Raw genomic sequence first — 230,686 nt, forward strand, 5'->3', positions numbered from 1 at the left:
GCAATAGCGATAAGAGTTCTTTCTCCAAGTTTTTTTGCTCGCAAAACTAATCCTTTTTTATCACCCTCCACAACTTTCCGGACTGATCCCATATAATGGGGATCAGGGATCTCCATGAGAAAGACTAGTTTCATCTATAGATAGATAAGGGCCAACATTGTCCAGGAAGACCAGTCCCTTGCGGGCATCGTTCGGTGTTCCCAATTTTGGTATTCACTCAGTTTATCCAGGTAGTAACGTTGTAATTTTCTTCCACTAACACCGTAAAAGGAAACGATAGTTTACAGACTATGTGCCTGGGTATCGGCTGATTGCTTTTAAAAAAAGCCGCAAAATCACTGGTAATTCGCGTTCCCTTTGCTACAAGACTCCAATCCCGGTAGACGACTTTGCCTGTATCTACGCTTAGCCATCTGCGGCGTTTGATGTGTAGGTATACTTCATGCCCTCTCATGGGAAAGTCCTGCAGAATCACTTCATCAAAGAAGCCTTGGGAAAGAAGCTTATTTAGATTGATATTCCACTAGTATGGAGTTTATTTCCTCAAGATAAATATGAATTTCTCCGCCCTCTTTTTTTGACCTGAAAGTGCGAAATAGTCTGATACCCCATCGGGGATCAGGATCAAGCGTAAAGGTTGGGTGGAGCCTTTCAAGAATTTAATTGATTTGTGAAAAACTTTATGGCCCACGCGTGCAGTGTGTGTGTTTAGACTACGGATACAGGTTGAATAACAATTGCTACTCCACAGAACTATTACGCTTGATCCAAGAACATCCCTGTTCTCCCTTTTTAATTTGGTAAATGAATAACCGCTACTAAAATGCTAGGTGATCCTTACCTTAGGGAACCGACTTGCTGTACTTATTATAGGTTAGTTTTCTTAGACAAACGAATGTCGCGAGACGAGCTGCAGATGTAAAAATCAAATGCTCCACTTTCAAAAGTCCACGCATTTTTCTTGTCGTGATAGTACATCAGATCATCTTTATCGATGCTGATTTCCACTTCTTTGGCTTCGCCAGGCTGTAGGAATATTTTCTTGAAAGCCTTCAGCTCTTTAAGGGGGCGGGCAAGTTCAGATTGCTCCTGATGAACATACACTTGTATCACTTCTGCACCTTCCATTTTGCCCGTATTTTTTAGCTTAAATTTGAGTACGACGTTCTTCCCCTCCGGCTTAATCTTCAAATCGCTGTATTTGAAACTTGTATAGGATAAACCATGACCAAAGGCAAACTGAGGTTCCACTTTATAAGTATCGAAATAACGGTATCCTACGTAAATATCTTCCTTGTACACCTGTTTCATCGTGGCCAGATCACCTGGATATTCTCCTAAGGCATGAGCAGGAATATCCTGTAGCTTTTTTGGAAACGTGATTGGTAATTTCCCTGAAGGATTAACTTTTCCAAAAATGATGTTAGCCAGCGCTGTTCCACCTTCCATACCTGGATACCATGCCTCAATAAGGGCCTTGGTTTGATTTACCCATTTGCTCATATCTACAGATCCGCCACCCATCATCACCACTGCGGTTTTTGAATTGGCTTTCAATACAGCCTGGATCACTTCATCTTGTCCAAAAGGAAGATCTATGTTTTGTTTATCCCGGGCCTCAGCATCGTAAGCAGGGCTCTTTTCCTGCTCCATCCCCTCACCATATCCGTGCACCCAACCGCCTACGAAAATTACTACATCCGCATCTTGGGCTGCCTTAACTGCTTCTTCAATTAAAGGAATTTCACTTTTTGAATCTTTTTGAATTCGATATCCGGGAACATAGTTCACTGTTACAGAACTTCCTAACAGACTTTTTATACCCTCTAGGGGCGTAATTTCATAGCGGGTAGGTACGCGGGAACTACCGCCACCGCCGTGGTGTTTATAGTCGGCATTCGATCCTATAACAGCTATCCTCCTAATCTTAGCCGCATTTAGGGGAAGGAGCTGGTCTTCATTCTTCAAAAGGACAATTCCCTCTTCTGCCACTTTAAGAGCAATTTTTTGATTTTCAATTTCGTTGATGCTGGCTTTGCCCCGCTCATCAAACATCTTATTTTGGAACATCACCTTCAAGATACGCTCTACTTTATCGTTGATCAAAGATTCGGATATAGTGCCGTTTTTAACTAGCGGAATTACGAGGTCATTATCCATGAAATACTTTTTAGGAGTACCCATTTCGATATCTGTACCGTTCTTCAACGCTTCTTCGGTATTATGAACTGCGCCCCAATCGCTTAAAAGAATTCCTTTATAGCCCCAGTCGCCTTTTAGAACTTTGTTAATAAGAAAATCATTATGCGTACAATACTGGCCCCGGAATTTATTATATGCTCCCATTAATGTCTGAACCTTGGCTTCCTGCACTGCAGCCTTAAAACCAGGAAGATAAATCTCATGCAAGGCCCGGTCACTCATCTGCACATCAATTTCCATCCGTTTCATCTCCTGGTTATTAGCGATATAATGTTTAACACAAGCCGCGATCCCCTGGTCCTGAATTCCCTTAATGTAGCCCACACCTAAACGGGAAATAAGATAAGGGTCCTCGCTCAGATACTCGAAATTCCTTCCGTTTAAAGGAGTTCGTATGATATTAATTCCTGGACCAAGAAGAAAATCTTTCCCCCAGAACTTTGCCTCCTTTCCAAGTACCTCTCCGTACTGGTAGCCGAGATCTGGATTCCAGGTAGCACCTAAAGCATTGCCTGTAGGTAGATAGGTTACTGCTCCCGGCAAGTCTTTCTTTCCAGGTTCGGGGCGAAGCCTGACACCATGAGGGCCATCCGACATCCAAATAACAGGTATCCCCAAGCGTGGAATTCCACCAGATGTAAACGTTGAACTTCCATGGATCATGGTCACCTTTTCATCTAAAGTCATTTGTGCAAGAAGGTCTTTTACCCTGTTCTCTACCGGTTGAGAATCATCTTCATAAATGTCTTTTTCAAGGTTATTATTCAAATCTCTCCAAAGCTCAGGTTCCTTCAAAACCTCACCCGACTTGAAGTCTGTGCTAATACATGCATATCCTGTTAAGCGAGTTTGCTTAATTGAAGCCGTCTTTTCTCCTCCAGAAGAGGAAAAGGATGTATTTCTGCCTTTGATAATCTTTGCGTACTCATCATTACCTGCACCACTCGAACTAAGGTTCTTTACGCTTATCCAATCTGCATGCTGAATATGTAAAACGGGACGAGCATCCGGCTTTGCAAGTTTGAATTGAATATTCTCGAGAGTAACGTTTTTAGCGTGACGAATATAAAAGCCATGAGCCGGCAAGCTGTACCCAAACATCCTGTTTTCCGGATAGTCCTTTTCGTTTTCGGGAACCCAGCGCACTACATCGCTTTGTTGCCCGCCACCTGGAAGCTCGAAAACCATATTTTTCAATACAATATTTTCTACATAATGCCCGGGGAAACCTGTGATAGAATTGCTGATCAGGCTGTTTCCTGAAGCTGTTACATTGCTGATCTGTACATTTTTCAAGGAACCGGTCAATACCTTTTGTCCGTCCTTTGCCGCTCGCCTTTCCCGATCTCCAAGCTTGATAAATATTGGCGTTTGAACTCCGTTCATTTTAATGTCCGAAACCAAAACATTGTCCATTACACCTCCATCTACCACTTCGAGTGCTATACCAGACAGCGTAGAAATTTTTGAAGTAACACCGGTTATTTTAGTGCTCCATTGCCTGAACTTATCCTCTGTTGGTAATTTAACCGTACAATTTTTTACGCTGATATTTTTAAAACCTCCAAATGAAGCTGTGCCCATTTTAATCGCATTACAATTGCTTGATAAAACACAATTGCTAACGGTAACATTTTCGCAGGGAAACGAAGTATTGCTTTTAAAGCACAGGGCATCGTCATCTGTATTGATCACGCAATCAGAGATCGTCACGTTTTTACTGTCGATATCAATCCCGTCGTTATTGAGGTTAGCGTGACTGTAAACATTAATTCCCCGGATATCTACGTCTTCGCAAGCCAGGTAGTGCTGTACCCAGAAAGCCGAGTTTTTTAGATTAACATCTCTCACTTTTACTCCTTTGCAACCGATAAGAAAAATAATTTTGGGTCGTTTAGGATTGTTATCAAAAACCTCAAAGTTTGGACTTGAACCATTTCCATCTATTGTTCCCTTGCCCGTAATGGCTATATTGTTAGCATTTTCTGCGAAAACAAGACTAAGGTTCAAACCGGGAAAAACTTTGGAAGGATTAGCAGGATAATCCTTAAGATCTGTACTTCCTGAAAGTACAGCCCCTGTTTCTAAATTGAGCTGAACATTGTTTTTTAAAAATATGGTTCCAGTAACGAATATGCCTTTTGGAACTACTACCCTTCCTCCCCCTTTGGCTGAACATTCATCAATAGCTTTTTGAATAAAGGTGGTGTTTTTAGTTTTTCCATCGCCCCTGGCCCCGTATTTAAGGATGTTATATCCCCCAGTAGCAGGATTTTCAATAGCATTAGCTGTTCTCCCCCAGAAGAGCTCCGCAGTGAGGAAAAGAAGACTTGTTAAAAATAAATTAGTTAGTGTGTTCATTTTATTTAATAGTATGTGTTTAAAAATCAGTTAGAAGTGCTTCGTAAAACACCTTTATTCGCCCATTTAAGGTTCTCCTTTGGACCCATTTGCAAAACGAGCTTGCCTCCCCCTATTAGGTCTTTATGTTTGAGCTGTGCTTCGTTAATTTCATTTCCGTTTAATAAGGCCGATTGTATGTAGCGGTTTTGTTGGGAAGCGTTAATTGCCTCAATTGTAAAAACCTTTCCATCAGCCAAATAGAACTCAGCTTTGGGGAACAGTGGAGAGCCAATAATATAATCAGGATTTCCAGGACAAACGGGATAGAAACCGAGCATACTAAAAACCAGCCAGGCGGACATTTGTCCGGCGTCTTCATTCCCACTCAATCCTCCCGGGCCAATACTATATTCCTCCCGGATAATTTTATGTACCTGGTTTTGCGTTTTCCAGGGAGCTCCGGCCATTGCGTACAGGTAGGCTGTCTGATGGCCGGGCTCGTTTCCATGCCAGTAATAACGTAAATTAAACAGAGTATCAAGGCGGTTGATGAAACGCTCATTTCCCCCCATAAGCTTAAGTAGCTCTGGCAAATCGTGTGGAACATACCAGGTGTACTGCGAGGGTGAGCCCTCTGTGATAAAAGAACAACGGATGGCATTAGGATCAAAGCTTTCGATCCATTTCCCCGAAGCGTACCTTCCCCTTACATAGCCGCTTATAGTGTCGAAAACATTTTTAAAGTTAGCGGCTCTTTTGCTTAAAATCTTATAATCCTGTTCTTTGCCTAGTTTAAGCGCTACCCGCGACAAAACATAGTCATCATAAGCATATTCGAGCGTACGCGATACCTGCTCCTCTTTATGAAAAGCATCAGGAACCGAGTCTTCCAGTGGGATATAGTTGTATTCCAGGTAAGATCTTAAAGCCCGTCTTCCTTTCCCCTCTTTGTAGTCCTCTAACTTTTCATTTATGTCGAAGGCATTTTTGCGCATAGCCTTGTAAGCCCGCTCAGCGAGAGGAGATCCGATACCTTTTACTAAAGCATCGCCGAGCATAGCAGTAGCATGATCCCCTATCATTGCCGAAGTATAACTGTTCCAGCAGGGAAATATCGGTAGCCAGCCCCCCTCTTCCGCCTTTGTCACCAGAGATTCCATCATGTCTTCTGTCCGTTTTGGCTCCAGAATGGTCAACAGCGGATGAGCAGCACGATAGGTATCCCAGAGGGAAAAGTCGTCGTAATAAGCAAACCCTTGGGCCTTTTTAATTATTCCGTTTGATGCGAAAGCATTATAAGAGCCGTTCACGTCGCTCGTTATCCTGGGCAAAAGTTTAGAATGATACAAGGCCGTGTAAAACATGGTTTTCTGCTGCTCGTTACCCCCTTCAATACGAATTCTGCTAAGTTCGTTTTCCCATTCAAACTTGGCTTTCGCCTTTACCTCCCCGAGATTCCACCCAGGTATTTCCGCCTGAAGGTTCTTCCTTGCCTCATTAATACTTGTAAAGGAATAGCCCACTTTGACATGTACCTGGGGTACTCTCCCGAATGCTAATTTGACAAAAGCGCCAACAGCTTGCCCTGTTCCCATTTGCTGCTTCTCGTTCTTCTGAATGATTTTTCCTTTCCAGGTTCCATACTCATCAAAGTCAGTATCAAAAACCACTACGAAATAACCGCTGAAACCAGCTGGCTTGCCTAAACCCTGGTAAATACGATGAACCGGATTATAACCTCTGATTTCTCTTTTTTCCGGATCAATTTCTATAAAACCCTCTCCTTCGTCACTGTTTGGTTCAATTACCACATAAGCATCATCTTTATTACTAAACCTGAACTGGAGAATACCGGAATGACTTAGAGCTGAAAGTTCGGTAGCAATTTTACTATCATCCAACCAAACAGAATAGCTATAAGGCCGTGCCTTTTCTTTTGCGTGACTAAAATTGGATGCTCTCTTTATCGGATCAATTTCAAGCGCTCCCTTCATCGGCATTATTGTCATACTACCATAATCCTGCGTGCAAGAACCACTTAACCAATGACTAGCTCTAAAACCCTGTATCTTCTTATCCTCATAATAGTAGGGTGCCACGCATTTAGTTTCGGTTGCCTGTGTTTGTGGAGTCCAGCTTGTCATCCCGTGAGGAACGCCTACTGCCGGGAATGTTTGTCCCCGCAGCTCCGAGCCGTCCTGACTATGCAGCCGGGCACTTTCAGTGGTACTTATGCCCGTACCTATCAGTGGATCAACGTAATCCAAAGGCGAGAGCTTTCTTGCTCCCGCTTGCCCGAAAACCTCTGAAGCTATTGCCATCACGGCCATTACAATTAAACCTCCTCTCATTTCTTCACTTTTTTACTTTTCAGGCGCCGGGGTTTCTGAAGCCGCCCAGTTTCTTCCGGGTTTTGCTCCCATATTGAATTCGAGCTTTCCTCCTTTAACTATTTCATCATGATTGATCCAACTCCTTTTTAAATCTTCTCCGTTTAGGGTAACAGACTGAATATATATATTAATAGAAGAAAGATTCTTTGCGGTGATCAAAAAGCTCTTATCGCCAAGTTTAATAGCAGCTTCCTTGAAAAGCGGACTTCCAATATTATACCTTCCGCTTGCAGGATTTACGGGATAAAATCCGAGTCCACTAAAAATGTACCAGGCCGACATCTGACCACAGTCTTCATTGCCGCACAGTCCATCCGCTTTTGATCCGTAAAGAATGCTCCTTATTTCACGTACCTTCTCCTGTGTTTTCCAGGGTTGCCCAGCATAATTATATAAATAGGCTATATGATGACTAGGTTCATTTCCGTGTGCATACTCCCCAATTAAGCCTGTAATGTCAATTGGCTTACCCGAGATATCCGCACTTTTTTGAGAAAACAGGGCATCCAAACGTTTGCTAAAACTTTCCCTGCCTCCCATTAAATCTATAAGTCCGTTTACATTGTGAGGTACAAACCAGGAATACTGCCAGCTGTTTCCTTCTATAAAATCTGATTTACCATAAGATGCGAAGGCTGGGTCGAAGCCTGGAATGAAATTGCCCTTAGAGTCTTTACCTCTCATGAAACCTGTTTGAGTATCGTATACATTTTTGTAAGCTTCCGAACGTTTCAGGAAATAATTGTAATCATTCATTTCCCCAAGTGCCTTCGCCATTTGGGCTATGCACCAGTCATCATAAGCATATTCAAGGGTTTTGGAAACAGACTTATTCTCCAGGTCGGCAGGTACATAATTGTACTTTTTAAGATGGGCAATCCCAAATTCGTCCTGCATAGCACTTTTCTTCATGGCTTCATAAGCAAGGTTTACATCAAAACCACGGAAGCCTTTAAAATAAGCATCGGTGATAACAGGGATGGCATGGTAACCAATCATACAATTGGTTTCACTGCCAACCAAGGGCCAAACCGGAAGCAAGCCGTATTCCTTATACTGAGCCAGCATAGCATTAATAAAATCGTTTATCCGGGAAGGTTGGGTGATGGTAAATAAAGGATTTGCGGCCCTAAAGGTATCCCAAAGTGAAAAAACGCTATAGTTCTCAAAATTCTGGGCGTGGTGTATCTTTTTATCAAAGCCCATGTAACGTCCGTCTGCATCAGAAAAAACTGTAGGCGCTATCATGCTGTGATAAAGAGCTGTGTAAAAAATACTTTTTTCTTCGGCCCCTCCATCATTCACATCTATTGCACTAAGCGACTCTTCCCATTCTTGCGCAGCTTCATGTCTGACCCTGTCAAAGTTCCAGTGTCGAACCTCTTCACGGAGATTATTAAAAGCGCCATTTTCGTCGGTATAGGAAATTCCAACTTTAACCATTAAAGCTTCCTCGGCTTTAGTATCGAAATTCAGCACAGCTTTTAAATCGCGTCCGCTTGCACTTTTTTCTGTTGCAGACAAAACCTGGCCTCTGGCAATAGCCGAACTTTTGAAAGGCTTTGAGAACCGGGCCACAAACCATATCTCTTCACTAACAAAATCTTTCTCGGTCCCTTCACCCCATCCTCTCGTTTTCCTGAATCCGGTGATCGTTGAATCATTGTCTATTCGGATCCATGTGTTAATGACAGAATCCGTTTTGAAACTGTGAAAAAGATCGAAGAGAATATGGCTTTCTTTGGAAGCAGGAAAAGTATACCGATGAAATCCTACTCTTTTAGAAGCAGTAAGTTCAGCTTTTATTCCGTAATCATCGAGAAGTACAGAATAGTATCCCGGACTTGCCTTTTCATTTTCCTTTTTAAACCTTGAACGGTAGCCCTCTCCGGGATTACTCCTGCTTCCTGGCTTCAGCTTAATTGCACCCGTGCCTGGCATCACCAGAATATCTAACAAATCTCCTCTTCCGGTTCCGCTTAAGTGAGTATGACTAAAACCCATTATGGAACGGTCAGAGTCATGATAGCCGGAGCACCAATCCCAACCTTCATTAAAGGTATCCGGACTGAGCTGCACCATTCCAAAGGGTCGGGTTGCGCCTGGAAATGTATGTCCGTGCCCGCCTGTTCCTATAAAAGGGTTAACATGTTGTATTCGTTTCTGGGCTTTAGTTATCTGAAACAAGAGGATAGAATAAAGCACAATAGCTATTGTTTTCATTGTTTATTAGAAGTTTTATATTGGTTAAGTTTTACCAGATCTCAACGTTGTTGCGATCTACCTCCTGATCGCATGTATCATCTTTCCTTTTTAATTGTTCAGCTGTCTGCATTATTTTTTCCGCTTATCGATTGGTTTGAAAATCGCCAGATATAGGAGAACTTTCTGTTAAATCTTTACCCTTCCTCTAGGTTGTGATTCTGAATAGTTAAATTTACAAAAGGTAGGAAAGCTATTAGCGGACAAAGACGGGCATACAGGTGCGAAACAGGCGCAGGGTATTTATTTATTGAAAATGAGGTATTTTTGCATTTACTCTGTTACTATTATTACGGCACAACAATTAATTAACCAATAGAACCGTACAATTGAAAAGTAAGGCTTATATATTAAAGTGCATTGAACTGGTTGAGGAAAAGATGAACTGGGGAAGTAACAAGGACTGGATAGATTACAACTTCCGGAGCCTAAGTGAGCAAATCTTCAAAGTTTCTAAAGTTTCCATTAGTGTTCGCACCTTAAAGAGAATATTTCGACAGGATACTGATTCTGAAGTTTTTTACGAACCTCAAATTGCTACTAAGAATGCCTTAGCTGTTTTTCTGGGTTATACCGACTGGGCGGCCTTCGTACTCACACATTTTCCAAGGGCAAAAGACCATCCGCAGGAAGAACATGAGTTACAGGAGAATCCTGAGCCGGAGGAAGCCCTCCAAGATTCACGGCAATCCGTTCATGAAACAAAGTCAAAGATACAGGGTAGACATCTTATATGGCTTGCTCCTGCTATCCTCATCCTGTTAACTCTTTTTGGTATCTATTTTTGGAAACCAGAGAAAGTGAACATAGAATTTACTGCTAAAAACATCATTGCCGACAATTACGCGTTTAAATACGACATTTCCTCAATATCATATAACACAGCTACTGTAGATCTTGATTACACCGTATATAAAACACTAACAACTAAGAAAGGCGAATTTACTTATCCTTTCAAATTACCTGATTATTATAAAGTTAAACTAATTGTAGACGGAGAAATCCGGACACGAAAAGATATTCACATTCCTTCCAACGAATGGGTGTGTGTTCTTCAACAAAATCAAAAAGAACGTCTGATGAGCAATAAAGTGCTATATAACCGGGAAGGAATTCTGCATTTTGCTAATTCAGAACTAGCCAGAATTAAAATAGACACAGCAGATGAATTCTGGCTCGACTTCAGAAATTTTAAAGATTTTGATATTGATGGAGATAATCTAATACTGGAGATAGATGTGAAAAATGATCAGAAAAGCGGGGGGATCGATTGTTTTGATACCAGTGTAGAATATATCGGCGAATCCGGGACGGGAAGAGTTAAACTGGTAAGACCGGGCTGTGCTAATTTCGCTGTCTTTGAATTTGGCGAAGTACGGTTCAACGGGAACTTCCATGATCTTAGTCCGTTTGGGGCAGACCTTTCTAAATGGAACAAGGTAAAAATTGAGGTAGTGAATAAAAAGGTAAACGTTTTCCTGAACAATAAACTATCCTATAAAAACTCTTACAAACAGGCTATTGGAAATGTGAAAGGATTTAAGATCAAGTTTAAAGGCTCAGGATCGATGGACAATATCCGCGTATTTAATACGAAAAAGCAGTTGATATACCGCGAAGACTTTAATGGATTACCAGTAGAGCAGAGGTAGGAATGGCATCTATCCATTCCTACAAAAGATGCATCTATTTTTTGTTATTTCCTCCGAAATAAAGAGGAATTATAATATTATTATCCCAACCCCTCAAGGGAAATTGATTCATAAAGACATCCCTTATTTCAGTCGCCTGAATGTCTCTTATCATGGGATTCCAGTTTCTGTTGGGTCCATTGGTACAAGCAACAATAGAAACAGAAGAATTGTCGTTCACAATACCTGGAGGATCAGGGTCCGCATCCCTGCCGAAGCGGTTGAGAACACCTCCAAGCATTTCAACTCTTGCTCCATTTTCCGCCTTCAGTATGGAAAACGTTTTTTCTGTTTTAAACCCGAAGATCCATAACAAACTATTTTTTCCTGCATTAAACTGAAAGTGATCTGCTTTTTCATTATTTATAAATCTGGCATAAGCTGCTACATTTTCAATGACGCCTGCGAATCTTGCAAAACCGTGCACGTTATTAGCAAAAACCTCTGTTCCGGGACTTTTTAAATCACTATCATAAGGATTTGCTCCGGAGCTTGTGCTCTCTAATACAAGATTACGCTTCGCCAGGTGTTTTATGGAACCACTGGCAAACTCCAGGTCTTTGATCAGGAGAATATTTGCGGATGCTTCGCCAATAATAAACTTAGCTCCTGCCGACTCGATCCGGGCATCACCGCCTATTAGTTGTTCAACTGATGCCGGAATCTTCACTTCTCCGTTTATTAAGTAGGAGTTCCTGGGAAAATAAATCACCTTCTTGCCCGAATTAAAAGCCTTTTGCACGGCTTCCAGGTCGTCGGTTTTACCGTCGCCTACAGCTCCGAACTGGTCTACATTCGCCCAATCCGAAAACTTAGGTTTCCAGGCAACCAGGGGGTAGTCTTCAACTTTAATATTCAATGATCGGATCTTCACCTGCCGGCCTTCGATAGCAGAGGAGCTAAAGACATTGTCGCTCACATACTCCTTTACGGGACTCGTTACGGCAATAGCTTTGCCTTGTCTATCTACCGCAACCTTGTAACCTCTAAACACCATATTTCTGACAAATAATGAACCGGCGTCGATTCGAATACTTTCATTTCCCATATTAGTTTTAAACTCGCTATCCACAATTACCGCATGTGGTAAACGAGTGCCCTTAGCTTTAAGGTGTAACCCTATGGGGGCGCCGGAACTATATATCTTTCTTAGTGACGCTGACATACCAGCGACCTCAACAGTCGCCAAAGAAGAATTTTTGATACTAATATATTCAATCGCAGGATGCGACTCTGTATCACCTTCAAGCATTATGCCTTTTCGAAAGCCTTCTATACTAATATTGCTGTAATAGCCATGGGCCGAACCAATACGTATATGCAGACCTATTTCGCCGCCTCCAATAATTTTTACATTGTCCAGCCGCGAGGTGTTTGCCCCGTAAAAATCAACACCTATAGCACCGGGATTTCCCTGGCCTGTATTAATGGTGAAGTTCCTGAATTTAAAACCAGCAGGCGCATTATTAAATATAGTTGCCCTATCAAACCTGGAAAACGAAACGACCGGAAGGTTTGCTCCGGCTTTGAACGCCTCCAAATTATCTGCAAGCTTGATAATTACACTTTCCCTGCTTTGCCCAACCAACTTTAATCCCGCTGTACCCTCCCTTGCAGAGGAAACTTGATGCTTCTCACAATCTGGTACAGGATCGCCGGAATATACCAAAGGCTTTGTGACCAGATAAGTTCCGTTAGGAAAGTAGATGTGCCAGTACTCATGCCAACCACAAGGCTGGCCTGCTCTCCTTAACCGGTTAATTACCCAGTCCATTGCCGCAATAATCGCCTCAGAATCATCATTCTTACCATCACCTTTGGCATTCTTGCTATAGATTCCCGCTTCTACCAGTTTTTTCACATTAATAAACCGCCCTCCGTTTTCCTTAAACATGGCAGCTGGGTACACTTCATTTACTTTGATATTTCTATCTTGAGTAAATGCTTGCACTGGTAAGAGAATAGTGAATATTGCTATCGCAAAGAGCCTTATCATCAATCGAAGTATTTCTGTTAAAAATAAACCGGCACATCTATATAGAAAATGCCGGTCAACTAGCCAATAAATAATTAGTTATTTATAATCTGTATTCTGTTCTAATTTTGGGTTTCTGTTCCGCTCTCGCTGAGGGATCGGCCAAACGGTTCTGAAGGTTGGAATACCAAGAACTGCTTCTGCCCGATTGTTCCGTTTTAAATCCATCCACCTATGCCCCTCAAAGGCTAGCTCTAAAAAGCGTTCATTTTCTATGGCAGCTGTAAGGTCAAAGTTCTTAGCAATATCAGATGCGTTCGGGTAGTCATATACCGAAGGTGTGGTTAGTGGAACATTGAAAGCTCTCCTTCTGATAGTATTCAAATCAGCAATAGCCGCTGCAGTTTCCCCTAGTTTATTCAATGCCTCTGCTCTTATTAGTATAATATCGGCAAGCCTGAGGGCAATAATATTAGGATCTTCATTAGAGTTACTGCGATTATGTTTTTTAACATAGGGCTGCCCTGCTGTTTTAAATTGCGGAGTGGTACTAACTGCGATAGAAGCATCCTTTCGGATATCTCCCGGATCGAATGCATCTTGAATTTTTTGAGAGGGAACAATTTGGTATTGACCTCCGACTGTAGTCGACTGGTTTGATTGTGGCATGAAACGGCTGTGTAATCCATGTCCCTCTGATGTAGAACTCACAAATTGCACTTCCCAAATCGCTTCAGATGTGTTTCTTCCCGCGGGCGTAAACATGTTAGTATAATTAGTAGCACCAGTTACAAGCGTGTAAAGTGGATTATTAATTACTTCAGTAGCTTTGTCTGCCGCTTTTCGATATTCTTTTGTTGTCAGGTAAACCTTCGCAAGAAGTGCTTTAGCTGCTCCTTTAGTTGCGCGACCTCTGGTCTGTATTGCATCGCTAAAGGAATTTGGGATATTTGTTTCGGCATCTGCCAGGTCCGAAGATATTTGAGAATATACCTCTGCAACAGTACTTTTGGGTATGGTAAAATCTACATTAAAAGACTCATAGGGTTTAACAACTATGGGCACCCCCCCATAGCCATTCACGAGATTATAATAAAAATAAGCTCTTAAAAATTTTGCCTCAGCTACAATTTCAGCCTTTTCTTCTTCTGTAAACGCTTTGTCATTTATTCCGGGAACCCGGGAAATGATATCATTTACCCTGTGCATGCCCGAGTAATTGAACTGCCAATAAGCTTCTACCTGAGTGTTGTCTACCGTTAAGTTGTGCGCATTAAACTGCAGATAGCCATCGGCTGCATTATTGAAAGTTACTTCGTCGGTTGATGCGACATAAGCCAGTGGGTTATAAAGGGCGAGACTTTGAACGCGGTCATAAACACCAATTATTGCAGAAACTGCATCGGCCTGCGTTTTCCAGTAATTTGATTCTGCAATCCGGTCCTCCGGTTCCTGGTGGATAACGTCGCAGGAGAACAATAAACAGAGACCGGTGGCTAATAATATTTTATTGAAAGTTTTCATGTTAGTCTAATTAATTTGTTTAAAACCCTACGTTTAATCCCATCATAATTGTCCGTGGCTGTGGTTGAGTTGCCCAGTCGATACCTAACTGTGAGTTTTTAACCTGTTGGTTCTGAGATTCAGGATCGTATCCTGAATATTTGGTGAACAGCAGGAGGTTTTGTCCACTTACGTAAAACCTTGCATTACCTATCCTTAATTTTTTAGTTAGAGCAGAAGACAGGTTGTATCCCAGAGTTACATTTTTCAAGCGGAGGAAACTGCCATCCTCTATAAAACGCTGAGATACTTCACCGTTTGTACGACCGTCTGCTCCGGCAGGATCGTCGTAAATTGCTCTAGGCACGTCGGTAATACGATTTTGAGGAGTCCAACGGCGTAGTGTATTAGTAGTACCGTTATTTTCGCGGTTCATTCTTTCCAAAAGATTGCGGGTTTGATTATAGACATCATTCCCGAAAGACCATTGAAAAAACACGCTTAGATCAACACCTTTGTAGCTAAAGTTATTGGTAAAACCACCCGAATGCTTAGGCAGGGCGTTTCCTAGAATCTGTCGGTCTAATGTGGTAATGATGCCGTCTTTGTTTAAATCCTCATACATCATATCTCCTGTGTTCGGATCCACACCCAGACTACGGTAACCAAAAAATGAACCTACAGATTCTCCAACCCTGAATATGCTTGTTGGATTTGTAGTGTTGAATGCATTAGGCAACGCTTCAGTAAAATCAGCGCTGCTTGGATCTCCTTCTACTGTTGTAGGCAGGTAGGTAATCTTATTTCTGTTAAATGAAATATTGAAATCAGTGCTCCATTTAAAGGCATTTACAAAGTTCCTTGTAATGACTGCCACTTCCAGACCCCGGTTCTCCAGATTTCCAATATTGGCGCCAAAAGTTCTGTTAAAACCGGAGGTGTAAGGAATTTCCAATTTAAAGATCAGTTTGTCTGTCGCTTTCTTGTATACATCTGCAACAACTGAGATCCGATTATTAAACAAGCTAAAATCTAATCCTATATCTGTTTGCGTAGTACTTTCCCAGCTTAAATCAGCGTTAGTCAAACTACCTGCGCTGATTCCTGGCAACGTACCGTAGTTGCTTCCAACACTATAAGTTGCCAGCGAAGGAAAATCGCTTCCCAATCCTTCCTGATTGCCCGTTACACCAATACTGGCACGCAATTTAAGCTCGCTGAACAATTTTGAGTCCTCCATAAATTTTTCCTCGCTGATGTTCCAACCACCAGAAATTGAAGGGAAATAACCAAACTTATTGTTTTTTCCGAACCTGGATGACCCATCAGCCCGTATAGCAGCCTGTAACATAAATCTGTCCATATAATTATAAGTGGTACGGGCAAAGTAAGAGGCCAGCCCCCATTTCGAGCGCAGATCTAATGCCTGAGTTCGGGTAGAAAAACCACTTACAGACTGTATTACATCAGTGGAATTGGTAGTTCCTGCAGCTCCAATCTTTCGCAAAGCAGACTCCTGAAGACTCTGCCCGAGCAATGCACTGAACTTATGATTTTTTGCTACCGTTCCGGAATAAGTAAGTGTATTTTCATTATTCCACAACATTACAGAATAGACGCTGGCACTCCCTGAAGCAGGGTTTGATGGTGCATTGATTTCTCTTGACTGGTACCTGTCGTCTGTAACACTTAAATTATCAAACCCGAAAGTAGTTTTGAAAGTAAGATCTTTAAGCAGCTTATATTCTCCAAACACATTTCCCACGTAACGATTTGTATTAGAAACATAGCGCAGTGTATTTGCCAGCATTACCGGGTTCAACCTGTTCAAAGCATCTCTATAATAAGTGCCGTCTGGGTTATAAATAGGATTATTAGGATTTTGGATAAGAGCTAAAGCAAGAATGGACTGACCAGAAAAACTATTGTCTCTCCGGTTATTTTTGGAAAAATTACCTGTTAAATTGACACCTAACTTCAATTTATCGGTTGCCTTAAAATCGTAGTTGATACGACCGTTAAACCTTTTGAAACGCTGACCAATTATGGTACCTGTTTGATCAAAATAGCCGGCAGACACGTAATGAGAGGTTTTGTTGGTGCCACCCGCTACAGATACGTTGAAGTTAGAAATAGGAGCACTCTGGAATACTGCATCCTGCCAGTTAGTCGTGTTTCCTGTTCTTACAATCCGGTCATCGTTAGCAATATTGATATTATACGGAGGAGGATTATTTCTGGCGTTTGCTCTCGCTTCTTCAATCATGTCGACATATTGGTCTCCAGTTAGCAGATCTAATCTCCGGGTTACAGTAGCCACACCAGAATACATATTAAAATTAAATCTGGATCTTCCCTGCTTGCCTTTTTTAGTAGTGATCAGGATTACCCCATTTCCAGCTCTGGAACCATATAACGATGCTGCAGCCGCATCTTTTAAAACTTCAATTGACTCAATATCATTCATATTGATATCGTTCTGCGTGGTAATACGCTGCCCGTCGGTTTGCATCGGACCTTCTCCTGCAGCAATATTGTTCATGGGGACACCATCAATCACATACAAGGGCCTGTTTTCTCCAAATAGCGATCCATTTCCCCTGATACGAATGTAGGTTTCATCTCCCGGAGCACCCGAATTTTGAACTACCTGTACTCCGGGTGCCTTACCCTGTAGCGCTGCATCTAAATTAGTTACCGGAACGTTTGCAATATCTTTTCCCTTAACACTTGCGATAGATGCAGTTACTTCCTTTCGGTTTTGCGTTCCATAAGCTACAACAACAACCTCATTTAGTGATTTTGAATCAGCTTTTAAAACGACGTTTAATACTTTGTTTTGCCCAACCTTATGCTCCTGGCTTGCATACCCCAGGAAGGAGAATACCAGAGTTGAATTCTCACTGGGAGCCTGAATCGTAAACATACCATTCACATCTGTACGGGTGCTGATAACGGTGCCTTTAACTATGATAGTTACTCCCGGCAAGGGTTCGCCCGACGCTTCTTTTACACTTCCAGTAACCCTGAAAAATTGGGGTGATCCCTGAGCTTTGACGTTTATGTCCATCAGAGTTAGCAGAGAAAATAGCAGTACGTAGAAACTCTTAAATTTCATCTTAATTTGGTTAATTGGTTCTCTAAAAATACTTCTGGTTTTACCAGATGCCTAGCTTACAAAAGCGGAGCCTTGAACGTGCGCTTTAATTTGGTTCTTGTTTATAAATTACATCTCGCTCTTTATGAGCCTTTCCGGAAAACGATGTTATTCAACAAATTTGTTAGCATAAAATTACAGTACAATCTGGCAAATTTCTCGGACAAAGTCGGGCAAACATGCGCGTTGCACTATTCAGAGCACTTTTTATGGTCTATATAGTTCTCAACCTGTTTTCTTCCCTTTATTGATTATTAAAGGGAAACGTACAATTAAAATTCGCGATTTATGGACTTGATATCTTCATTTAATTTAGGATCGAAAAGTTGAATACTTCAATAGTACAAGCCTATTTAAAAGCAGAATCTGCCCTTCTATGCCCCGGCTACCTTAGTGTTACCAATTTGTGAAACTACTTATATTAAAATTTTTGGACGGAAATAGACACATCAATCCACAGTAATCAATGTAATTGCAGTAGACTTGAATATAAAGGAGATTTTTGAGCGTGATGGAAGTTTGGACAGGCAGGAAAAACAAGACTTTGGAAAAGGGATTAATCAGCTGATTCTATCCAGAATTCAATGCTTAGATCAGGAAGCGTGGTCTTAAAGGATTGACCAGGTAAATCGGCTATGTAGACGTTTCGACTTGTAGGCGTATATCGGTAACCTTTGAAAGTTTTGGATGAACCCGTTTTTATCTGGAAGGTAAATGGGGCTCCAGACCGATTGGTAAGGACAATTGTCATTTGTCCCCCTGGCGTTTTGAAAGCGAGAATTCGATTATCATCCCGCACTTTATCTTCTTCCACATTATATCGTACCGAATTCCAGGGCATATACTTTAGAAAACCCGCAAGTGCATTAAAATTTTGGCTATTGTATTGCCAATGCCCTTTCCTGATGCCAGAAAACTTCGAAAAATCATTATCGTTTTCCGGGCGCCAAAATCCAAGGCAATAACCGGACGCCTCTGCATTGGTAGTAGGCTTTAATGCATGAAGCCAGAACCAGGTAGGAGAGTTTACAAAAACAAGCCAGTTCATCAGATTCTGAGCCCTGTTGATACACAAAGTATCCGAAGTGGGCCGTTGGTATTCAAACTCATTCTGGTAGACAGGCTTAACGAAGGTGTTCGTCTTATATAACTCGCTTTCCCTTATTATCTGGTTAGAATTAGAGCCTACCCTATGATACACCCAGGCATCCACGTAACTTAGCAAAGTTGGATCGGTCTGTATCTGCTTTCCAATCTCTCCCGAATTGCCATTCCATGTCTCGGCCATAATTAGGGCTTCTGGTGCCGCTTCCTTAATTTTTGGTGCTACCTTTTTCAGCACCTTGCAGTACATATCTGCTGGGTAGTAGCAATGAGAGTAAGCCTGAGGTGCTTTCCCTAGCGTAAGGTTGCCGAGTGTTTTGATGGAAGGCTCATTTTGCAAACCCCACATCGATATTTTTAGGCCTTCCTTTTTCAAATAGAGGATATCATCTCGCAAAGCATTACCAAAATCATTCAGAAAACTCTGATTGTATTGTTTCAAACTTCCGCCAAGATAGCTATTAGTAGACTTCCAGTAAGGTGCCGGGGACCAGTATTCCATTGAGATTCCCTCTATCCCAGATTTTACTATCAGCTCCTTCAAATCTTTCAACTGGCCTGGATATCGCTCAACCATTCGCGACTTTGTAGAATCAAGACCTCGGAAATACAGGCCCATGGCTAGACGGCAGTAACGGAAGCCTTTAAGCAAATCCCGGTAAAATCGTTCCCGTTCGGCATCTACAAGATTGTTAGGTATTGCAATAACTTCCTCGGGCAGCCCAGTATTTCCCGACCCTATCGCATCATTTTGAATCTCAACACCAAGCCCCCATATCACTTGTTGTGGCTGATCGGTCTTCAGTCTGTACTTTCCCGAACGCTCCTGCCCCCGCAATTGGGTATTGCAAACAATCAGCAATAGAAAGAAGGCAGCTCCAAGTGTTGCTGGTCCTTTGATAATGTTTTTCAATGCCTGCCGGCGGCTGTTTTCCTTCTTCATACAATTGGTTCGATAGTTTGTGTATAAAGGTTGGTAGATTGGTTTTTACTTCCTTTCTTCTGCTTAAACAGAATTACGAATAATAACAAAACAAAAAAAGCAATACTCGCAGGAATCAGCCAGATACTTTCCCAATGATGACCATTCTTCATTTTAAATGCATCTACCACCAAACCAGAAACTAGGGAACCGATGAGCATACCAACGCCGTAGGTTGCCAAAGTAATCAGTCCCTGTGCCGCACTTTTAATTTTCTCGCCAGCCAGGTTATCCGTGTAAATTTGTCCGGTAACGAAAAAGAAATCATAGCAGATACCGTGCAGCACAATTCCTAGTACCAGCATCCAATATCCTGTGTCAATATCACCATAAGCAAACATCAGATATCTCAGAACCCAGGCAAACATTCCTATAGCTAGCATCCTCTTCACGCCTAGTCGGATAAAAAAAACGGGGATCAATAACATGAACAGTGTTTCAGAAATCTGCCCTAATGATTGTATTCCCGCTGCAGATTTCATTCCAGATTCATTTAAAAAGAGGTTCGTGAAATTATAATAGAAGGCCAGGGGAATACAGATTGCGATGGAAGAAATAAAGAATAGCAAGTACGAACGATTTTTCAGTAAACGAAGAGCATCTAAACCAAGTACCTCGGCCACTGATGTTGTTTCTCCTCTTTTCGCTGGGGGGGTGTCCGGAAGAGTGAAGCTTATCAAACCCAATAATCCCGAAGCTCCAGCTGCCATTCGGAAAGTTGAAGTCAATTGTCCAGATTGTTCCCAGTTCAGCCATCCGATAAGCAACCCGGCGATGATCCATCCGATTGTACCTAAAACACGTATTGCCGGGAACTCTTTAGACGGATCCTTCATCTGCCTAAAGGCAATAGAGTTTACAAGCGCTAGCGTAGGCATAAACAGCACCATATACGCGAGTATAGCCGGAAAAAATCCATCGAAGCTCTCAGAACCGGAGGCAAGCCAGAGTAAACCTGCGCCTCCAATATGTAAAATTGCAAGGATTCGCTGGGCGGCGAAGAATTTGTCGGCAATTAGTCCGATAATGAAAGGGGCAATAATAGCGCCTATAGACTGAGTAAGGTAAGCCATTCCAATTTGTGTGCCGCTGGCGTTTAAATTCTTTCCCAAATATGTTCCTAGCGTAACAAACCACGCTCCCCAGATAAAAAATTCCAGGAACATCATGCATGAAAGCTTTGTTCGGTTTATGATCGTCATATGATTTTAAGAAGAGTGTTTATAGTTTTTTAATCATCTATTCGGGCAGCAATACGGTGGATAACTCCACTGAAAGAGTCTCCTCACCGACGATCATCCCTGTTTTAATCCTTTTTCCATATTCACCCCCTAAGAGAAAGCTCTGTCTCCCTTTTTATATGGTATACATCCGTCGTATCTACCCGGCACAGAAACATATCTCAATGCTTTCGTTGCTCCAACTTCGGATGTAAAAAAACCCAAGAGAGTAAGCTCCTTTATCATCTTGAAATAATGGTTCGGCGCTTCCTGGCTTTTATCTTTCGAATAGGCTTTCTGCTCTTTGTCTAATTCTGTTAAAAGTTCAGTACGTTGCGCCGCATTGCATTCAGAAAATTTTTTTTTAAACTTTTTCTCAGCTTCTTTCTCCAACCTACCAATGCCATTTATAAAAATTTTTTGATCTTCCGGCTTGTAACAATCTCTCACCATCAAACCCATAAATTCTCCAACTTTTGCGTCTTTAGCTCCCGGAGTATTCGTGGCAGGAAGAATAGTCTCTGCTACTTCATCCAGTAAGCTGATCTGCTCCTGAGTGAACAGATCATTGTATTTCTCAGCTTTCGGTCTGCATGCCAGATTGGTAAAAAGATCTGCACTTATAATTGTTCCGCCTAACAACCAGGCTACCGTTGATAATGCTTCTCTACGGTTCATATTGACTTTTCCTATTACATCAATTAAAGGTTCATTTTTTTCAGCTCTCCTACTGCGTGGTTTACCGCTCTTGCTGTTAGAGCCATGTAAGTAAGCGAAGGGTTAACGCAAGACCCGGAAGTCATACAGGCACCATCTGTAATGTAAACGTTTTTGGCATCCCAAACCTGGTTCCATTCATTGAGAACAGAAGTCTTAGGGTCACGCCCCATGCGCGCAGTTCCCATCTCGTGAATTCCTTGTCCCATAGCATAGCCGTTATCATACGTCGCTATCTCTTTCAGACCTGCTACTTCGAGGATTTCCTGAGCATCGTCCATCATGTCTTTTCGCATCTTCTGCTCGTTCTCCCGAATTTCGCAATCGAAGTTTAACACGGGCAAGCCCCATTTATCCTTAGTGTTCTTATCCAGGCTAATCTTATTTTCATGATAGGGAAGAATTTCACCAAAGGCGAGAATACCCATACGCCATGGCCCTGGCTCGCACAAAGTATCTTTAAATTCCGAGCCGATATTTAATTCAGCCACTTCCCTGCCCCAATTTTGCCTGCTTGCAGCTCCCTGGTAGCCAAAGCCTCTTAGATAATCCCGCTTATCATTAAATAAATTTCGGAAACGTGGTATATAGATTCCGTTCGGCCGCCTACCATAATAATATTTATCTTCATATCCTTCAACAATCCCAGCCGCCCCCACTCGGAAATGATGATCCATTAGGTTGTGACCTAGTTCTCCGCTACTGCTCCCCAAGCCGTCCGGCCATACCTCTATTGCCGAATTCATCAAAATCCAGGTGGAGTTTAAAGTAGATGCGCAGATAAAAACCACCTTTGCCAGGTACTCATAAGTTTGATTAGTTTCAGCATCCAACACCTCAACGCCCCTCGCCTTTTTTGTGTCTTTATCGTATAGGATGCGGGTAACAATGGAGTAGGGCCTCAAGGTTAGGTTGCCCGTTTTCACTGCTGCAGGCAAAGTAGAAGATTGAGTGCTAAAGTATCCTCCAAAAGGACAACCAAGCCAGCATTTATTCCTGTACTGGCAATTTGTTCTATTCTGCAAAGGTACCGTCAGGTTTGCGCTTCTGCCCATGATCATGTGCCGAGAACCCTTATAATGCGCCTTTATCCGTGCAGCAACGTCTTTTTCCACACAGTTCATTTCCATTGCAGGAAGAAAATCTCCGTCAGGCAGCTGTGGCAAACCATCCTGGTTTCCATTAATGCCGGCAAAGCGTTCCACATAACTATACCAGGGAGCTACGTCTTTATACCTGATAGGCCAGTCAACAGCAATTCCCTCCTTTGCATTTGCTTCAAAATCGTATTCACTATGACGGTAACTTTGTCGTCCCCACATTAGCGATCTACCTCCAACATGGTAGCCCCGGTACCAGTCGAAACGCTTTGTCTCCGTATAAGGACTTTCTTTTTCGTTAGTCCAGTAGCTGAGATTGGTTTCGTTTAAAGGGTAATCTCTCTGCAAGACAGGATAGTTGGCGATCATCTCCTGCGTTCGCCCACCACGATGGGGGAATTCCCAGGGCCCTCTATTAGCATTAACATAGTCTTTTACATGCTCAATGTTATGTCCCCTTTCAAGCATTATAGTCTTCAGACCTTTTTCGGTAAGCTCTTTGGCAGCCCAACCGCCGGAAATACCAGAACCAATGACGATTGCATCGTAAATATTACTTGACATAAGTGTGATTAGTTTACCCGTGGCTTAATTGCGCTCTGTAATGAAAACGCAGTGCTAAATTAGAGGAGAAAAAGCTTTTTTGAAGAAGTCAAAGTCGGGCAGAAAGGTGCAGAAGCAGGCCAAAGAGATATCCCGGCGGGATTTTTCTTAAAAAACCTACAATAATAGATGGATTTCGTCCTCGTTTGAATAAAAATAGGAGGCATATGCATAAAGTAAATCTCCTGCTAATACCTTGCTTTGATGGAATCGAAATTGCGATTCCATCTATTATACTTCCTTAGTAGCAACTTCCATCGAAACACAGAGAGTCGCTCCTGCAAAGGTCAAGGATTTTTTAAAGACATATAAAAGGTTTGCAAGCAAATTAAACCGCATCCAAATGTGGACAATTGTTTACAGAGTAGCTACTCTGAAAACACATACCCTGCTAACAATTCCGCTTCGACCTGTATTTGGGAAAGTTTCGGCCCGTATTTCAGAAAGTATAACCTTGATTTCTGACAAGTGCTCGTAAATTGCTGCCTGTAGTCTTCCTTAGTCCCGCGATTAGTCCGCCTTTTACCAAAATACGTGGAGTTTTTGTGCATTTTCGGATGGGTTCCTGCTGCAATATTTCACCCACAGTAATAACTCTTCCCAGGTCAAGGGTAAATTCTGTCGGGTATTTCTGGAAGAAGGGCGCGAACATCACATCTTAGCAGGGAATTATTTTGCCATTCTGATTATTTTCACCTAAAAGCCTCTTAAATCATTGACCATCAATGGAAGAACGTTTATTTTTACACTCAGAATGTATAAAATATTTACACAAAAAAGGAGGAAATAAACAATGGCAATCATAGATAAAAAAGGGATCCTTCACGGATCGATGGCAAATAACGTTTACAAAGGATACCGTAATCGGCAAGTGATACAGGGTAAACCAAAAGAGTTTAAGCAAACCCTTGCCAGTAAAGCAAGCGGCCTGGAATTTGGCTTGTGCAGCACTACAGCCAAAGCAATCAGGCATGCTTTTGGCCATACCTACAGCGGGTATGACGGGCAAATGATCAATCGTCTGAATTCTGCCGTAAGAAACGGCGTATCGGCCAGCCGGAAAGCGTGCGGAGAGAGAGATGTGCACGATGCTGATCTCAGCTTCCTGGAAGGCTTCCAGTTCAACAATAACTCGGCGATGGATAAGGTATTGCGCGCCAGGCCCCAGACTTACCTGGATGCGGAAAACAAAATCTGTATTAACCTTCCCCCCATCAGCATTTATGACATCAAAGGCCCGGGCGATAGTAATACCCAATATGCCCTTCGCTTTGTAGCAATTGCCTTCGACTTTAAAAAGGAAGTTTATTGCTATAACAGCGTGAAGGAAATAAAAATAGCTTACATGCAGGATTTTGAGGGTGGAGTGATCCGGCTGGAAGATGCAGCGATTAAAGGCCGGCTAGTGATGCTAAGCATGTCCATCCATGGCTATAAAGATGATGGATTCGGAGGTTTAGAAACCATAAATTCTCTGGCCTGGAGTCCCTCGGAACTGATCGGAGCCTGGCAGGTTGCAGGCGAAAGCGAAGTTGCTGAAGCCAAGGATGAGGAAACTCCGGCCTACAGGGTAATTGAACTCATTTATTTGGGGAACAGGATATTGAGAGAGATCAGCAGGCTTTATGAAAAAGCTGGTGCACCTAAAAAAGTGCCGCAAAAGGCAAGAGCGGAAAACCCGAAACCTAAATCAGAGCCCTGGCCAGTTTCAATAGTTGAGCTGCCTAAAGGAGATATTGAGTTCCCTAAGGATTGATAGGAATTGTATTCAGTTAGGAGATTACTCTCCTTTGCGCCCAATCCTAGCTGCTACTATTCTCCTCAGCTTAAATCCTACGGGAATATATGCTTTGGGTTTTTCCTCCTTTTTCGCTAACAGTGCATCCAGGTTTTGTTTCTCTTTTATTTTTTCCACCTCAAAACGGAGTTCTGTATTATTGACCAGCATTTGCTGTATCCATGTGAAGATACGAATGATCTGTATAGACCTTTCGACCTCGCACTGTTTAATACGTTTGATAGCATGGCCACACCTGTTCAGTAATGCCATTGGAAGATACTTAGCATGTGCGCCTTGCTTTAAGGTGTCATTCTGGCTCCTTAAAAAACTATATTCTTGCTGACTTAACTCAAACATAAAGTCTCCGGGAAAACGACCTGCATTACGTCTTACCTGTTAAGCTGCTTAGTTTCCACCTGGTACAATTCCGCCAAATCATTATCTATCATTGCTTTTTGACCTCTGACATAATAAATTTGGTTCATTATTATTTCGTCAGGGACTTCGATTACAAGTTCTCTGTTTTAGCCATATGGCTACAAACTTACATTTTAGTACCAAATAGTGGTATCGGTGTTTATTTCCTTATCGAAAAGATCCACATCGGCATCCATGCCTTTTATTAATTGTCCTTAAGTACCATGTTTATTCAAGTTTTGATGGCTTACCGGATCTTCCAACTGAATTGAAAGCTGAAAAAACTAAATTCCCGTTATCTTTAACCGGTCCTGTATACACCGGGCTTTTGGCACTAGGTAAAGACCCATCGGTAGTGAACCTTATCACAAAGCCCGGAAGCTGAATATTAGCCAATACCTTATCGCCGTCTTTTTTTAGTCCCGGCTGAGGTATCCGGTAAGCGAATCCACCGGCATAATGATCCAACCTTCGCAATTCCCGCTTTCCGAGAACATTAAAAAATTGAGATAAAGACTGGTTGTAAAGCTGCTTGGCAATATCCTTGTCTTTTTCTTCTGCCCAATCCGGACTTCGTGCCCATGCTCTTTCTGCCAGCGCGAGCAAGCGAGGCATTAAAAGGTATTCCAGTTGATCTTTATTCTTAATTGTTTCAGACCAAATCTGGCCTTGTAATCCGATGATATTCTCTTTTCCGGTATCGGTTGGTTTAATGGCCCGACTCAGGATCTGTTCGCTAAGTTGCCGGCCCAAATAATTCTTTTGCTGGTTCCTAAGGTAATCGAATGGAATAAAACTAAACGGTTTGTCGAGTTCGGTAAGTCCGCCCCAGTAGAAGCCTGGCTCTTCAAAACTTTTATGGTAAGCCATATCAAAATAGAAATTGCTTACAAAGGATATAATAACCTTGTAGCCGGAATTGGCTAGCCTGTATGCCAGATCTTCATTCCCCAGCAGGTTATTCCAGACGTTCAGGTGAACGTTATCATTAGCAAATTTTGGGTTAACAAGCCATTTTTTCTTTCCGTCAACCATCTGTTTTGTTAAGCCTACTTCCTCCCAGCCCGACAGGTAGAGCCCTTTGGTTTTTAGCATGTTATTGACCTTCTCAAAATAAAGGTCCCATACATCAGCCGTACTCTTAATGTTATTATTTTTTAGCTTCAATGCTGCAAAAGACGGCGACTGCTCCCATACTCCGTTCGGTACTTCATCCCCGCCAAAATGTATGGTTTTTAATGGCGCTCCGGCTTGTCCATAGAGTTCAATGATATCATCTGTAACAGCTTCTAAAAAATTGTAAACGGATGGCATAGACACGTCGATAACATTATCATTCCACTTTTGTACCGACCTATAAATGGATCTGTCGTTCACATCATGTAAAAGATATTTTTCTGCCTCGGCAACTTTACCTTGCGCCATGTACTTGCGGTACCTGTAATCCATTGCTTTTATTGCGGCCCTGGCATGTCCGGGCGTTTCAATCTCCGGAATAACAGTGATGTGGCGTGCTGCGGCATATTTAAGTATTTCGATAAAATCGTCTTTGGAATAATATCCCGAGCCTGAGTTTTTATCTGCAAACGGCCCGGACCCGTAGGAGGGTGGTAAATGTTTTTCATCTTCGAAGATATGCGCACGCGTAGCCGAAAACGCTGTCAGTTCAGGGAAGGATGGAATCTCTAATCGCCAGCCTTCATCATCATTTAAATGAAAATGGAAGGTGTTGATCTTGTATAATGAGAGAACGTCTAAAAGCCTTATTATTTCAGCTTTAGTTTGAAAATTTCTGGCAACGTCTAACATAAAACCCCGATAGGGAAACCGTGGTTCGTCTTTGACTTCGAACTGTGGTAAAATGATCGTTTTATTTTTACGGTTTGGAAGGAGCTTAGGGTCTAGCAGTGTTTTTAAGGTTTGCATGCCATAAAAGGCACCAGCTGGCGTACCGGCGGAAATGATCAACTGATTGGAGGCTACAGTAAGCTCGTAAGCTTCATTCTTTAAACTAGCTGATTTTAAGATAATAGCCGGGCTATTTAACGGTTTTTTTGCCGGGCTTAGAACTTCATAACGGATGTTCTTTCCAAGGTATTTAGACAGTTCTTCAGAAAGCAGTCTGGCCTCGCTGGCAAATTGGGCATCATAAGCTATTTCAATCTTCTCATCAATGGAAAATGTACCAGGTTTTTCCTGGTAATATTTAGGTGTCGGGAAGATTTTTATCAATTGCTTTTCCGGAATGTCTGCAACTTTTTGATTGTCCTCGAAGATCATCCCGGATGAGATCTCTTTGTCTCCGCCAATTCTATAAAACTTCCTGGCGTCAGCCGGTCTCAGTAACTTCACATCACCTAATGCTTGTATAGCTTTGGTCTGATCCCATACCAGGTAAAAGCACTGGGGCGCGTCTGATTTGTTTACTATCCAGGAGTTGGAAACCATCTCATACCTGATGCTTTCTCCCGGTCTAAGTCCTTCAAATTCTTTGCCGGGCGTAAAACAGGACAGATCACCGTTAATATGTTTTACATCTAATGGGTTTGCTTCGTTTTTGGGAGTAATGATCCTGACAAAATTGAAATATAGTCGCCAGCCAGCTTTTGGCAAGATGGACGTACCTGTATTTTTTATCTCAAGAACAGAGAGCGCCTGTTCTTTACCCAGGTAATTATTTTCAATGGGTTGCCATGTGAGGCTTAATTGCACGCCTGGTTGTTTAGCGAAGCCAAACACGCTGCACAAGGTGAAAAAGGTAAAAAAACTAAAAAACAGAACACACGTTATACTTCTCATCTAGTCTACTTTAATTTACTATGTTATTTTAGTCGGGACAACCTTTGTATCAGCAATTTTATTTTGGCATTCCTGAGCTCGTTTTCCTGAGCTACTTCGCCATCGTATAGCATGTCTTTATTTAACTTCTTAAACCGGGCATCGATCTTTTTGGTATCAAGCTCTTTTAGTTGTCTCAGTAATTCCGGCATTCTTGCTCTATCAAAACCAGGCGTGTTTAATTCCATCTCAATAGCCATATAGCTTAGGTACTGCGTTCTGATTTCGGCCATTAGCCTGTAATGTTCAAATTCAGCTTTGTTCCTAACAGGCTTTAAGGTTTTAAAATCATTAAGACTTCGTTTAGCACTGTCGAGCAATTGTTCTATCGATACCGAGGCTTGACTGATGACGCCCTGGTTTACTTCGTAGGGCGCTCTTACCAATGCGGCCCAAAACTTTCCAGCATCTGGTTCATTGAAACCGTAGGTATTTCTTGCATAAGCTTTTACAAACTTGTTGGGTTCAAGGGCTGTGAGAGATTTTAATGCTTCAAAATAGGCATCGATTAAGATATTAAAACCGCTGATGGGGTACACCCGCCTGATTGCCTTTAAATCCACAATATCTTTGGTTGTTTCCCACTCTGTTGAATACAGTCCGGAAGTTGACCAGGAAGTCATGACCATTCCTTTATACCCGAAGTTGCGGGCCGTTGGTATAAAATCACGGACGTTTTTGAAATGCTTTTCCCATTGCGTCAGCATATAGTTGTCCGGATGACTTCTTATGGCAGGCGAGCCCCAAATTTCAAAGCCGCTTTTCATCAGCTTTTCGTGATCTCCAAACATATTAGTATCCCAGCCGTAATTCCAATCTACAAAAATGGTTTCCTTAGGTAAACCTTTCAGAGCGTCGGGATAGTGCAGGGCGATATCGGCCCATAATACAGGGCGCTTCCCTAAACCTACTACCAGATCACATAAAATTTTAATGTAATCTCCGTATAATCGTCCTTTACCCACTTCAAGGGCCTTTTTTTTCGATCTTTCGGAACGACCTAGCAGGTAGGTTTCATCTCCGCCTATATGGATATAAGGTGAATCGTGAGTGGAGATCAGATCTTTATACAGATCTTCGAAAAGCGCCTTATTCAATTGCTCTTCCAAAGGGTCAACCTGTGAAAAGTCTTTCTGGTCTTCCCGTTGTTTCTTATACCGGTAATTGCGTAAGATGTATTCTACGTGTCCGAAACTTTGCTGCAAAGGAATTACATCAATTCCCAGGCTTTTGCAGTAAGCCACAAATGATCTTACCTCTTCCCTGGTGTACGCAAACCTGTTAGGGATGAGCGGGTGGTTTTCAAAGGGATAAGTAGCCTCCCACTCCATAACCAGGGTGTTGATCCCATTCTTACTCAACTTCAGGGCAAATTCCCTGAGGGCAGGCATTTTCATCACCTGGATCCTTAGATCCAGGTGGAAGCCTCTTATCGCAAAACCGGTACCTGACTGAGGGTTCTGACCGAACAGGAATTTAGCGTTTACTAAAATCAGGAATAGAAAAAAATACCTTTTTAACACGGTTGTTTTTATTTAATGAACTTGAAACTTTTGCTGTGGTTACCGACTGAAATATTAACAACATAGATACCGGAAGGTGCATTGTTTAAGTCGTAACTGTAATTGTTAAATTCCTTTTTGTAGGTTAAAGACTGAGCCAGTACCTTCCTGCCGGATATATCAGAGATTAAAAGGTTTCCGTTACCACCTGTTTCAGCGAATACGGTGAGACTTATCTTCCCTGCATTTTGCGAAAATTTGATCTCTTCTGTTAATTCGAAACTCACAGAAACAGTCTCGCCGAAGAGTGTAGTCTTGCCATCTTTGTCTACTTGTTTCAGCTGGTAATAATTTACACCTGCTATGGGATTAAAGTCAGTAAAGCTGTAATTGATTACATCATCAGAGTTCCCTTCTCCTGAGACTTTTCCGATGTACTCAAAATCATCCGAAGATGTGTTCTTTCTCAGGATCTCAAAATGAGCATTACTTCTTTCTGATAGGGTTTGCCAGGTCAACCTTGCTGTGGTATTGCTTCTTACAGCTTTGAGTCCCCTTAAAGAAACGGGTAAGGTACTTGTTGGAACGTATTTGATATTAAAGTTTCCTACGGTAATGGGAGCCAGGGCCCCCGTTGTACTTCTTAGTCCTTGCAGCAAAAAGCTGTTTAAAGGAGCGCCTAATGCCAACTCTCCGGTTCTTGGGAAATTAACCAATGAAGCGGAACCTGTAATTCTTGCACCATTTACCCAGATATTAAACGTTCCTGAGGGCAGAGTATAATTCACGCTGCTGCGAGTATACTCCTGGGGCGATGTGTGATTATTGGCATAAACTTCCACGTTGTATGGTCCGCCGCTTTTACTGAAAGTGCTTGAGTTAATGGTAATAGCAGCCCCATCAGTTCCCCTGTAAGAGAAAGTGATGGTTGTAGCGGTCATATCCCATCTTAGGTAATTAAATATCCCGGCATTGGCTCCTCCCTGCAGGATCGAGCCATTATTAAATATATTGTTGCCTTCAGTTCCTGAGGCACTATTTCCAAATGCATAGGTCAGTGCACCTGTTGTAGCATTGGTATTGCCAAACGAGACCGTGAAAAAAGAGCTTGTTACAGCGCTTAAATCAGCAACGTTATAAACAGAAAACTTATTGGGCGCAGAGGTGGAATTACTGGCGGTTAAACTGAGTGACGCTGGAGAACTGCCGGGATTACTAATGGTAAAACCACCTGTTGAAGCGGCAGCTCCAGTATACACTCTTGAAAAACCAGAACTTGGGTAAGGTAAAAAACCCGGGACTTCAGAGCTTGATACGGATGATTTCGCAGTAGCGGCTCCGTTATAAGTAGTACCTGAACCAGTACCTGCTCCGAAATCATACGTAAAGTCTGATGCACCCTGTCCCATCCAGGTGCCCTGGGCGTTTGCTTCGGTTGCACAAACTATCATGAGAACTAATATTGTTGAGAATAGCTTTTTCATAACCGGTAATTTTATTTAACAGAATTATATTGAAGATTTCCAAGGGTTATTGACAGCGCATTGGCAAAGGGGCCTTTGCTATGATATCCCTGGAACAGGAAGCTGTTTAACGGGGCTTCAGGTGCTAATTCCCCGCTGGCAGGTATGCCTGCTCCAGCTTCAGCACTTACTAAGTTTCCGTTAACCCAAATGTTTAGTGTTGACTTCGCCAGGGTATAGCCTTTACCGCCACGGGTATAGGTCTGTTCTGCTAAAGAATTATTTAGGTATAATTCTACTTTATGCTCATCCGTCTTTTTGAACACGCTTGGGCTTATTAACTTGTAGGTGTAGCTGTTGGTCAGTGTCCGGTAAGAGAAGAACACATTATTATTTGTGCTAAACTCCCATCTTAAGGCTGCAAACAGGCCGGTAGCATCTGCGCCGGTTAAGGAAGTCGCATTTTTAAAAATATTATTGCCTCTTGCATGCCCGATTCCGAACACGATAGCTCCATTAGTGGGATTGTTCTCATTAAATGAAAGCGTAAAGAATAAACTGGATACCGGGCTTGCTTTGGAAATATCATAAACTGCTAACTTATTTGCATTTGAGTTGCTGGAAGCATCTATAGTTAACTTTGCGGCTTCGTTCTTGCCAGTTATCCGGAAAGATCCGCCGGCATTAATTCCGGTAGTAACCGATGCAAATCCGGAAGGCGGATAGGCTAAAAACCCAGGTGTGGCGGTAGATGAAACAGATGTCTTTGACGATTCTCCGCTTTCAAACTTGTCTCCGGCGTTACCGGTTCCTTTACCTAAATTGTAGATCCAGGTACTGCCTTTAGAATCAAAGGTACCGGCTTCGGCCCAATATGTTTTCTGAGCATTTGCACCTAAAGTAATGGCAAATAATAGTCCTGTGATAATATATTTCTTAATCATATTATGTCTTTGTTTATGTATCAATATGTTGTGTAACGACTTATTTGACCTGAAAAGCTCCCATTGAGAATTTCGAGTAATTGATGTCGGTGCCGTAAAAATCTTTGGCTCCCAGATCACTCAACCAGTAATTGCCTTCCATCTCCGTTTTAGGGATACCTTTGTTTATCACTCCACTGGAAGCTTTCAGTTTAAAACCCTCGGTGTGGGCAAAGCCGATTTGATAGGAAAGTGGATTGACGAATTGTGGGTCTTCATAAATGCCCTTTTCGTCTTTGACATAAAACTTATCATATCCGTAGTAAGCGTTGTTTTTAAATACAGCACTCTGACCTCCTGATTTGACAGACAGTTCTCCCTGTCCCGCGTGATAGAAAATGTTATTATAAAACTTCGAGGTCGCCAGGGCTTCGTCAGAGATAACCACACTTTCATAGTCTTTACGTAGCACAATGGTGTTATTATGTACAATTGCCGTACCCCTGGTATGATTAGCCCAAACCGGAAAATCAAACACATGCAATCCTTTAATGCCATCGTTTACACTGATATTATGTCGCACAATGGCATCTTCAGAGGTACTCGTTATCAGTACGAAGCCACCCTCGTTATCGTGAGAATAATTGTATTGAATAACGGTTCGGTAAGCATCTTCATCAGCGTCAAAAGCTTGTCCGTCTTTGCCGCCTCTGGTATTGTAAACCTCGTTGTACTGAAACGTTGCCTCATCTGTACTGCGGCACCAAAGCGCTACGCCATACCTGACCAGGTCTTCGGAAGCATTGTGCGTTTCCCATACCTGATTATGCTCTATGAGTGCCCGGTAAGCGTAGCGTACAATAACTCCGTCACCCGCACAGTGGTGGATTTTGTTACGTCTGATCACAAAGTTGGTAATAGGCCTGTTCCCTTTTACGGCTTTAGAGCCGTCGGTAAGATTTGAAAAAATAGCCAGTCGTACCACGTTTGCGATTTCACAGTCCTCGATTAAGATATCGTCAAATTTGCTGGCGGCAGTTCCTACAATTCCTATTCCACCGGTATTTTTCCCTTTCATCTCGAAAGAGTAATCGCCCATGATGTCATGTATGTAGAGATTTTTGAGATGAATATGTTTACGGTTACCACCATTATCTTTAATTAACACACCTAACCTGCTTCCAACTGCCGTGGTATTGTTGGTGATCTCTAAATTGTTTACTTCCCAGTAATCTATATCCTCCAGTTTGACAACTTCGTCTACGGCGCCCTGGCCATCCAACAGGGCTTTTTTCGAGCCCCCGTAAACAGATACAACAATTGGTGATAATTGACTGCCGGAACCTTTTGGTTTTAGTTGCCCGTTCCATACATCGCCAGATTTGAATAAGATGGAATCACCAGCAATAAACTCAAAATTATTTACCTTATCCAGTGTCTTCCAGGCCTTTTCAGGTGTTTTACCATTGTTGGTATCATCGCCGTTTTTGGAGTCGATGTAAAAGTTACTTCCTGAACGTGCCAGTGGCTTGCTTGTCTCTGTTTCCTTGCAGGATATGGCCATGACAGTGCCAAGCTGCCCAAAAATGAGCAGCAACATTAATGTCTTATTTTTCATCTATTACTGAATATTGATGGTGATTTTTAGAGGTGCTTCATAATACCCTCCGTTGTGATCTTTTGCTTCTACTTCAATCTCGTCTGTGGATCCGGTTCCTTTAAACAGGTATTTTATGGATCCATTGGCTAAGTCCGTTTGTGAGAAACTTGCGTTTACTGGTAGTGGTATCCCATATTTTACCAGGTAGCCATTTTCAGGAACTCTGGTAACGATGTAACTGATGTTCTTATCAGCCGTACCAGTCATTTTTAGTTCGCTAGTAGTTAATTTGGCAAAACCAAGCGAACGATCGATGTTTAACGGAGCTACCGACCCGAAACTCAATATGGTAGGCGGCGGACTTGACAGGCTTAAATATGCTTTATACCTGCCGGCTGAATACTCCCTTGGATAGATCTTGACGAAATTATCATTATTGTGATTCATCAGAATATTCAGGAAGGTTCTGTTAGCTCCATAAAGCTGATTGACCTGCGAGGTAACATCCATCGAAATCCATCCAACATATGATGCATTTAACGAAACGTTGGCTAAACTTACCCGGTCGTAAGAAGGTGCTGTTTGCCAGGTCACCGTTGTTTCATCAAAATCGGTATTTGCGCCTGCATACGCATTTAAGGACGAAGCCAGTCCCGTGAAATAAACGTAAAAATTAATTTTAGCCAATCCTATTTTATTGCCGAAGGTCGGAGTTCTTAGAGGAAACTGAAATAATCCCATACGGTCTACCGATACATCCTTTCCATTCGAGTTTTTCATATCAATACTGGTTGCATTGTTGAAGTTCTTCGCCCTGTTTGCTGTACCGTTTTGAATAAAGAGGTCTTTAGTTACGTCGATTATATCCGTTTGATTTCCAACAGAGCCAGAGGGAGCATCAGGAACGGCATCTTTCAGCTTGTAAAAGGTAAACTGATCAGAGACGTGAGCAATACCATTTTTGAACTCTAAATTCTGGCTCCTTATCACCGCAGCCGGAGCATTCAAGTCGCTGGAATTGTTGGCGGTAAGAATATATTCGTTTGAACTTGTAGCGCTTCGGGTATAGTAAATAAAACTGCCATTTATGGTTTCCATTTTTCTGGTTTCTCCAAGTGTCAGATCGAAGGAACGTAAACGGCCTTTAAAGATATGGTCTGATAAGATATTTTTTAGTACTACGGGTGGTACCTCAGCCAAATACTCGTAACCAAGACTCCTTACCATACTAGCTACGGCCTGATTAGTTAAAAACAACACGGTATAATCTTCAGGCTTGTTCAGATAATCGGATAAGCCGGCAATTCTAATAGCATCTGCATATAAGTTCAGGTTAGTTAGATCCTTACTGTGATCAAGAGCCAGATATTCGCTAAATGTTACCCCCTTTAAATTGGAACCAGCATCTACTGCTTCCAATTGTTCGTTTTTTAAAAACTCCAATTTCCCGCAACCGAACCCGAAACTGAAAATAGCGAGGATCAATACATTGAATATTAATTTCCTATTCATAATAATTTGATTATTGGTAATATGAATTTTGTTTTAGCAGGGGATTGATCCTGATCTCATTAATGTAGATCGGCCATACATAATTATCCGGATCATTCAGACTGTTATTGTTAAAGGGCTCCATCACGCTGATTGCCTTACCAGTTCTTACCAAATCGAACCAGCGTTTGCCTTCAAAACAAAGTTCCCTGGCACGCTCATTCAATATAATATCCTCGATCTCACTTTCGTTTAATCCGGCATAATCTGCAGGGAGCAGAGCGGCTACTCCAGCTCTTACTCTCATCTGGTTAACTATGGCAATTGCATCAGGAACCAGGCTCTTTTTGTTCAGGGCTTCGGCTCTAAGCAGCAGGATATCGGATAACCTGTACATGATAATGTTCTTGTCATCCATCGTACTCCTCTGGAAACCTGTTTTTTCAAAAAACTTCAGGATATTCCTTTTATCATCGTAGATAATGCTGGCTCTCTTATCGCTGGGCGAAAACTTTGACATCAATTGCTCACTGATCTGGAAGGCGGGCTGGAAACCGACATCGCCGTACACCTGGATGTAAAGTGATCTTGTACCCCGCTCAGCGAAATTATAGTCGATCTCGAAGATAGATTCTGATGAGAAGCCGGTAGTGAACTGCTTAGCATAAGAGGTATTCTCTAAGGTGGTGGCATCACTCAGTGATGTAAGGGTGTAATTTGAAACGTTGGAGATAACCCTCTGCGAAGCAGCCAGGGCCTTATCGTACTGATGCCTCCACATATAAAGATCGGTGTACAGTGCATTCACAGCACCTAGTGTTAATAAAGCTTTGGTTGTTTGTGAAGGAGTGAAGCTACCCGGCAATAGAGTCGACGCGGTATCTAAATCGGCTTCAATTCTTTGATAAACAAGAGCTGTGTCAGACCTTCCTACGTAAAAATTATCGGTAGCGTCTTTTAATGGCTCTGTAACCAGGGGCAGTTCGCCCCAAATGCGAGTCATATAGAAATAGCAAAGTGCTCTTAATGCAAATGCTTGTCCCATAACCTGATTATAATCAGTTGTTTTATTGAAGTATAATCCCTGATCCTTCATCAGCTTGACATTTTTAATGATCAAATTCGTTTGGTTCACAACCGCGTAGAACTGACTCCAGCTGGTAATTCGCAAACTTGAATTAAGATTATTTGTCAAAAGATTTAATGTCTCGGTGTTTAATGAGATCGGGTTTTGTGCAACGTTATCAGCCCTGGCCTCGCCGTAAAAAACTCCTTCGGGCGCCATTGCAGCCTGTAGAAGCGTATAAGCACCATTTAATGCCGCTGTTGCCTGCGTAGTCTCTTTCCAGAAATTAGCATTGGAGTATTCTGTGATGGGATTAAGATCAAGCGCTTTTTTACAGCCTCCGGCTATCATTAATACCATAATAAGATATAGCGATAATTTTATCTGAACATTCATCGTATTATAAATTAATGTTTAAAGAAAAATTGTATGACCTGGTTCTTGGGAATGCGCCTCTGTCGACACCTGCAGAGAGTGAATTTGTTGATGAACTTACTTCCGGATCATATCCTGTGTAAGAACCCAGTGTGAACAGGTTGGCGGCACTTAAGCCCAGGCTTGCTCCCGTCAGCTTGAACTTTGAAACTATCCTGTTTGGAAGTTTGTAGCTGAGTGCAATATTCTGTAACCTTACAAATGAGGCATCTTCAACAAACCTGCTGGAAACTACATAATTCAGCATCGGATCTGTTTTTACCAACTTGGGAATATCTGTAATATCGCCCTGGTTCCTCCATCTCCGCAGCTGATCGGTTGAAAAATTCTGGTCATTCTGCGACGAGTCTAAATTGCGCTTTAACTCATTAAATACGTCTCCGCCAAGGCTATAGGTAAACAAAAAGCCCAAGGTGAAACTTTTATAACTGAAATCGTTTTGCAATCCTCCTGTGAAGTCGGGGTTCGGATTTCCAATGATTTGAAGATCATCGTCGTTAATCACCCCGTCTTTATTAAGATCTTCCCATATCACATCTCCTCCTTCAAAGATTCTACCATTGGAAGAACCTTGTCTATACTGTGTTACCATCCCAGTGGTTTCGTCCCTGGTGTATACGTTATCTTCATCTCTGGCATAAACTCCCAAAGATCTCAAGCCATAGAATACCCCTACCGGTTCACCTACTCTGGCCATATTAAATAGGTTTGGCCGGTAGTCCTGCCCATCTGGAAGAGATAGGATTTTACTTCTGTTCAAAGCAAATGTGAAGGTAGTTGACCATTTAAAAGGTGCGACAACATTCACCGTTGTCAGCGTAGCTTCGATACCTTTATTTTCTAATGAGCCAAAATTTCCGGGAATGGTGCTTACACCTGTAGTACCGGGCACGCTGACATCAAACAAGAGATCTTTGGTTTTCTTCAGGTAGGCGTCGGTGGTAAATACTATCCGGTTTTTAAGGAATGACAGGTCGAGACCGATATTACTATGCGATGTTGACTCCCATTTTAACAATGGATTTGGAAAGCCGGATAGGATTACAGCGTTCTGGCCCAGATATGAACCATTGTTTACGTAACCGCCCTGACCCGCATAATTTCCAATAGACTGATTTCCAGTAATTCCAAAACTTCCTCGTAGTTTGGCATCATCTAAAAACTCAAACTTTTTGAAAAATGCTTCTTCACTAAATCTCCAGCCTGCCGATGCGGATGGGAAATAACCGAACCTGTTGTTTGTCCCGAATCTGGATGATCCGTCACGCCTTAGCAAGGCAGAAAAAAGGTATTTTCCTTTATAATCGTAATTTGCTCTTGTAAAAAATGATAATAGCGAGTGCTGTGAAATGTTTTGTGTATAGGTTGAAAGTACGGCTGCCGCTGCTACGTTTGTCAATTGGGCATCCGGCAATCCTCTTCCTATCAGGTCAAGGTTATCCGTATTGAATTTTTGGTACGACTGGCCCAGTAAGAAATTGAAATTATGCTTTTTATCAAGGTTAAGTTTGTAGGTTAACAAATTCTCGTTGATGAAGGAAGACGACTTTATATTCTGCAGGTAGGAACTGCTTAACTGGCCTTGCGGCAATAAGCTTGTTGGCGTAAAATTGCTAAGGTCGCTGTTTTCGTAGTCAAACCCTAAACTGGTGGTAAATCTTAGATTTTTGGCGATCCATACTTTAAAATCCTGGTTACCAAACATTCTAAAACGTTTGATCCTGTTCGCTGCCAATTGAGCTATGGCCAAAGGGTTAGGCTTACTGCCTTCGAACAAGGGAATTAACTGCCCCGATATTGGATCGTAAGGATTATATACAGGCATTGTACTTAATGCCTGAAAAACAACACTCTGACCGCTCATGCCGGTTAATATCCGGGTATAGTCTGTATTGGAAAGGTTAAATGACGAACTGCCCGATATTGCTTTGCTAAACGTATAATATACTTTTGCAGTTGCAGTAGCCTGCTCGTAATTGGTTTCTTTGATGATAGGATCCAGGTTTTTATACCCTGCACTCAGGTAATAATTTATATTATTATCAGATGAGCCTCCGCTTACGCTGATGTCAGCCTTATATTGTAAAGCCTGCCGGTACATGATATCATGCCAGTTCATAGATTTAGAATAATAAGGGTGCAGCGAATCAATTACCGATTGTTTTGCAATAGGGTTAGTTGTACTATTTGAATAGGCATCAATATAAGCACTTCGCCACTGCGGGCCGTTCAAAACACCAACAGACCTGGTAAGTTCTGCCATGCTTGTATTGGCAGAAAATCGCAACACCGGCTTCTTTCCGCCCTTTCCGGTTTTGGTAGTGATCAGAATAACACCGTTTGAAGCTCTTGATCCGTAGATCGATGCTGTTCCATCTTTTAATACTTCGATGGATTCAATATCCGCCGGATTTATATCTGCTAAGGGACTGAAGGTAGAACCATCGTCGTTCAAACCTCCTTTAAAGGTTTCCGTGTTAATAGGCACACCATCTACGATATATAAGGGCTGACTGCTGCCGTTAAGAGATGAACCACCCCTGATCCTGACAGTTGCACCAGCACCCGGCTCGCCGGAATTGGAGGTGATCTGCAGGCCTGCGATCTTTCCCTGTAAACTTGTATTGATATCGCCCAGGGCATGTCTTTCCATTTGTTCGCCCGAAACAGATCCTACCGCACCGGTTATCTCCCGTTTCCTTTGCGTTCCGTACCCTACGGTAACAACCACTTCACTTAAATTCACACGATCTCTTTCAAGCTTAATTTCCAGGCTAGTAGTTCCTTTTATAGCGGTAGAGTAAGATTGATATCCGATATATCTGAAAACTAAAACAGGGTTGACACCGCTCACCTGGATCTTAAATTTTCCATCATTATCGCTGGAGACCACCTTATTTGTGGATAACAGGGATATAGACACTCCTGGTAATGTCTCACCAGACACGGCATCTTTTACCACCCCGGATACCGTACGGACGTCCTGTGGTTGCACAGGTGCATCGGGGGCTGATACACCCAGATTTTTTAAAGTTTTCGGAGTGATAAGGATGGTGCGCTTATTAATAGCATAGGTAAAAGGTTGCTTGCTAAAAACTGCTTTTAATGCCTCTTCTAAAGCTACTCCTTTTAAATTTACAGTTACCGGCTTTGCTCTAAGCAAATACCCTGCATCGTAAAAAATACTGTAGCCGCTCTGGTTACCTATTTCACGAAGTGTTTCTGATAAACTCGCGTTATTTTTAGTAAGACTGATCTTTTGTCCCACAGAAGCAGCGCTTACCTGCATTAATGTTATCAGGCATATGAAAAAAGACAGCTTCATAATACGCAATACTTTAGATTTATCGCAGACGGATCGCCTGCAATAGCTTGTAATAGAAAATTTGTACATTTGAGTAATTCCTTAATTGATTGTCTCGAAAAGCGATCTTTAAGTTATCTACATCAGCTTTAAGCTGTATTCCGGAAACGGTGCGAACGTTTCCGGTTTTTTTTTTGCAGATAACCTGGTGTTAATTTCTAAGTTAGTCTGTAATCAATATTCTCCTTCCTTCTATTTTATAAGTAATTCCGCTGGTAATAACCATATTATCTAATAGATCTTTGATAGAGTCATACCTGGAGATTCTGCCAAAAAACTTTTTGTCTGTAAAATCACCGTTGTATTCTACTTCTATATCGTACCAACGGGAAGCTTTTTTCATAACTTCTCTAATACCTTCATTATCAAATATTATTAAGCCTTGTCGCCAGGCCATCACGTCGTCCAGGTTAGCTGCACGAACTGTGATACCTGATTTATCTTTAACCGAAATACCTTGCTGTCCGGGCACTAGCATGGTGGTATGGCTGCCCTTTTGCAATCTCACCGACCCTTCTGTTAAGGTTGTTTTTATTTCATCATCGTTTTTATAGGCTGAGATATTAAAATGTGTACCCAATACCTGCACATCTACACCGTTTGCACTAACAGAAAATGGCATTTTTTTATTCTTTGCTACTTCAAAATAACCTTCACCGTTTAGAATAACCTTACGCTGCTTACCATTGAAAGAAACTGGGTATTGTAAAGATGATGCAGCATTTAAAAACACTTTAGTTCCGTCTGGCAGTATTACTTCAAACTGCCCTCCAATAGGGGTTGCAACCGTATTGTATGCGTTCTTATCAGAAGAATTTGAAACTGCTGATGCATCATATATAATTTGACCGTTCGCATTTTTGGAAATGATGATTCCGTTCTCATCGATGGAAGTTCCATTTTTTACATCATCAAGAACGACCTTGCTTCCATCTGCCAGTGTTAACAGGGCTTTATTTCTTATTTTGACTTCCGATGAACTGGCCAGGGTATCGGGTTTATTGCTATTTTGAACGTATAGGATTCCAAGCGTAACCACACCTATTAAAACTGCAGCAGCCAAAAGCTTTATTACAAGCTGACGTGCGCCTATATGTTTTGTTGTTGCTGATTGCTGGTTGATTAACTGCTTCATGTTCTGAACCTGAACAGCCAGTTCACGATTCTGACTTTGATGAGCTAGTTGTATGATAAGATCTTTTTGTTCTGCAACTTTTGCCCGAAGGCCAGGATTTTCATTTAGCCAATTTTCCCAATAATCAACATCTTCCTGGTTGGAGCGAAAACAGTAATTAAGAAAGCTTTCATCTTTTATTAAAGAAAGAATATCGCTATCGCGCATAATTGTCTTATTAATTTGAACAATAGAGCGCGAGCAATCGTGTTTTCACTACTCTATTTGAAAAAAAATACAAATAAAAATAAAATAGTAGTGATCGCTAAAGTGAGCAATGGGGTTTGCTCTTTCTCCAACAGTAATTTAAGCTTATCTACTGCCTTGTAAATGGTATTGTAAACCGTATTAATAGAAATTCCGTTGGTATCAGCTATCTCCTGATAAGAAAGGCCGAGGTAAAATTTTTGATAAATTAACTGACGCTGTTTTGCCGGCAATTGCTCTACATAATTTTGCAGCACACGGCTTGACGCTGACTGACTTTGTTTGGTAATATAGGTCTCTTCTACTGATGGCGACAATAAAAATTCCGGTAAATCATCTAAAACTATGCTATCACCTGCATTAAATTTTTCCTTTTTGTAAAGTTTGCGTAAGAAGGCTGTGATAATGTAGTTATGATGATGTACAACACAAATCATCTTTCCATGATTTTCCCATAAATAGAGGAAGGTATCATTTATACTGTCTTTAACTTTAGCAAGGCTGAATCCTTTTTTTAAACCAACAAAGTTTAGGTAATTATAATAGTGAGCGTAAATGTCCAGATATGCCTGTTCATCCTTATTATTCACAAATGCATTCCATTCTTTGGTTAAACTGATTCCCTTCTCCATTTATTATCGCGTCAAACGAATATACTCAGATTTAGCCACACATCAAGACGCTTGGGTACTAATTTATTAATTAGTCACTAAAAAAGAGTTATATTTCCATTAATTTCAATAAATAGGCGCTAAAAACCGTGAAAATAACAATAGAAATGAGTGGTTAAGCCAAAAAATTAAGAAAATTTTCATAGCAGCTATATTCACGACAGTCATGAATGTAAACAGAACGAAGGCCCCGAAATTTAAAAAATTCACGAGGCCTCTATAAACATTACAGCATTTTCATCGGCAAAATTATAGCTTGCCCACTCTTGCAGATCTATTGCCTGTCACTCCTGTTAATTTGATGATATAAGTGCCAGCTGCCAGGTTTGATAAGTTTAGATCTATTTGCTGATCAGTGCTGTCTATATTTCCATTAATTAAAGTAGTGCCTTGTAAATCAATTACGCTGTATTTGCTGTAAACGCCAGCATCTACGGCTATAGTTACATTACTTTGGGTTGGATTGGGATAAACACTTACACTATTAGCAGATAAGCCGATTTTTACTACCTGTGTAGCCAGATGGGTAAGTTTCCCATCAAGGTCTTCCTGCTCTAATTTATAGTAGTAGGTTCCGCCAACAACTGTGCGGTCTGTATGAGCATAGCTAAGCGGTGCGGTACTGTTGTTGTTAGCACCCGCAACTTTTGTGACCAGGTCATAGCTCTTACCATCGGTACTCCGACTTATGATGTATTGTTTGTTGCTGGTTTCCGAGGCAACCTTCCAGTCTAGTTGCGCTCCTACTGTGGTTGCTCTTGCAGTAAAGCTGATGAATGATACCGGCAATACCGTATGATATTCTACAGCTCCAATATCTATAACACCATTTTTGCGGGCCCTGCCATTGAAATCGACTGCCAATGTGTTATAACTGTTATTACCCGCATCTTTGGCAGGACTGGTGGTTTGCGGTGCTAAAAAAGCCAAGTCGCCAGGTGTTACACTGATGAACAATGGATCTGTATCAATTAAATTGGTTGGATCTGCTGATACCTGTGAGGTTTGCTGAATAATATTATAGTTAACGCTGCCAAGCAATGTAGCAGGATTAACTACATAAATATCAGGGGTATTGGTATCGTTAGTTGCTGCTGTGAAGGTATTGTTGAAAAAGATATTGTTATGCAGATACGTTTTTTTATCCGTAAAGGAGACATTGCTGCCTACCGCGAGAACTTGTAAACCTGCAGTGTAATTCGCTGCACTTCCGGCACGTGTATTTTTGTTGTCATAGAATGTATTGTTAATGAAAACGGCGCCATAGTTACTGCCATTTTGGGTTCCATATACTCCGCCATTGCTTCCTGTACTATTTTTGTAGAAAATACAGTTTTGGAAAGTTGGTCTTCCGGAAAAGTTATAAACAGCTCCTCCTCCGTCAGCGCCGCCGACTGAATTTTCTGCGAATAAGCAATTGCTAAAGGTTGGTAGACCTCCACGTATGTCTATTGCGCCACCTCTTCCATTGTGACTGCGATTGAGTTTAAACGTACAGTTAGCGAAGGTAGCACTACTCGAGTTGGTGCTTACTGCTCCTCCATAAGAACCAAAGTTCTCAGAAAAAACCGTATTCTTTATTGTTACATTGCTGGACACTACCAACGACATTGCAGCGCCATAAATGTAACCTGCCGTTCTCGGTGTAGCATTCGTATTATAACATTTACTGATCTCGCAATTGTCAAGGGTTGGGCTACTATTGTTGATGTAAAATCCGGCACCTCCTGCTGCTGAGTTGTCACCAACCGCTCTATGGATGCTTGCTGTGACATTGGAAATAGTAAACCCGGTACCAGAATCCAAAATATACATTCCGGCCCCGAACCTCCTGTCTACATTTTTTGAATTGACAGACAGCGTTGAACTACCCGAAGCATCGCCTTTTGTCAATGTAAATCCATCGAACACAGTGTTGCTGGTTAAACCAATGGCAATGACCACATGGTGCACATTATCGGTTTTATTTTGAGTCATATAATTGCTTGCATTTGCACTAGTCTCGGTTACATCATCACTATTCAAATCGCCACTCAAGATAGTTTCATTTCCTGCTATGCGTTGTGTTTCATTATCTTCAGTGCCGGCAAAACCGCCATAAATACTCACTCCATCTTTAAGTACAAAAGCATTATCCCTATGTGTTGCATTGACTACAGTGGGTGTATTTGCAGGTCTGTTTGGTAAATAAGTGCCGCCTTTCACAAAAATTCTGTCTCCGGCTTGAGCGGTATTGATCACATCTTGCAAGTCTTGAGACGCAGTGGCCCAACTTGTAGCTGTAGCAGCAGCGCCTGTTCCATCGGTTTTGACATAATAAGTGGTTTGTGCACTGGTATTAAAAGCAAGTAAGCTTAAGCATAGCACTCCCAATGTTTTTAAGTAAAGTTTTCTCATATTGTTTAATTTGGTTTACCATGATGGCATTATCAGGGTCTGGTCGTTATAAACGGTTATGACAAAACTAAATGCATGATGTATCGGGAGGGTTCATTTTTGTACGGAAATGGTTTGGTTTTGTACAATTGATTATGTAGCTAATCAATCGCCACTGCTATCGCCAGCCGCCCCGCTGTCTTCGCACTAAGATTAGCGTATGTAGTTCAGTTAAATTATTTTAAACTCTTTAAGCTTACGAAAGTTAAACACTAACAAGTTTACACAAACAGATCAAAGACACAGCTATCTAAAAATTAAACAAACGAACCCAAAGCTATGAACAAATACAAAATTGCAGTTATCGTAGGAAGTCTTCGTAAGGAATCTTACAATTTAAAAACAGCGAAGGCTTTATTAGCTCTTGCACCAGAATCACTAAGTCTGGAAATGTTAAGCATCGCAGAACTTCCTATGTTTAACGAAGATCTGGAAGCGACGCCACCGCATGAGTGGGTCACATTCCGGGAGCAAATCCGTGCGGCTGATGGACTTCTTTTTCTGACGCCAGAATACAACCGTTCGGTGCCAGCTGTTTTAAAAAATGCTATAGATGTAGGTTCCCGCCCTTACGGACAGAACTCATGGGACGGAAAACCGGCAGCTGTAGTGAGCGTTTCGATTGGAAACATTAGTGGATTCGGAGCTAATCATCATTTGCGTCAATCGCTGGTCTTTGTGAATGTGCCTACCATGGCTCAGCCTGAAGCGTACATAGGCGGAGCAACTGCTCTATTTGACGAGAGCGGAAACCTGACTAATGAATCTACAAGGGGGTTTCTGAAAACCTTTATAACAGCCTTTGAAAAATGGGTTGATACTCATGCAAAAAAATGATCTTTATATCTAGTATGAATTTAGCACAAGAAAGATCGCCAGCCTGGATTCGGCCTGTAGCCAAAACGGGCCTTTTTGCAAAAGGCATAGTTTACTGTCTTATTGGGTTGCTTGCCCTTATGTCCGCTTTTCAAATTAATGGTCAGGCGGCAGGTAAAAGTGATAAGGCTGGGTCCATCCAATTCCTTTTAGAAATGTCGGGAGGAAAGATTGTACTTTTATTTATTTCTATCGGATTGTTAGCCTACAGCGTCTGGCGTTTCTTACAAACATTTTTAGACACTGAACATAAGGGTAGCAGACCGAAAGGAATTGCCAAACGCTTCGGCTATTTTTTTAGCGGTCTTACCTATCTGTCTATCTGCTTCCTAACAGTTAAGGCGATAATTGAAGGCAGCTCCGATTCCGGAGGATCATCTAACTCACAGATTCAAAGCTTAATGAAACACCCTCTCGGGATGTGGGTGATGGTTGTCATTGGGCTAATCTTTACCGGAATAGGCGTTTACCAAATATGGTATGGTAGTTCGGAGAAATACCGCAATCATGTCGATGTTCAGAAGCTTAGTCAAAAAGCTTCGTTTTCTCTGCTAAGGGCTGGAAAAGCAGGATATATTTCGAGGGGCATTGTGTGGCTTATAGTTTCTTTTCTTTTTTTGAAAGCTGCATATCAACACAATGCGTCAGAAGCGGGTGGCACAGGTTCAGCCTTCAGCTTCGTTCAGGAAGGCCCTTTCGGAACATATTTACTTGCCGCACTCGCATTGGGACTCATCTGCTATGGTGTGATGAATTTTATCAGAGCAGCTTTTGAAAACCTCGACCGTTAGTATTTAGGAATCCTATTTATAAAAGAGGATTATTTAACCTTCATGAAGTTGATGTCCGGCAAACTTCCGTCGGCCTTACGAGGTTTTTTGAGTTCACTGATTTCTAAACTTATAAAGTTATCTGGCTGCAAATTTTGATTAAGTTGCCAGTTATTACCGCTTATTTCTTTTAAGTCGGCTTCCAGAGATCCGGGCGTTCCGAGTACTATACAATCTTTCACGGTAAGTTTAGATACAGGATTCTTCTTTCCAAAACTCAGGTTCTTTTGTTTGTTATCGTAAGCCTTACAACCAATCAAAGTAACCTCTCCACGATTGCTATTATGATCAAAGCCATTTTTAACGTTGCCTGCACTGACGCAATTGGTGTAAGTAGCATTGTGCTTCAACAACTTGTTATCACTTCCCCCAGATTTAAATCCGTTACCATCCCCACCGCTCAACTGGCCATTTTTAAGTATTCCGTTGCTGAAAGCCCAGCAATCTTCAAAAACGGTGCTTACATTATCAGTCTGCTTCAAATACCCATCCCAGCCATCGTCGAGATTTTGCCATGCCCGGCAGCCTTTGAATTTATTTCCAGACCCTACGTCAATTTTACATGCAAATCCATCGGCGTTTTCAATCTTAGAATCAGCATTAAAGTAAGAATCGCAGTTTAGAATTAAGTTGTTTGCAGCATGACTATCTAATTGCAGTCCGGTATCTGAACATTGTGAAAAAGAGCAATTTTCGATAAGGTTGTTATTACCATTGATTAAAATGCCGTTATCACCAGCTTTTGTTACCTCTATCCCTTTAATTTCCCAGTAACTTGCTCTTAAAATAATTCCCTGATTAGAGTTCCCTTCGCCCAAAGCACTAAAATCGAATATTGGCCTGGTCTTATTGTTTTTATGAGAAATCAAAACAATGGGTAGTTTCTCCGATCCGTCAACTTGTATATCTATCCTTTTTTGAAATTTATAATCGCCACTTTTTACGAGAATCACGTCACCGGGCTTAGCAGCTTTTAGTGCTTGCAACACTTCGTCCACAGAACTAACTACAGTTTCCAATTCTTTTACGTTTAGGACTCTCCTACTTGTACAAGCTTGCAGCGTAAAAGCAGAAAGGAAGAATACCAGACTAAGTAAATTGTGGGATCTTAGATATTTCATGCAATGGTTTGTTTTGGTTTAAGAGTTCTCCTGAACGAGGTAAGTGATTTTTATCTCGCCGATCAGAGATTCAATATTACGAATAAAACGAGCTGTTTTAAACGCATGTAGAGACGATTCTGTGCAAACGTTCCCGGTATTGTATTGAATGTTCGGCTAAAACGGACCTTAACGAGTCGCTGGAAAGACAAGGGCAATTGTCAGCCACACTTCTAAAAGCATGCCTGAATTCTAAATTTGCAAAATAATCCTGCATTCAGTACACTAATTGTACTAAAAAGCCACAAGTATTACGTTATTAATCGTAAAATCTACACTTAAAATAAACCTTGGCACAGTTATAGTTAGTATGGAGGTACATCTATCTATAAAACCTTGTCGAAGAGCTCTGAGAAATCAGGGCTCTTCCTTTTTTTGGTATTAAGTTCAAAGATTTAAAAAATCATCCAGTTTGGCACCTACGGCTTCCAGCAGTCCGCTGCTCAACTCGAACTTGCTGATATGATTATGCCAAAGGCCGGTACTTTTATCTTTATAAATAGCATAAACGGTAGAATACATAATTATTTTTACTTCCACTCTATCCGCTGTTACTTCTGAGCTTTCCAGGAAAGTAGTATATATTCTTTGTGCGTATTCAATCTTAAAATCTGTCATAAAGCCACAAATATAAAGCAATCTCCATCCATATCGGATGTGAAATTTGAAGGATGTCTGCTAAACGGTTACTACGCTTCCTAACTTGGAATCAGGCGAGGAGGTTGACGATTGGTGTAGGAATAAGAATACGGAAAGATATAAGATGGTAAGAAAAAAAATGCCCTGCAGATCCTCACCTGCAGGGCTAACCTAAACCTTATCACAATTACTTGTGTTGATTCAAAGATACAACAAGTTTTGATTTTTAAAAACACTAATTTAATTTTCCTAAAAAAAGATCTCAATTTCCTCATACACAGCAAAATAAAATTCATTATAAAGCATGAGCGCCTGTTTAGCCGAGAGGTCCAGCAAGTTCAGGATGCCGAAGAAACGCAATGGGAGGGACCGGAAAGTTGCTAAAAAGAAAAAGGTCTTCAAACGGGGAGGATGAAGACCTTTTAAACTAACCAATTATAAACCGATACAAATATACATATATTATTATTAGTGCAAAATTTTTTTAAAAAAAATGTTATAATTACAAGAATCTGCACTATACGTTGTGAAATTATAAAAAAAATACCATACCAGCTGGCTCTGATGTTTCAGAACCGGACTGATTTGGTATCTTGTACAGAAAGAGTGTTATGTATAAAGGAAAACAAGGAAAGAATTGACCCTTAAATTGATCAATTCATTCCTGTAGAAAAATCCTGGCTGCCTGTATTAGTATTAGTGTGAGACTTTCCTGACACCTGATCTTTTATCTTATCAACATAGGGCCGTGCTTTTTCCATCCACTCCGGTGCCTTTGCCTTCAAGTCTTCGGCAATAGAGCCACCGTCTGGTCTTCTCTTGGTAATGTAGTTATACCCAGCTGCTGCAGCTGCGCCTACAATTAAATATTTTAGTAAACTCATTTTTATATGTTTTGAGCTTACTACTACAAGTAGGGTGCCAGTATTATTCCGGAGCTGCTGTAGTTCAATATAAGTTAATATAGGATCCGGAATTTAATCGTGTGATCTATCTCCTTTAATTCCTTAAGAACCTGATTATCATACTGAGCGCTTACATCTGTAATGGCATACCCGATCTGTGCGTTTGTACGCAGGAACTGTCCTAGAATATTGATATTGTGCCTGGCATAGACCTGGTTGATCTGCGCCATAATACCTGGCACATTGCTGTGTATATGGATCAAACGGTGCGCATTTTTAACTTTTGGCAACTGCAGGTTCGGAAAGTTTGAACTCAGATAAGTATCCCCTTTGTTGATAAACTCTGCCATCCTTTTCGGAATGAACTGCACATTTCGGGGGTTATTTTTTACGTCATCGAAAATAACGATACCCATTTCTGTAGCAATATCATGCGAGATCTCCGGTTTACTGCTTCCCAGGTAACCGATAGTTTTTAACTTAACTGCCCGTTCTAACACTGCATCAGCAATATGCTGACCGTCACCCAAAAGCAGCATGCCAACATCAGCAATGTACTTTTCCTCGAACGTATCTTTCTGACGAATGGAAAACCCGTCTTTCTTAAGAACGTTAACGGCTTCTTCGGGCACGTCTCCGACAATCAGACAAAGTATCCTGTTTTTAGGATACGAAATGGCACTGGGGAGCTTATTTAAATACAGAAACTCATCAAAGCTGGGAGTAATGTGATCCGCTTTCTCCAGGATACTCTTGCGGGAGATATTTTCTGTGTAAGCATAAAATTTCTGGATGAGACCGGATTCTTTTAATTGAAAATCAGAATATCCGTCGCCAATGCCAAATATATTTCCCTGAAGGTTTAGTTCACGGAGAAGTTTAACTTTCCCTCCCTCTGTTGATAAAGGATTTGCTTCATCGTATCCAATGATATTTCCCTGCTCATCAAACTGGAAAGTATTTGCGTAAATATTTTCCTGTTTGATGTGGTATGGAAGAACTACCGGCGTAATGAACTCTTTGAATCCACCGGAAACGATCAATACATCGTCGGCATGCTTTTTAAAGAAAGCCCTGTTACGCGAAAAAGATGAAGACACCTTCTTCTTCAAGCGGTTAACTAGTAGCTTTAAATGATCCTGGTTTGCGTGAAGAAGCTTTACGCGGCCGGATAAACTTTCCCGGAAAGACAAGCGGCCTTCCATCGCGGCATTTGTTAGATCTTCAATTTCTTTATAAATTTTTTCACGGTCGGGATGCTCTTTGAGTGAAATCCGCACCAGCTCATCTAATGCCTCTACCTGGGTGAAGGTGCTGTCGAAATCTATAATATAAAAATTCTTCATTCTATTTTAAAGAAAGGATATAATCCGATATAAAATTTGCTGCAAATGTACTAATAGAATACTATCGTTTTAATTTTCTGCAAATTTCTTGTATAGTATTGCTAATTGGCTTGTATTGGAATTTCGGAAAAGCCGAGAGAAACTTACTGCTCGAGTATTGATGCAGCCTGAGTGAACTTCGGGCACTGTCTTTGGTCAATGCATAATTCTTTCCCGTAAATAATGATAAAAGGCCCGCAGCCCGCCAGCCTATTTCCATAAGCCAGGGTTTGGCTTCCAGGTTGGGAGCCTTTATGCCGAAACATTCGGATGTCTGCTTGAACAACTGTCTGCATGCTAGATTTTCTGCATTTAATATATAGCGTTCTGCACTAAGCTCACTGTCCATTAACAGGATCATAGCTTTTGCTACGTCTTCCACATCCACCACCCCCAAACTTCCCCGGGTATAAAAGCGGAGGCCACGCTGTACCATGTCAAAGATCTGACCACTGCCAGCTTTGCCTGCATTAGCGCCAATTATCACCGATGGATTTACAATAACGGCATTCAGCCCTTCTGCAATAGCCCTCCAAACCTCCATCTCACTCTCGTACTTTGAAATGGAGTACCCGTGTTGTTTACCATTAAACTCCCAGTGAGTTTGTTCTGTAACTTCACCTCCATGCCTGGCCTCGCCAAGTGCGGCTACCGAGCTAACATGGACCAGCTTTTCTACATTGTTATCTAAACAGAGATTTACGATGTGGTAAGTACCTACCTGATTTGTTTTAAGTACATGCTTTTTGTAGGCTGGATCAAAAGATACCTGGGCCGCACAATGGTAAACATGCGTGATCCCATCAAAGGCAGCTTCGAGAGAGAAATAATCAAGGAGATCTCCATTTACCCATTCAATGTCGAGTTCTTTTAAAACTTCCGGAATAGCAGAACCAGAGCGCTTAAGAGCACGTATATGCCCACCGCTTTCATTTAGCTGTCTTATTAATTCGGAACCTAAAAATCCAGTTGCCCCTGTAACCAGTACCATCCGGCTGAAATTTTGAAAATGCTTTCAAAAGTATTTAATAAAGTTGATATTTGGACGAAAACTGAGGGATGGCTGATTTAAATCATCCTCATGATTAAATCCAGCATTAATTAAATAGAAATCCAACAGAAAACGAGTAAAAAATCCCATACCACACAGATGTCTTTAGCCGATTTTTTTTCACCACTTAACAACCAAAAATTAAGTCCCGAAACTGGGTTTTACACAAGCCAATTAGGGTTTAAGGTGGAAATGTTCTCTAATGATTTTCCGGATCTTGAGACTGAGAAATTTGATATCGCCATAATCGGCGTACTTGAAGACAGGAACGCCGTAAACAATCAAGGCACAGCGCTCGCAGCTGACTATGTGAGGGAGAAATTATATAGTTTGTATCAGGGTAGCTATAACTGCCGCATTGCAGATTTGGGTAATATCAGGGCGGGCCATAAGGTTACTGACACTTATGTAGCATTAAAAACTGTTATAGCCGAACTTATTAAAAAGAATATTGTGCCCATTGTTATTGGCGGCGGACAGGATCTGACGTATGCTCAATACATGGCCTATGAAGATCTTGAACAAAAGGCGGATCTGGTGGTAATTGATTCTAAATTTGATCTTGACGATTCCACAGAAACTGATAGTATTGAAACAACTTCCACCTCGTACCTAAATAAGATCTTTTTACATCAGCCTAATTATCTTTTTAATTTCAGCAACATTGGTTACCAAACCTATTTTGTGAACCAGGACAGCCTTAGGGTTATGGAAAAGCTGCTCTTTGACGTTAACCGGCTAGGTGATTTCACGAATAACATGCCGGTTGCAGAGCCAGTGATCCGCAACGCAAGTTTAATCAGCTTTGATATTTCAGCTATAAGAGCTTCGGATGCGTGTGCGAACAGCAATGCAACCCCGAACGGTTTTTATGGCGAGGATGCCTGTCAGCTATGCCGCTACGCTGGTATGAGTGATAAACTAAGCTCCATCGGTTTTTACGAGTTCAATCCTGCATTCGACAGAAATGGCCAGACAGCCATGCTTTTGGCCCAAATGATCTGGTATTTTATTGACGGCTTTTATAACCGGAAGAAAGATTTTCCTTTACAGCCTAAATCGCAATATCTTATTTACCGGACATCACTAAAAGACCAGTCGCATGAACTTGTGTTTGTGAAAAGTAAAAAATCTGACCGCTGGTGGATGCAGGTGCCCTATCCGGTAGGAATTTCGGGTAATGAACGTTTTCATTTAGTTCCCTGTAGATACGAAGACTATCAAATTGCCGTTTCAGGAGAGATGCCAGACCTATGGTGGCGTACTTATCAGAAGCTGGTATAGCAATTGATAGTCTCCATTAAATCCATGATAGTTCCGTCATAAAAAATATTATTCAAATGAGAAAATTGATATTCCCGTTGCTATTTCTTGCACCTGCTGCTCTATACGCCCAACAGAACTTTATAATTAAAGGGAAAGTGGCTGATCCGGGGCCCGCTGCGAAGATCTTTTTAACCTACGGCCAGAACGATACGCAGAAAATTGATTCGGCTGCGCTAAATAATGGATCATTTGCTTTTAGCGGAACCGCTAAAGGCTTTTCTAAAGCAGTTCTTGTATTAGATTATAAAGGAGCAGGTTTTAAAAACCTAAATGAGAAATCACAAATTGACGTTCTTCCGATATACATTGCTGAGGGTACCACCAACGTACAAAGTGCCGACTCCTTATCAAGGGCGACTGTCACAGGAACGAAGATCAATGAAGAGAATCAGCTATTGTCGAGATTGTTGAAACCTGTAAATACTAAGATAGTAGCCTTAAACCATGAATATGAAAGTGCTGCTCCCGAAAAAAAGACATCCGAGACGTTTAAACAGTCTTTACAGTCCAAATACAACAGCTATGTAACAGAGCGGGAGGCAATCAACAAGAAGTTCATCACTGAACATCCTGACAGCTACATGAGCTTAATTGCTGTTCAAAATATGGCAGGCTCAGAACCTGATGCTGCTCAACTGGAGCCCCTGTTCAATTTGTTGTCTGAAAGTTTAAGGAATAGTCCGGAGGCTGCGAGCCTAAAAGCTTTTTTGCAGGCAAGCAAAGGCACTTCAATCGGTGCAGAAGCTATGGACTTTACGCAGGCGGATGTAAACGGCAAACCCGTTAAACTTTCAAGTTTCCGGGGAAAGTATGTTTTACTTGACTTCTGGGCTTCCTGGTGCGGCCCCTGCCGGCAGGAGAATCCAAATGTGGTAAAAGCTTATAATACTTATAAGGATAAGAACTTCACGGTTCTGGGAGTGTCACTAGATCGTGAAAATGCAAAAGATGCCTGGTTAAAGGCCATCGCCACTGATAAGTTAACATGGACGCATGTTTCTGACCTGAAATTTTGGAACAATGAGGCTGCTATGTTGTATGGCGTCCGCTCTATTCCTCAGAATTTCCTGATAGATCCTAACGGAAAAATCATTGGTAAAAACCTTAGGGGTGAGGAGCTTCAGAGCTTTCTGGCTAAGACGTTAGGAAAATGATGAGTTAGGAGTGATGAATTATGAATTTAGTTAAACGGGTTAGGTGATTGCCCGTTTAACTAATCTCATATTACAGTAAGATTATAATAGATCAAATCCGATATCGGTACGGAAATACCTTCCATCGTAATATACTCTGCCTGCGTCGGTGACCGCTTGCTGCACCGCATCGAACATGGTATCCTGCAAAGAGGTTATTGCCAGTACTCTGCCTCCGGCTGTTTTCACCAATCCATCTTCCAGTACGGTTCCGGCCTGGAATACCTGGGAATCCCTGATATTATCGAGGCCTGTAATTGCTTTGCCCTTCATGTATTCGCCTGGGTAGCCGCTGGCAACTAACATTACGGTTGCAGCCGTTTTTGGAGAGACTACAAGTTCCTTTTCATGGAGGTTCTCATTGGCTACTCCCAGTAAAAGTTCAACGAAGTCGCTTTCGATACGTGGCATTACGCTTTCAGTCTCCGGATCACCCATTCGTACATTGTACTCTATGACGTAAGGTTCTCCATCTGTGTTCATAAGGCCAATGAAGATGAATCCTTTATAAGGTATCTGATCCAGCTTTAGGCCACTGATAGTTGGTTTTACTATCTGATCTTCTACTTTCTTCATGAACGCTGCGTCAGCAAAGGGAACAGGTGATATGGAACCCATTCCTCCTGTGTTTAAGCCGGTGTCGCCTTCGCCAATACGTTTGTAATCTTTTGCTTCAGGAAGAATTTTATAGGAGTGACCGTCGGTCAATACAAAAACAGAAAGCTCTATTCCCGTTAAAAATTCTTCGATAACTACCATGTTGCTCGCTTCACCAAACTTGGCATCCTGAAGCATGGCAATCAGTTCGGTTTGAGCCTCTTCAAGAGTTTGACAGATTAAAACACCTTTTCCAGCTGCCAAACCATCGGCTTTTAATACCACCGGAAATTTGTGAGTTTCCAGGTAAGATAAACCTTCGCTTAAAGAATTGAGGGTGAAAGAAGCAGAAGCGGCAGTAGGAATAAAATGCCTGCGCATAAAAGCTTTTGAAAAGTTTTTGCTCCCTTCTAACATGGCGCCACTTTCCTGCGGGCCAATTACGGGAATATCTTTAAGGGCTGAATCTGCTAAAAAATAATCGTGAATTCCTTTTACAAGAGGCTCCTCGGGACCAACTAACACCAAGTTCACTGAATTTTTTAATACAAAATCCTTAACTGCTGCAAAATCTGTTGGCTTGATGTTGACATTTTTTCCATAAGCTCCTGTCCCGGCGTTTCCGGGTGCAATGAACAACTGGCTAAGTAGCGGACTTTGGGATATTTTCCAGGCAAAAGCGCTTTCTCTTCCGCCAGAACCAAGTAAAAGAATATTCATAGCGGCAAAGATAAAATTTTTTAATGGCTTATGAGGAGGGGGTTCGAAGAACCTGCGATAGGGCTTCGGGATCACAGTGATCACAGATCTCGAAGAGCACAAGAAACTGAAAGAGCTAGCTTTTTATATGCATGCTCAAACCTTAATATTTACAACTTATCACTTACACAACTAGCCTAAATACTTTGCCTTGATTTTATTTCGAGATAGCGGTTTATGGTGTTAATGGTAAGATTCTGCGGTGCAGTTAATATTGATTGGATCCCGTGCTTGGCAAGCTCTAAAACGATCTGCTTTTTTTCATAGGCGAACTTTTCTGCGATGGTTTTGATATAAACGCCTTCGAGGTCCCTGGCGGGTTCTTCAGCCAGAGATTTCAGTTCGGTATTTTCGAAAAACACGACCAGGAGCAGGTGGAAACGGGAAATTCGCTTTAAAAAAGGTAGCTGCCTTTCGAGTGCTGACAGGCTTTCGAAGTTCGTGAACAATACAAGAAGGCTTCTCTGTTTCAATGTATTCCGAATGGCAATAAACAGGGCTTCCTGGTTAGATTCAAGGTACCTGGTTTTTTCTTTATATAATACTTCTTGAATTTTGTTCAGCTGCACGGGCCGGCGGTCGGCAGGAAGGATTGATCCAATTTTTTCCCCAAACGTTATCAGGCCTGCTTTATCCTCCTTCCGGATAGCGATGTTTGAAAGCACTAATGAGGCATTTATGGCGTAATCCAATAAACTTAGCCCTCCAAACGGCATCTTCATGGCACGCGACTTATCAATAAGACAATACACATGCTGGGATTTCTCGTCGCTGTACGAGTTTACCATCATATCACCCCGACGTGCGGTGGCTTTCCAGTTTATAGTACGATAATCATCCCCTGCTACATAATTCTTGACCTGCTCGAACTCCATGCTGTGGCCAAGTCTCCTGATCTTTTTTACACCCACCTCACTTAATCGGTTGGAAACGGCCATCAACTCAAATTTCCGCATCTGTAAAAAAGAAGGATACACAGGCAAGGTCTGCTCCTGTTCAAAGGTATATCGTCTCTGAATGGTCCCTAGGGGAGAAGAGACATACACATGCAGGCTGCCAAACTTATATTCGCCCCGTTTTACAGGTTTAAGCTTATAATCAATGATCTTATTTTCATGAGGCTTCATACTCACCTCAAACCAGATGTCCCTTTTTTGAAACTGAACGGGAATTTCGTCTATTATGCCCAGTTGCACCTTAAACCCATAAAAGTTTTCCAGGTTGATCGTTAATACGTTATCATCTCCGTTACTTAAACGATTGGGAGCATTCCGTCTGGCAAATACGCCGTCATGATGTATCCTGAACAGCAGGACCATATCTATCACCACGAGCAATACAAACACCAGAAATAAAAGCAGCGGAACATCGCCTAACCAGGGGAAAAAGAATGACATCAAAAACATCAGGACAACGCCAGCCAAACCTGTAAACAGGCGATTGGATAAAAACAGGTCTTTGTAATACTTAGTTATCAGATGTTCCAAAAGTATATGCTAACAAGATTTGTAATTCAACTTATTATATTATCTATACTATCTCTTTGCTCCGGCTATCTGGGCACTTCAATTTTGTGGATGATCTGGTTTAGGACGTCATCAGTTGCGGCTCCTTCCATTTCTTTATCCGGAGTAAGAATCACCCTGTGCCTAAGGACGGCAGGCACTGCTTTGATAATATCCTCCGGGGTAACAAAATCGCGGCCTTCCATTGCCGCAAGAGCCTTTGAGCTGTTGACCACAGCGAGGGAGGCCCTGGGAGATGCACCCAATGAAAGCGATTTATTATTTCGGGTTTCGTGTGTAATACGGGCAATGAACTCGAGCAATTTGGGTTCCACGTGCAACGTTCGTACCTGATTTCTCAGCTCAACTATTTCGTTTACAGACAAAAGGGCTGTGATATCATGTATTTTATCGGAAGTTTTGAGCTGATGCTGCTCCACCAATATTGCAGTCTCTTCTTCTAATGATGGGTACCTGACTTCGATCTTAAATAGAAAACGGTCTAGCTGCGCTTCCGGCAGACGATAGGTTCCTTCATGTTCGATAGGGTTTTGAGTAGCCAGTACGATGAAAGGTTCCTGCATTGCGTAGGTTTTGCCATCAATGGTTACCTGCTTCTCTTCCATCACCTCAAACAAAGCCGATTGGGTTTTTGCCGGGGCCCGGTTGATCTCATCCACCAGGATCACATTCCCAAATATGGGCCCTTTTTTAAACTCGAACGACGATTCCCTTGGATTAAACACCGAAGTTCCCAATACATCTGAAGGCATTAAATCGGGCGTGAACTGAATCCTCGAGAAACGGGCGTCAAAGCACTTAGCCAGTAATTTGGCGGTCAGCGTTTTTGCAACGCCCGGCACCCCCTCAATAAGGATGTGCCCGTCTGCCAATATGCCTGCGATAAGAAAATCGACCATTTCGGTTTGCCCGATGATCACCTTCCCCAGAGAGGCACGGATATCTTCTACCGCGCGGCTTAGTTTGCTAAGGTCTATTCTGGTTTCAAAAACTTCTTCTTCCATAATTAATTAGTTCTACTCGTTTGCTGTTGCAATCTATATTTCCGTTGAATTTTTGCTAATGCAGCGTCAAACAAAATGTTCGATCTATTTCGATTGTTGATTAAATTGCTCTATATTTTTATTGAGTTCTATTAATTCTGTGTCGGACACCGTTTGGTATTTGCTGATCTGTGCTGCCTGCCCTAATATGACTTCGATCAATTGCCTGGATACACCGGATTTTTGCGCCAGTGTATCCGTAAATTCTGCATTGAGCGCACCCGTTTTTATATTATACCTGGCACGAATACCTTCCAGAAAATAAGTCACCTGTTTCCTGGCAATGTTCGAATTATCTCTTCGTTGATAATACACCTGTCCTACAATTTCAGCAAATTCTACAGACGTATTTTCCAAAGGCTTTATCACCGGGATGATCCTTTGTCGTCTTTTTATCTCGTACACAACAAAGAGGAATAAACTGAACAGAGCCAGGTAATAGGCCCACTTCAATTCCTTGTGTTTTAAGAAAACGCGCATCATACTGGTTTCACCTTCACTACCGAGAGCGGAGAACTCATCCCATACGATTTGCCCGTCAGTGGGAAGGTATGACAAGGTTTTTTCTGCATATTCCGCGCCTTCCGGTTTCAAAATATTATAGTTGGTAAAAAAGAAAGGGCCTGGTAGCAGATACAGCGCACCTTTACCGTAATTATATTTGATAAAATTGGCATGTCCTCTATTGTTTTTCCCCAGGATCACCGTCCGGCTTGTATCGTAGCTGCTAAAGTACTGTTCTCCTATACCTTTATCGAAAGTGTAATGCCTGGCTGAATCCAGTGCAGAATCAGTGAAATATATAGAGGCTCTTTGTTTAGTCTTTAATTTTAGTTCTGTACTGATCTTCAACTTTAATGAGTCTTCCAGGTATTTACCAGGGTAATAGGTAGCGATCAGGACATTATTGCCTTGCTCCATGTACTTCTTTAAATGTTCAAAATCGTACTCATCTACTTTTGCCGCTTTCGCGACGAGGATGTAGCTGCCTTTTCCCGGGGCACTTTCTTCAAAAGTGGTATACGGAGCTGTTCGTACTGCCTTTATTTCCGCCTGAGGAAAAATATCTTTTAAGCGTTCGTAAAACACAAAGGTTCCAAAGGGAATTTTATCCTTCTTTGAGAAGGACTCTTTCCAGTCGACTGGCTTTGGGCGGTTGTATTGGGCCAGCAGATATATCGCCAGAAAAAGAAATCCTAAGAAAGCATAAATTTTTAAATCCTTCATCCCTTTAAGCTAAAATCGACCACGGTTAAAATCATTAAATGAAGTATTTATCTTATCGAATGCATTGCGATTAACCTGGAAGCTACCGTACCAAACGTGCTCAAACTGGCGTGTCAATGATCTGAACACACTTTGTTGCCGGGGATTTTTTAACTCCTTTATGTATTCAGAATTTGTTTTATCAGGTTTCCAGGAGATCCGTCCGGAATCATTCAGCCTTTTTAAACTCCTGAGGTACAAGAACCTGACGGCAAGCCGAAAATCGTTCCGGTTTACAGCCTCTTCAATTGCTGCATCGAAGGATATCTCATGGATATTTTCGAGGATTTCCGAGTAAGGCACTTCGATAGCTTGCGACCGGCCAGTGAACAGGAGGCTGGTATCCATACCAGCAAACTTGACCACAGCAAAAATAATAGCGGCGCAGCCAAGCAAAATAAAAATGTACTTAAGTGCACCACCGGAAGCCGCATTTTCAAAAGCATCCCCAAATAGGCCCCAGAACCAGGTCCAAAACCGGCTCCAAACAGAAGGTGACACATTTAACTTTTGGTCGCCATACTGGAAATCTTTGTTACTACGATACTCATCCAAAACGGACGTATCGAAGTGCCGGATGTTTGGTCTTCGTATATCAGACTGTACTGCTGCATTTGCTGACCGGGCAGGAGCATATCCTGCAATTCCGCAAAACAGGTAACACAATGCTGTTAAAAATAGTAGCCTTAACATTTAATAGCTTTCTTCGGGATCAGAGTCGGAGGGCTTGTCTTTACCAATTGCATTGATGCGGTCCATCAAACTGCTGCCTTCTTTCTTTTCAACCAGATTATAATAACATAGAACAGTCACTATTTGAGGAACCAACATAACAAGATTAAAGAGCGATTCCATTACGGCAGTGAAAACGGCTACCAAAAGAGGCAACTTTGTGTTGGTGAGGAGCAGACCGGCGCCCGAAATTATGCCAATAGGAATAAAAGTGATCACCATTAAGGCAAACACTACGAAAAAAACGACGAAGATCGGGCCGGTGGCTGCCCACCAATTACCTTTAACCAATCTATAACCCCGGTCAAGAGCATCCGTCAGCCCGGTATTTTCAATGACCAGCACAGTCAGGCTTATTGAAATAACAGTAAGCAAATAAATTCCTGGGATAAGAAAGAGGAGTAAACCAATCACTATCAATATCCCGAACACGATGTTTGAGCCTATAAAACGCCAAAAAAAATATTTGAAATAACTCCATACCTCATCGACAGAGGGTGGCTCATTTCCTTTTTCAACATAAAGGGATATATAACATAAAGTAGTTAATGAGACAAAAAGAAATGCCAGTGAGCTAAAGACCTGACTCAATTTACTTTCTGTTGTATCGCTGCTCAAACGCTCTCCTATTGTCTCATTTCCTCCGCTGATTCGCAATTGATTAAAGATCTCTGAAACCATAGCGGCGATGATAAAAAAGCCCGCGATTACAAGACAGGCTTTCAGTAGTGGTCTCCAGTTTTGTTTCAAAAACACAAAGCTATCATTGATGAGTTCACCAAAATCGCGTTCCTGACGCAAATTAATGTTCTGTTTCTCCGGGCTTGTCATTTTTTAGTTTTTGGGATAAGTAATTAGGATATATAATAACGTACCACACCATGAAAGAAAGTGAGGCCAGCAGGATCGACAAACTCAACAAAAGCGGCATTTCTGTGTGGCGTGTTATAAACCCTTCAAGAAAGGCAGCACAAACAAATATAGGGACCAGTCCGATCACTATTTTAAGCCCTTCCTTTGCACCTCTTGTAACAGACACGATACGTTTGTAGGTTTTAGGAAAGAGTATGCTGTTGCCTAATACCAGTCCGGCACCTCCTGCGATAACAATAGCCGAAATTTCAAGTGTGCCGTGAATCCAGATAACCAGTACAGACTGCCAGCCCAGGCCTTTACTAAAAAAATAATATTGAAAAGAACCCAGCATAATGCCGTTCTTTACAAGGTTGTAAACCGTTCCTACAGAAGCAAAAATGCCGCTTACATAAGTATAAAAGGAAACGAAGATATTATTGGAAGCGATATAAAAGAACATTGCAAACTCGCCCTCTTTTTTATAAACACCGAAAGGATCACCTTTACTAATATTTTCGTTAGTCATGTTTACATAACCGTCACCCAATATCAAACGCACAAAAGAATCATCGAACTTGGCAGAAAGTGCCCCGATAAAGCAAAAAACAACAAAGAAGAGGAAAGAGTAAAGCAGTTGCTTTTCGTGCTTTTTAAATAGCAGCGGCAGCTCGGTGATCCAAAATGACTTAAACCGGCCACTTTTCTCCTTCTTATTAACATAAATAGATTGATGAAAGTGGGCGGCTAACCCGTTTAGGTATGCCGTTGTGTTTGATTTCGGAAAAAAAGTTTTTGCGTAAGCGAGGTCATCGGTAACTGAAATAAACCGTGCCGCAAGCTCATCGGGATCTTCGGTTAGATCTTGCTCGAAACGCACCCATTTGGAATAGTTTTGCTTAACAAATATACTCTCCTTCATACTGGTTTAGGCAGGAATATTTTCAGTTAAAATAGGAACAAATTTTAAATCATCAACAAAAAATTTAAATTAGAAAATATTTTAACTATGCAAACCGTAAGGATCACAACAGCGCAGAATATTGATATTGATTATGAAGTTGCCGGACTAGGCCCGCGGATACTGGCTTATCTTCTGGATTTCCTGGCCTTTTTTTTTATTTACATATTGATCTTTGCGAGTGGCTTCGGCTCGGGACTTGCAGGTGCAGGGTTGCCATCATTCTTCGAGGTACTCCTGGTTGTTCTCCTGTTATGTTATGCATTTTACGACCTTGTATGCGAGGTCTTTTTCAATGGTCAAAGCCTTGGCAAGAAGGTGATGAAAATAAAAGTGATCAGTCTTGACGGAGCCCGCCCAGGCCTTGGACAATACCTTTTGCGCTGGATGTTCAGAATTATTGATTTCACAGTAACAATGAATATGGGTGGTCTGCTTTGCGTTGCCGCTACAGACAAAAAACAAAGGATAGGCGATCTTGTGGCCGGTACTACTATTGTAAGAACCAAATCGAAAACTGGCTTACACCATGTAGCATTTATGCCTCCGCCGCCAGATCACCAGCTGGTGTTTCCTGAAGCAAGCAAGTTGTCGGACAGCGATGTTAGTCTTATTTACGAAGTGTTAAATAATTTCAACAAAAGTAAAAATCATCCGTTGCTTCAATCGACGGCATCCCGGATCAGAGAGCATCTCGGACTGGCTAATGTCAACCTGGAAAGTGATGAACAGTTTTTACAGGTCATAGTAAAAGACTACAACTTTTTGCAGATCTATGGTGAAGAGGTCTGATCTTCGGTTAATCTAGCAGCTCCATTTGGAACAGATCTGCGATCTTTGTTTTTAAAACCTCTTTCACTTCTTCGATATCTGGCTTATAGCCAAGTTCTCTTTCCATCGAGGTAACATCTTTATCATCTATACCGCAAGGAACGATGTTTTTGAAGTAATCCAGATCGGCATTTACGTTAAATGCGAAGCCATGCATGGTAACCCAACGACTGCAGCGGACACCCATTGCGCAGATCTTACGAGCCCGTTCGTTATCGGCATCGAGCCACACACCGGTAAATCCGGCGTACCTGCCGGCTGTTATTCCATAATGCGCCAGGGTGAGAATAACCGCTTCTTCAAGGGTGCGCAAATACAAGTGAATGTCAGTAAAGAAATTATCGAGGTCAAGAATGGGATAACCCACTATCTGTCCGGGGCCATGATAAGTAATATCGCCGCCCCTGTTTATTTTATAATAGCTTGCAGCCTTGTCTTTCAGGCCTTGTTCATCCAACAATAAATTTTCGGGCTTGCCGCTTTTTCCAAGCGTATAGACGTGGGGATGTTGTACAAAAATCAGATAGTTACTGGTTGGATCTTCAGCTGCCTTGGTACGGTTTAATGTTTTCTGATCTACAACTTTTGTGAATGTTTCTTCCTGCTTATCCCAGGCTTCCTGATAGTCCATCAAGCCCCAGTCCTGAAACTGCACTTTTTTATTCTTCATGTATTGGTAATTGTACGTTCTCTTTATATATTCTGAGGAGGCTCAGTATTTTGTTTGATACCTGTAACATACCCTATCATGTAATCTTTAAATCGCTCGTAGTAAACATCGTATTCAGAATACTCATCATCTACTTCAAGGGAAGCAGGAAAGTTTCCATCTTCCTTGAAGGGAAATTCTTTAAGCCTTATATGGTCTTTGAATGAGACGTTGCGCTTTCCCTGTAGTTTATAGATAGCTTCCTTGGCACACCAGCATATGTATAAATGCTCTATTCGATGCTTCGGATCGATAAAAGCCAGCTCCCGGGGAATCAAAAATTTCGAAGCTACTCTTTCGATCTTATTTTTGACCAGTTCAATATCAATACCCACAGGTTTGTTCTCGCTGATAATTACAGCTGCATAGTCGAACGAGTGACTTAAGGAAATATGGTGCGGAAAATTTACCAGATACGGTTTGCCATGTTCATCCACCTGGCAGTCGATATACTTATCTGTATTAAGCATTTTGCGAAGCAATACACGCGTACTTAGCCAGTGCAGGTTTCTTTTACCATTATTCAAAGTCTCCAGTCGAGCCTTCTCTTCATCGTTCAGTATGAGTTGTGAATACAGCTCTTCGGCACTTTCTTCGATCTTCCATATTCCGAAAGCCGAGGTACTATCCAGATGTTTATAGTAGGCCAGAGCCATGTCTTTTAGATTTCATTTGAGTACTTATTCTTAGCGGCTTATCGATGTAAAGCCAGCTAAATTGTTTATAACAGATAACCCCTGTGCCTCCATCCTGTTTAACAGAACAGTGCAAAATTATCGTAAATTATTCAAATTATAGAAACAAGTACTATTAAACTCCACTCTGAGCTAAATGCCTGCAAATGAAAGAAAAGGTATCCGGCAGCCACACTTAATTCTAAATTTTGAAATTTTATCTTAGTTTTATGCCCAAACCCTTTAATGGATTATGATTCTTACAGACAAACGCATTTTAGAAGAAATTGATAAAGGAACCATTATCATTGAGCCCTTCAACAGAGAGTGCTTAGGCACCAACTCTTATGATGTCCATCTGGGTAAATATCTTGCCACTTATAAAAACAGGGTACTTGACGCAAAGCAGCATAACGAAATTGAGCATTTCGAAATTCCAAAAGCAGGGTTTATCCTCCAGCCACATACCCTTTATCTGGGCGTAACAGTGGAATATACGGAAACTCATGCGCATGTCCCCTTCCTCGAAGGAAAATCGAGCACTGGTCGCCTGGGTATAGACATTCACGCTACAGCGGGAAAGGGTGACGTAGGGTTTTGCAATACCTGGACACTGGAAATTTCGGTGGCACAGCCTGTGAGAGTATATGCAGGGATGCCTATTGGTCAGCTGATTTATTTTAATATTGCGGGAGAGGTGGAAACTTTTTACAATAGTAAAGGAAACGCGAAATATAACAATAAGACCACTCGTCCTGTGGAGAGCATGATGTGGAAAAACACTTTTTAAATATAAATGTTGTATATTTAATAGCGAGCCTCAATTGTTTAATTGAGGCTCGTTTATTTATATGTCTATGAGTCGCCATGGTCTGTTTTTAATATTGCTGCTTCTGCCTTGCATTTTAGGGCTTACCCTTATGAACAGGGAGGATGAGCCTCTTAAGGATCTTTTAGCAAAACTTGAAAAATATAAAGCAGCCAATTTACAGGAAAAGGTTCACATACATACTGATAAGCCATATTATAGCATAGGCGATAGTATATGGTTTAAAGCCTATATTGTTAATGCAAGTGAAAACAAGCTATCTGCCTTCAGCAAGATCCTGTATGTGGATCTAATCAACGAAAGGGATTCCATCAAAAAATCGTTACGACTGCCTGTAGTTTCTGGCCTGGCCTGGGGCGACTTCGTCCTCTCTGATTCCCTAACCGAAGGCAACTACAGGATACGTGCTTACACCACCTGGATGAGAAATTTCGGAGAAGAGTTTTTTTTCGACAAGACTATCCAGATAGGCAATTCTCTCACAAACCAGATAGTTAGTGATGTTTCTTATAGTTTTTCGAAAACGGGCATTAGACAGAATGTAGCAGCCAGCATCACCTATCAGGATATTAACGGAAAACCGCTTGCTAACAAAGAAGTAAATTATTCCGTGCAACTGGACTTTAGAAATATAGCCAGCGGGAAAGCGGTTACTGATGCAAAAGGACATGTGGAGCTGAAGTTTAGCAATGCTCAACCTTTTGTGCTGAAGTCCGGAAGGATCAACACCACTATTAAACTGGATGAAAAAAGTTCAGTTAAGAAAGCCTTTCCCCTGAAGACGACTTCTGCCGAGGTGAATGTTCAATTTTTCCCTGAAAGTGGGCAACTGGTAAACGGACTTACCTCCAAAGTTGGTTTTAAGGCATTAGGTGCTGATGGTCTTAGCCGGGAGGTTTCCGGGTATATAAGTGACCGCAATAAGGTTAAGGTAGCCGAATTTGTATCCGAGCATGCTGGAATGGGCTCATTCATAATCACACCAGAGAAAGGAAACTCATATAAGGCATTTGTAAAATTTAAAGATGGGTCTGAAAAACAGGTGGATTTGCCTGGTGCTTTTAATGATGGCTACATTTTATCCGTTTCAGAACCTGATAAGAATAACATCGTCATAAAGATCGCGGCAAGTTCGTCACTTGGCGAAAAAGGAGAATTGACTGTTATAGGACAGACAAACGGGGAAGTACAGTATATCTCAAGGGCACCGGTGTCTAATACGGTCTTTGTTGCAAAACTTCCTAAAAAGCGTTTTCCAACTGGAATACTGCAACTGACCTTGTTTTCTCCAAGGTATCAACCTGTGGCAGAACGTCTCGTTTTTATAGAAAATCAGTCCTTAACCCTCGACGTTAAAGCCAATAAACCTGTTTATGGTAAACGTGAGAAAGTGCAGCTTAACCTCGGTACAAAGGATACTACTTCAAAAATAACACAGGGAAACTTTTCGCTCGCAGTAATTAATGAAAGCCTGGTCCCTTTTGACGACAACAAAGAAACTACTATTCTCTCGAACTTGCTTTTGAGTTCGGACATGAAGGGTTACATCGAAAATCCCAACTACTACTTCACAGCAGAAAACAAGGATAGGTCAAAACACCTAGACAATTTATTGTTAACACAAGGCTGGCGCAGGTTTACATGGAAAAATATTATTTCAGGCTCTTATCCTAACACTGCTTTCAGTCCGGAACAAACTATTAGCATCAGCGGCAGGGTAACTACAACAAACGGCAATGCGGTAGCAGGAGGAAAAGTGATTTTATTGCCCTCCAGGGGAAATGCAGCGATTATGGATACTGCCACCGATGCAGAAGGTAAGTTTAAATTTGAGGGACTGAGCTTTAATGACAGCACAGCATTTGTATTACAGGCAAGAAATGCAAAGGATAAAAAGAATGTTTACATTGAAATAGACCGATTGCCTGAGCAACTGGTAACAAAAAACAAAAATGCACCTTCTCTTGAAATAAATGTGAATCAAAACATGCTTTCGTACCTTAAGTTACGGAACGAGAATTTTGAAACCATGAGAAAAAATGGTCAGTTACGCAAAACCATCATGCTGGCTGAGGTTAAGGTTGCTGATAAAAAGCCCGTTTTAAGCAATTCCAGCAATCTGAACGGTGCTGGAAATGCTGATGCTATCATTAAAGCTGACAGGCTGCAGTATTGCCAGAATCTGGCGCAGTGTTTACAGGGGGTGGTTGCCGGCGTTATTGTTCAGAATGGAATAGCTTATGCGACCCGTAGTATGTTCAGCTCATTCTCAGGACCGGTACCTATGCAGCTGGTGGTGGATGGAATGTATCTGGAGCCTGACTATCTTAGCATGATTCCACCACAGGATGTAGAAAGTATAGAGGTGCTGAAAAGCATAGGCAACACTGCCATCTATGGTATCCGCGGCGGTGGCGGAGTACTGATAATCAACACGAAGCGTGGGGAGCGCAATTTGTCATACAGAAGCTTATCTCCGGGAATTGCTACTTACAAACCCCAGGGATTGTTTACTGCAAGAGAATTTTATTCGCCGGCATACGCCGACCCGAAGGACGACACCCGCTTCCCTGATTTGAGAAATACAATTTACTGGACTCCGAATATTCTGACAGACGACAAAGGAAATGCCTCTGTTAGCTTTTTTACCGCAGATGAAGCTGGAACCTACAAGGTTACTATTGAAGGCCTCGCGTTGAATGGCTCATTAGTTAGAAAAACTTTCCGCTTTAAAGTGCAATAATTCAACAATAAACAGCAATTATCGAGGGCTGAAATCTCATGGTAAAAATTTTGTGTAAATTTGCACCCTATGAATATTCGTTTTGCTGATACTGATACACAGGTTGAAACTTTTACTCTTGACGAGGTATTGGCTGGTTTAAAAACCAGTCACAGGCTTATTTTGTGGAATGATGAAGTGAACACTTTCGATCACGTTATATACTGTCTGTCAAAATACCTTGATTATTCAGAACACCAGGCAGAGAAAATAGCCTGGACGGTACACACCAAAGGTAAGTGTGAGGTACTTGAAGGGTCTTTTACAGAGCTGGAAGTTTACCGTAAGATTCTACAGCAGGAGGGGCTTACCGTTAGCATTGACTAATGTAACGAAGTAATTACCTCAAACCCATACCAGCATTTCTTTGTAGCACGTTCTTTGCTTATTTTACCGCACACACATTTAAAATGAAATTTTTCAAATTCACGAGCATTCTCATTATTTGCTGTTTCCTGAAAACCCAAGCTCAACCTGCAGGTTCAGGAAGTGTTAGCGGGAAAGTAATTGACAATGCAACGAGTAAACCTATAGACTTTGCTTCGGTAGTTTTGATAGATGCCACAGGCAAAAGTATTAAATCGGCTCAGACTGACATGCAAGGTAATTTTACCTTAAGCCCGGTTCCCTTTGGCTCCTATTCCCTTAAGATAAGCTTCGTAGGATATCAGATCTTTTCCAGAAAAGACATCACCCTTTCTTCAACTGTTGCAAAGCAGCATCTTGGTTCTATAAAACTAGCTGCATCTAAGGCAACTGTTCTGAAAGAAGTGGTGGTGCAGGGTCAGCGTAATCAGATCCAATTGGGGATAGACAAAAAGGTGTTTAATGTGGAACAAAGCCTGGTAAGCGAAGGTGGATCTGCAACAGACCTGCTGGCTAATGTACCAACAGTGGCGGTTGATATAGACGGAAATGTGAGCCTTAGAGGCTCGGGAAGCGTGAGGGTTTTGATCGATGGTAAGCCTTCAGCTATTGGAGGAGGTGATATAGCAACGGTACTTCAGTCTCTTCCGGCCAGCTCTATTGAAAACATAGAACTGATCACTAACCCTTCGGCTAAATATGACCCGGAAGGTCAGACTGGTATAATAAATATCGTACTAAAGAAGAATAAAAAAATAGGTTTGAATGGAGCTGTGGCTTTGTCCGGAGGCACTCAGGATAACTACAATGCTAGCACTAACTTAAGCTACAGAGATGGGAAAATTAATCTTTATGGAAATTACAGCTACAGGGAGGGCAAACGCCTGGGTGGCGGTTTTAACAATACCACATTCAGCAATACGAATAGTATAGTTAATAACATATCTGATGGCCGCAGGTCGAACACCGGCAATACAGCTAAAGTTGGGATAGACTATTATTTCAATCAAAAGACTACCTTGGGATTATCTGGTAATATCAACCTGAGGAACAGCGATCGTGATGAAGACATCAACTACCTCTACCAAAACTATAATGCCAGCCTGGATGGGTCCAGCTTCAGAACTTCAAGAGAAACAGATGAGGATACCGGCTACGATCTGAGCCTGGATTTTAGCAGGAAATTCAAAAAGCAGGGTGAAGAACTAATGGCAAATGTTAGCATGGGAGAAAGTAAGGAAGATGAGTTTCAAAATCTTAATCAAGATTTCTACACGTTTGCCGGCGCCAAAAAAGACACTCTTGACATAAGAGAGAACGACGGCAACGAACTTAGCCGTAACTATAATCTTCAGCTGGATTATACTCTGCCGTTCAGCAAGACACAAAAACTGGAAGCAGGCTACCGCAGCACCATCAGAACAGAAGATGCCTCGCAGTTTTCCAGGCGGTACGACGCATTCGCAGGAAGTATAGTAACCGATTACAGCCAGACCAATGATTTTAACCTTGAAGACATTGTACATGCTGTTTATGGGAGTTATCAAAACCAGATCACACCAGGTTTCGGATTTCAATTGGGTTTAAGAGCTGAACAGGCCTATCTTAATACAGAGTATATCGGCCTTGATCCTATTAATCCTACCAACGATAAAGCAAAGTTGGATTACTTCCGTATTTATCCGAGTGTGTTCCTGACTCAGAAGCTTAGCGGAGAGCAACAACTTCAAATGAGTTATACGAGGAGGGTTAACAGGCCCAGGGGATGGCAGGTAAATCCATTCCGGGATCTTTCAGATCCTAATAACATCCGTACCGGAAACCCTGGTCTGAGACCGGAGGATATACACTCTTTTGAATTTAGTTATTTAAAATATTTCACTGGCTTAACACTAACCTCTTCCCTGTATTTCAGACAGGTAAATGATGTTGTTGAGGGAGTTCAAACTGTTATTGATAATACTACGACCCTGACTCAGTTTATAAATCTGACAAAAAACAGGGCGGCTGGCTTCGAAGTGATAGGCCGGGCTGACGTTTCGAAAGCCCTCAACCTGACCGGAAATGTGAATGTATTCTATAACAAATTCTCTGGCAGCGAGGAATATAACATCGGCTCGAACAGCGGTTATAACTGGACTTCAAACCTGACTGCTGGCCTTAAATTACCCTACAACCTTTCTGCACAATTAAATGGTAACTATATGGCACCCCGCGTAACAGCACAGGGCAAAAGTAAGGCCATGTGGGGCACTGATGCAGCGTTAAAATTGGACGTTTTGAAGAAAAAAGGAAGTATTTCCTTTAACATGCGTGATGTATTTAACTCCAGGAAATGGGGTTCATATACTTCAACGAATGTCTTCTACAGGGAGTCACAGAGACGTATGCAGGGCAGGATGAGCACGCTTACCTTTAGCTATCGTTTCGGCAACTCTGATCTGCCGCAACGTACTAAGAAAAGAGACACTGGCGGTGATGATGGAGGACAGACGCCGGAAGAAGGCTTTTAAGATTCCTTAAAAGTAGCACCTGGGCCCATCCCATTTTGCAAAACGGAAACTTAGCATGATCTCATGGGAGCCTTTTTGTACGTGCGAGAGCTGACTGGTGGTAAGATCATAAGCGTATCCAACCTGCAATTTCGGCGAGATCTGCAGCTCGGCGATAAAATTCATGGAGTCGAAAGATCGCCATGAGCTTCCCAGCCATAGCGTTTCTGCAATCAGAAAATTCGCATTCACATCTATTTGCATTGGAGAACCGTTTACATATTTCACCATGGCATTGGGTTTGAATTTAAGGTTCTCTCCGAAATCAACAAGGTATCCGCCCTGAGCGATCCAATGGGTACGAAAAGCAGTCCGGGTACGTTTGTTTCCACGGAACTCCATGAACGAAGGAGCAGAAAGCCCGGCGTAGAACTTATTGGAGAACAACATGAGTCCAAGGCCTACACTGCTCCTGATATCATTCTCATTTGCAAAAACAGGATCGATCATAAACGCCTCATCTGATATCTCACTATAGTTTGCCTGGTACTTACTGATACCTCCGTTGATACCGAGCGATAAAAAAGTTTCTTCGGCAATCTCAACCTTCTGAGCAAATGATAGGAAGGCTGCATTATCAATAATAACTTCCGCAATCTGATCGCGCATCAAAATTGCTCCGAAAGAAGAGTTCGACTCGTTTATAGGAGAATGTAATGAGAATATCTGTGTATTCGGAGCCCCTTTGAACCCAACCCATTGATGGCGGGATACCGCAGTCATATTCAAGGCATTATCTATAGATGAATATGCTGGATTGGCTACAAGTCCGCTAAACATATATTGAGACAAAATGGCTTTTTGCTGGCCCGAACAAAACAGAGGCAGCAGCCACACCAAAACTAATAAACGTCTTATGCTCATGACCAAGGATAGATCTAAAACGCTCCTATACGGAAACTGTGAAATTAAGTTACGCTGTTACAAGCAATGATGTTTCATAGACACAAATCAATTTTCAAATCTGAAAAAGTTTAATTTTATTTGTATACACCATTTAGGATATCTACGCGGGCTGAAGTTCTAATATCTTAATATACAGCCTTGGAATAAGAAACATGCAAAGAATAGATTCTCACCAGCACTTTTGGCGTTTCGACCCCATCAGGGATAGCTGGATCAATGACGAAATGAGCGTTATACAACGCGATTTTTTACCGGAAGACTTATCTCCTGTTTTAAAGGAGAATAAATTTGATGGCTGTGTGGCGGTGCAGGCCGACCAATCAGAAGAACAGAACGCCTTTCTTCTTGAACTTGCTGCTGAGAACTCCTTCATTAAAGGTATTGTCGGCTGGATCGACCTCCGCTCTGAAAATATTGTAGAGAGCCTTCAATTTTACAAAGGCTATGAAATGATCAAAGGGTTCAGACATGTACTGCAAGGTGAAGCCGACCGGGCTCTGATGCTTAACAGCGAATTTAAACGGGGGATCAAGGCTTTGGGTAATGAGGGATATACCTATGACATTCTTATTTTTCCGGATCAGCTGATCTATGTCCCGGAATTTGTTTCTTCTTTCCCGGATCAGAAATTTGTTATAGACCATATCGCGAAACCTCCTATCAAGGGTCAAAAAATAGAGGACTGGGCAAGAGACATTCGAACTCTGGCGCAGTATGAGCATGTATTCTGCAAAGTATCAGGCATGGTAACTGAAGCCGACTGGAAAAACTGGAGGAAAGAAGATTTCAACCCTTATCTGGATGTAATTTTCGAAACGTTTGGATCTGAAAGGTTGATGTACGGTTCTGACTGGCCGGTATGTCTGGTTGCTGCTGAATATAAGAATATGCTTAGCATTGTGAGTGATTACACCTCTGCTCTATCTGAAAATGAACAAAACTTATTCTGGGGTGGAAATGCTTCCAGATTTTATGGACTTGATTAATCTCATCTAATATATTTATAACAACATGAAAACATTAGTTTGTACTACGCCGGGGCAATTTGAATACCAGGAGGGTGATAGTCCGGTGGCTACAAAAAATCATTCTATTCTCAAAATTAAGCGCATTGGTATTTGCGGCACAGACCTGCACGCATTTGAAGGCACCCAGCCGTTTTTTGAATATCCCAGGATCTTAGGACATGAGCTTGCAGCCGAGTTTGTTGAGGGCGACAATGCCGAGGGATTCAGTAAGGGCGAAGCTGTGACCTTTATCCCATATTTTAACTGTGGGGAGTGCATTGCCTGCCGGTCGGGAAAGGAAAATTGCTGTACAAGTATCAAAGTTTGCGGAGTGCATGTAAACGGTGGTATGGCTGAATACTTATCTGTTCCATCCTATTCGCTGATTCATGGCGAAGGATTAAGCTTTGATGAACTGGCTTTGGTAGAGCCTTTGGCTATAGGTGCTCATGGAGTGCGGAGAGCTGATGTTAAACCGGATGAATTTGTTTTAGTGATAGGCGCAGGTCCCATCGGTCTTGGAATTATGGAATTTGCCAGAATTGCAGGCGGCAAGGTAATAGCAATGGACATCAACGATCAGCGATTGTCTTTCTGCAGCGATAAATTGGGTGTAGCACATACCATAAATGCCATGAATGACGATGTCATTGAACGCTTAAAAGAAATTACAGGCGGCGATTTCCCAACTGTAGTTATTGATGCTACCGGAAGCTTAAGAGCTATAAACAATGGATTTCAATATATGGCACATGGAGCCCGTTATGTCTTAGTCGGCCTGCAAAAAGGGGAGCTTAACTTCAGTCACCCGGAGTTCCACAAAAGAGAAGGAACACTAATGAGCAGCAGAAACGCTACCCGTGCAGATTTTGAACATGTAATTGCGTCTATGAAAAAGGGCATGGTTAACCCTGCGACCTATATTACTCATCGGGTAACCTTCGAACAGGTGAAGGATGATTTTAAGGGATGGTTAGATCCTGCAAATGGCGTAATAAAGGCGATGGTTGAACTTAACGACTAGGGTAAGTTATACGTAATAAGTTGTATTTATAAGTCTTTTTAAAAACCATTTTATCTCTAAATTACAATAGCAAAAAAGCGATTTATGAAAAGCGTGGCGTACAGCACCCTTAAAATTGCACTTGGAGCACTGATGATTGTCTGTGCTTCCTTAGCTGCCGAAGCACAGACATTAAAGGTACCCGCTGGCTTTAAAACAAGTATCGTTGCAGATAACCTTGGCAAAGCGCGTCATATTGCGCTTACCAAAAAAGGCGATCTTTATGTAAAACTTGCCAGGCCTGTAAATGGGAAAGGTATTTTGTTTTTAAAAGACAAAGATGGTGACGGGAAGTATGATGAAACAAGTGGATTTGGCTCATATGGCGGTACAGGTATTTATTTAAAAGACAATTACCTTTATGCGTCCTCAGACGAGGAAGTATTCCGGTATGAGCTTGATGAAAACCAAGCTGTTGTTAAACCTGAAAGTCCTGAAAAAATAGTAAAGGGTTTAATTGCGAGGAACCAGCATGAAACAAAATCAATAGTGCTGGATAATTCGGCAAATATCTATGTGACGATCGGCGCTTACTCTAACTCCTGCCAGGTTCAGGATCGCCGTCAAGGTTCTCCTGGGCGTCCAGGCTGTCCTATCCTAGATTCAGCAGGCGGTGTATGGCAGTTTAAATCGGACCGGCTGAATCAAAGTTACGGCGAAGGCATAAGGTATGCTACAGGCTTGCGTAATGTTGTTGGCCTTGATTGGAATAGTCAGGACAAATCGTTATATGTTATGCAGCACGGCAGAGATCAGCTAAGCATGTTCCCTGACCTGTTTAGCAGCGAACAGTCTGCAGAACTACCATCAGAATGTATGTTCAAAATAATCAAAAATGATGACGCTGGCTGGCCGTATATCTACTATGATCACATACAGAAGAAAAACATCCTCGCGCCCGAATATGGTGGCGATGGCAAAAAAGAAGGCGATACCAAGTATATAAAACCGGTGGTAGGTTTCCCTGCCCATCTCGCACCAAACGGCTTATTATTTTATACTGGCGAGCAATTCCCTGCGAAATATAAAAATGGTGCTTTCATTGCGTTCCATGGTTCCTGGAACAGGTCTCCCCAAGCCCAGGAAGGTTACTATGTAGCCTTTGTCCCCTTCAAGAACGGAGCACCCTCAGGTGATTGGGAAATCTTTGCGGAAGGATTTGCTGGTGTGGAGGTGGTGAACTCGCCGAGACAGGCGCAGCATCGTCCCTGCGGATTGGCTCAGGGACCGGATGGCTCACTTTTTGTATCTGACGATGTAAAAGGCACTATCTATAAAATATCCTACACTAAAAACTAAAAATTTGAACAAGCTGAAAATCGTTGTATTACTTACCGCAACTTCTGTTGGTGCTATGGCGCAAACTAAAAAGCCAGCACCAAAATTGAAAGCTAATACAGTAAGTGCTTCCGCCCTTAGATCATCGCTTGAAAGAGGGAAAGAGATGTATGCGACTTACTGCGTAACGTGCCACCAAACAGACGGCGGCGGGGTCCCTAATTTAAACGCACCGCTCATCAAGTCATCCAATGTTGTTGGAGACAAAAAGAAACTGATCAACATTCTGCTTAAAGGAATGCAGGGTATTGATATTGATGGCGAAAGCTATTCAAATGTAATGCCCTCAGCCAGCTATTTAACCGATCAGCAAATAGCCGATGTGCTGACTTATATAAGGAACAATTTCGAAAACAAGGCGAGTGCGGTTACTGCAGCAGAAGTGAACCTGATTAGAAAATCAAAATGAAATACAGGAAATTTAAAGATATAGAAGTATCAGAAGTAGGTCTGGGGACCTGGCAACTGGGAAGTGCCGATTGGGGAAATATCAACGATGAAGAGGCATTTTCTATTTTAAATGCATTTGTTGATGCCGGAGGAACTTTCATCGACACCGCCGACGTATATGGAATGGGAATTAGCGAGAGCATAATTGGCCGGTTCCTGAAAACCACCAATAAAACACTGTACGTTGCAAGTAAGTTAGGCCGAAGAGGCGATGAAGGAAATGGATGGCCGCAAAACTTCAGCTATGACTCAATGAAAAAACATGTAGAGTCGTCATTGCAAAATCTAGGAACACCTTCATTATTTTTAGAGCAACTTCACTGTATCCCGACCGAAGAGCTCCGGTCGGGCAAGGTGTTTGACCATCTGCGACAGCTTCAGGATCAGAAACTTATACAACATTGGGGAGTAAGCGTTGAGACAGCCGAAGAGGCCCTGATCTGCCTTGAACAAGATGGTCTGGCTTCGCTACAGATCATATTTAACCTTTTCCGGCAGCATTATTCGGAAGAGTTCTTCGAAAAAGCAAGGAAAAAAAATGTAGCTTTAATTGCACGGGTTCCCCTGGCGAGCGGATTGCTTTCTGGCAAATATACCGAGCGGACGGTATTTGATGCAAACGATCACCGTAACTACAATGCCAACGGAGACGCATTTAATGTAGGTGAAACATTTTCGGGTATCGAATTTGGTAAAGCAGTAAGGCTGGCCGCCGACATTGCAGGGAGGTTTCCTGACGACCGGACATCGCAATGGGCTATCAGGTGGATCTTAGATCACCCTGAAATCACAACAGTGATACCAGGAGCAACAAAAGTTGGCCAGGTTGTAAGCAATATTTCGGCTTCTGCATTGCCTTCACTACCTGCCTCTGTGCATAAAGAATTTAAAGAACTTTATAATTCTGATATTTTTCCAAATATCAGAGGAAAATTTTAGCATTCTGAAGAACCGGAATCAGTCATTTGTTTTCCGGTTCTTCAGATAGTAAAACGCAAGCCGGCCGGCAATAACCATGTGATTAATCAAATTTGGCACTAAGCCGTAATATTCTGAGAATATACGAAAACGTTCCATCAGGCTTTCGCGATGCTTCTTTTTTGACATCCCTCCTACAAGATATTTCGCCACATAGATGCGGGTATTTACTATTCTTTTAGCATTCCTGATTGCATGAAGCACCCAGTCTATGTCGGAGCTTAGGCAGTAAGCACTGTTAAAGGGCCTGGAAAGGGACCGCTTGACATAGATTGCCTGATGACTTACACTCATGCCGTATTTAAAACTTTTCAAAGTAAGCTTCTCGGGGGCTTTGTGCCGGCGCTGGCCTAAACTGTTCCAGTTTTCGTCGAACATCTCTGTTTCTCCATAGTAAATATCTGCATCCAGCTCTGTGTCGAAAACCTTTTGGACGGTATCTAGCGCATAGATTTCATCACCGGAGTTCATAAATAAGACATAGTCGCCGCTAGCTTTGCTAAGTCCCTTATTCATGGCATCATATATTCCAGCATCTTTCTCTGAAATGAGCACCGATATTTTTGTCTGGTGCCTCCGGATGATTTCCAGGGTCCCATCGGTAGAGCCGCCATCAATAATTATATACTCAATGTTAGAATATGATTGATTTACGACAGACAGTATTGTCCGCTCGATATCGCGGACGTTGTTGTAAACAATTGTGATAACGCTAAGGGTTGGATTGGAGGTCATAGCTGCTGATAAATATCAAGATGTCGTTGGGCAATGACATTGAGGCTAAAATTTTGGACAGCCCAATCTCTTGCTGACTTAGATAGATCGCCGTTCTCGTTCTGTTGAATAATCCACTCGATACCTTGCGCCAAAGCCTTTGTATCGTACAATTCCGCAAGGAAGCCATTTCTTTTATGAAGGACAACATCCGTAACACCGGAAGTTCTGAAAGCGGCTACCGGCGTACCGCATGCCAGACTTTCAAGAGCGGTATAACCCATGCTTTCCTCCAAAGAGGTAAACAAGAAGACATCGGCCAAACTGTAAAGCCTCACAAGAACACTATCATCTTTTATTTTTCCCACAAACCTATAATTAATGGGAATATCGAATTTAATATCAGACCCATCACTTCCATAAAACAGCAAGAGATATTTTGTTTGGTCGGTAGATGGCCTGCCAGCTAAATGCCTGAGTGTGTCAAGCAGCTCCGGGAAACCTTTATGCCTATCGGATTTTGAAGGCATATAGCCCGCCAGAATAACTACAGTCCCTGGATCAATACCAAATTCGTTACGACAGGATGTTTTATCTGTGGGTCTGAAAACATCCGTTTCCAAAGCGTTCGAAACTACATGAACATTCTTGCCCTTTGCAAGTGAAGCTTCTCTTGTACGGTCGCCCATCCAGGTGCTTGGTGCAATGAAATCAAATTTCACCCCGGTATATGCATCATATTTTGCAAGCCATGTACGATGAGACAGATCATTTCTACCCGGTCTCTTCAATACGGGGCAATTGCCACACTCGTTTTTGAAGTGCATGCAGTCATATCGAACATGACAGCCTCCGGTTATAGGATTGCTGTCATGCAAAGTCCATACGATCTTCTTGCCTAAAGAAGAAAGTTGTCTTATTTGATCTGGCGCAAGAAACCCATGATTTATCCAATGAATGTGTATTATATCCGCATCCCGAAGAATTTTTAGATAATTTGGAGAAAGTCCAAAGCGCTGTAAAGAGAAGGGGATTGCGTTACTTTTTAGAAAGGGTTTAATCAGGAACCGTTCCGCAAGGATGTTGATCAGTGCATGAAGGCGGCGGGGAACAGAGCTGGATATAGCTTCCACATTGGAATTCTGATCAAACTGATAAAGGCATACGATATCAGAATCAGCTCCCAAATTCCGCAAGCCTTTATTTAAGCGCAGGACAGCCCTGCCTGCTCCACCGTTACCATCGTATGTGTTTAAATGAACAATCTTCACAGCCAGCAAAAATACAATTATCTGGCTTTCATTTTGGTGAGTATGTGATTAAAGTAGCGAAGACCACGTTTTAGTAAACTTCCTTTCCGGTGCTTTAGGAAATCTTTCACAACTGCGAAGGCTTCTTTATTTTCTTCAATAATATCCGGAAAATCTGTAATGCGGTTTGGATTTATCGGGCTTCTGTAGATCTCGCCGACAGCCGAATGCACCCCTGATCCATCATGGCCTATGTTATCAATTAAAGAAATCTTTGGATTTAATGAAAGTCCATTGTTCAAAAAGACAGAAGCATACCAGCGAATAGCCCAGGAATTATTTTTCCCATCTCTGAAATGCTCCATGTGCTTCCAAAAGTTCATAGCGCCTTCTACTTCAAACTCATATTTTGACTGCCGGTCGAACTTGCTCATTAACACATTAATGTCCGGTTCAAAGTGTTTCCATGCCCGGTCCCAGGTTGCCCAAGCCTGGCTGCTTGATATGCGCAGAAAGAACGATTCTGGCAAATTATTCTCCTTTAGCGCATACATAAAGGCCGTAATGTGCATCACTTTGTCTTCCTCTTCATATTTTTTCAAGCCATCATTAAAATATTGAAGGGTGTGAGGGGAGGTAATTACGTCATCTTCCAGAACAATTACTTTACCATATTCTCGGCAAAGCCTGGTTACACCGTCTATTACGGAGTTGGCGAGGCCATAGTTGTGTTCACGTTCGATAACTTCAACTGGTTTAGCCCAATCTAAGTTATTAATAAGCTCGCGCACTGCTTTCACATTTTCTTCCTGTCCGGGTTTGGCACCATCAGAAAATATAAACAACCGTGACTCATCAGCCAGGAGATTCTTTTGAAGGAAATTTAGTGTTCTCCTTGCATGATCAGGACGGTTATACACAAATAAGGCAATAGGGGCAAAATTCTGCATCTTCGATGTAATATCTAATGTCAGGACAAATCTAGTTAAATGTTAGTGAGGTTAGGTTTTATATAATCTAAATTGTAGAACTGTCATTAACCTGACATGTCTGGGTGTCTTTATTCCCAAGATTTCCGGACAGTCCATCATTCACAGCTTTTAAAAAGCATCTATATTCTTTTTCCTTTGAAGTGATAACGCTTATAGCCCATTGCATAGCAAGACACAGGTACATATTAACTTGGAATAACGCGGGACTTCTGATTGCAACCTTATTGAAAAAAACACTGTTTCTTACTTGATAATAGGTCCTGAAACTCCACAAATCCAAAAAGACAGAACGCCAGATCCGCGACTTGTAAGTCACCCCATAGGACCGGTCAATGTCGATGATCTGGCTTGATGGAATAAGCCAGATCTTTCCACCGTTCTGAGTTATCCTAAACGTATACTCAGAGTCATCTGCATATAAAAAGAAGCGTTCATCCGGATATCCTATCCGCCGAAGCAGGTTTCTGTGGAGGAACATACCGCCATAAGGCGCATAGGGCAGCGTAACTTTCTTTGTGGGTAATCCTTCTTTTTTAAACCGGTCTTTGAATTTGAGATACTGGTTATAAGGGATTCTAAATAAACTAAAGCCTAAAAAGCTGTCAGGTACAAGATAATATCGGTAAGGATCTTCGCCGCTTGCTATACTGACATGCTGCTTTCTATCTTGTCTGAGGCAGAACAAGGCTTTGCTGTCGTCATTTTCTAAAGTGTCAGTCCATGAAGCAATAAGATGATCCAGCGCTTGTGTATCGGGAAGGTTATCATCGTCAAGCAGCCAAACAAGATCAGCAGTTGTATACTGCTCAAAGTGCTTTAATCCCGCTTTATATCCGCCCGCCGACCCTGTATTCTTTCCCTGCACCAGAACCTTAATCCTTTGATCATCAAGCGACAGGCAGTTCCGACTGACATCATAGACAGAGGCATTATCGACAATGAGAACATCAGATATTTCCGCAAAGCTCAGAACCCTTAAAACAACCTGTTTTAAAAATTCCCATCTGTCTCCATAGGTGACTATCAACGCGCAAATATTATATGTTATCTTTGCCATCTTATCTTCGCAAGATACAATGGACAGAAGAATTTTACAATATAGTGGGGGTCGTTTCGGCTCAATCCTTCAAAAAAGCTTAAAGGCCTAAATCAGCTTTTGTAAATGGGAATTATCAAACAACAAACAGTAAAGGGTTCTTTTTATTCTTACCTTGGTGTATTTATAGGTTTTTTGACGTCCTTTCTGATCATGCCTCATGTTCTTAGTCCCGAACAAATAGGGCTGACAGGCATTCTGGCGTCCTTTTCTGTGATGACCGCTCAATTCTCCATATTGGGGTTTAATGCCACTGCCCGGATCTTTCCATTCTTCAGGCATGATTCCAGAAATCATAATGGCTATCTGTTTTTAGCTTGTATGATCTCTGTGATAGGCTTTTTCCTATTCTGCGTAATTGCCGTCCTTTTGAAAGACGAGGTCGTTAATCAAAATGGCACAGATAGTTACCTGTTCGAGAATTATTACTGGTATCTGCTACCGCTTACATTTTTCACCCTTTTTTTCAACGTTTTTGACCTTTACTCAAGAATGTTGTACGATACAATTACAGGGAGGGTACTGAATGAATTCACTAAACGAGTGCTCGTATTGATAACGCTCCTTCTGTTGGTTTTCAGTTTCGTTGACTTCAGTCAGTTTATGTGGCTTTGGCTGCTCGCTAATATTATTCCAACTCTAATGATAGCACACCGGCTATACAAAAACAGGCTACTCATTATTAGGCCCCAATTTGGTTTTTTAAATAAATCTATCAGAACTCAGCTCATCCGTCTTTCCGTTTTTGGCATCCTCACGGGATCAGCACCGTATCTTATCCAAAATATTGATAAATACATGGTTACAGAATCACACGGTCTAAGTTCTACGGGCATTTATCAGATCGCATTCAATTTTGCGACGATTATTACTTTACCGGCCCGATCGCTTTATAGCATTGCCTTTACAGTCATCTCTGAAGCCTGGAAGCATAATGACCTAAAAAGCATCTTATCGATCTATCGTAAAAGCTGCATTACTCAGACGATCACCTCCTTATATCTGTTTATACTTATTTGGGCAAACATCGATAACATCTACGAGGTTCTGCCGCCTGAGTATGCCCAGGGAGAATATGTGATCTTTTTTATTGGACTTGCTAATTTGATCGATTCGGCGACCGGCGTAAACGGGGTTATACTGGCAACTTCGAGATACTACATGTGGGATTCTTTCTTTACATTAGCATTGGCGGGAATTACTATAGGAGCAAATCTCATATTCATTCCCTTATATGGAATAACCGGGGCTGCAATTGCTTGTGCGGTTACTTATGCGATTTTCAATCTTTCAAGATACCTCTTCATTTTAGTGATCTTCAAGCTACAGCCCTTTACAATGAAGACGTTATGGGTACTTATCAGTGGGGCTGTCACCTGGTACCTGGTTTACCTTATTCCCAAATTTTCCAATTTTATTGCAGACGGCTTACTACGAGCTTCACTTATATCGGTTCTTTTCGGAGGGACAATTTATTTATTCCGCTTTTCAGAGGATATCAATTCATTGATCGATGGTTCTATAGCCCGAATCGGTATAAAGAGAAGAAGCGTCGATTCCCCTGAGGAATAAATTTCAGAGTTCCTGACCAGTATGGACGGCACGAATCAACCCTTTTCTAAAAAAGGGAGGTTTGAGTAACTCCGACCTGGAGTTAAAATACATTACTCCGGGGGTTGTACTGATATGATAACTTAATCGTGAAAGATAGCTACTGAACTTATTGAAATCATCTTGCTTGTGATATGTACACAAAGCAATTTTAGGATGTACGGTCCGCATAGTATTTTCCATGCCTTGCAACACTTGTTCTTCTGCGCCCTCTACATCGACCTTAACAAAGTCAATTTTGCACTGTTCTTCGGCCGCAAAAACGTCGATGCTTACTCTTTCTTCATCATCTACATCAGATACAAACTTACAGATAACCTTTACTTTGTTTTTCCATGGTTCAAAGGTGGCTTCTAACGCTTCCAGCCACTCCGGATCGCGCTCAAACAGAAATGCTTTCTGCACCTTATCGATGTTGTTCAGTGTAAATATTCCTTCGGCTGCACCTACGTCGATCACGAAATCTCCCTGGCTGACATTGAACACACTATCGGTATAACTGTGGGGCGACATAGGGTCTTGCTCCATAAGAAGGCCATTATAAAGCATTTTGATAGTAGTCACATTGTAAGATCTTTTAAAATACAATCGTTTTCCATCATGATTTACCCAGTAAAGACCATTCGAGGCATCCCGGGAAACTATAATCGTATCATACCTATATTTATCAACAAAACGGCCAAAGAAAGTTTTCAAAGGATGAGATTTGAGGTATTCAACCGCTTCTGCCATTTCTGGATCAGCTGATTGATTATCCCTATAGTAATTCAGGATCATGGTCCTCACTTGCCTGGCATTTGCCTTCGCCTTGTATACCCTCAGGGTGCTCTCAATCTTATATCTAAGCTTTTTAATAATGTTCATTTGTGAATCTGTACCGATTTAGGGACTTCGATACTCAATGGCAAGTTAAATAAAAGCAGCATTAGTTTAAATTACGCGGTTTGGTTTCGGTAAGAATTGGAGTATGAATAAAAAAGTCCTCATTTCGAATATCAAATGAGGACTTCAGTTCTAAACTGTATAAGAAAGGCTTACCAAGCTTGCCTACACAAACTTTTTAGCATTAATTTTACGCTCATTCTCGTTAAGATAGATCTTACGAATACGCATACTCTGTGGAGTTACTTCTATGTACTCATCCGCCTGGATATACTCCATCGATTCTTCTAAGGAGAATTTTATAGCCGGCGCAATACGTGTATTGTCGTCTGTTCCGGATGCGCGCATGTTAGTCAAAGCTTTTCCTTTTACGATGTTAACTACTAAATCGTTGTCACGGATATGCTCACCAACAATTTGACCTTCATAAATATCGACACCTGGGTCTACGAAGAAACGGCCACGGTCCTGCAGTTTATCTATTGAATATGCAGTTGTCTGACCTTTTTCCATAGATACAAGTACTCCATTTAAACGACCGGGGATAACGCCCTTCCATGGCTCGTAGGCTTTGAAACGATGGGCCATGATAGCCTCTCCAGCGGTGGCTGTTAATACATTATTACGTAAGCCTATAATACCTCTGGCAGGAATGTCAAACTCAAGATGCTGAAGATCGCCTTTAGGCTCCATGATCAACAACTCACCTTTACGTTGCGTTACTAGCTCAATTACTTTACCGGCAACCTCTCCAGGAACATCAACTATTAAAGTCTCTATAGGCTCGCATTTTACACCGTCAATTTCCTTGACGATTACCTGAGGCTGGCCAACTTGCAGCTCATACCCTTCGCGGCGCATCGTTTCGATTAACACTGACAAGTGAAGGATACCTCTGCCATATACTAAATATGCATCAGGAGATTCGGTTTCTACAACCTTTAAAGCAAGGTTTTTCTCCATCTCCTTATATAAACGCTCCCGTAAACGCTGAGATGTAACGAACTTACCTTCTTTACCGAAGAACGGCGAGTTATTGATGGTAAACAACATGTTCATTGTTGGCTCATCAATCTTAATTACTTCTAATTGTTCAGGATTTTCAAAGTCGGCGATAGTATCACCAATCTCAAAACCATCGATACCTACAACAGCGCAAATATCTCCAGATTTCACCTCCGACACTTTAACCTTTCCTAATCCTTCAAACGTATAAAGTTCTTTGATCCGTGATTTTTGGATCTTACCATCACGCTTAACCAAAGAAACCGGCTGGTTCTCTTTGATAACTCCTCTGGCAACCCGTCCGATAGCAATACGCCCAACAAATGAAGAATAATCGAGTGACGTGATCTGCAATTGTAAAGTACCTTCGGCAATTGGAGCCGGTGGAATATTTTCAAGGATCGCGTCCATCAACGGGAAAATATTGTCGGTCGGTACTTTATAATCTGTACTCATCCAACCCTGTTTAGATGAACCATAAATTACAGGAAAATCCAACTGATCTTCAGTAGCGTCAAGATTGAAGAATAATTCAAAGATCTGCTCATAAACCTCTTCAGGACGGCAATTTTCTTTGTCAACTTTGTTAACGACAACAATTGGCTTCAAACCCAATGCAAGTGCCTTTTGTGTCACAAAACGTGTTTGAGGCATAGCACCCTCAAAAGCATCGCAAAGTAAAATTACACCGTCAGCCATCTTCAATACCCGCTCCACTTCACCTCCGAAATCGGCGTGGCCCGGAGTGTCAATAATATTGATCTTTACATCCTTGTATTGAACGGATACGTTTTTTGAAACAATAGTGATTCCGCGTTCGCGTTCCAAATCATTATTATCCAGGATCAGGTCGCCTGTTTCCTGATTATCTCTAAAAATAGCGCAACTGTGTAAAATTTTATCAACCAAAGTAGTTTTGCCATGGTCAACGTGTGCAATAATTGCAATGTTTCTAATATTCTGCATGAAGAATGCCTCTCAAATTTTTTGCAAAGGTACAGTTTTAAATTGTTATTTCAGCGCTTTTGCAAAGCTTGAAATTAAATGACAATCAGGCGTTAACATAATATTTACCTTTGCTTTATGGATTTACAGGAAGTAATGGTTGGGGGCTTGTTTCTGATTGCGGTGTTCTTTAATTGCCGCATGCTTTACAGAAACTTTAATCAGAAGAAAAGCTGTGCAAGCGGATGTAATAAATGCGGCGTTGATTTCTCACAAATCACCATACCAGAAAAAGAAAACTCCTAAAGATTTTAATTTTTCTGAATCAAACATACAGCGTAGGCAACTACACCTTCTTCCCGTCCAATAAAGCCCATTTGTTCATTAGTAGTTGCTTTAATTGATATATCCTCTACCGAAATTCCGATGGCATGAGCGATCTTCTCTTTCATTTCCGGAACGTAAGGATTTATTTTTGGCTCTTCCAGGCAAATCATCGCGTCTATATTTCCAACTGTCCAGCCCTTTTCGGTAATCAAACGAACACATTCTTTTAGCAGAACTAAGCTGCTGATACCTTTCCAGCGATCGTCTTTGTTAGAAAAATGAAATCCTATATCTCTGAGGTTAGCAGCACCCAACAAGGCGTCGCATATAGCATGCAGGATAACATCTGCATCTGAGTGCCCGAATGCACCTGAATGATGTTCTAGCTCCACTCCGCCTAGTACAAAAGGATGTCCTTCACGTAGCTGATGAACATCGAACCCAAAACCTACTTTTATCTTCATTTTTGAATAAAATTAAAGAGCAAAGTAAATCGCAGGGTATTGGCCAAAGGGCTTTTCTCCTGATTTGCCAGAATGTAGGCAAAATCCAGATTTAGTACATTATACTTTAAACCCGCGCCTAAAGTAAGATAATTCCGGTTGCCCTTTTCTGGATGCTCATAAATATATCCTGCTCTGAGTGCGAATTGCTTATTGTAGCGATACTCCAGTCCGGTAGAATAGCTCAGCTCCTGCATTTCTTCTTTAAAACCTCCCGGAGCGTCATTAAATGAGCCAAAGATAGCTGCTGGCACAGACAGATTTGAAGGATCTCTGCCTGATACGATGGTCGTGTTTCCGTCTTCTGTAACAGTGACAGGAGGAGAGGGTATTAATAGTTTATTTATATCAAGAATGACTGTTAATTCGCTCAAAGCGTCAGGAAAGAATGTTGCCGCACCTCCGATTCTCAAGTTGGTTGGAAGAAAAACTTTATTATCGTCGCCCTCTACGTAACTCATTTTATTCCCTATGTTAGAAATGTTTAAACCAGCTGCGAGGCGGGCATCGTTTCCGAGCAGGATTGTTTCCTTTTTAAAAAAGGCAGATACATCAGCAGCCAAAGCAGTCCCGGCCTTTGTCTGTGCACCCGTACCACTTACCAGATTAGTCCCCAGATTAGATCTGATGAACCTTAAAGCAGTTCCAAGCGAAAAATTCTCTCCAAACTGCCTGGCAAATGTTGCGTCAATAGCAAACTCATTAGGGCTGTAGATCGTTGCTTGCTCTTCTCCGGTTTGTCTGAACTCGATATCACCCAGGGAAAAATATCTTAAAGAACCACCAATTACATTTCTGTCATCTAAACGGTAAAATCCAGTTAGATATGCGAGATTTATGTCTGGAACCAAACGTTGAAGCCAGGGGCTGTACGATAACGAAAGGCCGGCCGGGCCGTCAATGAAGGCTAATTTTGACGGATTCCAGTGAATTGAGTTGGCATCTGGTGAAACTGCCACGCCAGCTTCGCCCATCCCGCCGGATCTTGAATCAGGCGCAATCAAAAGAAAGGGAACACCTGCTTGTATCAGTCTCGAACCAGTCCTCCCATCAGTTGTCGTTTCCGGATCTCCACCAACACCCTCTCCTTGTGCTGATGCTTTGTAACAGAGTAAAGCAAACGCAACAAGCAAAACAAATCCTACCTTGGTTCTGTAATTAGTAATCATGCTTTAAATGTATTAAAAAAAATTATTTACACGAATTAATTAGGTGAGGTATTGCAAATGTTGACTAGTGAAACGTATACTTCAGCTGTTGTAAATAACTTTTGAAATAAAAACCGTAACTATCTAAAAAATAATACCGTAATAAGGGAATTGAAATCGGACATCTACTTAATCTATTTTTATATGTCTGCGATTTATCTAATTTTAGCAATTAATGCTCATACTTAAATAATGAAAAGAATATCTATACTTTTTACAACAGGGTTGCTTGCGCTGGGGATTTTTGGAACTGCATGTAAAAGCAAAAGTAGTGGAACTTCTTCAAAAACAGGCGCTGCTTACAATGACAAATATTATGGCTTTCAGGTGGCTAGTAAAGTTAAACCGGGTCCTGGTCCCGGATTAATCGCAATTGAAGGCGGTACTTTTGTAATGGGAGGAAGCCTTGACCAGGACCTCGCTTATGAATACGACAATTTAAGGCGAAGAGTGACTGTCGCATCTTTTTATATGGACGAGACCGAGGTTTCGAATGTCGATTGGCTGGAATACCTTTATTGGATCACTGTTAATTTCCCGGAGGATAGAGAGTATTACTATAATGCGTTGCCTGACACATTAGTTTGGCGCAGGCCTCTATCTTATAACGAACCTTTTGTGAATAATTATTTAAGGCATCCGGCCTACCAGGACTATCCGGTTGTTGGTGTTAGCTGGGAACAGGCCAACGCTTATTCAGAATGGAGAACAGATAAGGTAAATGAGGAAATATTGAGAAACAGAGGAATCCTTGTAGACTATAAGACTTTAGCCGGAAAAGGTGGTGCAACCGTTTCAAAACCTGCGGAGCCTTTCAATACAGACATTTATCTTAATGGTCAGTATAGAGGTGAAGGAATTGATGGCAAGAAAATGTTAAAAGATCTAAGTCCCGGTGCACAAGCTGCTAATGGACAAAAAGCGCCTGTAAGACCAGTGCGCATGGAAGACGGAATACTTAAACAACCTTACCGTTTGCCAACGGAAGCAGAATGGGAATATGCTGCTTTATCTCTTGCCGGAAACACTGAATACGAAAATATTGAAGATGGTAAGATCTACCCCTGGAACGGTTTAGGTGTTCGCTCAGCTAAACAAAAAACCCGGGGCATGATAATGGCGAACTTTAAACGTGGCGAAGGGGATAATATGGGTACCGGTGGTTACCTAAATGACAAAGCAGACATTACTGCTCCGGTTACAAGTTATTTACCAAATGATTTCGGCTTATATAACATGGCTGGTAATGTCAATGAATGGGTCGCAGATACCTACCGCAAGCTATCTTTTGAAGATGTTGAAGATTTCAATCCTTTTCGTGGAAATCAGTTTGTAAACAAGCGGCTTGAAGATCCAAAAACAGGAGCCTACGCTAAGGACAAGTATGGTAGGGCAATAAAAGACCCGGCTCCGTCCAGAAAGAAGCAAACATGGGCTGAACTTAACGGAACGGTTGACAGTTCTAAAGCAGCCTTAGGTGGTAAAGCCTATGATCCTGATTTCCGCAGTGAAAAAGACACAGTTAGCGCTGCGTTATACGGTGTAACTACCCTGGTAAACGATCAATCGAAGGTGTACAAAGGAGGATCATGGAACGACAGGGCTTACTGGTTAAATCCGGCTACAAGAAGATTTATGCAGCAGGATGAAACGAGCGCCGAGGTTGGCTTCAGATGCGCGATGACAATGGTTGGATCCGCGGAAATTAATCCAAAAGGCAAACCAAAATTCAGTGCGCCACCATCAAGAGCCGCTAAAAAAGCAAGATAAAAATTTGATACTACCAAACGAGCCCCTTTATATGATGAAGGGGCTCGTTTTTTATCTGGTTAAGGCATACTGTACAAGATTAGCTCCCATACGGAGTGCCTTTTGCCTGGTATCCTCACTGTCTCCAGCATAAGTGCCTGCATCTTCCCAACCATTGCCCAAATCGCATTCAAACGTGTAATAGCATACCATTCGGCCTTTGTATATTAGCGCAAACCCTTGCGGGCGTTTCGCATCATGCTCGTGAATTTTTGGAAGGCCCTGGGGAAACTTAAACTTAATTGAATAAAGGGGATGGTTAACAGGCAACTCAACGAACTCGAGTTCCGGAAACACCGTTTTCATCTGGGGCCGTATATATTTGTCGAGTCCATAATTGTCGTCGATGTGAAGAAAACCACCTGCCATGAGGTATTTCCTCAAATTGAGAGCCTCCTGTTCAGAGAATTGCACGTTACCATGGCCAGTCATATATACAAAGGGGTAATTAAATATGTCGGCACTTCCAGCTTCTACAGTAGCCTCTTCAGTATCGAAGTTGGTCGCCAGATGCTTGTTGCAAAATTCAATCAGATTAGGCAACGCAGTTCGGTTTGCGTACCAGTCTCCCCCTCCATTATACTTCAACTTTGCCATCTTATAAGTGGCAGCACTAAATCCTGAAAAAAGCCAGATAGAACACAGCAGGAATAATATACGATTCATCTGTTCAAAAAGTTGATTTCAAAACAAGCTTCAAGGGCGGCAGTCTCAGTCCTAAGCCGGCTGTTTCCCAATGTCACGGGCAGAAATCCTGCATTAATTGCAGAGCGTATTTCAGCTGGAGAAAAGTCTCCTTCGGGACCAATCATTACCGTGTAATTTCCTTTCGGCTCAACACTATCCTTTAACGCTGTTTTTTCCTCATCAATACAATGTGCGATATATTTTTGACCCTCTGCCTTTTTAATGAATTCGTCAAATTTTAAAGTGGGATTAAGGATTGGATGATAGGCTTTCAGCGACTGCTTTACAGCTGAAGTAATGATTTTAATGAGTCGTTCTGGTTTCACTTCTCTTCGCTCTGACCGGTCGCAAATGATAGGTGTGATTTCATCAACTCCAATTTCTGTAGCCTTCTCAAGAAACCACTCAAGCCGTTCGATATTTTTTGTTGGAGCAACTGCGACATGAAGATAGTGATCTCTCTTACCGTATTCCAGTTGCTCTTCGATAATGTTGAGCACACAGTGTTTGGGATGAGGCATTTCTATCACAGCCTTAAAAAAGCCTCCCTTTCCATCAATAAGATAAACAACGTCATCCTTACCAAGGCGTAAAACTTTTATACAATGCTTACTTTCCTCCTCACTAAGAACGTAAGTTTTACCAATTATATCGGGAGTGTAAAATAAGTGCATAACAGCAGTTTAACGAAGGTCTACCGCATCTTCAGGATTTATTTCGAGGTCTAGCTTCACAGACTCGATATTTTGTTCTGTCTTTTTAAGGACTGTTATTGTATAGCCATAGAAGTCTTTCCGTTCGCCAACTTCGGGAATCTTTCCAAAAATATCACTCACCAAACCACCAACGGTATCGTAGTCTTCATCCTCGGGCAGATCATGAGGCAGATATTCATTTACATCGTAGATAGTTGCAGCGGCGTTCACAATAAATTCATGTTCTGACACCTGTTCTACAATTGGTTTTTCTTCATCAAACTCATCCTGAATTTCACCAACAAGTTCTTCCACAATATCTTCGAGGGTAACCATACCAGCGGTTCCGCCAAACTCCTCAAGTACAATGGCAATCTGTATACGTCTTAGCTGAAACTCACTTAAAAGGTCGTTGATCTTTTTAGACTCCGGAATAAAATACGGCTTTCGTATCAGATCTTTCAGGATCAGTTCCTTTTTATTAGCAATAATAGGCAATATGTCTTTAGCATGAATAATCCCTACAATTTTATCTATGGTTTCATCGTAAACCGGAATTCTCGAATATCCTTCCTTAATAATTATATCCACCAATTCATCGGATGGAGTCTCAAGTTCAATACCTGAGATCTTGGTTCTTGGAACCATAATATTTTTAACAACGCGCTCATTAAAATCAAATACATTTTTAATGAGTTCGTGTTCATTTACATCAAGTGCACCGCTTTCTTTACCCTGCTCCAAAAGATATTGTAATTCTTCAGAGGTATGGGCAGCCTCATGGCCGCTGATAGAGTGAATACCTACCAGTCGCAATAACATGTTGGCGAAGCCATTCAAAAGAAGGATAAACGGCCTGAAAACAAGATAAAAGAAGTGCAATGGCAAGGAAACACCCATTGTGATGCCTATTGGCTTTTGAATTGCCAGGGATTTAGGCGCTAACTCACCAAAAACGATATGCATAATGGTGATAATTGTAAAAGCAATTACTGGACTGGCAGTAACTGTAAAGGATTCTATAAATTTAGGGTTGGCGTTGAATGCATACAGCACATTGCTAATAATGTGCTCCATAACCTCTTCACCTACCCAACCAAGTCCCAGAGAAGCCAATGTTATTCCTAGTTGCGTAGCTGCAAGATAGCCATCCAAATGTTGTAAAATATGCTTTGCCGTTTTCGCAACCCTGTTTCCTGACTTTGCTGTTACCTCTATCTGAGATGCACGAACCTTTACAATAGCAAACTCTGCGGCTACGAAAAATCCGTTCAGAAACACCAGGAAAAATGTAAGGAATATCTGGAAACCCATTATTTAATTAAACATTAGTAAGAAAAGTACTATTATACAATTCGATACTCTCCTGTATAACTTTATAGGCATATTCTTTGCCGTGTAACTGTTCAATAGTAACGTTTTTGTGTTCAAGCGCTTTGTAATCCTGAAAGAATCTTACTATCTCCTTTGTGGTATGAGGAGGCAAGTTTTCAAGATCCTCAATATAATTGACAGACATATCGTTTTTTGCTACCGCAATGATCTTGTCGTCCTGTTCTCCATTATCAACCATATGCATAACTCCAATAACTTTAGCTTCGATCATAGACATCGGGAATACATCCACCGAGCAAAGCACTAAGATATCAAGCGGATCTTTATCATCGCAATAAGTCTGGGGTATAAAGCCGTAATTAGCCGGGTACATCACGGAAGAAAATAAAATCCTGTCTAAGCGAAGTAAACCAAAGTCTTTATCCACTTCGTACTTAGCCTTTGAGCCCTTTGGAATCTCAATAATTGCATTTACTACAGCTGGCAAATCGCTGCCAGGGGAAACCTTATGCCATACATGGTCTTTGTTCATAGTTATAATTTATATTATCTAGTTAGAGCGTCTTTCAGGTTTCCTGTTTTTGAAGTAAGTCCACACAAGAGGGATAGCAGTAATAACCACAAATCCAACTATAATGTACATCAGATACTTATTCACCTGATCCGCAAATTTTATTCCCAGGAAATATCCTAAAAGGGTGAGAGAGGTGATCCATAAGAGAGCACCCACAACATTATAGAGGGCAAACTTTTTAAAATCGACACCTATGACTCCAGCTACGATAGGAGCAAAAGTACGCACAATTGGAATAAATCTGCCCATAATAAGTGCAAAGGCGCCCTGCTTATTATAATATTCTTCTGCGGAAACGAGATATTGCCTTTTAAAAAATAGAGAATCTTTTTTAAGATATAGATGAGATCCGGTACGCCTCCCAAACCAATAGCCAACAAAATTGCCGAGGATAGCGGCAAAAATAAGTCCGGTCATCAACATACTTAAAGAGGTATCCAACTTATCTGTGGCAACGAACATGCCTGCCAGGAAAAGCAGGTAATCACCCGGTAAAAAAAACCCAAAGAAAAGGCCTGTTTCGGCAAAAACCACGAAAAGGAGAACATAAAAACCTCCTTCTCTAAGTAACCTTTCCGGATCTATTAACTGATGGAGCGAATCCCAGAGTTCGTACATAATCGAATATCCGTAAATCTACGAATATTAATAACATTTTGTTTTAAATTATCAGATCAGGCGGGAAATCAATTCCGGGTAAACTCCTAACAGAATAGTTGCAGCAGCTGATAAACCCAACACTAACCGATAATAAGGTGAAACAATCAATTCATGCCTGTCGGCCTCTTTAAAATACATCGCCACTATCACTCTAAAATAATAGAAGATACCAATAGCAGCATTAAGGACGGCAAAAAGAACCAGGTATGTGTGATAAGTCGACAAAGCACTGGTGAACATCATGAACTTACCTATAAAGCCGGCTGTCAGAGGTATACCTGCCAGCGAAAGCATGGCAACAGTGAGTGTAAGTGCGAGGAAAGGATTTTTTCTGGCCAAACCATTGAAGCTATCAAAACTGTCTGTTCCAACCTGGCGTTGCAATAGTATCAACGCAGCAAAAGCCATAATTGAAGCTATTGAATATGCAGCGGCATAAACGAATATCGAAGTATCCGAACTACCGTTGAGAGAAATTACAGCAAAGAGCATGTATCCTACGTGAGATATACTGGAATATGCCAACATTCGCTTGAAATGTTGTTGATACACTGCGGTAATATTTCCTATTAATAAGGACAAGGCGGCAAGTGTAACTAGAACCGGCGACCAAAATTCTGACAGTGGAGAAAAACAGAAAAGAAAAAGTCTCAGAAAAGCCGCAAACCCAGCCGTCTTTACCACAGTGCTCATATAAGCCGTAATTAAGGACGGCGAGCCTTCGTATACATCAGGAGCCCAAAAATGAAAAGGAGCAGCGCCCACTTTGAAACATAAACCTACAATAAGCAATAGTATACCCCCGTAAAACAAAGGTGATACTTCTTGCGGAGCAGATAAAATATAATTTCTAATCTCCAATAAGTCAAACGATCCTGAGGCACCGTATAATAAGGCTATGCCAAACAACAAAAAGCCCGTCGAAAAAGCACCCATCAAAAAGTATTTCAAAGCAGCCTCATTTGAAGCAAAATCCCGTTTCTTGATTCCTGCAAGAATATACAAGCTTACCGACATAATCTCTATACCGATAAACAACATTGTAAGGTTATGGTAGGAAACCATTACGATTATCCCTGCTAGCGAGAACAAAATAACAGTGTAATATTCAGCTATATTGCTACTTATCCTTTCAAAGTAGTCTTTTGAAAGAAGAAATATGAGTAATGTTGACAGAATAGTGATACCAGAAAAAGCCGCAGCAAAATTGTCGAATAACATCATGCCATTATATATAGGCTGAGCGTAGCTTCCCCATTCATAGAAAGAAAGACTTAATGCGCCCAGAAGGCCTAATATAGATACAGGTAGTAAAGCTTTTTTAGCTTTGAACAACCCCAGGTATAAAACAAGGATCGCTAAAAGAGATATGGTGATTAATACGCTCATTTTTTATAGTACTTTTAATAGTTTGTCGGACTCCCGCCCGCAATTTTGCCGTTTACAAAATCTATTAATTCACGGGTGGAGGTTTCTGAAATTGCGAGTAAAGGTTTGGGATACACACCAATAAATAGTATGAGTGCGCAAACTACAAATAGAACTACTTTTTCAGTTCCGGCAATGTCGGCAAAAGTGAGGGTGTTATCGGCAGACGGGCCAAACATAATGCGTTGATACATCCTCAACATATAAACAGCTCCCAGTATTATCGTGAGGCCCGCTATTGCAGACGCCCATATGTTGTAATTATACAGCCCCATCAAGAGCAGGAACTCACCAATAAACCCATTGGTCAGCGGCAATGCTACCGTGCCAAGTAATATAATTAAGAATGTTATCGAAAACTTTGGGGCCATTTTGGCAATCCCACCCATCTTGTCCATATCTCTGGTTCCCAGTCGGCGGATTATGATATCAAGGACAAAAAAGAGTCCGAAAACGTTCAGTCCGTGATTTAACATTTGGATCATAGCGCCCTGTAAACCTTGTAGATTCCAAACGAAAATCCCAGCCGCGATCAAGCCTACGTGAGCGATGGAAGAATAGGCTACTAATCGCTTGATGTCTTTCTGTGTAAAAGCAATCAGAGAGGCATATACAATCCCAATAACGGCCAAAGTTAAAGCTGTTTGTCCCCATTGCGCAAAACCAAGAGGAGCAACCGGAATCAGCCATCTTATGGCGCCATAAGTTCCCATTTTTAACATAATGCCGGATAGCAACATGGTTCCGGCAGTTGGAGATTCAGTATAAGTATCTGGCTGCCAGGTATGAAAAGGAAATATTGGCATCTTGATGGCGAAGGCCATAAAAAACGCAAGGAAGACCCAACTTTGTTCTGATGTGCTTAATGATAGTTGGTAGAAACCAAGGAGATCAAAGGTCTTATCCGGCGTTTGCTGAGCCATGTAGATAATACCTAAAAGCATGATCAAGCTTCCGGCAAATGTGTATATGAAGAACTTGATATTGACCTTAATTCTGTTAGAACCACCCCATATTGCACAGATAAAATAAATCGGTATTAACGCGATCTCCCAGCCAACATAAAAAAGGAAAGCGTCAAGAGCAGTAAATACCAACAGCAGGCCGCTTTGCATAAAAAGGATTAACCCATAAAATGCACCGGGACTTTTGTAATTGTGACTGAAGCTGGCAAGAATTATCAGGGGAACTAATGCATTTGTTAATAATACTAGCAGCATGCTAATGCCATCTATGCCTGCATTAAACCGGGAACCTAAAGAAAGCAACCAGGGAAAATCTACAGTAAACTGAGTACCAGCTGCCGGGTCAAACCCGTCCAATAAATATCCGGTAAAGCCTAATGAAAGTAAAGACCATATGAAAGCTGCTGTTTTTGCCTGTTGATGTTTACCAAACAAGGATACAATGATAGCACCGGCTAATGGTAAAAATATAAGCAGTAAAATTTCCATCTATAATGTTCTAACCCTTGTTATATGTTATAAAATCCATAAACTAATAAGGCAACTATCCCGGCGATCATAATGAAGATATAAAAGCCGATATTACCTGTTTGAAGCAACCTCAATCCTTTACCTGCCTCTGCGGTTGCGCGTCCGAGTCCATTGACAAAACCGTCAATGAAGGTTTTATCTACAATGCGATAAAAAAAACCAGAAAGAATATTCAGCGGCTTGGTAATGAGCGCATCATAAATCTCGTCAATGTAAAATTTATTGTAGGAAACGTTGGCGAACGCTGTCCTTTCTGCAGTATCAGGAACCGGAACATGATTGTTCCTGGCATATCTCAAATAAGCGATAAAGGATGCAACAACAGCAGCAATTACCGAGACCGTCATCAATATATATTCTGTACTATGATCTAAATGACTTGCTCCGGTTCTTTGCTCTGACGCCGAAAATACCGGCTCGAGAAATCCGGCCAACCAATGGTTACCATGTAAGGCCTCCGGGACCCCGATGAATCCGCCTATTATGGAAAGTACTGCCAGTACTATCAAGGGGAAAGTCATGGACGCCGGGGACTCATGTAAATGGGCTTGCTGCTCAGTCGTTCCTCTAAATTTACCAAAAAAAGTAAGGAACAACATCCGGAACATGTAAAAAGCAGTGAACATGGCTCCTATTACCCCGATTAGCCAAAGCAATTTACTATGTTCATATGCGTGGGCCAATATTTCATCCTTGGAAAAGAACCCTGAGAATGGCGGCAAGCCAGAGATAGCAATGGTACCCATTAGCATCGTATAAAAGGTAACAGGAAGCTTGCTCTTAAGGCCTCCCATTGAGCGCATATCCTGCTCGTTACTTACCGCGTGTATTACAGAACCAGCACCAAGGAATAACAATGCTTTAAAGAAGGCATGGGTTATTACATGGAAGAAAGCTCCGGTATAAGCGCCTACGCCCAAACCAAGAAACATGTATCCTAATTGAGAAACGGTCGAGTAGGCCAGGACTTTCTTTATGTCGGTTTGTGTAATAGCTATTAATGCAGCAAGGATAGCAGTCGCCAGGCCGACTACTGCAATAATATCTAATGTAAATGGCGCTAATGTAAATAGAATATTAGAACGCGCTATCATATAAATACCAGCAGTAACCATAGTTGCTGCGTGAATTAAAGCCGAAACAGGTGTTGGACCGGCCATGGCATCTGGCAGCCACGTGAATAAAGGAATCTGGGCCGACTTACCGGTTGCCCCCACAAAAAGCAAAATCGTAATTAATGTTATAACATCGCTACCAGCCGTCAAACTAGCCGCCTGTGGAAATACCTTAGCAAATTCCACACTGTTAAAAGTATTGAAAATTAGAAAGATAGCAATCAGAAATCCGAGATCTCCAATCCGGTTCATAACAAAAGCCTTTTTGGCAGCACTTGCATAAGCTGGGTTACTGAACCAGAAGCCGATCAAAAGGTATGAACAAAGTCCAACACCCTCCCAACCGATAAACATAACTACGTAATTGGATCCTAAGACCAGCAAAAGCATGAAAAACACGAACAAGTTCAAATACGAAAAGAATTTCGCAAAACCCGTATCATGGTGCATGTAACCAATAGAATAGACATGAATTAAAAAACCTATTCCGGTAACGATCAAAAGCATGAGTGAACTTAATGGATCTACCTGGAAAGAAAACGGAATACTGAGATTTCCAACCTGTATCCAGTCAAAAAGCTGAATAGTAAATGATTTTGTTACACTGCCATTAAGCTCAAAGAAGATCCCCAGGCTTACTGCAAATGAAAGAAATACTGTTAAGCTACCGATGAAACCTACTGCCCCTTTAGGTAAAAAACTCCTTCCGAGACCATTGATCAGAAAACCAATCAAAGGAAACAAAGGAATTAACCAGACTAAATTTATCATGAATGTTGTGTTCGTTTATTTTTAAAAGCTATTTTTCCTGTCAATCAGCTCACCACTTCAACCGGTTCAATACGTTGATGTCTGTAGAATTGGTATTGCGATATATCATTACAATAATTGCAAGTCCTATTGCAACTTCCGCAGCAGCCAGGGCCATTACGAAAAACACAAAAACCTGCCCTGCGGCATCACCCCTATGGGCGGAAAAAGCTGTAAACAACAGATTCACAGCGTTGAGCATGAGTTCTATTGACATGAAAATGATAATTGCATTTCTCCTTATCAATACGCCCATAACTCCAATAGAGAAAATGATAGCACTTAATAAGATGTAGTGATTAAGTGGTACTCCCTGAATTGATTGTGTAACTGCTTCCATTATATTTTTTTGGGGTCTTTCTTGGCTAAAAGTACTGAACCCACCATAGCTGAGAATAATAAAATTGACGATACTTCAAACGGCAAAAGGAATTCATTGAACAGGACCTTCCCTAAATTCTTGACAAGTCCTATTCCCGGATCTTTTAAAATAAGAGGTTCAGATACATTTAATGATTTTACGGCACCTACAAGAGTAAGAAGTAAACATAATCCAGAAACCACTCCCGCAATCTTAAGTAAGCTGGACTTCATTGGCTCTGTATCCTTATTGAGATTTAAAAGCATCAATACGAAGAGGAATAGCACCATAATCGCCCCCATATACACTATAAAGTTCACTATAGCCAAAAATTGCGCATTTAGCAGAATATAGTGAACTGAAAAGGTGAAGAAAGTGACAATAAGGAATAGAACGCTGTAAACCGGATTTTTGGAGAAAATCACAAGTAGTGAAAAAAAGATTGATAAAAAAGCTACAAAATAGAATAGATTCATTAATTCTACGGTTTTTACTTTAAGTCCTTGAAGAAATCAAAGGTATAATTTTTAAGATTTTAACGGAGCCTCAACGAGTTTATCTTTCCCGTAGATAAAGTCCTTTCTAAGATAATCGGCTGCAACAATGGGCCCATCCAGATATATTGCCTCCTTAGGGCATGCTTCTTCACACAAACCACAAAAAATACATCTTAGCATATTGATTTCGTAAACTGCAGCGTACTTTTCTTCGCGATACAAGTTTTCTTCACCTTTCTGACGTTCTGCAGCTGTCATGGTTATTGCTTCCGCCGGACAGGCTAAAGCACACAGACCGCAGGCGGTACATCGCTCACGACCATTCTCATCTCTTTTAAGAGAGTGTAATCCGCGCCAATTTTCTGAAACCGGCCTCGTTTGTTCGGGATAAAAGATCGTTTCTTTCTTCACAAACATATGGCGAAATGTAATGGCAAGACCTTTAAAAATTGAGGGCAAATAAATACGCTCCCAAAAATTCATCGGCTTTTGCTCTAATACCTTTTTTCTGTTACTTAATGATTCCATTTATCCTCCTTCCCCTTCAGGGAAATCATGATTAAAGTAAATTGTCTTTGATTGTTATCCAAATACCTGTTAGAATAATATTCGCAATTGCCAGCGGAATGAGGACCTTCCATCCTAAATTCATCAGCTGATCGTAGCGGAAACGTGGAATTGTCCAGCGGATCCACATAAAAAAGAAGATGAAGAAGAAGATCTTCGCGAAAAGAACCGCAATTCCAACAATTGGTGCCCAGGTAGGTCCGAGGAGCTCAAATACATAGTCCATGCCTGGATAATTGTAACCTCCCCAATATAAAGTTGCCATAACAGCAGAGGATACAAACATATTTACATATTCTGCAAAAAGAAATGCACCGAGCTTAAAGCCTGAATATTCCGTGTGGTAACCAGCTACCAGCTCATTTTCACTTTCGGGAAGATCAAAAGGAGTACGGTTACATTCTGCAAAAGAGCATACAATAAATAACAGGAATCCCAGAGGTTGAGTAAATACGTTCCAGGTAAACCAGCCATTGTTCCAGAAACCATGTTGTTGCTCAACGATATCTTTCAACGAAAGTGTACCAGATACCATGAGCAAGGCTATCAAAGAAAGTCCCATAGCAATCTCATAACTGATATTTTGCGATGCCGCCCGTATAGCTCCCATGAGAGAGAACTTGTTATTTGACGCCCATCCTCCAATCATTATCCCATATACACCCAAAGAAACCACACCAAAGATGTAAAGAATTCCAACATTTATATCAGTAACCTGGAGCTCTACAACTCTATCACCAAACTGCATACTTTGGCCCCATGGAATAACGGCACTGCCGATACATGCAGTTAACAAAGCCAAAGAAGGACCCATTATAAACAGGAATGGATTGGACTCTGCAGGAATTATCTCCTCTTTGAAGAACATTTTGCCGCCATCGGCGAGAGGCTGAAACATCCCGCCTGGTCCTGCGCGATGGGGACCTACTCGTCCCTGTAGAAACGCGGCGATCTTCCTTTCAGCTAGTGTTGAGTAAGCAGCCACTCCTAACGAAACAGCAAAGATTACTACCACAAGTATAAACTTTTCTATAATAAGGGCTAGTTCCATTTACAGTTTTGTTGACCTTTCAAATTGTTCTTTATTAGCCTCAAGCAGAGCTGGATTTTTCCTTATCACTGGAGGAGGTCCTAATTGTTCATAATGGTTAGCTGATATAACCGAATGGTTGGCGATTTTTCGAGGCCCCTCAATCACCCATTCGTTTGTTTTCTTTTTATCGAAACGGCAGGTATTGCAGATAAACTCTTCAACTTCACCATATTCGTCTTTCCGGGCTGTTACACGAATAACATCTTCACCCTTGTACCAAAGCGTTACTTTTCCGGAGCATGTAGGGCAATCACGATGGGCATCCACAGGCTTTGTAAACCACACACGGTTTTTGAAGCGAAATGTCTTATCAGTGAGAGCTCCCACAGGGCAAACATCTATGATGTTGCCAGAAAAATCATTTTCAATTGCTTTTTCTATATAAGTCGAAATCTCGGCAGCATCACCTCTGCCCAAAATGCCGTGTACCCTGTTATTTGTAATCTGATCGGCTGTAAATACACAACGATAACATAAAATACAGCGGGTCATATGTAACTGTATCTTATCTCCAATATCTATTCTATCGAAGGTACGGCGCTCAAACTCATATCTTGTCGCCTCTGAACCGTGTTCATAAGCCAAATCCTGCAAGTGGCATTCACCTGCCTGATCACAGACCGGACAATCAAGAGGATGGTTTATGAGTAACATTTCAACCACACCTTTCCTGGCCTCAACGACCTCAGGAGAGGTGATATTCTGAACCTCCATACCATCCATAACAGTGGTTCTGCATGAAGCGACCAGTTTGGGCATAGGACGAGGGTCTTTCTCGGAGCCTTTACTTACCTTAACCAGACAGGTGCGACATTTTCCTCCGCTTCCCTGCAATTTTGAATAATAACACATTGCAGGCGGGACAATGTCACCACCGATCTGACGTGCTGCATTAAGTATACTTGTTCCTGCATCAACATCTATGCTGATACCATCTATCGTAACTTTAACTTTATCTGACATGTTAAAGATTTCCTCTCTTAATTAACTGGATGTAAATCCTCCGGCTTAGGCAAGGGGTCGGCATAATTGGCCAGTCCGTAATTTCTTTCCATAGCTTCTTTAGGATGAGTTACATGCCATTCGAATTCGTCCCGGAAATGACGAATTGCACTTGCAACAGGCCATGCAGCAGCATCGCCCAGAGGACAAATCGTATTTCCTTCTATTTTTTTCGAAACATCAACCAGCAGGTCAATATCGCTTAACTTTCCGTGCCCGTATTCGAGACGATGAAGTACTTTCTCCATCCATCCTGTTCCCTCTCGGCAAGGCGAACATTGTCCACAGCTCTCATGATGATAAAACCGTGAAAAGTTCCAGGTATTTCTTACAATGCACTGGTCCTCATCGTACGCTACGAATCCTCCGGAACCTAACATAGTCCCTGATGCAAAACCTCCGTCTGCCAGTGACTCATAGGTCATTAGCCTGTTATCACCATTGATGGTCTTTAGAATTAAATTCGCAGGTAATATTGGTACTGATGATCCGCCGGCTACCACCGCCTTTAATCTCTTTCCATTGGCTATGCCGCCACAGTACTGGTCTGAATAAATAAATTCTTCAACCGGAATACCTAGCTCAATCTCATAAACACCTGGCCGGTTTAAATTACCAGATGCGGAGATTAATTTAGTTCCGGTACTTCTTCCAATTCCAATTTTCGCATACTCATCTGCACCATCATTTATAATCGGAACAGTAGCAGCAATTGATTCGACGTTATTTACAACGGTTGGACAATTGTATAATCCGGAGATCGCCGGGAAAGGTGGCTTTATCCTCGGATTTCCGCGTTTGCCTTCAAGCGACTCAATCAAAGCAGTTTCTTCACCGCATATATAGGCACCGCCCCCGGGCTGAACATATAGTTCAAGATCAAATCCAGAACCCAATATATTTTTGCCCAAAAAGCCAGCATTTTTCGCTTCAGCGATCGCCTTTTCCAGAATACGTATCTGCGGCATCATCTCACCGCGCAAATAAATATAAGACGTATTTGCTCCCAGAGCGAAGCTGGAAACAATCATTCCTTCAATCAACAAGTGCGGAATGTGCGTCATTAAATACCTGTCTTTGAAAGTACCCGGTTCCGACTCGTCACCGTTGCAGACTAAATATCGTGGCACACCGTCTGGTTTAGCAAGAAAGCTCCATTTCATACCAGTAGGAAAACCAGCACCACCACGGCCCCTTAGTCCAGACTTCTTCACTTCCTCGACAACTTCGTCCGGAGTTAAAGTTTTCAATGCCTTTTCAACGGCACGATATCCTCCCTTCTGACGATATACTTCAAAGGAATTGATTCCAGGAACGTTTATATGTTCTAATAATAGTTTGCGTCCCATTTTAATTAGTTGATTTGAGGTTTGTCGACTGTTTTCAACCGTAAGCTGTCTATTAATTCATCTATTTTAGCTTCAGTTAAATTTTCATAATAGGTGTAATCAGGTCCGATCTGAAGCACCGGAGCCATACCACATGCGGCAAGACATTCCACTCCTCTCCAGCTAAACAATCCGTCTTCAGTCACTTCACCTTCTTTAACCTGAAGTTTATTCTCTATATATTTCATGATCCGCTCAGCACCTACAATACTGCAAGGACCTGTCCTGCACACTTCCAGAACATATTTACCCTGAGGTTTCAGAAAGAACATTGTGTAGAACGTCGCTACCTCATATACTTCAATCGGCTTCAGCTCCAGATAGTCAGCCACTTTATCCATTGCGATCGAACTCACCCAACCATATTGTGCCTGTACCAAGTGAAGAATCGGCAATAAAGCAGATTTCTGCCTTCCTTCAGGATAACGTGAAACAATCTCAGCGAACTTTGAAAGAAGTTCTGGACTGAAAATAACATCTTCTGTATCAGATATTTTAAGCATCTAATTCTCCTGCAATTACGTTTAAACTACTCATATTCACGATAGCATCAGATAACAGCATACCGCGGCTCATAGGAGCATACATTTGATAATTTATAAAACTAGGCCTGCGAAAATGTAGACGATATGGGGTTCGTCCGCCGTCATTTATTAAGTAAAAACCCAGCTCTCCATTTCCACCTTCAACACAATGATAGACCTCTGTTTTTGGTGTATCAACTTCACCCATCACTATTTTAAAGTGATAAATAAGAGCCTCCATGTTATTGTACACCTCTTCCTTCGGAGGCAGATAAAAGTCGGGAACGTTTGCATGAAAAACACCTTTAGGCTCTTTATCGATTTTAGCAAGAGCTTGCTCGATGATTCGAAGGCTTTGCCACATTTCCTCGTTTCTGAGAATATACCTGTCGTATACATCGCCCGTAGTTCCAACAGGAACATCAAAATCGAAATCTTCATAGGAGCTGTATGGTTCGTTCGCCCTCACATCATAGTCAACACCAGTAGCTCTCAGTATCGGTCCTGTCCAGCTATAGTTCATCGCCACTTCAGGAGTCACAGGGGCAACTCCAACGGTACGGTCCATAAAAATGCGATTACGGTTAAATAACTGCTCAAACTCTTTCAAAACAGGACCAAAGTTTTTAACGAACTTTTTAATCTTAGCAAACGCCAGGTCGTTAAAGTCGCGCTCGAAACCACCTATACGACCGATATTTGTGGTTAATCGTGCCCCACAAATCTCTTCATATATCTCATAAATATGCTCCCGCTGCTCCATGAGATAGAGAAATCCTGTATAAGCACCTGTATCTACACCTAAAATTCCATTGCAAATGAGATGATCTGAGATACGTGCAAGCTCCATAACAATTACACGCATGTAATCAACGCGCTTCGGAGTTTGTATATCGAGCATTTTTTCCACCGTCATATGCCATCCCATGTTGTTGATGGGCGAAGAACAGTAGTTCATGCGATCTGTAAGCGGCGTAATCTGGTAAAACGGCCGATGTTCAGCAATTTTTTCAAATGCACGGTGAATATAACCAATAGTAGAAACACCACTCACTATTCTTTCACCATCCATCTCCAGAACATTCTGAAACACACCATGGGTTGCAGGGTGCGTGGGTCCAAGATTTAACGTTAAGGTCTCCTTACGGTTACTCTGGCTGTCTACAATAGCAGGTTGATTCATCTTATCTTCCAAAGTAAAAATCTTTTTTATCTACACGGTTAGGATCCTCAAGAGGAAATTCCTTCCTCATTGGAAATGCCGTCATATCGTCAACATTTAAAATACGGACTAAGTTAGGATGGCCTTGAAACTGCACACCGAAAAAGTCATAGGTTTCACGCTCCATCCAGTTAGCACCTTCCCATAATTGCGTTGCAGACGGTATAACAGGATTAACTCCGTCCAGAGCAACTTTAATCCTAACCCTGACATTGTTCACAAAGCTATGAAGGTGATAAACTACAACTATAGGAAGATCTGCCTCGGGATAATGTACCGCTGTAATATCGGTGAGAAAATTAAATCTTAGTTCGGAATCTTCTTTCAGAAAACTGAGAACGTCGAAAATTTCCTCTTTTGTTGTTTCAAAGGTAAGCAAGCCGTAAGGCTCTGTTGGTAGCGCGATATTTTCCGCAAAGCGGGAATTCAACTTTTGAAGAACAGCCTGATTACTTATTTTACCCATTACTGGATCCCGTATTTACTTAATAATTCTTTATACTCAGGAGAATTGCGACGACGCATCGGCTCATTCCGAACCAGGTCCTGAAGTTTCATAACCCCATCTAAGAAAGCCTCAGGGCGGGGAGGGCAGCCAGGGACATAAACGTCGACAGGGATAATCTCATCAATTCCTTGCAAAACGGAATAAGTATCAAATATTCCTCCACTTGTAGCACAAGCGCCAACTGCAATAACCCACCTCGGCTCTGCCATCTGTATGTAAACCTGACGTAGAACCGGCCCCATCTTTTTGGCAATTGTACCCATCACCAGTAACATATCTGCCTGGCGTGGGGAAAACGACGGCCGCTCAGATCCAAACCGGGCAATATCATAATGGGCTCCCATGGTGGCCATAAACTCTATCCCGCAACAAGAGGTTGCGAAAGGCAACGGCCACAGTGAATTAGCACGGGCAAGTCCAACAACTTTATCGAATGACGTCGCAAAGAATCCAGAACCTTCAATTCCTGGAGGAGCTTCTGCTAATTTTATATCACTCATGTATTTATCTCCAAATAAAGTAGCTCATTCCAACACGTTGGAATGAGCTACAAATTTACTAATAAGTCTTGTTTATTCTGTGCTTCCAGCAATTATTTAGAACCGATCTAATTACTCCCAATCCAGCGCTTTCTTTTTTATGATATAGATAAAACCAAGCAGCAAAGTCCCCATAAAAACTAGCATTTCTATCAATCCGTCAAATCCTTCAAGGCTCATCTCGCGGAAATTAACAGCCCAGGGATACATGAAGATCACTTCAATATCAAACAGCACGAAGAGGATAGCAACGAGGAAGTACTTAATTGAAAAGGGCTGACGAGCATTACCCACAACTTCAATTCCCGACTCAAAAGGAGATAGCTTTTCTTTACTCTTTCGTTTAGGCCCTATAATGTGGGTCAATACCATAGTGAGCACTACAAATCCTAAAGCGACAAGCATTTGGAATACGATTGGGAGGTAGTTAATTGCTGATGTTTGTGTTTCCATTTATGAATGCAAATATATATAAAGAGCCGGATTACCGGCTCTTTGAAATTTACTTACTACCATTCAGCGATTTAATAACCTCGCTCGCATACGTGTTTGCCGGGTCTAAAGCAAGCGTTTTATTAAAGTACTCCTTTGCTTTCGCCGGATCTGAGGTCAAATAAAACGCACCAATATTATTATAAGCCTCAGTTAACTGATCCTTATTTTTTGGATCAGTAAGATTTTCAGGTTTCTCTGCTAAAGTAGCTATAAACTTCTCGTAGTGAGGTATGCTTAATCCCTTAGGACTTTTCTGGTCATCTAGCAACCGGTTAGTACGTGCCCTATATATGTAAGCAAGCGCATAAGTCGGAGCTTTTGTGTTTACATAGCTAAATGCTGAATCTGCTTTCACAAGTAGCTCAGATGAGGGATTTTCCTTATTCTGAGTTTTTGCCGCATAGTCAAAATAATAAGAGTAACCAACATAAAAATGGTCGCTAAGAGTAGCTTTTGGCCCTAATATTGCCAATTCGTACAATTTAGCGGCTTCAGCATACTTTTTCGCTTTGAAAGCTTCTGCAGCAAGTGGAGTGATTTCCTCTGCCAAAGTAGAATCCATACTTATTCCTTTTTCCAGACTTGCATAAGCGGTAGAATCACCTAACTTATATTGGGCTTTACCCAAATAGAAATGATCCAGTGCTATTACGCGGCGTGGCTCAACCTTTGATAAAAAGTCTTTTAGCGCCTGCGCACTAGCTTCATAGTTTCCATTTTCGTATGCAGAAATCCCTAGATAACGATAAATCCTTGGATTAGCCTTATCCTGTTGAATCATTGCCTGAGCTTCCTGCTCTAAAGCTTTATAATCACTAGCATATACAAGGAAATCGGCATAACGCATTCTTGAGTCAACAGATTTATCAGTCAGGTCAAGGTATTTTTTGTAGTGCGCAATAGCAGCCTGTAGTTTCGCCGGCTTTTCAGCTGCGGGAACATTAAAGCTCCACTGCAAATTCGTCTCTGCCAACTCACGATAAGCAGGACCATAATTAGGATTAATAGCGATAATACTATTAAATTCATCCGTAGACTCTTTAAAGGCCTTAGAGTTTTTATTTAATACCCCAAGCTCAAGCTTCGAACGCAAAAGATTCTTATCAAGGTCAAATGCACTGCGATAAGCACTATATGCCTCGCCATTCTTTTTCAAACCTCTATAAGCATCACCAAGCGCTAGAAATACCTCCGCATCCTTCTCATCCATCGTTTTCGCCTTCTCCAGATGAGCTAGAGCTGTTTCAAACTCCGGCTTTGGAGCGCTTATATAAGCTTTCGCTACATAAATATATGGATCGTTATCTTTCCTTGAAGCGAGAGATATTGCTTTATCGAAATTTGTTTTTGCAGAAGAAGCGTTATCTGAATCTAAATCAACTGCACCTAATCCTACATAATTTAAAGCAAAGTCTTTATCAGCAGCTACACCTTTTGAGAAAAAAGCTTTAGCTGAATCAGCATAATCGGTTTTTAAATAAACGTTTCCTAAAAAAAAGTAATTTTCTGCCTCTGCAGGTTTCGACGCTATCAAAGACTTTAAAATGGTCTTCGCTTGCTGATATTTTTCTGCATCAATTGCTTTCTTAGCTTCGTCAAGGTTTTGCGCGTAAACAGAGGAGCTTACAACACTCAGAACCAAGCTAGCTTTTATGGCTTTTTTTATCAATTCCATAGTTCAATTTTTATTATCGTATTATTATTTCTCTTGAAGGTAAACTATCAGGTAAAAGACCCGATTTCAGAACAATCCTTTGCCCCCTCTCACTAGCAAGGAAGGAGGCAAAACCCGTGCCTAAACCTTTGGTTCCCTGACAATTAATTATATACACACCCCGACTTAACGGGTATAAATCCAAAGCCAGATTATTTTGCGACGGCTTATAAAACTTGTCACTTCCTGACTTGCCGGGCAGGTTTTTTACACCCAATATCCTGATCTCCTTTTCCAGAGGCTCAATTTCCTTACCCGGAAACTTAATCCAATTAACACCTATAACACCAATAGACCCAATATTATTGTGTACATATTTAATTACTTCTGTATTTGATCTCAGTGCATATACACCTTTAGCAGGTAGCTGAGCCACTCCTGACAGCTCCTTTAGATATCTCACTGTACTTGAATTGGCATTATCAAATACAAGGCTTTTATTGGAATTCCCTCCTTTTAAAATATCTATTATTTCCTGAACTGTAATAGTAGAATCCAGGGAAGACTTATTAGAGATAAGAGCAACTGCATCAACCGCAAACCGATTGGTTCTAACAATCCTGTTTTTCTTTTTAAAAGATGCAAGCTCGGATGGCAACAGCTCACGTGACATTATGGCAATACGCACACTGTCATTTAGGAAGCTGTTCAGCAATTCCCGTTCAGGTTTATAAGTAAAATGAATGTTTGCCTCAGGGTAGCTACTTGTAAAAACATCCCATTGGTCTTGAACAATAGGAGCAAAGCTCTCGTCAACAACAATCTGTGTGACGCCAGATGTAGGTGTGCTAACTTTTTTGCTGTTCTCACTTCCGCAGCTTGCCAGAAACACGACAGCTACAACCATAATTGCTATTGCACTACGCATCATATCAATTCCTGTTTGAGGTATACTCACCGTATCCTCTTAGTAAAGCGTATAAAATCAGAACTGCACCAAAAATCATTCGATAAGTGTGCTCCACATGAAATGGGATAAAATCCGTAAAAAGGATCAATAAGCCTAAAACGAAAAAAAAGGCTATTCTAACAAAGCCGAAAATGAACAGAAATCGCTTTGCGGGCGATTTCTGCTGATTTTGCCGATATGACATCTCTTACTGTGCTTCGAGGTTCAACAATATCGGGATTGTATAATTAACACGAACCGGTCGGCCGTTCTGGATACCCGGATTCCATTTTTTTGACTTCTTAAGAACACGAATTGCTTCTTCACCCGTTCCCATACCTAAATCACGAAGTACTTTAATATCCGTCAAACTTCCGTCCTTTTCAACAACGAAGCTCAATATTACCCTTCCGGATACACCTTGTTCTTTTGCAGCTGCCGGGTAGTTATAAGTTTTACCTACGTAATCATAGAACTTTTGAATACCACCTGGGAATTCAGGTTGCACTTCGATAGTAGCGAAGTCATGCACGCTATTATCTTCCACTACTGCAGCCTGAGTTGGAGGAGCTTCACCAACAGGCTCGTCAATACGGATTTGCGCGTTTGGATCGCCTTCAATAGTTTTCTGGCCAGGATCTTTTACCGCAAGTTCTTCCTGGCTAGGTGGCTCTTCCTCACGCACCTGCTCTGCAGGAACTACCACCGGTGGCGGGAACCGTACCTGGTCTACCCTGGGTTTGGGCGGCTCAGCTGCAGGGGGAGGAGGAGGGGCTTGCTCATCAACCGGTGGCGGAGGTGTTAAAACCACTTCCGTTACATCGACTTTATCCTCTTCAACCATTTCTACATTCCCTGTCAAACTCTGAATGTATTTAACAATCAGCGGAGAACAAACTAGTAACGCAAAAACAATAGCTCCTATGAATAAAGCCCGGGTAGTCGTTCTGTTGTTATCCTTCCGGAGCACAAAAGCTCCGTAAGACTGGTTTCGTCCGGTAAAAACCACTTCCAGCCATACCGGATCAAAAATATCTAATTTTGCCATTTTCTTTTATTTAAAGAGTTTACAATCAATAAACTCCGTCGCGTTTTAAAAGGTCAAGCTCTGGTTCAGTAATATCAACGATAGCATAAGTACCACCGTTAACACCGACATTGGTGATTTTCATCTCATCCAAAATATCAACCAAATTTTTGTACGTAGACTTATCACTTGCCTTTATCAGCACGATCAGGCCTTTTCCCGTTGCAGCTTTTACATCTTTGATCTTTTCCAAAATGGCCTTTCTGATACCATTTTTTCCATAGTTATCTACTGTTGGGTTCTTAGGTTCTTCGATCGACCCCATGTACCATTCGAGTCTGTTCTTGTCTCCCAACAACACGGTCATTGTACGGGTATCTGCAACTTCGAATTTATCATCGTTCTTTTCATCTTTATCCGGCATTGCAAGGTCCATCGCTTGAGGCTTTGCAAGGGTCGTGGTCAACATAAAGAAGGTGATCAGAAGAAACATCAAGTCTACCATCGGTGTCATATCAACACGGGCATTCTGCTTTTTACTTCTAACCTTCCCGCCTTTTTTCTTGCCACCCCCGCCGGAGCTGTCTAATTCTGCCATATAAATTTATATTTTCAAAGTATTACTCATCGCTTCCTTCGAGAGAAGTGATCATACTAAATTTATTTACTTCCTGCGATTGAAGAATGTCAATTACTTTCTTAACAACCGGATATTGTTCTTCTGAATCTCCCTTAATAGAAATTCGAAGCTCCTTATCATTTATCTCCTTGGTAGCAACCCGTGCATTATAGATCCACTCGCGCAACTCAGATGCATTCGCACCCACAGAGTCGGTAGGTATTCCCGGTTGTGCAGCTTTATTGCGCGCCTTGTTATCCATGTTGATCAGTTGCTTTAAGTTACCAATTGGCACCCCGAAAGATTCCATAAGCGAAAAGCGAATTTTTTCTTCTTCGGTGAAAGGAACCTTATAACGCTCAGACATCCTTTCCAGCATTCTGATACGGATTGGCTGACCGGCAACGCCAAAGAAAACTTTTCCCTCTCCGATGGTAAGCGTTGCAATATCTGTGGTTGGCAATTTAATTTTTACAGTCGACGAGGGAGTATCTACCGGCAGAGGCTCGGGCTGACGTGCAGTTGCTGTTAATATGAAGAATGTTAACAACAAAGAGGCTACGTCGCACATTGCCGTCATGTCGATAACTGTACTCTTTCTTGGAACTTTTACTTTAGGCATCGTTTAATATAATAATGATTCCTTGGTTATTTAATTAGATGAAAAAGTTCAGGAGTTTCCATAAACTCCTGAACAAAAACTTTCACTAAATTTTTTTTTAATTATTCTTATGTGTGCTTGCATAAGTTTGTACAATTGAGAATCCTGCCTCATCAATTGAATAAGTCAATTTATCAATTTTTGATGTAAAGATATTGTACATAATAATTGCTACTGTAGAGGTTGCAATACCTGTCGCAGTATTGATCAAGGCCTCAGAGATACCGTTTGCAAGAGCAGCCTGATCGGGTGCACCAGCAGTAGCCAAGGCCGCAAACGACTTGATCATACCGGTTACTGTACCTAATAGTCCTGTTAATGTACCTACGGAAACCAGAGTTGCAATGATAGTTAAGTTTTGTTCTAACATTGGCATTTCAAGAGAGGTTGCCTCTTCAATGTCCTTTTGGATCGCTAAAGATGCCTGCTCTATATCAAGATTAGGATCAGCTTCAACTTCTCTGTATTTCTTTAAGCCAGATTTAATTACATTCGCCACAGAGCCTTTTTGCTTGTCGCACTCTGCCATTGCGGCCTCAATATTTCCAGAAGCTAATAAACCCTGGATCTTTTTAACGAATACTTCTACATTTCCTGAACCAGCAGCTTTATTTATAACAAAGAAACGCTCAATTGAAAATACGAACACCATTAAAAACATTCCCATAAGCACAGGTACAATTACTCCCCCGCTGTAAATCATCGCAAAATAATTTCCTGGAAGCGGATGTCCTTCTTCATCAAAGTTTGAAGGATCACCCATTACAAACTTCCAAAGTAGTACCCCGATAACAATACAGATTACGATTGATAAACTTGCAAAAATACTTGAACCAGAGCCGTCTTTTTTCGCTGTTGTTGGTTTTGGTGCGGTTGCCATTTTTTTAGAATTTAGTTTTAGTTTTTAGTTTTTAAATGTATTAATTGATATTGTAGATAAATCATCTATAAAATTATAAATTCAATTTTTAAAGACGATGGAACCTGTTTTGTTAATTTTACTTTTTTCCGTTCAGCAGCATCTCCGAGACAATAATAACGGTTATGTATTAAAAATCGCTTATGCTCTCACCATTTTTTTACAATGAAAACCATTTTTTTTTTCAATTGCAAGCTGCAAGGTAAAGACTTTTGAATAAATCTTCTGTATAAACCCATTCTAAACTTGAGAAAATAGCCTATCCACCTGCTTTCTTAACCTTATATTCACCTGTTCTTAACAATTCAATAACCTTGTCTCTGAAATCTCCCTGGATTATTATTTCTCCATCCTTAGCAGATCCGCCTGTCCCGCACTTCTGCTTCAAGAATTTACCGAGTGTTATTAAATCCGCCTCAGTTCCTATAAAACCTGTTACTAGGGTTACCGCCTTTCCTCCGCGTTGTTTCTTGTCTAACTGCACTCTGAGATCTTGTTGCTTAGGCGACAAAGTCTCTTGTTCATAACTCCTTTCTTCCTGATATTCAAAATTAGGGTTGGTGGAATAAACCACTCCACTAAGGTTTTTGTTTTTAGACATAAGTTAATGTAAAATTTTTAGTGACAAAGGTTTTATTGTAATAGAAATACTGCCGGTAATTTCTTTGGGCTCGCCATCAATATGGATAACTCTTGGTTTATCTGTTTCTATACGTATATCTTTGCCTTTTATTATCTCAATGTACCTCGACCTATCAGAAGTTTTACTAAAAAGCCGGTACCCCATAATTGGAAAATGATATAAAGGAAATGGTTTCACGATGCAAACATCTAGCAGACCATCCATCAACGATGCAGTAGGAGAAATGTGAGCGTTGTTACCAAACTGAGATGAATTTGCAACACTGATCATAAAAGCACTTGTTTCAATAAGCTTCCCGTCAATTTTTATACGATAAAATTGGGGCCTATATGAAAAAACCTCGTAAAGTGTCGTTTTAACATAGCCCTTGAACCCCCTTTTTACCAAATTCGAGAATTTATGGCTTATGTGAGCATCAAAACCAATACCGCCAATATTGAAAAACTTCCATCTATCAAGGCAGGCGGTATCAATTAAAACGGAATCTAACTTATTCAGCGACTTGATAGCCTCTGCATTGTTGAGCGAGATCTTTAATGAGCGCGCCAATCCGTTACCCGACCCACAGGGGATAATTCCCATAAAAAAGGGAGTACTCTCCAGTGCTGAACCAACCTCATTGATAGTACCGTCTCCTCCCACTGCAACCACAATCTCTATATTATTCGCTACAGCATCTCTGGCAAGCTCAAAAGCATGGCCGGGATATTCTGTGAACTTGTATTTCGGCCTGAACAGATTTAGATCAAGGTGTCTTTCAGCTAAGGCTGGAAAACCCGTTTTTGCTTTTCCTCCTGAGATCGGATTTATGATAAATAAAATATTTTTTCTCACTTCTGTATTCAGCGAATTAAGGTTAAATTTTTCATAATATAAAAAATATTGTACTTTCGTCTACGCGAAAAGTGGATCGATTTGCTATGTTTCTGCAAAGAAACAAGATTGCAACCACGTAAAAAAAAGTGCTAATCCGATACTTATTTTTACTCTCCCTTGCAATCAGGAATCTGCCTGTATTAATTTAAAAAAATAAAATATGCCTTATTTATTCACTTCTGAATCTGTATCTGAAGGCCATCCGGATAAGGTTGCCGACCAAATTTCAGATGCTTTAATTGACAATTTCCTGGCGTGGGATGCGGACTCCAAGGTAGCATGCGAAACCCTTGTAACAACCGGGCAGGTTATGCTGGCTGGTGAAGTTAAGTCAAGTACTTACCTTGACGTACAAAAAATAACCAGAGAGGTGATACGAAAAATTGGTTATACCAAGTCTGAATACATGTTCGAAGCAAACTCTTGTGGAATTTTATCGGCAATTCATGAGCAATCCGCTGATATTAACCAGGGGGTTGACCGCAAAGAAAAACAAGAGCAGGGGGCAGGCGATCAGGGAATGATGTTTGGTTACGCAACAAGCGAAACTGCTAATTATATGCCATTAGCATTAGACCTGGCACATAAAATCCTTATTGAGCTTGCAGCTTTACGTCGCGAAAATAAAGAAATAACTTATTTGCGACCTGATGCTAAATCACAGGTTACTATTGAGTATAGCGACGACCACAAGCCTTCAAGGATCGATGCTATTGTTGTTTCTACCCAACATGACGAATTTGACACCGAAAGTAATATGCAGAAAAAGATCAGTGATGATATCATCAATATACTGATCCCACGGGTCAAAGCACTGCTCACGCCAGAACTTCAGCAGTTGTTTAACAGCGAAATAACCTACCATATCAATCCTACAGGTAAGTTTGTTATAGGCGGACCTCACGGCGACACTGGCTTAACTGGAAGAAAGATCATCGTCGATACTTATGGGGGCAAAGGAGCGCACGGAGGAGGCGCATTTTCAGGAAAAGACCCTTCAAAAGTTGACCGGTCGGCAGCTTATGCCACCCGTCACATCGCAAAAAATTTAGTGGCGGCTGGTGTTTGTGATGAAGTCCTTGTTCAGGTTTCTTATGCAATTGGTGTGAAAGATCCAATGGGTATTTATGTAAACACCTATGGATCATCAAAAGTAGACATGAACGATGGTGAAATAGCTAAGAAAGTGGCTGCTGTTTTTGATATGACACCATACGCTATAGAAACTCGGCTAAAATTACGGAATCCAATATATTCTGAAACAGCTGCTTATGGTCACATGGGTAGAGATCCTCAAACGGTAACCAAAGTTTTTGAAGGCGCAGGTGGCGAGAAAAAAGAAGTACAGGTGGAACTCTTCACGTGGGAAAAACTTGATTACGTCGACAAAGTAAAGCAAGCATTCAACATTTAAAATAAAGCCCCGCCATTCATCATGGCGGGGTTTTATTTGCAGTGTCTTTTATACTTTATAAAGTAACACCAGTTTTAAAAATAGCGATTTCACGGAAACCATTTTTTTCGTGATGAGCTTTTTCGCCATTTGCAACTCTCACAATCTTGTCTACAAATTCCTCCAGAGCTTCATCAAAGGTTTTATCCTCAGCTAACGGTCCGGCATTGTAATCAATCCAATGCGGCTTCTTAGTAGCCAGTTCATTATTAGTCGCTATTTTTAATGTTGGAATAAAACTTCCAAATGGTGTTCCCCGGCCAGTTGTGAACAATACAATATGACAGCCTGACGCACCAAGAGCCGTAGTTGCTACAAGATCGTTTCCAGGTGCACTCAAAAGATTTAACCCTTTTTGTTTTAAACGTTCGCCGTATTTCAACACATCAACTACATTCGCAATTCCACCCTTTTGAGTACAACCAAGTGATTTATCTTCTAGGGTAGTTATACCGCCCGCCTTATTACCTGGTGAAGGATTTTCGTAGATCGGCTGCTTAAGGTCGATGAAATACTGTTTAAAGTCGTTAATTAAGTGAACAGTCTTCTCAAAAACCTCTTCATTAACGCAACGATCCATCAATATAGTTTCAGCACCAAACATTTCAGGCACCTCTGTTAAAATAGTTGTTCCTCCCTGACTGATAAGAAAATCAGAAAAATAACCTACTAACGGATTCGCTGTTATACCTGACAAGCCATCAGATCCACCACATTTTAAACCTACGCGGAGCTCAGAAAGAGGGATAGGTTCCCTTCTGTCTTTCCTAACCACCTCATAGATTTCTTTTAGTAAGGCTTTTGAATCCTCCACCTCGTCAGAAGTGCTCTGGCTGGAAAGAAACTTTATCCGGCTCCTATCGTAATCACCGAGAGATGCTTCGAACTCGTCGATCTTGTTATTTTCACAACCCAAGCCGAGAATTAAAACACCGCCTGCATTTGGGTGAAGCGCTATGTCTCCAAGTATTTGGCGGGTATTTACGTGGTCATCTCCTAGCTGAGAACAACCATAGCTGTGCTTGAATACTTCAATTCCCTCAATATCCGTAGGATTCTCTTCCGCTTTAAACTCACGGATGATCTGTTCTGCTATACCATTTACACAGCCAACAGTAGGGACTATCCAGATTTCATTCCGGATTCCCACTTCACCATTCTTACGACGATAGCCGTTGAAAGTAATATTGCGGTTGGCATGAGGCAGTTCACCGTGCAACTGCGGATTATACGAATAATCATTTACATCACTTAACTTGGTTCGAACATTGTGTACATGAACATGTTCGCCTACCTTAATGTCTGCGGTTGCATATCCAATCGGATAACCATATTTCAAAATATCACTACCTGATGTAATATCTGTAATAGCTATCTTATGCCCTCGCTCCACCTCGCTCAGCACAGTCACAGTTTTACCATCAACCTCTATCGTATCTCCAGCGCTGAAACCCTTCAGTGCGATCACCACGTTATCGCGTGAATGTATCTTAATAAACTCTTTCATGAATATCTATTTTTAATAAACAGAAAACCAACCCCTTATACGTATAAAGATACTTAAAAGGATGTCATTCATCTGTCTTATTTTTCTTATTTAAACGCTTGCAATTGCGTTCTGCATCCCGTTCTTCTCAATATTCGTTAAATGCCGGGTTACAGCAGCCGTCAATCCCTCCACTTCATTTAAATTCATTTTCCAATTCCTTTGGAAACCCAGCACTTCTACCACAACATCTTCAAATGACTCATCACTACCATCATATTTAGCCCATGCCGACTTCAACAGCTCGATAAGTGGGGCGTCATCGTTAAGATTGATGGCCTCATCTCCTCTTTTACCTTTATAAAATGCAATAGTTGCTGCTAAAGAAAAGGCAAGTTTTTGAGGAATCTGACCCGTTCTTTTTTTGTACTCAAGAATTGAAGGCAAAACACGTGTCTCAAACTTTGACCATGAGTTTAACGAAATACTCATTAGCAAATGTTTGATATACGGATTTCTGAACCTATCGATCACGTCATTTGCGAACTGCTCGAGTTCTTCCTTCGATAGGTCAAGCGTCGGAATGATCTCATCAAAAATTGCCTCCTTAATAAATTTGCCAACAACAGGATGCTCAACCGATTCCCTCACGGTGTCTAAACCAAACAGGTAAGCAACCGGAACCAAAGTGGTATGTGCACCATTTAAGATCCTTACTTTCCGAGTACGGTATGGAGTCATGTCTGCTACGTATTTCACATCTAACCCGATAGATGGAAAAGCCAGTTCCTGCTGCAAAGACTCAGGAGCTTCAATAACCCAAAGGTGAAAATGCTCTGCCTCTACCACTTGTTTATCTTCGTAACCAAGTTCTTCTGTAATTTCGGCGATACGCTCTCTCGGGTAGCCAGGTACAATCCTATCCACAAGAGTATTGCTGAATGTACAGGCAGAATTTATCCAGTTAACAAAGCCCTCCCCAAGATTCCAGTTAGTAGCTAATTGCAAAATGATCCTCTTTAGGTTATCTGCGTTTTTTTCGATCAATTCGCAGGGAATAATGTGAACTCCTTTAGAGGAATCACCGCTAAACGTTTTAAATCTGTGATTTAACCAAACCGCCAGTTTTGCCGGATAAGAATTTGGAGGTGTAGCGGTAAGTACATCGTTTTCATCGTATGCAATACCAGCCTCAGTTGTATTTGATATTACATAACGCATTTCCGGATTTTCGGCAGTCTTTAGATATTCATCAAAATGTGTATATGGATTAATACCCCGGCTGATGATATCGATAGTTTCGTGCGTACTTTCTGCCTTTCCATTTTTCAGGCCACGAAGATAAAGCGTATATAATCCATCCTGCTCATTAAGCATGTTCACCATACCGTTGGCAATGGGCTGAACCGCTACAACTGACCCGTTAAACTTTCCGCTTTTGTTCAGTTCATTAAAAAACCAGTCGACAAACGCACGCAGGAAATTACCTTCACCAAATTGAAGAATTTTCTCAGGATATTCTCTGTAGCCTGAGTATGTGGTCTTATTTAATTGCATATCTAATAATTATTAAGTCAAGTTTTACAGATCGTTATCTGCTCTAAGTTTTGTTACGGTAAATACATCCTGATCAGTAGCATCACCTTTTTCCTGTAATTTTCCGAAAGCAGCTGCGGTGGCGTAATTAACAATATCCTGTGGCTGATGCTTATTATAAAATCCATAAATGAGCCCTGCCATAAAACAATCACCACTTCCGGATCTGTCTATCACACCTTTGGTTCGGAATTCGGATGAATTATATTGCTTACCCCCGGTAAACAAGCTCGTATAGTACAGAAGATTTTCGCTATCCTTATCAAATCGGAAGGTGTTTGCCACCGACTTACAACGCGGAAACATTTTCATTATTTCCAGAGATGTCGCTTCGGCATGCGCCAGGTAATCTTCTCTTTTCCCTTTTTGATGTATTCCTTCGTCTATTGCCGTACCAAGCAGGCTATTTGCCGACCAGATATTTCCCATCACAAGATCACATTGTTCAACAAGAGCCGGCATAACTTCTATAGGTTGCTTGCCATATTTCCACAAACGCGACCGATAGTTCAGATCAATTGACGTAGTTATTCTCCGACGGCTTGCTTCTTCAAGCGCTTCAAGACAAACATCAGCTACATTTTCATTCAGAGCGGGACTTATTGCAGTGAGGTTTAACCAGGAAACATCACGCAGTACTTTGTCCCAATCGATCATTCCTCTTTTTAATTCTGAAAATGATGATCGCTCTCTGTCGTAAACAACACTGCTTTTTAAATCGGCCCCCCTGTCGAGGTAATATACCCCGACCCGGTTGCCGGAAAAGAGGATAGAGGAAGTGTAAATGCCTCTATACTCTAAATAATTCACAATGTATTCAGACATGAAGTTATCCGGCAGTACGGTGCAGTACTTAACAGGGACACTCCATCCAGCCAATGCAGTTGCCGTATTTGCTTCAGCCCCTCCCATGTACAACAGAAAAGGGTGTTTCTCAGCCTCTTCATTAGGTGCCGGAGAAATACGAACCATCAGCTCACCGAAGCATAATACCTTACTTATCACAAGCTGAAATAATTTTTTGCGTTATAATAACAAATGTCTTTAACTACTTTTCCAAGCCACTCCATATCTGCGGGGATCTCTCCGTTTTCCACATCATCACCAAACAAATTGCATAAGATCCTTCTGAAATACTCATGCCGCGGGAATGATAAGAAACTTCTGGAATCTGTAAGCATACCAACAAAGCGGCTTAACAGACCCATATTAGAAAGAGCGTTCATTTGTTTGATCATTCCGTCTTTTTGATCAAGGAACCACCAGCCAGACCCAAACTGAACTTTCCCAGCCACTGACCCATCATTGAAGTTACCAATCATTGTGGCCATCAACTCATTGTCTGCCGGGTTAAGATTATAAATAATCGTCTTTGCCAACTTATCTTCGGTATCCAGTTTGTTTAAAAACTTGGATAACTGCCTTCCTTGGCTAAAATCGCCTATCGAATCCCAGCCTGTATCAGGGCCTAACTGTGATAACATCCGGGCATTGTTGTTGCGTAATGCGCCCAAATGATATTGCTGAACCCAACCTTTCTCATGATCCCATACTGCAAAATGAATAAGCATTGCCGATTTAAATTTCAGGATCTCTTCCTGGCTGATCATCTGATTTGCCCGGATCTTAGAAAAGATCGTTTTAATCTCCGCATCTGTATAATCTTCCGCATAAATTTGCTCCAAACCATGATCAGATATAGAGCATCCGTTAGCTGCAAAATAGTCATGACGGTTCTTTAGAGCCGAAAGATAGGTATCGAAATCAGAGATATTCAAGTCTGTTACGGCTTCTAATTTCGTAATGTAAGCATTCAGAGCAGCTACATCGTCTGCTGCCATGGCTTTATCCGGACGAAAAGCCGGGCGAACCGTAATATCTCCTCCTTCATTTGCTATTTTCTGGTGCCATTCTAATGAATCAATTGGATCGTCAGTCGTACAAACCGCTTCTACTTTCCGGCTTCTCAACAATCCGCGCACTGAAAAATCTTTGGTTTGAAGCTTTGCTGTACACTCTTCATAAATCCTTTTGGCAGACTTACTATCCAATACGTCATGAACATCAAAATAGCGCTGAAGCTCAAGATGAGTCCAGTGATATAAAGGATTTCTTAAAGTATAAGGCACGGTTTCAGCCCATTTTTCGAACTTCTCATAATCACTTTTGTCCCCGGTAATATAAGCCTCATCTATACCATTGGTACGCATTGCCCGCCATTTGTAATGGTCGCCATACAACCACACCTGTGTCAGGTTCTCGAAGTTTATATCATTTGCAATTTGATCCGGGATCAAATGATTATGGTAGTCAATAATCGGCATATCCTTTGCAAACTCGTGGTAGAGCTGCTGTGCCGTCTTTGTTTTCAATAAGAAATTCTCGTCTAAAAACTGTTTCATCTTATTTTGATGGTATTATAATTATTTATTGTAATCGTGAATTGAGCCGGACTAAGTTATTAATTTCCGGGCACTTGCTGCACCAACCAATTAACCAGATCTGTAGCAGCCTTAAAGTTCTCATATTGTGCCGGAAGCTTCCTTCCGTCAACATACTCATTATAAAACCAGGGATCGCCAACGGCGAACACTGTTCCTTTTCCAACTTTAGCTGTTGCCATAACCACTTTCTTTCCTGAAGTGAAAGCTGGCTTCGCTGGTGAAGACAAACTCAAAGTACTGATTTCTTTAATGTAAACCTTCTTTGATGTTTTAAAGATCGGATGCTTCTTTGGTATCACAAAAGCTCCCGTTTCATATTCATTGTTCTTTACCGCGTTGATCATGTCGTCATTAAAATGAATACCAAAGCGTTCAGAAATTATATTAAATTTCTTCAATTCTGCATTGGTGTAATCATTCGTAAAAAGAACTAAAATGCCCCCATTGTTCACCCATTTGTACAATTCATCTGCATCTTTTTCAGAAGCAAAATTTGGTTTAGCCGTCTCCTTTTCAGTGTCGGGGTCTACAACGATATAAATATCCGATTTTGCAAGATTTGCAGCCGTTGGTGCTGAGTCAAGTGTATTCAGGACAGCTCCCGTATTTTTGAAGATGCTCCCTAACAAAGAGAAGCCGCTATTAGCTTTATCATCCCAGGTATAATGATACCGGGTGGTTATTGCAGAAACATCTTTTTTGTATTCATTATTGAAATATTGATCAAGAGTAACCGTTTTTCCTTTACCGTTTTTTTGCAAAGCTGCAAGTTCCATTTCATTAGCTGCTGAAATGAACGAACCCACACCTTTTGGATCATTCGTAATAACTTTTTCCCTTAAGTAGTACTCATAGCTGCCATCCCGGTATGGTTTGCCTCCAAGGCCCGAAACACTGACTGTCTTTGTAAGGTTTACTTTATCAGCATTTACCACCTCAATAAATTCCTTCTGAATTCCAGAATATCCTTTTTTAGCGACAGACATAAACCTTTCCGGGAGATAACCAAGCCGCACACCTTTAGCCAATGTATAAACGAACATACTTGAGGCTGACGACTCTAAATAATTATTCTTTCCATCTGGCATATTTAAAATGTCAAACCATACGCCGGATTTAACATCCTGCACTTTCTCAACTGATGCAGCAAAACGGTTTAGGATATTAAGTAAAGAATCTCTCTTAGAATGATTTTTGGGAAAATACTCCAAAGCATCTACCAGTCCCATTCCATACCAACCCATAGCGCGACCCCAGAAATGAGGCGATTGTCCTGTTACCTTATCTGCCCATTGCTGCTCCCTCGATTCATCGTATCCATGATATAATAACCTTGTTTTGGGGTCCAGAGCATTACGTTCCATTAGAATGAACTGACGGGCGATATCATTAAAGGCATCGTGATCATTAGCCATAGCAGAATATTCGGCATAAAAAGGCTGACCCATATAAAGGCCATCCAACCACATCTGATAAGGATAAATTTTTTTATGCCAGAATCCTCCTTCGTTTGTCCGTGGATGAGTACTTAACTGCCGACGTAATGATTTGGCAGCATTAAGGTATTTCTCCTGCCCGGTAACTTTGTAAAGCAAGAGCAATGAACGACCGTTCTTTATGTGATCAATATTGTTGGAAGACTGCTCATATGTGCGTATAGTTCCATCCGGCTGAACGAAATGATCCATACTTTTCTTAATGTAATTAAAGTACTTCCCATCGCCGGTACGCTCCCAAATATTGGCAAATCCTTCAAGCAAAACCCCTTGATCATATGTCCACCTGAATGGCCTACCTGTCCATAGAGAATCGCTCCATATATCCATCACCGTGGCAGCCATTCTTTCAGACAATGGCTTGCTTTGTCCATGTGACTTTTTTGCCTGAAAAAAGAACAAAATAACTAATACAGTAATTACAGAACTTCTTTTCATTATTTGGTTTTGTTAGCTTTTATTTTTAACGCTTTCTTACTTGCCTGCTGATTTAACTCAGAAACCACTTTGGCATCTGATGTATTAGTATTAGCTACCTGGATATTGGCTGATTTTTGACCGTTGACGTTAAACAAAACTTCAGCACCTGGCTTATAAGATAGCTGATCAAAGCTGATGTCTGTACTGTTTGATATATTAACCATAGGCTTGCTGTGGGAAGTCACCACTTTGACGTTTTTAAGGTAAATATCCTTCGCCTCTTCGATTTTAATTCCTTCCTTAGACTGAATAGTTATATCCTCTAGAAATAAATTATTAATATTCATTTCAGGCAATCCCCTGACGAATATGGCTTTATCTGCGCCATCGGCAACCACATTGTTGATATAGAAGTTTTTAAATTGAGGAGTTTCTTCAGTTACAGGCAGCAATACTACTTTGGGAGCATCGCGTTTTTCACCAGTCAAAGGAACAGGGTCTACAGCAGCATAATACATGTCGAACAGAATTGCTTCTCCTGGAATATCCTTCATATTGATATTTTTGATAAAGATATTCTCAACAACTCCCCCTCTTCCCCGGGTCGTTTTGAAACGCAGGCCGATATCCGTTCCAATAAAAGTACAGTCGGATACATATATATTTTTTGCTCCGCCGGACATCTCGCTACCAATAACAAATCCACCGTGGGCATGGTAAACGACACAGTTGCGGATCATCACATTTTCTGTTGGCTTGCCGCGCTTTCTTCCTTGTTCGTCTCTACCCGATTTAATACAGATTCCGTCATCACCAACGTCGAAAACACTGTTCTCTATTAATACATTTTTACATGATTCAACATCAATACCATCGCCGTTCTGAGCGTACCATGGATTTTTTACCTGCAAATCTCTCACAGTAAGATCTTCACACATTAGTGGATGAAGGTTCCAGGCCGGTGAATTCTGGAATGTAACCCCTTCCAGCAATACCTTTTTGCAATTGGTAAGAACCAACAAGTTAGGTCGAAGAAAATCCTTTATCTCCTCATAATCTTTTAAGCTCTTTCCTGCGCTAATTACACCCGCACCTTTAACCTTAGATCCTCTAAGAGAGCTTTCGCTTGGATACCATATTTTTTTGTCCTCACTTAATGTTCCTCCTGATGCAAGCAGTTTGTTCCACTGACTATCGGTAAGTTTTTCCTTTTTAACCATTCTCCAGGCATCTCCATTTCCGTCGATAATTCCCTTACCTGTTATAGCTATATTTTCGAGGTTGGTACCTGAAACCGGCGACTGATTGCGAACAGCAGCTAAACCTTCCCAATTAGTCTCAATTAATCTATACTGGGTCAGATCATCGGTAAAAGACACAAACGCATCTGCTGCAAGATGGAGATTAACATTACTTTTAAGCTCAATCGGACCAGTGAGCCAGAATCCCCTGGGAATAAGAACAACTCCACCACCGTTTTTGCTGACCTGATCAATCGTCCTGTTAATACTTTCAGTGTTGAGGGTTAAACCATCGTTAAGCGCTCCATTTTTTGTAATACTTACGGTATCGCTTTTGAATTTGGGCACCACTACCTGTGGGAGGGTCGAGGGCCATGCCTGATAATTTGCTTTCTGCGCAGAAGTGTCCTTTGCTAAAATCTGCGTTAGCGCCAAACCCAGGAATGCAAGTACTTTAAATGTGTGTGTCATTTATTTGATTTATAATTTCTGTGTATGGAACCTTTACAATATAAACACTAAGCCGTTTCATTTTAGGCTATAACTCTTTTGTTACAATAGACCTATTAAAAGAGTGAAAGATTAGTCTTCAACAATTTTAGCGAGTTTTAAGAAGAATAAGAATGTTTTGAGCCATTATATTTATGCAATCGTTTCCGGGAACGTTATCAGGAGAATAAAATCCGGTAAGGAGGTTCCCTTTCGTTATAGCGAGTACATGACGCCTCCAACAGGATAGCGATTGGAACCAGAACCAATTGAATATCATCTTAATAAGATAGTATCAGTTATAAAACGCCTGAACTGGGACACCTTGATCCGGCCCTTATTTTGATGCCTGCTGCTTTTTATCTGAATTTTCATACCTTTGCCCGCTCATAGGGGTGCCTTGTTGTTTACTAGTCTGAATCAGACAGTACGACATAAAAACAGGCTGAGAATATACCCATCGACACAATGAGGCAGATCAGAGACGACCCCTGCCTTCATCGGTGATCGGGAACCTGATCCGGGTAATGCCGGCGTAGGGATAGGTAGCTAGTTTGCGTAGTCCCCTTTTACGCAAAATTTGAATTTTAGGATGAAGGCATCAAAGGATAGCTTCATTACCGTTTAAAACAATTATTAAATGAAAAAGATTTACATGCTTGCCTTAATGGCAATGCTGATTCCATTTCTGGCTTCGGCTCAACTCTCTATTACTGGTAAAGTCATTGATCAGGCAACAAACCAACCACTAGCCGGTGCAAGTGTAAGCAACGGATCTATATCTGTACAAACAGATGTTTCAGGGAAATTTGCAATTAATGACCTTCAGGAAGGCAGGTATACGTTAAGAGTGAGCTTCGTGGGATTCAACTCATGGACAACTACTTTTAACCTCAACCGTGACAGAGATTTCGCCATTTCTTTGGATCGAATCTCCATTTCAGCGGAGGAGGTTATCGTGAGGGCTACCAGGGCCTCCGTGAGTACACCTACCACTTTCAAAAACCTCAGCAAGGCAGATCTTGAAAAGAACAACTTAGGACAAGACCTCCCATACCTTCTTAACCAAACACCTTCTGTTGTAGTCAGCTCAGATGCCGGAAGTGGAATTGGTTATACAGGAATCCGGATAAGGGGGAGCGACCCAACAAGAATAAATGTGACCATAAACGGGATTCCTTACAATGACCCTGAAAGTCAGGGAACATTCTGGGTAAACCTCCCTGACTTCGCCTCTTCAGTCGATAACATTCAAATACAACGAGGGGTTGGCACGTCGACAAATGGCGCCGGTGCTTTTGGCGGGAGCTTAAATATTCAGACAACCACAAGGAATGATACGGCATATGCCGAACTAAATAACTCTATAGGATCGTTTGCCACACGAAAACACACCTTAAATTTTGGTACAGGCCTGATTTCAGGGAAATACACTCTGGATGGGCGGTTATCAAACATTGCTTCAGATGGATACATTGACAGAGGAACGTCAGACCTTAAATCTTTTTTTATCAGCGGGGCGTATTATGGTAAGAACAACCTTCTGAGAGCAAACGTATTTTCAGGCGACGAAAAGACGTTCCAGGTATGGAATGGTGTGCCCGAGGCAAAATTGAAAGGCGATAACGATGCACTTTTGACTCACTATTATAACAATATTGATTACCTGTATTACACCACCGAAGACTCTGTAAATCTCTGGGATTCTGACAAAAGAAAATACAGCCAGTTTACTTATGAGAACCAAACGGATAATTACAAACAAACACATTATCAATTACTATATAACCAAACAATAAACCCGGAGCTTAGCTTAAATTCAGCACTGCATTATACCAGAGGCCGGGGATATTTTGAAGAGTTTAAAAATAAAGAAACATTCGAGGGATATGGGTTAAACCCTTTGGATTATGGAGCTACTGCAGGCCAGGAAACCGACCTGATAAGAAGAAGATGGCTAGACAACGATTTTTATGGAGTTACGTGGTCGCTGAACTATATCCCTGTATCGGACTTTAATGTAACCTTTGGGGGTGCATATAATGAATACGATGGAGATCACTTTGGCGATGTAATTGCTGCGCCCCAGTTAGGGCTTCGTTCCATAAAAAACAAGTATTATGACGGCAACGGATTTAAAAAAGATCTCAACTTTTACCTTAGGACTGAGTTTGTGGCCGGAAAGACGCGCTTTTATTCGGACTTTCAATACCGTTATCTTGACTATTCGATCACAGGAACCGATAAAAACCTTGTAAATCATAATTTGAATAACTTTCACGAATTCTTCAATCCGAAAGTGGGTGTAAGTTATCAGCCTGGCAAAAGCTCAAGCATTTACGCCTCGCTTGCAGTCGCAAACAAAGAGCCTAACCGGGACGATTACATTAATGCCATTGCGGGTGAACAACCTAAGTCCGAAAATCTGAAAAATGTCGAAGCTGGATATCGCTTCAATAGTTCGAAAGTCCGGGCAGGACTAAATTTATATGGTATGTTTTACAAAGACCAATTGGTTTTAACAGGTAAGATCAATGATGTAGGTGAATATATACGCCTGAACGCAGCAAACAGCTCTAGATTAGGAGTTGAGTTTGACGGCAGATGGAATATCAATCATTCTCTGTCGTGGGCAGCAACCGCAACGTTGAGCCGCAACAAAATTAAAGACTATACTGAGTACATGGACGATTATGACAATGGAGGCCAGGCAGTTAAAACATATCACGATACTGACATTTCATTTTCTCCATCATTTATAGGCTCTAATGAACTTGCCTACCGCCTAATGAAGAATGCCGAACTAGCCATTCTTTCAAAATATGTGAGCAAGCAGTATCTGGATAATACTTCACATGACGACCGCAGTCTGGATGCTTTTTTTGTAAACGATCTACGCATACGTTATAATACGTCATTCAAAAAAATCAAGAACATTGGACTAACCCTACTGGTAAACAACATTTTAAATGAGAAATATGAGTCAAATGGCTATTCTTACACGTATCTCTATGGCCAGCCAATTACCGAAAACTTTTACTTTCCTCAAGCGGGAACAAACTTCCTCCTGTCATTGAGTCTTAAACTCTGATAAACGACCTCCTTTAAAAGCCGACCCCTGAGCCGGCTTTATTGCTTGGATCTAAATGATTTAACATCAGGATCATACTTAATTATTCACATTTTATTATCTTTCCGGCCACATGAAACTTAGAAATTATTTATTGCTTGGCTGTATATGCTTTTGTACCCAGGCATTTTCACAAAAGAAACAAGAGTCTTTGCCGCGCCCCAAACTGGTTGTGGGCCTTGTGATCGATCAAATGCGCTGGGATTACCTATACCGTTATTATGAGCGATACAACAACGATGGCTTTAAGCGTTTGCTTAATGAAGGATTTTCATACGAAAACACGTATATTCCTTATATCCCTACTTATACTGCAATAGGCCATTCAACGATCTATACCGGATCAGTACCAGCTATTCATGGTATAGCCGGAAATGAATGGATTGAGCAAAGCAACGGTTACAAAATGTATTGCACTGAAGACAGCTCGGTTGAATCCGTAGGCACTAGTTCTTCGGCCGGAAAGATGTCACCACGGAACCTTCTTGTAACAACAGTTACTGATGAATTAAAACTGGCAACGAACTTCCGGTCCAAAGTGATCGGCGTCGCGTTGAAAGATCGTGGTGGAATATTACCTGCAGGGCATTCGGCAAATGCAGCTTATTGGTTTGATGACTTGACAGGAAACTGGATCAGCAGTACTTACTATATGAAAGCCTTACCGCAGTGGGTTCAAGAACATAACAACCTGCGGTTGCCTGAAAAGTATCTGAAAAAGTGGGAAACACTATATCCTATCGACACCTATTTACAAAGCTCCAAAGACAATTCACCCAATTATGAAGGAAAATACAAGGGTGAGGAAGCTCCAGTATTTCCACACGATATGCCCAACTTCAGAGGAAGTTCGTGGGGAACTTTTCGCAGTACACCTTTTGCAAATACCTTAACCCTAGATTTTGCAAAAGCCATAGTTCAAAATGAGGCAATGGGAAAAGATGAGATTACCGATTTTCTCGCGGTAAGCATTTCTTCCACGGATTATCTTGGGCACCAGTTCGGACCAAACTCTATTGAAATAGAAGACACCTATTTACGCCTGGATAAAGACCTGGGAGAATTTCTTAGATATCTTGACAAAACTGTAGGAAAAGGAGAATACACCATATTTCTTTCTGCTGATCATGGTGCGGCACATAACCCCAGCTTTCTGCAGGATAATAATATTCCTGCAGGCTTTTGGTCAGGTTCAAACGGCCCGAAAAATGATTTGAAAGAGATTAACAGTCTTCTAGACAAAAAATATAAAGCAGATAAAATAATTCGCGGAGTATCTAACTATCAGGTAAGTTTCAATTATCCTTTAATAGAAGAAAAAGGACTAGACTTAACAGCTATCAAAAAAGATGTAATAAACTACTATAAAAAGCAGGCCGGCGTAGCATATGTGGTTGATGTAAAAAATATCGCGAACGAACCAATTCCAGAAATCATTAAAACCAAAATAATAAATGGCTTTTATGAAAAGAGGAGTGGAGAAATCCAAATTATCCTGGAACCGGGCTGGTACCAGGCCAGTGGCAAAATTAACCCTGGGACAACACATGGAACCTGGAATGCTTATGACACTCATATTCCATTCGTGCTTTCAGGATGGGGGATTAAACAAGGCAAATCTAACAAGACTTATTATATGACGGATATAGCTGCTACACTTGCTGCTTTGCTACGAATTCAGGAACCAAATGGCAATATAGGAAATGCAGCTTCAGAAGCTTTGAAATAATGAAAAAGTATATTTCCAAATTTCATTACTTATCCCAGGATTTGCCTGGAAGAAGCCACATTGATCAGGTGCAGCTCGCATGCCAATCAGGGGCAAACTGGATCCAATATCGGTGTCTAACAAAAAATGATGAGGATCTCCTAAATGAGATGCTCATCATTGCTTCGATTTGTGATGACTGGGGTGCCACGCTCATCGTTACTGACCATATCCATCTGATCGATAAAGCTGATGTACAGGGAGTACATATTGAGGATATGCAGGCAGATTTCAACGCTATCAGGGCTAGCATCGGGCCTGATAAAACACTTGGTGCCTCCGCAAATACATTCGATGATATTCAACGAATTGCAAAAAGCGGCGTGGTTGATTACATTGGTTGCGGACCGTACTCCATAACATTAACTAAACCTAACGACTATCCTCTTCTAGGTATAGAAGGCTATAAAACAATGATCGGAGAAATGATGAGGGCCGGCATAGATATCCCGATCCTTGCAGTTGGAGGAATCAGATTAGAGGATATCGAACCATTAATGCTTACAGGTGTTTTTGGAATAGCTGTATCCTCGGCAATTAATTTGGCCGAGAACCCGGGCAAAACACTCAAAGAAATTTATAACCAACTTATCTAGGTAGTTGCTTATTTTTCCGCATTATAAACCGCATCTGCAAACAAAAATCTAAACTGAATTAATTTCAGTTCGTTACATTTGAAACATGTCGTCACATCATATAGTCCGCGAGAAACAAGAGCCGGCTTTACTTATTATGAGCCTTAAGGGCTTCAACTATGAAAATCTTGGGCAATTACTTGAGTGGAGTCCGACAGTTGTGGTAAACGAACACGAATATGAAAACATTGATTCCCTGGGCATTAAAATAGACGCAGTAGTCAGCTCGGAGCTTTCTCCCGATCTCCAGGACAACACACTGGTTATTCACACAGAAGGAAGTCCTTTACAGGACGCCCTAAAATTTCTGGTAGGAGAGCAATATCCAACAGTGAATATCATTACCGATACTTTTTCAGCGAAGGATTATGCTTTGTATGTTGGTAGAATTAATCTCGTGGCTTTAACCCCCAAAAACCGAATTTTCCCGGTACAGTCTGGTTTCAGCAAGTGGAAAGCCAAAGATGAGGAAATTGAAATTCTTCTTGAAGCAAAAGATCTGAAGACATTCGGCCTGATACAGCAAAGTGATCATATCTTCAAAACAGAAAAAGACGGATTCTATACAATTTCTTTCAATCAGAACTTTACCTTTTTAGCCGAAAGATTATAGCTCATTCGTTCTGAATCTTAGTTATTCTTTTTGGAGTATCCTGTCCGCTAATGATACTTTGTGAACTCACAGCAATCGCTTTTATAGTCGACAAAATATTTTTCATATCAAGGGTTTCAATTTCATCATCAACAGTATGATAAAACCTGTCCGTATCTATCTGATCTGTCGAAATTGTATGTGCCGGCACTCCGAGCGCTGCAAGACTTGCGTTATCGCTCCTGTAAAAAAGCTGCTGTTGGGGATAGGGGTCCGGATAAAATCTAAATGTACTTCCCTTCAGGTTTGTTTGTAAAATTCGACCGAAGTCTGATCGTTCGAAACCTGTTATAAACGCAGCGTTTTTCCCGAACTTAGATTCCTTGCCAATCATTTCAATATTGAACATAGCAATCACTTCCTCCGGATTTATTTGCTTAGAAAAATATTCAGAACCCTTTAGTCCGGCTTCCTCTGCAGTGAATGCCACAAAGACTAAGGTCCGTTCATTGTTATTTAGGTTTTTATAATAACGCGCCAGGGAGATGACTGCTGTTATTCCAGAAGCGTCGTCATCGGCCCCGTTAGCAATTGAATCACCAGCTGAAGACTGTACGATTCCTAAATGGTCGTAGTGGCCTGAAAAGATGACAAGTTCTTTAGACCTACTTTTCCCGGGAATTATACCTGCGACATTGAACAATGTCTCTTTTTTGATCACATTGCTATAGCTAACCTCAAAACAGCTAACCATTTCTGACTCACCCAAAATGAACACTGCAGCATGCCCCGCAGGCTCCTGCACAATCCTTTCTTGCATATAATGCGTTCTGAAACGCTTAAAGGAATCAAAAAACTGCCTGTCTACATAAACCAATGCAGGTGTCTTTAACTGCATGATCTCCTTGTATCGCTCTATAAATGACTGCCCGGATCTTATATACTGGATGTTAGTGTCTTCAGAGTTTCTCCAGTCGAGAGACTCTACATCACTTACAATAAATACATCCTGGTTTTCTACAGGACTTCCGTTTATCTTCACATTCAATTGACCCGGGGCAATCCTATTCATCGGAAATTCCTGCCTGAACGATTGACTACCTTTATAAGTTTGCAAACCAATAGCTCCGAACTCTTTTTCGATAAATGTTGCTGCTTTCTCAATTCCAGGACCAGATAAGCCCCTTCCTTGCATATCGTCTGCCGCCAGTATTCTGATCACCCGCTCAATATCGTTTTGCCTGATAACATGCAAAGGTTGTTTTACAGCGCATGAGGTAACTAACAACGCCATGCAAATAATCTGAATGAACTGTTTCTTTGATCTGCTTACTCCCATGAGTAGTCCCTTAACTCTGCCGCTGATTTACCTTTTATTATCTTTTTTTGTTTGTCAATTTCAGTTTCAACCCTAGTATCGAGGATGCCGTCTGAAACCGCAAGATCAACATCCTTATCTTTGTAAGAGCCATATACTGCAGATTCCTCTACATTCTGTAAAGCGATGTCGTAAGGACCCTTATTGCTCATTAGTTTAACGAAAACAGGAAGGCACTCAAAAAGGATAAATAGCAAACCTATGAAGGCTATAGCCAGGTAAGTTCCAACGTCCCGGCTTCCATCAGCGTTAAAACTAAGCTGCCCTAGAGCCCAGTTCCGGTCTGCAAAACCAGCTACATTGGCTAAACTGTCTAACTGCTTGCCACTGAACATTTTTTCATCAGCCAGACCATCAAGGCCCTTCCGCCTGTTAATGAACTCTTCAACTTTCGAGATCTCAGCTCTAACCGATTCAAGCCGTTGAATTTTCTGGTTTAATACTGCTTCTTTCTGTTTGGCATAGGTTCCATATCCCACCTGACCTGATGTCTGGTTGGTTTTATCTCCAAAAATTTCCTGATTTAACTGAAAGCGCGAACGGTTAATGTCTCTTTCCAGGGAGTCTTTTTCAGATTTCAAATCGGCAGCTCTTCCTAACTCAAGGCTATATTTACGTAGAAAGGTATTATTAAGCGTGTCAATCTTTGACCGCTGACCGTTCAAATAGCTTGTCTTTAATTTCTGACGAATTTCTTTATCAAAAATTTTAAGCTCCAAAGGTCTCGAAATCACAATGCCTATCATTATCGCCAGCAAAATACGAGGCGTTGCCTGTAGGATCTGCAGATTAGTGGAGCCACTTTTACTGATACTCGAGACTATATACCGGTCCATATTAAATATGGCAAGTCCCCATAATAAACCGAAAATAACCGAAAAAAAGACCGCTGCTGAGCCGCCAGAAAAAACGAAGTACATGGCATAGCCGCCAGACAACGCTGCAAATAGTGCCGTAAAAAAAATGGTGGCACCAATACCAACATATTTATTATGTTCTGTAGGAAATCTTTTCAAAGTACCAACGTGCGCGCCGGAACAAAACCAAAAGAAATCAGTAATTTTCTTCATTAAAAGGTTGAAAATATATGTTATAGAACGCCTTCATAGGCTAGTTGTTACAAGTTAAAGTAAAAAAATTGTTTGATCACTTATAGGGCTTTATGCAATACTTATTAGTGACTATCTTTGACTTTTAGAATTGACATTATGAAAGAGATATCTGTAGAAGAATTAAAGCAGAAAATAGATAGTGGAGAAGATTTTCAATTAGTTGACGTACGTGAAACTTTTGAATATGAGGTATCCAACCTGGGTGGCGAAAACATTCCACTTGCGGGAGTTTTGATAGAGTCAGATAAAATTGCTACCGATAAACCAGTAATTGTTCAGTGCCGGAGTGGTAAAAGAAGTGCAGCGGCAATTATGCAGTTGGAACAGCAGTTAGGTTATGATAACCTTTATAACCTTGAAGGGGGAATACTTGCCTGGAAAGAGAAGTTTGACCCAGGCATGACCGTTTACTAGCAACACAATGGCTTCAAAGGTCTTCTTAAACGTATTGTACAATCTTTCTATCATTGTATTTGCACTCTGCCTGTTTTGGGGGTTTAACAATAGCAATTATACTTTATGTGCAGCTTGCGCGTCGGGTATAATCCTGATAGCTTATTTTAAGTACAGGTTAATAAAACAAGTTAAGGAACTAACTAAAAAGCGCCGTTGAGGCGCTTTATTTTTTATCGGATCACCGCTGGCAGATGTCCTTATAGGGGCAATACGCACAGTTGTCAGATCTGCCTGTATGCGTGAAAGGAATATCCGGATTGAAGAGCTCCTCTAATAGACTTTTTAAATGTAACTGGAACCCGACTTTTAATTCTTCAAGGTGTTCTGCCTGCAAATAAGCTTTCCCGCTACGCCCGCCACTAAAAAACAAGGTGCCGTCCGACTTCATTTTCCTAACTATATAAAGGTTCGGCTCTATTCGTTGTACATTTTTTACCTTTTCATAAATGTAAGTATAGAACAGAGTCTGAATCATAGCCTTATTCTGGCGGTTCCCATCGCGTTCAAAAAGATCATCGAGATAGCTGAATTTGACTTCATCGCTTCCGCCAGTTTTATAGTCTACTATCCGGGTAATACCTTCTCTCACGTCCACCCGGTCTATTATTCCATATAAATTAACGTGATTCAGCTTGCCTTTGATCTCAATAGGGAATCGAACTCTATAATCACTTTTATTTTCAAGTTCAATGATCCGGAATGGGGCAATGGTTTCATCATGTAAAAGAATGGCGTCAACATACTCCTCCACTATGCTTAGAACTATTTGCTGCATGCTGTTTGGTTGCCGCAGTTGATTCTTGCTATTAAATAGTACCATTGAAAGTGCTTGTTGAGAAAGCTGCCTGATATCTTTACGTTTGCTCCTTATAAGATCAGCGGTTATAGAATCCAGCGTCTTAAAATCTGCATAAAACCATTCCATAACCTGGTGCAGAACCGAACCAAGCTGATTTGCTTCGAGATTTTCGGAGATTTCTTCTGGTTCCCGGATCTTAGCAACATACTTGAAAAAAAACTGAAGTGAGCAGTTTAAATATGTCGTTAATGCTGTCGCTGATATTTTCTCGTCTTTCCAACTATTTTTACTTTGCAGGAATGCTTGCAGGGCAGTCCACACTTTTCCGGTCTTTTCTATTGCCAGATTTTTTGCGGGTCCTGTTCTTACTGCTTGCTGCTGACGTTCATAAATAAAGCTAAAATTACTTTCAAACTCCAGCTGCTTTAAAAAGCGGGACGGTTCTCCGATATTGTTTTCATCATTGAGGCTGTTATAAACCATACTTATATTATCGGCACGCTGCAATAAGCGATAAAATAAATAAGCAGAAATGGCATCCTGGTTTTCCAGAACAGGTAAGCCGTAAATTCTCCTAATACTGTCAGGAATAAAGGTAGGCGAACTACCTAAAGAAGGCAATGTGCCTTCATTTACCCCGAGGATAATTACATTCTCAAAATCCAGGCAGCGGCTTTCAAGCAGACCCATTATCTGTATACCCCTTAATGGTTCTCCTTCAATTGGAACCGACATGCCTTGCAGTGCCCTTCGAATTAAAGAAAGTACAAATGTTAAAGGTATTGTTTCAACATACGAGGCCAGTCCGTCATACAGCTGGTTCAGGCTCTTACTAACTGCAATTATAAGGTTTGCCTCAAGCTGCTGTAACAAACCCTGCTTTTGCCTGGTTTCAAGAACACCTGTTAGTAATACATACAATGCATCTATACATTGCAAGCCTTCATGTTTCACCGTAAAAAAGTTCGGGGCTAATGCGGATGAGAAATGTAACTCGGTCAGGGGTACTTCCAGCCATTGGTTATCAAGCATGAGCTTCTGTAAGATATCTTTTTCCCTTTCCTTCACCCCTGTTAACGGATGGGTTAAAAATGCCTGGACATCACGGTAAAAAATACTGTCTTTTTTTTCTTTATGAACTTGTTCCTGTACAGACAGCCAAAGGTCTATCAACCCAAAAACAGTTGACTGCGCTAAAGGATATCCCATGGTTACATTTACCTGCCCAGCCTCTTCTGGTACCGTTTGTAACACCGGGATCAATAAACTTTCATCAGCTACTATTATTGCAGTTTTACCAGGATTATCACCCGCATATGCGCTTCCGCGCAATAAGTTATCAATGGCCTTAGATTGCGACGCATGCCCCTGTGCTTCAATCACACGAACCTTTCTGTTGAGATTCCTTATTAACGAAGGCGGCTCCCCAAGTGCATTGGTCAGGCCGTGCTGTCCCAGATTTTTTCTAATAAACAGACCGGCTTCCTGGAGGCTATCCTCCAGATAATAAGTATCTACATCAAAGTAGAATAATGCTCTGCCGTATTGCTGCCATTTCTTAAACAGCCGCGCTTCCGCACCATTTAAGGCGTTAAACCCAACAAAAACTATTTGCTTGTATTGATCTAAAAATTCATGAGACTCTGCTTCAGCTAGGTTTCTATACAAGCGGGCTGTAGTTGTAAGCCCTTGCTGTTCAAGATGTGAGTGAAATGCTTTATAGAGCTTTGGCATCCGCTTCCAGAGGTCAATAAACTTCTTTTGATAGCTCTGTTGCCGGTCCTTGGAAAACGATGCCAGAAACTGCTCAAGAAACTCAAATTGCTCCGACGTAAAATGAGGAAACTGATGCTGGATGACAGCGATGTCTTCCAATTCGCAAAACAGGTCTTCCGCATTCACCAGGTCATAATCAATTTGCGAAAAATCACTTAAGATGATCTCCGCAAGGGGAAAGAATTTATCCGGGGAAGTAAGAGGACGGCCTTCGCCTGCCAACAATTTATTAAACTCCTGATGCAGAATAAAAAACTGCCTCAAAGGATCAGCAGGTGCCAAAGATGAAGACTTTAAAAAGAATTCACCAACCGTAAAGAACGCAGGGCTCCAGGAAGCTTTTCCAGTTATCTCACCAAGATATTTCTTCAAAAAGAGAACAGGACGCTTATTGTTAAATACAATAGCAACATCCATTAGATCCTTTCCAAAACGTAAGAGTAAATCTTCGGCAACTTCCTGCAAAAACGGTTTCATAATGAAATCTTAGATAACTACTCTGGTTGCCAGCCTGACATTACATTAAACAAAGTATATTCCTTTGCTTGTTCGTCGTTCAAAATATGAGCCCATGTTACTCGTTTGGAAGGACTAAAACCCGGTCCCCGGTTGTTGTATTCTGCGTAGTAGGTCGTTTTTTCATTTGATTCCTTTCCCCAGTTATTCCAACCCTCAGCCTTGATCACTTTGCCCATGTCACAATTCATGAAAACTGTCTTAGCAAAAGGCCTCCAGGGCCGGCCCAGGTAGAACGATCCTTCTCCTTCTCCTACGATTCTGCACTTATTAAAAACATATCCATATTTTAAGGTATCCGGAGTAGAGGCAGCGGTGATATAACCAGACTTTTTACAAAAGATGTCACAATTTTCAAACCAGGCAGTTGAAGAACCAAAAATAAAATCTACGGTCCCCTCAATATAACAGTCTTTGTAGTATTGACGGCTACCTTTCCCGAAAGTGTAGAGAGTGTCCTGAAAGCCAAGAAACCGACAATTCTTAAAAAAAGCCTTGTCACTCGCAACCCAAATGGCCACGGCTTGTCCTACAGGCCCGGATGTGTTTTGGAAACTTATGTTTTCGGCAGAGAACCCATCCCCATAAACATAAAAACTTGATGAGCCCGACGTGCCTTTCTCTTCGCCAAAAGTATTCTTCTTTTGTGCCCAGTCATCATAAGTAAGAATCGTTTTATTAACGTTCTCTCCTATAAATTTGACGTTTCGTTTGGAGCCGGCAAGTACAAGCTTCTCTTTATAAACACCATTTTTGATAAAAATGGTGGTCTGAGTTTTTCTGAAATCAGGCACCGCATTTATAGCTTCCTGAACTGTTTTAAAGTTGCCAGTGCCATTCTGGTCAACTACAAAATCGTATTTCTCTGTTGAAGCGGCTATAGCAACACCAAAATTCAGTAATAATATTGCAATACCTATCTTTTTCAATAAATCTGACATCTTACGGTTGGTGCTAAAATAAGGAAGCTGATCAATATTATCTGTACAATAATCTATTAACGAAGATTTTATCAATTAAATACAAGATATCTAACGGAAATATAGACTTTTTTACATTACTTAATATTGACTTAATCTTCCGCTAATTGCATATCAATACTTTAGAGCACAACAAATGCTTGTGAATAAAAACTTTACATGCCACTGATTAACCAATTATATGTCTAAGCGAGAGATAGATCTGGTCGTAATTTCTGATGTACATTTAGGGACCTATGGCTGCCATGCCAAAGAACTATTAAAATATTTAAAAAGCATCAAGCCGAAAACAATCATCCTGAACGGGGATATCATTGACATCTGGCAGTTTAGTAAAAGTTATTGGCCAGAATCTCACATGAAAGTTCTGCGCCGTATTATGAAAAATGTTTCTGAAGGCACTTCGGTATACTATCTCACCGGCAATCATGATGAAATGTTGCGCAAGTTTTGTGACTTATCATTTGGTACTTTTCATTTAGCGAATAAGTTAGTCCTGGAACTGGATGGTAGAAAAGCCTGGTTTTTTCATGGCGATGTATTCGATGTCACAATGCAGCACTCCAAGTGGCTTGCCAAATTAGGTGCTATTGGTTACGACACGCTCATACTTCTCAACCGGCTTGTAAACTGGATACTTATAAAATCTGGAAGACAAAAAATGAGCTTTTCGCAAAGAATTAAAGCACGCTTTAAAGATGCTGTAAAATTTATAAATGGTTTTGAAAACATTGCGGCAGAGCTGGCTATTGATAAAGGTTACGAGTACGTAATTTGCGGTCACATCCATCAGCCCGAGATTCGAAGGATCCAGGGAGAGAATGGAACTACCCTGTATCTGAATTCGGGAGATTGGGTCGAAAGTCTTACCGCTTTAGAATACAACAACGGAAACTGGGAGATTTTCAGATACAAAGCTGAAAATTTCAACCAAATTCTGATAACAGATGATGGGCTGACGGATCTTGACGATGAGGATTTAAATGCCAAACTGGACATCAAAGAACTATTAGAAAAAATCAGAGCCTAGATGTTATTTAAAAGGCAAATTTTAATGTAAGTTTGAAAATGCGGATATTATTTGCGGTGCAAGGTACCGGTAACGGACATATCAGCAGGGCCCGGGAAATCGTTCCTTTGCTCAAGAATTATGGCCAAGTAGATTTATTGATAAGCGGAACCCAGGCGGACGTATTGCCCGGTGAACCGCCGCATTATAGATTTCATGGTTTCAGTTTTGTCTTTGGAGAGAAAGGAGGCGTTAACCATTGGAAGACATACAAAGCCATGAACCTGCCGCGTCTTTGGAGAGATGTGAGATCTCTGCCTTTAAAGAACTATGACCTGATCATTAATGATTTCGAGCCGGTAACCGCCTGGGCATGTCGCTTGCAGGGGCGACCAAGCGTAGCTTTAAGTCATCAGGCCTCTTTTTTATCTAAAAAAACCCCCCGTCCTTCAGGAAAATACAACTGGGCAGAATCGTTATTCACGCATTATGCACCTACTACATATAAGATTGGATTTCATTTTGACAAATATGATGAGTTCATTCATACACCTGTAATTCGCAGCGAAATCAGGAATCAGGAGATCAAAAATTTTGGGCATATCACCGTCTACCTTCCTGCATATCATGATAAACTATTAGTTAGCTATCTGAAAAAAATACCTGAAATAAGGTGGGAAGTTTTCTCAAAACATTCAAAGCAGACATACACCGATAATAATGTATTTGTACAACCTATAAATAACGGGCTATATAACAAAAGTCTTTCATCTTCCATGGGTTTACTCACTGGGGGTGGGTTTGAAAGTCCTGCTGAAGCTTTATTTCTGGGTAAAAAAGTGATGGTAATGCCCATGAAGAATCAGTATGAGCAGCTGTGTAATGCAGCCGCAGCCAAACATATGGGTGTGCCTGTGATCTACCAGATCAAAGATAATTTCATTTCCTCAATTAAAGACTGGCTTAATTCGTCAGAGACAGTGGTCGTGAATTACCCTGATGAAACAGGGAGTATAGTGGAAGAGTTAGTCCGTTCTTACAGCTCTAAATGCTGATTCGCAATCTGCGGGGTTTTAATTATTATTGTCCTTTCAAATTAAGACACTGCTGGAATGATTAATTTTTTCAGGAAACTGAATCCGATAAGCATTTTAATACTTATTATCATTGCTCTGCTACTGCGATTGGGCATTTTTCTACAATTACCTGAAACCCTTGAATTCACATTTTTGGAGAATTATGGCAGCGCACTTTTCAGCATATCATCTACCAATCTCTTCAACCCCGCTTCGAATGTTTTTTTTGCTTTGGTGATCACCATTATCCAGGCAATCATTTTTAACAGGATGGTAAACGCATACAACCTCCTAAGTAGACCCTCTTTTCTGCCTGCACTAATGTATGTCACCGCCTCGAGCATGTTGCTTCCATTTTTGGTACTTAGCCCGGCACTTATCTGTAATTTCTTAATGCTATGGCTCATCTGGCGCTTTCTGAGTATCTACAGAAGCGTGGAAGCACGATCAGTAATGTTTGATTCAGGAATGATCATTGGTTTCGGAACATTGATCTATTTTCCGTTTATAGTGATGATTCCGCTCCTTTGGGTAGCCCTTACAATCTTCCGGCCATTCGATTGGCGAGAGTGGATCTCGGGCATAATAGGCTTTATCACAATTTATTTTTTCCTCGGAGTTGGCTATTACCTTCTAGGATCATTTGACAAATTTTACCAGCTCGAAGTACCCCTTGCTGCCACATTTCCCGGGTTGTTTAATATTAAACTGTACGACTACATAGTGCTAGCTCCTCTCGCTGTGATTTTGATTCTCTCATGTATATCGCTGCAATCAAAGCTAAAACGAAGTAGTGTACACGTTAGAAAAGCATACTTAATCATGCTTATTGTAGCCGTGTTCGCTGTCTTATCCTTCTATATTAAACCAGAGTACCATGTATATCACTTTATGCTGGCAGTGCCTCCCATAGCGGTATTTATGTCTCACTATTTCATGAATGCTACAAAAGCATGGTTTTTCGAAAGCTTATACGTTGTGCTTTTGGGATCTATAGTTTATTTCCAGTTCGTGTAGCTGCTGATATAATGAAAAAAGACAAAAGACAACGAGATCCTGTATGCGATCCATTGTCTTTTGTCCATATTTTGACAATATCTTAAAGTTTAATTTCTTCTTCTTTGGAATTGATGAAATGAAACTCTGTTAGATAGTAAGAGGGCACAGCTTTAACTTTTATCCACTTACCATAATTAAAGAACCAGCGCCATTGTTGAGACAGCAATCCTTTTTTAATGAAAGCCTCTATGTAAGGGTGTACACAAAGGGTAATATTCTTCTCATTTTGCTCATTAAGGATATAATTGAGGTTGTTCTCAATATCATCCATTAGAACAATGCTTGCCTTTATTTCACCTGTTCCGTCACAAGCGGGACACTTTTCATTGGTAACGATGTTCATCTCCGGCCTTACACGCTGCCTTGTAATCTGCACCAACCCAAATTTACTTGGAGGTAAGATTGTATGCTTTGCCCTGTCAAGAGACATCTGTTCCCGTAAATAATCAAACAGCTCCTTGCGGTTAACAGGCTTGTGCATATCAATGAAATCGATCACCACAATTCCGCCCATGTCTCTTAAACGAAGTTGTCTTGCGATCTCTTTCGCCGCTTCCTTATTCACCTGAAGAGCATTTTCTTCCTGATTCTCGGGGTTTGCGGTCCGGTTTCCACTGTTAACATCAATCACATGGAGTGCTTCAGTATGTTCAATTACCAGGTAAGCGCCCCCAGGAAGATTAACAGTTTTGCCAAATGCAGCCTTTATTTGTTTTTCAATTCCAAAGTGTTCAAATATCGGTTCACGGTGTTTATAAAGTTTAACGATCCGCTCCAGTTCCGGAGAAATATCTTTTATATATGTACGAATCTCTTCGTAAATACCCGTGTCATTAACATGAATATTGGTAAAATCGGCATTGAGGATATCTCTTAAAATAGTGGATGTCCGCCCCATTTCCCCCAACACCTTTTTCGAAGGCTCGGTCTTATCCAAACGCGTAGCGAAAGATTCCCAGCGCGCAATCAGATCAAGCAGATCCTTTTGCAATTCTGAAACGCCTTTACCTTCTGATACAGTCCGGATAATAACTCCGAAGTTCTTAGGTTTAATACTTTCAACTATCTTTTTTAAACGAGTACGCTCTGTACTGCTTTTTATCTTTTTAGAAATCGAAATTGCTTCCGAAAAGGGCACTAACACAACAAACCTGCCAGCAATTGAAATGTCTGAACTCAGTCTGGGGCCCTTAGTTGAAATTGGTTCTTTAGCGATCTGTACCGGCAATAACATATTGCGGTTCAGAACTTCAGAAATCTTGCCGGATTTATTTATATCCTCCTCCAGCTTAAAACTACCCAGCAGTTTATCTTTATAACTGCCATTCTTTACAATCTTGGTCAACTTAATAAGCGACTGAACCTGAGGTCCCAGGTCAAGATAATGCAAAAAAGCATCTTTCTCGTAACCTACATCAACGAAAGCAGCATTTAGCCCGGGCATGATCTTTTTGATCCGTCCGAGATAAATATCTCCAACAGCATAATTATTGTTTATATGCTCTGCGTTGAGTTCTACGAGTTGCTTGTCTTGCAGTAAAGCTATAGTCACCCCATTAGGGCTTGAATTGATTATTAATTCCTTTACCAATAGCTACTCAATTTAGAAGGCGGGTATCCGCCAACGTGCAACATCAGAATAATTTAAACACAAGAACCCCCAGTCGCATTGCGTGGAGGTGATGAGTTGTAAGTTTTGAGTTATAAGTTAAGGTTTTCCTCTGATAGCCTATAACCCTGAACCTATAACTACTTTTTCTTATGTCTATTCTTTCTTAAACGTTTTTTACGTTTGTGAGTAGCCATTTTATGTCTTTTTCTTTTTTTACCACTTGGCATAGCTTTTTTGTTTTAAATGTTTTGTATAATTAATTACTTTCTTAATTCTTGTAATTTCTGTTCTACTAATCTGTCAACCGACGGATCAGCAGCCAGTTCTTTACCTTTTGTATATGCAGCAATTGCATTTTCTTTGTCACCAAGATTCTCATAAGCCATAGCCAGATAAAGCCATGTCTCCGGTTTTGGTTCTTTAGCTATCACCGTTTTAAAACGGTCCACAGCTTTTGCAAACTGACCTGACTTCATTGAAAACAACCCCAGATTCATATTTGCATTGATGTTTTCAGGATCCTTTTTCACTACTTCAAGCAGAAGCTGGATTCCCTGCATTGGATTGGGAGTTCCGCTTACATAAGCTACTCCTAAACCTGTCTTTGCCTCAAGGCTTTCTGGCTGAAGTTCGAGAGCCTTTTGATAGGAGGAAATCGCCTTTTGCACAAGTGCCGGCTGGGCCAAACTATCAGAGGACATCTGATAAGCGCTGGTAAAAAGATCACCAGCCTTTAGCCAATCCGGATATCCATTACTTGATTGAGCTATAGCTTCATAATAGAAAGCACTGGGCGCAGGAATATTTACATCATTCCACTTTTCCGCTAGCTGTCTCTGAACACCAGCTTTATTTGAGGCGTCGGCCTTTTTCAACTGGCTTTCAAGATCTGTGATTTGCTGCGACATATTTGAACTGAGGTTCTGTTTTCCCGCTTCAGATACACTTTCTAAAGAAATCGATGCAACTTGAGTAGCAGCTTCCGCGCCTTCACCCGCATGCTGGCCTTCCTCTTTGACTAAACCTTTAATGTCCAGTGAAAATAATAGCCCCATCAGCAAAACTACTAATCCAATTACAGCTATTTGTTTTCCTTTTAACATCTTTTGGCTTTTTTACGCTTCTGCACTTGCTGCCGCTTCTGCTGCCGCAGCCGCTAATTTTGTAACGTTTCCGTTCTTAACTTTTTCTACAAATACTTTTGCAGGCTTAAAGCTTGGAACAAAATGTTCAGGGATAATGATAGCGGTATTTTTTGAGATGTTACGTGCAGTTTTTGTTGCCCTTTTCTTAACTACAAAACTCCCAAAACCTCTTACATACACATTCTCGCCTTGTACCATTGAATTTTTTACCACCTTAAAAAACGCCTCTACCGCTTCTTGTACATCTAACTTCTCTATACCAGTTTTTCCTGATATCTCTGCGATAATTTCTGCCTTAGTCATGTCTTATTGAGTTAAACTATTTCGTAAATACTTAATTGTTTTGGGGTTGCAAAAGTATTGCTTTAAATCGAATTCGTAAAATAAAGTCAATATTTTTTTAAAAGCTTCGTTTTAAACCTTCCTGCTACCTTTGCAAAAGCTAAAAAGCGAACGAAAAATAATGAGTTTTATTACTGAAATCATCGGGTGGTATCGACAGAACAAAAGAGACCTGCCATGGAGGAATACTTCTGACCCATACATCATTTGGTTATCAGAAATTATTCTCCAGCAAACCCGGGTAGAACAAGGAATGCCTTATTTTCATCGCTTTGCGGAGCGGTTCCCCACTGTTTCGGATTTCGCCGGGGCTAATGAGGAAGAGATTCTTAAGCTCTGGCAGGGGCTAGGATATTACTCCCGGGGGAGAAATATGCACCACACTGCACAACTTGTCATGGAGCAGCACGCAGGTTACTTTCCCAGGAAGTACGACGAGCTTATAAAACTGAAGGGAGTGGGCGAGTATACAGCGGCTGCAATCTCTTCATTCTCTTCAAATGAAGCAAAAGCGGTTGTTGACGGAAATGTCTTTCGTTTGCTTTCGCGTTACTTTGGCATCCATGAGCCGATAAATTCAAGCAAAGCCAAAAAGATCTTCACAGATCTGGCCAATGAGCTCATTGACAAAGATCAACCGGGGCTCAGCAATCAGGCGCTAATGGAATTCGGCTCTCTGCAATGCCGCCCTAAAAATCCTCTCTGTGAAAGTTGTGTGTTGCGTCTCTCTTGTGAAGCCTTTATGAAAGGGCTCACTGCAACACTTCCTAAAAAATTAAAGAAACAACCAGCAAAAAACAGGTTCTTCAACTATGTAATAGCAGCAAAAAATAACCAGATACTCTTTAACAAACGAGGTCCCAACGACATTTGGCAAAATCTCTATGAGTTTCCGTTGATAGAATCTGAAAAAGCGCTTACTTCTTTAGAGCTACTGCGATCTTCGGAATTTCAAAAGTTATTCGGGAAAAATGCCATAGTCAGATACGAGTATGGTCCGGTAAAACACGTTTTAAGCCATCAGCGTATCCAGGCGAAGTACATCTTCATCGAAAATTTCAAAGACTACTATTCAGAACAAAAAGCGTGGTTCTACACTGATATCGAGGAACTTGACAAGTTCCCAAGCCCCAAAATTATTTTTGCGTTTTTGAAAAACTTTCATACATTGTTTACTTAAATTAACACATAACACATGTCTGGAGTAAATAAAGTAATATTAGTTGGATACCTGGGAAAGGACCCGGAGATCCGGCATCTTGAAGCAAATACATCTGTAGCTGCTTTCACCCTGGCAACAACAGAAACTTACACCAACAAAGAGGGGAAACGAGTTGATCAGACCGAATGGCATAATGTTGTTGCCTGGAGAGGGCTAGCTGAAATTGCTGCTAAATATCTTCAAAAAGGCAAACAGGTCTATATTGAGGGCAAAATTAGATCCAGATCTTACGATGATAAAGATGGCAATAAGCGCTACGTCACTGAAATCGTGGCAGACACACTTACTCTTCTTGGAAAAAAAGATGATCAGAATGGTCAGCAATCTGATGAACGTACTACCGGCACTCCCAAACCGGACGATCAGCTGGCTGAAATACACAGGACTCCTGCTGATGATTTGCCCTTTTAAACTCATAAGTAGCAGAGATTGATAATCTCTGCTACTTTCTTCAGTTTAGCCCAGTCTAATTTCTTGACTTACAGATGAATAAAATTTTTAATTCATCTTGTAATAGTTCCTTTTTATTCAATACTTTTGCAGCGTTAACTTTTGTAGTTTACTGTAAGTCAAAGCACAAGAATGAACGTATCTTCCATCAATATCACAACAGCAACAACAGCGGCAACAGCCTATGTATGCGTTATGGTACGTCCTAAATACAGTGAAAAGTTAATTTTTCGTCCCCGACGACCTTTTATGCCCAGATTTTGATTCTTTTATCGGGCGACCTTACCTATATCCCTATTCGGGGAATGTTAATTAATTAAATTTCTGGCATAAAGCAAAGACAACAAATAAAGTCTTTTTCCGTATCAAACGGATTTTGAAATGAACCAAAACGATTTCTCTATAGTAGTAGCATCTGAAGCGCATGCCGGGTATGCAGAACAGATATGTGATGAAATGGCTGAATCGGCGAAAGCCCGTGGTACAGGTATTGCGCGCAGAAGCCCTGAATATGTAGCAGATAAAATGCGCGAGGGGAAAGCTGTAATCGCTTTGCACAAAGATGGTACCTGGGCAGGATTTTGCTATATTGAAACATGGAGCCATGGAAGTTTTGTAGCCAATTCCGGCTTAATTGTGAACCCTCTTTACCGCAAAGCAGGTTTAGCCAAAGCTATCAAAAGAAGAATTTTCGCTCTTTCCCGCGAAAAATATCCAGACGCTAAAATATTCGGTTTGACCACCGGCCTTGCCGTTATGAAAATAAACTCCGAATTAGGTTACGAACCAGTAACTTATTCAGAGCTCACCCAGGATGAAAACTTCTGGAAAGGCTGCCAAAGTTGTGTAAACTTTGATATCCTGACCATGAAAGAACGCAAAAACTGTTTATGTACAGCAATGCTTTTCGACCCGGTAGAAAAAGCAAAAGAGGCCGAAGAGAAAGCGAAAGAAATGACGCATAAAGCTACTTTGCTCGAACGCATTGAAGAATCAATCAGGCGTTCGGTAAAAGTTTTCGCATCAGTAATTAATCTTGTTCCTTAATACTTACACTTAATAAAATGAAGAAGAAAGTTGTTTTAGCTTTTAGCGGTGGATTAGATACATCATATTGTGCTATTTACCTGTCTAAAGACTTAGATCTTGAAGTACATTCAGTTATTGTAGATACTGGAGGGTTCAGCAAAGAAGAACTTGAACATATTGAAAAACGTGCTTATGCATTAGGCGTTGCTTCTCACCATGCTGTTGATGCAGTTGATGGATATTATAATAGCTCAATCCGATACCTGATCTATGGAAATGTTCTCAAAAACAACACTTATCCTCTTTCTGTAAGTGCCGAGCGGGTTACACAGGCTACTGCCATAGCAGAATATGCCAAAGAGATTGGAGCAGATTATGTTGCTCATGGTTCTACTGGTGCGGGAAATGATCAGGTTCGTTTCGACATGATCTTCAACATTTTATGTCCTGAAGTTAAGATTATTACCCCTATCCGTGATTTAAAGCTGTCCCGCGAAGCCGAAATTGACTATCTTAAATCTCACGGTGTTGAATTTAATTTCGAAAAGGCTCAGTATTCAATTAACAAAGGCATCTGGGGCACATCTGTAGGAGGAAAGGAAACTTTAAACTCCAAAGGAATCTTGCCCGAAGAAGCCTGGCCCACGCAAGTAACAAAAACCGGTACTGAAGAACTGGTTTTAGAATTTGACAAGGGAGAGCTAATTGCTGTAAACGGTGAGAAATTCTCACATCCAGCAAAAGCAATAAAGTCTTTGCAGGAAATTGTTGCACCTTATGGTATTGGCCGCGATATACATGTTGGAGACACTATCATTGGAATCAAGGGCCGGGTAGGATTTGAGGCAGCGGCTCCAATGGTGATTATCAAGGCCCATCATACACTCGAAAAACATACACTTACCAAGTGGCAGTTAAGCTGGAAAGATCAGCTGGCGATGTTTTATGGAAACTGGATGCATGAAGGCCAGTTTCATGATCCGGTTATGAGAAACATGGAAGCCTTCCTTACCGACACTCAGAAAACGGTATCAGGAAAAGTATTCGTCCAATTAATGCCTTACCGCTTTCAGATCATCGGCATAGAATCAGAACACGATTTGATGTCAAGCAAATTTGGAAGTTATGGTGAGATGAACGAAGGGTACACCGGTGAGGATGTTAAAGGGTTTTCGAAAATTTTCGGAAACCAGGTTAAAATTTATCATAAGGTGAATCAGGATGCAAATTAAAGCTCACCATTATTTTTTATTTTTCAATCTAAATAATCAGGATGCAAATTAAAGCTGGTATAGTAGGCGGTGCAGGATATACAGGAGGTGAATTACTTCGCCTCCTGGTCAATCATCCCAATGTGGATATCTCTTTTGTACACAGCAATAGCAACGCAGGCAATTACATATATGATATCCACACGGATCTGATCGGTGACACGGATCTTAAGTTTTCATCTGAATTGTCTGAGGATATCGATGTACTCTTTCTTTGCGTAGGACATGGCGATGCCAGAAAGTTCCTGGAAGCAAACCCTATTGATGATAAAATCAGGATCATTGATTTGAGTCAGGATTTTAGATTGGAGAATAAATCCGCTTTACAAAATAAACGTTTCGTTTACGGCTTGCCGGAGTTAAGGAAATCGGAAATTCAATCCACCAGAAATATTGCCAACCCAGGTTGCTTTGCTACCTGCCTGCAACTAGCACTTCTCCCCCTGGCAAAAGCGGCGCTATTGAAATCAGAAATTCATATCTCTGCAACAACTGGATCAACAGGAGCTGGTCAAAGCCTTTCTTCAACCTCACATTTCAGTTGGAGAAATAATAATCTTTCTGTTTATAAAGCATTTGAACACCAGCATTTAAACGAAATTGGCGAGAGCATTAAGTACCTTCAATCTACGTTTGCTTCCGACATCAGCTTTATCCCTTACAGGGGTGATTTCACCCGGGGCATCATGGCCACTGTTTATACAGATTGCGATCTTAGCCAGGAGGACCTGGATAAACTTTACGGAGATTATTATGCTGATCATGCATTTACACATGTCAGCAAAAAAAATATCGACTTAAAGCAAGTCGTAAATACGAATAAATGCCTGCTGCATGTTGAAAAACACGGCAATAAAGTGATGATATTAAGCGTCATCGATAACTTATTAAAAGGAGCATCCGGCCAGGCCGTTCAAAACATGAACCTTATGTTTGGACTTGACGAAAAAGCTGGACTACGGCTGAAAGCACAGGCCTTTTAATTTTAAAACCCTACACATATGAAACTATTCGACGTTTACCCTCTCAACAATATTGAAATTGTAAAAGGACAGGGAAGTTTAGTTTGGGATAATCAAGGTCAGGAATATCTGGATTTATACGGGGGGCATGCTGTAATCTCTATTGGGCATACCCATCCTCATTATGTCTCCCGTCTTACCGATCAACTTAACAAACTGGGTTTTTATTCCAACTCCGTTCAGATCCCTCTACAGCAGGCCTTGGCAGAAAAGCTCGGACAAGTTTCGGGCAAGACGGATTATCAACTCTTTCTAGTTAGTTCTGGTGCTGAAGCAAACGAAAATGCGCTTAAACTCGCTTCCTTCTACAACGAACGGAAGAAAGTTATCGCTTTTAGAGGTGCCTTTCACGGACGTACGTCACTCGCTGTTGCTGTTACAGACAATCCTAAAATTGTTGCTCCGGTTAACCAAACGGAAAATGTAATTTTTCTTCCCCATAATGATGAGGCTGCCCTTGAGCTGGCTTTTGCAAAAGAAGGAAATGAAATATCAGCAGTAATCATAGAAGGGATTCAGGGAGTTGGCGGCATTAAAGTTGCCTCCGCGACTTTCCTTCAAAAAATACGCTCCTTGTGTGACCAGTATAATGCGGTGTTCATAGCAGATTCTGTACAGTGCGGTTATGGCCGGACAGGAGACTTCTACTCTCATGACTTTGCTGGCATAGACGCTGATATTTATACAATGGCCAAAGGAATGGGAAATGGCTTTCCTATCGGCGGTATCTCTATATCTCCTAAATTCAAGCCATGGCATGGTATGCTAGGAACCACGTTCGGCGGTAACCACTTGGCCTGTGCAGCAGCATTGGCAGTTCTGGAAGTAATTGAACAAGACGATTTACTAGAGAACGCCTCTGAAGTAGGCTCATACCTAATCACCGAATTGCGAAAATTCAGCCAGGTAAAAGAAGTAAGAGGAAGAGGGTTGATGATAGGCATCGACCTGTCAGAAGAATTCAGCCATGTTAAGAAAGACCTTCTTTTTAAACATCATATTTTTACTGGCGAAGCTAAACCAAACGTAATTCGTTTATTGCCGGCATTGAACTTACAAAAGGCACATGCAGATAGGTTTTTGGAGGCTTTTAGTTTAGCAGTTGCCGCAGAGCCTGTAACGACCGGTCTTTAATCTAAAAAACTTAAGAATGAAATTATTTACTTCAGTACATGATGTTCAGAACGTTCCTGCGCTTGTAAAGGAAGCATTGGAGCTAAAAAATACCCCTTTTGCCTTTAAGGAGCTTGGCCGGAATAAAACAATAGGATTAATCTTTTTGAACCCATCCTTACGAACCCGGCTAAGCACTCAAAAAGCCGCTCTGAATTTAGGCATGACTCCAATTGTGATGAATATTGACAAGGAGGGCTGGGCTCTTGAAACTCGTGACGGAGTGATCATGAACGGAACAACTGTAGAACATATCCGTGAAGCAGCTGGTGTAATGGGGGAATATTGTGATATCCTGGGAATACGTTCATTTCCCGGCTTGAAAGACCGCGAAGAAGATTACAGCGAAGATATATTTAACAAGTTCATCAGGTTTAGTGGCAAACCTGTGGTTAGTCTGGAGAGTGCGACCCGTCATCCACTACAAAGCCTTGCCGACTTAATAACAATTGAAGAGCACAAAAAGGTTGCACGACCGAAGGTAGTTCTAACCTGGGCTCCTCATGTGAAGCCTCTTCCTCAGGCTGTACCCAATTCATTCGCCGAGTGGATGTGCAAGGCTCAGACCGAAGGAATGATCGACTTCGTGATCACTCACCCGAAAGGATATGAACTGGCCGAACAATTTACTCCCGGCGCGCACATCACCTACAACCAGGATGAGGCTTTAGCTGGTGCTGAGTTTATTTACGCAAAAAACTGGTCAAGTTATAAAGACTATGGCAAGATCTTAACTGAAGGTGATGGCTGGATGATGGACCTGGAAAAGCTCAAGATCACGAATGCCGCAAAAGTTATGCATTGCCTTCCAGTACGCCGTGATCTCGAACTTGGCTCTGATATTCTCGACAGCGAACATTCCTTAGTTATTAAAGAAGCAGGTAACCGGGTTTGGGCAGCTCAGGCGGTCCTCAAAAACATTCTGGAGGAATTGTAATGAAGCGTTTATATGTTATTAAGATAGGCGGAAACGTTATAGATAATTCGGAGAATCTTTACAACTTCTTAAATGACTTTGCTTCTCTGGATGGATATAAAATTCTAATTCATGGGGGTGGTAAACTTGCCACCGACTTGTCTCATACTTTAGGAATTGAACCTAAAATGGTTGAAGGCCGGAGGATCACTGATATAGAAACCCTTCGGGTAGTAACTATGGTATATGCTGGCTTGATCAATAAAAACATCGTTGCCCAATTACAAAGGTTCGAATGTAATGCTATAGGATTAACTGGTGCAGATGCTAATTTAATCCGGGCAACACGCCGGCCTGTTAAGGATATTGACTACGGTTTTGTTGGTGATCTTAATTCAGATTCGGTAGATAGCCAAAAGCTAAGTGCTTTACTGCAAACTGGAGTTATTCCCGTCTTTTCTGCAATTACTCATGATGGTGAGGGCCAGTTATTAAACACAAATGCTGATACTGTCTCCTCGTCTATCGCAGTTGCTATGGCTTCCTTATATGAGGTAAGTTTGGTATATTGTTTTGAAAAGAAAGGCGTTCTACAGGATGTGAACAACGACGATTCTATAATCAGAGAAATTAGCTCATCCGAATTTGACAGCCTCAAAGTCGATAATATAATTGCCGGAGGCATGCTCCCTAAATTAGAAAACGCCTTTAAAGCCATAAACAGTGGCGTTTCTGAGGTCTACATTGGTAAGTCTGATGAACTGGCACTTTTAAATGAACAACTTTTTGGAACAAGACTATTCGCATAAAATGAACAATATCGCCATTTTGGGCAGTGGAAACATGGGTTTAGCATTTGCCAATGGTTTGGTAAAATCAAACACATTCCAGGCTTCCCAAATTACACTCACCAGGAGAAACATTAACAATCTCGCAGCGCAGACTGCCGAAGGTTATATAACAACAACAAACAATTTTGAGGCAGTTTCTAAAGCTTCGATTGTTGTACTGGCTGTTCTTCCTCAACAGTTAAATTCACTATTAGCAGAAATAAAAGAGGCTGTTGATCCAGCCAGACAATTGGTGATCTCCGTGATTACGGGTGTTTCCTGCAAAGACATAAAAGCTCATCTCAGCGAAGATGTACAGGTGGTGAGGGCAATGCCAAACACCGCCATCTCTATCGGGCAATCCATGACCTGTATTACCACTGATAATGCAAGTCAGGAGTATGTAGATCTTACAAAGAAGCTCTTTGAAACTGTTGGCTCTGTCGTTCAGATCAACGAGGACCTGATGTCTTCAGCAACTGCATTATGCGCCTGCGGCATTGCTTTCTTTTTACGTTCTATCCGTGCCGCTTCTCAGGGTGGTGTCGAGATTGGCTTCCATGCTGAGGATGCTTTAAAAATGGCTGTGCAGACTGCCAAAGGAGCAGCGGATCTGCTCTTACTTCATGGTACGCATCCAGAACATGAAATAGACAAAGTTACATCGCCAAAAGGCTGTACAATAGCAGGTCTGAATGAGATGGAACATAATGGATTTAGTTCGGCCCTTATAAAAGGAATTAAGTTAGCTTCTGTGAAAGCAGGAGGCTTATATAAGGACGAGAACTAATGTCAAATCAGCTGGCAGAAGATAGTATAGAGCTCTTAAAAACTTTAATTGCAACTCCTTCATTCAGCAGGGAAGAGGATAGAACTGCGGATGCGATTGAAGTTTTTTTTAAGGATCATAAACTAAAAGCAAACCGGCATCAAAATAATATATGGTCCTTCAACCGATATTATGATGCCAGTAAACCAACTATACTACTAAATTCCCATCATGATACGGTCAAACCCAATCCAGGCTACAGCCGCGATCCTTTTGAGGCTAAGGTGGTGGATGGCAAACTTTATGGCCTGGGTAGTAATGATGCAGGCGGCTGCCTGGTTTCACTCATAGCCGTATTCCGTCATTTTTACGACAAGGCTGCGCTCAAGTACAACCTTTGCATCGCAGCAACAGCTGAAGAAGAAGTTTCAGGCAAAAATGGCATAGAGTCTCTGGTTCCTCAACTAGGTCCATTAGATTTCGCCATTGTTGGAGAACCTACATTAATGAACCTGGCAATCGCAGAACGGGGACTCATCGTTCTTGATTGTGTCGCACATGGCAAAGCCGGCCATGCAGCGAGAGAAGAGGGTGACAATGCAATTTATAAGGCACTCAAAGACATTGAGTGGTTCCGCACCTATGAATTCCCGAATAAATCGGAACTGTTTGGGTTAACCAAGATGTCGGTTACTGTGATCAATGCAGGATCACAGCACAATGTAGTTCCGGCTAAATGCGACTTTACAGTAGATGTCCGGGTTACGGATGCCTACCGGAACGAAGAAGTCGTCGATATTATAAAACAACATGTTGCCTGCGATGTCACACCTCGCTCTACTCGTCTAAAGCCTTCTTCGATAAGCAAGGATCATCCATTTGTTCAGGCAGGACTGGCACTAGGGAGAACAACTTATGGCTCTCCAACTACAAGCGACCAGGCATTGCTGGATATAACCTCAGTGAAGTTGGGTCCTGGCGACAGTGCACGCTCACACATGGCAGATGAATTCATTTACCTGGATGAAATTAATGAAGGAATCGAGCTATACATTCAAATGCTGGAAAGGATGCTCTAGCTCTGTTGTTGCAAATTACCGGCCTGCTTGCAGAGCAAAATCGAAAGAAGAATTCGATGAATCAATGTTCTTCCTGGAGTTACTCAACGAATTTAATCCAGATTTTCGATCAGTAATTTTAAACTCCTGGAAAGAAGCTAACGAACTTCTTTCTATTATTGTAGCTGCATTAGGAACGTTAAGAAAGTCTGATACAGCAGACAATCGTAATTCTAAAATCGTAAATCAAAATGAAGCTTTGGCAAAAAGATAAACAGGTAGAAAAATCAGTAGAAACCTTTACTATAGGAAAAGACAGGGAACTTGACGCAGAAATGGCAGCTTTCGATGTGCTGGGATCACTGGCTCATACCAAAATGCTGGAAAGCATCAACCTGCTCAGTAAAGAAGATCTGATAATTGTTCAGAAAGAACTCAAAAACATCTACAAAGAAATAGAAGCTGGTGATTTTTATATTGAGGAAGGAGTAGAGGATGTTCACTCTCAGGTGGAATTACTGCTTACCCAACGTATTGGCGAGGCTGGTAAAAAAATTCACAGCGGTCGGTCGCGCAACGACCAGGTATTGGTGGATCTGAAATTGTACTTCCGCAGCCAGATACAGCGCATCGTTGAAAATACCGAGAGCTTATTTAGCCAACTGATAAGCCTCAGTGAAGAACATAAAGATAAACTACTGCCCGGATACACGCACCTGCAAATAGCCATGCCTTCTTCCTTTGGATTATGGTTCGGTGCTTACGCAGAAAGTTTAACCGACGATCTCGAATTTATGCTTGCCGCCTGGAAGGTCTGCAACAAAAACCCCCTTGGGTCTGCTGCCGGCTATGGTTCATCCTTCCCCTTAAACCGTACAATGACCACTAAACTGCTGGGTTTTGAATCATTGAACTACAATGTGATTTATGCTCAAATGGGCCGCGGTAAAACAGAACGTCTTTTAGCTCAAGGAATGTCTTCTATCGCAGCCACACTGGCAAAACTGTCGATGGACGTGACACTGTTCATCAACCAGAACTTTGGCTTTATCAGCTTTCCTGATGAGTTAACCACTGGTTCCAGCATCATGCCTCATAAAAAGAATCCGGATGTTTTTGAATTGATGCGATCACGCTGCAATAAAATTCAGGCTCTGCCAAATGAAATTGCGCTGATGACCACCAACCTTCCATCTGGATATCATCGTGACCTCCAATTATTAAAAGAAAATCTTTTTCCCTCATTTCAGTCGCTGAATGAATGCCTGGAAATGGCGACCTATATGCTTCAGAATATTACTGTAAAGGATGAAATCCTAAAGGATGAGAAATACTTGTATCTTTTCAGCGTTGAAGCTGTAAATGAAGAAGTTTTAAAGGGTATGCCTTTCCGGGAGGCATACAAAAAAGTAGGTTATGAGATCGAAAAGAATGAGTTCAAGGCTCCTGAAAAAGTAACACACACACACGAAGGGAGTATAGGGAATCTCTGCAACGATCAAATAGCCGCAGCCTTCAAACAGACCCTGGCTGGATTCAACTTTGAAAAAGTTGATAAAGCCATTAAGCATTTAGTATCCGAATAAAGAATCGTAATAGTATATGTCAGTATCGCGTTTAGCACAACATCTAAAAGGCTCTGAAATCATCAAGATTGCAGGCGAAATAAACGAACTTAAAAAACAGGGTCAGCAGATTGCCAACCTAACTATTGGTGACTTTGATGCATCCCTCTTCCCTATTCCGGAACAACTTACTTTCGGGATCAAAGATGCTTATGATCAGCATCAAACCAATTACCCTCCGGCCGACGGCATCCTGCCTCTTCGTGAAAGTGTTAGTGCATTCATGAACAAAGAGTTTGGCTTAAAACTAAACACTAATGAAATCCTTATTTCAAGCGGATCCAGACCTATTATTTACGCCACTTACCTGGCACTTATTGATCCGGGGGATACTGTCCTTTTTCCTGCACCGTCTTGGAACAACAACCACTATTGCGACCTTACCAGCGCAAAAGGCATAGCAGTGCCAACAAAGCCAGAAAATAACTTTATGCCTACGGCAGAAGATTTACGGCCGCATATCGCTGGCGCAACTCTTCTGGCTTTATGTTCTCCACTTAATCCAACCGGTACAATGTTTGGGAAGCAGAATCTTGAGGAAATCTGTGATCTTGTATTAGAAGAGAATCGTACCCGTAAAGCAGGCGAAAAACCGCTTTACATTCTTTACGATCAAATTTATGCAATGCTAACCTTCGGTGATCATCAGCATGTTGATCCTGTTAGTCTGCGCCCAGAGATCAAAGACTATGTAATTTATATCGACGGAGCATCCAAGTGTTTTGCTGCTACCGGAGTGAGGGTAGGCTGGGGATTCGGTCCAGAATACGTGATCGATAAAATGCGCTCGATTGTCGGCCATATGGGTGCCTGGGCACCGAAACCCGAACAAGTAGCAATGGCTAAGTTCTTGCAGGACGCTGATAACGTTAGCAAATACCTTTCAAATTTCAAAAGTCGTATACAGGACAGTTTAAATACGCTCTATCAGGGATTCCAAGAATTAAAGGCCGAAGGATTTGCAGTTGACTCCATTGAGCCTATGGGGGCAATCTATCTTACTCTTAAACTTGATTATGCAGGAAAAATAACCCCTGATGGAAAGGTACTGCAAAATAGCGCAGACATAAACTTTTACCTTATCAAGGAAGCCAAGGTTGCCCTGGTACCTTTTTCTGCATTCGGTACAGGACATGAAGTCAACTGGTTCCGCGCCTCAGTAGGAGCATGTGATGCAGAGGAAATAGCAGCTATGATCCCAAGAGTAAAAGCAGCACTGGCTAAATTGAAATAGTTTTAACACACGCGGCACGCGTGCGCTAGCGGTTTAACGTATGCTAGCGCACGTGTGCCCCTGCCTGTCCGTAGACTGAGCGAAGCGGAGTCTACGGATTCATCAATAAAAAAGAGTCTCTAACTTGTTAAAGCAGACGCATCTTTATTAGACATCCTGTTTTGCCCGTCGTCCCATTAAAAGATAAAGCAGTGAGCCTAGTACCGGCAAGAACAGCACAATAAGTACCCAAATCAACCTTGTAGTACTGTCTTTAAAATCAGACTTCATTATGCTTGCCAAGGAGACAATTATAAGTATGAGAGGTATCGCCCCAAAGAAAAGGATAAGAACGACTTCCGGAAAACCGATATTGAGAAAAAGCAGTTTGTTCATGTATTAATGTTGTAATATATCTTTAATTTTCTAAAGATACTTTTTCTCCAATCTGCTGCCTCCACATAGCATAATAAAGCCCTTTTTCTTCGAGTAACTCGTAGTGCCTTCCTGCTTCAATTATATTTCCCTTTTCGAGGACGAAGATCCTGTCTGCATGCATAATCGTAGATAAACGATGGGCTATAAGTATGGTGATATGATCACTCATATCTGAAACAGCCCTGATGGTTTTTGTAATTTCCTCTTCTGTCAGAGAGTCAAGGGCTGAAGTCGCTTCATCAAAAACCAGGATATTAGGCTGACGCAGCAAAGCCCGGGCTATTGACAGACGTTGCTTTTCTCCGCCGGAAACCTTTACCCCGCCTTCTCCAATAACAGTATCCAAGCCTTTATCTGCCCTGGCCAGCAAATTGTGACAAGCGGCCTTCTGAAGAACCTCCATACATTCGTCATCTGTAGCACTAGGTCTTACAAACTGTAAGTTTTCCCTAATCGTGCCCGAGAACAGCTGGGTGTCCTGCGTCACAAAGCCAATTTTTTCTCTCAGCTCATCCAGGTGAATGTCACGTGAGGAAATCCCGTTATACAAAATCTGGCCTTCCTGCGGTGGATACAAACCAACCAACAACTTAACGAGGGTAGTCTTACCAGATCCGGAGGGACCAACAAAGGCGATCGTTTCACCGGTTTTCATGGAGAAGTTAATATTATTTAGTGCATTTCCGTTGGCGGTAAGATGTTTGAAGCTGACTTCATTAAATTCCAGCTCTTTAATTCTGCCGATTTTAACCGGATTTGCAGGCTTCGCTTCTTTCGGAGTGTTTAAGATACTTTTAAAATTAGTCAAAGACACTTCAGTTTCGCGATAGGTGTTTATTATATTACCTAACTCCTGCAATGGGCCAAAAATAAAAAATGAATAAAGGAACAGGGAGAAAAACTCACCAACCGTTATCTGTCCATCATAGATCAGATACATCATTAGAAAGATGATACTATTTCTTAAAAGGTTTACTAATGTGCCCTGAACGAAGCTCAAGCTGCGAACATACTTAACCTTTTTAAGTTCGAGGACTAATATCTTTTCCGTGGTATTATTGAGCCGTTTAATTTCCTGCGAAGACAAGCCAAGACTTTTTATCAGCTCAATATTTCTCAGCGATTCAGTTGTCGATCCCGCTAAAGCAGTGGTCTCAGAAACTATACTTTTTTGAACAACTTTAATTCTTTTACTTAATACAGAACTAATTGTACCAAGTACTGGAATTACAGATATGTAAAACACTGCTATAGCCCAATGAATATTTATAGCATATATAAAGACGAAAGTAATCCCAATTACACTTGTAAAAACTATATTGATAAAAGCTATGATCAGCTTTTCAGTGTCTATACGCACTTTTTGCAAGATGCCTAAAGTTTCGCCACTCCTTTGATCTTCAAATACCTGATAGGGAAGCTCCAATGAATGGGCTAAACCATCAGAATAAATACGGGCGCCCAGCCGTTGGGTGATCACATTAACATAGTAATCCTGAAAGTTTTTCGCAATCCTCGACACCATGGCGACACCCATAGCCGCAAGGATCAGCATTCCTGCACCCTCAAAAAATTCCTCTGTTGAGTAATCTTTGTAATGTGTTACATACTTATCGATAATTTGCCTGAATATCCAGGGATCCAAAAAAGAGAATATTTGATTAATTGCAGCTAACAATAATGCCAGCGCAATTAAACCCTTATAATTCTTTAAATAATTGAGTAGCAATTTCATGGACCACAAAAATAAGAAAGGGAATGAACCATACAGCCCATTCCCTTTCTTTTGACTTTAAAATTAGAACTTTAAACAGTCATGATATCTTTCTCTTTAGCTTCAGAAAGTTTATCCACCTTAACGATGTAACTGTCAGTCAGCTTCTGAACTTCAGCTTCTCCTGATTTAATTTCATCCTCGGAAACACCTTCAGACTTCAATTTCTGAATCTTTGAGTTCGCATCCTTTCTGATGTTTCGGATGGCAATGCGTCCACGTTCAGCTTCTTCTTTAACTTTCTTACCAAGATCCTTACGACGCTCTTCAGTCAGAGGCGGTACGTTTAATCTGATAACAGAACCATCATTTTGAGGATTCAAGCCAACGTTAGAGTCGATAATAGCTTTTTCAATAGCACTAAGTAAATTCTTTTCCCATGGCTGCACCACTATGGTTCGAGGATCAGGCGTATTAACGCTTGCTACTGCACTTAATTGAGTAGGGGCGCCATAGTATTCAACCATAACAGAATCAAGCATGGAAGGACTTGCTTTACCTGCCCGAATCTTGGTTAATTCGGAATCGGTAAAAGCGATTGCTTTATCCATTACTGCTTTTGCATCATTGAGTTGCTTCTTTATAAGGTCGTTCATCGTTTTTAATTTATGATCCTAAAAATTTTATTCTCTTACTAAAGTTCCTATAGGCTCGCCGTTAGTGATTCTCATGAAATTACCAGATTTATTCATATCGAATACAATAATTGGCAACTTGTTTTCCTGGCATAAGGTGAATGCTGTCATATCCATTACGTTCAGTCCTTTGTTATAAACCTCCTGGAATGATATCTCATCATAGCGGGTAGCATTAGGATCCTTCTCTGGGTCAGCAGTATAAATACCATCTACACGAGTACCTTTTAATACCACATCGGCCTGGACTTCTATCGCCCTCAAGGATGCGCAAGTATCAGTGGTGAAATATGGATTACCGGTACCGGCTCCAAAAATTACGATCCTTCTCTTTTCAAGGTGCCGTACGGCACGTCTCCTGATAAAAGGTTCGCAAATCTGCTCCATCTTGATAGCAGTCATTAAACGGGTTTTAACACTTAGTTTTTCAAGGGCATCCTGTAAAGCCATGGAATTAATAACTGTTGCCAGCATCCCCATATAATCTGCCTGAACTCGGTCCATACCCGACTTCTCTGCACTTAAGCCGCGAAAAATATTTCCTCCGCCAATCACTATTGCTATTTCTATTCCCTGGTCGTGAACTGCTTTAATATCTTTGGCATATTGTAACACCCGGTCGCTGTCAATACCGTATTGTTTATCGCCCATTAAAGATTCGCCGCTAAGTTTTAAAAGGATACGCTTGTACTTCATTTAAGTGAGAAATTTGGCAAAAATAGCAAAAAGTTCCGATTGAAGAGCGAGATTAATGATTTGGAAAGCGAGGACACAAATAAACGGGACAGACTTGACAAAAAAAATCCTCGCCTGTTGGGGCGAGGATATGATTATTTTATAGCCAGACCACTGATTCGCAGCGTCTGAAAACATAATACTCCAAATTATGCGCCTAACTGCACACGTTTGAAAGCAGTAACAGTTAAACCTTTTGATACGCTGTCTAAGAACTGAGCGATAGTTTTAGAAGAATCTTTAACAAACTCCTGGTTTAATAAAGTAGATTCTTTGTAGAATTTGTTCAGTTTACCAGCCGCGATTTTTTCAACCATTTCTTCAGGCTTGCCTTCGGCACGGATCTGCTCTTTAGCAATTTCCAGCTCGCGCTCAATAGTGCGGGCATCAACATCACCTTTGTCAATAGCAACCGGGTTCATTGCAGCAATTTGCATTGCAACATCTTTTCCAGCTTCATCGACACCAGCAGCATCAGCAGTTAGAGCAACTAATACTCCTAAACGGTAATTACCATGAATGTAAGCAATTACTTTCTCTCCAGACACTGTCTCGAATTTAGAAACACCAATTTTCTCACCGATCTTACCAGTTTGGTCAAGGATCAGGTCAGAAAGCTTTGTTCCGTTTAATTCCAGAGCAGTAAGCTCATCAGCCGAAGCGGCATTATTTTCTATAGCCAAATCAGCAATGCTGTTAGCAAAAGCGATAAAATCCGCATTCTTTGCAACGAAATCAGTTTCGCAGTTAACCTCTACTACGATACCGCGTTTTCCATCAGCAGTAGTTTTAGCAATTACAACACCTTCGTTAGACTCACGATCCTGACGGCTTGCAGCTACTTTAGCACCTTTTTTACGAAGGTAATCGATAGCAGCTTCGAAATCGCCATTAGCTTCAATTAAAGCTTTTTTGCAATCCATCATACCTGCACCAGTTTGCTGGCGTAGTTTGTTTACGTCTGAGGCGGAAATTTGTACTGTAGACATGTTCTTTTTCTTTTAAAACACCCAAACCCCCTAAAGGGGGCTTGGAGTAAATTTATTTATAAAAATATTATTATTCCCCTGTTGGGGATTAAGGGACTTATTCAGCTGAACCTTCGCCTGCTTCCGCAGTTACTTTAGGTTCTGCACGAGGAGCTTCTTTAGCTTCAGCACCGCTATCGATTTTAGCTTTAGCTGCTGCAGCTTCTTTTTCAGCCTCATCCTCTTTATCGCGTTTACGCTCATCTAAACCTTCCTGAATCGCTTTCACGATAATGTCAGTAATTAACTGGATAGATTTAGTTGCATCGTCATTCGCAGGGATAGGAAAGTCGATGTTAGATGGATCTGAGTTAGTATCTACCATTGCGAAAGTAGGCACATTTAACTTTAGAGATTCAGTAACAGCAATGTGTTCCTTTTTAACGTCTACCAAGAATAATGCAGCCGGAAGACGATTTAAGTCAGCAATACCACCCAAAAGAGTTTCTAACTTAATACGCTCACGCTGAATCATTAACTTCTCTTTCTTCGATAATACGTCAAAAGTACCGTCTTTAGTCATCTTATCGATGTTCGACATCTTTTTGATTGACTTACGTACTGTAGCGAAGTTAGTTAACATACCACCTAACCAACGCTCGGTTACGAAAGGCATGTTCACTGATTTAGCTTGCTGAGCAACGATGTCTTTTGCTTGCTTTTTAGTAGCAACAAATAACACTTTGCGTCCAGACTTCACGATTTGCTTAATCGCAGCCGCAGCTTCTTCAAGCTTTGTTAAAGTTTTATTTAAATCTATGATATGGATACCATTGCGCTCCATGAAAATGTACTGAGACATTTTTGGATCCCATTTACGGGTAAGGTGACCAAAGTGTACACCTGCATCAAGTAAATCCTGATATGTTGTTCTAGCCATTGTCTGATCCTCCTTAAATTAACGTTTACTAAATTGAAATCTTTTACGAGCCTTTTTACGACCTGGTTTCTTACGCTCAACCATTCTGGCATCGCGGGTCATAATTCCTTTAGCTCTCAATCCTGATTTAGTTTCCGGATCCAGTTCAACAATAGCTTTTGCAATTGCTAAACGAACAGCTTCCGCTTGTCCTTTAACACCACCACCAGCTACATTTACTTTAACATCAAATTTACCGGCAGAACCAGAAACCTCTGTAGATTGTGTAACGATGAATTGTAATGGTAAGGTTGGGAAGTACTCTTTATAATCTTTACCGTTTACGGTAATGTTGCCGCTACCATCGCTTAAATAAATGCGGGCAACTGCAGTTTTTCTTCTTCCTGAAGTGTTTGTAGTTGACATTTCTTTTCTCTAATTAAAGTTTGATTTCTTTTGGACTCTGTGCGGCATGAGGATGCGCTGCACCTGCATAAACATGTAGGTTTTTGAAAATTGCACGGCCCAAACGATTTTTAGGTAACATACCACGAACAGCTTTCTCAATGATGCGCTCTGGATGTTTCGCCAATAACTCCTTAGGAGAAATGAAACGCTGACCACCTGGATAACCAGTGTAACGAACGTAAGTTTTGTCACTTAGTTTGTTTCCTGTCAGTTTAACCTTGTCTGCATTGATAACAATAACGTTATCTCCACAGTCTACGTTTGGGGTGAAAGTAGGCTTGTGTTTACCACGGATCATCATCGCGATCTTAGTAGACAAGCGCCCCAAAATCTCGCCCTGAGCGTCAACAACTACCCATTCTTTGTTGACCGTCTGTTTGTTGGCAGAGACAGTTTTGTAACTTAACGTATTCACTTGCTTGATATTAAATTAATTAAACAATATACTATACCCCTTAAATTGGGACTGCAAAGATAGGCTAAATACTTTAATTGTCAAGCTATTGAAAAAGAAATATTAATTTTCTCCGGCGTGAATCTCCTTCAAGCCCAGAGGAACCAGTACCCTGGTTTTAAAGTAGGTAACGGTTACCACCAGCAATGTCATGCTTCCTCCGAACACCACAGCTGGCACTATCCCCATTAACTTCGCAGTTAATCCTGATTCAAAGGCACCGATTTCATTTGATGAACCTATAAACATCGAATTGACTGCCGACACCCGCCCCCGCATTTCATCAGGTGTAAGAAGCTGCATAATAGTGGAGCGGATAATCACACTCACACTATCAAAAACTCCCTCAAAGAACAGGAAAATTAAGGTGAGATAGAAGTTTGTTGACAGTCCATAACAAATTATTGACACCCCAAAACCTGTCACGGCAAGCAATAGATTTCTCCATGGCTTATCCATTGGTGAATGCCTCGCCATAAATAACATGGTGAGCACCGCACCAAGGGCAGGAGCAGCCCTTAGCATTCCGAATTGCTCTGCTCCAACATGCAGCACTTCACTCGCAATAACCGGAATTAACGCAACGGCACCACCAAAGAATACCGAAAAAAGATCAATGCTCATAGCTCCAAGCATCATCTTACTGTTAAATACAAAGCGGATACCTTCTGATAAACTTTTTACGATATTCTCTTTCGGGATGAAATTTGGTGGACGCTTCTTTATAAAAAAAGTACAGCAAAACGAAGCTGCAAGAAGGACCAGCACAACAAAAAAAGTCACTGATATTCCTCCATACGCATATATTAACCCACCCGTGGCCGGACCAGCGATAGAAGCGATCTGCCAGCTAGTACTGTTCCACGTGGAAGAATTTGGATAATGCTCCCTGGGTATGATAAGGGCCATCAGCGAGAAAACTGCAGGTCCTAAAAATCCACGGGCTATACCTATTGAAAAGATCATTGCATAAATAAGCCATACTACATGTGAATTGCCTATCTGTGCCGAAAATTGCGGCAAAGTAATTAGGAAAAGCACTCCCGAAGAAATGAACATTCCGGATAAAATACATTTGAGCAAGAAGGTCTTTTCAGATTTATCAGCTACATATCCACCATACAGTGCAATCCCGATAGCAGGAATGGCTTCTGCAAGTCCTATCATTCCAAGGGAAAGGGGATCTTTTGTGAGATGATATATATACCAGCCAATAACCACAGCCTGGATTTGATAAGCAAATGTTAGAAAAAATCGCATTCCCAGGAATGAACGGAATTCAGGAAAGCGCAATGCAATATAGGGGTCTGTTTTGGGGCTCGTACTAGGGTCTGTTTCCACGGATATTAATAAGTTCTATTTTGCCGAAATAAGCTATGTGTATAAAACAAACATATAACAACCAAAACTACTGCAAAGAATTTTATGAAATATTGTTCCATGTAATTCCATTGTCTTTTTTGATAAAGAAATCGTTGAGCAGCCGGTTTTCTTCCGCTTTCAATTCAGGATCCCTTTCAAATATCTGAATAACTTCCTCCCGTGCGGCTTGCAGGATTTTTTGGTCCTGGGCTAGATCCGCTAGTTTCAAATCAAGAACACCACTTTGTTGGGTGCCCTCAATATCTCCCGGCCCCCGCAGCTGCAAGTCAATTTCAGAGATCTCAAAGCCGTCAGTACTTTTAACCATGGTTTGCAGTCTTATCTTACCTTCACGACTTAACTTGTTACCGCTCATTAACACACAATAGGATTGTTCGGCACCTCGTCCAACCCTTCCCCTCAACTGGTGTAGCTGCGACAGGCCAAAACGTTCGGCATTCTCAATTACCATGACACTGGCATTTGGAACGTTTACTCCTACCTCAATCACAGTTGTAGCAACCATGATCTGGGTCTCACCTTTTACGAAACGCTGCATTTCGAAATCTTTGTCCGCCGGCTTAAGCTTTCCATGCACTATACTTATCTTGAATTCGGGCAATGGAAAAAAATTTGATATAGCTTCTATTCCTGCTTCCAGATGCAACAGATCCAGCTTTTCACTTTCTTTAATCAATGGATAAACCACATACACCTGGCGTCCTTTAGCTATTTCCTGGCGCATGAAACCATACATCCGCAAGCGCTGGCTTTCAAACAAGTGTATCGTTTTTATCGGCTTCCTGCCGGCAGGCAACTCATCAATTACTGACACATCCAGATCACCATATAAGGTCATAGCTAAGGTCCTGGGGATAGGAGTCGCTGTCATCACCAGTATATGCGGAGGTATTTGATTTTTTTTCCAAAGCCTCGAACGTTGCTGTACTCCAAACCTGTGCTGTTCATCAATTACCGCTAAGCCCAGGCTTTTGAACTGAACTTCATCTTCAAGCAAAGCGTGCGTTCCTATCAGGATATGCAAAGTCCCGTCTAATAATGCATCGTGAATCTTTTTCCTTTCCCTTTTAGGGGTTGAACCGGTAAGTAAGGCAACCTCCACGAAGCCCACCCCAAGCAACTGCTTTATCGAGTGGTAATGCTGCTGAGCAAGGATCTCGGTGGGAGCCATCATACAAGCCTGACAATCATTATCAAGTGCCAGCAACATACTCATCAAAGCTACCGCCGTTTTGCCACTTCCTACATCCCCCTGAATTAATCTATTCATCTGGATTCCCCTTTGGGTATCCATCCGTATTTCTTTAATTACACGCTTCTGAGCATTAGTTAGTTCAAACGGAAGCTTTTCATTATAAAAGGTGTTGAATTTCTCGCCAACCTGTCCGAAAACACGCCCGCGGAATTTCTGGGTACGAAGCAACTTATTCTTTAGCAGCTTTAGCTGGATAAAAAACAGTTCTTCAAATTTAAGTCGCTTCCTGGCGGTATCCAGCAATGCCGTGTCAGGGGGAAAGTGAATATTCAGAATGGCAGTTTTCCTATCAGGCAGATTAAATTTTTTAAAAATATATTCTGGTAAAGTTTCTTCTATATCTTTAAGGATCAACTCGAGCAAGACACTCTGAAGTTTTTGAATACCCTTGGTATCAAGAGAGAATTGTTTGAGCTTCTCCGTAGAACTATAAACAGGCTGCAGGGTAAGATTGCCAGTTTTTTTTGCTCCCGGATTATACAGCTCCAGTTCTGGGTGAGGCATGGAGATCCGCCCGTTGAATTCATTAGGCTTTCCAAATGCAATATAAACACTTCCAGGTTGAAGCGTTCTGTCCAGCCAGTTAATACCCTGAAACCACACCAACTCCAAAACACCGGTATCATCTTTTAGCCTGGCAACAAGTCTCTTTGATCGTTTTTCACCGATGATTTCCTTCGACACCAACCTGCCAATGACCTGCAGTGAGGAAAGCTCGGCAGTTAGCTCATTAATTTTATAGAACTTAGTACGGTCGACGTACCTGAATGGGAAGTGATACAGGAGATCTCTATAAGTAAATATTCCCAGCTCTTTTTTTAAGACATCAGCTCTTTGGGGACCTACTCCCTTAAGGTATTCAATAGGCGTTTGGAGAGTATGAACTGCCAATGTGCTTTTTAATCCTGATCGTGCTTTATCGCTGTTACTGAGATCTCAACATTAACTCCTTTGGGCAAGCCGGCCACGGCAACAGTTTCGCGGGCAGGAAACTCGCCTGTAAAATATGAACCATAAATCTCGTTCACTTTTGGAAACAGAGACATATCAGAAAGGAAAATGGAGGTTTTAACTATGTCATTAAAACTGAAAGATGCCTCGTTTAAAATAGCACTTACATTCTTCAGTACCTGGTGGGTTTCCTCTTCAATTGACGACACTACCAGTTGATTTGTTTCAGAATCTATTGCGATCTGCCCCGACACATACAGACTCCCGTTTACGAGAACCGCTTGATTATATGGGCCTATTGGAGCCGGTGCATTGGATGTATTGATAATTATTTTCATGAGTTTTATTTGCTAATCATAACAGACGATGAATCGTTTCTTTTATGCAGTTCGTCATCCTGAACTTGTTTCAGGATCCCTTGAATAATATTTAGCTCAAGTGATCCTGAACCTGTTTCAAAATGACGCAAAAAACAAGTCCCGGTGTTATTTCAATTTTTGTGCTTGCAAACATTTACCTTTTCAAGACAAACCAATCGATTAATTTGTAAATCAGCCCTGCGAGAAACATAATAATAGCCGTAGCATTTATTATATGCATCACTTTTAAATTAAAACTCTCCGGGCGATTTGGATCTTTCTTCCTGAAAAAGTACATATACAAACATAAAAAAAGAGGGCTTCTTTTGAAAGCCCTCTTTCGATAATATGCTTAATATACTATATTATCTTTTGATTTCAACACGACGGTTTTGAACACGTCCTTCTTCTGTAGCATTAGAAGCGATTGGACGGCTTTCACCGTAAGCTTTTACACTGATACGGTTTGCATCAACACCAGAGTTAACCAAGTAAGTTTTTACAGAGTTAGCTCTATCGCGAGATAAGTTAACGTTGTAAGACTCAGTTCCTTCAGCAGATGCGTGACCATCTAAACCAATTTTAGCAGCAGAGTTAGCTCTTAAATCAGAAGCAACTTTGTCTAAAGCAGGGTAAGATGAGGTTTTAAGCACTGAGCTGTCAAATTCAAACTGGATGTTGCCGTAAGGATTTGCAGCAGAAGCTAATGAATCAGCGTTAGGGAACTTGATAGTACGACCAGAACCGTCAACAACTGCACCAGCAGCACTGTTAGGCTCTTTGTCAAACTTGTCAGAAACACCATCACCATCAGCATCAGCAGAAAGTTGATTTACTGTGTTTTCTAAAGTGCTTACGCGAGTTTTTAAAGCTTCAACTTCCTGACGTAAAGTAGGATCTTTTAATTCATCATACATTACAGCAATTGGGTTAGTGTAAAGCAAGCTAGGTTTAGCTTTATTACCCAAAGCAAACTCTAAACCAGCGTAACCATAAGACCATCTGTCTTTGTTAGAAGAACCATTATCAAATGCTCCGTCAAGGTCATCATTGTCTAGGAAGTTAGCAGTGTAACCTAAGTTTAAAGTAATAACGTTACTCAACTTGAAGTTAGCACCTACACCTACTGGAATGAATAATGCATCCTCGCCATCGTTTCCTGCAACCGGAATCCTTTGAGATTTAACATCGTAGCTAGCTATACCGGCACCGGCTTCACCATAGAAGTTAACATTTTTAGTTCTGCTTAAGAAACTAACGTTTCCAAAAGAAGCCACACCTTTTAAAGCGATTGCATAGTGCAATTCAGTTTGGAAACCTGTAGATGCTGCTCCGGGAGGATTCGAAACATCTGCATCACCATTTAATTTACCACGGTGGAAATCCAATTTAGCAGCAAAGCCATGAGTGAATTGTTTCTTAATGAATGCTCCATAACCGAAGTCCATTTCCCACTCATTGTAATCGTTAGATCCAAAAGGAATGATTGGAGCTAATACTCCGCCATTTACTCCAATTGACCATGTTCTGTACTGGCTACTACCACCAAATACCGTGGTGGTAGGGGCAGAAGTTGTTGCAGTTGCATCCTGAGCAGAAGCGGTGCTAACACCGGCTAATGCTAAAGCTGATACCGCAAAAACTTTCTTTAATGTAGAATAATTCATGCTGTGTTTTTTTTAAGGTTAAACAATTTTTAATTGTGTAATTTTTTACAAAAATAAATATAAGTTTGATTTTGCCAAATCATCCAAATATTGTTCCAATTTCTTCAGCATAAACAAGAATCGCAAAGAAAGGTTTTATAAATAACCAAAATCGTAATAGAATGAAATATCCGTTGATAGATAAAGAATTATTCGTTTTAAATCGCTTAAATTATATTAATAAACTGAAAGGCAACTCGATAGCGATATTTAACGCTAACGATGAATTCCCCAGAAGTGGCGATCAAAATTTTATTTTTAAACAAAACAGCGATTTATTTTATCTCTCAGGAATAGATCAGGAGCAAACAATTTTATTATTATACCCTGATTGTCCTAATCCCGCCTATAGAGAAGTCCTATTTTTAAGACAGACAAATGACCATACCGCCATATGGGAAGGACATAAATATACCAAAGACCAAGCTAGACTAACGTCCGGCATTCAAAATGTATACTGGCTTGGGGAATTTTGGAACATATTGCCCACAATAATTAACTATGCCGACAACATCTATCTGAATACCAATGAGAACGACCGGGCAGTGGGTGTGGTGAAATACCGCGATCTTAGATTTATAGAAGAGATGCGATACAAATATCCACTGCATAAATACGAACGATCCGCGCCAATATTGAGAATTCTTCGTTCAAAGAAATCACCAATTGAAATTGAGCTGACCCGAAAAGCATGCAGCATAACCAGAGACGCCTTTATTCGAATTCTAAAGTTCGTTAAGCCAGGTGTAAAAGAATATGAAATTGAGGCAGAGATCATTCATGAATTTATCCGGCAAGGCGCTACAGGTCATGCCTACAATCCCATTATAGCGTCCGGGAAAAATGCAAATATTTTACATTACAATGATAATAATCAGGTCTGTAAAAACGGAGAAGTTATCCTATTTGACTTTGCAGCCGAATATGCGAACTATAATGCAGACCTCAGCCGCTCTATTCCTGTTAACGGGCGCTTCACCCAAAGACAAAGAGATGTATATAATGCCGTATTAAGAGTGTTTAAAGAAGCAAAGAAAATGATTGTAGCAGGCACGATATGGAACGACTACCATGATGAGGTTGGAAAAATCATGGAGAGCGAGCTGATCGGTTTAGGTTTACTAGATAAACACGATGTATCTAAACAAAATCCCAAAATGCCTTTATATAAGAAGTATTTTATGCACGGCACATCTCATCACCTGGGAATAGACGTACATGACTTTGCAAGCCGCTATCAGCCTTTTGAAGCAGGCAACATCCTAACATGCGAACCTGGGATTTATATCCAGGAAGAAGGTTTAGGAATCAGGCTTGAAAACGACATATTAATAACTGCGGACGGAAATATTGACCTGATGGCTGATATTCCATTAGAACCCGAGGAGATTGAAGAAATAATGAATAGTTGAACACTAACCACGTTTTTTCACTTCCTACTTCACCCAGTCTAAAAACTTTACTGTTTGAACCTCTTTCAGACTGGGTGGATATTCGTTTAACATTTCGCCGGCTAAAACCTTTTCATAATTTTCAAGGTAGGACAACGCCATTTTTTTTGAATTGAACATCTCAACAGCATACTCATGGCATTTTTTACTAGAAAATGCTGCACTACTCTCTATCGCCTCCAATAATTTAGTCGCATTGTTGCTAAGGTAACCTACCTCAGCAGAAACAATTTCCGGTAAGGAACCATACGGAGTTCCAAAAACAGGGCAACCAAAATATAAGCTTTCTATAATGGCAAGCCCAAAAGGCTCGTGCCATCTTACGGGGAAAATTAAGCCTTTTGAGCGATTAAGTAATTCAAATTTCTGCTCTCCTCCAACCATGCCATAAAAGCGTACCCGGGGACTAAAAGTAAACCGCAGACCCATTTTGACATTAAACCTAACGCCGCCTAGAACATCCAGCTTTTCATTTTTGGTTCTTGTAATGACATCAATTGCACCCCGAACATTCTTCACCCGCCATGCTGCGTTACCCAAAAAATGAAACCTTTGCCTGTCAACAAAGAAATCTGGCTTTAAATAGTCACTCCAGTCAAGACCATTGTGCACAAACACCTCCGATCCAAACCTGTCAGCGTGGTTCTTTGAAATAAAAATGGTATTCCGGTCGAACATACTCTGATCATTCGTATTCCCATGCATGGTTATAACATACGGTTTAGTCATGCGACTCAGGTCACCCGGCGAAAAATTGAAATGAACAACATCTACATCTTCTGGGATCTGATAAGAAATCGCTTTCGCCGGATCGAAAGCTATTACCGGGGCGAAAGAGCAGGAAGAGCCTTTCCTGGCAAGGTAAGTAACTTTATGCCCAAGTTGTAGCAGCTCCTTCCCAAGATACCATATTACGCGCTCAGTACCACCATACAATGTCACAGGGATAATGCCAGGATAAACAATTAGAATATGCATCGAAAAATGTGAAACTCAAAACTACTAATTAGTTCTAATTACTGGTCGATTATCTCAAAGCCAATTTTACCACCTACCCGCATAATAAACATAATTGCCTCCTTGAACATAATTGCCTAATATTGGGGAAATTTTGTATAGGTATGAGTGTCAATTCAGAATTGGGAATAGATGATGTATATATCGTCCATGGAATTACCGGATATGAGGAAAGAGAGCAGTTCCTTAACAATCACTTGCGCAATTTGAACTTTGATTTTCAATTCGTAACAGAATCACTAGATAAAACACAAAACGAATTATGGATTAGACAGTACTTTATTTCAGATATCAGGGATGTTTTGACTAATGGACCGTTATTTTGTACTCTTGTGCACATTCTCTGTTATGAGATGATAGTAAAAGCAAATAAACCATACGCCATTATATTTGAGAACGATGTTTGTTTTTTGGGAGATTTTTCAAGAGACATAAGAAATATTATTAAAGAAGCTGATTCACTAGATGAAGGCTTTATCGTCTCGCTCGAGAACTCGACACTGAAATTTCCTTCCCTAAGAGAGACGAAAAAAAGCCGACACCTGTACCCCGCAAAGATGGGCAGATGCGCAGCCGCCTACCTTGTTGATCAACAGGCAGTTAAAAACATGCTTAATCGGCTAAAAGTGATAAAATGCGATAAAGTAATAGACTGGTGGCATAACGACCTGATTAATGAAGGAGTTATAAGAATGTATTGGGCTCACCCTCCGCTAATTGAACAAGGATCTTTCAACGGCAAATATACATCCTCTATCGCAAGTCGTTCTGATGGTCGAATAAGAAGTTTCCGCTGGCGATTTCAAAAATTCTACAAGCGGTATGTTCATCGACTGTTCAAATCCTAACAGCAAATTTGGGTATATTCTTTATGTGCAATACGATTAAATTCTATGTGAAATGAAAGTTGCCGGGTTCACGTTTATACGAAATGCTGTTAAAAATGACTATCCAATAGTTGAAGCAATTCGATCTATTCTTCCGTTATGCGATGAGGTCATCGTGGCTATAGGTAATTCAGAAGACGAAACCTTAACCTTAATAAAAAACATTAAATCTCCTAAGATCAAAATAATCGAAACAGTTTGGGATGAAACCATTCGTGAGGGAGGAAAGGTCTTTGCAGCCGAAACGGACAAAGCATTTTCAGCTATTTCACCCGATGCAGACTGGGCTTTTTATATTCAGGGAGATGAATGTGTCCACGAAAAATACTATCCCATTATAAAAAAGGAGATGGAAGATAATTTGGTCAATCCTAAAATAGAGGGCTTACTGTTTAAATACTTGCATTTCTATGGGTCATATAGTTACTATGGTAGTTCAAGACGTTGGTATAGAAGAGAGATAAGAATTATAAGAAATAACAAAAACATCCATTCATACAGAGATGCGCAAGGTTTCAGATGGTCGGGAAGAAAAATCAATGTAAAACTTATAGATGCCTATATTTATCATTATGGTTGGGTCAAGCCACCTGAGGGATTGAAAAACAAGGTTAGGAACTTCAATAAATTTTACCACGATGACGATTGGATCAATAAACATACGCCTGAGACGTATGAATTTGATTACAAAAACGCAGACAGACTAGTTCCGTTTAATCTCACTCATCCTGATATAATGAAAAAACGAATCGAGGCTGTCAACTGGAAGCTCGACATAGATTTGGACAAGCTGGAGAAAAAAATGTCGTTTAGACGGCGACTTTTACAAAAAATTGAGGACCTGACAGGCTGGAGAATAGGGGAATACAAGAACTACAAAATTGTGAAACGATGACAAAATTTACCAATTCCCTTGTAATTTCGACTTATAACTGGCCTGAAGCTCTAGAACTTTGCTTAAAAAGTCTCTTAGCTCAAACCAAGCTCCCGGATGAAGTTTTAATTGCTGATGATGGTTCTTCATTAGCCACTAAAGACGTAGTTGAAAAATATAAAGTTCTTTTCCCAGTTGCAGTACATCATATCTGGCATGAAGACAATGGGTTTCAATTGGCTAAAATTAGAAATAAGGCTATTGCTGCTGCTAAAGGAGAGTATGTTATACAAATTGACGGCGATCAGATATTGCACAAAAAATTCATTCAGGACCACCTCCGCTTCGCAAAGCCGTGCACTTTTGTCAGGGCAAGCAGGGCATACATGAACAAGCGGCTTTCTGAACAATTATTAAAAAACAAGACCACGAATGTTTCATGTTTTAATAAAGGCCTAAGTAACGTATTAAGTGCAGTACACGTACAGTTTTTATGGCCCTTATTTGAATACAAGTATAAAGCCAAAGAGGTTATTGAAATACACGGTAGTAATATGGCTTTTTGGAGAGCAGATGCAATCAGGGTTAATGGATACAATGAAACTTTTGAAGGCTGGGGACCGGAAGATAAGGAATTTATAGTCAGGCTGATGCACTCCGGGATACAGAAACGATTCCTAAAATTAGGAGCAATAGCTTTCCATATCTATCATGCCGAAAGCTCACGAAATAATCTTAGCAAAAATGAGTTCATATTGCAGGAGGCTGTTTTAACAAAAAAGAAATTTTGCGAATCTGGTATTAATCAATATTTATAAAATGGGTTTAACATCCTCGTTATTAATATCAACATACAATTGGCCAACGGCTTTGGAACTTGTTTTAAAAAGCGTCCTCCTCCAGAGCAAGTTACCAAACGAGGTTATTATTGCCGACGACGGATCTACAGAGGATACTAAAATCTTAATAAACAGATACAAAAGCCTGCTTCCTATACCGCTGCACCATGTCTGGCATCCCGATAAAGGATTTCGGAAGACGATTATCATGAACAAAGCGATTAATGTCGCCTCTGGGGATTATATTATACAAATAGATGGCGACATCATACTTCACCCGCACTTTATAAGTGACCATTTAAAAAACGCTGAGCATAACTACTTTATCAAAGGCAGTCGGGCTATGTTAAACATGGAATTCACACAAAAACTAATTAAATCCGGAAATGTCAACATCAATCCGTTGGGAAGTGGGGTTCGATCTAAAATAAATGGCACATATCTGCCTCGCCTTAGTTCTCTGTTTTATGGCAGTACTAAAAAAACCAATGACTTAAGAGGTTGCAATTTCGCCTTTTGGAAGAAAGACTTTATTAAAGTGAATGGATATAATAACAACCTAATAGGTTGGGGGCATGAAGACATAGAATTAGCTGCCCGAATGGTGAATTCTGGTTTAAAAAGAAAGCAATTGAAGTTATCCGCAGTCTGTTTCCACTTATATCATAAAATCAACTCAAGAAAAAGACAGGATACTAATTACATGATCTACAAGAATGTTGTGCACAACAAGATCTCAGTTTGCACCAATGGTTACCGGCAAACGCTTATGAAGACTTAGTAGTCACATAAGTAATTACACATGCAATCACGATAAATGAAAGCTTAATGATCTTCCATTTGTTTAAACGGAATGGAGAAGGATTGATTTTATTAAAACTCACGTCTAATCGTTTTGCAAAATAACCGAACTTTCCACTTGAAAGGACCCCCCATAAATACCCTGCTTCATAACAGTTCTTATGCCACAGCATAAACCATATAAGTGGCAGTGAAAACCTTTTCGCGAGAAAGACCGAACGTATAGTATTTGTGAAAAACTCTGCACTCAAAACAATTGAGAAGACCCACCACCAGGCAATATTGCTTGCATTAATAGCTAAACTGGCAACATACACAAGAACTATTGTTAATGTAGTTTCGGAAGTAGAAAAAAAGTCACTATAGGAATATCCCCGTATATGTGGCAAATGTATTATATCACTTATTCCCAGTCCGTATTTAAACATCCTTTTGGTTTGTACTTTACCGTTGTCCCACCATGGATGCGTCACAATTGCATCCGGGACTGATATATATTTTTGATTATTCTCAACACTGTTTCTAAATAAAAATTCGATATCCTCGCCACCATTAACAAGTTCCGGAACAAATCTTCTGTGGCCAAGACGTTTACGGTTTAAAATTACGTCCGCGGTAGGAGGAACAGGTTGCTCGTTAACATAAAGAGCTAACAAAGGCTTGGCCACAATTCCATTCAAGACTAATGACTCTGTAGCTGAATTAAATGGTGGCGGAAACTTGGTTACACCTCCAAAGCCAATGCAATCCGGATGCTGAAGGATTTTATTCGCAAAGGCAATCAAAAGGTTCGGTTCAGGTACAATGTCATCGTCCAACAACAATATCCAATTTCCATTACCCTCATCAATACCGAGGTTCCTTGTTCTAGAAAAGCCTAAATTAACCTTATTAACTATAAAAATTACACCTAACGACTCAATTAATTTTTCAAATGCCTTCGAGACCCTGACACTGGGATTATCGGCAATCAGGTAAAATTTAATATCAAACCCCTCAGGTTTTGGTAATAAAAAAATCTTACTAAGTATCTCTTCATCTAATCGGTAGGATGGAATAACGACGTCTAAACTTTCTTGCATGGTTCAGCCGCAAAATAAGTAAATTTGCAGCTAATTCAATAATACATGCCCCTGATTCAAAAAGGAGACGCTGTAGTTAGAAAAGCACCTCCTTTGATAAGTATAATAATTGTTACGTATAATGCATCTGCATTCCTAAAAGATTGCTTGGATTCTGTTGAAAAACTGTCTTCTGTGGATTTTGAATTGTTGATTTTTGACGGCCAAAGTCAGGATAACACAGTTTCCATAATTAAAGAGTACGATAAAATAGTAAACTACTGGCAATCCGAACCGGATAAAGGAATCTACGATGCCATGAATAAGGCTGTCGGCAAAGCGCGTGGCAGGTGGTTCTTTTTTCTGGGAGCCGATGATCAACTGCTTCCGGGCTTTTCTGAAATGACTTCAAAGCTTAAAAACGATCGAACGCTATATTATGGAGATTGTAACACAACTGAAGGACTTTGTGGCTCTGAATACTCTGCATATAAGCTAGCAAAAAGAAATTTATGCCAGCAAGCCATCTTCTATCCAAAAGTAGTATTTGAGAAATATAAGTTTAACCTCAGATACCCTGTCTTTGCAGACTATCTCTTAAATATACAATGCTGGGGCGATGAGAGTTTATACAGGCAGTATGAACCAATCGCTGTATCTTTCTATAATTTAAACGGCTTCTCTTCGAAGCAAAACGAGGATCCATTTAAGCTAGAAAAAGCATTACATATAAAAAAGCATTTAAGTTGGTTTGTGTACATCAGATACCTCATCCGGAGATCCAAAGAGGCAAAGAAGACCGGCAGTAATTTTTTCTAAGCCCAAGATAACCTGTTAATTTTGACAGCAGGTGTGCAATCCTTTCAGTAACTTTGCCCTGAATGAAGACTTATTTTCGACTATTATCTTTTGCTAAACCTATTGAAAAGTTCGCTATACCGTACATCGTGACAACGCTACTCGCAGTTGTATTTAATACGCTAAATCTCGCACTGCTTGTGCCTCTTTTAACTTTTCTTTTTAATACAACAGCGGCAGGAACTGTTTACGAGAAACCCGAAAGCATGTGGAACATGATGGCTAATTTCAACTATTATTCCCAGGAAATTAACAAGGAGTATGGTACTTATGGAGCCCTTCAGTTTATCTGTGTGGTTATAATTTTGTCTGTTTTGCTTAGTAATCTTTTCAAATATATTTCTCAGCGGATAATGGAAAACCTACGAATTCACACCCTTTTAAACATTAGAAGAACCGTTTTCGATAATGTGATGAATATGCACCTTGGTTTTTTTAATAACGAGCGGAAAGGAGATATTCTGTCGAAGATAACTAACGATGTTCAGGTTGTCCAGTTTACTGTGACAGGAACTCTTCAGGTGATTTTCAGAGAGCCGTTTCAATTAATTGCGTATCTGATTACTTTGTTTAGCATTTCTTATAAATTAACATTCGTTTCGGTATTATTTATACCTATATCGGCAATTTTTATTGCTCGGTTGGTCAAGAGCCTAAAAAACCAGGCCTTTGGCTCTCAAGCGTCATTCGGAACAATGGTAAGTAACCTCGAAGAAGCCCTCACCGGTATAAAAATAATTAAAGCATTTAATGCTACGCAGTTTGTTAAGCAGAAGTTCAGCAACGAGAACGAAAACTTTTCTGAAATTGGCCGTCAAATGGCTAAAAAACAACAGCTAGCCTCTCCTATCTCGGAGTTCTTAGGCGTTTTAATGGTTACTTTCATCGTTTTGTATGGAGGGAATTTAGTTCTATCTGGAAGTTCAGAGCTTACCGCACCAGCCTTTATCGCATATATAGGGATTTTTTCGCAGTTAACTCGCCCTGCAAAGGCACTGTCCGATTCTTTTACGGGAATAAATCTGGGTCTGGCTGCTGGAGACAGGATACTCGAACTAATCGATATGAAGCCAGCGATTCAAGATTCGAAAAATGGGGTGGATGTTACCGGCTTCAGAGATTCGATCCGTTTAGAGGAGGTGACATTTAGTTATGGAGAAAAAGTTATTCTAAACAATATCTCCCTGAAAATTCCAAGAGGAAAAACCGTCGCCTTAGTCGGTCCATCCGGAGGAGGAAAATCTACATTAATGGATCTTATCCCTCGCTTTATCGAGCCTGCACAAGGCAGGGTTTTATTCGATGACACAGATATCAGATTGATAAAAATGGATTCTTTAAGAGCGCAGCTAGGTTTTGTAAACCAGGAATCTATTTTATTTAATGATACGATCTTTAACAATATTGCTTTTGGTAAAACTAACGCAACCCAAGAGCAGGTTGAAGCCGCAGCTAAGATTGCTAATGCCCACGAATTTATTGTTAATACAGATAATGGTTATCAGACTAATATAGGAGACCGTGGTGTTAAACTATCCGGAGGACAAAAACAACGACTTAGTATTGCCCGCGCTGTTTTAAAGAATCCGCCGATTATGCTGCTAGACGAAGCAACCTCCGCTTTAGATACCGAATCAGAGAAACTTGTGCAGGACGCCCTTAACCAGCTAATGAAAAACCGCACGACCCTGGTTATAGCACACCGTTTAAGCACCATACAAAATGCCGATATCATTGTGGTCCTTGAATCGGGAAAAATTGTTGAACAGGGAAATCATCAGGAACTATTGTCTCGAAATGGACTCTATAAACGTTTAGTAGAAATGCAGACTTTCAGTGAATAGCTTAACAATCGCAAGTAGAATGCATAAACCGAACAGAAATAAATTCCGGATAACTAGGTTTATCATACTTAAGGCCTCACGGTTTGTAAAATTCGTTTCAAAATTTAGAACTTCGGAAAAGAGGATCCTGGTAATCAAAATAGACGCGATTGGCGATTATATCTTATTTAGAAACTATTTAGAGGTTCTGAAAGAATCCGAAAAATATAAAGGATATGAAATAGACCTTATCGGGAACATTCATTGGAAAGATCTAGCGTTAACCTACGACAGCGGATTCCTTGCCAAGACGTGGTTTATAGATGAGGAGCCTTTATATTATCAACCCACAAATTTGATTAAGCTTGCCAGCTCGCTTTTTAAGAGAAAATACAAAATAGTTATTCAATCGACATACTCAAGAACGCTTATGGGAAACGGGCTTTCTATACTTGCTTCGGGAAAAGAAACGATTGCCTATTCCAGCAGCCATGAGCATCATCCAAAATACAAGAACAAAACCGATAAATTTTATTCTACTTTGATTGAAAGACCTTCGCATGTTAATCATGAAATGGACCGAAACCATTTTTTTTTCGAAAAAATCCTTGAACGAAAACTTCCTGTCCTTACTCCCCATATTCCGGTAAGACAGAAGGAGAGAAATAAAATAATAATATTTGCAGGATCAAACGATATTAGAAGGAACTGGGAAAAAGAAAAATTTCTTGAAATTATCCAAAGAATATTACTACAAACCAATGAACATATCCAGTTAGCTGGAGGCCCTAATGATATACAAACTGCGAATTTTATTCAAAAAAAGATTCCTGCGACCGGAAGAGTTATAAACCTTACAGGTAAAACCAGCCTTCCTGAACTGACAGAACTGATAGCCAGTGCAAAACTTGTGATCTCAAACGACACAAGCGCTGTACATATCGCGTCAGCAACGCAGACACCCGTCATTTGTATTCAGGGAGGAGGCCATTTCAATCGATTTACTCCCTATCCATCATATCATAATTTCAAACCGATTTGCGTCTACAAAGAACTGCCCTGTTATCATTGTAATTGGAAATGCTCATTTATCAAATCTGACACCGAAACTTTTCCATGTATACAGCAAGTATCTGTTGATCGGGTATGGGCCGAAATAGTTAAACAAATTCAAAGCTAGTGTTGTGAAAAAAATATTATACTTCTTTCCACTAAATCCGATAACTCAGGATGCTGGGTGTAAAACAAGGGCACTCAGGCTTCTAGAATACTTTAAAAACAGGGCATTCGTTACAGATTTTGTCGGATTGGAGTATTGGGATACATGGTCAATGGAAAATTTAAATCAATTGCGAGATAGCAGCCTGATAAATAAATTGATCCTAATACCTTCTCCGCCGGTTAAAAAAGGACTCAGTCGTCTTTTGAAAAAAAAAAAAACAAAAGACATCTTTGACAAACGATTGAAAGTCAAAGGGGCTTTGCCAAATTTTACAACATCTCATGTCAGAAAATCATTTGATGAAATATTAAAGAATAGTCACTATGATTTTATAATTATTAGTTATGCATACTGGGCCGACTTGATTTACGAAAACTCCTTCTTAAACAATGCTAAGACAATCATCGACACTCATGATTTGCTAACGTCACAGATTCAAAATCAGGAAGGAATCAACCTTGGAAAGTCTTTCCAAGAAGAGTTCAGACGACTTGATCTTTTTGATGAGATCTGGGCAATCTCCATAGATGAACAATATTTGTTTAGCCAATTTGTTAAAAAGAAAGTCAGACTTGTGCCGATTACTTTTGATGCTCCTCAAATTGACGAGACTATTGTTCCAGATTTTGACCTTTTGTATGTTGCCAGCGATAATGAGAATAATATAAAATCGATCAATTGGTTTGTTACAGAGGTTTACCCAAAGCTACCAAAAGGTATAAAAATTTGTGTTATTGGCAAAGTAACATTATATATAGACAATCTATCAGGAGTAGTCAAGATTCCTTTTGCACAAAACCTTGCAACGTTTTATCAAAGGTCAAAGATTGCTCTTTGCCCAATGTTAGCAGGCACTGGGGTTAAAATTAAAGTTGTTGAAGCATTCTCCTTCGGCTTGCCCGTAGTATGTACCACACGGGGTATTGACGGGCTTCCTAACAAAATAAACAACGGATGTTTAGTCAGTGATGATCCCGATGAATTCGCACTTAATATAGTCAAACTAATCAATGACAATACACTGTACTCCAAACAAAAAGCTCTGGCGAGAGAAATGTTCAACCTGGCATTTGATTCGGAAGTATGTCTAAAATTACTGGACTCTTCTTTCATTTAATTTCAGAATTCAACGATGAAAATATATTCATGGATCGATAAAAAAAATCTAAGAGTTTGCAAAAAAATTAATATAAAGTATTTACTTGAAAGTGACAATAATATTGCTTATGCTTTAAATAGACTCTTTTATCCTCTTTATTTAAAAAGATTAGGACTTGTAATATTAAGTGTGGCGTTATTTAAACGGGGAACCTTTAAATCACTTATATCAATAGTATTAGGCAATTCTTCATCACTAGGGTCTTGCCAGGATTCTTCCGTAAAGTATAGTGTACTAAAGGAATTTTTGTGGAATTTATTTGGGTACGGTTATTTTACTCCGAACGGTTTACTACCAATTCTGAACAACGTGGACCTTCTTAAAAAACGGTTACGGCTCGAATTATCTTCCCGACCTCTAGTATCAATAATAATTCCCGTTTATAATCAGCTAAGTTACACTTACAATTGTCTGCTAGCCCTGTCTAATAACCTGCCTAAAAATATTCCTTATGAAATAATCTTAGTCGATGACTGCTCCACTGATGAGTCTTATTCTTTTTTTTCGAACAACGTAATAGGCATACGGTATATAAGAAATGAAAAAAACCAGGGTTTTTTATTGAACTGTAACCAAGCAGCGGAAAAATCTAAAGGTAGTTACCTCTGTTTTTTAAATAATGATACTCAAATCAAAAAAGGATGGATCGAAGCTCTATTAAACTATCTTGAATCAAATCCATCGGCTGGATTGGTGGGAAGCAAGTTAATTTTCCCGTGTGGCCTGCTCCAGGAAGCTGGTGGCATCGTTTACAAAAATGGAGCGACAGGCAGGCATGGCAGTTTGGAGCTCACAAGCCTTAAATCTTTTAATCAACTAAAGAAAGTGGATTACATAACAGGTGCCAGTATTGTACTCAGAAAAGCTGATTTTAGCGCATTGGGAGGTTTTGACACTAGATACATCCCAGCCTATTATGAAGACACCGATTTATGTATGGCAATTCGGTATAAATTAAAAAAGGATGTCATTTATGTCCCAACGTCAGAAGTAATCCATTTCGAAGGCATGTCTTCAAAAAAAGATCATATTAATCAAATTATACTAACAAATAGAAATCAATTTATTCTAAAATGGAAATCAGAACTAACATTATGCACTCCCAAACAAGACGGGTGAGGGTCGGCTAAGCAGTCTATCTGTATCATTTCGTTTAAGAAAACGTATTATTATATTTGATTTCAACTACCCGATAGAATATGGTTATAATATATAGGATTAGCGACGCCGGATATGCCAAGGTCAAGCCGCGATACATCAATAACAAGAACTGCCTCAAGAATGCTTTTAGGCATTTCGATCCAGACAAGGGGGATCATAAATGGATTATAATTGCCGACAATGTAAGTGCAAAAACGGAAAAAATGATAAAAGACATCGTGGCCCAATCTGCCATTTATCATTCAGCTTCAATTGGAAATGGAGCTGGAACGTTTAATATAGCCCTGGATTATGCTTTAGATTTTCCCGAAGATGAAATAGTGTATTTTCTGGAAAATGATTATCTCCATAAGGATGGGGCATCCTCTGCTTTGTTAGAAGGCATCAATTTAAATGTTGACTATGTGTCCCTTTATGATCACCCGGACAAATATATGGCTGGTTTCAACCCATATGTGGAAGGTGGTTCAGAAGAAACCCGGGTTATGCTTAGCAAATCGTGCCACTGGAAGATTACAAACTCAACTACAATGACTTTCGCGTCAACGGTTAAAACATTGAAAGAAGATCAACAAATACTCCGCGAATTCACCAATGGCACTCACCCCTTTGACTTTGATATGTTCCTAACTTTAAAGAATAAAGGAAGAAAGCTCATTACACCATTACCCTCTTATTCAACACATGGAGAAACACTCTTTCTAGCCCCATTAGTTGATTGGGAAATTCAAAGTTTCGAACTATCAGAAAGTCGTCTTGGTAATCTGGCTAGAAGCTGGGTGCGGAAATTGGGATTCTAGGGTCTTAAATAATAAAAAGGGGTGTGGTTAGCTCGCCCCTTTTACAGATTCTAAAATCTTCCGAAGATCTTCCTTAATCACTTCTGGCGAAAACTTATAAATAGAATCGTAAGACGCATTTGCTAAATTATACCAAAGTGTTTCGTTATCATAAAGGCGTAAAATCTGGTTTGCAAACGCGATTTTATCGTCTGCAATCAGTACATCTTTATCATTGGTTAAATCCATTCCCTCTACACCAATACTCGTAGAGACAACAGGCAATCCAAATTCCATGCTTTGCCCGATTTTCCCCTTCATGCCTGCACCGTATCTCAATGGCGACACAAACACCCGGCTTGTTATAAAGTACTCAGATACATCTTCAATATAACCAGGAACAATTACATCATCGTTAGCTAATGCCAAAACGTCGATAGTTGGTTTACTTCCTAACAAATACACCTTTAATGTAGGCTTTTCTCGCCAAACTATTGGCATGATTTCATTCACTAACCATAAGACCGCATCTATATTGGGAGGATGAGTATAACCTCCGATAAAAAGTAAACCAGATCGCATACTATAGGCATTTCGGTTGCCAAATCCACGTGGGTAATGAATATTGGGAACAACTGCTGTATTTTTTATCCCATACGATCTCAGTATTTCGGCCTCTACCTTCGTTACAGTTAACGTAATATCAGCCCGTTGTGCAACTCGAAGTTCCAATTGCCTCATTTCTTCGGCTTTATGCAATAAGGGTTCATTTTGAAGTAACTCCGCCTCACGTTGCATCCGAATATGATGCAAATCAAGAGTATCATATATTAATCTTATATGCTTAAAGGAGGAGAGCTTATCTTGAAACGTGTCATTCAGGTCAGGTCGGGCTAGCCAAACATACTCCAAACATTCTATAATATCAGATTGATATTCTCCCTTATAGAGTAAAGCACAAAAATCATTCGAAACTTCAATGCCCTCTTTAAGAAGCGCGGAGTAGTAAGGCTCTCTGATATCAACGTTTGGTGGGGCAAAGATAATATGAAATTTGAGGGACTTTAGAATACGCATTATTCGAGTAATTCTAAGCGATCCGGAGTCCCTATCAAAAGTAGGTAGAAGCTCTATTATCAATATAGATGGCGGCAACAGCCTTCTTGCTGCACAATCAACATCCCCATTTTCGTAGTGTTGTCTTAGTTCTATATGCCATTTTTCATAGAACTTTTGCCGGTTAATTTCCTGGTAAAATTTGACAGTGCCAGGTACAACTTCTTTCCCGGAAGTTATACCCTCATAATGTAAAACTTGCGAAAATGGTTGATAAACAACTTTTTTCCCGAGGATGTTTCGTACAGACATACAGAAGTCGGTATCTTCATAATATGCTGGCTTAAATCTCTCGTCGAAAAATCCTAACTTTATAAAGTCAACCTTCCTAAACAAAATACTTGCACCAGAGCAATAATCAACTTCTCTTATATAATTATATTTTTCCTTTTCAGGCGAATCCATTCGACCGTAATTGGCACCACTTGCGTCGCTAAATACGATTCCTCCGGCCTCTTGAAGATATCCATTCGGGTAGATAAGCTTACTGCCTACGCAACCTACTTCGGGGTCCTTCTCGATAACCTCAAGCAAAGATTCAAGCCACCTTTTTCGCACCTGAGTATCATTATTCAATAAACAAATATACGTTCCCTTGGCTCGACTGACGGCTTCATTACATGAAAGTAAAAATCCCTGATTACTTACATTCCTAATATAGCGAATTCCTTCTGTCCGACTTTTAAAAAAATCAGATGTACAATCAGTGCTACAATCATCGATCACAATGACTTCAAAAGGAATTGCATTTGATACATTTTCCCTGATTGACAATAAACAGTTAAAAGTATAGGACAAATTATTATACACCGGAACAATAATGGACACCAATGGGTTCTCAGAAGTACCCAGACAAATATCCCGGCGCATAATCTCCCGAATACTCAAGGCATCATATAGTTCACGAAAATATAGGAACCGAAATCCAAAGAGTTGCCGAAAAAACTCCTTGAACTTATTGTTATCTTCAGCAAAACGTTGATTTATGTAAAACGGGTAGTATTGTTTAAGGAGTAACTGTGATATGCTTTTGAAAACAGATTTTTTAAAAAGCAAGATATTCAACAAAATTATCAGCAGCCTTTTAAAATATAACTTAAAAAAAGAAGGGTGGAAATAATATGAGTTTCCTCGGCCTTGCTGCAGACCCTGCAAATACTTGGTATTTATCTTAGAACAAATTCTCTTATTCCGTTTTTCTAAACTCTTGGACAAACTCATTTATGCAATACGAAAAAAATCAATCGAAAATTACATCTCAAAACTCAATTGGCGGACTCTATTTAATTCGAAAACTCCAAAACTTTGTAGAAAAATTATCTTTACTACCTTTTTTAGACGTTTCAGGCTTATTCTCAGATAAAGGATCAATTCGCGGCTCAGTCACAGGGTTGTGGTAGGTTTGCTTCAATAATTCAATCAAATCCTCAATTGATCTTTGCTTGAACAACTCTAACTTTGGCCAGCTGACCTGATCAAGGGGGTGAAAGTTCCTTACATAAACATAGTTATGGTCATCAATTGCGTCCCATAAATTATAATAGCTTTCCGTATTGAAATCATCTTTATGCCCCCAATTATTCAGTTTAGCCTTAATTTCAGCGCTACGGCGAGCCCAGCTTTGATGAACTACCCTATCATCCCAAAAAACTTGTTTCAGTCCTGAGCTATATCGTGCATATGTATAAACGGGACTATTTGTTATAAAAGGTAAATAGTCCGCAGCCTCTGATACAATAATGAATCCGTCTTCCGTTTGCTTATACATTGGAATCACTTTGCAGTTGATAGAGACTGGCTCACCAGGTTCATAATTGTTCAGTTTGCGCAATAGCTCGGGAAAGTCAACAAAATATTCATCCGAATCGATCTGCATAAACCAATCACAGTCCCCCATCCTTGCAGACAGCATTTGTCTTTCCCTTGTATCCAGTTCAATGACAGGGACATTTTCGATATAAAAATCATCTTCGTAAATGACGATTTTTTTTTCAATGTCCAGTTGATCAAGCCAGGACCAAAACGTATCGCTTATGGTAAATATTTCGCCAGACCAGGTTCTTCTTTTCAAATCTAAACAAAGAAATATTTCTTCTATATATGGATATACAATTGGAAGTGATGTCTTAAGGTATTCGTAATCATAGGAGACCAAAAAACCTGCTTTGATTTTTTTCATGCGAGAGTTTGTAATTTACTTTATGCTTTCTAAATGAAACTATCTGACTTGAAAAGATTTATGGTCCTGTCAAGGACATTCGAAGCCTTAAATAAGTTACGGCATCTATTTTGATATTCTGCTGTAAGGCTCTTATGCCAAGCTATTGCTTTAGATTCCGCATTCAATGCATTCTTGTCCAAAAACTTGTCCAAAATTAAAAGCTCCAAACTTTTTACAATATCCGAGGCGCTATAGTTATTCAGGACTTTCGCTCGCGCCTTCACCGCTAACCTAGATCTGTATCGGGGATTACTATAGAGAAATTTCAATCCGTCTGATATCGACGACACGGATCGAGAAACAACAAGTCCTGAGATGCCGTTATCAACCAATTCAATTTGTGCATTATCCTTATCGGGAGTACTAACAGTCAGCACTGGAACACCTACTAACATTGCTTCTGCAATCACCATACCGAAACTCTCACCGATATTACTTATCGCCAGAAAGGTATCCATCGCTTTATAATAGGTGAGTAATTGCCTTAGGTCAGATGTAGTCTCCAATATCACCAAACTATCTAAAATATCTAACGCAGCAGCATGATTCAACATCTTTTCAGTCGCTCCAACTAACAAAAATTTGCTTTTAAAATTTCGTTTTAAAAAATGGGCAAATGCATCAAGCGTAATAAGGTCAAACTTGTTATCATCTGCGCGCCCAACTCTGCCAACCACAAATTTTTCGATCAGTCCATACTGTGCTTTGAACTTCTCAACCTCACTATCGTCTGGAATTAAACCTTGTATGTATTCGGTATCAATAGGATTAGGTAAAATTTTTCGCTTGTTGGCAAATATGAGCCCCAGCGAACCATCTACTTGCATACGTCGCACCAAGGTCATTTTGGACACATATAAATCGTAATCAATAACCTCATAAAGTGGTGAATGGTCATATCCGCCAAAAACATTTGTTTGTATAACTAATCGAGGTTTATTGCCTTTAATTACCTCAAAAAGACGTTCGTCCATATCTCCACTTCCATGCCAATGAAGTACGTCCGTTTCCTCTAGGATTTCGGCAAACCTATTAAGATCATCGTGCAGTATCTCAACAACGATTCCCAAATCCTTAATCAACTGGACTCTTTCTCCTCCCTTATGGATTGCCACTACGCAAACACTGAAAATGTCCTTGTCGAAATATTTCGCAAATAATTGAAGTGCATACTCTGTTCCGCCCAAACCAAGCTGGTTAACTGCTTCTACTACTCTTATTTTCCTTTGCATAATTTTATCACATCAACATCCTGTCGAAAGTACGAACTTCAGAAAATCCAATCTTTTCATGAGGACGTACAAACATAAAGATTATAGCGTGATTGATTTAAGAATTCTTATCTGAGCGTGGAGACCATCAATCTTTTTTAAAGGCTTCACGGGCGCACTTCAAGTGTCAGGGGCGTAGTGCACCGTCAGCCCAGAACAAATAGTTACATCCGTTTTTAGTACCTACATGTTCTTAATAGCCACATCTTAACCCCACTCATTTTCAACTTTTTCACTTAACGTTTTGAAATTTAGAACTTTCGCCTGTTAAACAGTCGAATTTTATTTAAACAAAATATTTATCGTTGGTGTAATACTTCAATGGGTTCATGTAAAATTTCAAACATTAACCGAAAGAAATCTTAAGTTAGCCGATAATGCTAGCGAAAGTGTCGAACCGATCATTATACCTGCAATAATTTGAAACGGGTAAATAAAAAACTTACTTGTGATAGTAAAAAGCTTATTATTTCTAACATATCAACAATTTAATTATGAAACAAACCTTATCTTTATTACTCGTCGTAGTACTCCTATGGTCTTGCCAAAAACAGGACAGTGGCCCTACAGAAAGCAAATTGATTAATAACTCATCAAAGAATGGAGTGAGTACAATCAAATCAGACCCGGTGTGGAATCTTTTAGGTTACGGGTATGATGCCGCAGGAGAATTTGCAAGAGCTAGCGCCGCGAAAGGCAAAGTACTTAATATACAAGCCTTAAAAAACGATTTTCCCTCTGCAGTAGAAGTTGACCCGGCAGGATTTCAACAAGGAGTAATCACGGCAGGAAGCAATGCTGTTGACTATTCTAAAGAACTAACCAAAAAAGGGGGCTCGATAGTGATAAATACAAAGCCTTTAAGCTCTCCATTTCTGGATCTAACTCTTCAACTAATAGTTACTCGTCAAAATTCATCTTTGCTTCTTACAATCTTAAAGTTCAAAGAAAACGACTTTACTTAGTATATCCGACAGAGCTGTTGATAAATTATCTTGATCCCCTATTTGCTTCAATGGTTCAAACTCAGTCTGCTCAATACATTGTAAATACCTATGGAACTCACATTCTCGCTGATATATCTTTAGGGGGTGTTTTGGAAGTATTATACCAGGCAGAATCCTATAGTACATTCAGGAAAGATGCGGCTGAAGTAGGTGTACATCTGAGTGTGTTAAAAGTTTTCTCGATTAATGCAGGAAGCAACAAAAGTACATCACTGGCCAACAATAGCTTTTTTCAAACTATTCGATATAAAACAGCCGGAGGAGATCCTTCAGTTGCTGTTTCCGGCTCTATTTCAGTGGACCCGAACGCCACCATTATTCCCATTAATACAACCAATTGGCAAAACAGTTGTACACAAGCAAATGCAGATCTTATTGATTTAAAGCCGTCTAGTCTTATTCCTATATATGATCTAATTGCTGACCCCGTTAAAAAAGCTGCCGTTAAGGATTATGTAGACCAATATCTTATTAATAATGGTGTTACAATATTTGATGAAAAGCCACCGATATATCAGTATTATAGTTCTGGATCAACAGGCTACCAGTACTTTTTAGAAAGTAACAGGGCTAGTTCGTGGTGGGCATATGAAGGCCAACAATTTAATTCAGTGTCTGGAGGCGCTTTAGGTGCAGTTCCTATCTTTGTATACCAGAATGATCAACTCGAAGATTGGATCTATTCACCACTTGACCAAGACCAAATATACTTATCTTACGCAAGTAGCGCTCCATATAACAACAAAGGCCCTCGATTCTTTGGATACACGACACAAAAGCAAGGGACAATCCCATTATACCTGCATTGCAGGCAAAATAATGAGCACTTCTTATCAACCACAAGCTGGTTTCCTAATATGAAATCAACTAAAATTGCCTTTTACGGGTTCCCTATGAATTAGCCTTTCGTTTAAAGCGATGAATTGCATTAAAATTCATCGCTTTTACTTCTTCATAAGAATCTATAGCCGAGTAAGAGACTTTATTGAGGAAAAGGAGATGGTATATACCAAATAGTGCGCCGACTATAAGGGGCTATTATCGGCACGGCTTGAATAACGGCAAGAATTTAGGCATTTCTGATATGACTGCATTCGATAGGTACAAGACAGATATCTCTTCTAATGTTAAGGAAATTTCCGATCCAGGGGATCGATTTTTCTTCGACGGAAATATGAATGATGTGGATATATTCGAAATGGCAGGTGGCTTAAAACGAATTTTTTGGCACGCGAATCTTCCATTTGGAAAAACAAAGGCAGATGGATATTATATAAGGCAGGCACTTCATTTTAAAGGAACAGCCAAAAGGGAAATCCGTAATTATGTTTCTTTAAAAATTAAACTAGAAAAAATCATCAGAACCTTGAGACGCGTATTTTGAAAACCACTGATTACGAATCTGTGAAACTTACCATAGTTTTCAACGGGAGTGTTTTACCAGCTTAACACTACTCAAACACACGAAAACTCTCCCTTCTTTCTTAAACCCCTCAATCAGCCTTTCCATCCGCTCACTCATTTTCGTTCCACTATTCTTTACCACATATCCCGAAAATCCGGACCTCCTTCTCATTCAGATCAGCAGACTCCCATGGGTGAAAATACACATTCAGGTAGCTATCTTTACGCAAAGCTTTTTCGCAGAAACACCTGTACAGCCAAGCGGAAAATTATGAAAGGACAACCAGAATAAAGGGATCCGAAAGAAAGGACTTACAGATGACTGAAATCTGTCGCACCCCCTGCTCATAAAACATTGTCCGCGGCTAATTTTTTTATTATTTCTAATTACTTTTTAATAAGTACGAAAATGGTTATTAGATGTTACAAGAAAGCGAATGACTAACTAAAGTTGCCGAAAATTACCGCCACCTCAAGCGGAGATTAAGCCCACTTCAACCGCACCTTGTCCGCTAGATTGCGCTTAATCTGCAGATTACCTCCGCTTAAGGTCCATATTACGTAAGATCTATCATTAGCCTCTTTAATGCAAGCTTCCTCTTGCTTAGGTACAAAAGAATTACACCCCTCATAAAATTAAGTGCAACAAGCAACTTAGCTACCTCAAACCTGGAACAAATCAATAATACTCCTGATAAAACTAAACCACCGCTTTTTGGTTATATCAATAGTTTCAGCTATTGAGATTTTAAATTTACATCTAACTATTAATCAGATACATGAACATTAACAACTACGACTACCTTATTGTCGGCTCTGGTTTATTCGGAGCCGTTTTTGCGCACGAAGCTACCAAAGCCGGCAAAAAATGCCTGGTAATAGATAAAAGAAAACATGCCGGCGGAAACGTTTATTGCAAAGAAATGGAAGGCATCAATGTGCATTGGTACGGTGCCCATATCTTCCATACTAATGACAAAGAGATTTGGGACTATGTAAACCAGTTCGCTGAGTTTAACAGATATACCAACTCTCCGGTTGCAAATTATAATGGCGAGCTATATAACCTGCCATTTAATATGAACACCTTCTACAAACTTTGGGGAACCAAAACACCTGCAGAAGCTAAACAAAAGATAGCAGAGCAAATAGAAGACCTGCATATCACAGAGCCTAAAAACATGGAAGAACAAGCCTTAAAGCTTGTTGGTACCGACATCTACGAAAAACTTATAAAACACTATACAGAAAAGCAATGGGGCCGCAATGCCACTGAATTGCCGGCCTTTATTATTAAAAGGCTTCCCGTACGGTTCACTTATGATAACAACTATTTCAACGACAAATATCAGGGTATACCTGTGGGCGGCTACAATAAAATAATTGAAGGTTTACTGGAAGGTATTGAAGTACGCCTGGATACTGATTTCTTTGCTAACCGCGAGGAACTTAGCCTGCTGGCTGATAAGATCGTCTTTACTGGAAAGATTGACGAGTACTATAATTACCGGTTTGGCGAGCTGGAATACCGCAGCTTAAAGTTTGAAGTCGAAACACTTGACGAGGAGAATTACCAAGGAAATGCCGTGATCAATTATACTGATCCGGAAACGCCCTACACGAGGATCATTGAGCATAAACACTTTGAATTCGGGACTCAGCCTAAAACTGTGATCACTAAGGAATATTCTTTACAGGCGTCAAAAGGAGTGGAACCTTACTACCCGATTAATGACGAAAAGAATACAGCCATCATAAAAAAATATCAGGATCTGGCTAAAACGGAAACTAATGTAATATTTGGTGGTCGCTTAGCGGAATATCGGTATTATGACATGCACCAGGTTATTGGATCGGCATTGGCAAAGGCTAAGCGCGAACTTGGCACTAATGTCCTCATTAATGACGAAGCACAATTATAATACATAAAAAAGTTCATTTAAAGCACACGCGGCACGCGTGCGATAGCAGGGAAATTCAAAAGGCTTGGATAATCTGATATTCAAGCTTTTTTTGGCAAACAGAAATAAGTTTCTCTGCGGGGAGTTTCCTACCGGGCATCAGTTTTCAAAAATTGTAGTATTTTTGGATTATAATCCCGAAATATTATAATTTTAAAGGAATTGAATCCGAAATGATTACAAGAAGGATCACTGAAGCAATCGAAAACAGGCTGTTTAAAGGTAAAGCTATCTTAATTTTCGGACCCCGGCAGTCGGGAAAATCAACATTGGTAGAATCCATTCTTCAAGACAAGGAACATCTTTATTTAAATGGAGACGATGCTGATGTAAGAGACATTCTTACAAATACTACAGCTGCCAAGTTAAAAGCAATTATCGGAAAGAACAAAATCTTGTTTATTGACGAAGCGCAACGTATACCAAATATCGGCTTAACTCTCAAATTGTTCACCGACCAAATAAAAGATGTGCAGGTAATTGCCACCGGCTCATCCGCTTTTGAACTATCCAGCTATTTGTATAAAGACCTACTAATGCTTGAGCAGGTGAAAAGCCGCTAATCCTGGAAAAGCTACTCAAAGCGTTGGCATTACAACTGGGCTCTGAGATTAGCTATCATGAGATTTCACAAACAATAAGCAGCGACGCAAAAACAGTGGATAAATACATAGATCTGTTAGAAAAGGCATATGTAGCATTTCGTTTGCCGGCTTTTAGCCGAAATGTCAGGAACGAAATTAAAAAGGGTAAGAAAGTGTACTTCTATGATTGCGGAATCCGTAATGCTATCATTAATAACTTCAAGCCTTTGAACTCCAGAACCGATGTGGGCGCTTTGTGGGAAAATTATGTAATATCCGAGCGGATGAAATCCCTCCGTTACCATTCTATTGATATTGATCAGTACTTTTGGCGTACAACGCAGCAACAGGAGATTGATCTGATTGAAGATGATGGGGAAAGCTTGTCTGCTTATGAATTTAAATGGCACAAGAAAGGTAACGTGAAGTTTCCGCAGACTTTTACGGAAAACTACAAGGTTTCTAAAACATCAGTGATTACTCCTGACAACATTGAAGACTTTTTACTGCTTGGGTGATTCTACTGACATAAAAAAGTCCGTTTAAGCACACGCGGCACGCGCTAGCAGGATTATACTGACATACAAAAGCCTCTTCTAGTAAACATGAAGAGGCTTTTGTATTACATATTGAATGTTGTTATCTTAATTCATTAATTGGGAATGTATCCATATCGGTATAAACCAGGTTTTCACCTGCCATTGCCCAGATAAATCCGTAGTTTGAAGTTCCGCCGCCTGAATGGATTGACCATGGCGGAGAGATGATAGCCTGGTGGTTCTGAACAACCAGGTGACGTGTTTCCTGTGGCTGACCCATCATATGGAAAACTACCTGTCCATCAGGTACGTCAAAATAGAAATATGACTCCATCCGGCGGTCGTGAACATGCGAAGGCATAGTGTTCCAAACGCTGCCGGGTTTCAGAATGGTAAGACCCATCACCAATTGACAGCTCTGAATACCTTCTAAGTGGATATATTTATAAACAGTCCGCTCGTTTGCAGTTTCTTTACTACCAATATCTAAAGGGGAGGCATCTTCTTTTTTCATCAAACGATGCGGGTAAGTGTGGTGTGCAGGCACAGAGTATAGGTAAAACTTAGCCGGATTCTCAGCCGAGACACTTTTAAATGTTACTGATTTTGAACCTTTTCCAGCATAAACGGCATCAAGTTTAGAAACCGCATAAACTGTTCCGTCAACCGATACTTCTGCATCTCCGCCTACATTGATCATGCCGATTTCGCGCCTTTCGAGGAAATAGTCTGCACGCAGGTTTTCGTATACCGGAAGTTCAAGCACCTGGTTCACAGGCATCACACTGCCTATAACTGCCCGGTCGTAATGTGAATATGTAAAATTGAACTGATCTGGCTGCATCAAATCTTCAATAAGAAAATTCTCACGAAGCTCTGCAGTATTTAATGCTGCAACTTCCTTAGGACCTTGAGCATAACGCTGATTCATTTTCATAATTTTGTTTTTTGTATTTTACTTATCTACCCATCCAGCCGCCATCAACAGTAAGGATGGTCCCATGAATATAGTCAGAAGCCTTGGAAGCCAGGAACACGATTGGTCCTTTGAAGTCCTCAGGCTCGCCCCAACGACTTGCAGGTATTCTTCCCAATATTGACTTACTGCGTTCCTCATCTGCACGTAAAGCCTCTGTATTGTCGGTCGAGATATATCCTGGAGCTATTGCATTCACATTTACGCCTTTTGATGCCCACTCGTTTGCAAAAGCTTTAACCAGGCTTCCTACTGCGCCTTTACTAGCCGCGTAACCGGGAACATTAATTCCTCCCTGGAAAGTTAAAAGGGATGCCGTGAATATGACTTTACCCGAGCCTTGCTGAATCATTCTGGACCCAATTTCTCTCGTAATGATAAACTGGCTGTTAAGGTTTATATCAATAACCTTGTACCAGTACTCATCAGAATGTTCAGCTGCAGGTTGACGCAAGATCGTCCCTGCGTTATTTACCAAGATGTCAATCCGTTCGTTTTCAGACAAAACCTTTTCTAAAAAGCTTTTTACAGAATCCCGGTTACCGAAATCACACTGATAAGCTTTAAACTTCCTTCCTCTGGAAGTAATTTCTTTTTCTATCTCACTTCCGCTTAAAGCGATGGAGGAAGAAACTCCGATAATATCTGCACCAGCCTCGGCAAGAGCTTCTGCCATAGCTTTGCCTATACCGCGGTTGCAGCCCGTGACAAGCGCAACTTTCCCTTCCAGACTAAATAAAGATTGTGTACCCATAACGTATGCTAATGTAAAATGCGGCGCAAATTAACGTTTATGCTTAAGATTTGGAAGCCTGCCACAGTTATTTCCGGGATAAATATTTTATGATCAGAAAGTTTTAAATAAAAAACAAGTGATGACGAGCGTCATGTTTTTTTCGAAAGACACTATCTACATTGCCTTTCTGAACAAATAACTATATCGCTATGTCACTTTCACTTTTTGATTTAACAGGAAAAAGAGCTCTTATAACGGGGGCAACGCACGGCTTAGGTATGTCTATGGCAACAGGCCTGGCAAACGCCGGAGCACAGATAATAATTAACGATATTTCCGGGGATAAACTGGATTCGGCCATTGAAGAATATGCCAGGAATGGAATTAAAGCAACCGGTTATGTATTTGATGTAACGGACGAATTTATGGTTTCAGAAACAGTGGAAATAATTGAAAAAGAGATCGGGCCAATAGATATCCTGGTGAATAACGCGGGAATAATAAAGCGGATCCCAGTGGTGGATATGGAGGTTAGCGATTGGGAGCAGGTGATCAGAATCGACTTAACAGGACCTTTCATCATGTCAAAACAGGTTGGAAAATATATGATTGAGCGGAAAGCAGGGAAAATCATAAACATCTGCTCTATGATGAGTGAAGTTGGAAGGGAAACCGTTAGTGCATATGCCGCTGCAAAGGGAGGGTTGAAGATGTTCACTAAAAACCTGGCAACTGAATGGGCAAAGTTCAATATACAGGTAAATGGCATTGGACCGGGCTATTTTGCAACCACACAAACAGCCCCTATACGAGTTGACGGGCATCCATTTAATGATTTCATCATTAGCCGCACACCGGCAGAAAGATGGGGAGAGCCTGGGGACCTGCAGGGAGCTACTATATTTTTATCGTCGAAAGCGTCTGATTTTGTAAGTGGACATATTTTATATGTTGATGGAGGTATACTGGCAACTTTAGGAAAAGCAGCCAATGAATAAATAGAACAACTTTAAAGCACACGCGGCATGTGGCCGTTGCACAACATGCCCTAAAAAATCCCATACTGTCCGGAGAGTTCCGAAGGGCTCTCCTTCGGAACTTAAGGACAGACAAAAGCTTAAAAAACGACATTGAGCGTGCGCTAGCAAGGCGGTATCAAAAGCTGTCAAAAGAAAAAGGGCGATCTCTCAATCGCCCTTTGCTTTTATTTTGATAAGTACATTGACTTTTCTTTGTATAACTTAACGAAGTAAGGATCGTGAAGGTCCTTAATGAAACGGATGGCCTCGCCTGTCGATTTCATCTCAGGCCCCAGTTCCTTTTCTACTTCAGGAAACTTGTCAAAAGAAAATACAGGCTCCTTAATTGCATAACCAATCAATTTTCTTTCGATGGTGAAATCCTTAAGCTTGTTTGCACCTAGCATTACTTTAGCGGCGATATTGATATAGGGTACATCGTATGCCTTGGCTATGAAAGGAACTGTTCGTGAAGCTCGTGGATTTGCCTCAATCACGTAAACCTTTTCATCTTTTATAGCAAACTGGATATTTAACAAGCCTCGTACATTAAGAGCTTTGGCTAGTTTCACCGTGTAATCTTCCATCTGGCGGATCACATTATCCGACAAGTTGAACGGAGGCAACACAGCGCTTGAGTCTCCGGAGTGGATACCCGCCGGCTCGATGTGCTCCATTAAACCGACGATGTGAACATCTTCTCCGTCGCAAATAGCATCAGACTCGGCCTCTTCAGCACGATCAAGGAAATGATCGATCAATACCCTGTTTCCTGGAAGATCTCCTAACAGTTTAACAACTGCGTTTTCCAGTTCTGCATCGTTAATAACAATGCTCATCCCTTGTCCGCCTAATACATAGCTAGGGCGGACCAATACAGGATAACCTACTTCCTTTGCCACTACTAAAGCCTCTTCAGCATCAACAGCAACACCATAACGAGGGTAAGGTATATCCAGTTCCTTCAACAAATCTGAGAAGCGACCGCGATCTTCGGCAATATCCATATTGTCGTACGAGGTACCGATAATTTTGATACCTTTCTCATGAAGCTTCTCTGCCATCTTTAATGCAGTTTGCCCACCAAGCTGAACAATTACGCCTTCCGGTTTCTCAAAATCAATGATCTCGCGAACATGTTCCCAAAATACCGGTTCAAAGTATAGTTTGTCAGCCATATTGAAGTCGGTCGATACCGTCTCAGGGTTACAATTAACCATGATTGATTCGTATCCAACCTCTTTAGCAGCCAGTAGGCCATGAACGCAAGAATAATCGAATTCAATTCCTTGTCCAATACGGTTAGGACCTGAACCTAATACTATGATTTTCTTTTTATCGGAAGACACAGACTCATTCTCATCTTCGAAAGTTGAGTAGTAATAAGGGGTTTGTGCCTGGAATTCCGCAGCACAGGTATCCACCATTTTGTATACACGGCGTATTCCCAGTTCTTTTCTGCGGTCATAAACCTCATCTTCTGTAACGTTGCCAAGCAGCCAGGCAATCTGAACATCAGAAAAACCTTTTTGCTTTAATGTATAAAAGAAGTCTTTAGGAATATTATTTAGTGAATAGCGTTTCAGCTCTTGTTCAAGAAGCACCAGTTCCTGAATCTGTACAAGGAACCATTTGTCGATCTTAGTTACCTTCCGGATAGACTCCATTGGTACACCAAGACTCATGGCATCTTTAATCAGGAATAAGCGGTTCCAGCTTGGATGCTCCAAACCTTCCATGATCTCGTCCAGGTTACGGCTTTGTCTGCCGTCAGCACCCAAACCAGAGCGTCCGATTTCAAGACTCTGAGTAGCTTTCTGCAAGGCCTCGATAAAGGTCCGGCCTATGGCCATTACCTCACCTACAGACTTCATCTGCAAGCCTAGCTCCTTATTTGCACCTTTGAACTTATCAAAGTTCCAGCGTGGAACTTTTACAATAACATAATCCAGCGTTGGCTCAAAGTATGCTGATGTTGTTTTCGTGATCTGATTTTCAACCTCATCAAGGTTATAACCGATAGCAAGCTTGGCTGCAATTTTAGCAATTGGGTAACCTGTTGCTTTAGATGCCAATGCTGATGAACGCGACACCCGTGGGTTGATCTCGATGGCAATAATGGCTTCAGTAACAGGGTCTACAGAGAATTGCACGTTACATCCTCCGGCAAAATTACCGATAGCACGCATCATCTTGATCGCCTGATTACGCATATCCTGGTAACAACGATCACTTAGGGTCATCGCAGGAGCCACAGTGATGGAATCCCCTGTATGGATACCCATTGGGTCAAAGTTCTCAATAGAACAAATGATAATTACATTGTCTTTGTTATCACGAAGCAACTCTAGCTCATATTCTTTCCAACCCAATACAGCCTTCTCAACCAGAACCTCATGAGTGGGCGAAGCTTGTAAACCACGGCTTAGAGCTGCATCGAACTCTTCTTTTTTATGAACGAAACCTCCTCCTGAACCACCTAAGGTATAGGATGGACGAATCACTAATGGAAAACCTATTTCTTGAGCAGCTTCTTTACCTTCAAGGAAAGAGTTAGCGATCTTCGACGGCGCAACACCAACGCCTATGTCCACCATCAACTGGCGGAATTCTTCGCGATTCTCGGTTTTTTCTATGGCCGCCACGTCAACTCCGACTACACGCACACCATATTTCACCCAGATCCCGCGTTCTTCTGCCTCTTTACAGAGGTTTAGAGCTGTTTGGCCACCCATGGTTGGTAACACCGCATCAATATGGCGCTCCTGTAAAATCTGCTCAATACTCTCGCATGTTAGCGGAAGAAGATAAACATGATCACCAATAACCTTGTCGGTCATGATGGTGGCTGGATTTGAATTGATGATAGAAACTTCAATTCCTTCGTCTTTTAATGACAAAGCTGCTTGTGAACCAGCATAGTCGAATTCGCAAGCCTGACCGATAATGATTGGTCCTGAACCAATGATCAGGACGGATTTAATGGAAGTATCCTTTGGCATTAGGGTTAAATATTTTTAAAGTTCTAAAGTCGGATGACCTGAAAATCAAGAAGGAAAGTCTTTTTATATAAAAAATCCCGACTTGATTGTCGGGATGCAAAGGTAAGAAAAAATAGCTTTCTACGAATTATGATTTGGAAATTATGCGTTTAGATTAATCTTCTACAAGATTAAAAACTTTTTATGGCATAATACGTTGTTGTGGAACAAATCAGGCACACACATGAAAAAGATAATAATTGGATTTATTGCTGTTGCAGCCCTTGTTGGGTGCAGCACCTTACAATCCATTGTACGGTCCAGCTTGCCTTATACAGCAACTCTAATCGTCCCTGCATCTACCAGCACCGGGAATACACACTCTGCAGTCAGTCCTGCTAGCAGTATGGATCAACTTTTCGGCAGTAATACCAACGCACAGGTGAAGGAAGTAAGAATTGCTTCCGCGAAACTCAGTGCAAGTAATCCCGCAAATCAAAACATAGGAGCCTTTAGTTCTGTTAAGCTTTATCTATCGCGGAGTGATGGTTCGGGAGAAATTCTCGTAGCCTCCAGAACCGATATTGGTTCTTCGGTAGGCAATAACCTTGTGCTGGACATAGATAATTCGCGTTTCGTTGATGACATTATCAAAAGCAATGCTGCGAGAATACGAATGGAATATGTTCTGAGGAATAAACTTACCACTGATGTAAGCCTCAAAGCAAGCTTAGGTTTTTCATCGGTCCCTGCTACGGCCCAATAATTCTAATTTCTCTATATACTAATTGTTTGGTTAATGAACCTTTCTGATATTTCAGAAAGGTTTTTTTATTAGCGGTTGACTACATTTGCACGGATGACTTTTATACAAGCCGGGTTTTTCAACGAGGTACTAACTCAATTTCAGCAAACCAGTACTTTAGAATGGATTGGAGTTAGTACTGCTTTCATCTGTATCTATCTTGCTGCCAAAGAACATATCCTCAACTGGCCGGTTTCGATTATAAGTGCTTCGGTGTATGCTATAGTGTATTATCAGTTCAAGTTATATGGCGATTCTGTCCTACAACTTTATTTTGTTTTCACGGCTGTGTATGGCTGGTACTACTGGATCAAACGGAAACAACATCATGACAAACCTATTGTTAGCTTATCATTAAGAGAATGGGGAATAGTGATCATGGCTATTTCATTACTCACTACAATCTTAAGCCTGTTTCTTGACCACTTCACAAATACCGATGTTCCTTACGTTGATGGGTTCTGCACAGCTATGAGTTTTGTTGCGCAATTTTTGATGACGAGAAAGGTGCTTCAAAACTGGGTGCTTTGGATCATTGTGGATATCTGTTATGTACCCCTTCTTTTATTCAAAGGCCTGGCTTCGACTGCTGTACTCTATGTGGTTCTGGTAGTTTTGGCAACTATTGGTTATATCGACTGGAAAAAAACATGGAAAGCGGCTTCAACGATATAAAAAAAATTGCGGTGGTAGGACCCGAGTCGACAGGTAAATCAACCATTTCGGAACAACTGGCTGCACACTACCGCACGATATGGGTGCCCGAGTTTGCCAGGGGATACTGTGAGCGCCTGACAGAGCCCTGCACCTGGCAGGATGAGATAAATATGTTTCAGGGACAGATAGCGCTCGAAAAACAATTGCTACCTGATGCTAATAGAATTCTGATCTGCGATACTACCTTCATTACTGTTAAAATATGGAGCGATTACACTTTCGGAAAGGCTCCACAGGAAGTACTTGATGAACTACCTAAGCACCCATATGATCTATACCTTTTAATGGACATCGATCTTCCCTGGCAGGACGACCCTTTGAGAGACTTCCCTCATTTAAGGGAATACTTTATGAATATCTGGCATAAAGAACTTCAAGCTCTGAATGCTAATTATACCGTTATTTCAGGCTCAGACGAGCAAAGGCTTCAGAATGCCATCTACACAGTTAATCAATATCTTAACAAAAATTAACATCTGCTTAAGTATGATTTGAGATATATTTGCACAACATAATCTCGGCTGCCAGGATTTAAGGGAGAGAGGATTTATAACAAAAGGCTTTTATCAATAAAGCATACATACGTTCTTTTTAAATTAATGATCAAAACCTTCCGGTAAACGGAGGGTTTTTTGTTTTAAAACTTGTTATAACTTAGTCACATAAAAACACACAATGGAATTCCTTTCAAATCCGGAGATATGGATCTCCCTCATCACGTTAACTGTATTAGAAATAGTATTAGGGATTGATAATATTATTTTCATTTCTATCCTTTCAGGAAAACTCCCACAAGAACAGCAGAAAAAAGCGCGTCAGCTTGGATTAATGCTTGCCATGGGTACACGGGTACTACTACTGCTTTCATTGACCTGGATCATGACTCTAACCGAACCTTTGTTCAACGCAGGCAACTGGATTGGCATAGACAGTGAAAAACTTGCGATATCCGGTCGCGACCTAATCCTGCTGATTGGAGGTTTATTCCTAATATATAAAAGCACCATTGAAATCCATGAAAAGCTTGAAGGGGAAGACCATACGCAGGTAGACCGTAAGGTTCATTCTTTTGCAGGTGTAATCACTCAAATACTAATACTGGATATCGTTTTTTCCCTTGATTCTGTTATTACCGCTGTAGGGATGGCCGATAATATTGGAGTAATGGTTGCGGCTGTGGTGATTGCAGTTGGCGTAATGATGGTATCTGCTAGTGGAATCAGTACATTTGTAAACAAGCATCCTACCGTAAAGATGCTGGCCCTTTCATTTCTATTACTGATTGGTGTATCGCTCTTAGCTGAATCTTTTGAACAACACATCCCGAAAGGGTACATCTATTTTGCAATGGCATTCTCTGTACTGGTAGAAATGCTAAACCTTAAAATGAAAGCCAGCGCTTCAAAACCGGTGCACTTGAAAAATTCCCCTGAGGAACCGTTGAAAGATGAGGAGGTGTCCGGAAAGCACCTTTAACGATCTAAACTGCACATTCGATTTCTCAGCACACGCGGCACAACAAGCCTTTCAGATACTCGCCCTCAGGGAAAGATGCCCTTACCGGATGATCTTCAGGCTGGCAGAACTGGTATATAAATTGAATTTCCTTTCCGGCGTCTAAAGCGGCCCATGCAAGGATCTGCTTGAAATGGGCAATATCAACAGCCCCTGAGCAAGAAAACGTAGCCAGTAACCCTCCACTATTAAGCAGAAGCATCCCTATTCGATTCAGGTCTTTATAGGCCCTTGATGCCTTATCTAGTGTCGACCGGGACGGGGCGTACTTGGGAGGGTCGAGAATAATAATATCAAACTTTTCTCCGCTTTCGCGAAAAGCTCTTAATTGTTTATTGACATCAGACTGTATAGCTGTATGAGGGAGATTAGCGAAGCCATTTAGATTTATATTCTGCTTTAGGGTATCTACAGCCAACGCAGAACTGTCCACACTGGTTACTTCAGCAGCTCCCAAGTTAAGGGCATTCAAGGAGAATCCCCCTGAATACGAAAAACAATCCAACACGCGCTTACCTGCGGCATGCTCAGCCACAATGCGCCTGTTATCACGCTGATCGCAAAAGAATCCCGACTTTTGTCCTTCTGAGATATTAATATGGTACTTAATCCCATTCTCAATCACCTCAACGAATTCAGGAGGAGCCTCGCCAAAGAGGATGCCATGAGATGGTTCCAGGCCTTCATGAGCACGTGCAGAAGCATCACTTCTATCAAAGATTCCTTTCGGGTTTAGCTGATTCTGTAATTCTTCCAAAATAAGCCCCTTGACCTTCTCTATACCCGATGTTAATATCTGCAGGGAAAGGTAATCTGCATAGCGATCAACTATCAGTCCGGGCAAAAAATCAGCCTCACTGAAAACCAACCTGCAGGCATTAGTATGCGGTGATTCCAGAAGGGCTTTTCTCGCGTTTATAGACTGCCGAATGCGGTTTCTCCACCATTCATCGTTGATTTCAACTTCTCTATTCCATTCGAGAACCCTAACCGCTACCCTCGACAGGCTGTTATAAATTCCATAAGCCAGAAACTCGCCTGAGCTGTCAATAACAGTGATCAAGTCCCCATTTTGGGGTTTTCCTTTTGTTGAGTCAATTGCTCCTGAAAAGATCCATGGGTGTAACTGGCGAACGGCTTTCTCTTTTCCTTTTTTTAAACGTACTTCAGGCATAGCATCAAAGGTACAATTCCCATGGGGGTTTTGGAAGTTAAGCTCGGATGCCTTACACGTGATATAGGAATTAAAAATCGAATTAATCCTTTAAATTTGAGCCATGGAAGAGATTAGCTGGACTGAATTTGAAAAAATTGAAATCTGTGCAGGAACCATATTGGACGTACTCGAATTCCCCGAAGCAAGAAAGCCTGCTTATAAGGTGAAAGTTGATTTTGGTGATCTTGGAATCAAATGGAGCAGTGCTCAGATCACTAAACATTATACCAAAGAAGATCTAATAGGCCGCCAGGTGGTAGGAGTTCTAAATTTCCCCAAAAAACAAATTGGAAAATTCATGTCTGAGTTCCTTGTCACAGGCTTTGCCGACGAAAACGGCGAGATAGTGCTGGCTTCGGTTGAAAGGACCGTTCCGAACGGGGCCAGGCTTATTTAAGTCGGCAAAATTGAATAGGATATATGAGATATATAAGCTTTACCGATGAGCCACAAATGGCACCAGACGATTTTTTCATGAATGAGGCTTTAAAGGAAGCACATCTGGCATTGGAACAGGACGAGGTGCCAATCGGAGCGGTGATCGTTTGTAATGGAAAGATCATTGGCCGGGGGCATAATCTGACAGAGCGACTGAACGATGTAACTGCTCATGCCGAGATGCAGGCATTTACTGCAGCCGCTGATTTTCTTGGAGGGAAATATCTTCGTGACTGCACATTATATGTCACAATCGAACCCTGCATAATGTGTGCAGGAGCATCCTACTGGACTCAAATAAGCCGTATTGTTTACGGGGCCCATGATGTTAAACTCGGTTTCCGACGGATCAATCAACGCATTACGCATCCTAAAACAGAAATTGTAAGTGGGATTAAAGAAAATGAATGTGCATCTTTGATCAAAGATTTCTTTGCGAGAAAAAGAAATAAAAGCTGACATATTGCTGAACAATCTTTTTAAGCATAAGTTATCTTTGTACACTAGAATATTTTACCTTATTAACTTAATACTATAAATTATGGCTTTTGAATTACCAGCGTTACCATACGCTACAGATGCTCTTGAACCGCATATCGACAAGGCTACAATGGAAATCCATCATGGAAAACACCACAATGCATACGTTACTAATCTTAACAATGCTATTGCAGGTACTGAAGCTGAAAGCAAAGGATTAGAAGAACTTCTAGCCGAAGTTTCAAAGTATGCTCCTGCTGTTAGAAATAATGGTGGCGGTCATTATAACCACTCTTTGTTCTGGACGGTATTAGGACCAAACGCGGGCGGACAACCTACAGGCGAACTAGCTGAGGCAATCAATGAAGCATTCGGTTCCTTTGAAGACTTCAAAAAGAAATTCAGTGATGCTGGAGCGACTAGATTCGGTTCTGGTTGGGCTTGGTTAAGTGTTGCTGCCGATGGCAAATTGCAGGTTTCTTCGACTCCGAATCAGGATAACCCACTAATGGATGTTGCTGAGGTTAAAGGCACTCCAATCTTAGGCCTTGACGTTTGGGAGCATGCGTATTACTTAAATTATCAAAACCGTCGTCCTGATTATATTGCTGCTTTTTGGAATGCAGTAAATTGGGATGCTGTTGCTGAACGTTACGCCCAAGCAAAGTAATCTTAAAGTAGTCTTAAGAAAAAAACTTTTTGTCTGAAAGTAGTGTATTATAAGAAATACACTACTTTTTTATTTTAAATCTATGACAAAAAGCATATTTTATTCTATAGCACTTATGACAACCATGTTGTTATCTAGCTGCGAACTTATAGGAGACATTTTCAAAACCGGAGTTTATGCCGGAATTTTCATTGTAATAGCTGTGATCGTTTTGATCATCTGGCTATTCCGAGCTGTCTTTAGACGCTAGAACGTATCCATCAAAGTTTTCCTTGAGTTGCTTAGCATCTCCTCGGGGACGATGTCCATGATCTCCTTTTTCAGCGAAGTGATAAGTCCGCGCTTTAAAAAGTTTCTATGGGTGACTAAACTGATTTCACGCGCAGGTACAGGTGCTTTAAAGTGCCTTACCTTGCTCATCTGCTCGTCTGTCAGATCTGCGAGGCTTAGTTCGGGAAGAATAGTTATACCCGCATTCAGATCTACCATCCTTTTGAGCGTCTCCACACTGCCTGTGTTATATTCAAAAGACTTCACTGAACCTGAGCCTTTCTTTTTGCAAATGTTCAACACCTGATTCCTCATACAATGTCCTTCGTTTAACAGCCAGGTTTCTTCAATTTCTATGTCTTCCGCAGAAATAGTTTTTTTATCCACCAGCTTACTGGACGGAGAGGTATACACAACGAAGTCTTCGTAGAACAAAGGAATTTCCTGAAGACTTTTATCTTCAAGGGGTGTTGATAATATTCCGCAGTCCAATAGTCCAACCTTTAAGTTGTTAATGATCTGTTCAGTGGTGTATTCCCAGATCTGCAAATGAACTTTCGGAAACCTGGTGGTAAAACTCATTATCACTTTTGGTAAAAGGTAAGGAGCAATAGTAGGAATAACGCCAATTTTTAACTCGCCTGCCAGTTCATTTTTATGTTGGGCAATCACTTCCTGTAACTTAGAGCTTTCAGCTAATACTACCCTAGCCTGTTCGATTACTTGCTGTCCAATATCCGTAGGTATCACGGGCTGTTTGCTTCGGTCGAAAAGCTTTACTCCGAGAGTATCCTCAAGCTTCTGAATCTGCATGCTTAAGGTTGGCTGGGTAACAAAACATTTTTCTGCAGCCGTTACAAAACTCCTGTACGTATCCACAGCAACGATATATTCTAGTTGAACAAGTGTCATATAAACCGAATCTATTCAAAGGTAAACAATACCGATATTATATATAGCTTCATAAACAGGTGACAAAAAGCAAACAGTAGTTAATCGGTTTTTTGACGGGGTTAATTGAGAAAAGAAGACAGCCATTTACAAAAAAGGCAGGTTCTTTAAACCTGCCTTTCGATTAATATCTGTTTTACTTACTCCACCGTTACCGACTTGGCGAGATTTCTTGGCTGGTCGACATTACAACCCCTCATTACAGCTATATGATAAGAAAGCAACTGCAGCGGAACAGTAGCAAGCAAAGGTAAAAACGCTTCATTTGCATTCGGAATTTCTATCGTGTAATCAGCCATTTTTGTAACGTCTTTATCTCCTTCCGTTACAATCGCTATTACCGTTCCTTTTCTGGCCTTAACCTCCTGGATGTTACTTATTACTTTTTCGTATGATGAATTTTTAGTGGCTATTACCACTACAGGCATATCTTCGTCTATCAAGGCAATAGGACCATGCTTCATTTCTGCAGCAGGGTATCCTTCCGCGTGAATGTAAGAGATCTCCTTCAACTTAAGCGCTCCCTCAAGAGCTACCGGAAAGCCTGTTCCCCGACCTAAGAACAAGCAGTTCCTTGAATCTTTCAGCTCTTCAGCGATTTGCACGATATGATCGTTAGCTTCGAGACACTTCTCTACAAGTCCGGGAACATCCTCAAGCTCAGTAAGCAAATGAACAAGTTCGCTTTGTTTGATCGTTCCCCGCTTTTCAGCAATAAAGAAAGCTATCAAAGTAAGTACGGTAACCTGAGCAGTAAATGCTTTTGTAGAAGCTACCCCGATCTCCGGACCGGCATGAGTGTAGACTCCAGCATGCGTGATTCTCGGAATTGACGACCCAACCACATTACAAACACCAAAAATGGTTGCACCCTTTTCCTTTGCCATCTCAATTGCAGCCATAGTATCTGCGGTTTCGCCCGACTGAGATATGGCTATAACAATATCCTTTTCAGAGATAATAGGGTTTCTGTATCTGAATTCTGATGCGTATTCAACTTCAACGGGAACGCGTCCGTATTCTTCAATAAGATACTCTGCAACTAAACCGGCATGCCAGGAAGTACCACAGGCGATAATGATAATCCGGTCAACATTTTTCAGCTTCTCAGTATATTCATTTAATCCACCCAACTGAATTTTACCTTCATTTGGATAGATCCTGCCGCGCATACAATCTTTGATGGAACGCGGTTGCTCATAGATTTCCTTGAGCATAAAGTGATCGAAACCACCCTTCTCGAGCATTTCCAATTTTAGTTCCAGCTCCTGAATGTAAGGAGTTTGGATCCGGTTATCAGTACTTTTTATAACCAGCTCATCTCGCTTTATATAAGCAATTTGGTTATCCTTTAGGTATATTACATTTTTTGTATATTCAACAATAGGTGATGCATCAGACGCAATAAAGTATTCGTCCTGTCCAACCCCTATCACCATCGGGCTTCCTTTGCGGGCTGCTATCAGAACATCAGGATCTTCGTTACTCATAACTACGATAGCGTATGCACCTACTACCTCATGCAGGGCTACCCTTACTGCTTCAAATAATTCAAGCCCGTCAGAATTCTGGATCTCTTCGATCAGGTGAATTAAAACCTCGGTATCGGTATCGCTTCTAAATTCATGCCCTTTTAATTGAAGGGCCTCCTTTAAAACAGCATAGTTTTCAATAATTCCATTATGTATGATGGATAGTCTTCCATCGCCCGAATAATGTGGATGTGAATTTCTATCAGAAGGAGCTCCATGGGTTGCCCAACGGGTATGCCCCATACCTACACTGCCAGATTTATCAAGATCGTGCGCAAAGTTTTCGAGATCACTTACTTTGCCGGCTTTTTTGTAAGTTTTGATATCTCCATTCATTAAAGCTACACCTGCACTATCATAACCCCGGTATTCCAAACGGTGAAGTCCTTTTATAATAACGTCCCAGGCATTACGATGCCCGATATAGCCTACTATTCCACACATATGTAAACGTAAATATTAAATCTTTTAAAAAATTCTAACTACTCTTTTTTAGTCGGGTCTGGTGTAATAGACCTTTAATTTCATCCTGTAATCAGGGTTTGAATTTGTACTTCCCGCTAAAACCGTTCTGCCGGCGGTAATAGCAGATGGTGAAATGTTTGAACTTCCAGTCAGGCCTCGTGCTATTGGAGCAAGATAAGTATCATACTGTTTAAGCCTGCCACTTAGAAGATCCTGAATGTACGACGTAATAATAAAACTATACTTCCTGGTATCTTTGTTATAAAAGCCTCCGAATAAAATCTCCGGAAGATACCTTGCGTCCATACCTATGGCGTTATCAGGTACAGGTTTTCTTACACCTGCAATATCTGTTCTGTACAGGGCCAGACGTGCAGCGGGTGCCAGGACCGTTCCGCTTCCCTGAGGTAAAACTTCTGTAACAATAAGCTCAGCCTTATTCACAGCAATTTCGCCAAACGCCTTGATCTTATTAAGTTCATCATCAGGAAAATGAAGCCTTGTTCTTAGGCCTCCTAATGCCTCCGAATAAACGACTTCAGAACCGCTGCCGGGATTATCCAGCTGCTGTTCAATGTCTGTAGAAAAAGTATGAACTATTTTTGAAGAAGCCGTTGTGTTGCTAAAACCAAAGGCAACCATATTGGTATCTTTCGAATTATCGTCCTTAACATTTCTATAGTAGATTTCCAATCTGCTAACATCTGTTGTTTGAAGATCAAAGAATATAAGGCCGCCAGGATTGGTAGCAGCTACTGGTTTGACCGTTACATAAAGACCCTTGAAATAATTCGAAAAAGCTGTATTTGAGGCCAGGTTTGCCGCAGATGCGTTCATAATTTTATCCCTGATAAAAGTTTCATCAAGCGGGATCCTTAATTGAGGAAGCACTTTTACGGCAGTATCCTGAATACCATCAATGATCTGAAAAACCGAACGAGATGAATCCCGCCATGGAAAATGTGATACGACCAGGTTCTTACTTATAACACTATTGTTATATGCCCAGTTCTTTGTATTATAATAACTGGCAGAAGAGTTATAACGTTCAGTCAATTGATGAACTTCTATTGGAAATGTGGACGCCTTGGTAGAGTCGCCATAAAACTCGTTTCCATACTTTAGGACCAGAACTGCTGAATCGAGTTCGGGACTGGTTCCAAATGAAAACCCATCTGAAGGCAATGATAAACCAAGCGCTATGCTAGCCTGTGTAGTTCCAAAAACCGGATCAACCAAGTATCCGAATGCATGCCGAGAACTTCCAGTCGTAATAAGACTGTCTTCCTTTTCAGTAAATGCATTTACACTTGTAACTTCTAAATCGCTTTTAATGAGGTTATCCGGATCAACGCCTAAACCGACGAGGTCGGATTTCTGGCAGCTGCTAAAAATGATAAGATTTATACATAGGAAGAATAAATCTCTTTTAAAATATTTCATTGATTGTGTTTTCTCTATCTCTTTAATACAGCCGCTAAGATATATAAAATTAGTTTTCAAATTTTTATCTACACGCCTAAAGTGTTCCAAAATAAATAACGTACCCGAACAAGGTCGTATTATCCATTAGCTGCAGTTAACCTGAGAGCCATACAAAAATATAATATTAGTCAGGGACAGCTCAAAGCTCTCTTAAAAATGTAAATCTCGCGAAGAATTTTGTAAATCAGAGAATCCCTTCCTGTTAAATGATGTTAAAGGTTCTCGAATTACCAACTTCTGAATGAAATAAAGGGAATAAAAAAAGGGGAAGATTTAATAGATCTTCCCCTTTTTCTTATATCCAATATCTCTACGCTAAAGTTACAAGATCTTCATTTGAGATCTCTTCGTAAAGATTGTAATAGTTTTCATAATCTGAAGTGCCCTCATACTCTAATGTTGGCTTCTGACTGTCTTTTACAAACTTCAGAACTTCGTCGCTCACTTCCGCATCACCATAGACAACCGCATCAGAATAAGTGATCGCTCCGATATGTAAAGCATCAGTTCCACCATCCTTAAATGCTTCTGTGTGCTCTGCCGTCATGCCATTCATAATCGCTTTTCGGGTAAAGTCAACAGGGAGTGCTTCAGATAAATCATCATTATAAACTGAATACACAATCTTTGCATTTTTGAAAGTCGGATCGTCTTTATAGGTAGTTTTCAGATAAACCGGAACTAAAGCACTCATCCTTCCATGGCAATGAACCACTTCCGGAGACCATCCTAATTTCTTAACCGTTTCCAGAGCTCCTTTACAGAAGAAAATTGTACGCTCATCATTATCTGCAAAGAATTTGTTACTATTGTCTTTGAAAACATGCTTTCGCTGAAAGTATTCTTCGTTATCAAGGAAATATACCTGCATACGAGCTGAAGGTATTGATGCGACTTTAATGATCAGCGGGTTATCATTTTCATCAATAATGATGTTCATTCCTGAAAGACGGATAACTTCATGGAGTCGATTACGACGTTCATTAATGTTACCGAAACGCGGCATCAGAATACGGATTTCAAATCCTTTATCCTGCATCGCTTGTGGAAGCTGCCGGGTTATTTCAGAAATTTTTGTTAACTCGAGGAAAGGCGACATCTCGTGGGTAATAAACAGTAGCTTCGTTTTTGCCATCTCCAATAAAAAAATTTACCAAATACAGTTTAGGACTGCAAATGTAATCATTATCTTATGAATTATCAACGAATTATGCAAATGACTTTGATATTTTTTCTTTAATGTACACCTTTGCCCCTGAATTAGGAATAGACCACATATTGAAAATCTTTACATCGAAACAGGAATTATCCGGGCATCTGGATAACCTGAAAGGTCAGGGAAAAAGCATCGGCTTTGTTCCTACAATGGGAGCTCTTCACATGGGCCACCTGTCCCTTATAGAGATCGCCAAAAAACTTACTGATATTGTTGTTTGCAGCATTTTTGTAAATCCCACCCAATTTAACGATCCTAAAGATCTCGAACTGTACCCCCGACCGATTGAAGCCGACACCATTAAACTACGGGAAGCGAATTGCGATATACTCTTTCTTCCTTCCACCGGCGAAATGTATGCTGGAACAGAAACCTGGCATATTGACCTTGGCTATATTGAGACAATCCTTGAAGGCAAATTCAGACCGGGCCATTACCAGGGCGTTACACAAATCGTCAAAAAACTTTTTGATGTAGTATTGCCAGATAAAGCTTTTTTTGGACAGAAAGATTTTCAACAGGTAAAGGTGATCAGCAAAATGATAGAGATCTACAAAATGCCGGTTGAAATTGTTACCTGCCCAATACTTCGGGAAAGCGACGGGTTAGCCATGAGTTCGCGAAACATTCACCTTTCAGGCACAGAAAGAATTCAGGCCCTTGCACTGTCGCATACCTTACAAATCACCAGAGAGAACGCCCCTTTTAAAACACTCAATGATCTGAAAGCCCTGGCTGAAGAGTATCTCACTAATAGTGATGGAGTAGACCTTGAATATTTCGAAATTTGTGATACTGAGACGCTGCTACCGGCTAAGGACACAAGCACAAGCCTGGTTGCTCTTGTAGCTGCAAAAGTTGGAAAAACCCGCCTGATAGACAATATCATAATTAAGTAATCTCTAGTTTCACATTTGAAGCTTCTAATTAAAGTTTTGCTAATTTTGCGATATGATTATTCAGGTTTTGAAGTCTAAGATACACCGGGTAAAGGTTACACAGGCTGAATTGAATTATGTGGGTAGTATCACTATTGATGAAGACTTAATCGAAGCTGCCAACATCATTCCAAACGAAAAGGTCCAAATTGTTAATAACAATAACGGAGCAAGATTCGAGACGTATGTAATCAAGGGAGAAAGGGGTTCGGGTGTTATATGCCTGAATGGGTCCTGTGCACGTCTTGCACAGGTTGGCGATATAATCATTATAATGTCGTATGGGTCGCTTCCTATGGAGGAGGCGAAAAAATATACGCCGGTTTTGGTTTTTCCTGACGACAACAATCTTCTTATAAAATAGGTATGAGTAAATTACAAGTTATTGAAAACAAAATTCTCTCTATAAGTAATTTACAAAAGCTTTTAAATATCTGGCGACTCAAAGATCAAAAAATAGTTTTCACCAACGGCTGCTTCGACCTTTTGCACCCAGGACATATAGATTATCTTGCAAAAGCTGCAGACATGGGCAACAAGCTTGTAATCGGCCTGAATACAGATAAATCCACATCAGCATTGAAAGGTCCAAATCGTCCTATTACTGATGAAAGATCCCGCTCGCAGATCCTGGCATCATTTTTTTTCGTGGATGCTGTGGTGTTATTTGATGAGCCTACTCCTTTAAATCTTATAACCAGTATAAAACCGGATATACTAGTTAAAGGTGCTGATTATTCAATCGACCAGATTGTAGGTGCTGATTTTGTTCTTGCAAATGGCGGCGAAGTTAAAACCATTACTTACCTTGAGGGTTATTCTACCACGGCTATCGAGAAGAAAATTCGAAATAGCTAATCATTCAATAGCTCTTATTGGTGATTATACATTAAATCAATTTAATTCTTATCCTAGGATTCAGCTCCTTTGAGAAGGACTAATTATTATGATGACAAAAATATTTAGAGCCTGTTTAGCAGGGTTCGCCGCCTTTCTTTTCTCTGCATGCTCCACTCAGAAAATTGTGCTCGATCCAGTCACAGTAAAGGCCAATACTCCTGGCAGTAATATTTACCGTGGCAGTTATCCACATCTGACCGACATTCTTCACACCAAGCTAGAGTTAAAACTAGACTGGGACAGTTCTTTTGTGATAGGGAAAGCCTGGATTGAAGCCAGACCGTATTTTTATCCCCTAAACCAAGTAAGTCTGAATGCACAGGGCTTTCGGATCAATAAGGTGGCGCTAATAAGCAAAGACGATAACCTGGATTCACTTAACTACAAGTACGATGGTAAACATCTCCTGATAGACCTGGGGAAGACCTACACAAATGATCAGAAATTTACCCTTTTTATAGATTATGTGGCCATGCCCGCCAGGCTAAAAGTGGGAGAAGATATCTCATCGCCCGGCAACCGCGGCATCTATTTTATCAATCCTACCGCAACAGAACCAAACAAACCCCAACAGTTCTGGACGCAGGGTGAGCCGGAATGCAATTCGACCTGGTTTCCCACCATCGATGGGCCCCAGGAAAAAATGACGCAGGAAATCAGTATAACTGTTCCGAAAAAAATGGTAACGCTGTCGAATGGCGCACTTGACTTTTCTTCAGATAATGAAGACGGCACCAGAACTGACTTCTGGCGACAGGAGCAACCCCATTCTACATATTTAACAATGGTGGCTGGAGGTTATTTTTCTGTAATCAAAGATAAATGGGACGACAAAGAGGTTAATTACTATATGGAACCCGGATATGCCCGTTATGCAAAACTAATATTTGGCAAAACCCCTGAAATGCTGGAGTTTTTCTCCAAAAAATTAGATGTGAAATATCCCTGGGAAAAGTATTCGCAAATAGTAGTTCGTGACTTTAATGATGGTGCAATGGAAAACACCACCGCCACGGTGTTTTTTGAAAGGATGAACATGACAGACTCATCCTACCTGGATGAAAATTACGAAGATATTATCTCTCACGAGTTGTTCCATCATTGGTTTGGAGATCTGGTTACTACAGAATCCTGGGCAAACCTTCCCTTGAATGAATCTTTTGCTACATATGGAGAATACTTATGGAATGAATATAAATACGGAAGGGATTTCGCAGATCTTTATGGATGGAAAGATACACAGGCATATTTTAACAGTGAGAAGTTTACACAGAATGTGATTCGATTTGATTATGCGGATAGCGAGCATATGTTTGATCAGGTAAGCTATCAGAAAGGCGGCCGCATATTACATATGTTACGGAAGACTGTCGGAGACGAAGCCTTCTTCAAATCACTCACTCATTACCTTAAAAAACACTCTTATAAAACTGCCGAAATACATGACCTTCGAATAGCTTTCGAGGAAGTCACCGGACAAGACTTAAACTGGTTTTTTAATCAATGGTTTTTAGCAGCCGGCCATCCAGTGCTCCAAATTGAAAATACTTACGATTCCTTTTCGAGAAAATCAACGATTATAATTAAGCAGTTACAGGATCTAAGCAAAATACCGCTGTATACCATTCCACTAAGCATCGACATTTATACATCTGCTAAGGTGGAACGCAAGAACATTGTGGTCAATAAACAAAGTCAATCCTTTACTTTCGATGTGGCTCAACAGCCAGAACTTGTGAACGTCGATGCTGAAAAATATGTGCTTGCAGAAAAAAGGGAGAAGAAATCGGCTCAGGAATATGCTTTCCAATATCAAAAAGCACCCTTGTTCATGGATCGCCTGGAAGCGTTTCAAGCACTTGCCAGACTGCCTTTAGACAAGACTGCCCGCGAAGTATGTATTTCCGCTCTCGGAGATAAAAGCTGGCAAATCAGATTGCTTGCAGTTAACGCAACAAGCCGTTTGAATGAGCAGGAAAAAGATATTGTCTACCCCACAATTAAATCTCTGGCTATAACGGATGAGCGTTCATATGTGAGGGCCGCTGCAATTACTGCCTTAAGCAAGACATTCAGCAGCAGAGACAATAACGATATCTTTTTGAAAGCCGCTTCCGATAAAGCCCCAAGTGTCCGGAATGCATTGGCAAACACTCAAAAGAACAAATCATAAGCGGCCCGGGATTTATAAGTACCTTAATCTTTAGACAGCGAACCGAAAACCATTTTTATCAGGGCAAGAAGTACGGCAAAAAGAAGAGCAGACAGAAATCCAGCAGTATTAAAGCCACTCATCAGGCTGTCAACAAGCAGCACCATCAGTACGGTGATGATAAACGACATCAATCCGAGGGTTAAAAAGTTGATCGGAAAAGTAAACAGCCGAAGTATTGTTCCTATTGTTGCATTGGCCAAAGCTATAAGGATCCCTGCTAATATCGCCGATCCAAAACCACTAACTTCAACACCGGGTAAAAGAAAGGCGGCCACAGACACTGCGACACCCATTAGTAATATTTCTATAATTAATCTCATAAGCTATTTTTTAACTATAACCTCAGTTTCAGCATATAGTTTGTAGTCGGCAACGTCTCTGGTATTATAAAAAAATTAGAACCTTTTGTATATCAATTTCTTGCTTATTTAAAATTTTACTACATTTGCAAACAATCTGAAAAGAGGGGACCGTTTGTCCCCTCTTTTCTTTTGCAGGTAAATTATGAATATTGAGCAGAAGGTACGCGAACTAGTAGAGCAGAAAATAGCTGACCGCCCTGATCTTTTCCTGGTGGATGTCAAAATGCATCCTAATGGAAAATTAATTATTTTAATGGATGGTGATCAGGGAATTGGGATTGGAGACTGCGCAGCCATAAGCCGTCATGTAGGTTTCCACCTTGAAGAAGAAAATGTTATCGAACAGGCATATAATCTTGAAGTTTCATCTCCAGGGCTGGATACTCCCTTAAGTGAAAAGAGACAATATCAAAAGAATATCGGCCGGACGGTAAGCGTGAAACAATCCGACTCAAAACATGAAGGGAAGCTAGTGATGGTAACCGATGAAGGAATTACAATAGAAGAAAAAATAAAAGAAAAGGGAAAAAAGCCGGAAGTTACTGAAACGCTGATTCCTTTTGATAAGATAACAGAAACAAAGGTGTTAATTTCATTTAAATAAGAATGAGCAGTATTAATTTGATTGATTCCTTTCAGGAATTCAAAGACTTTAAAAACATTGACCGCCCTACTGTAATTAGTGTATTGGAGGAAGTATTCCGTAGTATGATTCGTAAGAAATACGGTACTGATGAAAATTGCGATGTAATTGTTAACCCCGATAATGGAGACCTTGAGATCTGGCGTACCCGTACTGTAATGGAAGACGGATTTTCAGAAGACGACGATCTGGAAATTGAATTGGCTGATGCTCATAAAATAGATCCGGACCTCGAAGTAGGCGACGACTTTATTGAACAGATCACCCTTGAAAGCTTCGGCCGCCGTGCTATTCTCGCTGCCCGTCAGACACTGGTTTCAAAAGTTCTTGAACTTGAGAAGGACGAGATCTTCAAAAAATACAAAGATCGGGTTGGGGAAATTGTAACCGGTGAAGTTTACCAGGTGTGGAAAAAAGAAACACTAGTACTTGACGATGAGGGGAATGAATTGCTTCTTCCTAAAACTGAGCAAATTCCTGCCGACTATTTTAAGAAAGGCGATTCAGTAAGAGCGGTTGTCCTTAAGGTTGACATGCTGAACAGTAATCCGAAGATCATCATTTCACGTACCGCACCAGAATTCCTTCAGCGCTTGTTTGAACTGGAAGTACCTGAAATTTTTGATGGTCTGATCACGATTAAAAAAATAGTTCGTGAGCCGGGTGAGCGTGCCAAAGTAGCCGTTGAGTCTTACGATGACAGAATCGACCCGGTAGGAGCCTGCGTAGGAATGAAAGGCTCACGTATCCACGGAATAGTTCGTGAGTTGAAAAATGAGAATATTGATGTGATAAACTTCACAAATAATAACTCATTATATATTCAGCGAGCTTTAAGTCCGGCTAAAATCACTACTATTAAACTCGACGACGTTGATAAACGCGCTGCGGTATATTTGAAACCCGACCAGGTGTCTCTCGCTATTGGTCGTGGCGGACATAACATCAAGCTTGCTGGTAAATTAACTGGTTATGAAATAGATGTATACCGGGAATCTGATGAAAATGATGAAGACGTGGATCTGGAAGAATTTTCAGATGAAATCGATGGCTGGATTATTGATGAATTTAAACGTATCGGTTTAGATACAGCACGTTCCATCCTCGAATTATCAGTTGATGAACTGGTACGACGCACAGATTTGGAAGAAAGCACTGTTAGAGAAGTGATGGGGATATTAAAAGCAGAATTTGAATAAGTTAAAAAATACTGATTTGGGTTCCGCTATTAATAAACGAGATAAAAAACGTAATTTTGTTTAAAAATTAGCGAGAGGTAATAAATTTTAGATGTCAGAAGGTAAAAGCATAAATTTACTAAAAGCTGCAAAAGAGCTGAATATCGGTTTATCAACCGCGGTAGAGTCATTGGCAAAGAAAGGCTTCAAAGTTGAAGCAAAGCCAACCACTAAGCTCTCCGAGGAAATGTATAATGCCCTTTTAAAAGAGTATCAGGGAGATAAAATCGTTCGTGAAGAAGCACGGCAAATTGTCATTGGAAAAATACGCCGTGACGATTCCCCTTCTCCGGCAACCGAAAAATCAGAACCTCGCCGCTCCAATGACTTTGAACAGGAAGAAATTTTGATCAAAAATACAGGATCATTCAGCCCTCCTGCACCTCCTACGGAGAAACCAAAAACAGCCGAAGTTGAAGAGCCGGAGGCTCAGAAACAGCCGCAGGAAGAATTTGGTTTACCGGGAGTGAAGGTTGTTGGCAAAATTGATCTTGATTCGTTAAATAGAAAGGGAAAAACCGAGCCTAAAGAAGAGAGTAAACCAGTTGAAAAACTGGAAACTCCTGAGCCTGACGCTAAGGTAGAGGTTGCCGAACCAGTACCCGCTCCTGAACCTAAAAAAGATATAGTTCCCGTTCCTGAACCAGAACAGCCTGCTCCCCCTGTAAAGGAAGAGCCTGTGGCCGAGCCAATTCAGGAAAATATTAAAGAAGACGTTCCATTAAAAGAAGAAAAAATCGAACCTGTGATTGCTCAAGCTCCTACAGCTGAGGTTGCAGCTCCGGAATCATCCCCCATTCCTGAAACACAACCAGATCCCGAGCCTGAAAAGGAACCGATTACGCCGTCTGCAACGGAAGAAGATCCGGCAGAGGATGAAGTTATACGAGCTAAAGCCCAACGTCTAACCGGGCCTAATGTTATAGGGAAGATTGATCTTTCGGCTCAACAACCTCGCCGAAAGGACCAGCCAATTGCTTCCTCATCCAACGTTTCGGCTAATGACAACAAGCGGAAACGGAAACGCAAAGATGCTCCGGGAGGAGGACAAAGCAGCCCGCAACATGGTGCTGGTCAGAATCCAGCAGCGAGTGGACAGCAAAGACCACAGCAGCCGGGAGCACCTGCTAATCCGAATCGTCCTAACTTCACAGGTGCAGCCGGCACTCCGGGTAAAAGCCAGTTTCCTGGTCGTCCGGACTTTAGAAACCGTGTTCAGCCTGGCGCCCGCGGAGATGAGCCTTCTGAAAAAGAGATACAAGATCAGATTAAAGCTACGCTTGCACGTCTAAGTGGAGCCGGAAAGTCTGGAAAATTTGCTCAGCGTGCTAAGTTCCGTCGTCAGAAACGTGATGACGTTGCTCAATCTGCAGAAGAACTGGCAATGGAGCAGGAGTTACAGGCAAAGGTGCTTAAAGCTACAGAGTTTGTAACTGCCAATGAGTTGGCCAATATGATGGATGTACCTGTTACGCAAGTAATTTCTACTTGTATGAGTTTGGGTATGTTCGTATCCATCAATCAAAGGCTTGATGCTGAAACGCTGACTATCGTTGCTGATGAGTTTGGTTATGAGATTGAGTTTGTTAAGCCTGAAGACGAAGAGGCCAGCCTTGAGCAGGAAGATAATGAAGATGAACTAATACCGCGGGCTCCAATTGTAACCGTCATGGGACACGTGGATCATGGTAAAACCTCATTACTCGACTTTGTACGAAAAACCAACGTTATTGGCGGAGAAGCGGGGGGTATAACGCAGCACATCGGTGCGTATGAAGTTAAACTTGAGGACGGCCGGAGAATAACATTCCTCGATACACCGGGCCACGAGGCATTTACGGCTATGCGTGCTCGGGGTGCTAAGATTACAGATATAGCAATTATCGTTATTGCGGCAGACGATAGCGTCATGCCACAAACCCGTGAAGCTATTAACCACGCTCAGGCAGCTGGTGTTCCTATCGTTTTCGCCTTCAGTAAAATTGATAAACCAGGGGCTAACACCGATAAGATCCGTGAGCAGCTTTCTGCAATGAATATACTTGTGGAAGATTGGGGTGGAAAATACCAGTCACAGGAAATATCCGCTAAGTCAGGTCTTAATGTTGATCTGCTTTTAGAAAAAGTATTGCTTGAAGCAGAACTACTTGATCTCAAAGCTAACCCTAACAAACGGGCGACAGGTGCGGTAATTGAAGCGGCCCTTGATAAAGGTCGTGGAATTGTAACCACTGTACTTATACAAGCAGGTACACTCCGTGTAGGAGATCCGATCCTTGCCGGAAGCTATAGTGGTCGTGTTAAGGCTCTGACTAATGAAAGAGGTCAGAAGGTTGATAAGGCTGGACCATCAACTCCGGTACAGGTACTCGGAATGAGTGGCGCTCCAACTGCCGGTGATAAATTCAATGCCTTAGAGAGTGAGGTTGAAGCACGTGAGATTGCTAACAAACGCCTTCAATTACAACGTGAACAGGGACTTCGTACCCAGAAACACATCACGCTTGATGAAATTGGCCGTCGATTGGCTATCGGAAACTTTAAAGAGCTTAACATCATTGTTAAAGGTGACGTTGACGGTTCTATTGAAGCGCTTTCTGATTCATTATTGAAATTATCTACAGAAGAGATCCAGGTTAATATCATTCATAAATCAGTGGGTCAGATCTCCGAGTCTGATGTATTACTTGCAACAGCTTCAGATGCTATTATTATTGGTTTCCAGGTACGCCCTTCAGCTGGAGCACGCAAACTTGCCGAGCAGGAAGAAATTGACGTTCGTCTCTACTCAATTATTTACGATGCGATCAACGAGGTTAAAGCTGCTATGGAGGGTATGTTAGCTCCTGAATTTGAAGAAAAGATAACATCGAATGTGGAGATCCGTGAAACCTTCAAGATCAGTAAGGTTGGTACAATTGCCGGCTGTATGGTTCTTGATGGTAAGATCAACCGAAACAGCAAGATCAGAATTATACGCGATGGCGTTGTTGTCTACTCAGGGGAACTGGCGTCGTTAAAACGTTATAAAGATGATGTGAAAGAAGTTTCCGCAGGTTACGAGTGCGGTTTGAATATCAATAACTTTAATGATATTAAAGTAGGAGACATTGTTGAATCTTACGAAAGCGTAGAAGTTAAAAGAAAGCTTTAATCTAAAACGCATTTATTATTCAGAGGCGATCTTTTAAGATCGCCTTTTTTGTTGTAGACATTCACGCGGTCACTATCCTCAAAAAAGTCCAACAAAAAAGCCCTGTCGATTGGACAGGGCTTAAAACTATATTAAAGTGTTTATGAACAACCGCCTTGTGTTCCGCAATTAAGGCATTTGTAACAAGTTCCTGAACGAACTGTTATGTGACCGCAATTAGTACAAGCCGGAGCATCACTTTGGCCGCCTCCGGATATATCAAACACAGGCTTTAGCTGTTTGTCGCTGGTTACCTTAGGCTGCGCAGTGTCAGCAAACTCATTCTCATGTGCATTAACATCTTCGTCAGCCATTTGAGGATTTCCTAAAATCGCGTTTTGCTCAGTGATGACATGAACCAAATCTGTACGGTTAAGATATTCATACCCTAACATTCTGAAGATATAGTCGATGATAGATGTAGCACTCTTGATATTTTCATGTCCCGCCACCATACCGGAAGGTTCAAACCTTGTAAAGGTAAATTTATCTACAAACTCTTCAAGAGGTACTCCATATTGCAAACCAACAGATACTGCTATAGCAAAACAGTTCATTAGTGAGCGGAAAGTAGCACCTTCTTTGTGCATATCCACAAAGATCTCTCCTAAAGTGCCATCTTCGTATTCTCCGGTACGAACGAAAAGGGTCTGACCTCCCACCGCAGCCTTTTGCGTAAAACCACCGCGCTTAGCAGGCAGGTTTTTACGCTCTACAACCGAAGATAACTGCCTTTTGAACTTGGTATCCGTTGACCGCTCAAGAATGGCTCTGGCAGCTTCTAATACCTGCTCAGGCGTAAGATCACTTAATTTAACGTTTGCAGCTTCGCCAAGGACTTCTTCTACAGAATCAATTTTCTCATCTTTTGTATCGGATTTAGTAGAAAGAGGTTGCGACAGCTTACAGCCATCACGGTATAAAGCATTGGCTTTCAATGCAAGTTTCCATGATAATTCATAGCAATCCTTAATCTCTTCTACCGTAGCTTCATTTGGAAGATTAATAGTCTTTGAAATCGCACCTGAAAGAAAAGGCTGTGCAGCTGCCATCATTTTGATATGGCCATGCGCATGAATATAACGCTGGCCTTTTGAGCCACATTTATTTGCGCAATCAAATATAGGGTAGTGCTCTTCTTTCAGATACGGAGCACCCTCTATTGTCATTGTACCGCAGATAAACTCATTGGCCTCGCTGATCTGCTGGCGATTAAATCCTAAAGCTCTAAGAAGATTAAAGTCCGCCGCATTATATTGATCTGCTTTAAAACCTAAACGCTTCAGACAATCTTCTCCTAGCGTCCATTGATTAAATACAAACCCTATTTCAAAAGCAGCTAAAAGAGATTTGTCTACTTTCTCAAGTTCATCCTGTGTAAAACCTTTCGCGGCAAGTGAATCAAAATTTATATGAGGGGCACCTTTTAAGGTAGCGGCTCCTTTAGCATAATTGACGATAGCCTCTATTTCGTGCTCTTTATATCCCTGATTTCTTAAAGCCGCAGGTACTCCCTGGTTGATAATTTTAAAATAACCACCACCAGAAAGCTTTTTAAACTTCACCAAGGCAAAGTCAGGCTCTATACCTGTTGTATCACAATCCATTACGAGACCGATCGTTCCGGTTGGAGCAATAACTGTCGTTTGCGCATTACGATAGCCATATTTTTCACCTAATTCAACAGCCTTATCCCATGAGTTGCAGGCCGCAGACAATAAATAATCAGGGCAGTATTTTGGATCGATACCCGGAGGCGCAATTTCCAGACCTTCGTAATTTTCTGTCGAGTTATAAGCAGCAAACCGATGGTTACGCATTACCCGTAACATATGCTCTCTGTTTTCTGAGAACCTTCTAAATGTTCCTAACTCCTTAGCCATCTCCGCAGATGTAGCATAAGCTGTACCGGTAAGGATAGCAGTAATTGCGCCACCGATAGCACGAGCTTTTTCACTATCGTATGGTATGCCGGCAACCATTAGCATAGATCCGAGGTTAGCATAACCTAAACCAAGGGTACGGTAATCGTAAGACAGTTGTGCCACCTCCTTAGATGGGAACTGAGCCATTAAAACAGAGATCTCAAGAACAACAGTCCATACGCGGCAAGCGTGCTCGAAACCTTTTACATCAAACGTTAATTTCTGTGTGTCAAAGAAATGCGCAAGATTGATCGATGCCAGATTACATGCTGTATTATCGAGGAACATGTACTCTGAGCATGGATTTGAAGCATTAATACGTCCTCCCTCAGGACAAGTATGCCATTCGTTAATAGTTGTATCATACTGAACACCAGGATCGGCACATGCCCATGCAGCAAAAGCAATGTCCTGCCAAAGCTTCTCTGATGAAATTGACTTAATAACTTTTCCGTTCGTTCTGCCGATCAGGTCCCAGTTAGAACCACTTTCTAAAGCTCTGAAGAACGAATTGGGAATACGTACAGAATTGTTGGAGTTTTGACCGGCAACAGTTCTATAAGCTTCTCCTTCGTAATCAGATGAGTATCCGGCAGCGATAAGTGCAGCCACTTTGCGCTCTTCTTCAACTTTCCAGTTAACGAAGCCTTCTATTTCAGGGTGATCAAGATCAAGACATACCATCTTTGCAGCACGACGGGTGGTACCGCCTGACTTGATAGCGCCTGCTGCACGATCTCCGATCTTAAGGAAGGACATTAAGCCAGAAGAATATCCACCCCCAGACAATCTTTCGTTTTCGCCCCGAATAGCTGAAAAGTTAGTACCAACACCTGAACCATACTTGAAGATCCTGGCTTCACGAACCCAAAGATCCATGATACCACCATCGTTGACTAAATCATCATTAACTGATAGTATGAAACAAGCATGAGGCTGTGGACGCTCATAAGCAGATGTAGATTTCTCCAGTTCTTCGGTTTCAGGATTAACAAAATAATGTCCCTGAGGGCCGCCGGTTATACCGTATGAACTGTGCAAACCAGTATTAAACCATTGTGGAGAGTTTGGAGCAGCAAGCTGGCCCACTATGGTGTAAACCAACTCATCGTAAAAAACATCAGCATCTTTCTTTGAAGCGAAGTAACCATATCTCTCGCCCCAGCTTTTCCAGCAATTTGCCATACGATGGGCAACTTGCTTTATACTCTTTTCTGACCCGGTAGATCCGTCTGCCTGGGGCACTCCAGCTTTTCTAAAATATTTTTGAGCAAGGATATCAGTAGCAACCTGACTCCAGGAAGCAGGAACTTCCACATCGTTCATTTCAAAAACCGCATCACCTGCCGGGTTCCTGATCACGGATGAACGCTTTTCATAAGTGAATAAGTCATACACATCCACTCCTTCTTTCGTGAAGTAGCGTTGAAAGCCTAATCCGGCTCCTTTTGCTGTTTTAGCTGCAGTACTTTTACCCATATTTGTATTCTTATTTTATTGTCTTTAAGCCAAATCTATCGTTAAAAAAACTATAGAGAGTTTTTATCAAATTTACCTGTACAATTCACGTATTACAATTCACATTTTCCACACCTCTCCGGGGAATGTTGGCCTGGATAGTAAAAGCACAATGAAATGGCTTAAAACTAAAGCATTACAATGTGGAAAACTTCAAATTTAACGTTCTAAATTGCCTAAATCTCAGGCTATATTGTCAAAATTAATTTACACTATCCATACAACGCCGTATTGTTAATCCCAAACATAAATTGTATGTACTATCATAAAAAAAGCCGGCAGAAATTGCCAGCTTTTTTTATGATAGTACTAAAGCTCTGTTTATTCTACAACAGTAACTCTGATCATATTAGTTTTGCCTTTTTTCTCGATCGGCATTGCTGCTGTATTTATTACGATCTCACCCGGCATAATTAGACGTTCTTCACGAAGGATACGATTTATATCACTTATAGACTGATCAGTGCTTTCGGTTTTGTCGTAATAAAAGCCTTTGACTCCCCAAAGCAGACTAAGCGTATTAAGCAAATTGCGATTACTGGTAAAAATAAAAGAACTTGCTTTGGGTCTGTGACTTGAGATTTCGAAAGCAGTGTACCCTGAATACGTCATGGCAACAATACCAATAGCATTAGTTTTCTCAGAAAGATAAACAGCAGAGCCACAAACCGCATCCGAAGTATATCTCGGAGAGTTTTGATTTAACTTCTTTGGAGTTTGATAAGGATAAGCTGTTTCTTCTATATTGGTGATAATTTTAGACATCGTTTCAATTACGATGAGAGGAAACTCACCAACTGAGGTCTCGCCACTTAACATCACCGCGTCTGCACCATCCAAAACAGAGTTGGCCACATCATTCACTTCAGCACGTGTAGGTCGCGGAGTAGTGATCATGCTTTCCAGCATCTGGGTTGCTACAATAACGGGCTTAGAAGCATCACGGCATTTGCGTGCAATCATCTTTTGAAGAACCGGCACCTGCTCCATAGGCATTTCAACGCCCAAATCACCGCGGGCAACCATTACTCCGTCTGTAGCAGCAATGATCGCGTCGATATTATCGATAGCCTCAGGCTTTTCAATTTTAGCGATCACCCTTGCTGACTTGCCACTGCGATTGATGATACGCTTCAATTCAACGATGTCCTCAGCGGTACGCACAAAAGACAAGCCGATCCACTCTACATCATTTGCTAAAGCGAATTCAAGATTGCTTAAATCCTCTTCAGTTAAACTTGGTATAGAGATCTTTGTATTAGGAAGATTTACACCCTTGCGTGAAGTAAGGACACCACCGTGAACAACTTCACAAACCACGGTATCTTTATTATTTGTATCTACTACCCGCATCTGAAGCTTGCCGTCATCCAAAAGAATGATCTCACCTGCTCTTACATCTCTCGGGAAGTTTTGATAAGTAATATAAATTTGATTCTCGTTGCCAACAAGTTCATTGGTGGTAATCTCTATCCGGCTTCCATTTATCAGCTGGATACCGCCTTCCTTTACTTTTCCAATACGGATTTTAGGTCCCTGAAGATCCGCCAGCATACCCACATTAGTTTTGTACTGCTTGTTAATTTCCCTGATGGTATCGATAATCTTTTGATGATCTTCCTGGCTACCATGTGAAAAATTTAACCGGCAAACATCAACGCCGGCTTTGATCATGCTCAGCAATGTCTCCTTATTTGAAGAAGCCGGGCCTAATGTTGCAACTATTTTTGTCCTTTTATGAACTTGTCTCATCTTATTTAATTTACCTCTTTTTATATGATTCACTTCAGTGTACAATGTACACTATGAAATATTTTGCTAAAATATCAGATTTTCTTTAGATTTCAACCTACCGGGATTAAGTTCTGCGGCAACAACCACACCCTGAAGCTTATTTATACCCTCCAGCAGGTAACTGAGATCGTCTTTATCGATAAAGTTTTTTATTAAAATAAAATAATCCACCGACTTCATTTCAGGGATCAAATAACCTTCGGAACCTTTATTAGCCAAAAGATAATATTCCGTCTCCATATCATCAACCTGATAAAGATACCTTGAAAAATAGGCTTTCTGGTCACCCCGGGTATGCAAAGAAAGCTCCTCTATTCGTACAAAGTTTATATTTAATTGCTTATTTATTTTAAAACAGAGCATATAATCTTTCCACGAAGAAGTGATTGCTATTAAAACAAAGTCAAGGTCTAGTTCGTATTTTAATGTAAGCCTGTTCAAAATGTCTTTTTAAGCACTGCAAAAGTATAAAAGATTAATAGTTACAAGCGTAATTCAAATCATTTTTAGACAAAAACAAAAAGGTTTGATATTAATTAGAATTTATTTTTCTTTGCACTGAAATATTTAACCCATTTAAAAAAATAAAACTATGTCTGATATCGCTTCAAGAGTAAAAGCAATTATCGTAGAAAAATTAGGTGTAGATGAGAGTGAAGTAACACCTGAGGCATCTTTCACTAATGATCTTGGCGCAGACTCTCTGGACACCGTAGAGCTAATCATGGAGTTCGAAAAAGAGTTTAACGTTGCAATACCTGATGACCAGGCTGAAACAATCGGCACCGTAGGGCAGGCTATCGCTTATTTAGAGAAAAACGTAAAGTAATCAACGCATCCACGATATAAATGGAGCTTAAAAGAGTTGTAGTAACAGGACTAGGTGCGCTTACTCCGATTGGTAATTCCGTTACGGAGTATTGGAATGGATTGATTAACGGGGTAAGTGGCGCCGCTCCGATTACAAAATTTGATACTACTAACTTCAAAACAAAGTTTGCCTGCGAAGTCAAAAACTTTAATCCTGAAGATTTCCTTGACAGAAAAGAAGCCCGTAAGGTCGATCCTTTTGTGCATTATGCTATAGCTTCTACAGATGAAGCCGTAAAGGATTCCGGATTCGGAGATTTCAGCAAGTTTGATACGAACCGCATCGGAGTGATCTGGGGTTCGGGGATAGGCGGTTTAAAGACTTTTTTGGACGAGGTAACGAATTTTGCAAAGGGCGATGGTACTCCGCGCTTTAATCCTTTCTTTATCCCTAAAATGATCCTGGACATTGCTCCCGGTCATATCTCTATCAAGTATGGGCTTAGAGGCCCGAATTTTTCTACGGTTTCGGCTTGTGCATCTTCAACGAATGCCTTGATTGATTCTTTCAATTACATCCGCCTTGGTATGGCTGATGTGTTAATTTCGGGAGGGTCTGAAGCTATTATTAACGAAGCCGGTATGGGTGGATTTAATGCAATGCATGCACTTTCTACCCGAAATGAAGATCCGGCTACGGCGTCACGTCCCTTTGATAAAGACAGGGATGGCTTTGTTGCTGGTGAAGGAGCGGGGACTATCATTCTTGAAGAACTCGAGCACGCTAAAGCCAGGGGCGCTAAAATCTATGCAGAAATTATTGGTGGCGGGATGAGTGCAGATGCAAATCATATTACAGCTCCACACCCGGAAGGATTAGGTGCCAGACTTGTGATGACTAATGCGCTAAGAGATGCTGGCTTAACAACTTCCGACATTGATTATATCAATGTTCACGGTACCTCTACTCCGCTTGGAGATATCAGCGAATCGAGAGCTATCATTGATCTTTTTGGAGAAAATGCCTATAAGCTAAATATCAGTTCCACAAAATCAATGACAGGTCATCTATTAGGTGCTGCAGGTGCTATTGAATCTATTGCTTCAATACTAGCTGTTCAAAATGATCTTATTCCTCCAACAATAAATCATTTTACTGATGATCCAGAAATTGATCAAAATCTGAATTTAACCTTTAATAAAGCTCAAAAACGCATAGTCAGAGCAGCTCAAAGTAATACCTTCGGATTTGGCGGACATAACGCGTCTGTGATCTTCAAAAAGTATGAAGGCTAAACTTAACAACAGCTTATAAATTTTTGCAAATGGCAAAAACCTGCTATTTTTATATAAATAGTGCTTTTACTACGTTTATGTAATGATGCAACTTCCATTTTCAAGGATTTATAAGCTTCATTTTTCGCCACAGCGAAAATACATCAAATCGCTCCGGAATTTACTTGGATTTGTACCTGGTAATGTGAATCTCTATCGGATGGCTTTCCGCCACCGGTCTGCCGCAGTAACGGTCAAAAATGGCACAAAAAATAGCAATGAACGTCTGGAATTCCTGGGAGATGCGGTGCTTGGATCCGTAATCGCAGACGAATTATTTAAGCGCTACCCTTATAAAAGTGAAGGTTTCCTAACAGAAATGCGATCCAAGATAGTCAGCCGGGCAAACCTTAATCAGCTATCGCGGAAGTTGGGTCTAAATGAGCTGATAGAATTTGATAGCAAAATAATCAATTATCCTGCGAAACAGGGATCATTACTTGGCGATGCTTTTGAGGCTCTTATTGGTGCTGTTTATCTGGATAAAGGCTACGATTTCACCCATTTTTTTATTCTTCAGCGTATTATTAAACCGCATGTGGATATACACACCCTGGAAAATACGGAGACGAATTTCAAAAGCAAACTGATAGAATGGTGCCAGCGGCATGGAAAAGATGTCACCTTTGAATTGATTGCAAATAATGAGGGAGAGAGCTCAAAGCTGTTTACGATCCAAGTGACTATCGATGGAGAAAATAAGGGCTCGGGCAGGGACTACAATAAAAAGAACGCTGAGAAACTAGCTGCAGAAAAAGCGTGTGAGGCCCTGGGCATCTAATTCCAAAATTCCTCCCCCCTCCGGTCATCTATAACAAATTAAAAAGATTTAAATCTATTACGAGCTCGTATTGTTGGATGTATATCAATTCAAGTCCAATGAAGTATAAAATTTGTATCACTGCCCTTCTTGTTTACTCCCTTGTTACAGCATGTTCTCAATCTGAAAAATCCAATCAAGGCTTTTCAGATACCACACAGGTTTATGACAAAGAGAACCCTGATTCTGTACAGGCTACTCAATCGCTTTCAACCAGCGACACAACAATTGTTACAGGTACGGGTAGCAACAACCAGTCGTCACGGGTAAGCGTTGGCAAGGATACCACCGGGAAGAAAAATTAATAACAAAAAAGCCGGATTCTTATCCGGCTTTTTTGTTATTAAATATGATAAGGATTATAAACTTCTGAAGAATGATACGTCATTTTGCGCAGTGATCTTTACCACTATTTGACTATCCTCCTTACGTAAGCTCGCAAAATAGTACATATTATCGGAAGATGACGTGTAAGCACCAGCTCCTGCAGTATCATCAACTTCAAATTGAAGAACCTCGCCTAAGGTATAATCTTTATATAACTTCTTTAACTTTTCAAGTGATTTAGCTGGCAATTTCTCTCCGGAAATATACTCTGTAGTTGCCACATATTCACCCTGAGCGTTAAAGAATGCAGATTTCTTTACCCCGTTCAGTGTGAAAGCAGCTTTATAATATCCATCCACATTTGACCAAACTACATTTTTTGCATCGTGATATTTCGCTTCGAAGTTATTTTGGGCGAAATAAGAGGCATTTGTTTCTCTATTAAGATTTTTGTTTTTATCGATCGCCTTAGCATTTACAATCAACGCCAGAGCAAAAAAGACTGATAAGATTGTGTGTTTCATAATTTTCAATTTTATTTTCACAACAAATATCAGCTTTATTTATAAATCTGCAAACAAAAATTCAATTTTTATGATAATTTGATAATACAACACTCGATTTTCTAAAAATATAAAAAACAAGGCTCGATTAAGAGCAAAAATTGTTAATTCATCAAAAGTCATTTATACCTTACAAAAGAATGGAACTAGCAAACACTATCTTAATATTTATTTTTTTTAAATCTATATAGACAGTTGTCTGTTAAGGATTTACATCTCAATTTAATTACATTATGAAAAACAACTTTTTTTTACTGCTACTTGTAGCAGGATTAAGCTTATCCCTGGGATGCTCCTCGAGCAAACAGGGACAATCGGGAACAGATTCAACCATGACTGACGGTGGTATGGGTACCGATACTGGGACTGGGACTGATACGGGGACTGGCTCTGGAACTGGAACTGGTACAACCGACACCACAGGTACAGGTACAGGAACCGGGACGGGAACTGGTACTGGAACTGGTACTGGGACCGGGACAGACACCACGACAACTCCAGCTCCTTAGTCGCCAAACAAAATAAAACGCACTGTATATACAGTGCGTTTTATTTTCCTCATGTAATCGCAAACCAGACTAATCCTTTATACTTTAAACATCATAATCAATTTTTAAAATGAACAAGCTCTGATAATATTTGTAATATTGAGTTCAATATATATAGTCTTGTTAAGCCAGGACACTTTGCTCAATACACATGAAATATTATTTAGCCTCCTTTCTGGTAATCCACGCCCTTCTGACATACAGCCAGGGGCGAAAACCCTTCACAGAAACCAGCCCTGAACAAAAGCACTGGGTAGATTCAGTGTATCGAAAGCTTAATAAAAAGGAAAAGATTGCTCAGTTATTTTTTATCAGGGCTCACACCAATCTTGGTAAAGCATATGAAGATTCTGTGGCAAGCCTGATCAAACGGGCAAAGGTTGGCGGATTAGTTTTCTTTCAGGGAGGACCAGGTAGGCAGGAGCTTCTAACACGCAGTTATCAGTCTATATCTAAAGTTCCCTTATTGATCGCCATGGACGCAGAATGGGGTTTGGGCATGCGCTTAGACAGCACAATCTCATACCCTTACCAAATGACATTAGGCGCGATTCAGGATAATCGTCTTATTTATCAAATGGGTCAGGAAATTGCCAGGGACTTCAAACGTCTGGGCATGCATCTTAATTTTGCACCTGTCGTTGATATTAACAATAACCCGCGTAATCCGGTCATCAATTACCGTTCATTCGGAGACAACAAATATAATGTGGCTCTGAAAGCGGAGGCTTACCTGAACGGGCTCCAGGACGAGGGCATACTTGTCAGTATAAAACATTTTCCAGGCCATGGTGATACCGATGTGGATTCGCACAACGATCTTCCCAAATTAAACTTCACAAAAGCACGCCTCGATTCCCTGGAACTCTACCCCTTCAGAGAATTAATTAAAAAAGGCGCTTCCGGCGTAATGGTTGCACACATGAATATACCCGCGCTTGATAACACGAAAAATCTGCCTTCAACGCTTTCTCGTCCAGTTGTGACAGATTTGTTAAAAACAGAACTGGGTTTTAAAGGTCTTGCGATCTCCGACGCCATGGAAATGAAAGGCGTTGTCAAATACTTCCCTAATGGCGAAGCGGATGTGAGGGCACTTATAGCAGGCAACGACATCATCGAACTATCAGAAGATACAGAACGTGCCATTAAATTAACACGTGAAGCGATCAGGAAGAAACGCCTTAGCCGTGAACAGGTCCGGGAAAGCGTAAAAAAGGTGTTAGCTGCAAAGTATTGGGCGGGTTTAGATAGTAGAACAACGTTAGCCGACACATCGGACATCCATGCAATGCTTAACAGGCCTGAAGTCTTTGCATTGAATCAAAAACTCGCAGACGCAGCTGTTACCGTTTTAAGGAACGACAGTCTGCTTAAAGCCTTGAATCCCGATGCCAGGACTGCATTTATCAGTGTGGGCGTTACGGAAGTAACCACGTTTCAAAAGCAACTAAATATCAGCTTTCCTAACTCAACAAATTTCATCTTGTCCAAAATTGCTTCATCCAGCGACATCGCTAACATACAAAAAGAACTAAGAACCTATGATCAGGTGATTTTGGCTATTCATGATTATAGAAAGCGCCCTCAAAGCAAACTGGATTATAACGGTCAGTTGAACCGGTTTATCGCGGAGCTGCCTGGCCGCAATATTGTAACCTGTCTATTTGCTAACCCCTACACATTGTCGGCATTGCCAGGCATTGAAAAAAGCAAAACAATTATTGTTAACTATCAGAATAGTGATGAAGCCCAGCGGGCGTCTGCCAAGGTCCTGAGTGGACAAATGAACGCCTCAGGCAGATTGCCGGTAACGGTTAGCCCACTGTTTAAAACGGGTGATGGACTTCAGTATATGCCAATTCCCGAAGCTTTAACAGGGAACTTAGTCATAAAGTAATGATCAAAAAAAGGTCAGAACAGGTCTATTTGCTCTACGTAATATTTAGCACACGCCGCACGCGTGCGCTAGCAGGAGTGATCTACCCTTTCTAGCGCATGCGTGCCGCATGTGCAGAAACTAACCTTTTCAGACAACTTCTTTCATCTAAAAACCTCCTGGAGGTCTCATCCCGCCTCCCTCAGTTCTCCGCTGTCTCATCATTTCCCGGTCACTATCAAATTTCTGCTGCGAGTTGCCTGCAAATTTCTGGAGCCTTATACTTAATGTGGCCATAAAATACCGTGTCAAACGGTTTGTTTCACTATTTGTAGTCATATTGCCGCTAACCGAACGGCTGATATTGGTACCTTCGTTGAGTAAATCAAATCCCTGGATTCTAAAGGTTCCTCTTTTATTAAAAAATTGTTTTTCAAGGTAAGTATTTACTATGAACGGATTGGAATTAGTGGTACCGGTATAACCGGTATTGAGATTCTTACTCAGGTCAAAACCCACGATAAAGGTCTTCAGAAAATACACCTTTCCTCCAAGATCAAAAGACCAGGTACTTGCTTTTGTGTCATTATAGTTAGGCAAACCATAGTTCACCCATGAATAACGATAGCTGGCTGCGGGATAAACTT

Annotated in this window: 196 protein-coding genes and 1 pseudogene (1 of these 197 cut by a window edge); 79 read left to right on the forward strand and 118 right to left on the reverse strand. The window is 41.0% G+C overall.

Annotated elements, in window-relative coordinates:
- Positions 1 to 217 precede the first annotated feature (217 nt).
- From J3P37_RS23205 to J3P37_RS08270, 4 genes are all read right to left on the reverse strand, one after another.
- Positions 218 to 454 carry an ISAon1 family transposase N-terminal region protein gene (locus J3P37_RS23205; RefSeq protein ID WP_439648956.1) on the reverse strand — a complete coding sequence of 79 codons (237 nt, stop codon included), beginning with the start codon at positions 452 to 454 and terminating at the stop codon, positions 218 to 220.
- Between the two features lie 413 nt (positions 455 to 867).
- Complete coding sequence (locus J3P37_RS08260; RefSeq protein WP_256010630.1) at positions 868 to 4,563, reverse strand: glycoside hydrolase family 3 C-terminal domain-containing protein; 3,696 nt, start codon at positions 4,561 to 4,563, stop codon at positions 868 to 870.
- A gap of 26 nt (positions 4,564 to 4,589) precedes the next feature.
- Positions 4,590 to 6,896: a GH92 family glycosyl hydrolase gene (locus J3P37_RS08265; protein WP_256010631.1), complete on the reverse strand. Its 2,307-nt coding sequence runs from the start codon at positions 6,894 to 6,896 to the stop codon at positions 4,590 to 4,592.
- A gap of 12 nt (positions 6,897 to 6,908) precedes the next feature.
- Positions 6,909 to 9,161, reverse strand: coding sequence for a GH92 family glycosyl hydrolase (locus J3P37_RS08270; protein WP_256010632.1), 2,253 nt, complete (start codon positions 9,159 to 9,161; stop codon positions 6,909 to 6,911).
- Positions 9,162 to 9,529: 368 nt separating this feature from the next.
- Between J3P37_RS08270 and J3P37_RS08275 the strand changes: the two genes are divergently transcribed.
- Complete coding sequence (locus tag J3P37_RS08275) at positions 9,530 to 10,852, forward strand: hypothetical protein (protein ID WP_256010633.1); 1,323 nt, start codon at positions 9,530 to 9,532, stop codon at positions 10,850 to 10,852.
- A gap of 34 nt (positions 10,853 to 10,886) precedes the next feature.
- Here the strand turns inward: J3P37_RS08275 and J3P37_RS08280 are convergent, their stop codons facing one another.
- The 7 genes from J3P37_RS08280 to J3P37_RS08310 all read right to left on the reverse strand — a co-directional run bounded on the left by J3P37_RS08280 (position 10,887) and on the right by J3P37_RS08310 (position 23,213).
- Positions 10,887 to 12,887, reverse strand: a complete 2,001-nt coding sequence (locus J3P37_RS08280; RefSeq protein WP_256010634.1) for a glycosyl hydrolase family 28-related protein — start codon at positions 12,885 to 12,887, stop codon at positions 10,887 to 10,889.
- Positions 12,888 to 12,965: 78 nt separating this feature from the next.
- Entirely contained in the window at positions 12,966 to 14,390 is a 1,425-nt protein-coding gene (locus J3P37_RS08285) for a RagB/SusD family nutrient uptake outer membrane protein (protein ID WP_256010635.1), read from the reverse strand.
- Positions 14,391 to 14,409: 19 nt separating this feature from the next.
- Entirely contained in the window at positions 14,410 to 17,487 is a 3,078-nt protein-coding gene (locus tag J3P37_RS08290; protein ID WP_256010636.1) for a SusC/RagA family TonB-linked outer membrane protein, read from the reverse strand.
- A 595-nt stretch (positions 17,488 to 18,082) separates the two neighbouring features.
- The gene (locus J3P37_RS08295; protein ID WP_256010637.1) at positions 18,083 to 19,573 is read right to left on the reverse strand and encodes a glycoside hydrolase family 30 beta sandwich domain-containing protein; all 1,491 of its coding nucleotides are present in this window, start codon (positions 19,571 to 19,573) and stop codon (positions 18,083 to 18,085) included.
- Positions 19,570 to 20,814, reverse strand: coding sequence for a nucleoside permease (locus tag J3P37_RS08300; RefSeq protein ID WP_256010638.1), 1,245 nt, complete (start codon positions 20,812 to 20,814; stop codon positions 19,570 to 19,572). Before J3P37_RS08300 ends, J3P37_RS08295 begins: the two co-directional genes overlap by 4 nt.
- A 129-nt stretch (positions 20,815 to 20,943) precedes the next feature.
- Positions 20,944 to 21,510: a gluconate 2-dehydrogenase subunit 3 family protein gene (locus tag J3P37_RS08305; RefSeq protein WP_256010639.1), complete on the reverse strand. Its 567-nt coding sequence runs from the start codon at positions 21,508 to 21,510 to the stop codon at positions 20,944 to 20,946.
- 23 nt (positions 21,511 to 21,533) lie between these two features.
- Positions 21,534 to 23,213, reverse strand: a complete 1,680-nt coding sequence (locus J3P37_RS08310; RefSeq protein ID WP_256010640.1) for a GMC oxidoreductase — start codon at positions 23,211 to 23,213, stop codon at positions 21,534 to 21,536.
- An 832-nt stretch (positions 23,214 to 24,045) separates the two neighbouring features.
- On the opposite strand from J3P37_RS08310, the gene J3P37_RS08315 reads away from it, so the two are divergent.
- A complete protein-coding gene (locus J3P37_RS08315) occupies positions 24,046 to 25,008 on the forward strand; it encodes a hypothetical protein (protein WP_256010641.1) in 963 nt (320 codons plus the stop codon).
- 24 nt (positions 25,009 to 25,032) lie between these two features.
- Here J3P37_RS08315 and J3P37_RS08320 read toward each other — a convergent pair.
- From J3P37_RS08320 to J3P37_RS08375, 12 genes and pseudogenes are all read right to left on the reverse strand, one after another.
- Positions 25,033 to 25,517: pseudogene (locus J3P37_RS08320) on the reverse strand (ORF6N domain-containing protein).
- Between the two features lie 160 nt (positions 25,518 to 25,677).
- Positions 25,678 to 28,248, reverse strand: coding sequence for a family 20 glycosylhydrolase (locus J3P37_RS08325; RefSeq protein ID WP_256010642.1), 2,571 nt, complete (start codon positions 28,246 to 28,248; stop codon positions 25,678 to 25,680).
- 23 nt (positions 28,249 to 28,271) lie between these two features.
- A complete protein-coding gene (locus J3P37_RS08330; protein WP_256010643.1) occupies positions 28,272 to 29,810 on the reverse strand; it encodes a beta-N-acetylhexosaminidase in 1,539 nt (512 codons plus the stop codon).
- 8 nt (positions 29,811 to 29,818) lie between these two features.
- Complete coding sequence (locus J3P37_RS08335; RefSeq protein ID WP_256010644.1) at positions 29,819 to 31,273, reverse strand: T9SS type A sorting domain-containing protein; 1,455 nt, start codon at positions 31,271 to 31,273, stop codon at positions 29,819 to 29,821.
- 11 nt (positions 31,274 to 31,284) lie between these two features.
- The gene (locus J3P37_RS08340) at positions 31,285 to 32,196 is read right to left on the reverse strand and encodes a hypothetical protein (protein WP_256010645.1); all 912 of its coding nucleotides are present in this window, start codon (positions 32,194 to 32,196) and stop codon (positions 31,285 to 31,287) included.
- Between the two features lie 40 nt (positions 32,197 to 32,236).
- On the reverse strand, positions 32,237 to 33,793 hold the full coding sequence (locus J3P37_RS08345; RefSeq protein ID WP_256010646.1) for a right-handed parallel beta-helix repeat-containing protein: 1,557 nt from the start codon (positions 33,791 to 33,793) through the stop codon (positions 32,237 to 32,239).
- 3 nt (positions 33,794 to 33,796) lie between these two features.
- Entirely contained in the window at positions 33,797 to 35,287 is a 1,491-nt protein-coding gene (locus tag J3P37_RS08350; RefSeq protein WP_256010647.1) for a CBM96 family carbohydrate-binding protein, read from the reverse strand.
- Positions 35,288 to 35,297: 10 nt separating this feature from the next.
- Positions 35,298 to 36,728 carry a RagB/SusD family nutrient uptake outer membrane protein gene (locus tag J3P37_RS08355; RefSeq protein ID WP_256010648.1) on the reverse strand — a complete coding sequence of 477 codons (1,431 nt, stop codon included), beginning with the start codon at positions 36,726 to 36,728 and terminating at the stop codon, positions 35,298 to 35,300.
- Positions 36,729 to 36,732: 4 nt separating this feature from the next.
- Positions 36,733 to 40,092: a TonB-dependent receptor gene (locus J3P37_RS08360; RefSeq protein ID WP_256010649.1), complete on the reverse strand. Its 3,360-nt coding sequence runs from the start codon at positions 40,090 to 40,092 to the stop codon at positions 36,733 to 36,735.
- Positions 40,093 to 40,294: 202 nt separating this feature from the next.
- Complete coding sequence (locus tag J3P37_RS08365) at positions 40,295 to 41,473, reverse strand: FecR family protein (protein WP_256010650.1); 1,179 nt, start codon at positions 41,471 to 41,473, stop codon at positions 40,295 to 40,297.
- 53 nt (positions 41,474 to 41,526) lie between these two features.
- Positions 41,527 to 42,102 (reverse strand): RNA polymerase sigma factor, encoded by a 576-nt coding sequence (locus tag J3P37_RS08370; protein WP_256010651.1) that lies wholly within the window; start codon positions 42,100 to 42,102, stop codon positions 41,527 to 41,529.
- A 330-nt stretch (positions 42,103 to 42,432) separates the two neighbouring features.
- Positions 42,433 to 44,580 (reverse strand): T9SS type A sorting domain-containing protein, encoded by a 2,148-nt coding sequence (locus J3P37_RS08375; RefSeq protein ID WP_256010652.1) that lies wholly within the window; start codon positions 44,578 to 44,580, stop codon positions 42,433 to 42,435.
- A gap of 318 nt (positions 44,581 to 44,898) precedes the next feature.
- Here J3P37_RS08375 and J3P37_RS08380 point away from each other — a divergent pair, with 318 nt between their 5' ends.
- Together J3P37_RS08380 and J3P37_RS08385 are read left to right on the forward strand one after the other, a co-directional pair.
- Positions 44,899 to 45,456 (forward strand): NADPH-dependent FMN reductase, encoded by a 558-nt coding sequence (locus J3P37_RS08380; protein WP_256010653.1) that lies wholly within the window; start codon positions 44,899 to 44,901, stop codon positions 45,454 to 45,456.
- 14 nt (positions 45,457 to 45,470) lie between these two features.
- Entirely contained in the window at positions 45,471 to 46,286 is an 816-nt protein-coding gene (locus tag J3P37_RS08385) for a DUF1206 domain-containing protein (protein ID WP_256010654.1), read from the forward strand.
- A 29-nt stretch (positions 46,287 to 46,315) separates the two neighbouring features.
- Here the strand turns inward: J3P37_RS08385 and J3P37_RS08390 are convergent, their stop codons facing one another.
- The 5 genes from J3P37_RS08390 to J3P37_RS08410 all read right to left on the reverse strand — a co-directional run bounded on the left by J3P37_RS08390 (position 46,316) and on the right by J3P37_RS08410 (position 51,405).
- Positions 46,316 to 47,446 (reverse strand): right-handed parallel beta-helix repeat-containing protein, encoded by a 1,131-nt coding sequence (locus J3P37_RS08390; protein WP_256010655.1) that lies wholly within the window; start codon positions 47,444 to 47,446, stop codon positions 46,316 to 46,318.
- A 426-nt stretch (positions 47,447 to 47,872) separates the two neighbouring features.
- Complete coding sequence (locus J3P37_RS08395; RefSeq protein WP_256010656.1) at positions 47,873 to 48,103, reverse strand: hypothetical protein; 231 nt, start codon at positions 48,101 to 48,103, stop codon at positions 47,873 to 47,875.
- A gap of 674 nt (positions 48,104 to 48,777) precedes the next feature.
- The gene (locus J3P37_RS08400) at positions 48,778 to 49,008 is read right to left on the reverse strand and encodes a YtxH domain-containing protein (RefSeq protein WP_256010657.1); all 231 of its coding nucleotides are present in this window, start codon (positions 49,006 to 49,008) and stop codon (positions 48,778 to 48,780) included.
- Positions 49,009 to 49,082: 74 nt separating this feature from the next.
- Positions 49,083 to 50,375 carry an HAD-IB family phosphatase gene (locus tag J3P37_RS08405; RefSeq protein ID WP_256010658.1) on the reverse strand — a complete coding sequence of 431 codons (1,293 nt, stop codon included), beginning with the start codon at positions 50,373 to 50,375 and terminating at the stop codon, positions 49,083 to 49,085.
- 61 nt (positions 50,376 to 50,436) lie between these two features.
- Positions 50,437 to 51,405, reverse strand: a complete 969-nt coding sequence (locus J3P37_RS08410; protein ID WP_256010659.1) for an NAD-dependent epimerase/dehydratase family protein — start codon at positions 51,403 to 51,405, stop codon at positions 50,437 to 50,439.
- 159 nt (positions 51,406 to 51,564) lie between these two features.
- Between J3P37_RS08410 and J3P37_RS08415 the strand changes: the two genes are divergently transcribed.
- Together J3P37_RS08415 and J3P37_RS08420 are read left to right on the forward strand one after the other, a co-directional pair.
- Positions 51,565 to 52,749 carry a formimidoylglutamase gene (locus J3P37_RS08415; RefSeq protein ID WP_256010660.1) on the forward strand — a complete coding sequence of 395 codons (1,185 nt, stop codon included), beginning with the start codon at positions 51,565 to 51,567 and terminating at the stop codon, positions 52,747 to 52,749.
- Between the two features lie 56 nt (positions 52,750 to 52,805).
- Positions 52,806 to 53,945, forward strand: coding sequence for an AhpC/TSA family protein (locus J3P37_RS08420; RefSeq protein ID WP_256010661.1), 1,140 nt, complete (start codon positions 52,806 to 52,808; stop codon positions 53,943 to 53,945).
- A gap of 81 nt (positions 53,946 to 54,026) precedes the next feature.
- Here the strand turns inward: J3P37_RS08420 and purD are convergent, their stop codons facing one another.
- The 7 genes from purD to J3P37_RS08455 form a co-directional block, all read right to left on the reverse strand.
- Complete coding sequence (gene purD / locus J3P37_RS08425) at positions 54,027 to 55,301, reverse strand: phosphoribosylamine--glycine ligase (protein WP_256010662.1); 1,275 nt, start codon at positions 55,299 to 55,301, stop codon at positions 54,027 to 54,029.
- Between the two features lie 176 nt (positions 55,302 to 55,477).
- A complete protein-coding gene (locus J3P37_RS08430) occupies positions 55,478 to 56,827 on the reverse strand; it encodes a DUF58 domain-containing protein (RefSeq protein ID WP_256010663.1) in 1,350 nt (449 codons plus the stop codon).
- A gap of 65 nt (positions 56,828 to 56,892) precedes the next feature.
- Positions 56,893 to 57,870, reverse strand: coding sequence for an AAA family ATPase (locus J3P37_RS08435; protein WP_256010664.1), 978 nt, complete (start codon positions 57,868 to 57,870; stop codon positions 56,893 to 56,895).
- Positions 57,871 to 57,954: 84 nt separating this feature from the next.
- Positions 57,955 to 59,136: a DUF4350 domain-containing protein gene (locus J3P37_RS08440; RefSeq protein ID WP_256010665.1), complete on the reverse strand. Its 1,182-nt coding sequence runs from the start codon at positions 59,134 to 59,136 to the stop codon at positions 57,955 to 57,957.
- Between the two features lie 9 nt (positions 59,137 to 59,145).
- Positions 59,146 to 59,868 (reverse strand): DUF4129 domain-containing protein, encoded by a 723-nt coding sequence (locus J3P37_RS08445; RefSeq protein ID WP_256010666.1) that lies wholly within the window; start codon positions 59,866 to 59,868, stop codon positions 59,146 to 59,148.
- On the reverse strand, positions 59,869 to 60,738 hold the full coding sequence (locus tag J3P37_RS08450; protein WP_256010667.1) for a hypothetical protein: 870 nt from the start codon (positions 60,736 to 60,738) through the stop codon (positions 59,869 to 59,871).
- Positions 60,710 to 61,681, reverse strand: coding sequence for a stage II sporulation protein M (locus tag J3P37_RS08455; RefSeq protein WP_256010668.1), 972 nt, complete (start codon positions 61,679 to 61,681; stop codon positions 60,710 to 60,712). Before J3P37_RS08455 ends, J3P37_RS08450 begins: the two co-directional genes overlap by 29 nt.
- Positions 61,682 to 61,768: 87 nt before the next feature.
- On the opposite strand from J3P37_RS08455, the gene J3P37_RS08460 reads away from it, so the two are divergent.
- Positions 61,769 to 62,512, forward strand: coding sequence for an RDD family protein (locus J3P37_RS08460; RefSeq protein WP_256010669.1), 744 nt, complete (start codon positions 61,769 to 61,771; stop codon positions 62,510 to 62,512).
- 7 nt (positions 62,513 to 62,519) lie between these two features.
- Here the strand turns inward: J3P37_RS08460 and lipB are convergent, their stop codons facing one another.
- Together lipB and J3P37_RS08470 are read right to left on the reverse strand one after the other, a co-directional pair.
- Positions 62,520 to 63,221 (reverse strand): lipoyl(octanoyl) transferase LipB, encoded by a 702-nt coding sequence (gene lipB, locus J3P37_RS08465; protein ID WP_256010670.1) that lies wholly within the window; start codon positions 63,219 to 63,221, stop codon positions 62,520 to 62,522.
- A 23-nt stretch (positions 63,222 to 63,244) separates the two neighbouring features.
- Complete coding sequence (locus tag J3P37_RS08470) at positions 63,245 to 63,916, reverse strand: 4'-phosphopantetheinyl transferase family protein (RefSeq protein WP_256010671.1); 672 nt, start codon at positions 63,914 to 63,916, stop codon at positions 63,245 to 63,247.
- A 271-nt stretch (positions 63,917 to 64,187) separates the two neighbouring features.
- Here J3P37_RS08470 and dcd point away from each other — a divergent pair, with 271 nt between their 5' ends.
- The 4 genes from dcd to J3P37_RS08490 all read left to right on the forward strand — a co-directional run bounded on the left by dcd (position 64,188) and on the right by J3P37_RS08490 (position 70,424).
- The gene (dcd, locus tag J3P37_RS08475; RefSeq protein ID WP_256010672.1) at positions 64,188 to 64,724 is read left to right on the forward strand and encodes a dCTP deaminase; all 537 of its coding nucleotides are present in this window, start codon (positions 64,188 to 64,190) and stop codon (positions 64,722 to 64,724) included.
- 130 nt (positions 64,725 to 64,854) lie between these two features.
- Positions 64,855 to 67,506 carry a carboxypeptidase-like regulatory domain-containing protein gene (locus tag J3P37_RS08480; RefSeq protein ID WP_256010673.1) on the forward strand — a complete coding sequence of 884 codons (2,652 nt, stop codon included), beginning with the start codon at positions 64,855 to 64,857 and terminating at the stop codon, positions 67,504 to 67,506.
- Positions 67,507 to 67,575: 69 nt separating this feature from the next.
- Entirely contained in the window at positions 67,576 to 67,872 is a 297-nt protein-coding gene (locus tag J3P37_RS08485) for an ATP-dependent Clp protease adaptor ClpS (RefSeq protein WP_256010674.1), read from the forward strand.
- A gap of 83 nt (positions 67,873 to 67,955) precedes the next feature.
- A complete protein-coding gene (locus J3P37_RS08490) occupies positions 67,956 to 70,424 on the forward strand; it encodes a TonB-dependent receptor (protein WP_256010675.1) in 2,469 nt (822 codons plus the stop codon).
- Between the two features lie 6 nt (positions 70,425 to 70,430).
- Here J3P37_RS08490 and J3P37_RS08495 read toward each other — a convergent pair whose 3' ends face one another.
- On the reverse strand, positions 70,431 to 71,327 hold the full coding sequence (locus tag J3P37_RS08495; protein WP_256010676.1) for a PorP/SprF family type IX secretion system membrane protein: 897 nt from the start codon (positions 71,325 to 71,327) through the stop codon (positions 70,431 to 70,433).
- Positions 71,328 to 71,521: 194 nt separating this feature from the next.
- Here J3P37_RS08495 and J3P37_RS08500 point away from each other — a divergent pair, with 194 nt between their 5' ends.
- From J3P37_RS08500 to J3P37_RS08520, 5 genes are all read left to right on the forward strand, one after another.
- Positions 71,522 to 72,355, forward strand: coding sequence for an amidohydrolase family protein (locus tag J3P37_RS08500; RefSeq protein ID WP_256010677.1), 834 nt, complete (start codon positions 71,522 to 71,524; stop codon positions 72,353 to 72,355).
- A 25-nt stretch (positions 72,356 to 72,380) separates the two neighbouring features.
- Positions 72,381 to 73,400 (forward strand): zinc-binding alcohol dehydrogenase family protein, encoded by a 1,020-nt coding sequence (locus tag J3P37_RS08505; RefSeq protein ID WP_256010678.1) that lies wholly within the window; start codon positions 72,381 to 72,383, stop codon positions 73,398 to 73,400.
- A gap of 84 nt (positions 73,401 to 73,484) precedes the next feature.
- Positions 73,485 to 74,738 carry a PQQ-dependent sugar dehydrogenase gene (locus J3P37_RS08510; RefSeq protein ID WP_256010679.1) on the forward strand — a complete coding sequence of 418 codons (1,254 nt, stop codon included), beginning with the start codon at positions 73,485 to 73,487 and terminating at the stop codon, positions 74,736 to 74,738.
- A gap of 4 nt (positions 74,739 to 74,742) precedes the next feature.
- Entirely contained in the window at positions 74,743 to 75,186 is a 444-nt protein-coding gene (locus J3P37_RS08515; RefSeq protein WP_256010680.1) for a c-type cytochrome, read from the forward strand.
- Positions 75,183 to 76,166 (forward strand): aldo/keto reductase, encoded by a 984-nt coding sequence (locus J3P37_RS08520; protein ID WP_256010681.1) that lies wholly within the window; start codon positions 75,183 to 75,185, stop codon positions 76,164 to 76,166. Before J3P37_RS08515 ends, J3P37_RS08520 begins: the two co-directional genes overlap by 4 nt.
- A gap of 18 nt (positions 76,167 to 76,184) precedes the next feature.
- Here the strand turns inward: J3P37_RS08520 and J3P37_RS08525 are convergent, their stop codons facing one another.
- From J3P37_RS08525 to J3P37_RS08540, 4 genes are all read right to left on the reverse strand, one after another.
- Positions 76,185 to 76,940, reverse strand: a complete 756-nt coding sequence (locus tag J3P37_RS08525) for a glycosyltransferase family 2 protein (protein WP_256010682.1) — start codon at positions 76,938 to 76,940, stop codon at positions 76,185 to 76,187.
- Complete coding sequence (locus J3P37_RS08530) at positions 76,937 to 78,190, reverse strand: glycosyltransferase (RefSeq protein ID WP_256010683.1); 1,254 nt, start codon at positions 78,188 to 78,190, stop codon at positions 76,937 to 76,939. The genes J3P37_RS08525 and J3P37_RS08530 overlap by 4 nt, the downstream gene beginning before the upstream one ends.
- A gap of 17 nt (positions 78,191 to 78,207) precedes the next feature.
- Entirely contained in the window at positions 78,208 to 79,119 is a 912-nt protein-coding gene (locus J3P37_RS08535) for a glycosyltransferase (RefSeq protein ID WP_256010684.1), read from the reverse strand.
- A gap of 67 nt (positions 79,120 to 79,186) precedes the next feature.
- Positions 79,187 to 80,218: a glycosyltransferase gene (locus J3P37_RS08540; protein ID WP_256010685.1), complete on the reverse strand. Its 1,032-nt coding sequence runs from the start codon at positions 80,216 to 80,218 to the stop codon at positions 79,187 to 79,189.
- Positions 80,219 to 80,323: 105 nt separating this feature from the next.
- On the opposite strand from J3P37_RS08540, the gene J3P37_RS08545 reads away from it, so the two are divergent.
- On the forward strand, positions 80,324 to 81,829 hold the full coding sequence (locus J3P37_RS08545) for an oligosaccharide flippase family protein (protein ID WP_256010686.1): 1,506 nt from the start codon (positions 80,324 to 80,326) through the stop codon (positions 81,827 to 81,829).
- 3 nt (positions 81,830 to 81,832) lie between these two features.
- Here the strand turns inward: J3P37_RS08545 and J3P37_RS08550 are convergent, their stop codons facing one another.
- The 4 genes from J3P37_RS08550 to porV form a co-directional block, all read right to left on the reverse strand.
- A complete protein-coding gene (locus J3P37_RS08550; protein ID WP_256010687.1) occupies positions 81,833 to 82,732 on the reverse strand; it encodes an FkbM family methyltransferase in 900 nt (299 codons plus the stop codon).
- A gap of 183 nt (positions 82,733 to 82,915) precedes the next feature.
- Positions 82,916 to 84,721 carry a translational GTPase TypA gene (typA, locus tag J3P37_RS08555; protein ID WP_256010688.1) on the reverse strand — a complete coding sequence of 602 codons (1,806 nt, stop codon included), beginning with the start codon at positions 84,719 to 84,721 and terminating at the stop codon, positions 82,916 to 82,918.
- A gap of 290 nt (positions 84,722 to 85,011) precedes the next feature.
- The gene (ispF, locus tag J3P37_RS08560) at positions 85,012 to 85,491 is read right to left on the reverse strand and encodes a 2-C-methyl-D-erythritol 2,4-cyclodiphosphate synthase (protein WP_256010689.1); all 480 of its coding nucleotides are present in this window, start codon (positions 85,489 to 85,491) and stop codon (positions 85,012 to 85,014) included.
- The gene (gene porV, locus J3P37_RS08565) at positions 85,488 to 86,699 is read right to left on the reverse strand and encodes a type IX secretion system outer membrane channel protein PorV (protein WP_256010690.1); all 1,212 of its coding nucleotides are present in this window, start codon (positions 86,697 to 86,699) and stop codon (positions 85,488 to 85,490) included. Before porV ends, ispF begins: the two co-directional genes overlap by 4 nt.
- A gap of 231 nt (positions 86,700 to 86,930) precedes the next feature.
- Here porV and J3P37_RS08570 point away from each other — a divergent pair, with 231 nt between their 5' ends.
- On the forward strand, positions 86,931 to 88,508 hold the full coding sequence (locus tag J3P37_RS08570; RefSeq protein ID WP_256010691.1) for an SUMF1/EgtB/PvdO family nonheme iron enzyme: 1,578 nt from the start codon (positions 86,931 to 86,933) through the stop codon (positions 88,506 to 88,508).
- 51 nt (positions 88,509 to 88,559) lie between these two features.
- Here J3P37_RS08570 and J3P37_RS08575 read toward each other — a convergent pair whose 3' ends face one another.
- The 27 genes from J3P37_RS08575 to J3P37_RS08705 form a co-directional block, all read right to left on the reverse strand.
- The gene (locus tag J3P37_RS08575) at positions 88,560 to 89,213 is read right to left on the reverse strand and encodes a DUF4159 domain-containing protein (RefSeq protein ID WP_256010692.1); all 654 of its coding nucleotides are present in this window, start codon (positions 89,211 to 89,213) and stop codon (positions 88,560 to 88,562) included.
- Positions 89,210 to 89,908 (reverse strand): 16S rRNA (uracil(1498)-N(3))-methyltransferase, encoded by a 699-nt coding sequence (locus tag J3P37_RS08580; RefSeq protein ID WP_256010693.1) that lies wholly within the window; start codon positions 89,906 to 89,908, stop codon positions 89,210 to 89,212. The genes J3P37_RS08575 and J3P37_RS08580 overlap by 4 nt, the downstream gene beginning before the upstream one ends.
- A 9-nt stretch (positions 89,909 to 89,917) precedes the next feature.
- Positions 89,918 to 91,243, reverse strand: a complete 1,326-nt coding sequence (locus J3P37_RS08585; protein ID WP_256010694.1) for a hemolysin family protein — start codon at positions 91,241 to 91,243, stop codon at positions 89,918 to 89,920.
- 7 nt (positions 91,244 to 91,250) lie between these two features.
- A complete protein-coding gene (locus J3P37_RS08590; protein ID WP_256010695.1) occupies positions 91,251 to 91,796 on the reverse strand; it encodes an inorganic diphosphatase in 546 nt (181 codons plus the stop codon).
- A gap of 18 nt (positions 91,797 to 91,814) precedes the next feature.
- Positions 91,815 to 92,456, reverse strand: a complete 642-nt coding sequence (locus tag J3P37_RS08595) for a DedA family protein (protein ID WP_256010696.1) — start codon at positions 92,454 to 92,456, stop codon at positions 91,815 to 91,817.
- 51 nt (positions 92,457 to 92,507) lie between these two features.
- The gene (locus J3P37_RS08600; RefSeq protein ID WP_256010697.1) at positions 92,508 to 93,887 is read right to left on the reverse strand and encodes an NADH-quinone oxidoreductase subunit N; all 1,380 of its coding nucleotides are present in this window, start codon (positions 93,885 to 93,887) and stop codon (positions 92,508 to 92,510) included.
- 14 nt (positions 93,888 to 93,901) lie between these two features.
- Positions 93,902 to 95,380, reverse strand: a complete 1,479-nt coding sequence (locus J3P37_RS08605) for a complex I subunit 4 family protein (protein ID WP_256010698.1) — start codon at positions 95,378 to 95,380, stop codon at positions 93,902 to 93,904.
- A gap of 20 nt (positions 95,381 to 95,400) precedes the next feature.
- The gene (nuoL, locus tag J3P37_RS08610) at positions 95,401 to 97,308 is read right to left on the reverse strand and encodes an NADH-quinone oxidoreductase subunit L (protein WP_256010699.1); all 1,908 of its coding nucleotides are present in this window, start codon (positions 97,306 to 97,308) and stop codon (positions 95,401 to 95,403) included.
- 49 nt (positions 97,309 to 97,357) lie between these two features.
- Positions 97,358 to 97,687: an NADH-quinone oxidoreductase subunit NuoK gene (gene nuoK, locus J3P37_RS08615; RefSeq protein ID WP_256010700.1), complete on the reverse strand. Its 330-nt coding sequence runs from the start codon at positions 97,685 to 97,687 to the stop codon at positions 97,358 to 97,360.
- Complete coding sequence (locus tag J3P37_RS08620) at positions 97,687 to 98,184, reverse strand: NADH-quinone oxidoreductase subunit J family protein (protein ID WP_256010701.1); 498 nt, start codon at positions 98,182 to 98,184, stop codon at positions 97,687 to 97,689. The genes nuoK and J3P37_RS08620 overlap by 1 nt, the downstream gene beginning before the upstream one ends.
- 51 nt (positions 98,185 to 98,235) lie before the next feature.
- Complete coding sequence (locus J3P37_RS08625; RefSeq protein WP_256010702.1) at positions 98,236 to 98,733, reverse strand: NuoI/complex I 23 kDa subunit family protein; 498 nt, start codon at positions 98,731 to 98,733, stop codon at positions 98,236 to 98,238.
- A 31-nt stretch (positions 98,734 to 98,764) separates the two neighbouring features.
- Positions 98,765 to 99,823, reverse strand: a complete 1,059-nt coding sequence (gene nuoH, locus J3P37_RS08630) for an NADH-quinone oxidoreductase subunit NuoH (RefSeq protein WP_256010703.1) — start codon at positions 99,821 to 99,823, stop codon at positions 98,765 to 98,767.
- Positions 99,824 to 100,828 (reverse strand): NADH-quinone oxidoreductase subunit G, encoded by a 1,005-nt coding sequence (locus J3P37_RS08635; protein ID WP_256010704.1) that lies wholly within the window; start codon positions 100,826 to 100,828, stop codon positions 99,824 to 99,826.
- Between the two features lie 17 nt (positions 100,829 to 100,845).
- A complete protein-coding gene (gene nuoF / locus J3P37_RS08640; protein WP_256010705.1) occupies positions 100,846 to 102,216 on the reverse strand; it encodes an NADH-quinone oxidoreductase subunit NuoF in 1,371 nt (456 codons plus the stop codon).
- A 5-nt stretch (positions 102,217 to 102,221) separates the two neighbouring features.
- On the reverse strand, positions 102,222 to 102,758 hold the full coding sequence (locus tag J3P37_RS08645; RefSeq protein WP_256010706.1) for an NADH-quinone oxidoreductase subunit NuoE family protein: 537 nt from the start codon (positions 102,756 to 102,758) through the stop codon (positions 102,222 to 102,224).
- Positions 102,751 to 103,962, reverse strand: a complete 1,212-nt coding sequence (locus J3P37_RS08650; RefSeq protein WP_256011271.1) for an NADH-quinone oxidoreductase subunit D — start codon at positions 103,960 to 103,962, stop codon at positions 102,751 to 102,753. The genes J3P37_RS08645 and J3P37_RS08650 overlap by 8 nt, the downstream gene beginning before the upstream one ends.
- Position 103,963: 1 nt before the next feature.
- Positions 103,964 to 104,467, reverse strand: a complete 504-nt coding sequence (locus J3P37_RS08655; protein WP_256010707.1) for an NADH-quinone oxidoreductase subunit C — start codon at positions 104,465 to 104,467, stop codon at positions 103,964 to 103,966.
- Complete coding sequence (locus J3P37_RS08660; protein ID WP_256010708.1) at positions 104,467 to 105,009, reverse strand: NADH-quinone oxidoreductase subunit B; 543 nt, start codon at positions 105,007 to 105,009, stop codon at positions 104,467 to 104,469. Before J3P37_RS08660 ends, J3P37_RS08655 begins: the two co-directional genes overlap by 1 nt.
- Before the next feature lie 111 nt (positions 105,010 to 105,120).
- On the reverse strand, positions 105,121 to 105,501 hold the full coding sequence (locus J3P37_RS08665; protein ID WP_256010709.1) for an NADH-quinone oxidoreductase subunit A: 381 nt from the start codon (positions 105,499 to 105,501) through the stop codon (positions 105,121 to 105,123).
- 49 nt (positions 105,502 to 105,550) lie between these two features.
- Positions 105,551 to 107,218 carry a tetratricopeptide repeat protein gene (locus J3P37_RS08670; RefSeq protein ID WP_256010710.1) on the reverse strand — a complete coding sequence of 556 codons (1,668 nt, stop codon included), beginning with the start codon at positions 107,216 to 107,218 and terminating at the stop codon, positions 105,551 to 105,553.
- Positions 107,219 to 107,231: 13 nt separating this feature from the next.
- Positions 107,232 to 108,128: a PstS family phosphate ABC transporter substrate-binding protein gene (locus J3P37_RS08675; protein WP_256010711.1), complete on the reverse strand. Its 897-nt coding sequence runs from the start codon at positions 108,126 to 108,128 to the stop codon at positions 107,232 to 107,234.
- Between the two features lie 226 nt (positions 108,129 to 108,354).
- Positions 108,355 to 109,194: an energy transducer TonB gene (locus tag J3P37_RS08680; RefSeq protein WP_256010712.1), complete on the reverse strand. Its 840-nt coding sequence runs from the start codon at positions 109,192 to 109,194 to the stop codon at positions 108,355 to 108,357.
- 25 nt (positions 109,195 to 109,219) lie between these two features.
- Positions 109,220 to 109,771, reverse strand: coding sequence for an ExbD/TolR family protein (locus tag J3P37_RS08685; RefSeq protein WP_256010713.1), 552 nt, complete (start codon positions 109,769 to 109,771; stop codon positions 109,220 to 109,222).
- A gap of 22 nt (positions 109,772 to 109,793) precedes the next feature.
- Positions 109,794 to 110,414 carry an ExbD/TolR family protein gene (locus J3P37_RS08690; RefSeq protein ID WP_256010714.1) on the reverse strand — a complete coding sequence of 207 codons (621 nt, stop codon included), beginning with the start codon at positions 110,412 to 110,414 and terminating at the stop codon, positions 109,794 to 109,796.
- A 97-nt stretch (positions 110,415 to 110,511) separates the two neighbouring features.
- Entirely contained in the window at positions 110,512 to 111,333 is an 822-nt protein-coding gene (locus J3P37_RS08695) for a MotA/TolQ/ExbB proton channel family protein (RefSeq protein WP_256010715.1), read from the reverse strand.
- Positions 111,334 to 111,631: 298 nt separating this feature from the next.
- On the reverse strand, positions 111,632 to 111,973 hold the full coding sequence (locus J3P37_RS08700; protein ID WP_256010716.1) for a translation initiation factor: 342 nt from the start codon (positions 111,971 to 111,973) through the stop codon (positions 111,632 to 111,634).
- 3 nt (positions 111,974 to 111,976) lie between these two features.
- A complete protein-coding gene (locus J3P37_RS08705; RefSeq protein WP_256010717.1) occupies positions 111,977 to 112,849 on the reverse strand; it encodes a diacylglycerol/lipid kinase family protein in 873 nt (290 codons plus the stop codon).
- 202 nt (positions 112,850 to 113,051) lie between these two features.
- Here J3P37_RS08705 and metK point away from each other — a divergent pair, with 202 nt between their 5' ends.
- On the forward strand, positions 113,052 to 114,305 hold the full coding sequence (gene metK, locus J3P37_RS08710; protein ID WP_256010718.1) for a methionine adenosyltransferase: 1,254 nt from the start codon (positions 113,052 to 113,054) through the stop codon (positions 114,303 to 114,305).
- Positions 114,306 to 114,360: 55 nt separating this feature from the next.
- Here the strand turns inward: metK and J3P37_RS08715 are convergent, their stop codons facing one another.
- The 6 genes from J3P37_RS08715 to J3P37_RS08740 all read right to left on the reverse strand — a co-directional run bounded on the left by J3P37_RS08715 (position 114,361) and on the right by J3P37_RS08740 (position 123,498).
- Positions 114,361 to 115,851: a UxaA family hydrolase gene (locus J3P37_RS08715; RefSeq protein WP_256010719.1), complete on the reverse strand. Its 1,491-nt coding sequence runs from the start codon at positions 115,849 to 115,851 to the stop codon at positions 114,361 to 114,363.
- 90 nt (positions 115,852 to 115,941) lie between these two features.
- Positions 115,942 to 117,387 carry a tagaturonate reductase gene (locus tag J3P37_RS08720; protein WP_256010720.1) on the reverse strand — a complete coding sequence of 482 codons (1,446 nt, stop codon included), beginning with the start codon at positions 117,385 to 117,387 and terminating at the stop codon, positions 115,942 to 115,944.
- A 24-nt stretch (positions 117,388 to 117,411) separates the two neighbouring features.
- Positions 117,412 to 118,431, reverse strand: coding sequence for a sugar kinase (locus J3P37_RS08725; protein ID WP_256010721.1), 1,020 nt, complete (start codon positions 118,429 to 118,431; stop codon positions 117,412 to 117,414).
- A complete protein-coding gene (gene uxaC / locus J3P37_RS08730; RefSeq protein ID WP_256010722.1) occupies positions 118,428 to 119,828 on the reverse strand; it encodes a glucuronate isomerase in 1,401 nt (466 codons plus the stop codon). Before uxaC ends, J3P37_RS08725 begins: the two co-directional genes overlap by 4 nt.
- A 59-nt stretch (positions 119,829 to 119,887) precedes the next feature.
- Positions 119,888 to 121,804, reverse strand: a complete 1,917-nt coding sequence (locus J3P37_RS08735; protein WP_256010723.1) for a glycoside hydrolase family 88 protein — start codon at positions 121,802 to 121,804, stop codon at positions 119,888 to 119,890.
- The gene (locus tag J3P37_RS08740) at positions 121,804 to 123,498 is read right to left on the reverse strand and encodes a glycoside hydrolase family 28 protein (protein WP_256010724.1); all 1,695 of its coding nucleotides are present in this window, start codon (positions 123,496 to 123,498) and stop codon (positions 121,804 to 121,806) included. The genes J3P37_RS08735 and J3P37_RS08740 overlap by 1 nt, the downstream gene beginning before the upstream one ends.
- A 658-nt stretch (positions 123,499 to 124,156) precedes the next feature.
- Between J3P37_RS08740 and J3P37_RS08745 the strand changes: the two genes are divergently transcribed.
- The 4 genes from J3P37_RS08745 (at position 124,157) to J3P37_RS08760 (ending at position 129,662) form a co-directional block, all read left to right on the forward strand.
- The gene (locus tag J3P37_RS08745) at positions 124,157 to 126,607 is read left to right on the forward strand and encodes a TonB-dependent receptor (protein ID WP_256010725.1); all 2,451 of its coding nucleotides are present in this window, start codon (positions 124,157 to 124,159) and stop codon (positions 126,605 to 126,607) included.
- Between the two features lie 112 nt (positions 126,608 to 126,719).
- Positions 126,720 to 128,375: an alkaline phosphatase PafA gene (gene pafA, locus J3P37_RS08750; RefSeq protein ID WP_256010726.1), complete on the forward strand. Its 1,656-nt coding sequence runs from the start codon at positions 126,720 to 126,722 to the stop codon at positions 128,373 to 128,375.
- Positions 128,375 to 129,010: a thiamine phosphate synthase gene (locus J3P37_RS08755; protein ID WP_256010727.1), complete on the forward strand. Its 636-nt coding sequence runs from the start codon at positions 128,375 to 128,377 to the stop codon at positions 129,008 to 129,010. Before pafA ends, J3P37_RS08755 begins: the two co-directional genes overlap by 1 nt.
- 85 nt (positions 129,011 to 129,095) lie before the next feature.
- Complete coding sequence (locus J3P37_RS08760) at positions 129,096 to 129,662, forward strand: thiamine pyrophosphokinase (protein WP_256010728.1); 567 nt, start codon at positions 129,096 to 129,098, stop codon at positions 129,660 to 129,662.
- Between the two features lies 1 nt (position 129,663).
- On the opposite strand, the gene J3P37_RS08765 is transcribed toward J3P37_RS08760, so the two are convergent.
- The gene (locus tag J3P37_RS08765; RefSeq protein WP_256010729.1) at positions 129,664 to 130,980 is read right to left on the reverse strand and encodes a M20/M25/M40 family metallo-hydrolase; all 1,317 of its coding nucleotides are present in this window, start codon (positions 130,978 to 130,980) and stop codon (positions 129,664 to 129,666) included.
- The gene (locus J3P37_RS08770) at positions 130,971 to 132,089 is read right to left on the reverse strand and encodes a DUF4407 domain-containing protein (RefSeq protein WP_256010730.1); all 1,119 of its coding nucleotides are present in this window, start codon (positions 132,087 to 132,089) and stop codon (positions 130,971 to 130,973) included. Before J3P37_RS08770 ends, J3P37_RS08765 begins: the two co-directional genes overlap by 10 nt.
- Before the next feature lie 138 nt (positions 132,090 to 132,227).
- Here J3P37_RS08770 and J3P37_RS08775 point away from each other — a divergent pair, with 138 nt between their 5' ends.
- Entirely contained in the window at positions 132,228 to 132,545 is a 318-nt protein-coding gene (locus J3P37_RS08775) for a rhodanese-like domain-containing protein (RefSeq protein ID WP_256010731.1), read from the forward strand.
- Between the two features lie 7 nt (positions 132,546 to 132,552).
- Positions 132,553 to 132,744 (forward strand): DUF6358 family protein, encoded by a 192-nt coding sequence (locus tag J3P37_RS23100; protein WP_369414062.1) that lies wholly within the window; start codon positions 132,553 to 132,555, stop codon positions 132,742 to 132,744.
- A 21-nt stretch (positions 132,745 to 132,765) separates the two neighbouring features.
- Here the strand turns inward: J3P37_RS23100 and J3P37_RS08780 are convergent, their stop codons facing one another.
- Positions 132,766 to 135,639 (reverse strand): PD-(D/E)XK nuclease family protein, encoded by a 2,874-nt coding sequence (locus J3P37_RS08780; protein WP_256010732.1) that lies wholly within the window; start codon positions 135,637 to 135,639, stop codon positions 132,766 to 132,768.
- A gap of 17 nt (positions 135,640 to 135,656) precedes the next feature.
- Positions 135,657 to 136,619, reverse strand: coding sequence for a pectinesterase family protein (locus tag J3P37_RS08785; protein WP_256010733.1), 963 nt, complete (start codon positions 136,617 to 136,619; stop codon positions 135,657 to 135,659).
- 220 nt (positions 136,620 to 136,839) lie between these two features.
- Here J3P37_RS08785 and J3P37_RS08790 point away from each other — a divergent pair, with 220 nt between their 5' ends.
- Genes J3P37_RS08790 through J3P37_RS08800 form a run of 3 tightly spaced genes read left to right on the forward strand, consistent with a single transcriptional unit; the run spans position 136,840 to position 139,760 of the window.
- Positions 136,840 to 137,688 (forward strand): UDP-2,3-diacylglucosamine diphosphatase, encoded by an 849-nt coding sequence (locus tag J3P37_RS08790; protein ID WP_256010734.1) that lies wholly within the window; start codon positions 136,840 to 136,842, stop codon positions 137,686 to 137,688.
- 38 nt (positions 137,689 to 137,726) lie between these two features.
- Positions 137,727 to 138,722, forward strand: a complete 996-nt coding sequence (locus J3P37_RS08795; RefSeq protein ID WP_256010735.1) for a glycosyltransferase family protein — start codon at positions 137,727 to 137,729, stop codon at positions 138,720 to 138,722.
- 57 nt (positions 138,723 to 138,779) lie between these two features.
- Complete coding sequence (locus J3P37_RS08800) at positions 138,780 to 139,760, forward strand: DUF6427 family protein (protein WP_256010736.1); 981 nt, start codon at positions 138,780 to 138,782, stop codon at positions 139,758 to 139,760.
- An 82-nt stretch (positions 139,761 to 139,842) separates the two neighbouring features.
- Here the strand turns inward: J3P37_RS08800 and J3P37_RS08805 are convergent, their stop codons facing one another.
- The 3 genes from J3P37_RS08805 to J3P37_RS08820 form a co-directional block, all read right to left on the reverse strand.
- Positions 139,843 to 141,393 (reverse strand): Rne/Rng family ribonuclease, encoded by a 1,551-nt coding sequence (locus tag J3P37_RS08805; protein ID WP_256010737.1) that lies wholly within the window; start codon positions 141,391 to 141,393, stop codon positions 139,843 to 139,845.
- A 281-nt stretch (positions 141,394 to 141,674) separates the two neighbouring features.
- Positions 141,675 to 142,517: a tetratricopeptide repeat protein gene (locus J3P37_RS08815; protein ID WP_256010738.1), complete on the reverse strand. Its 843-nt coding sequence runs from the start codon at positions 142,515 to 142,517 to the stop codon at positions 141,675 to 141,677.
- A 12-nt stretch (positions 142,518 to 142,529) separates the two neighbouring features.
- Entirely contained in the window at positions 142,530 to 142,862 is a 333-nt protein-coding gene (locus J3P37_RS08820; protein WP_256010739.1) for an HU family DNA-binding protein, read from the reverse strand.
- A gap of 160 nt (positions 142,863 to 143,022) precedes the next feature.
- Between J3P37_RS08820 and mutY the strand changes: the two genes are divergently transcribed.
- From mutY to J3P37_RS08885, 13 genes are all read left to right on the forward strand, one after another.
- Positions 143,023 to 144,081, forward strand: coding sequence for an A/G-specific adenine glycosylase (gene mutY, locus J3P37_RS08825; protein ID WP_256010740.1), 1,059 nt, complete (start codon positions 143,023 to 143,025; stop codon positions 144,079 to 144,081).
- 15 nt (positions 144,082 to 144,096) lie between these two features.
- The gene (locus J3P37_RS08830) at positions 144,097 to 144,534 is read left to right on the forward strand and encodes a single-stranded DNA-binding protein (RefSeq protein WP_256010741.1); all 438 of its coding nucleotides are present in this window, start codon (positions 144,097 to 144,099) and stop codon (positions 144,532 to 144,534) included.
- Between the two features lie 420 nt (positions 144,535 to 144,954).
- On the forward strand, positions 144,955 to 145,620 hold the full coding sequence (locus J3P37_RS08835) for a GNAT family N-acetyltransferase (RefSeq protein WP_256010742.1): 666 nt from the start codon (positions 144,955 to 144,957) through the stop codon (positions 145,618 to 145,620).
- 17 nt (positions 145,621 to 145,637) lie between these two features.
- Positions 145,638 to 146,834: an argininosuccinate synthase gene (locus J3P37_RS08840; RefSeq protein WP_256010743.1), complete on the forward strand. Its 1,197-nt coding sequence runs from the start codon at positions 145,638 to 145,640 to the stop codon at positions 146,832 to 146,834.
- A gap of 41 nt (positions 146,835 to 146,875) precedes the next feature.
- Positions 146,876 to 147,856, forward strand: coding sequence for an N-acetyl-gamma-glutamyl-phosphate reductase (gene argC, locus J3P37_RS08845; RefSeq protein ID WP_256010744.1), 981 nt, complete (start codon positions 146,876 to 146,878; stop codon positions 147,854 to 147,856).
- An 18-nt stretch (positions 147,857 to 147,874) separates the two neighbouring features.
- Complete coding sequence (locus J3P37_RS08850) at positions 147,875 to 149,029, forward strand: aspartate aminotransferase family protein (RefSeq protein WP_256010745.1); 1,155 nt, start codon at positions 147,875 to 147,877, stop codon at positions 149,027 to 149,029.
- Between the two features lie 16 nt (positions 149,030 to 149,045).
- The gene (locus tag J3P37_RS08855; protein WP_256010746.1) at positions 149,046 to 150,005 is read left to right on the forward strand and encodes a Rossmann-fold NAD(P)-binding domain-containing protein; all 960 of its coding nucleotides are present in this window, start codon (positions 149,046 to 149,048) and stop codon (positions 150,003 to 150,005) included.
- Positions 150,005 to 150,793, forward strand: coding sequence for an acetylglutamate kinase (argB, locus tag J3P37_RS08860; RefSeq protein WP_256010747.1), 789 nt, complete (start codon positions 150,005 to 150,007; stop codon positions 150,791 to 150,793). The genes J3P37_RS08855 and argB overlap by 1 nt, the downstream gene beginning before the upstream one ends.
- 1 nt (position 150,794) lies before the next feature.
- Positions 150,795 to 151,604, forward strand: a complete 810-nt coding sequence (gene proC / locus J3P37_RS08865; protein ID WP_256011273.1) for a pyrroline-5-carboxylate reductase — start codon at positions 150,795 to 150,797, stop codon at positions 151,602 to 151,604.
- A complete protein-coding gene (locus tag J3P37_RS08870) occupies positions 151,604 to 152,662 on the forward strand; it encodes a M20 family metallo-hydrolase (RefSeq protein ID WP_256010748.1) in 1,059 nt (352 codons plus the stop codon). The genes proC and J3P37_RS08870 overlap by 1 nt, the downstream gene beginning before the upstream one ends.
- Entirely contained in the window at positions 152,616 to 152,915 is a 300-nt protein-coding gene (locus J3P37_RS08875; RefSeq protein ID WP_256010749.1) for a hypothetical protein, read from the forward strand. Before J3P37_RS08870 ends, J3P37_RS08875 begins: the two co-directional genes overlap by 47 nt.
- Positions 152,893 to 154,227 carry an argininosuccinate lyase gene (gene argH, locus J3P37_RS08880; RefSeq protein ID WP_256010750.1) on the forward strand — a complete coding sequence of 445 codons (1,335 nt, stop codon included), beginning with the start codon at positions 152,893 to 152,895 and terminating at the stop codon, positions 154,225 to 154,227. The genes J3P37_RS08875 and argH overlap by 23 nt, the downstream gene beginning before the upstream one ends.
- Positions 154,228 to 154,243: 16 nt before the next feature.
- Positions 154,244 to 155,500, forward strand: a complete 1,257-nt coding sequence (locus J3P37_RS08885; RefSeq protein WP_256010751.1) for a pyridoxal phosphate-dependent aminotransferase — start codon at positions 154,244 to 154,246, stop codon at positions 155,498 to 155,500.
- Between the two features lie 147 nt (positions 155,501 to 155,647).
- Here the strand turns inward: J3P37_RS08885 and J3P37_RS08890 are convergent, their stop codons facing one another.
- The 13 genes from J3P37_RS08890 to J3P37_RS08945 all read right to left on the reverse strand — a co-directional run bounded on the left by J3P37_RS08890 (position 155,648) and on the right by J3P37_RS08945 (position 167,485).
- Positions 155,648 to 155,875 (reverse strand): PLDc N-terminal domain-containing protein, encoded by a 228-nt coding sequence (locus J3P37_RS08890; protein WP_256010752.1) that lies wholly within the window; start codon positions 155,873 to 155,875, stop codon positions 155,648 to 155,650.
- 22 nt (positions 155,876 to 155,897) lie between these two features.
- A complete protein-coding gene (locus tag J3P37_RS08895) occupies positions 155,898 to 157,652 on the reverse strand; it encodes an ABC transporter ATP-binding protein (RefSeq protein WP_256010753.1) in 1,755 nt (584 codons plus the stop codon).
- 71 nt (positions 157,653 to 157,723) lie between these two features.
- Positions 157,724 to 158,287, reverse strand: a complete 564-nt coding sequence (frr, locus tag J3P37_RS08900; protein ID WP_256010754.1) for a ribosome recycling factor — start codon at positions 158,285 to 158,287, stop codon at positions 157,724 to 157,726.
- A 27-nt stretch (positions 158,288 to 158,314) separates the two neighbouring features.
- Positions 158,315 to 159,022, reverse strand: a complete 708-nt coding sequence (gene pyrH / locus J3P37_RS08905) for a UMP kinase (protein ID WP_256010755.1) — start codon at positions 159,020 to 159,022, stop codon at positions 158,315 to 158,317.
- A gap of 188 nt (positions 159,023 to 159,210) precedes the next feature.
- Positions 159,211 to 160,050: a translation elongation factor Ts gene (gene tsf, locus J3P37_RS08910; RefSeq protein WP_256010756.1), complete on the reverse strand. Its 840-nt coding sequence runs from the start codon at positions 160,048 to 160,050 to the stop codon at positions 159,211 to 159,213.
- 97 nt (positions 160,051 to 160,147) lie between these two features.
- On the reverse strand, positions 160,148 to 160,969 hold the full coding sequence (rpsB, locus tag J3P37_RS08915) for a 30S ribosomal protein S2 (RefSeq protein WP_256010757.1): 822 nt from the start codon (positions 160,967 to 160,969) through the stop codon (positions 160,148 to 160,150).
- A gap of 18 nt (positions 160,970 to 160,987) precedes the next feature.
- On the reverse strand, positions 160,988 to 161,374 hold the full coding sequence (gene rpsI / locus J3P37_RS08920; protein ID WP_256010758.1) for a 30S ribosomal protein S9: 387 nt from the start codon (positions 161,372 to 161,374) through the stop codon (positions 160,988 to 160,990).
- A 13-nt stretch (positions 161,375 to 161,387) separates the two neighbouring features.
- The gene (gene rplM, locus J3P37_RS08925; RefSeq protein WP_256010759.1) at positions 161,388 to 161,831 is read right to left on the reverse strand and encodes a 50S ribosomal protein L13; all 444 of its coding nucleotides are present in this window, start codon (positions 161,829 to 161,831) and stop codon (positions 161,388 to 161,390) included.
- Positions 161,832 to 161,933: 102 nt separating this feature from the next.
- On the reverse strand, positions 161,934 to 163,211 hold the full coding sequence (locus J3P37_RS08930) for an MFS transporter (RefSeq protein WP_256010760.1): 1,278 nt from the start codon (positions 163,209 to 163,211) through the stop codon (positions 161,934 to 161,936).
- 82 nt (positions 163,212 to 163,293) lie between these two features.
- The gene (recG, locus tag J3P37_RS08935; protein WP_256010761.1) at positions 163,294 to 165,399 is read right to left on the reverse strand and encodes an ATP-dependent DNA helicase RecG; all 2,106 of its coding nucleotides are present in this window, start codon (positions 165,397 to 165,399) and stop codon (positions 163,294 to 163,296) included.
- An 8-nt stretch (positions 165,400 to 165,407) separates the two neighbouring features.
- The gene (locus tag J3P37_RS08940) at positions 165,408 to 165,797 is read right to left on the reverse strand and encodes a RidA family protein (protein ID WP_256010762.1); all 390 of its coding nucleotides are present in this window, start codon (positions 165,795 to 165,797) and stop codon (positions 165,408 to 165,410) included.
- Between the two features lie 175 nt (positions 165,798 to 165,972).
- On the reverse strand, positions 165,973 to 166,116 hold the full coding sequence (locus J3P37_RS23105) for a DUF6728 family protein (protein WP_369414063.1): 144 nt from the start codon (positions 166,114 to 166,116) through the stop codon (positions 165,973 to 165,975).
- A gap of 67 nt (positions 166,117 to 166,183) precedes the next feature.
- Positions 166,184 to 167,485 (reverse strand): OmpA family protein, encoded by a 1,302-nt coding sequence (locus tag J3P37_RS08945; protein ID WP_256010763.1) that lies wholly within the window; start codon positions 167,483 to 167,485, stop codon positions 166,184 to 166,186.
- A gap of 161 nt (positions 167,486 to 167,646) precedes the next feature.
- Between J3P37_RS08945 and J3P37_RS08950 the strand changes: the two genes are divergently transcribed.
- Entirely contained in the window at positions 167,647 to 168,936 is a 1,290-nt protein-coding gene (locus J3P37_RS08950; protein WP_256010764.1) for an aminopeptidase P family protein, read from the forward strand.
- A gap of 24 nt (positions 168,937 to 168,960) precedes the next feature.
- Here the strand turns inward: J3P37_RS08950 and J3P37_RS08955 are convergent, their stop codons facing one another.
- Positions 168,961 to 169,953 (reverse strand): glycosyltransferase, encoded by a 993-nt coding sequence (locus tag J3P37_RS08955; protein ID WP_256010765.1) that lies wholly within the window; start codon positions 169,951 to 169,953, stop codon positions 168,961 to 168,963.
- Positions 169,954 to 170,096: 143 nt separating this feature from the next.
- Between J3P37_RS08955 and J3P37_RS08960 the strand changes: the two genes are divergently transcribed.
- From J3P37_RS08960 to J3P37_RS08975, 4 genes are read left to right on the forward strand one after another with little or no spacing between them, the layout of a single operon-like run.
- Positions 170,097 to 170,840, forward strand: coding sequence for a glycosyltransferase family 25 protein (locus J3P37_RS08960; protein ID WP_256010766.1), 744 nt, complete (start codon positions 170,097 to 170,099; stop codon positions 170,838 to 170,840).
- A 52-nt stretch (positions 170,841 to 170,892) separates the two neighbouring features.
- The gene (locus tag J3P37_RS08965) at positions 170,893 to 171,774 is read left to right on the forward strand and encodes a glycosyltransferase family 2 protein (protein WP_256010767.1); all 882 of its coding nucleotides are present in this window, start codon (positions 170,893 to 170,895) and stop codon (positions 171,772 to 171,774) included.
- Entirely contained in the window at positions 171,771 to 172,571 is an 801-nt protein-coding gene (locus J3P37_RS08970; RefSeq protein ID WP_256010768.1) for a glycosyltransferase family 2 protein, read from the forward strand. Before J3P37_RS08965 ends, J3P37_RS08970 begins: the two co-directional genes overlap by 4 nt.
- A gap of 1 nt (position 172,572) precedes the next feature.
- Positions 172,573 to 173,373: a glycosyltransferase family 2 protein gene (locus tag J3P37_RS08975; RefSeq protein WP_256010769.1), complete on the forward strand. Its 801-nt coding sequence runs from the start codon at positions 172,573 to 172,575 to the stop codon at positions 173,371 to 173,373.
- Here J3P37_RS08975 and J3P37_RS08980 read toward each other — a convergent pair.
- Entirely contained in the window at positions 173,360 to 174,475 is a 1,116-nt protein-coding gene (locus J3P37_RS08980; RefSeq protein ID WP_256010770.1) for a glycosyltransferase, read from the reverse strand. The genes J3P37_RS08975 and J3P37_RS08980 overlap by 14 nt on opposite strands.
- Before the next feature lie 45 nt (positions 174,476 to 174,520).
- Here J3P37_RS08980 and J3P37_RS08985 point away from each other — a divergent pair, with 45 nt between their 5' ends.
- The 6 genes from J3P37_RS08985 (at position 174,521) to J3P37_RS09010 (ending at position 181,477) form a co-directional block, all read left to right on the forward strand.
- A complete protein-coding gene (locus J3P37_RS08985; protein WP_256010771.1) occupies positions 174,521 to 175,273 on the forward strand; it encodes a glycosyltransferase family 2 protein in 753 nt (250 codons plus the stop codon).
- Positions 175,274 to 175,335: 62 nt separating this feature from the next.
- Positions 175,336 to 177,156 carry an ABC transporter ATP-binding protein gene (locus tag J3P37_RS08990; RefSeq protein ID WP_256010772.1) on the forward strand — a complete coding sequence of 607 codons (1,821 nt, stop codon included), beginning with the start codon at positions 175,336 to 175,338 and terminating at the stop codon, positions 177,154 to 177,156.
- A gap of 19 nt (positions 177,157 to 177,175) precedes the next feature.
- Positions 177,176 to 178,315 carry a glycosyltransferase family 9 protein gene (locus J3P37_RS08995; protein ID WP_256010773.1) on the forward strand — a complete coding sequence of 380 codons (1,140 nt, stop codon included), beginning with the start codon at positions 177,176 to 177,178 and terminating at the stop codon, positions 178,313 to 178,315.
- 4 nt (positions 178,316 to 178,319) lie between these two features.
- Positions 178,320 to 179,474, forward strand: coding sequence for a glycosyltransferase (locus J3P37_RS09000; protein ID WP_256010774.1), 1,155 nt, complete (start codon positions 178,320 to 178,322; stop codon positions 179,472 to 179,474).
- Positions 179,475 to 179,489: 15 nt separating this feature from the next.
- Positions 179,490 to 180,635, forward strand: coding sequence for a glycosyltransferase family 2 protein (locus J3P37_RS09005; RefSeq protein ID WP_256010775.1), 1,146 nt, complete (start codon positions 179,490 to 179,492; stop codon positions 180,633 to 180,635).
- Positions 180,636 to 180,715: 80 nt separating this feature from the next.
- Entirely contained in the window at positions 180,716 to 181,477 is a 762-nt protein-coding gene (locus J3P37_RS09010) for a hypothetical protein (RefSeq protein WP_256010776.1), read from the forward strand.
- A 27-nt stretch (positions 181,478 to 181,504) separates the two neighbouring features.
- On the opposite strand, the gene J3P37_RS09015 is transcribed toward J3P37_RS09010, so the two are convergent.
- The 3 genes from J3P37_RS09015 to J3P37_RS09025 all read right to left on the reverse strand — a co-directional run bounded on the left by J3P37_RS09015 (position 181,505) and on the right by J3P37_RS09025 (position 186,025).
- A complete protein-coding gene (locus tag J3P37_RS09015; RefSeq protein WP_256010777.1) occupies positions 181,505 to 183,628 on the reverse strand; it encodes a glycosyltransferase in 2,124 nt (707 codons plus the stop codon).
- Between the two features lie 223 nt (positions 183,629 to 183,851).
- Positions 183,852 to 184,751: a hypothetical protein gene (locus J3P37_RS09020; RefSeq protein ID WP_256010778.1), complete on the reverse strand. Its 900-nt coding sequence runs from the start codon at positions 184,749 to 184,751 to the stop codon at positions 183,852 to 183,854.
- A 29-nt stretch (positions 184,752 to 184,780) separates the two neighbouring features.
- Entirely contained in the window at positions 184,781 to 186,025 is a 1,245-nt protein-coding gene (locus J3P37_RS09025) for a glycosyltransferase family 4 protein (RefSeq protein WP_256010779.1), read from the reverse strand.
- 533 nt (positions 186,026 to 186,558) lie between these two features.
- Here J3P37_RS09025 and J3P37_RS09030 point away from each other — a divergent pair.
- From J3P37_RS09030 to J3P37_RS09055, 6 genes are all read left to right on the forward strand, one after another.
- A complete protein-coding gene (locus J3P37_RS09030; protein ID WP_256010780.1) occupies positions 186,559 to 187,029 on the forward strand; it encodes a hypothetical protein in 471 nt (156 codons plus the stop codon).
- Positions 186,981 to 187,973: an MAC/perforin domain-containing protein gene (locus tag J3P37_RS09035; RefSeq protein ID WP_500793324.1), complete on the forward strand. Its 993-nt coding sequence runs from the start codon at positions 186,981 to 186,983 to the stop codon at positions 187,971 to 187,973. The genes J3P37_RS09030 and J3P37_RS09035 overlap by 49 nt, the downstream gene beginning before the upstream one ends.
- A 149-nt stretch (positions 187,974 to 188,122) precedes the next feature.
- Complete coding sequence (locus J3P37_RS09040) at positions 188,123 to 188,455, forward strand: hypothetical protein (RefSeq protein WP_256010781.1); 333 nt, start codon at positions 188,123 to 188,125, stop codon at positions 188,453 to 188,455.
- A gap of 799 nt (positions 188,456 to 189,254) precedes the next feature.
- Positions 189,255 to 190,397, forward strand: coding sequence for a UDP-galactopyranose mutase (gene glf / locus J3P37_RS09045; protein WP_256010782.1), 1,143 nt, complete (start codon positions 189,255 to 189,257; stop codon positions 190,395 to 190,397).
- A gap of 212 nt (positions 190,398 to 190,609) precedes the next feature.
- Entirely contained in the window at positions 190,610 to 190,999 is a 390-nt protein-coding gene (locus tag J3P37_RS09050; RefSeq protein ID WP_256010783.1) for an AAA family ATPase, read from the forward strand.
- 23 nt (positions 191,000 to 191,022) lie between these two features.
- Positions 191,023 to 191,538 carry a DUF4143 domain-containing protein gene (locus J3P37_RS09055; protein WP_256010785.1) on the forward strand — a complete coding sequence of 172 codons (516 nt, stop codon included), beginning with the start codon at positions 191,023 to 191,025 and terminating at the stop codon, positions 191,536 to 191,538.
- Between the two features lie 121 nt (positions 191,539 to 191,659).
- On the opposite strand, the gene kduI is transcribed toward J3P37_RS09055, so the two are convergent.
- Both kduI and kduD read right to left on the reverse strand, forming a co-directional pair.
- Positions 191,660 to 192,496, reverse strand: a complete 837-nt coding sequence (gene kduI, locus J3P37_RS09060) for a 5-dehydro-4-deoxy-D-glucuronate isomerase (protein ID WP_256010786.1) — start codon at positions 192,494 to 192,496, stop codon at positions 191,660 to 191,662.
- 22 nt (positions 192,497 to 192,518) lie between these two features.
- Positions 192,519 to 193,289 carry a 2-dehydro-3-deoxy-D-gluconate 5-dehydrogenase KduD gene (gene kduD, locus J3P37_RS09065; protein ID WP_256010787.1) on the reverse strand — a complete coding sequence of 257 codons (771 nt, stop codon included), beginning with the start codon at positions 193,287 to 193,289 and terminating at the stop codon, positions 192,519 to 192,521.
- 191 nt (positions 193,290 to 193,480) lie between these two features.
- Between kduD and J3P37_RS09070 the strand changes: the two genes are divergently transcribed.
- Positions 193,481 to 194,269, forward strand: a complete 789-nt coding sequence (locus J3P37_RS09070) for a gluconate 5-dehydrogenase (protein ID WP_256010788.1) — start codon at positions 193,481 to 193,483, stop codon at positions 194,267 to 194,269.
- 206 nt (positions 194,270 to 194,475) lie between these two features.
- On the opposite strand, the gene carB is transcribed toward J3P37_RS09070, so the two are convergent.
- Positions 194,476 to 197,292, reverse strand: a complete 2,817-nt coding sequence (gene carB / locus J3P37_RS09075) for a carbamoyl-phosphate synthase large subunit (RefSeq protein WP_256010789.1) — start codon at positions 197,290 to 197,292, stop codon at positions 194,476 to 194,478.
- A 223-nt stretch (positions 197,293 to 197,515) separates the two neighbouring features.
- On the opposite strand from carB, the gene J3P37_RS09080 reads away from it, so the two are divergent.
- The 4 genes from J3P37_RS09080 (at position 197,516) to J3P37_RS09095 (ending at position 200,269) form a co-directional block, all read left to right on the forward strand.
- On the forward strand, positions 197,516 to 198,037 hold the full coding sequence (locus tag J3P37_RS09080; protein WP_256010790.1) for a hypothetical protein: 522 nt from the start codon (positions 197,516 to 197,518) through the stop codon (positions 198,035 to 198,037).
- Between the two features lie 93 nt (positions 198,038 to 198,130).
- On the forward strand, positions 198,131 to 198,751 hold the full coding sequence (gene pnuC / locus J3P37_RS09085) for a nicotinamide riboside transporter PnuC (protein WP_256010791.1): 621 nt from the start codon (positions 198,131 to 198,133) through the stop codon (positions 198,749 to 198,751).
- Positions 198,727 to 199,266 carry an AAA family ATPase gene (locus J3P37_RS09090; protein WP_256010792.1) on the forward strand — a complete coding sequence of 180 codons (540 nt, stop codon included), beginning with the start codon at positions 198,727 to 198,729 and terminating at the stop codon, positions 199,264 to 199,266. The genes pnuC and J3P37_RS09090 overlap by 25 nt, the downstream gene beginning before the upstream one ends.
- Before the next feature lie 202 nt (positions 199,267 to 199,468).
- Entirely contained in the window at positions 199,469 to 200,269 is an 801-nt protein-coding gene (locus J3P37_RS09095) for a TerC family protein (protein ID WP_256010793.1), read from the forward strand.
- Between the two features lie 25 nt (positions 200,270 to 200,294).
- On the opposite strand, the gene J3P37_RS09100 is transcribed toward J3P37_RS09095, so the two are convergent.
- Positions 200,295 to 201,482: a class I SAM-dependent rRNA methyltransferase gene (locus J3P37_RS09100; RefSeq protein WP_256010794.1), complete on the reverse strand. Its 1,188-nt coding sequence runs from the start codon at positions 201,480 to 201,482 to the stop codon at positions 200,295 to 200,297.
- A gap of 103 nt (positions 201,483 to 201,585) precedes the next feature.
- Between J3P37_RS09100 and J3P37_RS09105 the strand changes: the two genes are divergently transcribed.
- The 3 genes from J3P37_RS09105 to J3P37_RS09115 all read left to right on the forward strand — a co-directional run bounded on the left by J3P37_RS09105 (position 201,586) and on the right by J3P37_RS09115 (position 203,112).
- Positions 201,586 to 201,921: a tRNA-binding protein gene (locus J3P37_RS09105; protein WP_256010795.1), complete on the forward strand. Its 336-nt coding sequence runs from the start codon at positions 201,586 to 201,588 to the stop codon at positions 201,919 to 201,921.
- Positions 201,922 to 201,944: 23 nt separating this feature from the next.
- Positions 201,945 to 202,421: a nucleoside deaminase gene (locus J3P37_RS09110; protein WP_256010796.1), complete on the forward strand. Its 477-nt coding sequence runs from the start codon at positions 201,945 to 201,947 to the stop codon at positions 202,419 to 202,421.
- An 82-nt stretch (positions 202,422 to 202,503) separates the two neighbouring features.
- Positions 202,504 to 203,112, forward strand: coding sequence for a superoxide dismutase (locus tag J3P37_RS09115; protein ID WP_256010797.1), 609 nt, complete (start codon positions 202,504 to 202,506; stop codon positions 203,110 to 203,112).
- 246 nt (positions 203,113 to 203,358) lie between these two features.
- Here J3P37_RS09115 and J3P37_RS09120 read toward each other — a convergent pair whose 3' ends face one another.
- The 4 genes from J3P37_RS09120 to J3P37_RS09135 form a co-directional block, all read right to left on the reverse strand.
- Complete coding sequence (locus tag J3P37_RS09120; protein ID WP_256010798.1) at positions 203,359 to 204,294, reverse strand: hydrogen peroxide-inducible genes activator; 936 nt, start codon at positions 204,292 to 204,294, stop codon at positions 203,359 to 203,361.
- 179 nt (positions 204,295 to 204,473) lie between these two features.
- Positions 204,474 to 206,309, reverse strand: a complete 1,836-nt coding sequence (gene glmS, locus J3P37_RS09125) for a glutamine--fructose-6-phosphate transaminase (isomerizing) (protein WP_256010799.1) — start codon at positions 206,307 to 206,309, stop codon at positions 204,474 to 204,476.
- A gap of 48 nt (positions 206,310 to 206,357) precedes the next feature.
- Complete coding sequence (locus J3P37_RS09130) at positions 206,358 to 207,773, reverse strand: DUF4270 domain-containing protein (protein ID WP_256010800.1); 1,416 nt, start codon at positions 207,771 to 207,773, stop codon at positions 206,358 to 206,360.
- Between the two features lie 352 nt (positions 207,774 to 208,125).
- Entirely contained in the window at positions 208,126 to 208,950 is an 825-nt protein-coding gene (locus J3P37_RS09135) for a glycogen/starch synthase (RefSeq protein WP_256010801.1), read from the reverse strand.
- Between the two features lie 104 nt (positions 208,951 to 209,054).
- Here J3P37_RS09135 and panC point away from each other — a divergent pair, with 104 nt between their 5' ends.
- From panC to J3P37_RS09155, 4 genes are all read left to right on the forward strand, one after another.
- Positions 209,055 to 209,930, forward strand: coding sequence for a pantoate--beta-alanine ligase (panC, locus tag J3P37_RS09140; RefSeq protein WP_256010802.1), 876 nt, complete (start codon positions 209,055 to 209,057; stop codon positions 209,928 to 209,930).
- A 52-nt stretch (positions 209,931 to 209,982) separates the two neighbouring features.
- Positions 209,983 to 210,333 (forward strand): aspartate 1-decarboxylase, encoded by a 351-nt coding sequence (gene panD / locus J3P37_RS09145; RefSeq protein WP_256010803.1) that lies wholly within the window; start codon positions 209,983 to 209,985, stop codon positions 210,331 to 210,333.
- Between the two features lie 2 nt (positions 210,334 to 210,335).
- Positions 210,336 to 210,827 (forward strand): D-glycero-beta-D-manno-heptose 1-phosphate adenylyltransferase, encoded by a 492-nt coding sequence (rfaE2, locus tag J3P37_RS09150; RefSeq protein WP_256010804.1) that lies wholly within the window; start codon positions 210,336 to 210,338, stop codon positions 210,825 to 210,827.
- Between the two features lie 88 nt (positions 210,828 to 210,915).
- Entirely contained in the window at positions 210,916 to 213,042 is a 2,127-nt protein-coding gene (locus J3P37_RS09155) for a M1 family metallopeptidase (RefSeq protein ID WP_256010805.1), read from the forward strand.
- Between the two features lie 23 nt (positions 213,043 to 213,065).
- Here the strand turns inward: J3P37_RS09155 and J3P37_RS09160 are convergent, their stop codons facing one another.
- Complete coding sequence (locus J3P37_RS09160) at positions 213,066 to 213,404, reverse strand: phage holin family protein (protein ID WP_256010806.1); 339 nt, start codon at positions 213,402 to 213,404, stop codon at positions 213,066 to 213,068.
- Between the two features lie 184 nt (positions 213,405 to 213,588).
- On the opposite strand from J3P37_RS09160, the gene rimP reads away from it, so the two are divergent.
- The 3 genes from rimP (at position 213,589) to infB (ending at position 218,481) form a co-directional block, all read left to right on the forward strand.
- Complete coding sequence (rimP, locus tag J3P37_RS09165; RefSeq protein ID WP_256010807.1) at positions 213,589 to 214,050, forward strand: ribosome assembly cofactor RimP; 462 nt, start codon at positions 213,589 to 213,591, stop codon at positions 214,048 to 214,050.
- Positions 214,051 to 214,052: 2 nt separating this feature from the next.
- Entirely contained in the window at positions 214,053 to 215,288 is a 1,236-nt protein-coding gene (gene nusA / locus J3P37_RS09170) for a transcription termination factor NusA (protein ID WP_256010808.1), read from the forward strand.
- Between the two features lie 91 nt (positions 215,289 to 215,379).
- The gene (infB, locus tag J3P37_RS09175) at positions 215,380 to 218,481 is read left to right on the forward strand and encodes a translation initiation factor IF-2 (RefSeq protein ID WP_256010809.1); all 3,102 of its coding nucleotides are present in this window, start codon (positions 215,380 to 215,382) and stop codon (positions 218,479 to 218,481) included.
- A 140-nt stretch (positions 218,482 to 218,621) separates the two neighbouring features.
- Here the strand turns inward: infB and J3P37_RS09180 are convergent, their stop codons facing one another.
- The 3 genes from J3P37_RS09180 to J3P37_RS09190 all read right to left on the reverse strand — a co-directional run bounded on the left by J3P37_RS09180 (position 218,622) and on the right by J3P37_RS09190 (position 224,198).
- Complete coding sequence (locus J3P37_RS09180) at positions 218,622 to 221,924, reverse strand: vitamin B12-dependent ribonucleotide reductase (RefSeq protein ID WP_256010810.1); 3,303 nt, start codon at positions 221,922 to 221,924, stop codon at positions 218,622 to 218,624.
- 360 nt (positions 221,925 to 222,284) lie between these two features.
- The gene (pyk, locus tag J3P37_RS09185) at positions 222,285 to 223,715 is read right to left on the reverse strand and encodes a pyruvate kinase (protein WP_256010811.1); all 1,431 of its coding nucleotides are present in this window, start codon (positions 223,713 to 223,715) and stop codon (positions 222,285 to 222,287) included.
- 66 nt (positions 223,716 to 223,781) lie between these two features.
- Positions 223,782 to 224,198: an IPExxxVDY family protein gene (locus J3P37_RS09190; protein ID WP_256010812.1), complete on the reverse strand. Its 417-nt coding sequence runs from the start codon at positions 224,196 to 224,198 to the stop codon at positions 223,782 to 223,784.
- 151 nt (positions 224,199 to 224,349) lie between these two features.
- Between J3P37_RS09190 and J3P37_RS09195 the strand changes: the two genes are divergently transcribed.
- The 4 genes from J3P37_RS09195 to J3P37_RS09210 all read left to right on the forward strand — a co-directional run bounded on the left by J3P37_RS09195 (position 224,350) and on the right by J3P37_RS09210 (position 227,027).
- Positions 224,350 to 224,586 (forward strand): acyl carrier protein, encoded by a 237-nt coding sequence (locus tag J3P37_RS09195; RefSeq protein ID WP_008508386.1) that lies wholly within the window; start codon positions 224,350 to 224,352, stop codon positions 224,584 to 224,586.
- 20 nt (positions 224,587 to 224,606) lie between these two features.
- A complete protein-coding gene (fabF, locus tag J3P37_RS09200) occupies positions 224,607 to 225,863 on the forward strand; it encodes a beta-ketoacyl-ACP synthase II (protein ID WP_256010813.1) in 1,257 nt (418 codons plus the stop codon).
- An 82-nt stretch (positions 225,864 to 225,945) separates the two neighbouring features.
- Positions 225,946 to 226,683, forward strand: a complete 738-nt coding sequence (rnc, locus tag J3P37_RS09205) for a ribonuclease III (protein ID WP_256010814.1) — start codon at positions 225,946 to 225,948, stop codon at positions 226,681 to 226,683.
- A 98-nt stretch (positions 226,684 to 226,781) separates the two neighbouring features.
- Entirely contained in the window at positions 226,782 to 227,027 is a 246-nt protein-coding gene (locus J3P37_RS09210) for a hypothetical protein (RefSeq protein WP_256010815.1), read from the forward strand.
- A gap of 54 nt (positions 227,028 to 227,081) precedes the next feature.
- Here J3P37_RS09210 and J3P37_RS09215 read toward each other — a convergent pair whose 3' ends face one another.
- Positions 227,082 to 227,573 carry a hypothetical protein gene (locus J3P37_RS09215; RefSeq protein ID WP_256010816.1) on the reverse strand — a complete coding sequence of 164 codons (492 nt, stop codon included), beginning with the start codon at positions 227,571 to 227,573 and terminating at the stop codon, positions 227,082 to 227,084.
- A gap of 272 nt (positions 227,574 to 227,845) precedes the next feature.
- On the opposite strand from J3P37_RS09215, the gene J3P37_RS09220 reads away from it, so the two are divergent.
- Both J3P37_RS09220 and J3P37_RS09225 read left to right on the forward strand, forming a co-directional pair.
- Complete coding sequence (locus tag J3P37_RS09220; protein WP_256010817.1) at positions 227,846 to 228,121, forward strand: hypothetical protein; 276 nt, start codon at positions 227,846 to 227,848, stop codon at positions 228,119 to 228,121.
- Positions 228,122 to 228,311: 190 nt separating this feature from the next.
- Positions 228,312 to 230,060 carry a glycoside hydrolase family 3 protein gene (locus J3P37_RS09225; protein ID WP_256010818.1) on the forward strand — a complete coding sequence of 583 codons (1,749 nt, stop codon included), beginning with the start codon at positions 228,312 to 228,314 and terminating at the stop codon, positions 230,058 to 230,060.
- A 147-nt stretch (positions 230,061 to 230,207) separates the two neighbouring features.
- On the opposite strand, the gene J3P37_RS09230 is transcribed toward J3P37_RS09225, so the two are convergent.
- Positions 230,208 to 230,686, reverse strand: partial view of an outer membrane beta-barrel protein gene (locus J3P37_RS09230; RefSeq protein WP_256010819.1) — the 3' portion only. It continues 2,365 nt past the right edge of the window; 479 of the gene's 2,844 nt are visible here — the last part of the coding sequence; the start codon falls outside the window, past its right edge — the gene reads right to left on this strand; its stop codon occupies positions 230,208 to 230,210.

The sequence above is a fragment of the Desertivirga xinjiangensis genome (assembly GCF_024436435.1).
Lineage (GTDB): Bacteria > Bacteroidota > Bacteroidia > Sphingobacteriales > Sphingobacteriaceae > Desertivirga > Desertivirga xinjiangensis.

What these genes read in the sequence shown, in the direction of transcription:
- J3P37_RS09095 (WP_256010793.1), top strand. Translation starts at nt 199,469, where the DNA reads ATGGAATTCCTTTCAAATCCGGAGATATGGATCTCCCTCATCACGTTA.
- J3P37_RS08790 (WP_256010734.1), top strand. Translation starts at nt 136,840, where the DNA reads ATGTCTAAGCGAGAGATAGATCTGGTCGTAATTTCTGATGTACATTTA.
- J3P37_RS08380 (WP_256010653.1), top strand. Translation starts at nt 44,899, where the DNA reads ATGAACAAATACAAAATTGCAGTTATCGTAGGAAGTCTTCGTAAGGAA.
- J3P37_RS09080 (WP_256010790.1), top strand. Translation starts at nt 197,516, where the DNA reads ATGAAAAAGATAATAATTGGATTTATTGCTGTTGCAGCCCTTGTTGGG.
- J3P37_RS08400 (WP_256010657.1), bottom strand. Translation starts at nt 49,008, where the DNA reads ATGAGTTTACTAAAATATTTAATTGTAGGCGCAGCTGCAGCAGCTGGG.
- J3P37_RS08755 (WP_256010727.1), top strand. Translation starts at nt 128,375, where the DNA reads ATGAAAAAGTATATTTCCAAATTTCATTACTTATCCCAGGATTTGCCT.
- J3P37_RS08835 (WP_256010742.1), top strand. Translation starts at nt 144,955, where the DNA reads ATGAACCAAAACGATTTCTCTATAGTAGTAGCATCTGAAGCGCATGCC.
- J3P37_RS08890 (WP_256010752.1), bottom strand. Translation starts at nt 155,875, where the DNA reads ATGAACAAACTGCTTTTTCTCAATATCGGTTTTCCGGAAGTCGTTCTT.
- J3P37_RS08490 (WP_256010675.1), top strand. Translation starts at nt 67,956, where the DNA reads ATGAAATTTTTCAAATTCACGAGCATTCTCATTATTTGCTGTTTCCTG.
- J3P37_RS09130 (WP_256010800.1), bottom strand. Translation starts at nt 207,773, where the DNA reads ATGAAATATTTTAAAAGAGATTTATTCTTCCTATGTATAAATCTTATC.
- J3P37_RS08665 (WP_256010709.1), bottom strand. Translation starts at nt 105,501, where the DNA reads ATGGAAACACAAACATCAGCAATTAACTACCTCCCAATCGTATTCCAA.
- J3P37_RS08680 (WP_256010712.1), bottom strand. Translation starts at nt 109,194, where the DNA reads ATGGCAAAATTAGATATTTTTGATCCGGTATGGCTGGAAGTGGTTTTT.
- carB (WP_256010789.1), bottom strand. Translation starts at nt 197,292, where the DNA reads ATGCCAAAGGATACTTCCATTAAATCCGTCCTGATCATTGGTTCAGGA.
- J3P37_RS08570 (WP_256010691.1), top strand. Translation starts at nt 86,931, where the DNA reads ATGAAAAGAATATCTATACTTTTTACAACAGGGTTGCTTGCGCTGGGG.
- J3P37_RS08980 (WP_256010770.1), bottom strand. Translation starts at nt 174,475, where the DNA reads ATGCAAGAAAGTTTAGACGTCGTTATTCCATCCTACCGATTAGATGAA.
- J3P37_RS08265 (WP_256010631.1), bottom strand. Translation starts at nt 6,896, where the DNA reads ATGAGAGGAGGTTTAATTGTAATGGCCGTGATGGCAATAGCTTCAGAG.
- pyk (WP_256010811.1), bottom strand. Translation starts at nt 223,715, where the DNA reads ATGAGACAAGTTCATAAAAGGACAAAAATAGTTGCAACATTAGGCCCG.
- J3P37_RS08850 (WP_256010745.1), top strand. Translation starts at nt 147,875, where the DNA reads ATGAAACTATTCGACGTTTACCCTCTCAACAATATTGAAATTGTAAAA.
- J3P37_RS08315 (WP_256010641.1), top strand. Translation starts at nt 24,046, where the DNA reads ATGGCAATCATAGATAAAAAAGGGATCCTTCACGGATCGATGGCAAAT.
- J3P37_RS08795 (WP_256010735.1), top strand. Translation starts at nt 137,727, where the DNA reads ATGCGGATATTATTTGCGGTGCAAGGTACCGGTAACGGACATATCAGC.
- J3P37_RS08990 (WP_256010772.1), top strand. Translation starts at nt 175,336, where the DNA reads ATGAAGACTTATTTTCGACTATTATCTTTTGCTAAACCTATTGAAAAG.
- J3P37_RS08505 (WP_256010678.1), top strand. Translation starts at nt 72,381, where the DNA reads ATGAAAACATTAGTTTGTACTACGCCGGGGCAATTTGAATACCAGGAG.
- J3P37_RS08280 (WP_256010634.1), bottom strand. Translation starts at nt 12,887, where the DNA reads ATGATAAGGCTCTTTGCGATAGCAATATTCACTATTCTCTTACCAGTG.
- J3P37_RS23100 (WP_369414062.1), top strand. Translation starts at nt 132,553, where the DNA reads ATGGCTTCAAAGGTCTTCTTAAACGTATTGTACAATCTTTCTATCATT.
- J3P37_RS08600 (WP_256010697.1), bottom strand. Translation starts at nt 93,887, where the DNA reads ATGAGCGTATTAATCACCATATCTCTTTTAGCGATCCTTGTTTTATAC.
- J3P37_RS08800 (WP_256010736.1), top strand. Translation starts at nt 138,780, where the DNA reads ATGATTAATTTTTTCAGGAAACTGAATCCGATAAGCATTTTAATACTT.
- J3P37_RS08780 (WP_256010732.1), bottom strand. Translation starts at nt 135,639, where the DNA reads ATGAAACCGTTTTTGCAGGAAGTTGCCGAAGATTTACTCTTACGTTTT.
- J3P37_RS08455 (WP_256010668.1), bottom strand. Translation starts at nt 61,681, where the DNA reads ATGAAGGAGAGTATATTTGTTAAGCAAAACTATTCCAAATGGGTGCGT.
- J3P37_RS08745 (WP_256010725.1), top strand. Translation starts at nt 124,157, where the DNA reads ATGAAAAAGATTTACATGCTTGCCTTAATGGCAATGCTGATTCCATTT.
- J3P37_RS08605 (WP_256010698.1), bottom strand. Translation starts at nt 95,380, where the DNA reads ATGGAAATTTTACTGCTTATATTTTTACCATTAGCCGGTGCTATCATT.
- J3P37_RS08310 (WP_256010640.1), bottom strand. Translation starts at nt 23,213, where the DNA reads ATGTCAAGTAATATTTACGATGCAATCGTCATTGGTTCTGGTATTTCC.
- J3P37_RS08420 (WP_256010661.1), top strand. Translation starts at nt 52,806, where the DNA reads ATGAGAAAATTGATATTCCCGTTGCTATTTCTTGCACCTGCTGCTCTA.
- pyrH (WP_256010755.1), bottom strand. Translation starts at nt 159,022, where the DNA reads ATGAAGTACAAGCGTATCCTTTTAAAACTTAGCGGCGAATCTTTAATG.
- rnc (WP_256010814.1), top strand. Translation starts at nt 225,946, where the DNA reads ATGATGCAACTTCCATTTTCAAGGATTTATAAGCTTCATTTTTCGCCA.
- J3P37_RS08875 (WP_256010749.1), top strand. Translation starts at nt 152,616, where the DNA reads ATGAAGGAATCGAGCTATACATTCAAATGCTGGAAAGGATGCTCTAGC.
- J3P37_RS08775 (WP_256010731.1), top strand. Translation starts at nt 132,228, where the DNA reads ATGAAAGAGATATCTGTAGAAGAATTAAAGCAGAAAATAGATAGTGGA.
- J3P37_RS08445 (WP_256010666.1), bottom strand. Translation starts at nt 59,868, where the DNA reads ATGTTAAGGCTACTATTTTTAACAGCATTGTGTTACCTGTTTTGCGGA.
- kduI (WP_256010786.1), bottom strand. Translation starts at nt 192,496, where the DNA reads ATGAAAATGAATCAGCGTTATGCTCAAGGTCCTAAGGAAGTTGCAGCA.
- J3P37_RS08360 (WP_256010649.1), bottom strand. Translation starts at nt 40,092, where the DNA reads ATGAAGCTGTCTTTTTTCATATGCCTGATAACATTAATGCAGGTAAGC.
- J3P37_RS08285 (WP_256010635.1), bottom strand. Translation starts at nt 14,390, where the DNA reads ATGAAAACTTTCAATAAAATATTATTAGCCACCGGTCTCTGTTTATTG.
- J3P37_RS09050 (WP_256010783.1), top strand. Translation starts at nt 190,610, where the DNA reads ATGATTACAAGAAGGATCACTGAAGCAATCGAAAACAGGCTGTTTAAA.
- metK (WP_256010718.1), top strand. Translation starts at nt 113,052, where the DNA reads ATGCCTTATTTATTCACTTCTGAATCTGTATCTGAAGGCCATCCGGAT.
- J3P37_RS09020 (WP_256010778.1), bottom strand. Translation starts at nt 184,751, where the DNA reads ATGAAAAAAATCAAAGCAGGTTTTTTGGTCTCCTATGATTACGAATAC.
- J3P37_RS08645 (WP_256010706.1), bottom strand. Translation starts at nt 102,758, where the DNA reads ATGCTTAAAATATCTGATACAGAAGATGTTATTTTCAGTCCAGAACTT.
- J3P37_RS08295 (WP_256010637.1), bottom strand. Translation starts at nt 19,573, where the DNA reads ATGAAGAAGGAAAACAGCCGCCGGCAGGCATTGAAAAACATTATCAAA.
- J3P37_RS09225 (WP_256010818.1), top strand. Translation starts at nt 228,312, where the DNA reads ATGAAATATTATTTAGCCTCCTTTCTGGTAATCCACGCCCTTCTGACA.
- J3P37_RS08390 (WP_256010655.1), bottom strand. Translation starts at nt 47,446, where the DNA reads ATGAAATATCTAAGATCCCACAATTTACTTAGTCTGGTATTCTTCCTT.
- J3P37_RS23105 (WP_369414063.1), bottom strand. Translation starts at nt 166,116, where the DNA reads ATGTACTTTTTCAGGAAGAAAGATCCAAATCGCCCGGAGAGTTTTAAT.
- J3P37_RS08520 (WP_256010681.1), top strand. Translation starts at nt 75,183, where the DNA reads ATGAAATACAGGAAATTTAAAGATATAGAAGTATCAGAAGTAGGTCTG.
- J3P37_RS08595 (WP_256010696.1), bottom strand. Translation starts at nt 92,456, where the DNA reads ATGTACGAACTCTGGGATTCGCTCCATCAGTTAATAGATCCGGAAAGG.
- infB (WP_256010809.1), top strand. Translation starts at nt 215,380, where the DNA reads ATGTCAGAAGGTAAAAGCATAAATTTACTAAAAGCTGCAAAAGAGCTG.
- J3P37_RS08260 (WP_256010630.1), bottom strand. Translation starts at nt 4,563, where the DNA reads ATGAACACACTAACTAATTTATTTTTAACAAGTCTTCTTTTCCTCACT.
- J3P37_RS08585 (WP_256010694.1), bottom strand. Translation starts at nt 91,243, where the DNA reads ATGGGTTTCCAGATATTCCTTACATTTTTCCTGGTGTTTCTGAACGGA.
- nuoK (WP_256010700.1), bottom strand. Translation starts at nt 97,687, where the DNA reads ATGGAAGCAGTTACACAATCAATTCAGGGAGTACCACTTAATCACTAC.
- rpsI (WP_256010758.1), bottom strand. Translation starts at nt 161,374, where the DNA reads ATGTCAACTACAAACACTTCAGGAAGAAGAAAAACTGCAGTTGCCCGC.
- J3P37_RS08340 (WP_256010645.1), bottom strand. Translation starts at nt 32,196, where the DNA reads ATGATTAAGAAATATATTATCACAGGACTATTATTTGCCATTACTTTA.
- pafA (WP_256010726.1), top strand. Translation starts at nt 126,720, where the DNA reads ATGAAACTTAGAAATTATTTATTGCTTGGCTGTATATGCTTTTGTACC.
- J3P37_RS08740 (WP_256010724.1), bottom strand. Translation starts at nt 123,498, where the DNA reads ATGACACACACATTTAAAGTACTTGCATTCCTGGGTTTGGCGCTAACG.
- J3P37_RS08670 (WP_256010710.1), bottom strand. Translation starts at nt 107,218, where the DNA reads ATGGAATTGATAAAAAAAGCCATAAAAGCTAGCTTGGTTCTGAGTGTT.
- J3P37_RS09160 (WP_256010806.1), bottom strand. Translation starts at nt 213,404, where the DNA reads ATGAGATTAATTATAGAAATATTACTAATGGGTGTCGCAGTGTCTGTG.
- J3P37_RS08620 (WP_256010701.1), bottom strand. Translation starts at nt 98,184, where the DNA reads ATGAATCTATTCTATTTTGTAGCTTTTTTATCAATCTTTTTTTCACTA.
- J3P37_RS09010 (WP_256010776.1), top strand. Translation starts at nt 180,716, where the DNA reads ATGGTTATAATATATAGGATTAGCGACGCCGGATATGCCAAGGTCAAG.
- J3P37_RS08690 (WP_256010714.1), bottom strand. Translation starts at nt 110,414, where the DNA reads ATGCCTAAAGTAAAAGTTCCAAGAAAGAGTACAGTTATCGACATGACG.
- J3P37_RS08700 (WP_256010716.1), bottom strand. Translation starts at nt 111,973, where the DNA reads ATGTCTAAAAACAAAAACCTTAGTGGAGTGGTTTATTCCACCAACCCT.
- J3P37_RS08675 (WP_256010711.1), bottom strand. Translation starts at nt 108,128, where the DNA reads ATGATGCGTAGTGCAATAGCAATTATGGTTGTAGCTGTCGTGTTTCTG.
- J3P37_RS09030 (WP_256010780.1), top strand. Translation starts at nt 186,559, where the DNA reads ATGAAACAAACCTTATCTTTATTACTCGTCGTAGTACTCCTATGGTCT.
- J3P37_RS08405 (WP_256010658.1), bottom strand. Translation starts at nt 50,375, where the DNA reads ATGAAGAATTTTTATATTATAGATTTCGACAGCACCTTCACCCAGGTA.
- rimP (WP_256010807.1), top strand. Translation starts at nt 213,589, where the DNA reads ATGAATATTGAGCAGAAGGTACGCGAACTAGTAGAGCAGAAAATAGCT.
- J3P37_RS08580 (WP_256010693.1), bottom strand. Translation starts at nt 89,908, where the DNA reads ATGCACTTATTTTACACTCCCGATATAATTGGTAAAACTTACGTTCTT.
- J3P37_RS08950 (WP_256010764.1), top strand. Translation starts at nt 167,647, where the DNA reads ATGAAATATCCGTTGATAGATAAAGAATTATTCGTTTTAAATCGCTTA.
- J3P37_RS08440 (WP_256010665.1), bottom strand. Translation starts at nt 59,136, where the DNA reads ATGAAGGATTTAAAAATTTATGCTTTCTTAGGATTTCTTTTTCTGGCG.
- J3P37_RS08765 (WP_256010729.1), bottom strand. Translation starts at nt 130,980, where the DNA reads ATGGGAGTAAGCAGATCAAAGAAACAGTTCATTCAGATTATTTGCATG.
- J3P37_RS08960 (WP_256010766.1), top strand. Translation starts at nt 170,097, where the DNA reads ATGAGTGTCAATTCAGAATTGGGAATAGATGATGTATATATCGTCCAT.
- argH (WP_256010750.1), top strand. Translation starts at nt 152,893, where the DNA reads ATGAAGCTTTGGCAAAAAGATAAACAGGTAGAAAAATCAGTAGAAACC.
- panD (WP_256010803.1), top strand. Translation starts at nt 209,983, where the DNA reads ATGATTATTCAGGTTTTGAAGTCTAAGATACACCGGGTAAAGGTTACA.
- glf (WP_256010782.1), top strand. Translation starts at nt 189,255, where the DNA reads ATGAACATTAACAACTACGACTACCTTATTGTCGGCTCTGGTTTATTC.
- J3P37_RS08985 (WP_256010771.1), top strand. Translation starts at nt 174,521, where the DNA reads ATGCCCCTGATTCAAAAAGGAGACGCTGTAGTTAGAAAAGCACCTCCT.
- typA (WP_256010688.1), bottom strand. Translation starts at nt 84,721, where the DNA reads ATGCAGAATATTAGAAACATTGCAATTATTGCACACGTTGACCATGGC.
- J3P37_RS08855 (WP_256010746.1), top strand. Translation starts at nt 149,046, where the DNA reads ATGAAATTATTTACTTCAGTACATGATGTTCAGAACGTTCCTGCGCTT.
- J3P37_RS08575 (WP_256010692.1), bottom strand. Translation starts at nt 89,213, where the DNA reads ATGAATCGTATATTATTCCTGCTGTGTTCTATCTGGCTTTTTTCAGGA.
- J3P37_RS08495 (WP_256010676.1), bottom strand. Translation starts at nt 71,327, where the DNA reads ATGAGCATAAGACGTTTATTAGTTTTGGTGTGGCTGCTGCCTCTGTTT.
- J3P37_RS08895 (WP_256010753.1), bottom strand. Translation starts at nt 157,652, where the DNA reads ATGAAATTGCTACTCAATTATTTAAAGAATTATAAGGGTTTAATTGCG.
- mutY (WP_256010740.1), top strand. Translation starts at nt 143,023, where the DNA reads ATGAGTTTTATTACTGAAATCATCGGGTGGTATCGACAGAACAAAAGA.
- J3P37_RS08535 (WP_256010684.1), bottom strand. Translation starts at nt 79,119, where the DNA reads ATGCAGAATTTTGCCCCTATTGCCTTATTTGTGTATAACCGTCCTGAT.
- J3P37_RS09105 (WP_256010795.1), top strand. Translation starts at nt 201,586, where the DNA reads ATGGAAGAGATTAGCTGGACTGAATTTGAAAAAATTGAAATCTGTGCA.
- J3P37_RS08410 (WP_256010659.1), bottom strand. Translation starts at nt 51,405, where the DNA reads ATGGTACTGGTTACAGGGGCAACTGGATTTTTAGGTTCCGAATTAATA.
- J3P37_RS09210 (WP_256010815.1), top strand. Translation starts at nt 226,782, where the DNA reads ATGAAGTATAAAATTTGTATCACTGCCCTTCTTGTTTACTCCCTTGTT.
- J3P37_RS08695 (WP_256010715.1), bottom strand. Translation starts at nt 111,333, where the DNA reads ATGGCAACCGCACCAAAACCAACAACAGCGAAAAAAGACGGCTCTGGT.
- J3P37_RS09070 (WP_256010788.1), top strand. Translation starts at nt 193,481, where the DNA reads ATGTCACTTTCACTTTTTGATTTAACAGGAAAAAGAGCTCTTATAACG.
- J3P37_RS08820 (WP_256010739.1), bottom strand. Translation starts at nt 142,862, where the DNA reads ATGACTAAGGCAGAAATTATCGCAGAGATATCAGGAAAAACTGGTATA.
- J3P37_RS08650 (WP_256011271.1), bottom strand. Translation starts at nt 103,962, where the DNA reads ATGAATCAACCTGCTATTGTAGACAGCCAGAGTAACCGTAAGGAGACC.
- nuoH (WP_256010703.1), bottom strand. Translation starts at nt 99,823, where the DNA reads ATGGAACTAGCCCTTATTATAGAAAAGTTTATACTTGTGGTAGTAATC.
- J3P37_RS08510 (WP_256010679.1), top strand. Translation starts at nt 73,485, where the DNA reads ATGAAAAGCGTGGCGTACAGCACCCTTAAAATTGCACTTGGAGCACTG.
- J3P37_RS08365 (WP_256010650.1), bottom strand. Translation starts at nt 41,473, where the DNA reads ATGCGCGATAGCGATATTCTTTCTTTAATAAAAGATGAAAGCTTTCTT.
- J3P37_RS09120 (WP_256010798.1), bottom strand. Translation starts at nt 204,294, where the DNA reads ATGACACTTGTTCAACTAGAATATATCGTTGCTGTGGATACGTACAGG.
- J3P37_RS09135 (WP_256010801.1), bottom strand. Translation starts at nt 208,950, where the DNA reads ATGGCAAAAACGAAGCTACTGTTTATTACCCACGAGATGTCGCCTTTC.
- J3P37_RS08715 (WP_256010719.1), bottom strand. Translation starts at nt 115,851, where the DNA reads ATGAAAGAGTTTATTAAGATACATTCACGCGATAACGTGGTGATCGCA.
- J3P37_RS08995 (WP_256010773.1), top strand. Translation starts at nt 177,176, where the DNA reads ATGCATAAACCGAACAGAAATAAATTCCGGATAACTAGGTTTATCATA.
- J3P37_RS08325 (WP_256010642.1), bottom strand. Translation starts at nt 28,248, where the DNA reads ATGAGAAGTATAACGTGTGTTCTGTTTTTTAGTTTTTTTACCTTTTTC.
- ispF (WP_256010689.1), bottom strand. Translation starts at nt 85,491, where the DNA reads ATGAAGATAAAAGTAGGTTTTGGGTTCGATGTTCATCAGCTACGTGAA.
- J3P37_RS08290 (WP_256010636.1), bottom strand. Translation starts at nt 17,487, where the DNA reads ATGAAATTTAAGAGTTTCTACGTACTGCTATTTTCTCTGCTAACTCTG.
- J3P37_RS08885 (WP_256010751.1), top strand. Translation starts at nt 154,244, where the DNA reads ATGTCAGTATCGCGTTTAGCACAACATCTAAAAGGCTCTGAAATCATC.
- J3P37_RS08720 (WP_256010720.1), bottom strand. Translation starts at nt 117,387, where the DNA reads ATGCAATTAAATAAGACCACATACTCAGGCTACAGAGAATATCCTGAG.
- J3P37_RS08525 (WP_256010682.1), bottom strand. Translation starts at nt 76,940, where the DNA reads ATGACCTCCAATCCAACCCTTAGCGTTATCACAATTGTTTACAACAAC.
- J3P37_RS08375 (WP_256010652.1), bottom strand. Translation starts at nt 44,580, where the DNA reads ATGAGAAAACTTTACTTAAAAACATTGGGAGTGCTATGCTTAAGCTTA.
- J3P37_RS08735 (WP_256010723.1), bottom strand. Translation starts at nt 121,804, where the DNA reads ATGAAAAGAAGTTCTGTAATTACTGTATTAGTTATTTTGTTCTTTTTT.
- purD (WP_256010662.1), bottom strand. Translation starts at nt 55,301, where the DNA reads ATGAATATTCTTTTACTTGGTTCTGGCGGAAGAGAAAGCGCTTTTGCC.
- J3P37_RS08955 (WP_256010765.1), bottom strand. Translation starts at nt 169,953, where the DNA reads ATGCATATTCTAATTGTTTATCCTGGCATTATCCCTGTGACATTGTAT.
- J3P37_RS08305 (WP_256010639.1), bottom strand. Translation starts at nt 21,510, where the DNA reads ATGAACCGTAGAGAAGCATTATCAACGGTAGCCTGGTTGTTAGGCGGA.
- J3P37_RS08545 (WP_256010686.1), top strand. Translation starts at nt 80,324, where the DNA reads ATGGGAATTATCAAACAACAAACAGTAAAGGGTTCTTTTTATTCTTAC.
- J3P37_RS09115 (WP_256010797.1), top strand. Translation starts at nt 202,504, where the DNA reads ATGGCTTTTGAATTACCAGCGTTACCATACGCTACAGATGCTCTTGAA.
- tsf (WP_256010756.1), bottom strand. Translation starts at nt 160,050, where the DNA reads ATGTCTACAGTACAAATTTCCGCCTCAGACGTAAACAAACTACGCCAG.
- J3P37_RS08450 (WP_256010667.1), bottom strand. Translation starts at nt 60,738, where the DNA reads ATGACAAGCCCGGAGAAACAGAACATTAATTTGCGTCAGGAACGCGAT.
- glmS (WP_256010799.1), bottom strand. Translation starts at nt 206,309, where the DNA reads ATGTGTGGAATAGTAGGCTATATCGGGCATCGTAATGCCTGGGACGTT.
- J3P37_RS08625 (WP_256010702.1), bottom strand. Translation starts at nt 98,733, where the DNA reads ATGGAATCATTAAGTAACAGAAAAAAGGTATTAGAGCAAAAGCCGATG.
- argB (WP_256010747.1), top strand. Translation starts at nt 150,005, where the DNA reads ATGAAGCGTTTATATGTTATTAAGATAGGCGGAAACGTTATAGATAAT.
- lipB (WP_256010670.1), bottom strand. Translation starts at nt 63,221, where the DNA reads ATGAAGAATAAAAAAGTGCAGTTTCAGGACTGGGGCTTGATGGACTAT.
- J3P37_RS09195 (WP_008508386.1), top strand. Translation starts at nt 224,350, where the DNA reads ATGTCTGATATCGCTTCAAGAGTAAAAGCAATTATCGTAGAAAAATTA.
- J3P37_RS08660 (WP_256010708.1), bottom strand. Translation starts at nt 105,009, where the DNA reads ATGAGTGATATAAAATTAGCAGAAGCTCCTCCAGGAATTGAAGGTTCT.
- rfaE2 (WP_256010804.1), top strand. Translation starts at nt 210,336, where the DNA reads ATGAGTAAATTACAAGTTATTGAAAACAAAATTCTCTCTATAAGTAAT.
- J3P37_RS09100 (WP_256010794.1), bottom strand. Translation starts at nt 201,482, where the DNA reads ATGCCTGAAGTACGTTTAAAAAAAGGAAAAGAGAAAGCCGTTCGCCAG.
- J3P37_RS08480 (WP_256010673.1), top strand. Translation starts at nt 64,855, where the DNA reads ATGAACAGGGAGGATGAGCCTCTTAAGGATCTTTTAGCAAAACTTGAA.
- nuoF (WP_256010705.1), bottom strand. Translation starts at nt 102,216, where the DNA reads ATGGGACGCAAACTATTATTAGAACATATAAACGTTCCTGGAATCAAT.
- J3P37_RS08870 (WP_256010748.1), top strand. Translation starts at nt 151,604, where the DNA reads ATGTCAAATCAGCTGGCAGAAGATAGTATAGAGCTCTTAAAAACTTTA.
- J3P37_RS08500 (WP_256010677.1), top strand. Translation starts at nt 71,522, where the DNA reads ATGCAAAGAATAGATTCTCACCAGCACTTTTGGCGTTTCGACCCCATC.
- J3P37_RS09090 (WP_256010792.1), top strand. Translation starts at nt 198,727, where the DNA reads ATGGAAAGCGGCTTCAACGATATAAAAAAAATTGCGGTGGTAGGACCC.
- porV (WP_256010690.1), bottom strand. Translation starts at nt 86,699, where the DNA reads ATGATTACTAATTACAGAACCAAGGTAGGATTTGTTTTGCTTGTTGCG.
- J3P37_RS08300 (WP_256010638.1), bottom strand. Translation starts at nt 20,814, where the DNA reads ATGACGATCATAAACCGAACAAAGCTTTCATGCATGATGTTCCTGGAA.
- J3P37_RS08970 (WP_256010768.1), top strand. Translation starts at nt 171,771, where the DNA reads ATGACAAAATTTACCAATTCCCTTGTAATTTCGACTTATAACTGGCCT.
- J3P37_RS08345 (WP_256010646.1), bottom strand. Translation starts at nt 33,793, where the DNA reads ATGAAAAATAAGACATTAATGTTGCTGCTCATTTTTGGGCAGCTTGGC.
- J3P37_RS08785 (WP_256010733.1), bottom strand. Translation starts at nt 136,619, where the DNA reads ATGTCAGATTTATTGAAAAAGATAGGTATTGCAATATTATTACTGAAT.
- J3P37_RS08965 (WP_256010767.1), top strand. Translation starts at nt 170,893, where the DNA reads ATGAAAGTTGCCGGGTTCACGTTTATACGAAATGCTGTTAAAAATGAC.
- J3P37_RS09025 (WP_256010779.1), bottom strand. Translation starts at nt 186,025, where the DNA reads ATGCAAAGGAAAATAAGAGTAGTAGAAGCAGTTAACCAGCTTGGTTTG.
- J3P37_RS08685 (WP_256010713.1), bottom strand. Translation starts at nt 109,771, where the DNA reads ATGGCAGAATTAGACAGCTCCGGCGGGGGTGGCAAGAAAAAAGGCGGG.
- J3P37_RS08470 (WP_256010671.1), bottom strand. Translation starts at nt 63,916, where the DNA reads ATGGCTCTGGCCTACTATAAACATCTGGATAGTACCTCGGCTTTCGGA.
- J3P37_RS08550 (WP_256010687.1), bottom strand. Translation starts at nt 82,732, where the DNA reads ATGAACATTATTAAAAAGCTTAGATATAAGATTGAGAGCACCCTGAGG.
- J3P37_RS08460 (WP_256010669.1), top strand. Translation starts at nt 61,769, where the DNA reads ATGCAAACCGTAAGGATCACAACAGCGCAGAATATTGATATTGATTAT.
- J3P37_RS08760 (WP_256010728.1), top strand. Translation starts at nt 129,096, where the DNA reads ATGTCGTCACATCATATAGTCCGCGAGAAACAAGAGCCGGCTTTACTT.
- J3P37_RS09110 (WP_256010796.1), top strand. Translation starts at nt 201,945, where the DNA reads ATGAGATATATAAGCTTTACCGATGAGCCACAAATGGCACCAGACGAT.
- J3P37_RS08540 (WP_256010685.1), bottom strand. Translation starts at nt 80,218, where the DNA reads ATGGCAAAGATAACATATAATATTTGCGCGTTGATAGTCACCTATGGA.
- J3P37_RS09155 (WP_256010805.1), top strand. Translation starts at nt 210,916, where the DNA reads ATGATGACAAAAATATTTAGAGCCTGTTTAGCAGGGTTCGCCGCCTTT.
- nusA (WP_256010808.1), top strand. Translation starts at nt 214,053, where the DNA reads ATGAGCAGTATTAATTTGATTGATTCCTTTCAGGAATTCAAAGACTTT.
- J3P37_RS09220 (WP_256010817.1), top strand. Translation starts at nt 227,846, where the DNA reads ATGAAAAACAACTTTTTTTTACTGCTACTTGTAGCAGGATTAAGCTTA.
- J3P37_RS08415 (WP_256010660.1), top strand. Translation starts at nt 51,565, where the DNA reads ATGTCTTTAGCCGATTTTTTTTCACCACTTAACAACCAAAAATTAAGT.
- J3P37_RS08770 (WP_256010730.1), bottom strand. Translation starts at nt 132,089, where the DNA reads ATGAAGAAAATTACTGATTTCTTTTGGTTTTGTTCCGGCGCGCACGTT.
- J3P37_RS09005 (WP_256010775.1), top strand. Translation starts at nt 179,490, where the DNA reads ATGAAAATATATTCATGGATCGATAAAAAAAATCTAAGAGTTTGCAAA.
- J3P37_RS08355 (WP_256010648.1), bottom strand. Translation starts at nt 36,728, where the DNA reads ATGAATGTTCAGATAAAATTATCGCTATATCTTATTATGGTATTAATG.
- J3P37_RS08635 (WP_256010704.1), bottom strand. Translation starts at nt 100,828, where the DNA reads ATGTCAGATAAAGTTAAAGTTACGATAGATGGTATCAGCATAGATGTT.
- J3P37_RS08435 (WP_256010664.1), bottom strand. Translation starts at nt 57,870, where the DNA reads ATGGAAGAAGAAGTTTTTGAAACCAGAATAGACCTTAGCAAACTAAGC.
- J3P37_RS08655 (WP_256010707.1), bottom strand. Translation starts at nt 104,467, where the DNA reads ATGGGTAAAATAAGTAATCAGGCTGTTCTTCAAAAGTTGAATTCCCGC.
- J3P37_RS08485 (WP_256010674.1), top strand. Translation starts at nt 67,576, where the DNA reads ATGAATATTCGTTTTGCTGATACTGATACACAGGTTGAAACTTTTACT.
- panC (WP_256010802.1), top strand. Translation starts at nt 209,055, where the DNA reads ATGTACACCTTTGCCCCTGAATTAGGAATAGACCACATATTGAAAATC.
- J3P37_RS08975 (WP_256010769.1), top strand. Translation starts at nt 172,573, where the DNA reads ATGGGTTTAACATCCTCGTTATTAATATCAACATACAATTGGCCAACG.
- J3P37_RS08270 (WP_256010632.1), bottom strand. Translation starts at nt 9,161, where the DNA reads ATGAAAACAATAGCTATTGTGCTTTATTCTATCCTCTTGTTTCAGATA.
- J3P37_RS08815 (WP_256010738.1), bottom strand. Translation starts at nt 142,517, where the DNA reads ATGTTAAAAGGAAAACAAATAGCTGTAATTGGATTAGTAGTTTTGCTG.
- fabF (WP_256010813.1), top strand. Translation starts at nt 224,607, where the DNA reads ATGGAGCTTAAAAGAGTTGTAGTAACAGGACTAGGTGCGCTTACTCCG.
- J3P37_RS08395 (WP_256010656.1), bottom strand. Translation starts at nt 48,103, where the DNA reads ATGACAGATTTTAAGATTGAATACGCACAAAGAATATATACTACTTTC.
- pnuC (WP_256010791.1), top strand. Translation starts at nt 198,131, where the DNA reads ATGACTTTTATACAAGCCGGGTTTTTCAACGAGGTACTAACTCAATTT.
- J3P37_RS08940 (WP_256010762.1), bottom strand. Translation starts at nt 165,797, where the DNA reads ATGAAAATAATTATCAATACATCCAATGCACCGGCTCCAATAGGCCCA.
- rpsB (WP_256010757.1), bottom strand. Translation starts at nt 160,969, where the DNA reads ATGGCTAGAACAACATATCAGGATTTACTTGATGCAGGTGTACACTTT.
- J3P37_RS08840 (WP_256010743.1), top strand. Translation starts at nt 145,638, where the DNA reads ATGAAGAAGAAAGTTGTTTTAGCTTTTAGCGGTGGATTAGATACATCA.
- J3P37_RS08945 (WP_256010763.1), bottom strand. Translation starts at nt 167,485, where the DNA reads ATGAATTATTCTACATTAAAGAAAGTTTTTGCGGTATCAGCTTTAGCA.
- nuoL (WP_256010699.1), bottom strand. Translation starts at nt 97,308, where the DNA reads ATGATAAATTTAGTCTGGTTAATTCCTTTGTTTCCTTTGATTGGTTTT.
- proC (WP_256011273.1), top strand. Translation starts at nt 150,795, where the DNA reads ATGAACAATATCGCCATTTTGGGCAGTGGAAACATGGGTTTAGCATTT.
- frr (WP_256010754.1), bottom strand. Translation starts at nt 158,287, where the DNA reads ATGAACGACCTTATAAAGAAGCAACTCAATGATGCAAAAGCAGTAATG.
- kduD (WP_256010787.1), bottom strand. Translation starts at nt 193,289, where the DNA reads ATGGGTACACAATCTTTATTTAGTCTGGAAGGGAAAGTTGCGCTTGTC.
- argC (WP_256010744.1), top strand. Translation starts at nt 146,876, where the DNA reads ATGCAAATTAAAGCTGGTATAGTAGGCGGTGCAGGATATACAGGAGGT.
- dcd (WP_256010672.1), top strand. Translation starts at nt 64,188, where the DNA reads ATGATTCTTACAGACAAACGCATTTTAGAAGAAATTGATAAAGGAACC.
- uxaC (WP_256010722.1), bottom strand. Translation starts at nt 119,828, where the DNA reads ATGAAACAGTTTTTAGACGAGAATTTCTTATTGAAAACAAAGACGGCA.
- J3P37_RS09180 (WP_256010810.1), bottom strand. Translation starts at nt 221,924, where the DNA reads ATGGGTAAAAGTACTGCAGCTAAAACAGCAAAAGGAGCCGGATTAGGC.
- J3P37_RS08335 (WP_256010644.1), bottom strand. Translation starts at nt 31,273, where the DNA reads ATGAAAAAGCTATTCTCAACAATATTAGTTCTCATGATAGTTTGTGCA.
- J3P37_RS23205 (WP_439648956.1), bottom strand. Translation starts at nt 454, where the DNA reads ATGAGAGGGCATGAAGTATACCTACACATCAAACGCCGCAGATGGCTA.
- J3P37_RS08385 (WP_256010654.1), top strand. Translation starts at nt 45,471, where the DNA reads ATGAATTTAGCACAAGAAAGATCGCCAGCCTGGATTCGGCCTGTAGCC.
- J3P37_RS09215 (WP_256010816.1), bottom strand. Translation starts at nt 227,573, where the DNA reads ATGAAACACACAATCTTATCAGTCTTTTTTGCTCTGGCGTTGATTGTA.
- J3P37_RS08350 (WP_256010647.1), bottom strand. Translation starts at nt 35,287, where the DNA reads ATGAATAGGAAATTAATATTCAATGTATTGATCCTCGCTATTTTCAGT.
- J3P37_RS08830 (WP_256010741.1), top strand. Translation starts at nt 144,097, where the DNA reads ATGTCTGGAGTAAATAAAGTAATATTAGTTGGATACCTGGGAAAGGAC.
- J3P37_RS08590 (WP_256010695.1), bottom strand. Translation starts at nt 91,796, where the DNA reads ATGAACAAAGACCATGTATGGCATAAGGTTTCCCCTGGCAGCGATTTG.